Source organism: Acetobacterium wieringae (assembly GCF_023700225.1).
Classification (GTDB): domain Bacteria; phylum Bacillota; class Clostridia; order Eubacteriales; family Eubacteriaceae; genus Acetobacterium; species Acetobacterium wieringae.
In genome coordinates, this window is record NZ_CP097897.1 from 2,647,041 (window position 1) to 2,873,832 (window position 226,792).

Annotated in this window: 259 protein-coding genes, 2 tRNA genes, 3 pseudogenes, 6 riboswitches and 2 other annotated features (2 of these 272 only partly in view); of the genes and pseudogenes, 47 read left to right on the top strand and 217 right to left on the bottom strand. The window is 42.5% G+C overall.

What is annotated here, in order from left to right:
• The 3 genes from metK to CHL1_RS12840 form a co-directional block, all read right to left on the bottom strand.
• Positions 1 to 863, bottom strand: partial view of a methionine adenosyltransferase gene (metK, locus tag CHL1_RS12830; protein WP_228882777.1) — the 5' portion only. 316 nt of this gene lie to the left of the window's left edge; 863 of the gene's 1,179 nt are visible here — the first part of the coding sequence; its start codon is at positions 861 to 863; its stop codon lies beyond the left edge, outside the window.
• Between the two features lie 94 nt (positions 864 to 957).
• A riboswitch (SAM riboswitch) is annotated at positions 958 to 1,053 on the bottom strand.
• 123 nt (positions 1,054 to 1,176) lie between these two features.
• On the bottom strand, positions 1,177 to 2,358 hold the full coding sequence (locus tag CHL1_RS12835; RefSeq protein ID WP_250933269.1) for an aminopeptidase P N-terminal domain-containing protein: 1,182 nt from the start codon (positions 2,356 to 2,358) through the stop codon (positions 1,177 to 1,179).
• A gap of 15 nt (positions 2,359 to 2,373) precedes the next feature.
• Positions 2,374 to 2,859 carry a COG2426 family protein gene (locus tag CHL1_RS12840; protein ID WP_070370078.1) on the bottom strand — a complete coding sequence of 162 codons (486 nt, stop codon included), beginning with the start codon at positions 2,857 to 2,859 and terminating at the stop codon, positions 2,374 to 2,376.
• 150 nt (positions 2,860 to 3,009) lie between these two features.
• Here CHL1_RS12840 and CHL1_RS12845 point away from each other — a divergent pair, with 150 nt between their 5' ends.
• The 4 genes from CHL1_RS12845 to CHL1_RS12860 are packed head-to-tail and all read left to right on the top strand — an operon-like array spanning position 3,010 to position 7,377.
• Complete coding sequence (locus tag CHL1_RS12845) at positions 3,010 to 3,720, top strand: tRNA 2-thiocytidine biosynthesis TtcA family protein (protein WP_070370079.1); 711 nt, start codon at positions 3,010 to 3,012, stop codon at positions 3,718 to 3,720.
• A gap of 51 nt (positions 3,721 to 3,771) precedes the next feature.
• The gene (locus tag CHL1_RS12850; protein WP_070370080.1) at positions 3,772 to 4,458 is read left to right on the top strand and encodes a response regulator transcription factor; all 687 of its coding nucleotides are present in this window, start codon (positions 3,772 to 3,774) and stop codon (positions 4,456 to 4,458) included.
• Positions 4,458 to 6,266: a HAMP domain-containing sensor histidine kinase gene (locus CHL1_RS12855; RefSeq protein WP_070370081.1), complete on the top strand. Its 1,809-nt coding sequence runs from the start codon at positions 4,458 to 4,460 to the stop codon at positions 6,264 to 6,266. The genes CHL1_RS12850 and CHL1_RS12855 overlap by 1 nt, the downstream gene beginning before the upstream one ends.
• The gene (locus tag CHL1_RS12860) at positions 6,247 to 7,377 is read left to right on the top strand and encodes a TolB-like translocation protein (protein WP_070370082.1); all 1,131 of its coding nucleotides are present in this window, start codon (positions 6,247 to 6,249) and stop codon (positions 7,375 to 7,377) included. Before CHL1_RS12855 ends, CHL1_RS12860 begins: the two co-directional genes overlap by 20 nt.
• 71 nt (positions 7,378 to 7,448) lie before the next feature.
• On the opposite strand, the gene pyk is transcribed toward CHL1_RS12860, so the two are convergent.
• From pyk to CHL1_RS12875, 3 genes are all read right to left on the bottom strand, one after another.
• Positions 7,449 to 9,191, bottom strand: coding sequence for a pyruvate kinase (gene pyk, locus CHL1_RS12865; RefSeq protein ID WP_148638757.1), 1,743 nt, complete (start codon positions 9,189 to 9,191; stop codon positions 7,449 to 7,451).
• A 175-nt stretch (positions 9,192 to 9,366) separates the two neighbouring features.
• Positions 9,367 to 10,323 (bottom strand): ATP-dependent 6-phosphofructokinase, encoded by a 957-nt coding sequence (locus CHL1_RS12870; protein WP_070370084.1) that lies wholly within the window; start codon positions 10,321 to 10,323, stop codon positions 9,367 to 9,369.
• A 1-nt stretch (position 10,324) separates the two neighbouring features.
• Complete coding sequence (locus tag CHL1_RS12875; RefSeq protein ID WP_250933271.1) at positions 10,325 to 13,873, bottom strand: DNA polymerase III subunit alpha; 3,549 nt, start codon at positions 13,871 to 13,873, stop codon at positions 10,325 to 10,327.
• A 513-nt stretch (positions 13,874 to 14,386) separates the two neighbouring features.
• Here CHL1_RS12875 and glpK (CHL1_RS12880) point away from each other — a divergent pair.
• The 9 genes from glpK (CHL1_RS12880) (at position 14,387) to CHL1_RS12920 (ending at position 23,901) form a co-directional block, all read left to right on the top strand.
• On the top strand, positions 14,387 to 15,877 hold the full coding sequence (glpK, locus tag CHL1_RS12880) for a glycerol kinase GlpK (RefSeq protein ID WP_250933273.1): 1,491 nt from the start codon (positions 14,387 to 14,389) through the stop codon (positions 15,875 to 15,877).
• 140 nt (positions 15,878 to 16,017) lie between these two features.
• The gene (locus CHL1_RS12885) at positions 16,018 to 16,629 is read left to right on the top strand and encodes a glycerol-3-phosphate responsive antiterminator (RefSeq protein ID WP_148638760.1); all 612 of its coding nucleotides are present in this window, start codon (positions 16,018 to 16,020) and stop codon (positions 16,627 to 16,629) included.
• Positions 16,630 to 16,740: 111 nt separating this feature from the next.
• Positions 16,741 to 18,213: an NAD(P)/FAD-dependent oxidoreductase gene (locus CHL1_RS12890; RefSeq protein WP_250933274.1), complete on the top strand. Its 1,473-nt coding sequence runs from the start codon at positions 16,741 to 16,743 to the stop codon at positions 18,211 to 18,213.
• A 2-nt stretch (positions 18,214 to 18,215) separates the two neighbouring features.
• Positions 18,216 to 19,481: an NAD(P)/FAD-dependent oxidoreductase gene (locus CHL1_RS12895; protein ID WP_250933276.1), complete on the top strand. Its 1,266-nt coding sequence runs from the start codon at positions 18,216 to 18,218 to the stop codon at positions 19,479 to 19,481.
• Positions 19,481 to 19,843, top strand: a complete 363-nt coding sequence (locus tag CHL1_RS12900) for a DUF1667 domain-containing protein (protein ID WP_070370090.1) — start codon at positions 19,481 to 19,483, stop codon at positions 19,841 to 19,843. Before CHL1_RS12895 ends, CHL1_RS12900 begins: the two co-directional genes overlap by 1 nt.
• A 202-nt stretch (positions 19,844 to 20,045) precedes the next feature.
• Positions 20,046 to 20,810, top strand: a complete 765-nt coding sequence (locus CHL1_RS12905; RefSeq protein ID WP_250933278.1) for a GDSL-type esterase/lipase family protein — start codon at positions 20,046 to 20,048, stop codon at positions 20,808 to 20,810.
• 12 nt (positions 20,811 to 20,822) lie between these two features.
• Positions 20,823 to 21,293: a DUF4358 domain-containing protein gene (locus CHL1_RS12910; protein ID WP_228882765.1), complete on the top strand. Its 471-nt coding sequence runs from the start codon at positions 20,823 to 20,825 to the stop codon at positions 21,291 to 21,293.
• A gap of 9 nt (positions 21,294 to 21,302) precedes the next feature.
• Complete coding sequence (locus tag CHL1_RS12915; RefSeq protein WP_070370093.1) at positions 21,303 to 22,703, top strand: MBOAT family O-acyltransferase; 1,401 nt, start codon at positions 21,303 to 21,305, stop codon at positions 22,701 to 22,703.
• A 10-nt stretch (positions 22,704 to 22,713) separates the two neighbouring features.
• On the top strand, positions 22,714 to 23,901 hold the full coding sequence (locus tag CHL1_RS12920; RefSeq protein WP_250933279.1) for a DHHW family protein: 1,188 nt from the start codon (positions 22,714 to 22,716) through the stop codon (positions 23,899 to 23,901).
• Positions 23,902 to 23,944: 43 nt separating this feature from the next.
• Here CHL1_RS12920 and CHL1_RS12925 read toward each other — a convergent pair whose 3' ends face one another.
• From CHL1_RS12925 to CHL1_RS13015, 19 genes are all read right to left on the bottom strand, one after another.
• Entirely contained in the window at positions 23,945 to 24,676 is a 732-nt protein-coding gene (locus CHL1_RS12925; protein WP_243134865.1) for a GntR family transcriptional regulator, read from the bottom strand.
• A gap of 117 nt (positions 24,677 to 24,793) precedes the next feature.
• Complete coding sequence (locus tag CHL1_RS12930) at positions 24,794 to 25,483, bottom strand: FGGY-family carbohydrate kinase (protein WP_250933281.1); 690 nt, start codon at positions 25,481 to 25,483, stop codon at positions 24,794 to 24,796.
• The gene (locus CHL1_RS12935) at positions 25,443 to 26,336 is read right to left on the bottom strand and encodes a xylulokinase (protein WP_250933283.1); all 894 of its coding nucleotides are present in this window, start codon (positions 26,334 to 26,336) and stop codon (positions 25,443 to 25,445) included. The genes CHL1_RS12930 and CHL1_RS12935 overlap by 41 nt, the downstream gene beginning before the upstream one ends.
• Positions 26,337 to 26,450: 114 nt before the next feature.
• Complete coding sequence (gene deoC / locus CHL1_RS12940) at positions 26,451 to 27,170, bottom strand: deoxyribose-phosphate aldolase (protein ID WP_250933285.1); 720 nt, start codon at positions 27,168 to 27,170, stop codon at positions 26,451 to 26,453.
• A gap of 24 nt (positions 27,171 to 27,194) precedes the next feature.
• Positions 27,195 to 27,869, bottom strand: a complete 675-nt coding sequence (locus tag CHL1_RS12945) for an HAD family hydrolase (RefSeq protein ID WP_070370097.1) — start codon at positions 27,867 to 27,869, stop codon at positions 27,195 to 27,197.
• A 37-nt stretch (positions 27,870 to 27,906) separates the two neighbouring features.
• Complete coding sequence (locus tag CHL1_RS12950; RefSeq protein WP_084633476.1) at positions 27,907 to 28,848, bottom strand: PHP domain-containing protein; 942 nt, start codon at positions 28,846 to 28,848, stop codon at positions 27,907 to 27,909.
• Positions 28,849 to 29,111: 263 nt separating this feature from the next.
• Entirely contained in the window at positions 29,112 to 29,480 is a 369-nt protein-coding gene (locus CHL1_RS12955; protein ID WP_250933287.1) for a DUF1667 domain-containing protein, read from the bottom strand.
• Positions 29,481 to 29,497: 17 nt separating this feature from the next.
• Entirely contained in the window at positions 29,498 to 30,775 is a 1,278-nt protein-coding gene (locus CHL1_RS12960; RefSeq protein ID WP_250933288.1) for an NAD(P)/FAD-dependent oxidoreductase, read from the bottom strand.
• Entirely contained in the window at positions 30,756 to 32,255 is a 1,500-nt protein-coding gene (locus CHL1_RS12965; RefSeq protein WP_250933290.1) for an NAD(P)/FAD-dependent oxidoreductase, read from the bottom strand. Before CHL1_RS12965 ends, CHL1_RS12960 begins: the two co-directional genes overlap by 20 nt.
• A 92-nt stretch (positions 32,256 to 32,347) precedes the next feature.
• The gene (glpK, locus tag CHL1_RS12970) at positions 32,348 to 33,853 is read right to left on the bottom strand and encodes a glycerol kinase GlpK (RefSeq protein WP_228882753.1); all 1,506 of its coding nucleotides are present in this window, start codon (positions 33,851 to 33,853) and stop codon (positions 32,348 to 32,350) included.
• A gap of 226 nt (positions 33,854 to 34,079) precedes the next feature.
• Entirely contained in the window at positions 34,080 to 35,072 is a 993-nt protein-coding gene (locus CHL1_RS12975; protein WP_250933292.1) for a lipoate--protein ligase, read from the bottom strand.
• Between the two features lie 214 nt (positions 35,073 to 35,286).
• Positions 35,287 to 36,684: a dihydrolipoyl dehydrogenase gene (gene lpdA / locus CHL1_RS12980; protein ID WP_250933293.1), complete on the bottom strand. Its 1,398-nt coding sequence runs from the start codon at positions 36,682 to 36,684 to the stop codon at positions 35,287 to 35,289.
• Positions 36,685 to 36,741: 57 nt separating this feature from the next.
• Positions 36,742 to 37,971, bottom strand: coding sequence for a dihydrolipoamide acetyltransferase family protein (locus CHL1_RS12985; RefSeq protein WP_228882747.1), 1,230 nt, complete (start codon positions 37,969 to 37,971; stop codon positions 36,742 to 36,744).
• 20 nt (positions 37,972 to 37,991) lie between these two features.
• On the bottom strand, positions 37,992 to 38,966 hold the full coding sequence (locus CHL1_RS12990; RefSeq protein WP_070370106.1) for an alpha-ketoacid dehydrogenase subunit beta: 975 nt from the start codon (positions 38,964 to 38,966) through the stop codon (positions 37,992 to 37,994).
• A 49-nt stretch (positions 38,967 to 39,015) separates the two neighbouring features.
• Positions 39,016 to 40,065, bottom strand: coding sequence for a thiamine pyrophosphate-dependent dehydrogenase E1 component subunit alpha (locus CHL1_RS12995; RefSeq protein WP_084633477.1), 1,050 nt, complete (start codon positions 40,063 to 40,065; stop codon positions 39,016 to 39,018).
• 196 nt (positions 40,066 to 40,261) lie between these two features.
• Positions 40,262 to 41,110, bottom strand: a complete 849-nt coding sequence (locus CHL1_RS13000) for a class II fructose-bisphosphate aldolase (protein WP_070370107.1) — start codon at positions 41,108 to 41,110, stop codon at positions 40,262 to 40,264.
• 120 nt (positions 41,111 to 41,230) lie between these two features.
• Positions 41,231 to 42,547: a transaldolase family protein gene (locus CHL1_RS13005; protein WP_070370108.1), complete on the bottom strand. Its 1,317-nt coding sequence runs from the start codon at positions 42,545 to 42,547 to the stop codon at positions 41,231 to 41,233.
• A 21-nt stretch (positions 42,548 to 42,568) separates the two neighbouring features.
• Positions 42,569 to 43,516 (bottom strand): transketolase family protein, encoded by a 948-nt coding sequence (locus tag CHL1_RS13010; RefSeq protein ID WP_070370109.1) that lies wholly within the window; start codon positions 43,514 to 43,516, stop codon positions 42,569 to 42,571.
• Entirely contained in the window at positions 43,513 to 44,358 is an 846-nt protein-coding gene (locus tag CHL1_RS13015) for a transketolase (RefSeq protein ID WP_070370110.1), read from the bottom strand. Before CHL1_RS13015 ends, CHL1_RS13010 begins: the two co-directional genes overlap by 4 nt.
• Before the next feature lie 335 nt (positions 44,359 to 44,693).
• On the opposite strand from CHL1_RS13015, the gene CHL1_RS13020 reads away from it, so the two are divergent.
• The 4 genes from CHL1_RS13020 to CHL1_RS13035 all read left to right on the top strand — a co-directional run bounded on the left by CHL1_RS13020 (position 44,694) and on the right by CHL1_RS13035 (position 46,061).
• Positions 44,694 to 44,945 (top strand): hypothetical protein, encoded by a 252-nt coding sequence (locus CHL1_RS13020; protein ID WP_070370111.1) that lies wholly within the window; start codon positions 44,694 to 44,696, stop codon positions 44,943 to 44,945.
• Between the two features lie 101 nt (positions 44,946 to 45,046).
• Positions 45,047 to 45,295, top strand: coding sequence for a CPF_0552 family protein (locus tag CHL1_RS13025; protein WP_228882736.1), 249 nt, complete (start codon positions 45,047 to 45,049; stop codon positions 45,293 to 45,295).
• A gap of 72 nt (positions 45,296 to 45,367) precedes the next feature.
• Entirely contained in the window at positions 45,368 to 45,748 is a 381-nt protein-coding gene (locus CHL1_RS13030; protein WP_250933295.1) for a hypothetical protein, read from the top strand.
• Between the two features lie 85 nt (positions 45,749 to 45,833).
• Positions 45,834 to 46,061 (top strand): hypothetical protein, encoded by a 228-nt coding sequence (locus tag CHL1_RS13035; protein ID WP_250933297.1) that lies wholly within the window; start codon positions 45,834 to 45,836, stop codon positions 46,059 to 46,061.
• A gap of 220 nt (positions 46,062 to 46,281) precedes the next feature.
• Here CHL1_RS13035 and CHL1_RS13040 read toward each other — a convergent pair whose 3' ends face one another.
• From CHL1_RS13040 to CHL1_RS13265, 46 genes are all read right to left on the bottom strand, one after another.
• Complete coding sequence (locus tag CHL1_RS13040; RefSeq protein ID WP_148637621.1) at positions 46,282 to 47,589, bottom strand: ATP-binding protein; 1,308 nt, start codon at positions 47,587 to 47,589, stop codon at positions 46,282 to 46,284.
• Between the two features lie 207 nt (positions 47,590 to 47,796).
• Complete coding sequence (locus CHL1_RS13045) at positions 47,797 to 48,252, bottom strand: reverse transcriptase/maturase family protein (RefSeq protein WP_250933299.1); 456 nt, start codon at positions 48,250 to 48,252, stop codon at positions 47,797 to 47,799.
• 605 nt (positions 48,253 to 48,857) lie between these two features.
• Entirely contained in the window at positions 48,858 to 50,165 is a 1,308-nt protein-coding gene (locus CHL1_RS13050; RefSeq protein ID WP_250933301.1) for a tetratricopeptide repeat protein, read from the bottom strand.
• A gap of 219 nt (positions 50,166 to 50,384) precedes the next feature.
• Positions 50,385 to 51,140: a DNA adenine methylase gene (locus CHL1_RS13055; protein ID WP_250933302.1), complete on the bottom strand. Its 756-nt coding sequence runs from the start codon at positions 51,138 to 51,140 to the stop codon at positions 50,385 to 50,387.
• 116 nt (positions 51,141 to 51,256) lie between these two features.
• On the bottom strand, positions 51,257 to 52,249 hold the full coding sequence (locus CHL1_RS13060; RefSeq protein WP_250933304.1) for an N-acetylmuramoyl-L-alanine amidase: 993 nt from the start codon (positions 52,247 to 52,249) through the stop codon (positions 51,257 to 51,259).
• Positions 52,249 to 52,557, bottom strand: a complete 309-nt coding sequence (locus CHL1_RS13065) for a phage holin (RefSeq protein ID WP_250933306.1) — start codon at positions 52,555 to 52,557, stop codon at positions 52,249 to 52,251. Before CHL1_RS13065 ends, CHL1_RS13060 begins: the two co-directional genes overlap by 1 nt.
• Before the next feature lie 12 nt (positions 52,558 to 52,569).
• The gene (locus tag CHL1_RS13070) at positions 52,570 to 52,851 is read right to left on the bottom strand and encodes a hypothetical protein (RefSeq protein WP_250933307.1); all 282 of its coding nucleotides are present in this window, start codon (positions 52,849 to 52,851) and stop codon (positions 52,570 to 52,572) included.
• Positions 52,852 to 52,892: 41 nt separating this feature from the next.
• A complete protein-coding gene (locus tag CHL1_RS13075; RefSeq protein WP_250933309.1) occupies positions 52,893 to 53,033 on the bottom strand; it encodes an XkdX family protein in 141 nt (46 codons plus the stop codon).
• Positions 53,033 to 53,332: a hypothetical protein gene (locus CHL1_RS13080; protein ID WP_250933311.1), complete on the bottom strand. Its 300-nt coding sequence runs from the start codon at positions 53,330 to 53,332 to the stop codon at positions 53,033 to 53,035. Before CHL1_RS13080 ends, CHL1_RS13075 begins: the two co-directional genes overlap by 1 nt.
• 15 nt (positions 53,333 to 53,347) lie before the next feature.
• Positions 53,348 to 54,439, bottom strand: coding sequence for a YncE family protein (locus CHL1_RS13085; RefSeq protein WP_250933312.1), 1,092 nt, complete (start codon positions 54,437 to 54,439; stop codon positions 53,348 to 53,350).
• Position 54,440: 1 nt separating this feature from the next.
• Complete coding sequence (locus CHL1_RS13090; RefSeq protein WP_250933314.1) at positions 54,441 to 54,875, bottom strand: hypothetical protein; 435 nt, start codon at positions 54,873 to 54,875, stop codon at positions 54,441 to 54,443.
• Positions 54,875 to 55,726 (bottom strand): hypothetical protein, encoded by an 852-nt coding sequence (locus CHL1_RS13095; protein ID WP_250933316.1) that lies wholly within the window; start codon positions 55,724 to 55,726, stop codon positions 54,875 to 54,877. The genes CHL1_RS13090 and CHL1_RS13095 overlap by 1 nt, the downstream gene beginning before the upstream one ends.
• A 13-nt stretch (positions 55,727 to 55,739) precedes the next feature.
• Positions 55,740 to 56,828: a siphovirus ReqiPepy6 Gp37-like family protein gene (locus CHL1_RS13100; protein WP_250933318.1), complete on the bottom strand. Its 1,089-nt coding sequence runs from the start codon at positions 56,826 to 56,828 to the stop codon at positions 55,740 to 55,742.
• A 2-nt stretch (positions 56,829 to 56,830) separates the two neighbouring features.
• On the bottom strand, positions 56,831 to 57,697 hold the full coding sequence (locus CHL1_RS13105; RefSeq protein WP_250933320.1) for a phage tail family protein: 867 nt from the start codon (positions 57,695 to 57,697) through the stop codon (positions 56,831 to 56,833).
• 9 nt (positions 57,698 to 57,706) lie between these two features.
• On the bottom strand, positions 57,707 to 61,018 hold the full coding sequence (locus CHL1_RS13110) for a phage tail tape measure protein (protein WP_250933322.1): 3,312 nt from the start codon (positions 61,016 to 61,018) through the stop codon (positions 57,707 to 57,709).
• Positions 61,008 to 61,373: a hypothetical protein gene (locus CHL1_RS13115; RefSeq protein WP_250933323.1), complete on the bottom strand. Its 366-nt coding sequence runs from the start codon at positions 61,371 to 61,373 to the stop codon at positions 61,008 to 61,010. Before CHL1_RS13115 ends, CHL1_RS13110 begins: the two co-directional genes overlap by 11 nt.
• Complete coding sequence (locus CHL1_RS13120) at positions 61,340 to 61,747, bottom strand: hypothetical protein (protein ID WP_250933325.1); 408 nt, start codon at positions 61,745 to 61,747, stop codon at positions 61,340 to 61,342. The genes CHL1_RS13115 and CHL1_RS13120 overlap by 34 nt, the downstream gene beginning before the upstream one ends.
• 4 nt (positions 61,748 to 61,751) lie before the next feature.
• Positions 61,752 to 62,594, bottom strand: a complete 843-nt coding sequence (locus CHL1_RS13125) for a chitobiase/beta-hexosaminidase C-terminal domain-containing protein (RefSeq protein WP_250933326.1) — start codon at positions 62,592 to 62,594, stop codon at positions 61,752 to 61,754.
• Positions 62,595 to 62,597: 3 nt separating this feature from the next.
• The gene (locus CHL1_RS13130; protein ID WP_250933328.1) at positions 62,598 to 62,954 is read right to left on the bottom strand and encodes a hypothetical protein; all 357 of its coding nucleotides are present in this window, start codon (positions 62,952 to 62,954) and stop codon (positions 62,598 to 62,600) included.
• Entirely contained in the window at positions 62,947 to 63,399 is a 453-nt protein-coding gene (locus CHL1_RS13135; protein ID WP_338078234.1) for a hypothetical protein, read from the bottom strand. The genes CHL1_RS13130 and CHL1_RS13135 overlap by 8 nt, the downstream gene beginning before the upstream one ends.
• The gene (locus CHL1_RS13140; protein ID WP_250933332.1) at positions 63,368 to 63,703 is read right to left on the bottom strand and encodes a hypothetical protein; all 336 of its coding nucleotides are present in this window, start codon (positions 63,701 to 63,703) and stop codon (positions 63,368 to 63,370) included. The genes CHL1_RS13135 and CHL1_RS13140 overlap by 32 nt, the downstream gene beginning before the upstream one ends.
• Complete coding sequence (locus CHL1_RS13145) at positions 63,704 to 63,997, bottom strand: head-tail connector protein (protein ID WP_250933334.1); 294 nt, start codon at positions 63,995 to 63,997, stop codon at positions 63,704 to 63,706. It lies immediately after the preceding gene.
• 43 nt (positions 63,998 to 64,040) lie between these two features.
• Positions 64,041 to 65,276 carry a phage major capsid protein gene (locus CHL1_RS13150; RefSeq protein ID WP_250933336.1) on the bottom strand — a complete coding sequence of 412 codons (1,236 nt, stop codon included), beginning with the start codon at positions 65,274 to 65,276 and terminating at the stop codon, positions 64,041 to 64,043.
• Entirely contained in the window at positions 65,269 to 66,057 is a 789-nt protein-coding gene (locus CHL1_RS13155) for a head maturation protease, ClpP-related (RefSeq protein ID WP_250933338.1), read from the bottom strand. Before CHL1_RS13155 ends, CHL1_RS13150 begins: the two co-directional genes overlap by 8 nt.
• Positions 66,058 to 66,059: 2 nt before the next feature.
• Positions 66,060 to 67,235 carry a phage portal protein gene (locus CHL1_RS13160; RefSeq protein ID WP_420840471.1) on the bottom strand — a complete coding sequence of 392 codons (1,176 nt, stop codon included), beginning with the start codon at positions 67,233 to 67,235 and terminating at the stop codon, positions 66,060 to 66,062.
• 10 nt (positions 67,236 to 67,245) lie between these two features.
• The gene (locus tag CHL1_RS13165; RefSeq protein WP_250933340.1) at positions 67,246 to 68,901 is read right to left on the bottom strand and encodes a terminase large subunit; all 1,656 of its coding nucleotides are present in this window, start codon (positions 68,899 to 68,901) and stop codon (positions 67,246 to 67,248) included.
• The gene (locus CHL1_RS13170) at positions 68,898 to 69,281 is read right to left on the bottom strand and encodes a hypothetical protein (protein ID WP_250933341.1); all 384 of its coding nucleotides are present in this window, start codon (positions 69,279 to 69,281) and stop codon (positions 68,898 to 68,900) included. Before CHL1_RS13170 ends, CHL1_RS13165 begins: the two co-directional genes overlap by 4 nt.
• Positions 69,282 to 69,382: 101 nt before the next feature.
• Entirely contained in the window at positions 69,383 to 70,114 is a 732-nt protein-coding gene (locus CHL1_RS13175) for an HNH endonuclease (RefSeq protein ID WP_250933343.1), read from the bottom strand.
• Positions 70,115 to 70,324: 210 nt separating this feature from the next.
• A complete protein-coding gene (locus tag CHL1_RS13180) occupies positions 70,325 to 70,939 on the bottom strand; it encodes a tyrosine-type recombinase/integrase (RefSeq protein ID WP_338078235.1) in 615 nt (204 codons plus the stop codon).
• A gap of 18 nt (positions 70,940 to 70,957) precedes the next feature.
• Positions 70,958 to 71,491: a hypothetical protein gene (locus tag CHL1_RS13185; RefSeq protein WP_250933345.1), complete on the bottom strand. Its 534-nt coding sequence runs from the start codon at positions 71,489 to 71,491 to the stop codon at positions 70,958 to 70,960.
• 165 nt (positions 71,492 to 71,656) lie between these two features.
• A complete protein-coding gene (locus CHL1_RS13190; RefSeq protein ID WP_250933347.1) occupies positions 71,657 to 72,091 on the bottom strand; it encodes a hypothetical protein in 435 nt (144 codons plus the stop codon).
• A gap of 78 nt (positions 72,092 to 72,169) precedes the next feature.
• The gene (locus tag CHL1_RS13195; RefSeq protein WP_250933349.1) at positions 72,170 to 72,316 is read right to left on the bottom strand and encodes a hypothetical protein; all 147 of its coding nucleotides are present in this window, start codon (positions 72,314 to 72,316) and stop codon (positions 72,170 to 72,172) included.
• A gap of 9 nt (positions 72,317 to 72,325) precedes the next feature.
• Positions 72,326 to 73,180, bottom strand: a complete 855-nt coding sequence (locus tag CHL1_RS13200; RefSeq protein WP_250933351.1) for a radical SAM protein — start codon at positions 73,178 to 73,180, stop codon at positions 72,326 to 72,328.
• Entirely contained in the window at positions 73,177 to 73,335 is a 159-nt protein-coding gene (locus tag CHL1_RS13205; RefSeq protein WP_250933352.1) for a hypothetical protein, read from the bottom strand. The genes CHL1_RS13200 and CHL1_RS13205 overlap by 4 nt, the downstream gene beginning before the upstream one ends.
• Positions 73,332 to 73,577, bottom strand: a complete 246-nt coding sequence (locus CHL1_RS13210; protein WP_250933355.1) for a hypothetical protein — start codon at positions 73,575 to 73,577, stop codon at positions 73,332 to 73,334. Before CHL1_RS13210 ends, CHL1_RS13205 begins: the two co-directional genes overlap by 4 nt.
• Entirely contained in the window at positions 73,567 to 73,788 is a 222-nt protein-coding gene (locus CHL1_RS13215; protein WP_250933357.1) for a hypothetical protein, read from the bottom strand. Before CHL1_RS13215 ends, CHL1_RS13210 begins: the two co-directional genes overlap by 11 nt.
• 88 nt (positions 73,789 to 73,876) lie before the next feature.
• Positions 73,877 to 74,047 carry a hypothetical protein gene (locus tag CHL1_RS13220; RefSeq protein WP_250933359.1) on the bottom strand — a complete coding sequence of 57 codons (171 nt, stop codon included), beginning with the start codon at positions 74,045 to 74,047 and terminating at the stop codon, positions 73,877 to 73,879.
• Positions 74,040 to 74,516 carry an AP2/ERF family transcription factor gene (locus tag CHL1_RS13225; protein WP_250933361.1) on the bottom strand — a complete coding sequence of 159 codons (477 nt, stop codon included), beginning with the start codon at positions 74,514 to 74,516 and terminating at the stop codon, positions 74,040 to 74,042. Before CHL1_RS13225 ends, CHL1_RS13220 begins: the two co-directional genes overlap by 8 nt.
• Positions 74,513 to 74,701, bottom strand: coding sequence for a hypothetical protein (locus tag CHL1_RS13230; RefSeq protein ID WP_250933363.1), 189 nt, complete (start codon positions 74,699 to 74,701; stop codon positions 74,513 to 74,515). Before CHL1_RS13230 ends, CHL1_RS13225 begins: the two co-directional genes overlap by 4 nt.
• A complete protein-coding gene (locus CHL1_RS13235; protein WP_250933365.1) occupies positions 74,698 to 75,105 on the bottom strand; it encodes a replicative helicase loader/inhibitor in 408 nt (135 codons plus the stop codon). The genes CHL1_RS13230 and CHL1_RS13235 overlap by 4 nt, the downstream gene beginning before the upstream one ends.
• Entirely contained in the window at positions 75,044 to 75,349 is a 306-nt protein-coding gene (locus CHL1_RS13240) for a replicative helicase loader/inhibitor (protein WP_250933367.1), read from the bottom strand. The genes CHL1_RS13235 and CHL1_RS13240 overlap by 62 nt, the downstream gene beginning before the upstream one ends.
• On the bottom strand, positions 75,342 to 76,169 hold the full coding sequence (locus tag CHL1_RS13245; protein ID WP_250933369.1) for a hypothetical protein: 828 nt from the start codon (positions 76,167 to 76,169) through the stop codon (positions 75,342 to 75,344). The genes CHL1_RS13240 and CHL1_RS13245 overlap by 8 nt, the downstream gene beginning before the upstream one ends.
• Positions 76,166 to 76,393 carry a hypothetical protein gene (locus tag CHL1_RS13250; RefSeq protein ID WP_250933370.1) on the bottom strand — a complete coding sequence of 76 codons (228 nt, stop codon included), beginning with the start codon at positions 76,391 to 76,393 and terminating at the stop codon, positions 76,166 to 76,168. Before CHL1_RS13250 ends, CHL1_RS13245 begins: the two co-directional genes overlap by 4 nt.
• The gene (locus tag CHL1_RS13255) at positions 76,390 to 76,560 is read right to left on the bottom strand and encodes a hypothetical protein (RefSeq protein WP_250933372.1); all 171 of its coding nucleotides are present in this window, start codon (positions 76,558 to 76,560) and stop codon (positions 76,390 to 76,392) included. The genes CHL1_RS13250 and CHL1_RS13255 overlap by 4 nt, the downstream gene beginning before the upstream one ends.
• Before the next feature lie 59 nt (positions 76,561 to 76,619).
• Positions 76,620 to 77,123, bottom strand: a complete 504-nt coding sequence (locus CHL1_RS13260) for a helix-turn-helix domain-containing protein (RefSeq protein ID WP_250933374.1) — start codon at positions 77,121 to 77,123, stop codon at positions 76,620 to 76,622.
• An 86-nt stretch (positions 77,124 to 77,209) separates the two neighbouring features.
• Positions 77,210 to 77,476, bottom strand: coding sequence for a helix-turn-helix domain-containing protein (locus tag CHL1_RS13265; RefSeq protein ID WP_250933376.1), 267 nt, complete (start codon positions 77,474 to 77,476; stop codon positions 77,210 to 77,212).
• Between the two features lie 110 nt (positions 77,477 to 77,586).
• Between CHL1_RS13265 and CHL1_RS13270 the strand changes: the two genes are divergently transcribed.
• Together CHL1_RS13270 and CHL1_RS13275 are read left to right on the top strand one after the other, a co-directional pair.
• Entirely contained in the window at positions 77,587 to 78,156 is a 570-nt protein-coding gene (locus CHL1_RS13270; protein ID WP_250933378.1) for a hypothetical protein, read from the top strand.
• Positions 78,157 to 78,338: 182 nt separating this feature from the next.
• Positions 78,339 to 78,551, top strand: a complete 213-nt coding sequence (locus CHL1_RS13275) for a hypothetical protein (protein WP_250933380.1) — start codon at positions 78,339 to 78,341, stop codon at positions 78,549 to 78,551.
• Here CHL1_RS13275 and CHL1_RS13280 read toward each other — a convergent pair.
• The gene (locus tag CHL1_RS13280) at positions 78,548 to 78,751 is read right to left on the bottom strand and encodes a hypothetical protein (RefSeq protein ID WP_250933381.1); all 204 of its coding nucleotides are present in this window, start codon (positions 78,749 to 78,751) and stop codon (positions 78,548 to 78,550) included. The two genes, CHL1_RS13275 and CHL1_RS13280, sit on opposite strands and share 4 nt — an antisense overlap.
• Positions 78,752 to 78,763: 12 nt before the next feature.
• Positions 78,764 to 78,991, bottom strand: coding sequence for a helix-turn-helix transcriptional regulator (locus CHL1_RS13285; protein ID WP_250933383.1), 228 nt, complete (start codon positions 78,989 to 78,991; stop codon positions 78,764 to 78,766).
• 166 nt (positions 78,992 to 79,157) lie between these two features.
• On the opposite strand from CHL1_RS13285, the gene CHL1_RS13290 reads away from it, so the two are divergent.
• The 5 genes from CHL1_RS13290 (at position 79,158) to CHL1_RS13310 (ending at position 85,022) form a co-directional block, all read left to right on the top strand.
• Entirely contained in the window at positions 79,158 to 79,640 is a 483-nt protein-coding gene (locus tag CHL1_RS13290) for a helix-turn-helix domain-containing protein (protein ID WP_250933385.1), read from the top strand.
• An 83-nt stretch (positions 79,641 to 79,723) separates the two neighbouring features.
• A complete protein-coding gene (locus CHL1_RS13295; RefSeq protein WP_250933387.1) occupies positions 79,724 to 81,892 on the top strand; it encodes an ATP-binding protein in 2,169 nt (722 codons plus the stop codon).
• Between the two features lie 53 nt (positions 81,893 to 81,945).
• Positions 81,946 to 83,157: an Eco57I restriction-modification methylase domain-containing protein gene (locus CHL1_RS13300; protein WP_250933389.1), complete on the top strand. Its 1,212-nt coding sequence runs from the start codon at positions 81,946 to 81,948 to the stop codon at positions 83,155 to 83,157.
• A 203-nt stretch (positions 83,158 to 83,360) separates the two neighbouring features.
• Positions 83,361 to 83,822, top strand: a complete 462-nt coding sequence (locus tag CHL1_RS13305; protein ID WP_250933391.1) for an ImmA/IrrE family metallo-endopeptidase — start codon at positions 83,361 to 83,363, stop codon at positions 83,820 to 83,822.
• The gene (locus CHL1_RS13310) at positions 83,823 to 85,022 is read left to right on the top strand and encodes a tyrosine-type recombinase/integrase (RefSeq protein WP_250933392.1); all 1,200 of its coding nucleotides are present in this window, start codon (positions 83,823 to 83,825) and stop codon (positions 85,020 to 85,022) included.
• A gap of 11 nt (positions 85,023 to 85,033) precedes the next feature.
• Here CHL1_RS13310 and CHL1_RS13315 read toward each other — a convergent pair.
• Both CHL1_RS13315 and CHL1_RS13320 read right to left on the bottom strand, forming a co-directional pair.
• Positions 85,034 to 85,109, bottom strand: a tRNA-Thr gene (locus CHL1_RS13315).
• A 55-nt stretch (positions 85,110 to 85,164) separates the two neighbouring features.
• Positions 85,165 to 85,500: a rubredoxin-like domain-containing protein gene (locus CHL1_RS13320; protein WP_070372496.1), complete on the bottom strand. Its 336-nt coding sequence runs from the start codon at positions 85,498 to 85,500 to the stop codon at positions 85,165 to 85,167.
• Between the two features lie 158 nt (positions 85,501 to 85,658).
• Positions 85,659 to 85,751: riboswitch (THF riboswitch) on the top strand.
• A 52-nt stretch (positions 85,752 to 85,803) separates the two neighbouring features.
• On the opposite strand from CHL1_RS13320, the gene CHL1_RS13325 reads away from it, so the two are divergent.
• The 5 genes from CHL1_RS13325 to CHL1_RS13345 all read left to right on the top strand — a co-directional run bounded on the left by CHL1_RS13325 (position 85,804) and on the right by CHL1_RS13345 (position 89,958).
• Complete coding sequence (locus CHL1_RS13325) at positions 85,804 to 86,562, top strand: folate family ECF transporter S component (protein ID WP_070372495.1); 759 nt, start codon at positions 85,804 to 85,806, stop codon at positions 86,560 to 86,562.
• 270 nt (positions 86,563 to 86,832) lie between these two features.
• Complete coding sequence (fba, locus tag CHL1_RS13330; protein ID WP_070372494.1) at positions 86,833 to 87,762, top strand: class II fructose-1,6-bisphosphate aldolase; 930 nt, start codon at positions 86,833 to 86,835, stop codon at positions 87,760 to 87,762.
• Between the two features lie 197 nt (positions 87,763 to 87,959).
• Positions 87,960 to 88,937, top strand: a complete 978-nt coding sequence (locus CHL1_RS13335; RefSeq protein ID WP_250933396.1) for an RluA family pseudouridine synthase — start codon at positions 87,960 to 87,962, stop codon at positions 88,935 to 88,937.
• A gap of 2 nt (positions 88,938 to 88,939) precedes the next feature.
• On the top strand, positions 88,940 to 89,476 hold the full coding sequence (locus CHL1_RS13340) for a Holliday junction resolvase RecU (RefSeq protein ID WP_070372492.1): 537 nt from the start codon (positions 88,940 to 88,942) through the stop codon (positions 89,474 to 89,476).
• Between the two features lie 2 nt (positions 89,477 to 89,478).
• On the top strand, positions 89,479 to 89,958 hold the full coding sequence (locus CHL1_RS13345) for an S-ribosylhomocysteine lyase (protein ID WP_250933398.1): 480 nt from the start codon (positions 89,479 to 89,481) through the stop codon (positions 89,956 to 89,958).
• 28 nt (positions 89,959 to 89,986) lie between these two features.
• Here the strand turns inward: CHL1_RS13345 and CHL1_RS13350 are convergent, their stop codons facing one another.
• The gene (locus CHL1_RS13350; protein WP_250933400.1) at positions 89,987 to 90,850 is read right to left on the bottom strand and encodes a hypothetical protein; all 864 of its coding nucleotides are present in this window, start codon (positions 90,848 to 90,850) and stop codon (positions 89,987 to 89,989) included.
• A gap of 62 nt (positions 90,851 to 90,912) precedes the next feature.
• Positions 90,913 to 91,683 (bottom strand): FAD-dependent thymidylate synthase, encoded by a 771-nt coding sequence (gene thyX, locus CHL1_RS13355; protein ID WP_228882642.1) that lies wholly within the window; start codon positions 91,681 to 91,683, stop codon positions 90,913 to 90,915.
• A gap of 235 nt (positions 91,684 to 91,918) precedes the next feature.
• On the opposite strand from thyX, the gene CHL1_RS13360 reads away from it, so the two are divergent.
• Complete coding sequence (locus CHL1_RS13360; RefSeq protein WP_070372488.1) at positions 91,919 to 92,452, top strand: M48 family metallopeptidase; 534 nt, start codon at positions 91,919 to 91,921, stop codon at positions 92,450 to 92,452.
• 41 nt (positions 92,453 to 92,493) lie between these two features.
• Here the strand turns inward: CHL1_RS13360 and CHL1_RS13365 are convergent, their stop codons facing one another.
• From CHL1_RS13365 to CHL1_RS13400, 8 genes are all read right to left on the bottom strand, one after another.
• Complete coding sequence (locus tag CHL1_RS13365; protein ID WP_250933402.1) at positions 92,494 to 93,189, bottom strand: MFS transporter; 696 nt, start codon at positions 93,187 to 93,189, stop codon at positions 92,494 to 92,496.
• Positions 93,158 to 93,733 (bottom strand): MFS transporter, encoded by a 576-nt coding sequence (locus CHL1_RS13370; RefSeq protein WP_250933404.1) that lies wholly within the window; start codon positions 93,731 to 93,733, stop codon positions 93,158 to 93,160. Before CHL1_RS13370 ends, CHL1_RS13365 begins: the two co-directional genes overlap by 32 nt.
• Before the next feature lie 21 nt (positions 93,734 to 93,754).
• On the bottom strand, positions 93,755 to 94,408 hold the full coding sequence (locus CHL1_RS13375; protein ID WP_250933405.1) for a 3-oxoacid CoA-transferase subunit B: 654 nt from the start codon (positions 94,406 to 94,408) through the stop codon (positions 93,755 to 93,757).
• A gap of 11 nt (positions 94,409 to 94,419) precedes the next feature.
• On the bottom strand, positions 94,420 to 95,130 hold the full coding sequence (locus CHL1_RS13380; RefSeq protein ID WP_148636707.1) for a CoA transferase subunit A: 711 nt from the start codon (positions 95,128 to 95,130) through the stop codon (positions 94,420 to 94,422).
• 491 nt (positions 95,131 to 95,621) lie between these two features.
• Positions 95,622 to 96,341 carry a hypothetical protein gene (locus CHL1_RS13385; RefSeq protein ID WP_228882641.1) on the bottom strand — a complete coding sequence of 240 codons (720 nt, stop codon included), beginning with the start codon at positions 96,339 to 96,341 and terminating at the stop codon, positions 95,622 to 95,624.
• A 5-nt stretch (positions 96,342 to 96,346) separates the two neighbouring features.
• Positions 96,347 to 96,730, bottom strand: coding sequence for a hypothetical protein (locus tag CHL1_RS13390; RefSeq protein ID WP_250933407.1), 384 nt, complete (start codon positions 96,728 to 96,730; stop codon positions 96,347 to 96,349).
• Complete coding sequence (locus CHL1_RS13395) at positions 96,727 to 97,641, bottom strand: hypothetical protein (protein WP_250933409.1); 915 nt, start codon at positions 97,639 to 97,641, stop codon at positions 96,727 to 96,729. The genes CHL1_RS13390 and CHL1_RS13395 overlap by 4 nt, the downstream gene beginning before the upstream one ends.
• Before the next feature lie 2 nt (positions 97,642 to 97,643).
• Positions 97,644 to 97,946, bottom strand: coding sequence for a MoaD-like domain-containing protein (locus CHL1_RS13400; RefSeq protein WP_070372482.1), 303 nt, complete (start codon positions 97,944 to 97,946; stop codon positions 97,644 to 97,646).
• A gap of 366 nt (positions 97,947 to 98,312) precedes the next feature.
• Positions 98,313 to 98,405, top strand: a riboswitch (THF riboswitch).
• A gap of 138 nt (positions 98,406 to 98,543) precedes the next feature.
• Here CHL1_RS13400 and folE point away from each other — a divergent pair.
• From folE to folK, 4 genes are read left to right on the top strand one after another with little or no spacing between them, the layout of a single operon-like run.
• A complete protein-coding gene (gene folE / locus CHL1_RS13405; RefSeq protein WP_175440967.1) occupies positions 98,544 to 99,101 on the top strand; it encodes a GTP cyclohydrolase I FolE in 558 nt (185 codons plus the stop codon).
• A gap of 10 nt (positions 99,102 to 99,111) precedes the next feature.
• Positions 99,112 to 99,594: an HD domain-containing protein gene (locus tag CHL1_RS13410; RefSeq protein ID WP_070372480.1), complete on the top strand. Its 483-nt coding sequence runs from the start codon at positions 99,112 to 99,114 to the stop codon at positions 99,592 to 99,594.
• 10 nt (positions 99,595 to 99,604) lie between these two features.
• Positions 99,605 to 100,432: a dihydropteroate synthase gene (gene folP, locus CHL1_RS13415; protein ID WP_250933411.1), complete on the top strand. Its 828-nt coding sequence runs from the start codon at positions 99,605 to 99,607 to the stop codon at positions 100,430 to 100,432.
• Positions 100,414 to 101,232, top strand: coding sequence for a 2-amino-4-hydroxy-6-hydroxymethyldihydropteridine diphosphokinase (gene folK / locus CHL1_RS13420; protein ID WP_250933413.1), 819 nt, complete (start codon positions 100,414 to 100,416; stop codon positions 101,230 to 101,232). The genes folP and folK overlap by 19 nt, the downstream gene beginning before the upstream one ends.
• A 60-nt stretch (positions 101,233 to 101,292) precedes the next feature.
• On the opposite strand, the gene CHL1_RS13425 is transcribed toward folK, so the two are convergent.
• From CHL1_RS13425 to CHL1_RS13560, 28 genes are all read right to left on the bottom strand, one after another.
• Positions 101,293 to 101,871, bottom strand: a complete 579-nt coding sequence (locus CHL1_RS13425) for a hypothetical protein (protein WP_228882630.1) — start codon at positions 101,869 to 101,871, stop codon at positions 101,293 to 101,295.
• Between the two features lie 19 nt (positions 101,872 to 101,890).
• Positions 101,891 to 103,342 (bottom strand): proline--tRNA ligase, encoded by a 1,452-nt coding sequence (gene proS, locus CHL1_RS13430; protein ID WP_250933415.1) that lies wholly within the window; start codon positions 103,340 to 103,342, stop codon positions 101,891 to 101,893.
• An 80-nt stretch (positions 103,343 to 103,422) separates the two neighbouring features.
• A complete protein-coding gene (gene rplL / locus CHL1_RS13435; protein ID WP_228882626.1) occupies positions 103,423 to 103,806 on the bottom strand; it encodes a 50S ribosomal protein L7/L12 in 384 nt (127 codons plus the stop codon).
• Positions 103,807 to 103,853: 47 nt separating this feature from the next.
• Positions 103,854 to 104,375, bottom strand: a complete 522-nt coding sequence (rplJ, locus tag CHL1_RS13440; protein ID WP_228882624.1) for a 50S ribosomal protein L10 — start codon at positions 104,373 to 104,375, stop codon at positions 103,854 to 103,856.
• A 24-nt stretch (positions 104,376 to 104,399) separates the two neighbouring features.
• Positions 104,400 to 104,520: a sequence feature (ribosomal protein L10 leader region), on the bottom strand.
• 74 nt (positions 104,521 to 104,594) lie between these two features.
• Positions 104,595 to 105,284 carry a 50S ribosomal protein L1 gene (gene rplA, locus CHL1_RS13445; protein WP_070372473.1) on the bottom strand — a complete coding sequence of 230 codons (690 nt, stop codon included), beginning with the start codon at positions 105,282 to 105,284 and terminating at the stop codon, positions 104,595 to 104,597.
• Positions 105,285 to 105,345: 61 nt separating this feature from the next.
• A complete protein-coding gene (gene rplK / locus CHL1_RS13450) occupies positions 105,346 to 105,771 on the bottom strand; it encodes a 50S ribosomal protein L11 (protein ID WP_070372472.1) in 426 nt (141 codons plus the stop codon).
• Between the two features lie 71 nt (positions 105,772 to 105,842).
• A complete protein-coding gene (gene nusG, locus CHL1_RS13455) occupies positions 105,843 to 106,379 on the bottom strand; it encodes a transcription termination/antitermination protein NusG (RefSeq protein WP_070372471.1) in 537 nt (178 codons plus the stop codon).
• A 13-nt stretch (positions 106,380 to 106,392) separates the two neighbouring features.
• On the bottom strand, positions 106,393 to 106,770 hold the full coding sequence (secE, locus tag CHL1_RS13460) for a preprotein translocase subunit SecE (protein WP_084633762.1): 378 nt from the start codon (positions 106,768 to 106,770) through the stop codon (positions 106,393 to 106,395).
• Positions 106,771 to 106,788: 18 nt separating this feature from the next.
• Positions 106,789 to 106,938, bottom strand: a complete 150-nt coding sequence (rpmG, locus tag CHL1_RS13465) for a 50S ribosomal protein L33 (protein ID WP_014355470.1) — start codon at positions 106,936 to 106,938, stop codon at positions 106,789 to 106,791.
• Positions 106,939 to 107,193: 255 nt separating this feature from the next.
• Positions 107,194 to 107,691, bottom strand: coding sequence for a GNAT family N-acetyltransferase (locus tag CHL1_RS13470; protein ID WP_250933417.1), 498 nt, complete (start codon positions 107,689 to 107,691; stop codon positions 107,194 to 107,196).
• Positions 107,692 to 107,767: 76 nt separating this feature from the next.
• Positions 107,768 to 107,953 (bottom strand): hypothetical protein, encoded by a 186-nt coding sequence (locus tag CHL1_RS13475; protein ID WP_250933419.1) that lies wholly within the window; start codon positions 107,951 to 107,953, stop codon positions 107,768 to 107,770.
• Positions 107,954 to 108,134: 181 nt separating this feature from the next.
• Positions 108,135 to 108,211 (bottom strand) — tRNA-Arg (locus tag CHL1_RS13480).
• Between the two features lie 142 nt (positions 108,212 to 108,353).
• Complete coding sequence (locus CHL1_RS13485) at positions 108,354 to 109,187, bottom strand: M15 family metallopeptidase (RefSeq protein WP_250933421.1); 834 nt, start codon at positions 109,185 to 109,187, stop codon at positions 108,354 to 108,356.
• A 216-nt stretch (positions 109,188 to 109,403) separates the two neighbouring features.
• Positions 109,404 to 109,622, bottom strand: coding sequence for a DUF8180 domain-containing protein (locus CHL1_RS13490; protein WP_070372468.1), 219 nt, complete (start codon positions 109,620 to 109,622; stop codon positions 109,404 to 109,406).
• A complete protein-coding gene (locus tag CHL1_RS13495; protein WP_070372467.1) occupies positions 109,623 to 110,045 on the bottom strand; it encodes a DUF3842 family protein in 423 nt (140 codons plus the stop codon).
• Between the two features lie 3 nt (positions 110,046 to 110,048).
• Positions 110,049 to 110,246 carry a CooT family nickel-binding protein gene (locus CHL1_RS13500; protein WP_070372466.1) on the bottom strand — a complete coding sequence of 66 codons (198 nt, stop codon included), beginning with the start codon at positions 110,244 to 110,246 and terminating at the stop codon, positions 110,049 to 110,051.
• A gap of 157 nt (positions 110,247 to 110,403) precedes the next feature.
• The gene (locus CHL1_RS13505; RefSeq protein WP_250933423.1) at positions 110,404 to 111,051 is read right to left on the bottom strand and encodes a DUF8180 domain-containing protein; all 648 of its coding nucleotides are present in this window, start codon (positions 111,049 to 111,051) and stop codon (positions 110,404 to 110,406) included.
• A gap of 177 nt (positions 111,052 to 111,228) precedes the next feature.
• Positions 111,229 to 113,397 carry an acetyl-CoA decarbonylase/synthase complex subunit alpha/beta gene (gene acsB, locus CHL1_RS13510; RefSeq protein ID WP_250936289.1) on the bottom strand — a complete coding sequence of 723 codons (2,169 nt, stop codon included), beginning with the start codon at positions 113,395 to 113,397 and terminating at the stop codon, positions 111,229 to 111,231.
• Between the two features lie 72 nt (positions 113,398 to 113,469).
• The gene (locus CHL1_RS13515) at positions 113,470 to 114,255 is read right to left on the bottom strand and encodes an ATP-binding protein (protein WP_148636695.1); all 786 of its coding nucleotides are present in this window, start codon (positions 114,253 to 114,255) and stop codon (positions 113,470 to 113,472) included.
• A 26-nt stretch (positions 114,256 to 114,281) separates the two neighbouring features.
• The gene (gene cooS / locus CHL1_RS13520) at positions 114,282 to 116,180 is read right to left on the bottom strand and encodes an anaerobic carbon-monoxide dehydrogenase catalytic subunit (protein ID WP_250933425.1); all 1,899 of its coding nucleotides are present in this window, start codon (positions 116,178 to 116,180) and stop codon (positions 114,282 to 114,284) included.
• Between the two features lie 284 nt (positions 116,181 to 116,464).
• The gene (gene acsE, locus CHL1_RS13525) at positions 116,465 to 117,250 is read right to left on the bottom strand and encodes a carbon monoxide dehydrogenase/acetyl-CoA synthase methytransferase subunit (protein ID WP_070372462.1); all 786 of its coding nucleotides are present in this window, start codon (positions 117,248 to 117,250) and stop codon (positions 116,465 to 116,467) included.
• Positions 117,251 to 117,324: 74 nt separating this feature from the next.
• Positions 117,325 to 118,665, bottom strand: coding sequence for an acetyl-CoA decarbonylase/synthase complex subunit gamma (gene acsC / locus CHL1_RS13530; RefSeq protein ID WP_250933426.1), 1,341 nt, complete (start codon positions 118,663 to 118,665; stop codon positions 117,325 to 117,327).
• A gap of 19 nt (positions 118,666 to 118,684) precedes the next feature.
• Positions 118,685 to 119,620, bottom strand: a complete 936-nt coding sequence (gene acsD / locus CHL1_RS13535) for an acetyl-CoA decarbonylase/synthase complex subunit delta (protein ID WP_250933428.1) — start codon at positions 119,618 to 119,620, stop codon at positions 118,685 to 118,687.
• A 185-nt stretch (positions 119,621 to 119,805) separates the two neighbouring features.
• Positions 119,806 to 120,444, bottom strand: coding sequence for a DUF3786 domain-containing protein (locus CHL1_RS13540; RefSeq protein WP_250933430.1), 639 nt, complete (start codon positions 120,442 to 120,444; stop codon positions 119,806 to 119,808).
• 17 nt (positions 120,445 to 120,461) lie between these two features.
• Positions 120,462 to 121,109, bottom strand: a complete 648-nt coding sequence (locus CHL1_RS13545) for a DUF3786 domain-containing protein (RefSeq protein WP_250933432.1) — start codon at positions 121,107 to 121,109, stop codon at positions 120,462 to 120,464.
• A gap of 15 nt (positions 121,110 to 121,124) precedes the next feature.
• Entirely contained in the window at positions 121,125 to 123,050 is a 1,926-nt protein-coding gene (acsV, locus tag CHL1_RS13550; protein ID WP_250933434.1) for a corrinoid activation/regeneration protein AcsV, read from the bottom strand.
• Between the two features lie 63 nt (positions 123,051 to 123,113).
• The gene (locus CHL1_RS13555; RefSeq protein WP_148636681.1) at positions 123,114 to 123,902 is read right to left on the bottom strand and encodes an ATP-binding protein; all 789 of its coding nucleotides are present in this window, start codon (positions 123,900 to 123,902) and stop codon (positions 123,114 to 123,116) included.
• Positions 123,903 to 124,476: 574 nt separating this feature from the next.
• Positions 124,477 to 125,280: an ATP-binding protein gene (locus tag CHL1_RS13560; RefSeq protein WP_228882597.1), complete on the bottom strand. Its 804-nt coding sequence runs from the start codon at positions 125,278 to 125,280 to the stop codon at positions 124,477 to 124,479.
• Between the two features lie 99 nt (positions 125,281 to 125,379).
• Here CHL1_RS13560 and CHL1_RS13565 point away from each other — a divergent pair, with 99 nt between their 5' ends.
• Positions 125,380 to 126,036: a Crp/Fnr family transcriptional regulator gene (locus tag CHL1_RS13565; protein ID WP_148636679.1), complete on the top strand. Its 657-nt coding sequence runs from the start codon at positions 125,380 to 125,382 to the stop codon at positions 126,034 to 126,036.
• Positions 126,037 to 126,062: 26 nt separating this feature from the next.
• On the opposite strand, the gene CHL1_RS13570 is transcribed toward CHL1_RS13565, so the two are convergent.
• From CHL1_RS13570 to CHL1_RS13620, 11 genes are all read right to left on the bottom strand, one after another.
• Complete coding sequence (locus tag CHL1_RS13570; RefSeq protein ID WP_250933436.1) at positions 126,063 to 127,394, bottom strand: HdeD family acid-resistance protein; 1,332 nt, start codon at positions 127,392 to 127,394, stop codon at positions 126,063 to 126,065.
• Positions 127,395 to 127,518: 124 nt separating this feature from the next.
• Positions 127,519 to 128,274: an ABC transporter ATP-binding protein gene (locus CHL1_RS13575; RefSeq protein WP_070372452.1), complete on the bottom strand. Its 756-nt coding sequence runs from the start codon at positions 128,272 to 128,274 to the stop codon at positions 127,519 to 127,521.
• On the bottom strand, positions 128,261 to 129,262 hold the full coding sequence (locus CHL1_RS13580) for a FecCD family ABC transporter permease (RefSeq protein WP_250933438.1): 1,002 nt from the start codon (positions 129,260 to 129,262) through the stop codon (positions 128,261 to 128,263). The genes CHL1_RS13575 and CHL1_RS13580 overlap by 14 nt, the downstream gene beginning before the upstream one ends.
• A gap of 78 nt (positions 129,263 to 129,340) precedes the next feature.
• On the bottom strand, positions 129,341 to 130,450 hold the full coding sequence (locus CHL1_RS13585) for an ABC transporter substrate-binding protein (protein WP_250933440.1): 1,110 nt from the start codon (positions 130,448 to 130,450) through the stop codon (positions 129,341 to 129,343).
• A gap of 47 nt (positions 130,451 to 130,497) precedes the next feature.
• The gene (locus tag CHL1_RS13590) at positions 130,498 to 131,022 is read right to left on the bottom strand and encodes an FmdE family protein (RefSeq protein WP_070372449.1); all 525 of its coding nucleotides are present in this window, start codon (positions 131,020 to 131,022) and stop codon (positions 130,498 to 130,500) included.
• A 364-nt stretch (positions 131,023 to 131,386) separates the two neighbouring features.
• Positions 131,387 to 132,160, bottom strand: a complete 774-nt coding sequence (locus CHL1_RS13595) for an ABC transporter ATP-binding protein (protein ID WP_148636665.1) — start codon at positions 132,158 to 132,160, stop codon at positions 131,387 to 131,389.
• Entirely contained in the window at positions 132,157 to 133,194 is a 1,038-nt protein-coding gene (locus CHL1_RS13600; protein WP_148636664.1) for a FecCD family ABC transporter permease, read from the bottom strand. The genes CHL1_RS13595 and CHL1_RS13600 overlap by 4 nt, the downstream gene beginning before the upstream one ends.
• 34 nt (positions 133,195 to 133,228) lie before the next feature.
• On the bottom strand, positions 133,229 to 134,317 hold the full coding sequence (locus CHL1_RS13605) for an ABC transporter substrate-binding protein (RefSeq protein ID WP_250933442.1): 1,089 nt from the start codon (positions 134,315 to 134,317) through the stop codon (positions 133,229 to 133,231).
• A gap of 37 nt (positions 134,318 to 134,354) precedes the next feature.
• A complete protein-coding gene (locus CHL1_RS13610) occupies positions 134,355 to 135,371 on the bottom strand; it encodes a nitrogenase component 1 (protein WP_250933444.1) in 1,017 nt (338 codons plus the stop codon).
• The gene (locus CHL1_RS13615; protein WP_250933446.1) at positions 135,371 to 135,940 is read right to left on the bottom strand and encodes a hypothetical protein; all 570 of its coding nucleotides are present in this window, start codon (positions 135,938 to 135,940) and stop codon (positions 135,371 to 135,373) included. The genes CHL1_RS13610 and CHL1_RS13615 overlap by 1 nt, the downstream gene beginning before the upstream one ends.
• The gene (locus CHL1_RS13620; RefSeq protein ID WP_070372445.1) at positions 135,937 to 136,779 is read right to left on the bottom strand and encodes a nucleotide-binding protein; all 843 of its coding nucleotides are present in this window, start codon (positions 136,777 to 136,779) and stop codon (positions 135,937 to 135,939) included. Before CHL1_RS13620 ends, CHL1_RS13615 begins: the two co-directional genes overlap by 4 nt.
• A gap of 91 nt (positions 136,780 to 136,870) precedes the next feature.
• A riboswitch (cobalamin riboswitch) is annotated at positions 136,871 to 137,065 on the bottom strand.
• Positions 137,066 to 137,152: 87 nt separating this feature from the next.
• On the opposite strand from CHL1_RS13620, the gene CHL1_RS13625 reads away from it, so the two are divergent.
• Both CHL1_RS13625 and CHL1_RS13630 read left to right on the top strand, forming a co-directional pair.
• On the top strand, positions 137,153 to 137,599 hold the full coding sequence (locus CHL1_RS13625) for a LysR family transcriptional regulator (protein WP_250933448.1): 447 nt from the start codon (positions 137,153 to 137,155) through the stop codon (positions 137,597 to 137,599).
• On the top strand, positions 137,553 to 138,086 hold the full coding sequence (locus CHL1_RS13630) for a type 2 periplasmic-binding domain-containing protein (protein WP_250933450.1): 534 nt from the start codon (positions 137,553 to 137,555) through the stop codon (positions 138,084 to 138,086). The genes CHL1_RS13625 and CHL1_RS13630 overlap by 47 nt, the downstream gene beginning before the upstream one ends.
• A gap of 107 nt (positions 138,087 to 138,193) precedes the next feature.
• Here the strand turns inward: CHL1_RS13630 and CHL1_RS13635 are convergent, their stop codons facing one another.
• The 11 genes from CHL1_RS13635 to CHL1_RS13685 all read right to left on the bottom strand — a co-directional run bounded on the left by CHL1_RS13635 (position 138,194) and on the right by CHL1_RS13685 (position 144,863).
• Complete coding sequence (locus tag CHL1_RS13635; RefSeq protein ID WP_070372443.1) at positions 138,194 to 138,781, bottom strand: class I SAM-dependent methyltransferase; 588 nt, start codon at positions 138,779 to 138,781, stop codon at positions 138,194 to 138,196.
• A 10-nt stretch (positions 138,782 to 138,791) separates the two neighbouring features.
• On the bottom strand, positions 138,792 to 139,328 hold the full coding sequence (locus tag CHL1_RS13640) for an ECF transporter S component (RefSeq protein WP_250933451.1): 537 nt from the start codon (positions 139,326 to 139,328) through the stop codon (positions 138,792 to 138,794).
• A 171-nt stretch (positions 139,329 to 139,499) separates the two neighbouring features.
• Complete coding sequence (locus CHL1_RS13645) at positions 139,500 to 140,393, bottom strand: Mrp/NBP35 family ATP-binding protein (protein WP_250933453.1); 894 nt, start codon at positions 140,391 to 140,393, stop codon at positions 139,500 to 139,502.
• A gap of 35 nt (positions 140,394 to 140,428) precedes the next feature.
• Complete coding sequence (locus CHL1_RS13650) at positions 140,429 to 140,800, bottom strand: DUF134 domain-containing protein (RefSeq protein WP_250933455.1); 372 nt, start codon at positions 140,798 to 140,800, stop codon at positions 140,429 to 140,431.
• 38 nt (positions 140,801 to 140,838) lie between these two features.
• Positions 140,839 to 141,207, bottom strand: coding sequence for a NifB/NifX family molybdenum-iron cluster-binding protein (locus tag CHL1_RS13655; RefSeq protein WP_148636655.1), 369 nt, complete (start codon positions 141,205 to 141,207; stop codon positions 140,839 to 140,841).
• A gap of 207 nt (positions 141,208 to 141,414) precedes the next feature.
• Entirely contained in the window at positions 141,415 to 141,774 is a 360-nt protein-coding gene (locus tag CHL1_RS13660) for a NifB/NifX family molybdenum-iron cluster-binding protein (protein ID WP_070372439.1), read from the bottom strand.
• A gap of 61 nt (positions 141,775 to 141,835) precedes the next feature.
• Positions 141,836 to 142,699 carry an ATP-binding protein gene (locus CHL1_RS13665; RefSeq protein WP_250933457.1) on the bottom strand — a complete coding sequence of 288 codons (864 nt, stop codon included), beginning with the start codon at positions 142,697 to 142,699 and terminating at the stop codon, positions 141,836 to 141,838.
• Positions 142,677 to 143,531 (bottom strand): nucleotide-binding protein, encoded by an 855-nt coding sequence (locus CHL1_RS13670; protein ID WP_250933459.1) that lies wholly within the window; start codon positions 143,529 to 143,531, stop codon positions 142,677 to 142,679. Before CHL1_RS13670 ends, CHL1_RS13665 begins: the two co-directional genes overlap by 23 nt.
• Positions 143,528 to 143,830, bottom strand: coding sequence for a BMC domain-containing protein (locus CHL1_RS13675; protein WP_070372436.1), 303 nt, complete (start codon positions 143,828 to 143,830; stop codon positions 143,528 to 143,530). The genes CHL1_RS13670 and CHL1_RS13675 overlap by 4 nt, the downstream gene beginning before the upstream one ends.
• A 3-nt stretch (positions 143,831 to 143,833) precedes the next feature.
• A complete protein-coding gene (locus tag CHL1_RS13680) occupies positions 143,834 to 144,202 on the bottom strand; it encodes a NifB/NifX family molybdenum-iron cluster-binding protein (protein ID WP_148636650.1) in 369 nt (122 codons plus the stop codon).
• 136 nt (positions 144,203 to 144,338) lie between these two features.
• The gene (locus tag CHL1_RS13685; protein WP_250933461.1) at positions 144,339 to 144,863 is read right to left on the bottom strand and encodes a C-GCAxxG-C-C family protein; all 525 of its coding nucleotides are present in this window, start codon (positions 144,861 to 144,863) and stop codon (positions 144,339 to 144,341) included.
• A 263-nt stretch (positions 144,864 to 145,126) separates the two neighbouring features.
• Here CHL1_RS13685 and CHL1_RS13690 point away from each other — a divergent pair, with 263 nt between their 5' ends.
• Positions 145,127 to 145,501, top strand: a complete 375-nt coding sequence (locus CHL1_RS13690; protein ID WP_250933463.1) for an LIM domain-containing protein — start codon at positions 145,127 to 145,129, stop codon at positions 145,499 to 145,501.
• Positions 145,502 to 145,656: 155 nt separating this feature from the next.
• On the opposite strand, the gene CHL1_RS13695 is transcribed toward CHL1_RS13690, so the two are convergent.
• From CHL1_RS13695 to CHL1_RS13725, 7 genes are all read right to left on the bottom strand, one after another.
• Complete coding sequence (locus CHL1_RS13695) at positions 145,657 to 146,028, bottom strand: NifB/NifX family molybdenum-iron cluster-binding protein (protein WP_250933465.1); 372 nt, start codon at positions 146,026 to 146,028, stop codon at positions 145,657 to 145,659.
• Between the two features lie 28 nt (positions 146,029 to 146,056).
• Positions 146,057 to 146,575, bottom strand: coding sequence for a C-GCAxxG-C-C family protein (locus tag CHL1_RS13700; protein ID WP_243134735.1), 519 nt, complete (start codon positions 146,573 to 146,575; stop codon positions 146,057 to 146,059).
• Between the two features lie 182 nt (positions 146,576 to 146,757).
• Positions 146,758 to 147,600 (bottom strand): ModD protein, encoded by an 843-nt coding sequence (modD, locus tag CHL1_RS13705; protein WP_070372430.1) that lies wholly within the window; start codon positions 147,598 to 147,600, stop codon positions 146,758 to 146,760.
• Between the two features lie 15 nt (positions 147,601 to 147,615).
• Positions 147,616 to 147,834, bottom strand: coding sequence for a heavy-metal-associated domain-containing protein (locus CHL1_RS13710; protein ID WP_250933467.1), 219 nt, complete (start codon positions 147,832 to 147,834; stop codon positions 147,616 to 147,618).
• Positions 147,831 to 148,568, bottom strand: a complete 738-nt coding sequence (locus CHL1_RS13715; protein ID WP_148636636.1) for an ATP-binding cassette domain-containing protein — start codon at positions 148,566 to 148,568, stop codon at positions 147,831 to 147,833. The genes CHL1_RS13710 and CHL1_RS13715 overlap by 4 nt, the downstream gene beginning before the upstream one ends.
• Positions 148,562 to 149,386, bottom strand: coding sequence for an ABC transporter permease (locus tag CHL1_RS13720; protein ID WP_250933469.1), 825 nt, complete (start codon positions 149,384 to 149,386; stop codon positions 148,562 to 148,564). Before CHL1_RS13720 ends, CHL1_RS13715 begins: the two co-directional genes overlap by 7 nt.
• Before the next feature lie 9 nt (positions 149,387 to 149,395).
• Entirely contained in the window at positions 149,396 to 150,187 is a 792-nt protein-coding gene (locus CHL1_RS13725) for a substrate-binding domain-containing protein (protein ID WP_250933471.1), read from the bottom strand.
• 193 nt (positions 150,188 to 150,380) lie between these two features.
• Here CHL1_RS13725 and CHL1_RS13730 point away from each other — a divergent pair, with 193 nt between their 5' ends.
• The 3 genes from CHL1_RS13730 to CHL1_RS13740 all read left to right on the top strand — a co-directional run bounded on the left by CHL1_RS13730 (position 150,381) and on the right by CHL1_RS13740 (position 152,317).
• Positions 150,381 to 150,590 (top strand): TOBE domain-containing protein, encoded by a 210-nt coding sequence (locus CHL1_RS13730; RefSeq protein ID WP_070372426.1) that lies wholly within the window; start codon positions 150,381 to 150,383, stop codon positions 150,588 to 150,590.
• Between the two features lie 259 nt (positions 150,591 to 150,849).
• Positions 150,850 to 151,024, top strand: a riboswitch (cobalamin riboswitch).
• Between the two features lie 171 nt (positions 151,025 to 151,195).
• Positions 151,196 to 151,843 (top strand): hypothetical protein, encoded by a 648-nt coding sequence (locus CHL1_RS13735; protein WP_250933473.1) that lies wholly within the window; start codon positions 151,196 to 151,198, stop codon positions 151,841 to 151,843.
• Positions 151,844 to 151,855: 12 nt separating this feature from the next.
• Positions 151,856 to 152,317 carry a EutP/PduV family microcompartment system protein gene (locus tag CHL1_RS13740; protein ID WP_228880947.1) on the top strand — a complete coding sequence of 154 codons (462 nt, stop codon included), beginning with the start codon at positions 151,856 to 151,858 and terminating at the stop codon, positions 152,315 to 152,317.
• A 253-nt stretch (positions 152,318 to 152,570) separates the two neighbouring features.
• On the opposite strand, the gene CHL1_RS13745 is transcribed toward CHL1_RS13740, so the two are convergent.
• From CHL1_RS13745 to cbiQ, 4 genes are all read right to left on the bottom strand, one after another.
• Positions 152,571 to 152,903 carry an energy-coupling factor ABC transporter substrate-binding protein gene (locus tag CHL1_RS13745; protein WP_070372424.1) on the bottom strand — a complete coding sequence of 111 codons (333 nt, stop codon included), beginning with the start codon at positions 152,901 to 152,903 and terminating at the stop codon, positions 152,571 to 152,573.
• Complete coding sequence (locus CHL1_RS13750) at positions 152,903 to 153,667, bottom strand: energy-coupling factor ABC transporter permease (RefSeq protein ID WP_148636632.1); 765 nt, start codon at positions 153,665 to 153,667, stop codon at positions 152,903 to 152,905. Before CHL1_RS13750 ends, CHL1_RS13745 begins: the two co-directional genes overlap by 1 nt.
• A gap of 115 nt (positions 153,668 to 153,782) precedes the next feature.
• A complete protein-coding gene (locus CHL1_RS13755) occupies positions 153,783 to 154,646 on the bottom strand; it encodes an energy-coupling factor ABC transporter ATP-binding protein (RefSeq protein ID WP_148636631.1) in 864 nt (287 codons plus the stop codon).
• A gap of 24 nt (positions 154,647 to 154,670) precedes the next feature.
• Positions 154,671 to 155,549 (bottom strand): cobalt ECF transporter T component CbiQ, encoded by an 879-nt coding sequence (gene cbiQ, locus CHL1_RS13760; RefSeq protein WP_250933474.1) that lies wholly within the window; start codon positions 155,547 to 155,549, stop codon positions 154,671 to 154,673.
• A 306-nt stretch (positions 155,550 to 155,855) separates the two neighbouring features.
• Here cbiQ and CHL1_RS13765 point away from each other — a divergent pair, with 306 nt between their 5' ends.
• Positions 155,856 to 157,058: an IS110 family RNA-guided transposase gene (locus CHL1_RS13765; protein ID WP_187389181.1), complete on the top strand. Its 1,203-nt coding sequence runs from the start codon at positions 155,856 to 155,858 to the stop codon at positions 157,056 to 157,058.
• A 157-nt stretch (positions 157,059 to 157,215) separates the two neighbouring features.
• Here CHL1_RS13765 and cobK read toward each other — a convergent pair whose 3' ends face one another.
• From cobK to CHL1_RS13800, 7 genes are all read right to left on the bottom strand, one after another.
• Positions 157,216 to 157,992 (bottom strand): precorrin-6A reductase, encoded by a 777-nt coding sequence (gene cobK / locus CHL1_RS13770; protein WP_250933476.1) that lies wholly within the window; start codon positions 157,990 to 157,992, stop codon positions 157,216 to 157,218.
• Positions 157,993 to 158,107: 115 nt separating this feature from the next.
• A riboswitch (cobalamin riboswitch) is annotated at positions 158,108 to 158,299 on the bottom strand.
• A gap of 74 nt (positions 158,300 to 158,373) precedes the next feature.
• Complete coding sequence (locus CHL1_RS13775; protein ID WP_070372419.1) at positions 158,374 to 158,985, bottom strand: 4'-phosphopantetheinyl transferase family protein; 612 nt, start codon at positions 158,983 to 158,985, stop codon at positions 158,374 to 158,376.
• Between the two features lie 157 nt (positions 158,986 to 159,142).
• The gene (locus tag CHL1_RS13780; protein WP_338076031.1) at positions 159,143 to 159,646 is read right to left on the bottom strand and encodes a ferritin-like domain-containing protein; all 504 of its coding nucleotides are present in this window, start codon (positions 159,644 to 159,646) and stop codon (positions 159,143 to 159,145) included.
• Positions 159,647 to 159,681: 35 nt separating this feature from the next.
• Entirely contained in the window at positions 159,682 to 160,125 is a 444-nt protein-coding gene (gene msrB / locus CHL1_RS13785; protein WP_084633757.1) for a peptide-methionine (R)-S-oxide reductase MsrB, read from the bottom strand.
• Positions 160,126 to 160,182: 57 nt separating this feature from the next.
• Complete coding sequence (locus CHL1_RS13790) at positions 160,183 to 162,243, bottom strand: thioredoxin domain-containing protein (RefSeq protein ID WP_250933477.1); 2,061 nt, start codon at positions 162,241 to 162,243, stop codon at positions 160,183 to 160,185.
• A gap of 65 nt (positions 162,244 to 162,308) precedes the next feature.
• A complete protein-coding gene (locus tag CHL1_RS13795) occupies positions 162,309 to 163,997 on the bottom strand; it encodes an ABC transporter permease (protein ID WP_250933479.1) in 1,689 nt (562 codons plus the stop codon).
• A gap of 7 nt (positions 163,998 to 164,004) precedes the next feature.
• Positions 164,005 to 164,718 carry an ABC transporter ATP-binding protein gene (locus tag CHL1_RS13800; protein ID WP_250933481.1) on the bottom strand — a complete coding sequence of 238 codons (714 nt, stop codon included), beginning with the start codon at positions 164,716 to 164,718 and terminating at the stop codon, positions 164,005 to 164,007.
• Positions 164,719 to 164,936: 218 nt separating this feature from the next.
• Here CHL1_RS13800 and CHL1_RS13805 point away from each other — a divergent pair, with 218 nt between their 5' ends.
• Positions 164,937 to 165,800: a 4Fe-4S binding protein gene (locus CHL1_RS13805; protein WP_250933483.1), complete on the top strand. Its 864-nt coding sequence runs from the start codon at positions 164,937 to 164,939 to the stop codon at positions 165,798 to 165,800.
• A 121-nt stretch (positions 165,801 to 165,921) separates the two neighbouring features.
• Here CHL1_RS13805 and CHL1_RS13810 read toward each other — a convergent pair whose 3' ends face one another.
• From CHL1_RS13810 to mraZ, 62 genes and pseudogenes are all read right to left on the bottom strand, one after another.
• Entirely contained in the window at positions 165,922 to 166,542 is a 621-nt protein-coding gene (locus CHL1_RS13810) for an ABC-2 transporter permease (protein WP_250933484.1), read from the bottom strand.
• The gene (locus tag CHL1_RS13815) at positions 166,542 to 167,399 is read right to left on the bottom strand and encodes an ABC transporter ATP-binding protein (RefSeq protein ID WP_250933486.1); all 858 of its coding nucleotides are present in this window, start codon (positions 167,397 to 167,399) and stop codon (positions 166,542 to 166,544) included. The genes CHL1_RS13810 and CHL1_RS13815 overlap by 1 nt, the downstream gene beginning before the upstream one ends.
• A gap of 1 nt (position 167,400) precedes the next feature.
• The gene (locus tag CHL1_RS13820; protein WP_250933488.1) at positions 167,401 to 167,775 is read right to left on the bottom strand and encodes a GntR family transcriptional regulator; all 375 of its coding nucleotides are present in this window, start codon (positions 167,773 to 167,775) and stop codon (positions 167,401 to 167,403) included.
• A gap of 112 nt (positions 167,776 to 167,887) precedes the next feature.
• Positions 167,888 to 168,568 carry a M48 family metallopeptidase gene (locus CHL1_RS13825; protein WP_250933490.1) on the bottom strand — a complete coding sequence of 227 codons (681 nt, stop codon included), beginning with the start codon at positions 168,566 to 168,568 and terminating at the stop codon, positions 167,888 to 167,890.
• Between the two features lie 26 nt (positions 168,569 to 168,594).
• Positions 168,595 to 169,109, bottom strand: a pseudogene (locus CHL1_RS18550) (SbcC/MukB-like Walker B domain-containing protein); the annotation flags it as partial.
• A 2,349-nt stretch (positions 169,110 to 171,458) separates the two neighbouring features.
• Positions 171,459 to 172,109 (bottom strand): annotated as a pseudogene (locus CHL1_RS18555) (AAA family ATPase); the annotation flags it as partial.
• Positions 172,106 to 173,326 (bottom strand): exonuclease SbcCD subunit D, encoded by a 1,221-nt coding sequence (locus tag CHL1_RS13840; RefSeq protein WP_250933496.1) that lies wholly within the window; start codon positions 173,324 to 173,326, stop codon positions 172,106 to 172,108. The gene CHL1_RS13840 and the pseudogene CHL1_RS18555, both read right to left, overlap by 4 nt.
• A gap of 249 nt (positions 173,327 to 173,575) precedes the next feature.
• Positions 173,576 to 174,121, bottom strand: a complete 546-nt coding sequence (locus CHL1_RS13845; protein WP_250933497.1) for a hypothetical protein — start codon at positions 174,119 to 174,121, stop codon at positions 173,576 to 173,578.
• A gap of 18 nt (positions 174,122 to 174,139) precedes the next feature.
• The gene (locus CHL1_RS13850) at positions 174,140 to 174,853 is read right to left on the bottom strand and encodes a DUF3267 domain-containing protein (protein WP_250933499.1); all 714 of its coding nucleotides are present in this window, start codon (positions 174,851 to 174,853) and stop codon (positions 174,140 to 174,142) included.
• A gap of 105 nt (positions 174,854 to 174,958) precedes the next feature.
• Positions 174,959 to 175,369: a hypothetical protein gene (locus CHL1_RS13855; RefSeq protein ID WP_250933501.1), complete on the bottom strand. Its 411-nt coding sequence runs from the start codon at positions 175,367 to 175,369 to the stop codon at positions 174,959 to 174,961.
• Between the two features lie 773 nt (positions 175,370 to 176,142).
• Positions 176,143 to 176,559: a hypothetical protein gene (locus CHL1_RS13860; RefSeq protein ID WP_250933503.1), complete on the bottom strand. Its 417-nt coding sequence runs from the start codon at positions 176,557 to 176,559 to the stop codon at positions 176,143 to 176,145.
• Positions 176,560 to 176,735: 176 nt separating this feature from the next.
• Entirely contained in the window at positions 176,736 to 177,689 is a 954-nt protein-coding gene (locus CHL1_RS13865; protein WP_338076062.1) for an IS3 family transposase, read from the bottom strand.
• Positions 177,647 to 177,931 (bottom strand): transposase, encoded by a 285-nt coding sequence (locus CHL1_RS13870; protein WP_070370063.1) that lies wholly within the window; start codon positions 177,929 to 177,931, stop codon positions 177,647 to 177,649. Before CHL1_RS13870 ends, CHL1_RS13865 begins: the two co-directional genes overlap by 43 nt.
• An 89-nt stretch (positions 177,932 to 178,020) precedes the next feature.
• Complete coding sequence (locus tag CHL1_RS13875; RefSeq protein WP_250933505.1) at positions 178,021 to 178,824, bottom strand: hypothetical protein; 804 nt, start codon at positions 178,822 to 178,824, stop codon at positions 178,021 to 178,023.
• On the bottom strand, positions 178,824 to 179,546 hold the full coding sequence (locus tag CHL1_RS13880; RefSeq protein WP_250933506.1) for a LytR/AlgR family response regulator transcription factor: 723 nt from the start codon (positions 179,544 to 179,546) through the stop codon (positions 178,824 to 178,826). The genes CHL1_RS13875 and CHL1_RS13880 overlap by 1 nt, the downstream gene beginning before the upstream one ends.
• A gap of 217 nt (positions 179,547 to 179,763) precedes the next feature.
• On the bottom strand, positions 179,764 to 180,165 hold the full coding sequence (locus CHL1_RS13885; RefSeq protein WP_250933508.1) for a hypothetical protein: 402 nt from the start codon (positions 180,163 to 180,165) through the stop codon (positions 179,764 to 179,766).
• 130 nt (positions 180,166 to 180,295) lie between these two features.
• The gene (locus CHL1_RS13890; RefSeq protein ID WP_250933509.1) at positions 180,296 to 181,660 is read right to left on the bottom strand and encodes a cation:proton antiporter; all 1,365 of its coding nucleotides are present in this window, start codon (positions 181,658 to 181,660) and stop codon (positions 180,296 to 180,298) included.
• 252 nt (positions 181,661 to 181,912) lie between these two features.
• Positions 181,913 to 183,142, bottom strand: a complete 1,230-nt coding sequence (locus CHL1_RS13895; RefSeq protein WP_070371058.1) for a peptidase U32 family protein — start codon at positions 183,140 to 183,142, stop codon at positions 181,913 to 181,915.
• A gap of 52 nt (positions 183,143 to 183,194) precedes the next feature.
• Positions 183,195 to 183,854: an O-methyltransferase gene (locus CHL1_RS13900; protein WP_070371059.1), complete on the bottom strand. Its 660-nt coding sequence runs from the start codon at positions 183,852 to 183,854 to the stop codon at positions 183,195 to 183,197.
• Positions 183,855 to 183,920: 66 nt separating this feature from the next.
• Positions 183,921 to 185,000 (bottom strand): endolytic transglycosylase MltG, encoded by a 1,080-nt coding sequence (gene mltG / locus CHL1_RS13905; protein WP_250933511.1) that lies wholly within the window; start codon positions 184,998 to 185,000, stop codon positions 183,921 to 183,923.
• Between the two features lie 102 nt (positions 185,001 to 185,102).
• Positions 185,103 to 185,471, bottom strand: a complete 369-nt coding sequence (locus tag CHL1_RS13910; RefSeq protein WP_250933513.1) for a YlbF/YmcA family competence regulator — start codon at positions 185,469 to 185,471, stop codon at positions 185,103 to 185,105.
• Positions 185,472 to 185,540: 69 nt separating this feature from the next.
• A complete protein-coding gene (locus tag CHL1_RS13915; RefSeq protein WP_070371102.1) occupies positions 185,541 to 187,238 on the bottom strand; it encodes a ribonuclease J in 1,698 nt (565 codons plus the stop codon).
• Positions 187,239 to 187,272: 34 nt separating this feature from the next.
• Positions 187,273 to 187,731 (bottom strand): Fur family transcriptional regulator, encoded by a 459-nt coding sequence (locus CHL1_RS13920; RefSeq protein ID WP_148636610.1) that lies wholly within the window; start codon positions 187,729 to 187,731, stop codon positions 187,273 to 187,275.
• Positions 187,732 to 187,736: 5 nt separating this feature from the next.
• Entirely contained in the window at positions 187,737 to 188,447 is a 711-nt protein-coding gene (gene sfsA / locus CHL1_RS13925) for a DNA/RNA nuclease SfsA (RefSeq protein WP_250933515.1), read from the bottom strand.
• Entirely contained in the window at positions 188,428 to 188,709 is a 282-nt protein-coding gene (locus CHL1_RS13930) for a DUF1292 domain-containing protein (protein WP_070371104.1), read from the bottom strand. Before CHL1_RS13930 ends, sfsA begins: the two co-directional genes overlap by 20 nt.
• Positions 188,710 to 188,794: 85 nt before the next feature.
• Entirely contained in the window at positions 188,795 to 189,211 is a 417-nt protein-coding gene (ruvX, locus tag CHL1_RS13935) for a Holliday junction resolvase RuvX (protein ID WP_070371063.1), read from the bottom strand.
• A 29-nt stretch (positions 189,212 to 189,240) separates the two neighbouring features.
• The gene (locus CHL1_RS13940; protein WP_250933517.1) at positions 189,241 to 190,185 is read right to left on the bottom strand and encodes an aldo/keto reductase; all 945 of its coding nucleotides are present in this window, start codon (positions 190,183 to 190,185) and stop codon (positions 189,241 to 189,243) included.
• Between the two features lie 113 nt (positions 190,186 to 190,298).
• On the bottom strand, positions 190,299 to 190,565 hold the full coding sequence (locus CHL1_RS13945) for an IreB family regulatory phosphoprotein (RefSeq protein WP_014355374.1): 267 nt from the start codon (positions 190,563 to 190,565) through the stop codon (positions 190,299 to 190,301).
• Between the two features lie 97 nt (positions 190,566 to 190,662).
• Positions 190,663 to 193,302, bottom strand: a complete 2,640-nt coding sequence (gene alaS / locus CHL1_RS13950) for an alanine--tRNA ligase (protein ID WP_250933518.1) — start codon at positions 193,300 to 193,302, stop codon at positions 190,663 to 190,665.
• 90 nt (positions 193,303 to 193,392) lie between these two features.
• Positions 193,393 to 193,622: a binding site (T-box leader), on the bottom strand.
• Between the two features lie 44 nt (positions 193,623 to 193,666).
• Positions 193,667 to 194,740, bottom strand: a complete 1,074-nt coding sequence (locus tag CHL1_RS13955) for an AI-2E family transporter (RefSeq protein WP_250933520.1) — start codon at positions 194,738 to 194,740, stop codon at positions 193,667 to 193,669.
• Positions 194,740 to 195,267, bottom strand: a complete 528-nt coding sequence (locus CHL1_RS13960; RefSeq protein WP_070371067.1) for a PRC-barrel domain-containing protein — start codon at positions 195,265 to 195,267, stop codon at positions 194,740 to 194,742. The genes CHL1_RS13955 and CHL1_RS13960 overlap by 1 nt, the downstream gene beginning before the upstream one ends.
• 129 nt (positions 195,268 to 195,396) lie before the next feature.
• Positions 195,397 to 195,522, bottom strand: coding sequence for an acetolactate decarboxylase (locus CHL1_RS18560; protein WP_420840472.1), 126 nt, complete (start codon positions 195,520 to 195,522; stop codon positions 195,397 to 195,399).
• Entirely contained in the window at positions 195,491 to 196,033 is a 543-nt protein-coding gene (locus CHL1_RS13965; protein ID WP_250933522.1) for an acetolactate decarboxylase, read from the bottom strand. Before CHL1_RS13965 ends, CHL1_RS18560 begins: the two co-directional genes overlap by 32 nt.
• Before the next feature lie 74 nt (positions 196,034 to 196,107).
• Positions 196,108 to 196,488, bottom strand: coding sequence for an iron-sulfur cluster assembly scaffold protein (locus tag CHL1_RS13970; protein WP_070371069.1), 381 nt, complete (start codon positions 196,486 to 196,488; stop codon positions 196,108 to 196,110).
• A gap of 34 nt (positions 196,489 to 196,522) precedes the next feature.
• A complete protein-coding gene (nifS, locus tag CHL1_RS13975) occupies positions 196,523 to 197,731 on the bottom strand; it encodes a cysteine desulfurase NifS (RefSeq protein WP_070371070.1) in 1,209 nt (402 codons plus the stop codon).
• 20 nt (positions 197,732 to 197,751) lie between these two features.
• Positions 197,752 to 198,159: an RrF2 family transcriptional regulator gene (locus tag CHL1_RS13980; protein ID WP_084633598.1), complete on the bottom strand. Its 408-nt coding sequence runs from the start codon at positions 198,157 to 198,159 to the stop codon at positions 197,752 to 197,754.
• 156 nt (positions 198,160 to 198,315) lie between these two features.
• Positions 198,316 to 199,821 (bottom strand): 30S ribosomal protein S1, encoded by a 1,506-nt coding sequence (locus tag CHL1_RS13985; RefSeq protein WP_420840498.1) that lies wholly within the window; start codon positions 199,819 to 199,821, stop codon positions 198,316 to 198,318.
• Positions 199,804 to 200,570, bottom strand: a pseudogene (gene ispH, locus CHL1_RS18565) (4-hydroxy-3-methylbut-2-enyl diphosphate reductase); the annotation flags it as partial. The gene CHL1_RS13985 and the pseudogene ispH, both read right to left, overlap by 18 nt.
• A gap of 7 nt (positions 200,571 to 200,577) precedes the next feature.
• On the bottom strand, positions 200,578 to 201,159 hold the full coding sequence (locus tag CHL1_RS13995) for a lysophospholipid acyltransferase family protein (protein WP_148636603.1): 582 nt from the start codon (positions 201,157 to 201,159) through the stop codon (positions 200,578 to 200,580).
• Positions 201,156 to 201,710, bottom strand: a complete 555-nt coding sequence (gene cmk / locus CHL1_RS14000; RefSeq protein ID WP_250933528.1) for a (d)CMP kinase — start codon at positions 201,708 to 201,710, stop codon at positions 201,156 to 201,158. The genes CHL1_RS13995 and cmk overlap by 4 nt, the downstream gene beginning before the upstream one ends.
• Before the next feature lie 25 nt (positions 201,711 to 201,735).
• Positions 201,736 to 201,807 (bottom strand): (d)CMP kinase, encoded by a 72-nt coding sequence (locus CHL1_RS14005; protein WP_250936292.1) that lies wholly within the window; start codon positions 201,805 to 201,807, stop codon positions 201,736 to 201,738.
• A 33-nt stretch (positions 201,808 to 201,840) separates the two neighbouring features.
• Entirely contained in the window at positions 201,841 to 203,076 is a 1,236-nt protein-coding gene (locus CHL1_RS14010; RefSeq protein ID WP_250933530.1) for a BaiN/RdsA family NAD(P)/FAD-dependent oxidoreductase, read from the bottom strand.
• A 23-nt stretch (positions 203,077 to 203,099) separates the two neighbouring features.
• Positions 203,100 to 204,002 (bottom strand): MurR/RpiR family transcriptional regulator, encoded by a 903-nt coding sequence (locus tag CHL1_RS14015; protein ID WP_148636601.1) that lies wholly within the window; start codon positions 204,000 to 204,002, stop codon positions 203,100 to 203,102.
• 2 nt (positions 204,003 to 204,004) lie between these two features.
• Positions 204,005 to 204,616, bottom strand: coding sequence for a tRNA 5-(aminomethyl)-2-thiouridylate-methyltransferase MnmM (gene mnmM, locus CHL1_RS14020; RefSeq protein WP_250933532.1), 612 nt, complete (start codon positions 204,614 to 204,616; stop codon positions 204,005 to 204,007).
• On the bottom strand, positions 204,576 to 204,974 hold the full coding sequence (locus tag CHL1_RS14025) for a hypothetical protein (protein WP_250933534.1): 399 nt from the start codon (positions 204,972 to 204,974) through the stop codon (positions 204,576 to 204,578). The genes mnmM and CHL1_RS14025 overlap by 41 nt, the downstream gene beginning before the upstream one ends.
• On the bottom strand, positions 204,971 to 205,660 hold the full coding sequence (locus CHL1_RS14030) for a pseudouridine synthase (protein ID WP_338078318.1): 690 nt from the start codon (positions 205,658 to 205,660) through the stop codon (positions 204,971 to 204,973). Before CHL1_RS14030 ends, CHL1_RS14025 begins: the two co-directional genes overlap by 4 nt.
• A 14-nt stretch (positions 205,661 to 205,674) precedes the next feature.
• Positions 205,675 to 206,325, bottom strand: coding sequence for an SMC-Scp complex subunit ScpB (gene scpB, locus CHL1_RS14035; protein WP_250933538.1), 651 nt, complete (start codon positions 206,323 to 206,325; stop codon positions 205,675 to 205,677).
• On the bottom strand, positions 206,315 to 207,052 hold the full coding sequence (locus tag CHL1_RS14040) for a segregation and condensation protein A (RefSeq protein WP_070371078.1): 738 nt from the start codon (positions 207,050 to 207,052) through the stop codon (positions 206,315 to 206,317). Before CHL1_RS14040 ends, scpB begins: the two co-directional genes overlap by 11 nt.
• 2 nt (positions 207,053 to 207,054) lie before the next feature.
• The gene (locus CHL1_RS14045) at positions 207,055 to 207,696 is read right to left on the bottom strand and encodes a site-2 protease family protein (protein WP_070371079.1); all 642 of its coding nucleotides are present in this window, start codon (positions 207,694 to 207,696) and stop codon (positions 207,055 to 207,057) included.
• A 215-nt stretch (positions 207,697 to 207,911) separates the two neighbouring features.
• Positions 207,912 to 208,460: an NUDIX hydrolase gene (locus CHL1_RS14050; RefSeq protein ID WP_250933540.1), complete on the bottom strand. Its 549-nt coding sequence runs from the start codon at positions 208,458 to 208,460 to the stop codon at positions 207,912 to 207,914.
• Positions 208,447 to 208,929, bottom strand: coding sequence for a transcriptional regulator NrdR (gene nrdR / locus CHL1_RS14055; protein ID WP_070371081.1), 483 nt, complete (start codon positions 208,927 to 208,929; stop codon positions 208,447 to 208,449). The genes CHL1_RS14050 and nrdR overlap by 14 nt, the downstream gene beginning before the upstream one ends.
• A 5-nt stretch (positions 208,930 to 208,934) precedes the next feature.
• Positions 208,935 to 209,987, bottom strand: coding sequence for a cell division protein FtsZ (ftsZ, locus tag CHL1_RS14060; protein ID WP_035356806.1), 1,053 nt, complete (start codon positions 209,985 to 209,987; stop codon positions 208,935 to 208,937).
• A 267-nt stretch (positions 209,988 to 210,254) separates the two neighbouring features.
• Positions 210,255 to 211,100: a cell division protein FtsQ/DivIB gene (locus CHL1_RS14065; protein WP_250933541.1), complete on the bottom strand. Its 846-nt coding sequence runs from the start codon at positions 211,098 to 211,100 to the stop codon at positions 210,255 to 210,257.
• Positions 211,100 to 212,203 (bottom strand): undecaprenyldiphospho-muramoylpentapeptide beta-N-acetylglucosaminyltransferase, encoded by a 1,104-nt coding sequence (gene murG, locus CHL1_RS14070; protein WP_070371083.1) that lies wholly within the window; start codon positions 212,201 to 212,203, stop codon positions 211,100 to 211,102. Before murG ends, CHL1_RS14065 begins: the two co-directional genes overlap by 1 nt.
• A gap of 3 nt (positions 212,204 to 212,206) precedes the next feature.
• Positions 212,207 to 213,346, bottom strand: coding sequence for a putative lipid II flippase FtsW (gene ftsW, locus CHL1_RS14075; RefSeq protein ID WP_250933543.1), 1,140 nt, complete (start codon positions 213,344 to 213,346; stop codon positions 212,207 to 212,209).
• 18 nt (positions 213,347 to 213,364) lie between these two features.
• Entirely contained in the window at positions 213,365 to 214,726 is a 1,362-nt protein-coding gene (murD, locus tag CHL1_RS14080) for a UDP-N-acetylmuramoyl-L-alanine--D-glutamate ligase (RefSeq protein ID WP_070371085.1), read from the bottom strand.
• Positions 214,727 to 214,737: 11 nt separating this feature from the next.
• A complete protein-coding gene (mraY, locus tag CHL1_RS14085; RefSeq protein ID WP_070371086.1) occupies positions 214,738 to 215,712 on the bottom strand; it encodes a phospho-N-acetylmuramoyl-pentapeptide-transferase in 975 nt (324 codons plus the stop codon).
• A complete protein-coding gene (locus CHL1_RS14090; protein WP_070371087.1) occupies positions 215,703 to 217,085 on the bottom strand; it encodes a UDP-N-acetylmuramoyl-tripeptide--D-alanyl-D-alanine ligase in 1,383 nt (460 codons plus the stop codon). Before CHL1_RS14090 ends, mraY begins: the two co-directional genes overlap by 10 nt.
• A 156-nt stretch (positions 217,086 to 217,241) precedes the next feature.
• Entirely contained in the window at positions 217,242 to 219,650 is a 2,409-nt protein-coding gene (locus tag CHL1_RS14095) for a PASTA domain-containing penicillin-binding protein (RefSeq protein ID WP_070371088.1), read from the bottom strand.
• A 60-nt stretch (positions 219,651 to 219,710) separates the two neighbouring features.
• Positions 219,711 to 220,043, bottom strand: a complete 333-nt coding sequence (locus CHL1_RS14100) for a hypothetical protein (protein WP_148636596.1) — start codon at positions 220,041 to 220,043, stop codon at positions 219,711 to 219,713.
• Positions 220,044 to 220,109: 66 nt separating this feature from the next.
• Entirely contained in the window at positions 220,110 to 221,066 is a 957-nt protein-coding gene (gene rsmH, locus CHL1_RS14105) for a 16S rRNA (cytosine(1402)-N(4))-methyltransferase RsmH (RefSeq protein WP_070371090.1), read from the bottom strand.
• Positions 221,067 to 221,498 carry a division/cell wall cluster transcriptional repressor MraZ gene (mraZ, locus tag CHL1_RS14110; protein WP_070371091.1) on the bottom strand — a complete coding sequence of 144 codons (432 nt, stop codon included), beginning with the start codon at positions 221,496 to 221,498 and terminating at the stop codon, positions 221,067 to 221,069.
• Positions 221,499 to 221,769: 271 nt separating this feature from the next.
• On the opposite strand from mraZ, the gene CHL1_RS14115 reads away from it, so the two are divergent.
• From CHL1_RS14115 to CHL1_RS14130, 4 genes are all read left to right on the top strand, one after another.
• On the top strand, positions 221,770 to 222,039 hold the full coding sequence (locus CHL1_RS14115) for an ACT domain-containing protein (RefSeq protein WP_070371092.1): 270 nt from the start codon (positions 221,770 to 221,772) through the stop codon (positions 222,037 to 222,039).
• Between the two features lie 11 nt (positions 222,040 to 222,050).
• Positions 222,051 to 223,409 (top strand): PFL family protein, encoded by a 1,359-nt coding sequence (locus CHL1_RS14120; protein ID WP_070371093.1) that lies wholly within the window; start codon positions 222,051 to 222,053, stop codon positions 223,407 to 223,409.
• A 62-nt stretch (positions 223,410 to 223,471) separates the two neighbouring features.
• A complete protein-coding gene (locus CHL1_RS14125) occupies positions 223,472 to 223,876 on the top strand; it encodes a formylmethanofuran dehydrogenase subunit E family protein (RefSeq protein ID WP_148636595.1) in 405 nt (134 codons plus the stop codon).
• Between the two features lie 166 nt (positions 223,877 to 224,042).
• The gene (locus tag CHL1_RS14130) at positions 224,043 to 225,128 is read left to right on the top strand and encodes a putative NPN-dependent ornithine cyclodeaminase (RefSeq protein ID WP_250933544.1); all 1,086 of its coding nucleotides are present in this window, start codon (positions 224,043 to 224,045) and stop codon (positions 225,126 to 225,128) included.
• A gap of 59 nt (positions 225,129 to 225,187) precedes the next feature.
• On the opposite strand, the gene CHL1_RS14135 is transcribed toward CHL1_RS14130, so the two are convergent.
• Both CHL1_RS14135 and CHL1_RS14140 read right to left on the bottom strand, forming a co-directional pair.
• A complete protein-coding gene (locus CHL1_RS14135) occupies positions 225,188 to 226,129 on the bottom strand; it encodes a DUF7973 family transport facilitator (protein WP_250933546.1) in 942 nt (313 codons plus the stop codon).
• 467 nt (positions 226,130 to 226,596) lie between these two features.
• Positions 226,597 to 226,792: the 3' end of a PucR family transcriptional regulator gene (locus CHL1_RS14140; protein ID WP_250933548.1), read on the bottom strand. 1,043 nt of this gene lie beyond the right edge of the window; only the last 196 of its 1,239 coding nucleotides appear in the window; its start codon lies off the right edge, out of view; it ends in the stop codon at positions 226,597 to 226,599.

Sequence of the window (226,792 nt, forward strand, 5' to 3'; positions counted from 1 at the left end):
GCGGCATAGGCTCCGGAACGATCCACCTTGGTGGGATCTTTCCCGGAAAACGCCCCGCCACCATGGCGACCATAACCACCATAGGTATCGACAATGATCTTCCGACCGGTTAATCCACAGTCTCCCTGAGGTCCGCCGATAACAAAACGGCCCGTGGGATTAATGAAATATTTGGTTTCGGCATCTAATAATTGAGGATCAATGACTGCTTTGATAACTTTTTCAATCATATCTTTTTCAATGGTTTCAGACGAAACATCAGCACTGTGCTGGGTCGAAATAACCACCGTATCAATTCGGGTCGGGACGCCGTCATTGTATTCCACGGTTACCTGGGTTTTCCCATCTGGGCGGAGGTAATCCACAAGATTCTCTTTGCGGATATCGGTGAGTCGTTTGGCCAGCTGATGCGCCAAAGAGATTGGCAACGGCATCAGTTCCGGGGTTTCATTGCAGGCAAAGCCAAACATCATCCCCTGATCTCCAGCACCAGTAGCCAAATCAACCTCACTGGCTTCACCTTTTCGGGATTCCAATCCCTCGTCCACACCCATGGCAATATCCGCCGATTGTTCATCGATGGCTGTGATAACTGAACAGGTGTCGCAGTCAAAACCATATTTTGCACGGTCGTAACCAATTTCGCGGACGGTATTTCTGACCAGTTTAGGAATATCCACATAGCAAGAAGTGGTGATCTCACCGGCAACCAGTACCAAGCCAGTTGTCACCAACGTTTCACACGCCACCCGAGCCATCGGATCCTGCTCGAAAATCGCATCCAGAACGGCATCAGAAATCTGATCACAAATCTTATCGGGATGTCCCTCTGTTACCGATTCTGAGGTAAATAATTTTTTCATTTTGTTCTCCTTTTTTATTCTGTAATGTCTATTTACCTGATACTTAAATCACGAAAAAAGCCTCGTCTGATGACGAGGCTAATGTTCACATTAAATCCCATCATTGCGAAAATATCGCAGGTATTGGCACCATGCACATGCTGGTTGCCGGGTTTCATCGGGCCTGTCCCTCCACCTCTCTGGATAGGTAAATATTCAATTACTTTTTTTTAAATCATACACATCATTATTTTCTTTGTCAAGCATTTTATTACTGACTAAAGTTTTGGCAAGGATAACCTCAGCTTAATTTGATGAGCAAATCAAGCTATCGCTACAAGACTTCACAGCCACAATCAGTGATCACCACATCATCCTCAATCCGAATCCCAAGACCCCGTTTTTCCAGATAAAGCCCCGGCTCCACGGTCATGACCATGCCTGGTGCCAGGATCAGATCTCCGGCTGGTCGAACATCGTGGGTGTCCAAACCCAACGGATGACCGATTCCGTGATAATAAAACTCCGTGATATCATTGTTTTCAGGAACAAAACCGGCGCGGCAACATTTTTCCAGGAACAGCTCTTTGGTCAGATTCTGCAGTTCTTTAAGCACAGCCCCCGGTCGATAGGCTGTGAACAGTTCCTGTTGAACCGCATTGACAATTCCGTAGAGTTTTTCCTGATCCATTGTCATTTCTCCATTTACTGCAAAGGTACGGCTGATGTCACCACAGTAGCCGTCGACCCGGGCCCCCAGATCCAGAAGCACCAGCTCACCGGCTTTTAAGGCACAGCGATTGGACACATAATGCAAAACAGTGGCATTCTTTCCTGTCGCAACGATGGTTTCAAAGGCCAATCCCTCGGTTCCAGCTTTTTTGACAAAATACTCAAAAAAAGCTGCCAATTCATATTCGTAGGTGCCCGGTTTAATCAAAGCCTGCATCTCTGTGATGGCCGCTTTGGTAACCGCATTGGCTCTGCCAATCGCACTGATTTCTTCCGGCGTTTTAATCAGTCGCATTGCTGCCAAAATCGGATGCAAATCCCTTATTTCACACTGCTTCAACGTTTTTTTGAGCTCTTCGTCTTCGGTTTTAAAGCTTTGATGTTGGGGTGATTTAAAATCAAAATACAAAATCTGACTGGATGATGTCAGACCAATCACCCGGGGTAGCTCTTTGATATAAAAGACTTCATTAATACCCGAAACCGCTTTTGCTGCTTCACAAGTAATCTTCTTACCCACCCACTTTTCTTTCAGTGGATCCGCTTCTTCAATAAAGAGCTTCCAGGACAAATCACCGTGATGATCTTTGATCGCTACCAGAACCACCTCCGGCTCACGAATCCCAGTTAAATAATAAAAATTATTATTGGCAAAAAAAGGATAGCTGGCGTCCTCGGTCATTGCGATTTCCCGACCAGAAAATAGGATTGCCAAGCTATTATTTTCCAGCTGTTCTGCCATCTTTCTTCTGTTTTCTAGATAAAAATTCTGCGATAGTGCCATTACTACTCCTGTTTTCTAAAATAAAGACAGCCCACCGGCAACCAATGCCGTAACAATAATTCCTGCCGTAGCCGATCCCAAAGTAACTGAAATCATACTATGTTTAAAATCCAGTCCGATTAGCGAAGCTGCCAGACACCCTGTCCAAACCCCGGTTCCCGGTAAGGGAATGGCAACAAAAATAAACAAACCCCAAAACTCATACTGCGTCAGTTTATCTGATTTTTTCATTCCTTTGGCAATAATCCAACTGGCCATCTTCCCGAATATTTTAGTACCTGACATCCATTTAAGGATAGCTGGGATAAACATCAAAATAAATGGCGCCGGGATAATGCTCCCCAGAACCCCCAATAGATAGGCCTGTAGATACGACATATCATAAGCTAAAATTGCCAGGGGAATGGCCCCGCGCAGTTCAACAACCGGAATGGCTGAAATAACGATGATCTCCAGCCAATCCGGCAAAAATGCCAAAAAATTAATAATTGCCTGTTGCATATAAACAAATCTCCTTTTAATCTCTCCGGTTAAGTGTTAGAATGACTATAGAATGCCATTAAGTCTATATTGTACCTTTTATGAATGATTTTGACAAGCTTCGGTTAAGGAACACTTACTTCGGCATCATGATAAACACAGGAGCACTCAATGAAAAAAATTCTTGGCCCCCTACGTCGGGGGGTTGAAAAATATCAAATGATTAAGCCCGGTGACCGCATTGCTGTCGGTTTGTCCGGTGGTAAAGATAGTACCGCACTATTGGTCGCCATGAAGCGCTTTCAGTACTTTTCGCCAGTCCCTTTTGAACTGGAAGGAATTACCCTCGACATGGGCTTTGGGGGCATGGATCTGACTCCATTGATTGATTTATGTGCCCGTCTGGATATCCCTTATACCATCAAAAAAACTTCCATTGGACCAATCGTTTTTGAAGAACGACAGGAAAAAAATCCCTGTTCACTCTGCGCCCGGATGAAACGAGGTGCCCTCCACGATCTGGCGATTGAGCGGGGTTGTCGTACCATTGCCCTGGGTCACCATGCCGACGATGCGATTGAGACTTTTTTTCTTAGTCTGTTTTATGAAGGACGAATTAACACCTTCTCACCGGTAACCTATCTGGATCGAAAAGACATCACCTTGATCCGACCCTTAATTTTTGTTAAGGAACGAGATATTATCGGCGATCCGGAAATCAAAACTCTACCGGTCATCCCGAGCACCTGTCCTGCCGATGGCCATACGAAACGGGAAGACATCAAAATGATGATTAAAAATCTCCGCAAAACCATTCCGGATCTGGATGACCGGGTGTTAGGCGCCATCCAAAATAAGGAACAGTTGAACTTGTGGTTTTAATCTCTAATTAATAATATTTTATTATAGTAACAAAAGAAAGTAGGTATAAAAATGAATGAAAAAATTCTCGTTGTCGATGATGAAGCATCGATTGTTGATTTAATAAAATTGGAACTGGAATTTGAAGGTTATCAGGTGGAAACTGCCAGCGACGGTGTGGAAGCCGTCGAAAAAGCACTGGCGATTCACCCCGATCTGATTGTACTGGATATCATGCTGCCCAAGAAAAACGGTTATGATGTCTGTCGGGAACTCTCTCCCCAGCTCGGTGTTCCGATTATCCTTTTAACCGCTAAAACTGATATTATTGATAAGGTTTTGGGACTGGAACTGGGTGCAGATGATTATCTGACCAAACCTTTTGACAATCGAGAGCTGTTAGCCCGGATCAAAGCCCATCTGCGTCGTTCAAATATTACCATTGAGCCCCAAAAACAAGAATCACTCCTTAAAAATGGTGATTTGAGCATTTATGCCGATGAGCGAATGGTCATGCTGGATGGCAAAGAAATTCATCTTACTCCCAAAGAGTTTGAGTTACTCTTTTTGCTGGCCTCCAATCTGGAACAGGTTTTCCCCCGAGATACCCTACTGGAAAAAATATGGGGATATGATTATTATGGCGATACCCGAACCGTTGATATGCACGTTCAGCGCATCCGCCGTAAAATTGACACCCAGGGCAATAAATACATCCAAACTGTTTTTGGAATTGGATATAAAATGAGGAAACTTTAATGCAACTAAGCTATCGGGTTCGAATGATCTTATACAACATTCTGCTTTTTGCTTTTGCATTTTTAATTGTTGTATTTTGCGTTTTTCAGGGAACCTCCTATTACTACATCAATCAAACAAAAGATGACTTACAAAAAACAGCCCAGGACTCCACCTTGTTTATCAGCCAGGAATTAAAAAACATTCAAAGCTCTGACCCTCTAAAAAACCGGTTTATCGGCAATAGTCTGTATCTCTCTAAAAGCATTTCTGAAAAAGAAAACCATCGGGTTCTGCTGTTTGACACAGAGGGCAATCGCATTGCGGACTCCGTCGATGAGACGACCATCAATAATATCCTTAACACCGAACTTGAGCTGTCGTTGGCTGAGAATGCCCCGGTATTTACCCTCAAATCGATTAATGATGCCAGTATGGCTTATTTTACCGCCCCAATTACCATTGATAATAGCATTGTGGGATACATTGGTTTTGTTTATTCGATGCATGAAATGGACACTTTTCTGCATGTTGCCGGAATCCTTTTTGCAATTGGCGGATTGATTGGTCTGATGGTTCTAATTTTTGTCACCATGTCATTCTCGAAACACTTTTTTCAACCGATCAAAGATCTGACGAAAATCTCCAAAGAGATCAATCATGGTAATTATAATTTGACGATTTATTATAAGCACACCGATGAAATCGGCGATCTGACCCAGGCCTTTAATGACATGGTTACCAATATCAACAATGTCATCCTGCAGCTGGAATCGGAGCGAAAACGTCTGGCCGGAGTTTTGGCATCGATTGATGACGGGCTCTTGGCCATCGATAAGAATGGCAATATAATCACCTCAAACAGTTACATTAAAACGTATTTCAATGTCAGCAATCCCAAAACGATTTACGACTTTCAATATCAGTCATTTTTGCGGGATATTTTTGACAGTCTTAAAAACGGCAAGGATCATATTTCTGAAGAAATTGACTGCAACAACCGGAATCTTTTGCTCATTGGCAGCCCCATCCGGGAAAAAGGTTTTGAAGAAAACTATATGATTATTATCCGTAACATGACCGCTGCCCGGCACATCCAGGAAGAACAGCGAAAGTTCATCAGCAGTGTTTCCCATGAATTGCGCACCCCACTAACGACGATTATTGGCTATACGGATATGCTTACCCGTCGACAAGTGGCAGATCCGGAGATTATCAACCGCTCGCTAAACACCATCAACCGTGAAGGGCATCGATTGTTGCGCTTGGTTGATAATTTATTAAATGTGAATAAGTTTGACAAGGCTGAGTTTGATTTTAAGAAAACGAATCTAAACATCGTTTTGCTGCTCTCCGACGTCGTCGAACAAATGCAGATTAAAGCCAGCCAGTCCGACGTTGAAATTAACTATGTGTCTGACGAACTTCCAGAAATTTTGGGAGATTATGACCGGCTTCAGCAGGTCTTTATCAATATTATTCATAACGCCATCAAGTACTCAAACCGTGGTGATATCATTGATGTTGTATCTGCCATCGAAGATAATCACATCGTGGTGTCCATCCGGGATTATGGTCCGGGGATTTCAGAAATCGAACAAAAGCGCATTTTTAATGCTTTTTATCGGGTTGAAGAAGATCGCTCTCGAGGTACTGATGAAGGCGGTTCCGGATTGGGCCTCTATATTGTCAAGCAGATTGTCGAAAAACACGAGGGGAAAATCGACATCGTCAGTCAGGTTGGCGAAGGTACCAATATTATTGTCACCCTTCCCATTCTATCGGTTTTAATTTATGGAGGTGATCAAGATGAAAAAAACGCAAAATAAACTATGCTTTTTTGCTCTCATCCTCTTAATTCTGATCACCAGCAGCGGCTGCCAGAACCTCTTTATTCCCACTAACGTTCCGGTTGTTTTGCGCAATGATCCGGTCTCCAGTAAGCCATCCCCCCAGCAAATCAGCATTCAATCCTATACGATGGCGTCTCCCGGAGTGGTTCAGGACATCACCAATAGTGGCAACAATCTGGTTCTTTTCACCTTTGGTACGACCTATAACATCAACACCTATAACACCGAAACCATGCAGTTGTCGGCTTTTGTCAATTCTGATAAAAAAGCCTTGAGTGCCCTTTATGATACCTTTGATACTGGTATCTATTATGCCGAAAAGCTGATTGATCCGATTACTGGCAATGTTGGCAGCCAGATTATCTGGTCAGATGTCAATCAAAATACTACCCGGGTTATTTCCCTTCCCGAAGAAAACGTCATTCAACACTTCGGCATTGGCGATTCCGGCCAGGTAGTCTATGCCAACAACAACAACCAAATTGTCCTGGCCGATAGCGAGGGAAATCGTCAGGTTTACAGTGTCCTTAATAACTATACTATTTTGGCTGTTGACTTCATCAGTCAGGAGAAAGGTTTTATCTTTATTGCCACCGATCCTCAAAACGAAGAGCGAACCAATTTATATTACGCCAAAATGAAAGATGGGTCGAACGAACTGGCTTCAACGATGATTGCCGAGAATGTGAGCAGTTTTGATATAAACGATTTAACCAATCAGGTTGTCTTTATTAAAAACAGCGGAGATGCCCAAAGTATTCGCACCTGGAACACCAGTGCCAGTACCACAAACAGCCTCGCTACTGGTAGTTACAAGTCAGCCCGGTTTACACCGAATGGGGAACGGATTGTCTTTACCCAAACAACGCCAAATTCCGATTCTCAGCTAAAATCAATCTGGATTATGGATGCCAATGGCAAAAATCCGCTCCAACTTACAGCCCCACTGAATATCAATTCTGAGATTATCTGTCATCCATACAAGTCGGTGCTTTTTTTCTCAGTCGAAAAAAGCTCTGACAGTATCAGTTCTGCTGATGAACATACCCTATCCCAAACCTATCAGCTCACTTACAAAATTGACTGAAGCGAATTTGTTCCACAAAAAAGCGACCGTATTGAAAAACAACGGTCGCTTTTTTGAATATTTATGGCTAATTACATCATTTGAACCCGCCCCTGATAGACAACCCCACGTTTGGGGTCAACTGAGATCAGCTTACCATGTTCCAGAATCTCCAGCGCTTTAACAACATTTACAATAACCGGAATATCATAATGAAGTCCAGCAATTGCACCTTCCGAACTGAGTCCACCTTCTTCCGTAATTATTGCAGAAGCCAGTGGCAAGACCTGGCTGACCTCCGGTGTCAGGGTTTTTACCACTAAAATATCGCCTTCCCGGAAATCATCCAGGTTAGCCGCAGTAATAAGCTTGGCATGGCCAGTCACAGGTTTTTTGCCAATACCCACCCCATTGATAATCGCATTTCCAACGGTATGAACTTTGATCATATTGGTATTTCCCTGAACGCCCAGCGGGACACCGGCGGCGACTACTGCCAGATCACCAAATTTGACATAACCCTGTTCGACAGCTTTTTTGACCACGTCCATAATCATTGTATCCGTGTCGCCAAACTCTGGCGTATAAATACAATTGACTCCCCAAACCAGGGCTAACCGACGGACGGTTGTTACCTTATCGGTTACCGCCAGAATGCCGCAATCCGGGCGGTATTTAGAAATCATCCGGGCGGTGTGTCCTGACGATGTTGCCGCAATAATGGTTTGAGCATCCAACTGTTCAGCAATCTGGCAGGCCCCTTCGCTAACGGCATTGGTAATGGTCAGCTCGCCATGATCAGGTTTTTTCCGACGGGCATACTCCTCTGAATCTTCGCTTTTTACGACAATATTATACATCGTCTTGACAGACTCAACCGGATAGGAGCCAGCTGCGGTTTCACCAGATAACATCACAGCATCGGTTCCATCAAATACCGCATTGGCTACGTCGCCAACTTCAGCCCGGGTTGGTCTGGGGTTACGCATCATTGAATCCAGCATCTGCGTGGCCGTAATAACCGGTTTGCCCAGTAAATTACATTTTCTGATAATCGTTTTTTGAACCAAAGGAACATCTTCCGCAGGAATTTCTACCCCTAAATCCCCTCTGGCGACCATGATCCCATCTGAAACATTTAGTATCCGGTCAATGTTCTCAACACCTTCCTGATTTTCAATTTTAGAAATAATGTCAATACGGTCGCCGCCATTACGTTCCAGAACTTTTCTAATTTCCAGTACATCATGAGGCTTTCTGACAAAGGATGCCGCCACGTAATCAACCTTCTGCTGGATGCCAAAAATAATATCACTGCGGTCTTTTTCAGTCAGTGCTGGCAATTCAATGCTCATCCCTGGCAGGTTAATACTCTTTTTACTGCCCAGGGTTCCACCGTTTAAGACGCTGCAAACCATCTCCGTGTCAAAAACATCGTCGACTTCCAGCTGAATTAAACCATCGTCAATCAGAATTCGACATCCTGGTGATACTTCATTGGGAAGATTTTCATGGGAAATGCTGAATCGCTTTGCATCGCCCGAAATTATTTCAGTCGTTAACGTTACCTTTTCTCCAGCCACCAATTCCACTTTTCCAGCACTTAGTTCTCCGGTTCGGATTTCCGGGCCTTTGGTATCCAACATAATCGCCACCGGGATTCCCAGCTCTTTTCGCACTTCTTTAATCCGCGAAATTCTGGCAGCATGTTCTTCATGGCTACCATGAGAAAAATTCAACCGTGCCACGTTCATTCCATTGAGAATAAGTTCTCGTAGTATTTCCTTTGTATCTGCTGCTGGTCCTAACGTGCAGACAATCTTAGTTTTTTTCATTTTCTACCTCTTTTCATATTTAATCTGTATTATAAAATAACGGATGAGGCCGTTAAGTCTCTACCAACATCGTTATTGGTTTTTGTTGCGATCTTTGATTTACCTATTTTAAACTAATTTCAACGGAGATGAGCCGGTCACCATATACAGTGGTGCCGATTTTTCCTGATTCATTTTAAATGGATAATACCGAGGCCATATCGTAAATATCCTGACGGAAGATTTTTGGCATTTGCAGTGCTTCCTCAATGGGAATGCCCAGATACGACCCACAGCGCTGCGCCATCACCGTTCCAGTTTCTTTTTTGACAATACTTAACACCGCATTATATCCCATAAAGCTGGCCAGATTCCGATCCATATTGGAGGGTGAGCCACCTCTCTGGATATAACCCAAATTGGTGCCCTTGGTTGTGACCTGGGTTTTCTCTTCGATCTTGACGCAATAATCCCGGTAATTACCGCACCCCTCTGCAAGCATCACAATACTATGAAGTTTGCCCCGGTCTTTACCCTGGAGCAGACGCAGGCAGATAGCATCCAGATCGGTTTCAACCTCCGGCAAGATCAAGGCTTCTGCCCCTCCTGATAATCCAGCAAACAGGGCGATATCGCCACATTTTCGCCCCATTACCTGAACCACATTAATGCGGTTGTGCGAATAGGTGGTATCTCTGATCTTACTGATGGCATCAAGAGCGGTTGTCACTGCAGTATCAAATCCAATGGTATAATCAGTAAAGCCCAGATCATTATCAATGGTACCGGGAATTCCCACCACACTCGCCCCCAGTTTCTGAAGCGCCAAAGCACCATTCATACTGCCATCACCACCGATAACAATCAGGTGCTCAATCCCATACTCCTCGAGCACGTTGGCGCTTTGCCGCACCCCGGCATCCGTTGCAAAAAACTCACTTCGGGATGTTCGTAATACAGTTCCACCCCGCTGCAGAATATCAGCCACCGAGTAAACACTAAGGGGTGTAATGTCCCCTTCGAGTAATCCTGAATAGCCCCGATTAATTCCGTACACTTCTATTTTATTATAAATTGCTGTCCGCACAATGGCTCGAATACAGGCATTCATTCCGGGTGCATCGCCTCCACTGGTTAAAACTCCAATTCTCATTTTACTTTACCTCCACATTTTTTATTCCTAAAATTTGGCCTAATTCTGTGATCAGTTTTTCTTCAGGAGTAACCCATAAATCTTTATTGGCTCCAAAATGTTTATTTTCGTTTTTCAGATATAACACCACCGGCACCGGCCCCGGATACCTAATTAGAATCGATTTAACTGAATTTATCAAGGTCTTTTCTGTTAAATCCCCTAAACTCAAAATCAGTTTTTGTCGGTTCTGCACGCCGCCATTAGTGGTATAGGTAGCGGTTTTTTCTTTTACTTCAAGGTTCTCTCTGTTTTTAGGAGGCTCGCCGATGGGATAGATTTGCGCCGCAATCACCGAGGTTCGAGCTTCCTCATTGTAATTGATCCGGCCCTTGATCACGACCGGCTGATCAGGTTTTAAATAGCGACGATATTCATCATAGGTTTTGGGAAAAACCACTACCTCGATCCGTCCATACAAGTCTTCCAGGGTTATAAACGCCATCATCTGACCTTTTTTTGTCATCATGGTTTTTAATTCCACAATTAACCCGCCAATACTGACCTGTTGTCCATCCCTGATCCCAGCATCTTTTAAATCCTGATAACTGTCAACCAGATTGGAAAACAAGCTGACTGTTTTTTTGAGGACATCCTCATATTTCTCCAGTGGATGGCCGGTAACGTAGAGACCTAAAACCTCCTTTTCCATTGCCAGCCGTTCCTCTTTGGAAAACGGCTGTTTTTGCGGGAAGTGGTCTTCTTTCAAGTTCGTCAGTTCTTTTGAACCGCCCAGTCCAGCCAAATCCAACAGAGACATCTGCCCGGAGATCCGGTCTTTCTTTTCCCGCTGTACCTGATCAACAATCAGTTCAGCCGTAGCCAGCATCTGTGCCCGGCTACTGCCGATCCCATCAAATGCACCACCTTTGATAAGACTTTCGATACTCCGCTTATTAAGGGATTTGAGATCCACCCGTTCACAAAAATCCCGGAGATTCTGAAAATCCCCTTTCGCTTTTCGAGCTTCAATGATAGCGGCGATGGCGTTTTTCCCCAGACCTTTAACCGCTCCCAATCCAAAACAGATGGAATTGCTGGAAACACTGAATTTCTCATAGCTGGCATTAATACTGGGTGGTAATACATGAATACCCATTTTTCGGCAATCTTCAATATATTTTGCCACTTTTTTCTCATCATCCATAATGCTGGACATTAACGCCGCCATAAACTCCGTGGGATAATAACACTTCAGCCAGGCGGTCTGGTAGGCAATCACTGCATAGGCCGCAGCATGGGATTTATTAAAGGCGTATTTGGCAAAATCTTTCATCTCTTCAAATATTTTTTTAGCAGCCGTTTCGGAAACGCCACGTCGAATAGCACCATCAATGACAACTTTTCCTGTTTCATCCAGCTCACCATGGATAAATACCTGACCCTCAGCCTCCATCACACTGCTCTTTTTCTTGGACATGGCCCGCCTGACCAGATCACTTCGTCCCATTGAAAAGCCAGCCACGTCCCGAAAAATCTGCATGACCTGTTCCTGATAAACCATGCACCCATAGGTTACGTTTAAGATTTTTTCAAGGATGGGATGGTCATAGGTTATCTGCGATGGATTTTTTTTATTCTCAATGTAGCGGGGAATCTGATCCATGGGGCCAGGTCGATACAGTGAAATTCCGGCGATAATATCTTCAAAGCTACCGGGCTGAAGATCCTTAATAAACTGCTGCATGCCCCGGCTCTCCAGCTGAAAAACACCCAGGGTATCCCCTTTTGAGAGCATTTCATAGACCTTGGCATCATCCATTTCCAGACTGTCCAGATCCAGCCGCTTGCTGATGCTATGTTCAATATTTTCCAGGGCATCCCGGATCACCGTCAAGGTGCGCAAACCCAGGAAATCCATTTTCAACAGGCCCAGGTCTTCCAAAAGACCCATCGGAAACTGGGTTGTGATCACATCATTGTTGCGAAACAGCGGAATGTACTCCACCAGTGGCAAATCAGAGATGACCACTCCGGCTGCATGGGTGGAGGCATGTCGGGATAAGCCTTCTATGGATTGAGCCGTTTTTACCAGTTTGGCAATATCCGCATCGCCCTCTTCCATCTTTTTAAGTTCAGGATTTTCCATCAACGCTTCTGCAATGGTAATATTCACCCCGGGATGAATGGGTATTTCTTTAGCCACCCGATCGACCAGATTATAGGGCATATCCAATGCTCGACCAACATCCCGAAGAGCCCCCCGGGCTGCCATGGTTCCAAAGGTTATAATCTGTGCGACCCGATCTTCGCCGTACTTGTTGACGACATAATCGATGACTTCCTGTCGTCGTTCATAACAAAAATCCACATCAATATCTGGCATCGTTACCCGCTCCGGGTTTAAAAAACGTTCAAACAGCAATTGGTATTTAATCGGATCGATGGTCGTTATCCCCAGGCTGTAGGCAACCAGACTACCGGCGGCACTTCCCCGTCCCGGTCCAACCATAATCTGGTTATCTTTGGCATACTTGATAAAATCCCAAACGATCAGAAAATAATCATCAAAGCCCATATTATGAATGGTTTTTAATTCAAAAACCAGACGATCCAGTAACTCGTCAGTCAGCTCTGCGTATTTCTTTGACAGCCCTGTCATGCAGAGTTCTTTTAAATAGTTTTCTGCGGTTTTTCCGGGAGGTAATTCAAATTGGGGTAGATGGGTTTTTTCCAAATCAAAACTGACCTGACAACGTCTGGCAATCCGGTTGGAATTTTCAATAGCTTCCGGCATGTCCGAAAAGAGCTTGCTCATTTCTTCCGGACTCTTTAAATAGAACTCGTTGTTGGGAAAACGCATTCTTTTTTCTTCGGAAACAGTCGCAGCAGTTTGAATACATAGAAGAATGTCATGGTTTTCACTGTCTTCTTTACGAACATAATGGACATCATTGGTGGCAACCAGAGGAATGCTCAATTTTTTCGACAATTGAATCAACCGTTCATTAATTAGCGCTTCTTCCCGGAGCCGATGATCCTGAACCTCTAGAAAGAAATGATCCTTACCAAAAATATTCTGGTAAAGCAGACAGCGCGCTTCAGCGCCAGCCAAGTCGTTGTTTAAAAGCATTTGAGGGATTTCACCGGCAATACAGGCGGACAGGCAAATAATCCCCTCGCTGTGATCCCGCAAACACTCATGATCCACTCTGGGTTTATAATAAAATCCATCAACGAATCCTTTTGAGACAATCTTCATGAGATTTTTATACCCCAGATTGTTCTCTGCTAACAGAATAAGATGCGCCCGTTCCTTGTCATAGGCCGGATCTTTTTTTTCAAGACCTCTGGGTGCTACGTAAACTTCACATCCGATTACCGGATGAACTTTTTCAGCAAGGCAGGCCTTGTAAAAATCGATGGCACCAAACAGCACCCCGTGATCGGTTAGTGCTATACTATCCATGCCGCTTTGGGCAACTGCTTTAACAAGCTCATTGATTCGACCGAAGCCATCGAGTAAACTATATTCACTATGTACATGAAGATGTGTAAATTGTTTTTCCATCTTTTTTTCCACTCTACTGTTCAAATTAAGTTTCATATTTTTTTAACTATTTCCGATTTCTTTAGATTTTATTATAGCATAGATTCTTAAAAATAAATAGACATTTTGTCCCGGTCGGATGATATTGATCCCAGCTTGCCTTATCTTATATCTTTCCTACATTATATACTATTTTTAAGCGATTATTAAATTTCATTTGAAATGATTAGTGATAATCATCATTTTATTTGTTATTTATTTAACATTATTTTTTTACCGGTAATCCTTTACATTATTTCTGAGTTATGTTATTATGTGTTCGTAAATAATTTTACGATTGTTTGCGAAGTGATTTAATAATTTCATATATTGGCAGGAGTTATGGAGGGCCGTACTTTCGTTTTTACATTAAGAGAATATGTAAATCTGTTAGTATGTGCTTTTTTTGTTTGCTTCTATATCCTTTCCTTATGGTTTCGTTATGTTTCTCAAACATAATTAAATAAATAATTAAATAAATAGGGGGTTATACTTATGAAAAAGTATATCTTATCACTGGATGCAGGAACCACGAGTTCAAGAGCGATTTTATTTAACCATGACAGCGAAATCGTTAGTGTTGCACAAAAAGAATTTACTCAAATCTATCCAAAAGCCGGTTGGGTTGAACATGACGCCATGGAAATTTGGGCTACCCAAAGTGGTGTTGTTACTGAAGCAATGTCAAAAATTGGCGCAACCGCTGAAGAGATTGCTGCTATCGGTATCACAAACCAACGTGAAACAACTGTCGTTTGGGACAGAAAAACTGGCGAACCTATTTATAATGCCATTGTTTGGCAATGCCGTCGTACTGCATCTTTCTGTGATGAATTAAAAGCCCGCGGTCTGGAAGACTACGTTCGTGAAAACACCGGTCTTGTAATCGATGCATACTTCTCCGGAACAAAAATCAACTGGATTTTAAATAACGTTCCTGGTGCTCGTGAAAGAGCAGAAAAAGGCGAACTGGCTTTCGGTACTATTGATACCTGGTTAATCTGGAAATTAACAGATGGTAAGGTACATGTGACTGATTATTCAAATGCTTCCCGTACCATGGCATTTAATATTAAAACCCTCAAATGGGATGAAAAAATGTTAAAAGAGCTGGATATCCCTGCTTCTATGTTACCAGAAGTTCGTCCATCCTCTGATGTTTATGGCACAACTTCTCTTTATGGCACTGAAATTCCAATTGCTGGTGCTGCTGGTGACCAACAGGCTGCCCTTTTCGGACAAGCTTGCTTTGAACCTGGTATGGCTAAAAATACATATGGAACCGGTTGCTTTATGCTGATGAACACTGGCGACAAACCTGTTAAATCGAACAGCGGCTTGGTTACTACCATTGCCTGGGGCCTGGATGGCGAAGTTGACTACGCATTAGAAGGTTCAATCTTCGTTGCCGGTGCAGCAATCCAATGGTTAAGAGATGAAGTTCGACTGGTTGACTCTTCACCAGACAGCGAATTCTATTGTAATAAAGTTGCTGATACCAATGGCGTTTACATGGTTCCTGCTTTCGTAGGACTGGGCGCTCCACATTGGGATATGTATGCGCGAGGCGCAATTTTAGGATTAACCCGTGGTGCCAACAAATCTCATTTAATCCGAGCAACTGTTGAATCGTTAGCTTATCAGACAAAAGATGTTCTGGATGCAATGGAAAAAGACTCTAACATTAAATTGGCAGCATTAAAAGTAGATGGCGGCGCTTGCGCTAACGATTTCTTAATGCAATTCCAGGCTGATATCTTAGGCGTTCCTGTTGATCGTCCTTCGATCGTAGAAACAACCGCTATGGGTGCTGCTTACCTGGCTGGTCTGGCTGTTAAATTCTGGGATGGTAAAGCTGATGTAACCAACGCCTGGAAACTTGACCGTTCATTCAAACCTGCGATGGATGCCGATGTTCGTGCAAAATTATATGCTGGCTGGTTAAAAGCTGTAGAATGCTCTAAAGGCTGGGAAGACGCAGAATAATCTGTTGTCCCTAAAGAAACATTTGTAACATCAATTGTTGGGGTGTTTTTGACACCCCAACAATTCAGATTTTTCTCTTTCCTATTTTTGTGATTGTGTTATAATGAATTTACAAATACAATCCGACCGGGAGGAGTTTTATGTCGACGAGAAAATGTCTTCTCATGTTTCAGAACAACCCCATCATTGTCGCCGTTCGTAATCCTAAAGATATTTACGATGCCATCCATTCAAAATCACAAATCATCTTTCTGCTGACTGGCAACGTATATAATTTGAAAAAGATGGTGGAACTTTGTATCAAAGCCGATAAATATGTGTTTACCCATCTGGATCTGATTAAAGGTTATTCACAGGATAATTATTTTATTAAATATCTAAAAGATGAGATCAAGCCAACAGGGATTATTACCACTAAAAACAATATTATCACTCGGGCCAAACAGGAAGGTCTGATGACGGTTCAACGTCTATTTCTATTGGATTCTTCAGCCATGGATATTTCAATCAATTCGGCCAAGAAAATTAAGCCCGATGCCATCGAAATTCTGCCTGGCCTGGTTCCAAAGCTGATCACAGCCGTTAAGAAAGAGGTCGATATTCCAATAGTTACCGGGGGATTCATCGAGACAGAGGAAGAAGTTCGTTCTTGTCTAGCTGCTGGTGCATTATCTGCCAGCACATCTCACAAGCCATTGTGGGATAAAATAGAGCTTATTCGGGAAGAGCAACGATTGCTACACAAGGAATAAGTAAAAATAAAATACAAGGCAACGGAGAGCCATACTGTTTTCTTAAATGAATCCTTATTTAAGAAAATTGTATGGCTTTTAATTTTTTATAGTTCTTAGGAGGAATATATTATGTATGATATCGCCGTTATTGGAGCTGGTATTGCCGGTTCCTACATTGCTCGGGAATTAACCCGATACAAACTGGACATCGTTTTACTGGACGGAGAAAATGATGTTGGAAATCAGATTACCATGGCCAATTCTGCCATTGTCCATGCAGGCTTTGATGCACCTGCTTCAAAATTAAAGGGAAAATTCAATGCTCCCGGAAACATCATGTATGAAAAAGTCTGCGAAGATCTGGATGTTCCCTTTAAACGTTGCGGCTCCCTGGTTGTTGCCCACAATGAATATGAGATGGCAACCATTCAGGAACTGTATCAGAATGGTCTGAAGAATGGTGTTCCCGGACTCCAGATTTTGTTCAAAGATGAAGTCCATGCCATGGAACCCAATCTGAATGAAGATATTTGCGGTGCCTTATATGCACCCACCGCAGGCATTGTCTCACCGTTTGAACTGTGTATTCACGCTGCTGAAAACGCTGTCGACAATGGTGTGACCCTGAAAATGAACCATATGGTCAGTGACATCAAAAACCACCACGGCTATTTCGAAATCATTACCAATGCCGGTAATGTGGAAGCTAAATACGTCATCAATGCAGCCGGATTATTTGCTGACAATATTTACGCAATGGTTGGTGAACCCTATTTTAAACTGCTGGCCCGAAAAGGACATTACTTTATTTTTGATAAAGAAGCCGGTTCTCTGGTTAACAGTGTAATCTTCCCATGTCCATCTAAAAAAGGCAAAGGGATTCTGGTTGCTCCAACTGTTCATGGAAATCTCTTGATTGGCCCGGATGCCGAACCAGTTTCTTATAAGGGTGACATTGCCACCACCGGTGAACGCCTTGATTATATCAAAGAAAATGCTCTGAAAAATTGTCCTGATCTGCCTTTTAATAAGATCATCCGCTCCTATGCCGGTCTGCGAAACACCCCGGTAAGAGACACCTATACCACAACAGATGGTGACTTCATCATTGAAGAATCACCAGTACGTGGCTTTATCAATGTGGCTGGCTATGAATCACCAGGGCTCACTTCCATTCCGGCTGTAGCTCACCATGTTGTTGAAAATATTGTCAAACCAATGATTCCCCATCTTGAAGAGAATCCTGACTATAACCCTAAAGTCCGCAAACATCTGCGTTTTGATGAAATGACCGAAGATGAAAAAGTCGAAATTATCAAAGAAGATCCGAAATATGGTAAGGTCATCTGTCGCTGCGAAACCATTACCGAAGGTGAAATCATTGATGTTATTCACCGTAGCGCTGGTGCTAGAAGTGTTAAAGCGGTAAAAAAACGGACCCGCGCCGGAATGGGCCGCTGTCAGGGCGGTTTCTGTTCACCCCGGGTTGTTGAAATTCTGGCCAGAGAGCTTAATGTTCCATTGGATGATGTAATGTATGATCAACAGGATTCTGCCTATATCCTTTCCGGTCACACAAAATCTGTTAAGGAGGAAGCATAATCATGATTTATGATGTTGTAATTTTAGGTGGCGGCCCTGCTGGGCTAGCCGCAGCTGTTGAAGCTAAAAATGGTGGAGCAGAAAATGTTCTGATCCTCGAGAGAGACCGGGAACTGGGCGGTATCCTTAACCAATGTATCCATAACGGTTTCGGTTTACATACCTTTAATGAAGAATTAACAGGGCCAGAATACGCTGAACGTTATATTCAGAAAGTCAAAGATCTGAGTATCCCTTATATGCTGGATACCATGGTACTTGATATGCACGACAATGGTGATCTTAAGTCCATCCACGTCATCAATGAAGAAAACGGGTACATGATTATTGAAGCCAAGGCTGTCATCTTAACCATGGGCTGTCGGGAACGAACATCTGGAGCCATTGGAATTCCTGGATACCGTCCTTCTGGCGTCTTCACTGCCGGTACGGCCCAGCGGTTTATAAACATGGAAGGCTTTATGCCCGGTAAAGAAGTGGTTATCCTCGGATCTGGTGATATCGGACTGATTATGGCCCGCCGAATGACCCTGGAAGGTGCCCATGTTCAGGCAGTCTGTGAGCTGATGCCCTACTCCAATGGTTTGGTTCGTAATATTGTTCAGTGTCTGGATGACTATGATATTCCATTAAAATTAAGCCATACCATTACCTTTATCCACGGTAAAGATCGCTTAGAAGGGGTTACCGTTGCCAAGGTTGATGAAAAGCTCAAAGTCATTCCCGGCACCGAAGAGTATATTCCCTGTGATACCCTGTTGCTTTCTGTTGGATTAATCCCCGAGAATGAAATTACCCGTAATGCCGGGGTTGTCATGGATAATCGCACGAATGGTGCCATTGTTGGCGAACTGCGTCAAACCTCTATGCCGGGTGTGTTTGCCTGCGGCAATGTTGTTCATGTTCATGACCTGGTGGATTTTGTCAGCGAAGAAGCGGTTCTTGCCGGTAAGGGTGCCGCAAAATTCATCAAAGGCGAGCTTGATAATGAGATTACCTTCACCACCACCAACGGTGACGGCATCGGCTATGTTGTTCCCCAACAAGTTGCCATGAAAAATGTTGAAGACAAGGTTACCTTCTATATGCGGGTTCGTCAGGTCTTTAAAGATAAGGTCGTTAACGCCTATATCGGTGATCAGTTAATCGCCACCAAAAAAGAAAAGAAATTACTACCCGCTGAAATGGTAAACTTTAAAATTGCCAAAGATGTTTTAGCTCAATATCCTGCCGGAGAAATCCGATTTGTCGTAGAGGAGGCCAAATAATGAAAAAAGAAATGACCTGTATTGTTTGCCCCATCGGGTGCCAAATGACGATTGAAGAAAAAGCTGATGGTACCTACGAGGTCACTGGTAACACCTGTAAACGTGGCCCTAAATATGCCATTAATGAAATGACCAACCCCACCCGGGTAATTCCGACCACCGTGGTCATCAAAAACGCCATGCTGCCCCGTCTGCCGGTTAAGACGGCAGAACCAATCCCTAAAGGCCAGATTTTTGATGCCATGGCTGCAATTAACCAGGTGGTTGTCGAAGCACCTGTTAAAACCGGCGATGTTGTCATCAAGGATCTTTTAGGTCTTGGCATTGATGTGGTCGCCACCAGAACAATGGACAAATGTTAATCCCATTGATTTAAACAGTTAAAAAAGAGTCTGAAGATAATCTCACCCATTATTTTCAGCTCTTTTTTATTTTTTACTCATATTTTCACTCTTTATATTCGTAACAACAAAATATTAATTTGTTACAAAACAGACATTGAATTACAACCATCTTTTATGATAAGTTTAACTATACAAATTCTCTTATCAAAGGTGCCCTTTCATGTACAAAAAACAAACACCCCCTTTTAATAAAAGCCTGGCAGTTTTCATTCTCATTCCTTGTATCATTATTATCGTCGTCCTGCTTATTCATTATCAAAGCGTCGCCCGAGAAAACGCTAAGGTAACTGAAGGAATTCAGGCCCTAGCCACCTTAGAAACCCGTGATCTTTATACCATGGAAGAAAAAATTGATTATATGAAGCGCAAAGCCATCGATTCCGGAGATTATTCCGCTTTGTTTGGTAATGCGGTTGTTTTTGGTGATTCGATTGCTGAAGGTCTTGGTTTATACGGTTTTTTAAGCCCAACTTCGTTGGTAGCGGTGATGGGCAAATCCACCGAAAACAGTCTTGAAGATGTACCAAGTCTGGTTAATCTGGCTCCCCGTAATGTTTTTTTTGAGTTGGGGCTTAATGATATCAGCCATCCCGACAGTACGCTTGATTCCTATCTCAGTCATTATGAAAAAATCATCGACGCAGTGCGTCTGCAATTACCCAACACCCAAATTTATCTTTGCAGCATCTTTCCGGTTACCGATGAAGCCCTGAAAGAGAAGCCAGAATTCAGTCAAATCGAGACCTACAATACTGCCCTGGAGGAAATGGCCAAACGCAAAAATATCCATTATATTGATACCTACACCTTTTTAAAAAATAATCCTCAGTATCACGAGCAGGATGGCATCCATGTCATTCGGGAATTTTACCCTATCTGGATGGATACCCTGGTCAATAACAGTGATCTGAAAAATTTGCTGTAGAATTGGAAGCTTATGAAAAAATTTGCTGTACTGCTTGTTATTTTAATACTGATTCTTCCCTGTTTTGGCTGTCAGACTGCTGACCAGGCGGCCTTATCGCAAGTTGAAGCTGATCTGCTGGCTACATCCCAAAACCTCAACGGAATGACAAAAGGCGATGGAAAAGCCTTAAAACGGTATTATGGTCTCAATATCAACGACTTTCAAGAAGTGTTGATTTACGTTCCGGCAAATTATATGGACGTTTCCGAAATTTTGGTGGTAAAAGTTGCGGACTCGGCCCAGTTGGATCTGGTTGAGACTGCTGTGGATACCCGAAATGCCATCCAACAGGAAAGCTTTGGCGGCTACGGACCTGATCAGGTTGCTCTGCTTGATAATTATGAGCTTAAAATTGTCGGAAACACACTTTTTTATTGCGTGTCACCGGATGCAGCCACACTAAAAGACACCTTTGTCAAAAGCATAAAGAATAGTCAGTAAGGAGCAACCATGGTTTTTAGCAGTATCTTATTTATATTTGCCTTTTTACCCATTGCCTTGGGTCTCTATACCCTTGTCCCCAAACAGGGAAAAAACCTGATCTTGCTTCTGGTCAGTTTGTTTTTTTACGCCTGGGGCGAACCGGTTTATGTATTCTTAATGCTATTCACCATCGTCTTCGACTTTGGGATGGGGATCTTCATGGAAAAAAAGCCCCATCTCGTTCGCAAGCGAATTTTTATTTTTACCGTCATTGTAAATCTGAGTTTTCTGTTCTTTTTTAAATACTGGGGTTTTCTACTTGATACCATTAACCAACTCTTTAGTTTGAGTATCCCCTATACACCGTTGCCCTTGCCGATTGGAATTTCATTTTATACCTTTCAGATACTATCTTATGTGGTCGATATTTATCTGGGTAAGGTTCCGGTTCAAAAAAACATTGTTTCCTTTGGTTTATATGTCACCATGTTTCCCCAGCTGATCGCCGGACCCATCGTCCGCTATAAGGACATTGATGACCAGCTCTCCGATCGGGTGATGAATCAGGAAAAATTTGGAATTGGGGTAGAACGTTTTATCCAGGGACTTGGAAAAAAAGTCCTGTTGGCCAATAACATTGGTTATGTCTGGACACTTATTTCGGCCATGGATGTGGGGGAAATGTCGGTACTCACGGCCTGGATTGGAATTATTGCATTTACCTTTCAAATCTATTTCGACTTCAGCGGCTATTCGGATATGGCCATTGGTCTGGGGAAAATGTTCGGTTTTGAATTTCTGGAAAATTTCAATTACCCCTATATTTCCAGAAACGTGTCTGAATTCTGGCGACGTTGGCATATTTCACTGGGCACCTGGTTTCGCGAATACCTTTATATTCCACTCGGTGGAAATCGTGTTGCCATCCCCCGGTTATTTTTAAACCTTTGTATTGTCTGGTTATTAACTGGGCTCTGGCATGGTGCCAGCTGGAATTTTGTTATCTGGGGCGGCTATTACGGGCTGATTCTTTTTACTGAAAAAGTATTTTTAAACCGTTTACTCGAAAAACTGCCCACATTCATCCAACACACTTACACCCTCCTATTGGTCGTGATTGGCTGGGTCTTATTTGCCAGTCCGGATATGGGATTTGCCCTGTCTTATCTCCAGGTGATGTTTTTTACCGCTGGTGCATCCCCAATTGATACAACCGGCCTTTATTACCTGTATACCAGTCTTATTCTATTTTTAATTTGCGGGATCTGTTCAACCCCCATCGTCCATCAGCGTTATACTAAACTGATTCGTAGTGAGAAAAACTGGGTCATACCATTTGGTCTGGGACTGAACAGCCTGATCATGTTTTTATCCATTGCTTATTTAGTTACCGAAACATACAATCCCTTTTTGTATTTCAGATTTTAGGTGAGGCCTTATGCGAAAACAAGATAACCACCGGGAGCACGATCAATACTCCCATTCACTCTACTATAAAAAATACATCAACTTGTTGGGTCTGCTTTTTATCGGCAGTCTTGTCTTTTTTCCCCTGGCTTCGCTGATTTTACCGGATACTAAACTATCTGCAAATGAAAACCGGATATTAACCCAATTTCCCCGTTTTTCGGCAGATAGCGTAGTCGATGGACGCTATATGAAAAAAATGCAGAAATATACGGCTGATCAGCTAATCGGCCGGAATTTTTGGATTTACACCAAAACCAGCACCGACCGCATCATTGGAAAGAATAGCTCGAATGGGGTATTTTATGGCAAAAATTCTACGCTGATTGAAAACTTCGATCCCTTACCGGCTGATCAAACGGAAGAAACAAAAACTGCACTTAACACCTTCGTCAAAAAACATTCCGATCTGAATCACTTTTTCATGCTGGTTCCCAATGCGATTAGTGTCACTGATGAAAAATTACCGGCTTACGCTCCGGTTTTGAACCAAAACACCTATATAGACAGCTTTACTGCCAGTTTAAGTGACCAGCTAACCATCCTTGATCCCCGACCAATTCTTAAGCAGAATAAGGATCAAGCGTTATATTATAAGACGGATCATCATTGGACTACTCTGGGGGCCTGGCTGTCGTTTCAAGGTGTTGCCAACGCATTGGGAATAAAACCGGACACCGATGCATACACCATCTATCCAGTCAGCCATTCATTTTCTGGAGCGCTTGCATCCAAAAGCGGCTACTTGACCTTTGTTACGGATACCATTGATGTCTACATCCCCAAAAATGAAGATGATTATTCAGTCGTGAATTTTATCGAAGAACAAAAAAAATCGGCATCTCTTTTTGACAGTGAACAACTCAAAGGAAAAGACAAATATGCCGTTTTTCTATCCGGTAACCATCCCCTAATAAAAATCAAAAATCCGGTAGCCAACGGCAAAAATCTGTTGATCATCAAGGATTCTTATGCCAATGCCTTTATCCCCTTCCTAACACCATTTTATAGCGAGATCACCGTTATTGATCCCCGTTATTACTATGATAGCATCGAAGCGTTGATTGCTGACGCTCAGATTACCGATATTCTATACCTCTTTAATGCCAACACTTTTTTCCGGGACACCACCTTGGAACCGGTACTGAATGATGACTAACGTTAAAAGGGTTCCCACCAGTCTGGCGGAAACCCTTTTAACGTTAGTTGCGGTATTCATATTTTAATTTGATTTTGTCACCTCGAAAGACCACTTTTGAATATTCAAAAGGTTTATCTTCCTTATCAAAAAGAATATCTTCCAAAACAAGCAAAGGATAGCCTTGCGGCACTTTTAGCAGTTTGCTTTCTTTTTCAGATGCCGTCACCGATTCGAACGTTTCGATGACACGGCTGGGTTTTAAATTATATTCTTTTTCCAGAAGAATACAAAGTTGTTCTTTTTCAAGCGCCTGATCACTGAGATTCTTACCCAAATCAAAAGGAATCCGGGAATAATGAAGGCTGATCGGCTCGCCTTTTAGAAAACGCAACCGCTCAATTTCGAGTATTGGTGCGCCTTGAGGACATTGCAAACGCTTTGCAACCGAAAAAGAAGCTTCCTTTTCGGTAACATTTAACAACTCGGTGGTGATTTCGTACCCCATTCGTTCCAATTGTTCTCTAAATCCCATATAAGCCAGCGACTCTGTCATGATCTTGGGTTCTGCAACAAAGGTACCTTTACCAGGGACTCGATAGAGAACACCATCCTGTACCAACTGTGAACATGCTGAACGTATTGTCATTCGACTGACACCGTAAATACGGTTCATCTCACTCTCCGATGGTATCGCTGTGTTTGGCTTCCAAATGCCTTCTTCGATGTTATTGCGGATTAACTCTTCCAATTGTATGTACAGTGGTTTTGGGTTTTCTCGCTTTATTTTGTACATATCAATACTTCCTTCCATAAAACTCCTTTGTGCAGCTTATTTAGCAAAATATCTTTTATTTTATCATAGACGCAATCGAATTGAAAGAGTGATCCACTAAAATCGTTTTTTTTCTGTTTATTTTAATTTTGCAAACTGTGAATAGATGCAATTATCATTTAATGCGCTATACAAATTTTTGTAAATGTCATAAATGTCGTTATACTTCTTGACATTTTCAGGTACGGGCTCAATGGTCTCCAGATAACGAACCATTGAATTGACACCTTCGGTAACATTGTTAAACCACCCGGCACCAACCCCTGCTATCACTGCCGCTCCTACAATGGTGGCATCGGGTATCTCCAGCTTACGAATTGGAACTCCAAACATATCTGCAATAATCTGGCGCCATGCTGCAGATTTTGTCGCACCGCCCGTGATCGCAAGTTGCTTTAAAAGCAATCCGGATTTCTTCATGGTTTCATACATGTCCTTACTTTCCAAGGCAATCCCTTCCATAACCGAACGAATCATATCACTCTTAGAATGTGCGAACGTCAGTCCCGCAAAAATCCCTTTCGCTTCAGGATTCCAATACGGATAACCCGATCCGGTCAGGAATGGCATGAAGACAATTCCCTTTGATCCGACTGGACTTTTTTGAATATGATAATCCATTACTTCATATGGATCAAGCCCCGTTTTTTTGCCGAATGCAACTTCAATTTCAGCCAACTCATCCCTTGCCCATCGATAACTGCTGGCAGCACCCAGTTGGATTCCCTCAAGATTGTATAATCCCAATGATGCCGATGAAGTTGCCATGACCCCCGGAACATCTTCCAAGACCAGATTTTTTTGTCCCAACCACCAAAAGTCCGGCGGTACCCAGTGTTAACGATGCATAGCCATCCTCAATTACGCCTGCGCCGATTGCTGCGCATTGTTGATCTCCACTTCCGGCAACAAGTAGTGTACCGACTGCCAGACCCGTTTTTTCCGCCGTGGTAGGTGTCACTTTTCCGACAATATCAACGGGTTTCACTAATTTAGGGAATTTTGTTTTATCAAAACCAAAAGCATCAATAATGTTGTCCGCCCAATCCATTGTATTCGGATTAAGATAGCCAGATGTACAGGCATTGGTCACTTCGCAATAAAAATCATCTGCTCCAAAACAATATTGGATATACTCCGGCATCATCGCCACATACTTGGCTTTTTCATATAATTCGGGTCGTTTCTTTATTAACCATAACAATTTGATAAACGTAAAGGTAGGTGCCATTGGCATACCAGTGCTTCTAAAAAAAGTATCGGGATCCACCAGTGCCATGGCTTCTTCTAAAATCTCAGCACCACGATTATCCTGCCAGCCATAAAAAATGTTATCGATGGCCTGATTATTATTATCGACCAGTGTAAACGTTGCCCGTTGGCAAGAAAATCCAACTGCCTCAATTTCCTTTGGATCAAGGCCTGATGATGTGACTGCTTGTTTACAGGCTTTAAAGGTTTCCTCCACCAGTAAATCCACATCCTGTTCAACCCAGTTGGGACTTGGATAGTTGCAGGGATACTCACCATATCCTTTGCCATAGATTTGGCCTTTTTTGTCAAGAATCATCGCCTTTGTACCAGTTGTTCCCACATCAATACCGATTAAATACTTACCCATATTCAAATTCTCCTTTAATAATAAAAATTAACTTCTAAACCATGAATTAATTTAATATTATGCTTAGTAAAAGGGAATTTTGCTCAGCAATGTGATGAAAATGATCGCTTTGGCTTAGCCATTATACTGGGGTACTAGTCCAATCTCACGCATTTGATCAAAGGCGTCGATTATCGCAACCGCAGCTCGTGTACCGATAAGATCAGCTCCTGCCAAGATAAATACATAGGCATTTTGAGGCCGTGGGAATTTAACCCCGGCAACCTTGAGTTTAACATCCGTTTCCGCCAACGTCTTTTTCATAATCAGAAACTGTTCCATACTGGGTCCTTCAAATTGACCGGTTGAGGTTTTGGCATAATCAATGCCAACTTCTGCAATCAGTTTGCAGGCTGCTGCTATTTCCTCGTCACTTAAAAAACAGGTTTCAATAATGCATTTGGTGATATGACCCTGCGCTGCGGTTTTGAAATCCATCAATTCGCCTTTTATCACATCGTATCGTTTGTCTTTTAACGCCCCAACGTTCATGACCAGATCTAAAACGGTGCAACCCGCTTTTACTGCCTGTTCGGTTTCAAAGGCTTTAACAATCGATGCCGATGCACCAAAGGGAAAATCAAGACCGGTCCCGATATGAATGTCTGTTTCTTTTAGTTCATCCACCACCACAGGCGTCCAATAAGGTGTCGCAGAATAAAATGCGGCACAATTATAGGCTACTGCCTCACGACAACCGGACCGGATATCAGCTTCAGTGGTGTTTTTAGGCAACACCGAGTGATCGAAACACTTTCCCAGGGCTTTTTTATCCATTTTTGATAAATCAACCATAACTACATACCTCCTAGTTTTATTTTATAGAACAACTTCTTTCAGTTCTTCTATACGATCAATAACATAGGTTGGATTTAATGATCTGACGACCTCCGGGGCACCATATCCGAACGTGACCCCACAAACGTCAATACCTGCATTTGTACCAGTGAGATAGTCAGTTTTTGTATCGCCGATCAGAATCGCCTCATTTTTCCGGCAACGATAATAATCGAGAATTGAATGAATACAATCCGGATGCGGCTTTGGATTTTTTACATCATCTGCTGTCACCAGAATATCAAAATAATCATATAATTTTAGCGTTTTTAAAATCTTTTCGGTGGCACTTCTTATCTTAAACGTAGCCACAGATAATGCTTTCCCCTGACTTTTATAGTATGCCAGCACCTCTTCCACACCACTGTAAGCAACGGTTTTTTTATCACAGTTCTCGGTGTAATACTCTACAAATAAGGGTAGTATTTCCTGATCGATCAGATCTTCTTTATCCTCTCCCAGGGATTTAATGAGCACATTTCTTGCTCCCCCACCAATACAGCTCCGAATAAACGCATCTTCTTTTTGTTCAAACTGATAACGATCAATAATGTATTTTATCGTTTCGATGATATCTGGACACGTATCTACCAAGGTTCCATCCAAATCAAAAATAACATACTGATACGCACGCGGTTCCTTGTTTTTAATTATCATGACCAGCCTCCATTTAAGTTTTAACTTCAAAAACCAATCACAGATTTCTTAAATAGTCATTGCTGTTAAAATATTCCAGAGTAACGCCGCACTCACCGATAGTTCTGACATTTTTATCAGTCTTTTTATAGTCAGCATGATAATCTGAACCTCCAGAAATAATCTTGACCCGGTCTGTGTATGCGGCCCGTACCCTGGCGATGATCTCTTCCTTGGTGAACGGTCCATTATAAGTCGTCTTATCATATGTATAACACGCTTCAATGCCATCCAATCCGGCATCAATTAATTTGTCTATGTATTCCTCCCGGGTCATGCTACCATCACGGGTCATTACGGTTTCGTCAATCAGGTATGGGTGCGCCAGAATCGCAATACCGCCACTTTCATGGGCGATTTGAATAATTTCAACCGGGTCTGGTTTTTCGCGTTTCACACTGAATACCGGATTATTTCGGATTAATAATTTCGCTTCGCTCCAGGTTTTGGTGTATCCCTTCTCAGCCATCAGATTAAAAATGACTTTTTTCTGAACATCTTCAGGGTTTCGGGGAATGTCGTTATAATTTAAAACCTCCTCCCAACTGATGTCAATGCCATTATCCGCCAGCACATCCAAAAGCTTTTGGTAGGAGTAGATTTTGCTTTTGACAATCTGCTCATTGATTTCCAGTATTTTCGGATTGGTATAATCACAACCCAGTACCACAATGTGCACATCCTCAACCAGGGTCTCGCAAGAGAATTCAATTCCTGGCAACAGTTTCATCCCTTTTTTCTTTGCATAAAGAACTGGATCAACCATTACACCATTGACCTCGATACGATCTGGGGGAAGAATATCATGATCGGTGATCACAATCACCTTCATTCCCAAAGCTGCTGCATTGCATATAAATTCCTGGGGGGTATCAGCCCCATCAGATCGTGTGGTATGACTGTGTAGGTCTACAATATAGTTGGGTTTTGTCGTCATCATCTTACCTCTCTAATATTTCTGATAAAAAATCGGGTTCATTTTATCACGCTCTTTTAATCTTGTTAAGCAATCCCATTTCAGCGGCTCACTTCTTTTTTATCTCATCATACGTACGTATGATGAGATATGATCACTGCTATATCATTATATCATAATTTATCCAAATTTAATGACAAAACTTTCAATTGTTTTCAGATTTTCAAATCAACCACAACGCCTCCCAAAAGAACAGATATGCCATCATAGAGCCCTCGGTTTTTATCTTAAGAGACTTTTTTGATATTACGGGTACAGACCAGATCAACCCCAGTTCCGGCAATGTTTGAACGGATCACATCCCCGACATGGACTGGTGACTCAATTTCCAGTTCACTGATTTCTTTCATGACTACAAAGATTTTTTCTTTATTCACTGGATCTTTCGTCTTAACCGGCACAAAGGGTAAGTCACCGGCTTTAACCCTGACCGTCGTTGTAATGATGCGTTTCGGTTCAGTAAACTCATTTTTGGCATATTCAAGACCGATTTTACATCCATAATCCGATATTTTTTCAATTGTTTTACCACTGTGTTCGACTGTTAATCCACACCCCTTCGGGCAGCCGATGCAGACTAATTTTGTTACTTCCATTTTTCTGACCTCCATCTTTATTCTGCCTGTTCCCGGGCAATTGAAATGCTGATTGATGAAGTATCCTTAGTTACAAGTTCTCGGGGTAAGTTAAACGTCACCATGGTTCCTGGTTCAACGATGGTTTTTTTTAGATTAAGCAGCACCTGATCAAAATTATCTTTCACCACCAGACGAACGTGTTCGTCTGGATTTTTGACTCTGAGGAAAAATTTGACGGTTTTTTCTTTATTGTTCAGCGCATCAATATGTTGTGGAACAACATAACCAATGTTCTGATCGTGACGGATGACTACATCTTTTTCGACCTCGGCAGCAGCTTGATTAATCAAATCTGCTGCTGCTCTCCCGGCAATCTCGGCTTCCTGGGTTACATTATCGACCAGATCGTGGACATGCAGCACATTGCCACAGGCAAATACCCAGGGAATGTTGGTGATCCGTTTTTCATTTACCACTGGTCCTCTGGTAACCGTATCGATTTCACAGCCCAACTTACTGGACAATTCATTCTCTGGTATTAATCCCACTGACAACAAGAGTGTATCACAGCTGACATACTGTTCTGTCCCCTGGATCGGTTTTAATCGTTGATCAACCCTGGCAATCGTAACCCCTTCCAGTCTGTCCTTCCCATGAACCTCAACTATCGAATGACTCAAAAGCAGCGGGATATTGAAATCATCAAGACACTGAACCTTGTTACGGATCAGCCCCGTTGAATAAGGCATCAACTCAATAACACCTTTGACATTAACCCCTTCTAACGTCAAACGTCTTGCCATAATCAGACCGATGTCCCCAGATCCCAGAATAACCACTTCCTTGCCGGGAATAAAACCTTCAAGATTAACATAACTTTGGGCAGTTCCGGCAGTCATAATTCCAGCCGGACGGCTACCCGGGATGGTAATCGCCCCACGCGTCCGTTCCCGACAGCCCATCGCCAGAATCAAGGCTTTGGTGCCGATTTCAAACATCCCATCTTCACGGTTGACAGCAATAATTTTTTTATCCTCAAGAATTTCCATCACCATTGTTCCAAGTTTCACATCAATGTCCGACTGTTCAACCGCATCAATAAATCGGCTGGCATATTCCGGCCCAGTCAGCTCTTCCTTGAAATATTGCAAGCCAAAACCATTATGAATACACTGCTGCAGAATCCCGCCCAGATAGGGCGCTCTTTCACAAATCAGAATTTTTTGCACACCATTTTTTCTGGCTTCCAATGCAGCTGCCAGACCAGCCGGTCCGCCGCCGATGACAACCAGATCATATTCTAATTTTTTCATTTTTTTGATCTCCTTCTGCTAAAGGTAGTTCTTTGTTTCTGGCAGCCAGCACGAAGGATGCATTGCCTTTTTGGGTCACCTCAAGGGGAGAGATGTTTAACTCCCGGCTGAGAATGTCCAAAACTTTAGGGCCACAGAAACCACCCTGACAGCGTCCCATCCCGGCACGGACACGGCGTTTGATGGCATCCATATTGGTTGCCGGAACCGGCCGATGAATGGCATCTTTAATTTCACCCTTGCTGATTGATTCGCAGCGGCAGATAATTTCACCATAAGCCGGTTCTTTTTCAATCAATGCATTTCTTTCGTCATAAGACAATTCAGCCAGCATCACTGGCGCTTTACGACCTTTTTCATAGTTCGCTTTTGGTGTAAAATCCAGCTCCAGATTCTGCGCTCGTACCAGCTCCTCGACCATGACAGCAATTGCCGGTGCCGAGGTTAAGCCCGGCGACTGAATGCCTGCAACGTTAATCATACCCTTTACGGTTTTCGCCGCTTCAATGATGAAGTCTTCATTGCTGCTGGCTGCTCTCAGACCGGTGAAGGTGGTAATCACATCCCCCATTCTAGGCAGTTCGGGAAACAGGTGTGAAATCGTACTGGTATAGATCTGGTCGAGGGCTTCGGCCGTTGTTCGCAGATCCGTTTTATCCTCGAGGGCTTCGGCATTGGAACCGGCCAGAATATTGCCGTCAATCGTTGGTACCACAATCATCCCCTTGGATACCTTGGTTGGGGCCGAATAAATGGTATAGGTCAAAATATTTCCCCATTTTTTATCATAGAGAAAATACTGTCCTTTTCGGGGTTTTATTTCAAAATCAATGTCTTCAACCATCGCTGCAATTTTATCGGTATATAATCCGGCTGCATTAATAATCACTTTGGCTTCAATATCGCCTTTATTTGTTTTAACACCTTTTACAGTTTTATTTTCAATCATAATATCCAGAACTTCTGTGTCCAGCATCACCTTCGCCCCATTGATTACAGCGTTTTCCGCCAGTGCAACGGTATATTCAAACGGATTGATGATTCCCGTTTCCGGTTCGAATAAACCGTATTTTGCTTCTGGATTCAAGTGGGGTTCCATCTCATGTAATTCTTTCTGATCTAACAGTCTCATCCCCTGAATGCCATTTTTGATGCCATTTTCCATGGTTTTCTTCATTTTTTCCAGATCGGAGTCTTCGAATCCTACCGTAATTGAGCCCAGTGGTTTCACAAGATCGACGTCCAGATCTTGACATAGTTGCTTGACAACTTTATTGGCTGCTAATGCCAGCTTCCCTTTTAATGTGCCACCATCAATATTAAAACCGCTATGAATCATTGCCGAGTTTGCTTTACTCGTTCCCATACACACATCACTAGCCTTTTCCACCAAGATGATATCCAAATTATATTTTGCCAATTGATGTGCAATGGAAGCACCAATTACACCGCCACCAATGATTAAAACCTCTGTTTTCATGGTGTCACCTCCATATTCTTTTTTTATGTTGAGCAACACTTACAATAATGCATGCAAATGTTGCTCAACGTCAGTTTTATCTTGTATTTATTTTAACGATCATTTGCCCAGCAAAGGTTGGAATTGATTGCCCGTTTCCAGCCTTTGTAGAGGTCTGAACGTAAGCCTTCATCCATTTGTGGATGGAATACCTGGTCAACTGTTCGTTTCTGGACGATTTCATCCTGATCTTTCCAGAAACCAACTGCCAAGCCTGCCAGGTAGGCTACTCCGGCTGCAGTTGTTTCGGTATTGTCCGGTCGTTCAATGTCCACATTAACAATGTCGGCCGTAAATTGCATCAACAGGTTGTTGTTGCAGGCTCCACCATCGACTTTAAGGATCGACAGACGTTCGCCCAGATCTTCCGAAAAGGCATCGAACATATCACGGGTTTGATAACCGAGTGATTCAAGTACCGCTCTGATGATATTGTTTTTAGTGGTACCCCGTTCAATCCCAACAATGGCGGCACGTGCATAGGAGTTCCAGTAAGGTGCGCATAAACCAGTGAACGCCGGTACGAAATAAACACCACAGTTACTGACTTTTTTTGTTTTCAATGCAAAATATTCGGAATCAGGAGATTCATCGAGCATGTCCATTTCATCACGAAGCCACTGAATGGCGGATCCAGCGGAAAAAGCCACTGCTTCCAGAAGATATTCAACTTTTCCATTTAATCCCCAGCCGATGGTAGTGGTTAATCCGTTGTTTGAGAGGAAGGGTTTGTCACCAATGTTTACAGTCATAACCCCAGCCGTACCATAGGTGAATTTGGCCATCCCTTTTTGGAAACAGCATTGTCCAAATGTTGCTGCCTGCTGGTCTCCAGCATCTCCGGTAATCGGAATAGCACGTTTAAATATTTTTGACGTTACACCAAAATGGCTACTGCTTTCCTGAACGTTAGGCAGCATACTGGCTGGAACATCAAAGACTTTTAGCAACTCCTCATCCCATTTCAGTTCATTGATATTAAACATCAATGTTCGTGAAGCATTACTATAATCGGTCGCATGAGCTTTTCCGTCCGTCAGCTTCCACATAATCCAGGTGTCAACGTTTCCAAAAAGGAGATCGCCGTTTTCAGCTCTTTCTCTGGCGCCTTCAACATTGTCAAGAATCCATTTTACCTTTGTGGCTGAAAAATAAGAGTCAATCATTAAGCCGGTTTTATTTCGAACAACTGCTTCGATCTCAGGATCATCTGCTTTTAATTGATCACAGTATTCTGCCGTTCTGCGATCCTGCCAGACAATAGCATTGTATACTGGTTCGCCCGTATTTTTATCCCAAACAATGGACGTTTCCCGTTGATTGGTTATGCCGATTGCGACAATTTCTTCTTCTTTAATATTGGATTTAGCCATGGCTTTTTCAATTACTTCCCCGGTAACTGCCCACATTTCCATTGGATCCTGCTCTACCCAGCCTGAATCTGGATAAAACTGTGCAAATTCTTTTGCGTGAACACTGACAATATCGCCGTCATGGTTAAAGAAAATCGCCCGAATACTTGTAGTCCCCTGATCAATACTTAAAATATACTCCTTCATCCGTTTTTACCACCTTTTCATTTATTAAAATGCAGAAGATTGCATTTTTTCGATTTTAATTTTTCCAATCCTTGACAAACACTCACCTGATTTGTCGAGCAAAGCTGGAAACATGAGCACGTATTTTTTGTATGATATTCCCTGGTCTAGTTTTTTAATCCCGAAAGATTTAAAGATCCTCGTGATGACGTGTCATTGTGCCGAATCATTACGAAAATTTTTAACCTTAATACAAAAGAATTTCAAGCAATTCCTGCGGCGTTAAGTTGGTGATGTAATCACTGATTTCACAATAGCTGAGCACCTCCTGCAAATCATCTTTTTTTAACCGTTTCCCGGTTAAGAGTTTTTCCAATTGCCTGATGTTGCCAGACCACAATAAATCCCCGTCAATGGTAATCGAATCGATAATGCCATTTTTTGCGACATTCATCGCAATCGCCAAGCTGCCACCTTCATGGCTGCGGACCTTTTGCATTTTGTAATGCGGGGCCTTGCCATAGGTCCAATCCCAGGTCCGGTATTTTGAATCTCTGAGTGCTTCAATCGCTTTGTAATCCTTTTCATCAAGCTGTAAAAAAACAGCTGTCTCTTTCGCACTGATGCTCGCCATCAGATGGTCACAAAACTGATTGACACTCATTGACTTGGGCAAGTGCTCACTGATATTGGTAACCTGACTTCTAACCGATTTTACCCCGCCCCCCTGAATAACCTCATCTTTTACAGCCAGTACTTTGCGTACAAAATCCAAATCAGAGTCAAAAAGCAGTGTTCCATGATGAAGCATCCGGCCGTTTTTAACCGTCTGTGCAGTTCCTGAAAACTTCCGGCCATTAATGACCAGATCATTGCGATGATTACATTCGGCCTGGACACCAAGCTGTTTAAGGGCATCAAGAATCGGTACCGCAAATTGTTTAAAATCAATGCTATATCTTTTGTCACAATCCTGAATAAATGAATAGTTCAGATTTCCGAGGTCGTGATAAACGGTGCCGCCGCCGGTATTTCGCCGGGCGATACGAGTATTCATTTTACTGGCATAATGTAGATCAATCTCTTTCATTGCATTCTGATTTCGACCAATTACAACTGTGTTGTCGTTCTGCCAGAGCATAAACAACCCCTTGTCCAATTTGACATTCGCAAAAATATATTCTTCCAATGCTAAGTTATAGTAGGGATCTGTGGATTCACTGTAGTATAAATGCATCATCAGCCACCTCAATGGGATTGAATCATTAGTGCAAAGGTTCCGGTACTAAAACCAACTTAACTAGCAATAGTTTTTAGTTTTAAGCGTTAAAATTCAAAACATCGATAAACTCGACACATTCTAAATGAGTTTGCCGGGGATGCTTAGCAGCTTTCATGTCAACTTCTACAGCATCCCCAAAAATTCTTAAACAATAGTCTATTTTATAGAAACTCTAAATGTGGATGGCATGTCCAACCACAGCATGGGCAGCTTCCATGATCGCTTCCGATACCGACGGATGGGGATGCACAACCTGGGCAATGTCATCGGCGGTAAACTCCAGATCGATGTAAGAAGTGGCCGCAGTGATCAGCTCGGTAACATGGGCCCCGATCAAATGAACACCCAGTATTTCATTATATTTAGTATCGGCGACAATTTTGACAAAACCACCGGTCTCATTCATCGCCACTGATTTTCCGTTAGCAGCCAAGGGAAAGATTCCCACTTTAACATCATAGCCGGATTTGCGGGCCTGGTCTTCCGTCAAGCCGACGCTTGCTGCTTCCGGGTAAGTATAGGTACAGCGCGGCATATTCATATAATTGAACTGTTTCACTGGTTCTCCGAGAATCCCATGAACCGCTGCCAGAGCTTGTGCCGAAGCCACATGGGCCAGGGCCAGTTTACCGGTTACATCACCGATGGCATAGACCGATGGGCAGGTTGTCTGCAATTGGTTATTCACCTGCACGTAGCCCCGATCAGTCAGCTTTATACCAGCTTTTTCCAGCCCGATCCCTTCAACATTTGGTCGGATCCCAGCTGACACAAGCAGACGGTCACAAATAATGGTTTCGGTTTTACCTTTTTCATCAATTGTCAGGTTAAGCTTGTTTTTATCTGCCACGACAGCATTAACTTTTGTTTCGACCTTAAATTTGATGCCCCGTTTTTTAAAGGCTTTTTCCATCTCTTTCGAAACATCGGAGTCTTCGTTCGGCAGCAAGTGCGGCAGCATTTCAATCACCGTTACCTCGGCACCATAACTGTCCCAGATGCTGGAAAATTCCATTCCGATGGCACCCGCACCAATGACAACGATTTGATCGCCCGGATTCACCTGGGTCAATTCCAGGGCTTCCCTGGATGTCATAATCTGGGGATTGCTGTAATCAATTCCGGGAATGCGGAAAGCATGGGCACCGGTAGCTAAAATAATGTTTTTCGCTTCCAGTATTTCTCCGGATGGCGCAATTTTCAAGCTGGTTCCGTTGATCAGATTAGCTTCGCCCTGAAAAACGGTCACTTTGTTCTTCTTCATTAAACTCTTGATACCCATGGTCAATTTTCCACTGACTTCCCGGCTGCGCTTCTGCGCCACGGCATAGTCGGCTTTTATGCCACTGCCATTTAGTGCAATGCCATATTTATCGGCTTCCTTGACCATCCGCAGGATCTCGGCATTTTTGGCCAGTGCTTTGGTGGGAATACAGCCCCAGTTCAAGCAAACCCCGCCGAGATCCGCTTTTTCAACCAACGCAGTTTTCAGGCCCTTCTGGGCAGCATAAATCGCTGCCACATAGCCGCCTGGACCACCTCCGATTACAATTAGATCAAACTTATTCATTCTTTATCTCCTGTACTGAATCATCGGGTCATTTGTTAACCTTTTGGCGTATTAGTATTACATCAGAATTTTCATCGGATCTTCCAGCAGTGTCCCGATGTAAGCCACAAACTGAGCTGCATAATCGCCGTCAACGATCCGGTGATCAAAGCTCAGGGTGATGTTCATCATCGGACGGATGACAATTTCATCATCGACGACAACTGGGGTCTTAATGGTTGCTGCCAAAGCCAGAATACCACATTCCGGCGGATTGATCACCGCCCGGAAACTTGCGATTCCCCGGGAACCCAAATTGCTGATGGTGAAGGTTGCTCCAGACAGATCACCCGGAATATTTTCCTGTTCTTTGGTTCGGCTGACCAGACTGGCAAAGTCCCGAGCCAGTTCAACCACGCCTTTAGCCGCCACATTTTTTAACACTGGCACCATCAAACCACGATCGGTATTGACAGCAATACCAATGTTGATATCTTCCATCTCATAAATTTCTGTGCCATCCGCTGCTAATTGAGAATTCATCATCGGGAATTCCTGCAACGCCCGTGAACAGGCCTTGGCCACCATTTCATTAAAGCCTACTTTAATGTCAGCCAAGTCGTTGACCCGTTTTCGCCATTCAATGGCTTTAGTCATATCGACTGCCACAGTCAATGCTGCCCAGGGTTTGGTGACCACACTCTCGGTCATGCGGCTACCAATTTTTCGACGGATCCCTTCATAGGGAATGGTGTTTCGAACACCCGTGGTCGAACTGACAACAGTTGCTGTGACGGGAGCTGTCATTGTTGGCTGTGGTGTTTCTTGATAGGCTAAAATATCTGCCTTGGTAACACGAACCCCACCGTATTTGACATTTGACAGGTCAATGCCCATATCCTTAGCCATTTTCTTGGCTAAAGGTGAGACCGGAACCCGTCCAGTGGGTGATTTTTCTACTGCTTCAGCGGCTTGCGCTGGTGCCGCCGCCGGGGCTACAGAAGCTTCAACCGCAGCTGACGTTGCACCACTACCACTGATTTCAGCCAGCAAGCTGTCAATATTTTCTCCTGGCGTTCCGACGATTGCCAGGGGTTTATGGCATTCCACGTTATCGCCTACCTGGGCAATAATTTTTAAAACAGTCCCCGACTGATCAGCCGGAATGTCCTGAACGTCTTTGTCGGTCTCCGCAGCCAGTGCCATTTCCCCGAATTTGACTTCATCGCCCTCGTTTACATACCATTCCGTGACCGTACCGTCTGTCATGTTAACGCCGATCTTTGGCATATTCATTAGTTTCGCCATTATAAACACTCCTTCACGATTTATTCAAATGTTTTGCGTACTGCTGCAATAATGTCTTCTTTCTTAGGCGTGCACAACGCTTCCAAACCTTCATTATATGCAACCGGGGAGTTTTTGCTGCCGACACGCTGTGGTGGTGCATCCAGCAAATCAAAGCCACGGTCGATGATTTCGCCAACGATCTCGCCAGCAATGGATCCCCGTAATGGCGCCTCTGTTACCACAACAACCCGACTGGTTTTCTTGACTGAATCCATAACGGTTTCATAATCCAGGGGCAGCAGTGACCGCAAATCAATGACTTCACAGCTGATTCCGTCTTTTTCGAGCTCAGCGGCTGCCGCTTCGGCTACATAAGTCATATATGAATAGGCAACAATCGTACAGTCCGTTCCTGGTTTACGAATATTGGCTTTCCCAATTGGAATGGTGTATTCGCCATCGGGAACCTCACCTTTCAGGGAGTAATTCCGTTTGTGTTCAAAGCACATGACCGGATTATTATCCCGGATTGCTGATTTCAGTAGGCCTTTCATGTCATACGGCGTGGACGGAGCGATAACTTTCAGACCGGGTACATGAACAAACCAGTTCTCATTATTCTGAGAATGCTGCGCAGCAACCCCACCGCCCACTCCAAACGGAGCACGAATTACAATCGGGACGTTTGCCTGCCCCCCAAACATATAACTTGTTTTAGCTGCCGTATTGACAATATTATCCATTGGCAGGGTAAGCCAGTCGCAATATAGAATTTCGACTAGCGGACGCATACCGGCAATGGCAGCGCCAACGCCTAAACCTGTGAATGCTGCTTCCGAAATTGGTGTATCAATCACCCGTCTTTCGCCAAATTCTTTCATCAGTCCCTTGGTAATCCCAAAGGGATTACCGCGCAGACCGACGTCACATCCCATGATAAATACATCTTCATCTCGTGCCATTTCTTCACGTAATGCCTGGGTAATCGATTCTCTAAGTGTTATGATTGCCATTATATTTTCTCCTAATCTATTTTAATAATCCCGCTAATCGATTCTGCCTCTATTTGATAACTTCGCCATCTGCGTAAATATAATCGTAGAAAGTATCAAGAGAGGGTTCATGGCATTGCGTATCTGCATAGTCGATGGACGCCTCAACTTGTTTGATCGCCTCTGCTTCAATCGCTTCCAGTTCTTCGGGTGTTGCTATCTTATTTTCGACTAAAAACTCACCCATCCGTTTGATTGGTTCGATCTCCCAATATTTGTCACAAACTGTCATATCCCGGTACCAGCTATCGTCAGTGGCATGGTGGCCCAGCATCCGCATCGTTTTACATTCAATAAAAGATGGTCCTTCACCAGCTCGGGCTCGGGCAATGGCCGTCTTAGCCGTATCCCAAATCTGATAAATGTTATATCCATCGACCCGACAACTGGGAATACCAAAGCCGATGCCGCGTTTGTAGAGATCCTGTTCACCCGTTACCCGGGCAAAATCCGTTGCGATGGCCCATTGATTGTTTTCACAGACAAAAACAACGGGTAGCTTCCAGGCAGCGGCCATATTCATGGCTTCTGAAATCGATCCGGCGTTAGCTCCGCCATCACCGAAAAATACCACGGTCACATCGTCGGTCCCCTTAATCCAGCTTTTTAGCGCACTGCCAACTGCCGGAGCCGTCGCTGCGCCAACAATTCCTGTGGCGCCGAGCATCCCAATACTCATATCGCTGATATGCATCGAACCACCCCGGCCCTTATTATAACCTTCCTCTTTGCCAAACAGCTCGGCCATCATTTTATTGATGTCACCACCCTTGGCAATCAGATGGCCGTGACCACGGTGTGTTGAGCCGACATAATCACTTCTTTTCAACTGTGTGATAATACCAGTTGCGATCGCTTCTTCAGTAATATAGGGATGGTAATAGCCATGGACTTTATTGGCCATCCACAACGGCTTCACTGCTTCTTCAAACTTACGCATTACCCACATAATACTGTACATTCTCAGTTGTTCTTCCCGATCCAGCCCTTCTGGGACATACATCTCTGCATAAGCGTCAAATTCTTTCTTGAGCTCTTCAATGCAATTGGTATTTTTCATGATTGTTCTCCTTGTATTTTTATCATCGTTAATCTGGTATACATGGTAGCTATATTTTTTCATCGCTGCAAAAAAAGTATGATTATCTGTGAAAGTTCAGGGTGATGTCACACACTGAGCTTTCACAGATTCATCGTTAGGTTTTAACCGACTTTTTTACGCAATTTTATTTGTCTTGCCTTCAATCCGATCTTCTTTAATCCAGCAGCGCAAAGAAACGGATATGTTCTGTTACAACTTTCTTGACCTGTTCTTTGGTGAAGGCGTCCAGTTTCAGTGGGTCATTCTGATCCGGATAGTTCCTAGTGTAATCAACCATTCCCTGACAATAAGCAATTTTTATGGCCGTTGAGATATTGACTTTTGAGGCACCTAAAGCAATCAGCCGATGGAACATCTCATCGGTTAACCCGGTTCCCCCATGAAGTACCAGCGGACATGGTGAAAACTGATTGATTGTTTCAAAAAGATTGTAGTCGATATTGATTGCCCCTTTATATACCCCGTGAGCTGTGCCGACTGCTGGAGCAAAGGCATCAATCCCGGTTTCCTTCAGATAAAGGTGACAATCCTCCGGATTGGCGTGAGCGTGGTTTCCCTCCAGCACGACAATATCATCTTCGACTCCGACAATCGCCCCCAGTTCACCTTCAACGGTCACATTTCTGGCTTGGGCGTATGCCACAATTTCACTGGTATTTTTGATGTTCTCCATGAGGGATAACTGTGATCCATCATACATGACTGACGACCAACCGCCATCAATGCAAGCTTTGGTAAAATCAACATCAGTGGAGTGATCAAGATGGATAGCCACATTAACCCTGGCATTTTCAGCAATGGGTTTTAAATAGTTCATCATCTCGCTAATGCCAAACGCTTTGACCGTTTTTACAGAAGTTTGCAAAATAATTGGCTGTTCCAACTCTTCCGCCGCTTCAACTGCAGCTTTTGCTGTCAGATAGTTAACAATATTGAATGCGCCAACCGCATAACGATTCTTTCTAGCATCTTCAAGTATTGTTTTCATGTTAACATAACTCATGATCATCATCTCTTTTCTTTAAAATTTCACGACATCATACATAAATATGATAGGTTATGACCACCTAGAACCAGTATATCACAACTCGATAAAAAAATAAATGATCTCTTAAATCTTTTCTTATTTTTGTCCGTTAGCTGCATTCATAAAGCGGCGTTGATACGACACAACCTGGTTACAGGACGTAAATCGTGCCAAATACTTCGGTTCAGCCGTAACAACCACCCGGTGAACCAGATCTTCAAATTCTTGTTCTACCAACAGTTTATCAATATCCGGATAATTTAGCTCACCTTCCATACTGCAGATAATCAATCTCGTATCATCAAGATTAGTATTTTTGAATAGTCTTAAGTTATGACGTACACTGTCCAGTCCATCGGAACCTTCGACATCACTAAAATGACGATATTTAAGCATCGCTTCGGCAATATTTTTTACTGAAAGCAAATCCATATCGGCCTGATCCATGGCAAGATAGTCCTTTTCCAAAAACATGTTGCGAATCGCCTCAATACACTTAATATTTCCAGTGGCATTAAATTGTTTTAAATTTTGATCCATCAATTCCGACTGCATCAGGCGATGTCGAACAAAACTATTGACAAAATATGGTTTTGCCTGTAATGCCAGGGCGGTCTGGTAAGGCTCAAACATGAGCGTAAAGTTCACTCTAAAGCCATGCTCTTTTAGCATCAATGCCAGATTATGTCCCCGAAAGGCACTTTCAGTGGTAACATCGGTACACGAACGGCTCAGTTTTTTATTCCCGGAAAGTAATTCGGAAACGTTTTCTTTTGTAACTGGACCAGTGTGTGGTACTTTAATGACAACCCGATAATCCGTCAGCATTTCCCTGAATTTTTCTGCTTCTTCCAGTAATTCAGAATCCGATTTGCCAAACGGATCATTAAGCTCCACACTGATGTCTGATCCTGGTCCAAGAATCCGTCCGATTTCTCCCATTACTTCATCCCGGGTTTTAAAATGATTCCCGACATTGGCTTGGGGATTATTGATAAACAAATCATAGATGATGCCAGGGTTACACGTCAGGTTTGCAATCATTTTACTGATCGGGGCAACCTCATAGGGATTTGCTGAATCAGCAGAAAAGAGCACGTTGGTTGGTCTTTTTTTACCATTTTTATCATACGAAATATCCCGGATTAAATCTGTCCGAAGAATCCCGTTGGCTTCCAGGCGGTATGCGATCCGAAAGCCCTCCGGTGTTTCGCAGTCAGGCGTGTTAAAGGTTTTAATAACCTTTTCAAATGCAGCGGTTACACCAATTTTTTTTACATGTTTCTTGAGAAACGCATAGTCTTCCAAAGGTAAATCGAAATCCAGAACCCGGGCCACATCTTTCTTTTGATTCTCAATCACCGATACGTCATCATTTAATAAAGTATTTAATGTACAACTGACCGTTTTCATTTCTATCCCTCCATCTATATCTTAATTCTTTACCACATATAAGATTCGATCAACAATTTTTTCCCAGGTAAGGCCGTAGGCTTCCAGTAATTCCCGATAGGGGCCGGTATTAATGGAGCCATCGGCGATACCTACAATATGAATCGGAGCTTTACCCTTAATTGTCGCCAGAGATTCAACGACTGCACTGCCAAAGCCACCAATTACCGAATGTTCTTCCAAGGTGAACAGATACTTGGCATTCTGATAGGCCTCGTTAAGAATCCCCGTGTCAAGAGGCTTTACAGTTGTAAAGTTAATCACTTTTACTCCAAACCCCATTTCATCCAGAATTTTTGCCGCCATCAGACCATCTATTGTTAATGTACCGGTCACTGCAATGACAATATCATCGCCGGTGTTCATCAGGTATTCGCCCTTGCCAATTTCAAGGTTGCGTTTAGCGGCTTCAACCGGTTCAGCCATTTCATGACGTGGCATTCTGATGTAGACTGGACCTTGATGTGCAACTGCCTCACGCAGGCACATTTCCACTTCATAAACGTCGCCCGGATTCAAAACAACCATATTGGGAATCGCCCGCATTAATGTCAAGTCTTCGATGGCCTGGTGGGTTGAACCCAACGCCGAATGGGATAAGCCACTGCTTGAACCAATTACTTTAACATTCATATTGGCATAACCCAGATCATTTCGAACCTGTTCAAACGCACGCATGGAAATGAAGGGCGCAATTGCAGAGACAACCGGAATAAATCCGCCTTCTGCCAATCCGGCACTGACACCGATGGCATTCTGTTCACTAATGCCGATTTCCAAATACTGCTGGGGTAATTCCTTTTTAAACGGATTCATACCCGATCCTGCCCCGGAATCACAAGACACTGCCATGACGCCGGGATTCTCTCTCCCTAGCTCTAATAATGTTTCACCGAATACATCCCGTGGATTTCGTTTTTTAGCCGTCATATTGCCCATCCTTTTTCTTTTGCATAATGCTCCAATGCTTCTTGTGCCTCTTTTGACTCACAGGAATCTTTACCGGGATTCCAGTGATGATATTTAACATTTCCTTCAGCAAATGGCATCCCTTTACTCTTGATGGTATTGGTAATGACCATGCTGGGTTTCCCTTTTTGAAACGGTAGCGATTGAAACGTATTTAAAAGCTCTTCGATATTATGTCCATCCACCACTTTTACAGACCATCCAAAAGACGCATATTTTTCTCGTAAATCACGGGTATCCAAAACCTCCCGGGTGCTACCATTGATTTGAAGTCCATTTCTATCAATGATGCCAACCAGATTGTCTAAACAGTGATGACTTGCAAACATGGCTGCTTCCCAATTTGATCCTTCACCCTGTTCGCCATCCCCCATGAGCACAAAAACCCGTTGCTTTTCACCTTTTAGTTTTGCACTCAATGCCATCCCGGAACCGATCGGTAAACCGTGACCTAATGCTCCCGAACTAAAATCGACGCCGCCAAATTTCTTCATATCAGGATGGCCTGGCACCTTTGACCCCAGTTTATTGTAGGTATCCATGACATCTGCCACTTCAAATCCCATTTCAATAAGGGTTCCATATAGAGCCAGACATTTGTGTCCGGCACTGAGAACAAAGCGATCACGGTTGGGACATTTTGGTTCATCAACTTTAATATCCATGATTCCAAAATATAAGGTAGCCAAAATATCGGTACATGATAACGATGGACCAGCATGGCCGTCACCATTATTAATTACCGTCTGGACAATGTGTTTGCGAATATTAAATGCTTTCTTTTCGATGGATTCTACTTGCATTGAAGCTCTCCTTAAAATATTTTTTCGATACCTAATTTTTCAACGGATATGCACAACGTTTACAAGACGATTCAATAAAATAACGATATTGATTGCGCAAAATTGCTCGTACTAGCCAAAACCTATGTTTCCCCTTACAACTCAATTAATAAAAAACATTACGTCTCAAATCTAATCTCACTTATGACAGATCATAGGTGGTCATGACCAGTTCTTATATGTAGTATAGCACGAATTGTTTTTTTGTCAATTTATTTTTAAATAATTATGTAAAGTATTGCCAAATCGCGATATAATGACTATAGCAACTTTCAGCATACAAGGAGGGTAAAAGTATGGGCTTACGCTATTCAAGTAAAGTAATCGACGGAAAACTTAATATTAGAAATGATTATATTCAAACCGAGGGCGGTGATTTCCAGAAGTTGACAAAAAACTGGATTATTAAAGCATATGAAAAAGCCAAAGAATTAAATGATACCGAATCCATGGAAAAACTGGAAAATCTGAAAATTGACATTTGGGTTTCAGGCGAAAACAATGAGTTAGGTAAAAATATGACCTGGTGTTTAAAAGACGAATTATAATAAGCTGCGGCGTAACCGCCGCTTATTTTTTGAGGAATCGTTTATTGTTGTATAAATTGGGTATTTAGTCAAAGTATAAATACTTTAAGGAGGATTTTTTTATGAGACAAATTATGGGGATTCAGGTTGGCAACCGCGAAAGCGAAGCATTGAAGGTTCAGGAATTGTTAACTAAAAATGGTTGTATTATTAAGACACGCCTAGGTTTACATGAGTCTTCTGAAGAAATGTGCAGCATCACCGGTTTGATAATTTTAGAGTTTTTACCCAACAAAGAAGCAGATATCGCCGAACTGGAAAAAGAATTAGCCACGCTTGATACAATTGTGGTCCAAAAAATGGTTTTCTAAAATTCAAAATAAAGAGAGTTACTCAATCAGTCTGGCACTATTGAGTAACTCTCTTTTTCCAAGGAGTAAAAAATGATCGACTTTAAAGATTCCCGATTTATTATTACGGATAAAAAAAATACATCCAAGGTTCATAAGAGTATTCAGGGTATGTTGAATGATGAGGAACGGGTCGTTGAATTTTATGTGGCTGATCGCTTTCCTGTTCCATCCGATATACTATTCACCTCAAAACGGATTATTATTTGTACCTATGAAGAGCCTGAATTTCCAATTTTTACTTTCTTACCCTATTCAAAGTTTATTGCTTTCTCAGTAAAGAATTCAAATGACTCCAGTCTTGAAAATGAATTAGAATTGTACAATTATTATGTCAATAAAATTGCCTTTGAGTTCCCCGGAAAATTTAATTTAAGCCTGGTCATTAAATTAATTGGCGGCGCCGTTAACTAGGCATATAGTTGTTTCGCCAAAAACAGGTAACAAATCAGTTTTCTGACTATCCGAAACGTATAGTGTAAATCGAAAGGAGCCGACAATGCAAACCGAATTAACAATCACGATCATAAAAAACGACGATCATCTTGAAATCCTTCAAGATGGCTTGATGGTGGCAAAAAGAGAAGCCATTCAAAACATTCTAATTAATGGTGAAGTTGAAGATTTCTATGACAATTGGGTATACCCCCAGGATCCAGGCGCTCCGGAAAAAATCGGGAAAATTATTCTTGGTTTAATGAATGGTGATTTTGGCAAGGTTGAATAGAACACCACCAATTTTTTCGCTTCTTAATACACAGAATCCGCCAGCCACATACGTGATCGGCGGATTTCTAGTAGTAATTTAAAGATTCTGACAAACAGTCTCTGGTCTAAAAATTTTTGTTTGTCTGGTTAATAAATGATTACTGTGTAGTCGTAAAGGGTGTCACATTCACCAGGACATACAAGTGGCTTATTCTGGATGATGTCTGTAATTATTTAATTTAATCAACAGTCAATAAGTGATTAATAAATTGTTGCGCCGTTCGACCTGAAATACCACCATGCATCATTTCCCACTGATTTGCGGCCATTCGCAGTTCTTCTTCCGGTAAATTCAACCCTTCTTTCCGGGCAAGTTCTTCAACAATTGTAAAAAATTGCTTCTGACTGGGTCGCTCAAAAAATATTGTTACTCCAAAGCGATTTACCAGTGACATTTTTTCCTGCATTGTATCTGAACGGTGAATCTCACCATTTTTCTGCATATCATCCCGATCATTCCAGGTTTCCCTGATCAAATGACGTCGATTCGAAGTCGCATAAATTAAAATATTATCTGGCTTCGTTTCAACGCCGCCTTCAATGACAGCCTTCAGAAATTTATATTCGATTTCGAATTCTTCAAAAGACAGATCATCCATGTATATGATGAAACGGTAATTCCGATTTTTTATTTTGGCAATTACCGCTGATAAATCCCGAAACTGATGCTTGTAGATTTCAATCATCCGTAATCCCTGATCATAAAACTCGTTGATGATTGCTTTAATACTTGTCGATTTTCCGGTTCCACTATCCCCAAACAGCAAGACGTTGTTGGCCTTTTTTCCCTGAACAAAGGCCCGGGTATTATCAAGCAATTTCTGTTTCTGTAATTCATAGCCTACCAGATCCGTCAGCATCACCTTATCCATATTGTTAATAGGCTGAAAGAACAACGTTTTATCCGATTCACCGGCTGAAACCCGGAACGCCTTATTCAAGCCAAACATTCCAACACCATAGCTGGCATAAAAACAGGTTAGCGCTTCAAAAAAATCGTCACCGTTTTTTGCCTGTTCCAGAGTTTGGCATAATTCCCCAACTTTTTGACTGACATTCTGGTTGTACATAAATTCTGGTTTTCGGATCGCCTGGTAATTCGAAATGCGACTAAAGCAATCAATACCCAATGCCGCTTCCAGTGGGGAAAAATCAAAATCAAACAATTCTTTAAAGATTGTACAATCATTTCTGGCAAAAACATTCACACTGCCCGCTTTCTTTCCCATCTTTTCACAAGTCAGCGTGAACGGATTTTCGTTAGTGATCATCTCAAAGGTCAAATATGCATGCCAGAGATTTTGATCAAAACCATAGTCCGTCGCTATTACCAATAGCTTTTTTATCCAACGATAACTTTGTTCGATCAGACAATCTGTGGATTCATTCCCGCTATTAAAGCTCGAATACAATTGTCCTATCTGATTCAGTAAATTGTCTCCATCATTATCCCGAAAAAGAATGAGTTGGGAAATAAGTCGTTTCATTGTTTTCTCCTGTCAATTTTAATTCTTAGGCTGTTTTTTGCTTGTTCTGGATGTTTTTAATTCTCAGTTATAACCATAACATGTTTGGATTGTCAAAACAATCCTAATACATATGATTGTGCAAAAATTCGGTTAGTAGATCATGTAAGGACACTACCCAGGTAAGCAAAAAGATCGTAGTGTCAATAATTTTCACCCGATATAGCACTAAATAATCCCCCAGATCGTGGGTTTTTCGGTTTCTCTAAACTCCCAGCCCAGAAAATCAAAGCCCTCATTGATGTGTGTTATTGCTGTTTTTTCCTCCGACAAAGTTAAGCCTCTTTCTGACATGAAAGCTTCAAGTACTGTCTTTATCTCATAGGCTTTTTCTTTACTGTTGGTGGTCACAACAAAACCATCTGCATATCTCACCAGATTGATCTGATAGGTATTATGATGTTTTTTATCAATTTTACCGTGTTTATTTGTCCAAAAATTTGCAGCAATTATATTTTCCATTCCATCAAGTGTCATATTTGCCAGTGTTGGACTGATAATACCGCCTTGTGGCGTGCCCTGATTATTGGGAAACAGTCTGTTTTTGTAAAGATATCCTGCATTGATTTCGGTCAGCATATAATTGACGATCTTGACGACCTTCGCAAATGTAAGTTTAACCAATTTAACATTGTGAAAAGTGCGACAAAAAGTAGGCTACAAGTACGACAAATAATAGGGGTAAAATAACCAGAAATAGCCAGAGTTTTTTGATTTTTCACAGTAGGTCACACATTTGGTGGAGACATAATTCAAAAAATAAAAAAAGAACCGCTAATTAAAGCCATTCTTTTAACTAAAAATTGTTTTTTACTGGAGCTAGCGGGGGGAATCGAACCCCCGACCTACTGAAATATCAAAGTTTGTTTATTGTTATTTTTAAGCATTCACAAATGCCTATATTATGCGATTTTTTGATTTGTTTTATTTTTTGATTTTTCAAGAATAAGGGGCAAAATAGGGGGCAAAATTACACAAACTGATTAAGATTCAGGTACCAATAGTGTAACAGACTACACTTTTAAACTTCGTCGCCATCTTTGGCTACCTTTTTTTTAATAAAATAGTGACCCTGTTCACGAACAAATTGAACAATTTGATGTGATTTAGATTTTTATTCAAACTTTCATATCACAAAGATCACAACCATTTAAAATGGATATATACCCCCTCTGGTATGACTGACTATTTCTATCCTAATATTTTGGCGCTTAACATTTATATTTTTTTCAGACTATTGAGCCTGCTTTATCTAAATACTCAAGCGCATTTTCTGCATTTATATTACCATTTGCTAAGGCTTGTTTAAAGTATTTTTTAGCATCTTCAAAATATTGTTTATTGCTTTTATCATCCTCCCACCTTTCAGTATATAAATACCCAAGATCATAATATGCTCTTATATCACCTTGTTCAAGTGTATCTTTTAAATATGTTTCAGCTTTACTAAAGCACTGTCCATCGCTTTTATCTTCTTCCCATTTTTCACGATAAATAAACCCTAATTGATAACATGCTCTTATATCACCTTGTTCAAGTGCATCTTTTAAATATGTTTCAGCTTTACTAAAGTATTGTCCATCGCTTTTATCTTCTTCCCATTTTTCACGATAAATAAACCCTAATTCATAACGTGCTCTTTTATCACCTTGTTCAAGTGTATCTTTTAAATATGTTTCAGCTTTACTAAAGTATTGTTCATCGCTTTTATCTTCTTCCCATTTTTCACTATATAAGTATCCTAATGAAAAACTCGCATCATTCTCATCATTTGAATAAAGTTTTTGCGATTCTACAAATTTTTTTTCAGCAGCATAAAACAACTGGTCGTTATTCTTTTCTTTTCTCCACTTTTTGTAATCTACATACCCGCCACAATAGTAAAAATATGCCTCTGCTTTCTTATTTTCAAAACCCAATTCATTCGATATAGTTAGATATTTCTCAGCATTATCTAACAAATATTCCCTATCATCGTCCAACAAATATTTCTCAATGTTTATCGTTGCAAGCATAAGGGCTGATTTATCATAACCACTTTGATACGATTTTATTAAACTCTCCTCTGACAAAGTTAAGTAATTTTCTGTACTTCTCGTTTCTTGATATCGATTGTAATATTCGACACCAGTTTCATAATCATGACTAACATATGTTAGAACAAAAATACAGCAAAAAATAAAAGTAAATATTATGTAGTATAAACGCTTTGCATATTTTATAGAATAAATTATCAAAAATATTAAAACAGACTCAATAACTATAACGTTAAAATACATTCTAAAATAATCAAATATTCGCAGTCTATATACCCTTGATTCATCTATCAAAGTATTCGGGTTTTCACTATTAGAAAAACCAAACATTGTTAAATTTGACTTATTGAAATTCACAACCAAGTAAAACGATATTGCACCTATTAAACACACCCAAAAAAGTATCTTTTCTTTTTTCTTTTCTTCTTTTATTAAATTAGGAAAGACTCCAGCTGAAAAAGCTATTAGAATCGGTATGATTATTTGAGAAATAAATTCCACTTATGCCACCTCTTAACAATAAGTTATGCTGTACTAGCATTATCAGCTTTTAAATATCTTACTACAAAACTCTTTTAGATTATCTTGATAATGATTTAAAATATCTTTAAAAATTATACAGCAAAAAACAAAAAAATGCCACCCTTGAAAAAGTGGCTAACATCACCCCATACCAAAAAAGCCCGCACACCGTAAGGCTCTTTAATATAAGGTCATCTTTTAGTAATTCGTGATTATTACTTCTTTGTATTCTTTATCTTTCCCATCGTACCGCTCAAGCAGAGAATTTCTCCGGCTGACTTCAATCAGGTTAAAGCCCTGGTACAATTTCCGGACAAATTCATCATTGTTATAACTCAGTATAAACTTTCCTTTGATTTCTTTCAAGGCATCTTTTAACCTTTTATGATCTTCATCACCAAATCCGGTTTGATAATATTTTTCTGTACCGTGATAAGGTGGATCAAGATAGAAAAGCGCACCGGGTCGATCATGAACTTTGATGATTCGCTCAAAGTCTCTGTTTTCAATCACCACACCGTTCAGTCGATCACTGATCTCGCTCAGATAGTCTGTGCTTTTCTTGAGGTTCTTCTTAGTCCCTCCAAATGTTTTTCTATCGGCACCGTATGATGTTTTGATGATCATAAAATACCGCCCAGCTCGTTGAATGTCGGTTAGTCCACGCATATCAAGTTGAGACTTGAAATCATCAAAGAACTCCCTTGAATTTAGCACACAGGATATTTCTTTTTTCACCTCATCTGGATGATACTTCACGCACCGGAATAAATTGGCCAGCTGGCCATCATAATCATTATAAATCTCCAGATCGGCATGCTTATCTTTTGCAAAGAGCACCCAACCGGCACCACCAAAGACCTCAATGTATCGATCAAAGTCCTTTGGAAACATTTCAATTATTGTTTTTCTTAACAGGCGTTTCCCGCCAATCCATGGTATAAAACTATTCATTTTTCCTCCTAAATATTAAATATGGCCACCCGAAGGTGGCCGTGAAACTTGCTTGACAAATTTTCGGTCAAGATCATTGTATTTTTAATATCAAAACGTCAAGACCTACATATATCTTAAAACCAATCGTAAATACCTTGAGCAACGACCTCACCAAATGCTGAAGCATTGGTCAGTAATCCGATATCCGGACGAATGCCGCCTGTTTCAAAAATGCAGGCAGTCATACCTGTATCAGCAACCTCCCAATCGTCTCGCTGGATCACGCCCCGGGTACCGAGTCCCAGACGCACTTGAGCTGAAGCAACCAGGCAGTTTGCAATCCGGATGCCGTCGCCACTCCCTGGGTAGACAATTGGTAGCGTTCCAGATGGGGCCTGATTATAATCACAATGCAGCGATACGTAAATATCAGCTCCCCACGAATTCGCTTCGTTGACGCAAACGGCAATGTTTTTATCATTGTCGGTGTCAGCATCCGTCAGGACTGTGAAACCAAGATCACGTAACCTTGCTGCTGCCACCTTCCCAATGGCCAGCATTAAATCCGCTTCGGTATACTGACCATCAACGCACCCACAGTCCCACGATCCGTCACTCGATACGCCATGACCAACAGCCAGATAAATCTTTCCGGACTTATTACCCTGCGCAGATGCCACAGGCGTTGGAGCAGGCACCGGAACAGGAGCGGGCGCTATTACAAACGTAGAACGACGATCATCCACACTAATTGGTTCATCACTTTTTAATAACCGGATCGCTTCAATTCTCAGCCCCCCGCCAGTCGTACCGGCCATTTCTCCATTTCTGGCGAAATCCAACCACCCGACATTCTGTACATGAACCTGATAATTCAGATTTTCGCATTCAATCTCAATTGCTTCGATTCTCAAACCTTGGCCAACTGTACCGGCAATCTCATCTTCCTGAACCCAATCCATCCAGCCGATGTTCTCAACGTGGACGCGGTAACGCTTAACGCCCTGGATTCGAATCGCTTCGATCCGTAGTGACTGGCCGACTGTTCCGGCCAAGCGCCCTTCCTGGACCCAAGCACCCCAGCCTTTATTTTCGACATGTACTTTATACAGTAATGTATTTACCATTATTTCACCAACTCTTCCTGTTCAGCCATCATCTGGCTGGATTTATCCATAATAACCTTAACTGCTGCTTCTTTCAGATTCTGCATCATAATATCCGATTGTTGAGCCGATGCAGTTAGGCTATTATTTTTCCAAGCTGCCCATAAGGCTGCAAAGATGGCCACCACCCCGGACAGTGTGACATACATCTCTGTTTCTGAAATTGCAATGGGGTTTAGCCCGGAAGCGGTCAGGAACTGGTTCACCAGCGCCAACATTAACACTACCAACCGAATCCATACATCTGTTTTTACATTTTTTAAGTTCATCTTGTTTCTCCTTTATTTTTCATGTGATTTTCTGAGCATATACTCATCAATTTCATTAATCGAATCATCAACATTGCCATTACACCGTTTCCCGGACACTGCTTCAAGAGCCGCCTTTTGAGCCCTGAGCAATATCATACGTTCTTCCAAGCTGTCATTAATGCAGTCGTCATGCTCCTGGATTTTTTCCTCGATTTTATCCGCCCGTCGGCAGAATTTATAAACAACACCAAAAAGGGCGCCTATTGTCAATAGCGCCCCTGACCAACTCCCCAATACTGTAATATCAACCATAAACCGTCCCCTTTCAGATTTTTGAGTAATAAAAAACAGCCTTAAGCTGTTACATAATCCAGTCCAGTAATCTCTTTATATTGGTCTGCCGTGATCTTCCCTTTAACTACTGCATTGGCCACCATTTCGGCTGTCCACAGTCCTCTGTCAAAATATAATTTGATCTTTTCAAACGTCAGCATTATAGAAGCCCTCCCATCATCAACGCATAATTTGCCGTAGCCACATCCGCTTCAAGTTGTGCGATCTTTTCCTGATCGGTCAGTTCTCGATCAACATACTCATAAAAAACACTTTTTTCGATCGTAAATTTCAACACATGTGTTTTCCCTTGAATTTCTGTTGGTTCAGGAATCGCATCAACAAAATAACCATCGTGAATTAATTCTTCCTCAGTTTTACCCAGGCCATGAATTGGGTCGAACGGCATATAATGGGTATAATTGACTTTACTTTCTTCATCGGTTTTAATGTAAATCATTTAAAATCTCCTTAATTATCGTATTTCCATGTTAAAACATGTTTTGTAAACAGTTCCCGTTGACGTATTTCTAAAAATGTACTCATTTATTTCATTGCTGAAGAAATTGATGTCGCTATTATCAGGTGATGTAATAAACGAAAAAGGCGCCAATGTGATTGATGACAATGTTTTTTTATCAATCAATACGTTTGTCTTATTACCGCCAACTGATGTTTGGTAAAGAAAAATATTATCTTTATCATAATTGAAAAACATATAAGTTACATCTGACCAAATATCAATCTGAGCAACAACAGAAAACGCAAAGCTTACATCATCATACACTATTTTATATAATATGCCGCCTTGATTCATATAGAACCAATATCCATTCTCTACAAATGAACGCATTGCCGGGAAATAATCGGTATTGTCGTAAAACAATGCATTAATTTCATACCTTGTCATTGTCAATGTGTCAATAATGCAATTATTTCCTGCGTAATAACCATAGCAATACACAAGTCTGTCATCAATAAATGTGTCTGAAAAATTAAATGATGGTAAATTTGTCAATGCTGCGATTAAATTTAAATCAAGGTCTAATTTTCTTAAAGAAATACTAGTTCCATTTGACGAATCATTATACAACGCCGATATATATGTGCCATCTTTGCTTAACCTCATATCAACAATATAATAGCCAGCAGTATACCTCTTTACTTCCGTTAATGTTGCTTTGTCAAGTTTGACAATAAAATTTGACATAGCGCAATAAATATATTGACTATCCTTCTTTATGACAATAGGCCCAATCGTTGATGGACTTAAAGAAAAAGAAGGTGCTAAAACTTGACTAAATGAATCATATCCTCTAGAATCAACGCTTTTTAAATGTTTTCTGACATAAGCAGTCGAACTGTATCTGACAATATCATACATGTAATCTCCATCAAACTTTATATCGCTATATTCGTATGATGTTGTTGCACTTGATAGGCCTACGGTAGGAACAACAGGTAATTTCAAATCTTTTATTGATATCTTATCGCCTGCTCCATATTTTTTTCCGTTACTTCTTTTATCTGGCTTTGGCTTCAAAAACCCGTTAAAACTACCACCCATTTTAATAATCCGCTCCGTGAACGGTGACCTGTAGTCCTGCTGCAATTGTCGTTCCCACCGCCACGTTAATTTTGTATCCTGGTGGCAAATATGGAATTGGAACCATTACCTCAACACCTTTTGTAATTAAAATGTCGTTGTCTGCCAAAGCTGCGACCTCAGACAGTGTTGTCGCTGAAATTGTGACTTCGTGTATCAACGTATTATTAGCTGCAGTCGCATTGTCTGATCCATTATTAATGAAAAATCTGAGAACGGTCGCTACATTCGTTCCCAATGCCCGAACTTTAATTTGATCAATCTTGCTGCCATTCACTCCTGCCGTAAAAACGGGAACCATTGTCCCTGTTCCGTCTTTGGTGATGTTCGCCGTTAGAACCTTTCCCCAACTTATTTTTGGCGTTAATGGGAAAATCGGTGTTGTATTCGCTGCCATTATAAACCACCTCCTAAATTTTTATATGCGTAAACCTTCCCAGCAATCGCTCCGGTACTTGACCCATCAAGTTTTCCATTCCAACTGTCCTTATTATCTGGCGTCACATGAACAATACTATCGTCAATGTGATTATCAATTTTTATTTCAGCTGCAGTCTTCCATGCAATCAGATCATTGATCATATTAAGAAGATTTCCGGCTGTATTCTCATCCAGAATGTCCTGAAGATCCGCAAACCAGGCATTGAAACTGCTTTGGAAAGCTGAAATCATCGTTGACAAATCTGTAGCTGCTTGATTTGTTGTCTCAAGATACCAGGCCTGGTATTGATTGAATAATGTTGTTGTATCGATTTGATTAATTAGAGCAGTAACAACGCCACAATAATTTGAATTAAGCCTTAAGTCAGTGATGCTCGACTGAGAAACACTAACGACCCCATTACCAATAAAAATATCAGCGATCCCCAATTCATAAGCATCGGCATCCCTTTGTAAACTTGGCGCCACAGGGCTGCTGGCGAACGTCCCCTTCTTAACCTTGGCTGCAATCGTCCGATCAATCGTGCTGAACTGCAGCACCACCCGATCTATCCGTTTAAGCACACCATCGGCCACATCAAGACTTAGCGCCATATCAGCCGTATTTTCATAGAATACGCCATTAATCCAGGCTTTTCCTGTCTTAAAAGTCACCGTCATATCATTGTTAGCGATCACCTGACAGCCGGTTGACGGGTTTGGAAAAACACCATTACCAATCAGACTACCAAAGAACCTGGCAAAAAAATCTGCTTTAACCCGCCGGTCACCGTTTCTCGAATTATGAAACCCACTAATTTCTGCCATCAAACCACCCCTTTCATAATAGTTTTATTTTATGTGCAATTGTCCGGGGCATCTCTTTCCCAAAGACAATATTAACTTCCATGCCAGATTCCTCAAAAACCTCTTCAATCTCATTGATCCGGCTGTCAATGGCAATCCCCCATTTTCTGGATAGACACGTCACAATATCACCAAGATCAAAATCCGTTTTATATCGCAAGTTTGAATTTAGATTGATGCCATTCTCAAAGGTCTGAACCTTTTTGGTGTCGGTGAGCGTTTCATTTCCTTTACTGGCTAATAAGGCGTTGTACTCAGCTTCTGTCATTGCCACATTATTAACCATATTCGACAAACCTTTCTGGTCATTAAACGCTTCAAAGCGACCAAGTCCGGTCCCGCTACCAACAGTCACAAGACGCCGATCAGCGTCTTCACCGATACCGCCAACTAATGCGACATTCTTATAATCCATGATGCTGTCGGTATATTCCTGATCGAGGACATTATCAAACTCTTTGGAGAATATGCACTGCGGGTTGACTGTCTGACTTGACGTCCGATCCAGCCCTTGAAAGATCTCAAACTTCAGTTTCTTTAATGACTTGTCAAATCGGACTCTACTTCCAAGCTCCGCTTCCAGGCATAGCGCCTCAATTGTTTTGAGCAAATTCTGGTAGGAAACCTGAAAATTAACATTGCCAGCAAAATTACCAAGATCACCAAGTATCAGTGTTTCAATAATCCGATCTGAATCCGTTGGATTGATACAGTTTTTATCAACCAGCGTCCGCATTGCCAACTCATAGGTCGTGTTGAGAATTTCAGTTCCCCAGATGATGCGCCGGTTTAGATAACCTTCTCCAAGCTTTCCTTTGATAATCAGGTTTTCTTTGCCCTCCTCATCCTTTTTGATGTTTCGGTATTCAATGTAACCAACCTCATCGCTGTCAGTCTTTCTGATAACATTGTCCTGGGCCAACAATAGGATATTTTCGACCGTAAAGGGGCAGTGTAATTCAAATTCGCCACACTCGGAATAACGCCTTACCCACCGAAGGGAACCATAAGTATCCATGACATTCTGCAATGCTAAAGCTTTGTTATAAATGTACAACTCCATTGCTACACCCCAAGATATCGATCATAATGATAAATAGTGACTTCCAGATTATCCAAACCACTCTCAGCGTCATAACGAAATAAATTGTCGCCCTGTGAAAGCTGTAAAAATGTCGAATCTTCATCGATTGAATAAAAAGCATTGGTTTCCACCCCATTCAATCTGCTGATGATCCGCTTATTGCCGAAATAGGTGGATATTGAAATCACTTCCCCTGCGGCCATGGTTTTCTTGATCCTGATAAATTCCCGGGTATTGACATTGAACAACGACGGATTAACCAGCGTGGCTAAAGCCTTAAACTCAATTCGAATGCCGGTTTCAACATCGCCATCGTTTAAACAATTTACAATCAGAGATGGTTCCCGGTGGCCGATATCAATGCCGGTGTCCTCCGGGATTTCCAGATCAAACTCAAAGTCTGCAGCCCACAGCGCAATCTCATCTCTCTTTTCGAGCAAATCCACCCATAACGGCTCATTAGCCGTCAGATTAATCAACCCGGTTCCTTTGCTTTGGGTGATATTTTTCATGAAAGGCACTTTTTCAGGGATACATTTGATTTTTAATTCCTTGATCCCGTCATCATAAACCAGGCAACCTTCTCCCAGCTTCGGGTTAAATACCCGATAGAGCTTTTCTCTGTAGCTTGAATACTGTTCTGTTGTTTTCCCAAGCAGCGCAATGGTCAGATTGATGTCTTTTTCATCAAGGGTGCTTCCGAGATAGGTATTCCCATCCTGACCGACTCCTTTGAAACTGTAATTATTGATGCCCTGACTTTCTTCAAATTTCTGTAAAATAAAAGGGGCTGAATTGCTAAAAAGCAACTCTTCCCCTATGGAATTGATGTATTTTATTTTTCGCATTCCAGCCTCCTAATTCATAAGTAATTCCTGCACTGACCGCTTTAATAGCTTAGCTGTTTTGGACGGTGATAAAGCCGTTGGACTGTTAATGGTAACATTCATGGTTACATTGCCGCTGGCAAGCAGCTCGCTTGTATCGGCATCATAAACTCTTTCGCCACCTTTAAAATTAACCAGCTCTGGGCCTTTTTCGCCAACCCAATGTAAACCTGCAGTAGCATAATTTGTTCCTGAAGCATAGCCCCAGATACTGGCCGGATCAACCTGCTGTCCATCCTTAATGACTGAGAAGTGTAAATGCGGACCGGTGCTGTTCCCGGTATTTCCGGAAAGACCGATCGTCTGCAGCTGAGTTACTAAGTCCCCAACATTTACAAGCACCTCTGAAAGATGTCCATAGAGTGTTTCCAAACCATTTCCATGGTCAATGATGACCGCATTTCCATATCCGCCATACCAACCAGCTTGAGTTACTGTCCCAGCGCCGGCAGCGCCAACCGGAGTCCCTTCTGGCACACCAATGTCAATCCCTTCATGATACTTTGTGCCAACGTCTCCTACATCGTCCCTGTAACCAAACCATGAAGTGATCGGGCCGCCGACTGGAGCAACAAGGCTTCCAAAATCAGATCCACCGATACCGATGCTCTTGAAAAATTCTGCCGCACCACTACCGATGAAATCAATCGCCGCTTTTAAATTAAAATTACCATTGGCAAAAGCAGCTTTAATTTCCTCAACCATGTTGTTGACGAACTTCATCAGATTATCACCATTCAATCCGTTGATCAGACCTTGGACCAGATATTTCCCGATATCAAGCATGACACGTGATGGCGAATGAATCCCAAAACCTTCTTTAAATTTTGTGATTACATCATTGACAAGGGCGGTGACCGCACCATAAACAGTACTGGCGGTTTCCTGTATCCCTTCCACCATTTTATTGAGCATGCCAGTTGCAATGCCTTTAGCATCATCCGGCAAACCCTTAATCGCATCATATATGCGGGTTTTGATCCCATCCCACCAGGTACCAGCATCATTTTTGATACTCAGCCACTTACCCGGGAGTTCGTCAAGTAAGGCTTGGGCTTTGCCAATGATATTGGTGTAAATCTCTCCGGCCTTAGTTGTCAGATCATCCCGGATCTCAGCCCATTGCATTTGTGAGTCAGTCTTTGTATCTGTCCACTTCTGAGAAACTGCATCGAAGGTTTCTTTGACCTTACCACTGACATTGGCATAGATTTCATCCCATTTTTGTTTGAGATCCCCTTTAATGGCATCCCACTTCTGCTGGGTATCAACCTTTGTTTCCTGCCACTTATTGGCAATACTATTCGCCAGCTCGGTGATCTTCCCAATCGTGTTGTCATAAATAAGCTGCCATGCTGTCTGCAGGAAGGTTACAATCCCATTCCAGGTTTCAGTTGTTCGTGTAACAAGTCCAGTCCAGATACCGACTATAAAATCCAGAATGCTCTGGAATATCAGGCTCACCCAATTGTAAAGCCCCTGAAAAACATTAACCAGAAAATCAACGGCATTCTGGCCCATTGCTTGGGCAAACTGCCAAGCTCCGGCCCAATCGCCATTTAATAAGGCGACAACTAAGCCGACAAAATTTCCGATAAAACTGAGCAAGTTCCCGATAGCTGCGATAAACGGCGCAATGGCCACAATGATATTGGCAAAGCCATTGATAAATGATCCAATGAACTGCTCCACCACCGGCACGATATAGGTTCCGATAAAGTCTCCAATCTGCTGCAGCACCGGGGTTAATCCGGTTGCAAATCCCTGGAAGGACTCCATCGCTGGGCCTAATGCCTCGCTGATCCTCCCAAAGGCGTCTTGCGCTGTATTTTTGATGGACTCAAACGCCCCGGAAACTGAATTTCTGAACGTCTCCGAACTTTGATAAGCGCCAACAAGTATCGCCACTAACCCGGCAATAACCGCAACCACAATTGCCACCGGCCCCGTTAACGCTGCGAGGGAAGAACCCATACCCACGGCACCCTCGGCGCCAAGGCCAAAGGCTGCAGACGCTGATCCAAGCGCCCCGTTTAATAGGCCACCGGTGGCAAATAATCCGGCAACGTTGGACACCGCCCCAGCAAGGCCGCCTAAAATCAGCAAAAGCGGCCCAATTGCCGCTGCCACTATCCCTATTTTTACAATAAATTCCTGCTGTCCCTGATCCAGATTACTGAACCATTCACCCAGATCGCTGACCTTTTGCGCTGCCGTTTCCAGCATTGGTGCCAGTACATTCAAGATTGTTTCGCCAAGATCGGCCCCGGCCTGCTGCATTTTCTGAAATGATAACTGAAACTTATCCCCGGCATCCAAAATGGAATTAAAGGTATTGTCCAGCGTCCCATCAGAGCCTTCAATGACAGCCAGAAATTCTTCATATGAAAAACGACCGCCTTTAATAGCGTCTGCCAGATCCGGCCCCGCCTTTTGGCCAAAGACTTCAATGGCCATCGAAGTTGCCGTAGCAATATCCGGTGCTTCACCAATCGTCTGCAGCGTCTTTTTGAATTCTTCCCGGGAGTCTTTCCCTTCTGATGCCCAGTTTGAAATTGCTTTTTTCATCCCGGAAAAAGCGATTTCGGTATTGACGCCCGCCTTTTCCCACCCTGCAAAAATAGCAATGGATTCCTGAGTATCAAACCCAAGGGCTCGCATTGGTGCCCCATACTTGGTCAGGTTTTCGGTCAGGGTTTCAATACTGATGCCCGATGTCTGGCTTGCTTTGGTCAGCTGATCCAATACGCTTTTGTACTGCTCTGCCGGGATACCGGCATCACCCATGGCTCTGGAAACAAGCTGTACCGATGTCGCCACATCTGTTTTGTTCACCCGTGAGAACTTAAGAAAATCCTCACTCATGGATTGCAGCTGATCCCCGGTCACATCGAACCGGGCGCTGACATCCCCGACCGCTGAAGAAATGTTGTCAAAGGTATCCGGAATGGTCTTCCCGACATTTTTATAGACATTCTCAAGGTCTTCAGCCTTGGCGCCCATGGCTCCGGTGGTCGTGATGATTTTATCCATCCCGTCATCCACCGCATTAAAAGCCAAAACACTGGCTGTTCCCAAGGCGGTTAGCGGTGCGGTCACATAGGTAGAAAAGCCTTTGCCCACACTGCTTAAACCGCTGCTTATATTGTCGGCTTTCTTAGCCACATCACCAAATTTTTTCCCCAGGATCTCAGCATTATTTCCAGCCCGATCCATCTCGTTATTGGCTTCACTGGTATCAACGAAAATCGAACCAAACAGTTTAAAGATCTCAAACGCCATCGGTCTCACCCCCTTTCAGGGTTAGATTGATAATCTTTTCAACTTTTTCATTGATTTCGTTGATGGTTTCCTGTTTGCTTTTTGGGGCGGTTCTCGGTTTGATACTTTCACTTAACGCCAGTTTTTTATAAGCATCAAAGGTGATAAAGTTCTCTGGCACCATATTCCGGTAATCAACTAAATAGCGGTCCCACAATTTCGCATCCTCTTCTTTTTCAAAGGCTTTGCGAATAAATGTAAGACCGCTATCAATATCCATATTTAAAATATAGTCGATGTTGTTATATCGTCTTAGGAGCAACTCCTCAATGTCAGTAACATCTACTGAGTTGCTGACTTGAAAAAAGACGCCCACTTCTGAGCATCAGCCACTTCTTTAAGTTTTTCAATTGTATCCATCAGATCATTTTCGGCCACTTCTTCCGGAGTGCATTGGAAGGGCCGGGCAATAAAAGCATAGATTTCTTCTTCAGCGTTTTTATTGGAGAAAATTTCCATCACCGAAAAGGCCATGTCAATTCCAACCTCTGCCTGGGATGGCGCTTCTTGAACAATCAGTTCCGGAGAATTATCATCACCGTCTTCAACAACTTTCAATTGTGGCTTTTTCTCTTTTTTCGGTATATTCTTAGCAACCTTTTTAAGTTCATCCTTAACTCCGGTTCGCTTAACCATCCGCATAAATTCAAACAGATCCGCCGTATTTAGTTTTCGTACATTTTCAATCATTTATTTATTCTCCAATTCTGTAGGTTTCGGTCATGGTCGCACTATCGGCCATGCCGGATTTAATTGCTTTGGCTTTTAAAATCGTATCGGCTGCCACAGTAATTTCAGTGGAGTAAGCCGTATCATCCGTCGTTGGTTCAAAACCGTTGGTGGTGTAATAGATGGTCGCTCCCACAGTCGCACAGCTTAAGCTGACTGTCTGGCTGGTTGCGTAGGTTCCACCCTTCACGCTGGCAACTGGTGTGGCAACATTAGATCCTTTTGGATAATAGATCGCATATGGTGGGGCATCCAGGGTGCCTTCCCCGGTGTCTTGATAATGGCCATAGACAGTAACGGGGATGACTCCTTCTTTTTTATCTTCCACCTTGATGTTTAGCCCATCTGTTGACAAGGCGTTAAAGACCTGGATAATGATCGGCTCCTCACTGCCGGTGATGGTGCCAATGTAGGTAATGTTGCCGATATAATCCGCATCCTCAAAGGTATTTCGCCCGGTGATAATGTCATAGGTGCCATTGGTGGTGGCATCAATATCCGCTGCTCCAAGCGCCATGGCCAGAATATCCGGAGTGGTCTCGATGAAGTTCATGGTCATTGAAACATCGATATAATCAATAATTTCAGTCCCCATACCTTTTCCGGGCAGCCCATCAATTTCAATGTTCCGGATTTCAGCGGCAGCCTTAAACTCACCACCGCCCTGAGTTGCGCCAATGAGTTTCCCCCCAAGTCGGGCCGATTCATAGGTGTCTGTGCCGACAATAAAATTTTTAAAAAACGCCCCGGCACCAGTATGGAGATTCTCCATTGTTTTCGGATTGTAACCTGTTCGTACTTTTCCCATTTTTTATTCTTCCTTTCCAAAATAGCGGATCTCATAAGATTCATTGATCCGCTTAATAATTGTTTCGTCCAACCGTTGCCGGTCGTCATTTTTATAAATCGTGATGCTGTGATTCTCATTTGTGAGCGTATATTTATTCAAAAATTCGTCCACATTATCCGCTAATGTTTCCAGCTCAATAGAGTCCGGTTTGTCCGTCCAATAGTCCAATTCCAGCTTTTTACTGGCCCCAATATCGCTTATTTGAAAGGTTATATAAGGGTAAGGAGTGGTTTTGGTCGTACCAATATAAAAAACGCCCATATGGACGTTTTGAATGATTTTTTTGATCTCTTCAATTAACAGAACGGTTTTACTCATTTTCATCGCCTCCCTGGTAATCTTCTTCATTGATTTTGGCCAAAGCAGCCGCTTCCGACTCCAAAGCACCTAAATATTGAGACTCAATCTCAACAATAGTAGCAATGTTGTCCTGTGTCACTTTGGCCAGCAACCCCAGCGCCGGAGTCTTTGAAGATCCCTTTTCCTGGAATCCGCCATAAAAGGCATTGGGTTTTAACCCCACCTGCAGATTGTTTTCTTTTTTCCTCACCCAATACTGGGTAAACTTGCCAACCTTGCCCCGGCGTTTTTTGAAGTGGCCATAATAGGCCAGGCGAAATTCTTTTGTCAGGTACTTACCAACATCACGTAGCGCTGCCCGGGTTAATTCAGACAGGGTATACTTCACCCGATCCACGTTTGACGTGTAAGTGATGCTAGTTTTACCTTTTTTAACCACCACTTTCGTTACTGACGGCGGCATCCCCATGTTTAATCCCCCTTTCCAGAATCAGTTCGATATCTTCCTTATCCGGCTCATACGTTCGGATCACAGTAAAAACATCCCCTTCAAACATCACGTACCGCTGGGCTTCATAGTCAGCCTGTTTAAGTACCAGCGTCAGCGTGGGTTTAAAATCGGTGACGGCTGCCTGGTAGAATTCAGCCATGCGGATTGATTTCTTGTCACAAAAAACATAATCACCAAAAGTGACCTGTTCAAACTTTTCACCGAGAGAGTTTTCCACATCCTGTTCAACGCCCAAATAACAGATACTTGTCCACATTTACACACCCTCTTCCGGTATAACTATCGGTGCCACATTATAATCTCCGCATAAAGCCAGATGACGTTTGATCGCTTCATAGCTTTCCATGTACTTCTCACCGTCTTTATTATCCAAACCGAAATTTGCTTTAACATAGGTTTTGACCGCCTGCTTAATCAGCGGATCGGTATCCTCAATGATCTTAATGCCGGATATGGAAAGATCCAGCTTGCATGCATTGATCAAATCTGTTATTTCATCATCAAAGACCGTATTTTTAATTCTCAGGGCATTTCTGATTGATTCAAGCATTTTGTTCACCCGTTAAAAGGGGGCATTGCCCCCTGATACCCTTCTATACCTTTTTGATAAGAGCAAAGGCCTTGTTTGTAACCACATCGCCATCAATGATGGAATAGCTCATGTAGGTGGTTGTTCTTGCCTTAATGTGATCTTCCTGATATAAGGTAATATCCTGATTGACGTTCATAGCATAACCTTTGCCATAATTACCAATAAGAATATTACCAGCAGCTGCAGCTTCTTCTTTTACTGGCAACCCAAACATACGACCAACACCAGCACCAGTTGGGTCAGGAACAAAATATGGATTTCCCATTTCATTTAATACATTAGCCAGCTCATTCCAGATCGTAGCGTTGTCTGCGTAAATGGCTGCACCACTTCCCAAATACCCACTTTTAATTTTTGCCAAAGCTGATGTAATCTTTTTGTACGACAGTGGATCGGCGGTAGCAAAAGTGACAACCTGTGGTGTTCCTGCTTCTGCGTTCAGAGCTGTTACAACACCTTTAGGCTGAGCTTTAAAGGTATCTCCTTCACCCGGTTTTCCTTTTCCGGTAAATACAGACTTAGCAATGGCATTCCCCATTTTTTCAGCAATTTTTCTGGCAATATAAGGGATATAATCTGCCATTGACATTTTCTTAATCTTCCATGACACATCAACCGCTTTGGGTAGTTCGCAGCCTGTTAACTCAACAGTTCCAAACCCTACATCATCCCCTTCAGCGGCAGTTGCTTCATCAATCCACTCTGCATCTGTGATACTATCATCATCTTTAATCAGAGTTAGATCCCCAGGGACATTAGTTTTTAGAATATCCTTTAACACAGGATGAGCATCCGCAATTTCCTGCCAAATCATAGCTGTTATCGTTTCTGGAATAACAACCTGATGCTCTGTGGCCGTTTGTACTGCATTTCGATAATCGGTATTGATTCGGTCGAACACCGCTTTTTCTTCCTGGGTTGAAGGTTTGTTTACCAGAAAATTATAAAAAGCTCGCTCATGCAGCTCTGCTTCGGTCGTTGTTTCACCGAAACTTGCAAGCACTTGTCCAAATTCAATCCCCTGGTTAATAACGGATTGTGTTTCAATATTTACAATCGGTGCCCCTCTTAAAGCAGCTGCATTTGCCTGGGCAGTTCGCTCTGCTTCAAACTGGTTATCAAGAGCTTTAACCTCGGCCATTTTTGCGTTGGCATTTTCCACATCACCGCTGTTAATTAATCCATCAACCTCTGCCAACAATTCATTTCTCATTTTCAAATACTGTTCTTTAGTCATTTTTCACATCACCTTTCAGTTTTAAATAATTTAAATAAGCCTTTGCCGATTCAAGATTCTGATCAACAAGGGCTTTTGGTTCATTTTCTGATTTTTCATTTTTCTCCGGAGCATTCTCCCGGGACTCCCGCATTTTTGCAATCACACTAGGGCTTAACCGGGGGATTGCTGCATACATGGCCTTGGCGTTTTCTTTCAGGACGCTGTTAACCTCTGCATTAAGATAGAGGTGGCTTTGAAATGAGCCATCAACATCGGCTTCTTCAAACAACACCTTATCCACAAGCCCCAGCGCCTTGGCATCCTGGGCAGTCATCCACGTGGTATCATCCATCATTTTTAGCGCTGCATCCAAGGCCATGCCAGATTTTACACAATAAGCATTAGCAATGGATCGATTGGCTTTCTTCAAGCTCTCACTGGCTGAATCCATATCCCGGTAATCACCACTCTGACACGTCCACACATTATGGACCATCATTTGAGCCGTTGGACTCATCTCACAATAACCAGCCATCGCAATAACCGATGCCGCACTGGCCGCCAAACCCGTCACCTTGATTTTGACGTTGTTATAATTTTTCAATGCGGTATATATTTCCGACGCAACAAAGATATCACCACCAGGACTATTCACCGAAACTTCCAGCACATCACCGTTAGCCGACCGAATCTTGTTTCTGATATCCGCTGCCGTGGTGCAGGGCTGCTCAAAATAATCATAGATCCACTTATCACCATCTGGGACAATCGTCCCTCTTACTTCAATTTCAACAGGCATTCTTATTCACCTCCACTCTCAACTTTTGTATATTCCTTGACTGGTTGGGTATCCAGTCGCCGGATCGCTTCATCGCCACCGGGCAACGGGGTCAGGTTTCCTAAAATCTTTCGCCATTCGTTTGGTGTCATGGAACCACGATCCACAGCCTGATATAATGCCAGTTTGGTACTCATGCTGGCATACTGCAGATTGGAAGACTCAAACACAATGGAGTTACCAAACCCACGCTGTTTGCGACTGAATAACTTCCGGGTAAATTCTCCGGAAGCCTGCAACGCAAAAGGCTCAATCTCAGCTTCGTAGTAAGCATTCCATTCGTCCTCGTTGTACCGGCTTTGGATGATCTTCTCGTTAGTGCCAAAAAATGAAAAAATACGCTGAGTGGTTTTATCCATCTGTAGCGCATTGGGTACATAATCATGGGGGGTGACCTGAATGGCATCCATCTTGGCATCGGTCGATGCAGCGCCACCAGAGTTTTCGATACTCAAAAATGTATTCGTAAACTGATCTGTCTCTTTCTTGAGATCCTCCGGCCTCAAGGTCGTATTAAATTTAAGCAACCATTTTACAACCGCACTGTTTTTAATCGCTTTGATAATCCCCTGATCGGTGGTGTTGACAATCTCCATCAGAGGAGCCAGCGCCTGTTGCGGGCTTTCCCCGAAAATGTCATTGGTATTAAAATCCTGTCGAAGGTGAATGACATCCACATAAGGAAAAGTAACCAGCTTACCGTTAAGCAAGAAGCAACGTAAAAACAAATCCCCGGCCTTATTATAAACCGCTTCCACGGTTGTCGCCGGGATTGGATAAATCGCCACTGGCACTTCACTGCCATCCCGGACGATATAGGCAAAAGCATTATTATTAAGCTGCAGCTGGGTAGCCAGTTTTTCCTGCAGCATCTGCCCGGTCATGTAGGGGTTTGGTTCTTCCAGCAGGAAGCGCATGTAAACCTCCGGATTCACCTGAAAATCAGATCCAGTTTGCCGGACGTGTTTAGCGGTCAACTTACCAATGGCTTTTACCTTTGGCCGGATGCACGACCTCACCAGGTCAGAATGATAAAGATTACCATTCCAGGCAAAGAACCCATTCCCCTGTTCGGTAATCATTTCCATTCTGGAAACAGTTGGACTCTTATTAAAAAATTGTTTTACTTTTTCAAACAAGACACACCTCCTAAATCATATTTAAATATTCTGCCATTTTATCCCGTAGGATAACCTTGGCAATAATCATGGCCACAGCTCCATCAATTTTTTGTGTCTGGGACACGCCTTTGACCGGTTGAATATTACCGTTGATGTCCACCTTCACTTCCAGATTCTTCAGGCACCATTTATCAATAGGATGGTCATTATAAACCGACTGATTGGCGATCAGCTCGGCCTTAAGCTCCTTCATGGGCATAGATAAGGTATACGACCCCTGCCGGACTGAAATCATCGCATTTTTACCAAAGTGACTATGAAAAGCCTGCAGCAAACTGGCATCCACATGCCAGGGATCATAACCAATCCAGGGAATATAAATGTCATACTCATTTTGAATTTCAACAAACCACTCCAATATCGCATAAGGATTGATCCGGTTTCCCGGACAAACTCTCAGCAATCCCTGTTTTTCCCACAACAGGTAAGGCACCTGATCCAGTAATTCTTTGTTGTTCAAGTTTTCTTCCGGAAGCCAGTACATCGACAGATAATAATCTTTTTCATCGTCCCTTTTTCTGCAGACAACTTTTGCTGCGGCAAGGTCGGTTGTTTCAGCCAAATCAAAGCTGCCAATGCCATACCGGAAACCCATTTCTTTCGCTTCGAATTTCTCCGGGTTATAAAGTTCTTCCCAACGAAGCCATGCAGTGGCTGCATTTTCAGTCGCACAAAAATCTTTGACCATGACCGTTGCTTTAAAGGCCGGATCTTCTTTTGCTTTATTTACAAAGCCCCGGAGAACTTCGGTTTTCTTGATAACACCAAGCCCCGGATTTGCTTTTTGCCAGCATTCTTCTTTATCCCATTCGTCCCGATCATCCAACTCGTAAATAAATGGCAGAAACCTTTGATCAACCATCTTGCCATCCAGCACCTTACAGGCATACTCATACTGACTGTCAAAAATACACTCCCGGACAAAACCATTGGTGGAAATGCAGGTTAAAAGCGGCTGATCTCTGGATGATGTTGATTGGATCATCAGGTCATAGAGATCACGATTCTTAATGGCTGCCAGCTCATCAATAATCACACAGTGGGAATTAAGACCATCAAGGCCGTTGCGGTTACTGGACAACGCTTTGATAAACGAAAAGCTGGGATCAAAATAAAGATCTGATTTCCTCTTCCGGATATACTTTGACAAATCTTTGCTCTGTGCGATCATATTCCAGGCTTCATTAAATCCCTTTTGGGATTGGTCAAGCTTGGTCGCAATAAAATAATTTTCTGCAGCACTCTCGTTATCAGCAATTGTCATATAAATAGCCGTGGCAGCAAGCTCAGTCGTTTTTCCATTTTTCCGGCCCCGGATATCCAAGACCTCACGGTATTGCCGAAGCCTGGTATCCTTATCGACAAAACCAAATATTGCCTGATACTTTGCTTTCTGAAAAAGCATCAGCTTGATTGGCGCCCCCAGCGTTCCCTGGGCCTGCTTGCAAAATGTTTCGATGAAATTAATTGGCAGATTAGCCAGCTCTTCATCAAAGACAAACTGCCCTGGGTACTTCAGGTCATGCATCAGCTTGTTATAAACCTGCTTGATCCGGCGCCCGGCAACAATGTCCCCGGACATGATCGCATCGTAATATTCCTCAATATATTCTGCCCGACTCATTTTTTTACCGCTTCCTTTCCGGATTGGAAAAACTGCAGGAGCTGATCCTGCTCTTCATCCTTCACCTGTACCGGCATCAGATCAATCAGCTGCTTCATAGTATTGGCATACTGCTTCATGAAATTAAGAAACAGTTTGGCTTCCGGTTTTTCCCGCATGAACTCCTGAGATCCATTCTTAAACTTTTCCATCAGCCCTTCTTTGATCAATTTCTCTTTTATTTCTTCAATTGCGATTCTCATAAAAGCAGCATCAGAAACAAGACCTTCCAGAACTTTAATAATCTTTGCATCAAGCTTTATGTCTTTATAAATCTTCAGTATTCTGTTTTTCTCAGCCCTGATCTTCTTTTCTTTTTCCAATTGTTCGGCTATGCCCAAAAATATACCCCCCTCCTTTTTTGAAATTTTCCCGTGGAGGAACAGAATTCTTCAACCTCCGACGGTCCTTTCAGGCCCCACCCCATGTTTTTTAAGGGGGGCTACCCTTTGCGGTTGCGAAAGTACCGGGTGATGATTTGCTTCTGCATCTCCTTGTCTTTTCTGCTATCATCTAGCATTGCTCTACCCAGACAAGTTTCATAATCCACATCAATCGCAATGATGGCTGCTTTTAATCGCTCAGCAATCAGTTCACGCTCGTTCTGCTTGGGAAGCGATGCAATGATCCAGATGTTTCTTGCATCAACCTTCTCTGTCTCAACCAATTGGTAGAGATGATCACGAACACCGGCCACTGTCTTCACCAGATTGTCCGGCAGCCCATCCTTACTCTGCAGACTGAGCGCCTGACCAATCAGATCAAAGTCAATGACCAGATCCCCATGGTCCAAGTGCTCCATCACATAAGTTGTCTTGCCCGATGCCGGAGCACCACAGACCAACCACCGCTTAACCGGCTGAGGATTGCCAGCATCATCAAAGTAAACGCCATTGTTTGTCAGCCTTATCCGACGCTTGAAGTTATCACCCAGCGGGTTAGTCTTTCGATGTTCATCAAAGTGACAGTCCCGGCAGAGCAGCTCAAGGTTATCCTCCCCATAAACTATTTCAGGATCATGGATATTCTCCGGCGTCAGATAAATCTTATGATGGACTTCCTCACCTGGTCTGCCACACCGTTCACAAATTCCAAATCGTTTCTGGAAAATGTAATCTCGTTTTGAGATCCAACGTTTGGAACTGTATATTCTTTTTGCAAATGCACCAGCCATAAATCACCTCAAATCTTAAAATAAAAACCCGAACATTATTTGCTATTTATAGCGTTAATGTTCGGGTTTTTCCGTTTGAATGTTTAATTATCTTAGAGAATCACACATTCAGTTTTTCATCTCTCTACTTACTAGAGTATAAGAAATTCAGACCTTCAATGTTCACCCACTCATTTTTTAAACATTCAACATCAAAAAAATAAAAAAAGCTCACCGTACAAAGTCAGCTAATGCCTTTGTGTACTCGTGATACTTCTCCTGATCCAGTCCTAAATATAGTTTTGTCTCTTCAATGCTTGAGTGTCCCAGCAGCTCTTTCACCGCTACAACATCCTTTCCGCTGTCCATGTAAATTTTATAAGCATAGGTTTTACGCATGCTGTGCGCCGTGATCCCTTTGATCCCAAAGTAAGCAGCGGCATCCTTCAAGATATTGCTGATTGCCTGAACCCCAATGGCTCCACCTTTTCGGGATGGAAACAGCCACTCATAATCACGCTTATCTTTGATGTATAATTTTAACTCTCTGGCTACCTTGGGAATAATCTCCGCCTGCCGGGGTTTCCGGTTCTTCTGTCGGATGTTCTTAGAATTGTATTTCTTCCCTTCCTGAATCAGAAAGTACCCATGCCGAATCGCTTCCCTGGCATCCCTGACCTTTAGGCCAACTAAATCCCCGGCCCGGTAACCGGTCGTGATGCCGATTAAAAATAAAATGTAATTTCGTCTGCCCTCAACCGTTCTGTTGGATGCCGCTTTTAAATAATCTTGCATATCAAGAACGTCCTGGGTTCGCTTGATTGGTTTTGATGGTTGTTTTCTCACTTCATTGTTCATCCTCCATTATTTTCGAGTCACCCTTGAAATCTCTATTTCAATAATCTTTTGTTGAATTTCAAGCTCCTGCAGTTCATAACGGAGCTTTTTAATCTCTTCTGAGGTTTTTGACCTGCTATCGAGAAGCGGATATATGAAAATAAAAATTCCAACTCCACTCAAGAGACCTAGAATTCCACTTGAAATAACATTAAATAATGATATTGACTCTTGATTTAAACCATAGTTTATTACTGCGCCGATTATATAACCAACTATAGCGGAAATAAGTAACACTGATTCAGATATGCTGAAATTGAATTCTTCGTTTAAATCGTCAATTCTATACTTACTTGAGTTAATTCTCCCCGTTAGTTCAATAATTGTATCTTCCAATATTTCAACTGAAAATCGATTTGAATAATATTCTTTATTTCTTTCGATTGATTCAATGTACTTAAATTCATCTAGCTCAACATCAATTTTGCATATACCTTTCTTATTCTTTCTGTACTGATTAGCTAGTCTTCGAACAATTCCTTTAAACTTTTTTTGTTTCATATTCAATCACCTCAGCATCATTTTACATTCTGAGATGATTATAATCAAACAAAAAATAGAAAAGCAACCTTTTCGGCTGCTTAATTCTTGACCTTCTTTTTCACTTTAGATAATATCATGGTTTTAAAAAAATTGCTGTACCCTATTTTGTTCACTATTCGCCTATTATTGATTATTTTTTTCTTCCTTATCCAATTTTGACGATATTTTTCTAATATACCCATATCCATAACCCAGCACTAACGCTATCTCCTGTAAGCTGTATCCAACCTGATCCCTTAGATATTTAACCTTTGTATTCACATTATCAATACTACTTATCTGCTCAAGAATCTGGTTTTTCAAATTAACGAGAACATCAATCTCCCGGTTGTGTTCATTAATTTGTTGCTGCAACTCCATGACCTCCGGTAGAATATCTTCAAAAGCTCTTGACCGGTTACCATGAATGCATGAAGCATCCAGATCATCCCCCAAATTACTTGTTTTAATACCATCCGGAGCAAGCTGGCTCATCAGTCTCCCTTTTCTGCGAACCAGATTGTCCCTACAATTCGTCTCTATATTGATCATGGCCGTAATACTCTTAACCTTTGACATTCGCTTCCCCCCATGTTAAAATAATTCTATGAGCGATTTGGGGCGAAAGCTCCTTTTTTTATGGGCTTTTTCGGAGCATCAACTGATATCCTGAACACTCATTTCATAATTTCGGCACTTATATAAACGATGCGCATTGGCCGAAGCTGAACAATTATTTTTGAAATAATTATTGTAATATTTACACTCCTTCTTTTTACATGCGTTTTTCTTTTTCCCTTTCATACACTCCTCCTAAATATTAAAACTTCTAAAATCAGTCCCTTTTTTCATATGCATATTAATTGCTGCTGGGCGTTGCCATGATCTTGCAAACTTTTCAACTTCTTTTGGATATTCTGTTTTTTTATCCGTGAAGTCCCTGTAAAGCTGAGCAAACGGCATAGCTCCAGCATGCCAGATCTTTTGCAGCCGTTCCTCATTTTTCCTAATGTCGCCATCGATCAGAGCATAGCATTTCAGTTTTTCTCTGCTGAATCCGGCTTTTGCCAATTTCGTGACGGCAATTTCAAGGTTTTTAAATGATCCATCTGTGTCGCATGCAAGCCACAATTCATCAATTTTTAATCCTCGCACATTCTCAATAAAATGGTCGTCGATCAGATCTGATTCCAAACCGCCTTTGAATTGCACCAACTTTTGGGTTTTCAGCATTTCAAAAACTCTATCTTTGTGAGTTCTCGATGTTTGAAGAAAATTATTGTCCTGAATCACATTTCCCTGACAAATCCGTATTTCCTTTAGTTTGCCCTCGATCTTTGGAACTATGCACCATGGGCATTGGTTATTGCATCCCCTGCTTGTAAATGTGATATTCGATTTTAGGTAAAGACCTTGTTCAAAATCCGGTGCTTCACTTTCAAACGCTGGACCTCCAAGCTTCACTGGTTTATCCTGCGTGGATCGGAATTGATAGGCCAATTCTTCACAAAACTTCTTATCCCAAGTAAATGAACAAGAAATATGGATTTCGTCAAATTCTGGAAACAATTCCCACATTGGTGCTTGAGTCAATCCATTCGGATAATAAACAAGCGGATCGGTTGGTGTATAACTTGTCTTCTTTGGAAATACTCTTAGTATTTTCATTTTCTTCTTTTCACAATCCCACTGATCACACCACCAGTAACGCCGCACACCACCGCACTCAGGAAAAATAGTCCGATCAGCGCTGCAGCGATCCCAGACGTAGCTAATGCAAACCAGAAACTCATTGAAGCAATATTTATTAGTATTTCAATCATGCGCTCACCCGCTTCAATGTGATCCGCCCGCCAATAACCATAGTGACTTTCTTGACTTTTGAAGAAAAGAACTCAATGCTCTTTCCCTGTCGACATGGGATATTAATCAGACAGTCCCCTTTCATCACTTCCAGCCCAATTTTCTGGGCCAAACCAGCTCCAGCATAAAAGGCATCGCTGGTACCATCTTGATACAGAATTTCTATAAAACCATAATACTCACTTCCATATTTACTTTTCATAATGTTCCACCATCTCCATTATTTCCTGGGCCAATAATTTGCCCTTTTCCAAATCAACCGCAAAGACACCGTTTTTAGCTGAAGTAATCACCAGGCTATCACCCTTGATAATGTATCTCAAGCCAGTAAATCGGTCACTTTCTACCTCAAACCCTTCTTCTCGATCCCGGCTTTGAGATTTGAAGTTATAAATTCTTTTGATAAATTCCATCTCATTCCGCTTTTCTCTTTTCTAGGACAACCCCATATGCAAATATAAGGCACCTCGTCAATATGCTCACAGCCATCACAGATCCACTTCATTCTTTTGCTCCAGCTCCATACCGCTTAGGTTTAACCGCCCGGATCTCACCCTTAACACTTTCCAGCAGGGCCTTTTCCTGCTCGATGTCCTTGGGATCGGCATCAGGCCGAGTTATGTAATACTGCAGAGCATGTTTTATTGTTTGCAATTTTCTGTATTTATTCATTTTCCACCCCTTCATTTTGGTTCTCATATTCTTCAAGCACCGGCTTAAAATATTTTTCCTCAGCAGCTTTTCGGGCTGCGATAGCGTCATTGATGTCGGCAAACGTACCAAGCGTGTATTTTTTACAACGGAATCCTATATGCGCCACCCATTTCCCGCTTCGCTTCTGCCAACAAACACCCTTTACTCCTGATTTATTGTTAATTGCAAGCTTGCTTTTTAAAAAATTTGGATTTGTGTGGTTAAATTTTTCAACTATCTCCTTTACATTTTGTCCATTATTTTCAACTAAACACCCACAGCTCCGGGTATTCCCACTTCTTAAGTGGCATACGGGTACAATTATTATGTTTCCGCAGTCGCATAAGCACTCCCAACTTCTGTATTTTCCTTTATTTTCAACTCTCTTTGTAACCACCAGCCGCCCAAATCGCTGCCCGATCAAATCAATAGCTTTAGGCATATTCATTCGTCCTCCTGAAATTTATAAATCCTCGCTGGCACCCCATGAAATAACTTTGTTGTCCGTTTCTTCCGGATCACCCGGCAGATCACCGGGATCTCAGCTTTGCAGATCTCAGCCAATTCATTCAGGCTGCCAGCGGTGGCCAATGGCCATTCATATTTGCTGGTATCTGCTATTAAATAAATCATCTGATGACCTCAATGCGCCCAAGTTCAGTATGCCGATGGAACCCCAGCTTGACCGTTGGGAAATGCGGATATAGTTGTCCGTTTGAGCAGCTGCACCGAGCAACGCATTCATGCCCGTCTGGCTCAAGGATGAATAACATTCCACGGCCATGACAAAGCTCGCATTCAACAGGATTCACAACAATCGCTTTATGCATTGTTCTTGCCAGTGATAAAATATCACCCGGTTTCGGCTCCCGGGTTTCTCCAGATTTCAGGTATTTAATATACGCCTTGTGGCAAGTGTCATATGGCACATTGTCCAGGATCTCTTTCCATGTTTCGATGGTCACATCTCTTACGCTAATCCGAGGAAAGCACCCCTGCATTTCCATCAGCAAGTTGGTTGTTTCTGCATGATTCAATTTTCAATTCCTCCTGTCTTTCAAATTGCAGCAGCTTTTCAATTTTTGACGTTTCGATAATCTCAGCTATCGATGGTACATATTTACAAGTTTTTATCAGACTTTTTGTGGCTGGTAATGCAAATCGGTAATCCACATCTTCCAGCAGGTTTTCCCATACCTTCTGAGTAAATTCATTGACTTGAAAATTCTGGTATACAGCAGCCAACGTCGCTAAAATTTTTGCTGTTTCGGTATTAGTCAAAGATTGATCCTCCTTGTTCCAGCTCATATTGGTTTTGAAGGTTTGACAGCGCCCCCTGCAGGTTTCTGGGGATCTGGGTTTTATTGTCGTAATTCCCCTCGAGGATTTTAACAAAGTTCTCCGGCTTCATGATCCAGTCAAAGCTGGCCATCCACCCCCGATCATTGACCCCACAGAGAAAATCACTTTTACCAGCTTTGAAAAAACAAACACTGACCGCTTCCCGCCCATGCTCCTTGATCCGCTGCTGAATGATCCCCCGTCGCTTCGGCGTTAAGGCCGTTACTTTTGGCAGACGTGAAACAACCCGGTTGAATTCCTCCACCACATCATTCAGTATTTTCCGATCCCCTTTTTTCGGGTTTTCTGTTAAAGCGATCTCAGTGGTTTCGGGGTTACTCTCTCTATCTGTGTTTATATTTGTGTTTATATATGTGTTTATATCTGGTATAGGTTCGACATTCTTGTCACTTCTATTTGACAAATCTGGCACTTTCATTTGACAATTATGTAAAATGGAAATGCCATAATCAGTAAATGCATACCACAAAGTTCGATCATACTTCAATTCATTATAATTGCCTTTTATAATTATTCCTTTGCTAATTAAATCGTCCAAAATCTTCCGAATCTGTCGATCTGACCAGAAAGGAAATAGATCTTTCCAAGCCTTGATGCTATTAAAAGTCCAATAACGGCCATCGTGGAAATGCTTATCATTGGCTTCATTCTTTTTAATCCAGAATTGAAGATTTTGAACAACAATGGCAGCGCTGACTCCCAGCTCCTGAGCTATTGCTATGTCAAAATTATAATTCACGCCACATCCTCCAGCTTGTCAACGCCTGCCCATTCCAGGGCAGTTCTCAGATTGGTTGTAAATTTTGTTAGCACCTTAAAATAATGCTTAACACCATCTGATTTCATCTTGATTTCTTTATATCCCGGAGCCGTAAAATGCAGTACCCCATTATTTTTTGATTCTTCTGGCACAAATCCCTTTTTTTCTAAAATTTCAATTACTCTCTGTAATGAATAGCTCATGTTTCTTCCTCCAAATATTCCGGTTCCAGCTTTATACTTTTCCGGAACCGGTTAATCATTTTTCTAAATTTCTCATCGCCTTTTTGACGTTTTGATTCTCTTTCATAGAGAGACATCATTTTCAGATACTGAATCTTATCCTCATCACTTGTTCTATTTTTCTTCATCCCGACCTTTCTCCACTATACAAACGCATTTTTATATGCTAAAATTTACAAAAGAATATTTACCTCGACAGGGTAATAACTTGAGATCGCTGTTCCCGCAGCGGTCTTTTTTCTATTGCGGAGAAAATCAAACTCCACCCGGACATGATGCCCTCCATTAATTCTTTTATAAATGTTTCCGAGGTTTCTATTTCGTGTTCATCAATATGATTATCCAGGATAACTTTTCTCATTTCGCTTTCTAACGGCTGTATATCGCCTATTTCGGCTTGAAACTTTAAAAATGCCAGTGGAAGGTCTGTTAGCTCGATATCCGGGAATATTTCCCTGCCTATTAAAGTATTTTCTTTAAGATGAATTAACGGTAACCATGGTGTACCGTATAGTTTTGCCATGTTCAAAACGATATCTTCCGGGGGCATATGCTTTCCAACATCGATAGAATAAGCTTCATAACTGCCTAGTGCCCGAACCGAAATCCCAAGCTTTGGCGCTGCTTCTTCCTGGGTTAAACCGGAACGATCTCTGCAGATTCTGTAAATACTTTTGTATGATTCTTTCATGTTCTTTTCTAGTCCTTTCGTATAGAATTAAAATATAGAATACAAATTCTCCCAAATCCCTTCAACAACCTCAACATGATCCACGCTTAATTCTTTGATCTTTCTTCAACCCACTTTTCAGCCAATGCTATATTTACATAGTACCGCTGACCAATTTTAAAAGCCGGAAATGTGTCATCGTATAGGTATAATGACCGTATACGATTATAGGGTAACCCCAGCTTCTCAGCCGCTTCCCTTGGCTTAAGTAGCAACGTTTCCGGCTCTGCTTTTGGTTTAGAGGTTTCTGATTTTACTAGCTGCTCAACCATTGCGCCTAGTAATGCTAAAATCTCCGTGTTCTGTGCCTGCATTTTTTCACCTCCTAACTGGCTTTTGAATTTTGCTCTTGTTTCTTTTTCTCCATTCTCCTATAATTGTTTTATAAGTCAGCAGCCTTGGAATAACTTATTTAGGAGAATAAATGGATTATTTAATTACAAACTGGATCGCTTTGTTCGCTCTTGCACTATCAGTCATAAGCATTTCAATTTCTTTACACACTCACTGGAAATCAATAATTAAATTTAAGATAAACACTTCATCAGACAATTATTGTTTTGGCTTTGTTTGGTATGATGAGTATAAAATAGCCGTGATTCATCTATTAATAGAAAACAACTCTAATACCGAGGTTGCAATCAGTCGAATACAATTAAAATTCAACTCAAAAATATATGATGCTACAAGGTGTGATCTCCATGATGACTATAATAAAAATGGAATAACCTTGCTTGACAGCAACAAAACGAATCGTGGACAAGCTTTGAATTTGATGTCAGAAAACATTCTTGATAATCTTCGTATTTCATCAAATGGAACCACTCAAGGCTATGCAATTTTCGACGTTGATCAAATTATCGGAAAACAAGAATTATGTAATTTAATTATCTTCACTCCTGGGAAAAGATTTAATGCAGACATTCTGATAAAACCGCTTCCTGATCATTTAACGCCTATTCACCCATTCACGAATTCAGTAAAAGAGCAATGATTGCTAAAGTTACTCCAATGAGCGAAAGAATATCTGCAAATAACAGAAGCTTTCTATCTTTTGGATTCATCCAACTCACCTCCTAACTGGCTTTTTATTTTTACTCTTGTTTATTTTTACTCCCACTCCTATAATTAAATTATCAGTTCAATGACTGAAATAATTTGTAAGGAGGTACACTCATGTCTGAATACCAAAACATTGATACCGTTAAAGAACTAATTAGCATTGAAGATGTCGACGAGCATCTTAAAAAAGGTTGGCGTATCCTCAAAATGTACACGGTTTGTTCTTCACCTAATCCTGAATCTTCTGGTGACCAAACATTACACTATGTCCTTGGACATAATCGCTATTTGATGGGAATTTATAACTCGGATAGCACAACCCACTAACATTTCCGTCCAAAAATAACCACAAAACTCTGGGTATTGGTATATGAATTGATCAATATCCAGTTTTCATTTAATAACTCTTCTGCTCTTTCCAGATCAGTCACTTCTTCAACAGAATCAACCGGTATTGGTTCAAAAATACAGCTTTGCTTATACTCCTTCACATCTGAGAATTTCTCTTTGAATTCTTTTTCTGTCATCCTTCTCACCTCCTAACTGGCTTTCGGCTCTTTTGCTAACGTTTCGTTGTTTTCATCAGTAAAAAAAATTTCTTCTATAGTAACGTTAAAATAGTCTGCAATTACCTTTGCCATCTCTAAATTTGGTACTCTTTTACCAGTTTCCCACATTCCAACGGCTCCTGATGTCACGTTTAGATCTTCTGCAAGGTCATTCTGCGTCAAGCCTTTCATGGCTCTGTATTTTGAAATATTGTTCACTCTTCACCCCCTCCTTTCCTTGCTAACGTTCTGTTGTCATTATATTACAACGTTTCGTTAGCTATGTCAACATATTTTTAACATTACGTTAGTATTTTTACTAACAGATTGTTGTTTTTAATTGATTTTGATATAATTGACTCCATAAAATAGAGAAGGTGTTATTATGTTTTCAGATCGTCTAAAATATTTACGTTCAACCGAAGATTTAACTCAACGTGATCTTGCCTTTAAGTTAGGCATTACAAGCGGTGCTGTTGGGATGTACGAATCGGGAAAGAGATTTCCTGATAATACTATCTTAAATAAAATAGCCGATTATTTCCACGTCTCCACCGACTACCTTCTTGGTAGAACTGACGACCCACTACCAGTGCGTAACGTTGACCAGGATTTTAACGACGAACTCGATACCGAAAGCAAATGGTTGAATTTTCTTAAAACACTAAGTGGTGATTCCATGTTTTATCAATATGAGAATATTGATGAAGAACAAAAACTGGCCATCATGGATGAATATAAAGAAAAGCTGGAAAAGAAAAAGAAAAAGGTCGAGAAATTTATGGACTTCTCTGATGAAGTTATTGATGAAGCTTTGAATTTTGCGGCGTATAACCAGGAACAGCGAAAAAAGAAATTAGATGATTAGGCAGGCTTATTAAAGTCTGCTTTTTTAATTATTAAATTTTAAAAAAATTTAACATATGTCAATATTTTGAATTGGAGAGTTTAATGGAAAAAAAAGTAATAACGACATCAGAAACAAAAATTACTGTCGATGGTTCGATCATTAATGAATTATCCGAAAAAATCCCATCAAATATAGTTGCTCTTAATGAATTGATTAAAAATGCCTATGATGCTCAGGCTAATAACATCGATATAACTATTGATTTACCAAATAAAAAAATAACAATAGTCGATGATGGCGATGGTATGAGCGAAAATAGTATTGATGAATTATTTCATATCTCACATAGTCAAAAAGAATATGGAACCGAAGTAAACGGTCGAATCATTCAAGGTTCAAAAGGCCTAGGTTTTCTAGCTGTTTTTCGCTTTGGTAAAACAGTTACTTGGAATACTAATACAGGCGATAATGGTTTTCAATTCACAGTAAATCTGGATGAGATCGTTGCTCAAAGAGATATTTCAAACTTCCCGATTGTATTAAATCATGATAGAAACATAAAAAAAGGGACAAAAATAGAAATCTTTATGGATGATTCAAATGTCAAATTATTACAACCTGACTTAAATGATCAAACAAAAATAATGAAAATTGTTAATTCATTCTGTGACAATGTTATGACTATTAAATTAACAATCAATAGTGAAGATCCATTAATCTCCAAAGAGATTAATGCAGCAACAGAACGAATCAACTCACAAATTATGAAGATCTCTTTTGATTCGACAAAAGATAGTAATATTTTATTTGAATATCCATTTAATAAAAAAACTTTTGAATTAGCGAAAATTCAATTTGATACCTTAATAACAGACTTCGATGTAAAAATTGAATTATTTGCGTATCATTTAACCACTAATGAATCAACAAAATTCAACCAATTATTTCAAAAACCTGACGAAGAAACCCCACAAATAACACCACTACTTTATATTAATAACAATTTGTTTAATAATTACAACTTGTTTAATGTTGACATCAACAGACGTAAACAATCTGGACAATCGCTACCTCAATTAATTGGTACTATAAAAGTTTTTTCAAAAAGTAAAGACTTGATTTTCAACTCTGACCGAACACAATTTGTTCAAAATGAACTAACAAATAATATAACCGAATTTCTCAAAAAAATAAATATGACAATACAAGATGAAGGCTCCAAAAGAAAGAAACATTTAAATAATTTCGAGTTTTATAAAAACTGCACCATTGAATACAGAGATGGTGATGATATCGATAAAATCAAAAGTCTATTAAAACAAAACATAGATGAAAAGTTCTATTTTCGGGATGAAGTTTCTATCGATGTAGACTTAAAAAATAACAGCGCAACGTACAGTATATTTGATCATAATATTCAAATCCAACTATCTAAGAAAAAACCGCCAAATAAAAAACAAGCTGAAAAATCATTTGTTACCCCTATTTTAGAATTATACATACCCAACGCTTCGTATCCACTATATGGACCTGCAATTGATTTAAAAAAATTCATAAAAATTGCTACTGACAGTAATGGCAAATCAGTAACTGATATAGTAGAAATTAAAATTAACAACACTAATGAAACTTTTATTGGTTCGCAACAAAATGATACTGAATTTGAAGTAATTTATTCGTTTAATGATTCCGAAACAAAAACCGACCTAATAAAAAAAATATTGATTGTATTTAAACAACAAACTGCTGCAGTAACAGGTAATGCAAATATAAAAGAAGATTTAATAATATACAACGGCTTATGTAACTATATTATTGAATTTAATCCAATAATTTCAAAGTTAGTTACACAAATTAACAGCCTATATGATAATGAAGAAACCTATTTAGAAATTATTGCATGTTCACTTCGATCTATTTATGAATTGAGTATGGATTCAATAAAAAAACATTCAAACATATCTGACAATAATAATGAATTTCAAGCTTTAAAAAACAAAATCACTGCCAACAAATTAAAAGATAATGTAGGATTTGTCATTGATTTTTTTAATAATGCAACAAAAACTACTTCGAAAATTTGCACTAAATTGGACATCTCACGGCATAATACGTCAAATATTCTCCAGAAAGATAAATATAAAGCTGCAATAGAAGACGCCCATTTAGGTGCACATAAATCAACAACAAATGTTACCAAAGATGATGTCAAGAACCTCGGTATACTGACAGGCACCTATTTAGTTTTACTGAATGAACTTTTAAAATAAAAAACCTGGATTTCTATTTCGATTTTTGTTAAAATACAACCGAGGTGAAAAATATGAAATTAGACAATAATTATAGCGATTATCGAAAAAAGAATGATATCCATGGTTCCGTTCTTTATCCAGCGCCAATGATTGCGCCAATGCAAAAGGATATTATCAGGAACATTATCTCTAAAAATAATATTTCTAGTATTTTTGATCCGTTCTGTGGATCAGGTACTGCACTCTATGAGGCTTTTGAATTAGATGAAAATCTTAATCTTTATGGTTGTGATATTAACCCATTGGCGTATTTAATCACAAAAACAAAACTTCATGGAGTTAATGAAAGCATATATTATAACAATGCAACGCTTCGTTTGTTAATTGAAAGTACCTATCCTGATGATTTCTATTTTGATAATATGGAGAAATGGTATCGGGAAGACATTTCAAATTCTTTGAAACGAATCAGAAAATCTATCATTCAAATTGAAGACGCTCAATGCCGTTCTTTTTATTGGTGTATGTTTTCAAATATTGCAAGAAAATACAGTAATTCAAGAAGCTCAACCTATAAATTGCATATACGCACAGATGAACAAATTGAAAGAATGACTAACAATGCAATCGAAGATTTTTTAACCGCTATAACGCTCGAATTGGATAAATACAAAAAGCATTCAGATAGCTTTAATCTTTTTAAATCCGATATTCTAATAAAGATCCTTGACTTTGAAGATCAATTTTTCGACCTCTCAATTACATCACCTCCCTATGGCGAAAATCAAACAACCGTACCATATGGTCAATTTTCTTCATTAGCTTTAAATTGGATTCCGGACGAAGAACTTGCACTTGAAGGTTGGGAAAAAAACAATTATTCTATTATTGATACTCAGAGTCTTGGAGGAATGAATAGTTTAAGCATAATAGATGAACGAGATATAAAATTGATAATGCCCTATCTAAATAAAATATCTGAAAGAAAGCATAGAAAGGTCATTCGCTTTTTTTCAGATTATTTCAGATTTCTAAATGAATTGTGTAGAGTTACTAAGAAGTATATAGTTCTTACTTTAGGTAACAGAACTGTTGATGGAATAAACATTGATTTAACCGATATTAGCTGCCAGTATCTAGAAAATCATAACTTTATCAATGTCGAAAAAAACTCTCGTGATATTCCCTATAAACGAATTCCAAAGACTACATCAAGTGTTGATAATAAAAGTGTACAGTCAATGAATTCGGAGTATGTACTCATTCATAAACGCAAATCTTGATATTTTCCCTTCAATAAAAAAGGACATCTTCATAGATCTTGCAAGATGTCCTTTCTCCTAAATATATATTTCAAATATTTTTAACAATCTGCTTATTTAAAACTTCTTATACTACAAAACAAATTTTTACCCATCCTTTTTTAGAACTTATGTTCTTTTTTGTGTTAAAATAAACAAATGTTCTTTTTTGAGGAGGCTTGTTTATGTTCAACACGCAACGGATGAAATCTATTTTTCTACACCAAAAATATAAAATCTCTACTTTCCCCATACCTATTTGGGAAATCGAACAAATCATTATTGATCGTGGCTATGATGTTTGCATTTCTAATAAATCAAAAGCTTCTTTTATTCTTAGCACTACTGTATTTGTACCAAATTTCAGTGACACCCACAATCGTTTCTGTTTAAGCCATGAATTGGGTCATATTATGTGCAATCATTATGATGTGTATCGTGTTGATAAATACACCAAAAATAAATATGAAGCCCAAGCAGATGCTTTTGCTTTATATTTAATCATGCCTCCTTTTTGCTTTGATCGTGATTTAGAACAGTTTAACGAATGGGATCTTGCTGAAAAATATGGCATTCCGGTTGAATATGTCATAAAACGTGCAGCATTAATAACGGAGCCAAGTAACAAAGAAATGAGGTTATACTAAATGGCAAGAAAAACATATAAGAAAAAAACTAAGAACGGTACTGAATATTATTTCTTCCGGCTGTTTTATAAAGATAATCGGCCAAAAGATATTTATGCAAATAGTGTTACTGAAATGGAAGAAAAGATTGGAAAAGCAAAAAAAGAAATGGATGGGGATCTTTCAACCGATACTCAACCCTTTGGTGAATTTGTCAAATACTGGCTGTATCAGGTCCATTTGGTGGATAAAAAGCCATCCACCAAAGAGTCCTATGATAATAAGTTCAGAAAATATATTGAGCATTCATCAGTTTCCAAGGTTCAACTAAAAAAACTCAACCCAAAGAAAATACAGGATTGGTATAACGACCTCTTTAAATCGGGCGTATCAACCAGCGTTATCAATGGTATTAATAAAATAGTACGACCTGCCATCCGCTTTGCAGCAGAAACCGCCCGGATACCAAATGACTTTTCAAAAATCATTAAGATCCCGGAGGATCGAACCATCATCAAAACGCCTACCCCAACTGTCAGACCGCTAACGATTGCCGAACAAACAGCATTTGAAATTGCGATCAAAGATGATGACTATGAAATGCTCTATCTTACGGCCATGTATACTGGTCTGCGCCCTGGGGAGCTTTCTGCATTAATCTGGGAGGATATTGATTTCAAAGGGAAAACAATTCGAGTGAACAAGGCTTATAAAGTCAGTAAAGACATTGATCTAAATAAATACATCGGAGTCACCGGCCCGCCTAAGACTAAAAACGCCAATCGCCTAGTGCCTATACCCGATGGGATCTTGACCAAATTAAAACAATATCAAATCAATCAAAGAGAAAAGTTCTTAAAATTTGGCGTTGCCGTTGAAGGTGATTTTCTTGTTTTCAGTAATTCAATTGGCACTTACCTGGATCGACAGAATATGAATAAACGGATTAAGAAGATTTATGAATCCTGTGGAATTAAGAATAAACGGTTTTATGATCTCCGGCATACCTATGCCACCCGTTTATTCGAACTGGGAGAAGCTCCAAAGACCGTTCAAATGTTAATGGGCCATGCAGACATCTCCGAGACTTTAAACACCTATACAACCGTTTTGGAGAAACAAAAGGTACTTTCATCAAAAAAACTTGATAAATTCTATAAGGGGCAAATCAAGGGGCAAAATAAAATAGACAAAAATAAAAAGCCCTCAGAAAGGGCTTAATTACTTGATACTGGAGCTAGCGGGGGGAATCGAACCCCCGACCTACTGATTACGAATCAGTTGCGCTACCATCTGTGCCACGCCAGCAGTAAAACTTACTGCACTATCATAACACAAACCCTGGCTCCATTTCAATATTTTTTTACCATTTACCTTTTGAGATATGACCGGCTATTTCTGCTTTGCACATTTCCTTGATGACGTAACAATCGGCTTCGGCTTTCTGAAAAATATGCAGACATCCTGGATCCAGATTGATTTCTGCACCCTTTCTTGACAAATGAACGATTTTTTCAGCCAGTCCAATCACTTCCATATGAATATCGTTGGTAACATAGGAGTCATATACTTTTTTAGCCTCTTCGTCACTTAAAGCTGCAAATTGCTCCCGGGGAGCTCCACATTTAGGACAATTTTCCGGGGCTTCAAGGCCTTCCATCTTATAACCGCAGACACCACATTTCCATAGCTTTTTCATTTATTACCCTCCATTTACTTTTTTTCTTTCAGTTTTTCTTTGACTGATACTATTATATACCCAAAATCACAATAATTACCACTTTGATTAAAAAATAACGATAATTATTTATCCTTGTGTAAACCTTTAACTACATGTTAAAATGATAACAATTAAATACCAGAGTAGACAAGATGCGTAAAGTGTTAAAGGATGGGAAGTTGCCTTTAAACGAAATGTGACCATTGCGGTATCTTGTCGCTTCCGCTGTTACAATGCAGATTGTAGGTTGCGGAAGCATTACTTTAAACTCAAGGAGGTTTTATGAAAAGTAATGCTTTTATTAGTAGTTCCACCCGAACCCGGGTCATGGTGAATTGTGGACTGCTCATTGCCATCAGCATCGTGCTGAAGATTTTGTTTGAGGTATACATCCCTCTTGGAGGTTTTCCTTCATTACGTTTAAACATCACTGCTTTGCCAATTATGCTAAGTGGTATTCTGTTTGGACCGCTAGCAGGTTTCGCCGTAGGTTTTATTTCCGATATCCTCTGCTTTATTATTAAGCCGGGCGGCCCTTTCTTTATCGGATTTACCTTAGCCAGCGGTTTGACTGGTTTGATTCCGGGTTTACTCTTTATGATGTTGCGAAAAAAAGAAGTAAAATATCTGGAATGGTTCAACCTGGTTTTTATCGTTCTGGCCACAATTATTCTGGCTGTTTCCGGCACCTTTGGTTTCGACAATGGTACCATTTATTATGCTGGTGAACCGATCAGTACAATTGTCTTTGTACTCTTTATTGCTTTAATGATCGCGTTTGCGGTCTTCCCCATTATTGTTGTAAAGAGATCAAATCTTGATAGTGAATTTCGTAGCGATCATATCCTGTTTATCGTCAGTGTTTCACAATTGGTCACATCAATATTGTTAAACACCTGGTTTCTGAGTATTCTTTATGGACAGGCGGTTGCTGTACTGCTTCCTGCCCGAATCATTACCAACATTTTCCTGATTCCCTTATATACAATCATGCTCGTTGGTTTATTAAAAGTCCTTCCCAGCTTCATTAAACAACGTTAGTTACAAAATAAGAAAAGAGGCAGCACAATCTGTTGCCTCTTTTACTTTTACTTTCAGCGAACACATCCTTCTTCTTATTATTTCTTTTGTCAAAGCAATGCTTTGATTTTTTCTTTATTTCCATATAGATAAAAATGTAAATACCGATCAAATTTGTTCTGATCGCTTGAGTATTATCACAAAAGATAGTATACTGATACTACTGTCGCTAAATATAAATGTCATATAAAACAACAAGCAAAATAGGATAACACTTAGGAGGTTTTCAAAATGGGATTAGTAACATCAACTGAAATGTTCAAAAAAGCTTATGACGGTGGCTATGCCGTTGGGGCTTTTAATGTTAATAATATGGAAATAATCCAGGGAATCGTAGAAGCAGCTGCTGAAGAACAAGCGCCTCTTATCTTACAAGTATCGGCAGGGGCCAGAAAATATGCCCATCCGGTCTATCTTAAAAAATTGGTCGAAGCAGCCGTCGAAGTCACTGGTTTGGATATCTGCCTCCATTTAGATCACGGCGATGATTTCGAGATTTGCAAAGCCTGTGTCGATGGTGGTTTTACCTCGGTTATGATTGATGGTTCAAAACACTCCTTCACTGAAAATATTGCCTTAACCAGACAAGTGGTCGAATATGCTCATGATCATGGTGTTGTCGTTGAAGCCGAGCTGGGAAAACTGGCTGGTGTTGAAGATGATGTCAACGTCGATACCCGCAATGCAACCTATACTGATCCCGATGAAGCGGTCGAGTTTGTTGAACGAACCGGCTGTGATTCGTTAGCCATTACTATTGGCACCAGCCATGGCGCTTTCAAATTTAAGGGCGAACCGCGTCTGGATTTCGAACGGCTTTACAAAATTTCCGACATGCTCCCCGGCTTTCCTTTGGTACTCCATGGGGCATCTTCGGTTCCCAAAGAATTCGTCAATCTTTGCAATCAATACGGTGGACAAATTCCTGGCGCTCAGGGTGTTCCCGAAGATATGTTGCGAAAAGCTGCGAAATCTGGCGTTTGTAAAATCAATATCGATACCGATCTGCGTCTGGCCATGACCGCCTCGATCCGCCAGGTTTTTGTTGAAAATCCCGGTTGGTTCGATCCCCGTCAATATTTGGGACCGGGTCGATCGGCCATCAAAGCCATGGTTGCCCATAAAATAAAAAATGTCCTGGACTGCAGCCACAAACGATAATTTATTTTATCCTTAACTTGTTTCTCCGTTTTTTGAGCATCTCGCAAGCTAACTTTGATTACTTGGACAGATGCTCTTTTTATTTCTTGTAAAAAAAACGCCCGCCTAATTAACTTTTCCACCTCGACAACCGAAACTTAATTTATTCACGCCACATCCATGGTATAATGACACAAAATACTATTTAAGGATTATCGATGAAAACAATTGTTATTACTGAAAACGAAAGCAACCAGCGACTGGATCGCTTTCTAAAAAAACTGATGCCCCAAGCCTCCACCGGATTTCTCCAGAAGATGCTGCGAAAAAAGCGGATCAAACTAAATGGTCAAAAATCGGAGCCATCCACAGCAATTACCGCTGGCGATGTGGTTTCGATTTACTTCGCAGAAGAAACCATTGCCAATTTCCGGGCTGCTACACCACCAAAAAAATTAGATAAAAACAGTCCTCAACTCGATATTATTTTTGAAAACACTGATCTGCTGGTACTTAATAAACCCGTTGAACTGCTTACTCAGCCAGATAAATCCGAGGAATCGTCACTGATTGACCATGCCGTTAGCTATCTGATAAAAAAAGGTGATTATGACCCTAAAACCAATTTAACCTTCACCCCCGCCTGTGCCAATCGATTGGATAAAAATACGACCGGAATCATCCTGGTTCCCAAGAATTATAAAACCCTTCAAGCGGTCAATTGTGCCATCCGGGAAGATCGCACCGAAAAGATCTACTTCACCATCGTAACCGGAAAACCCAAGGCTACCGATGAAATTATTGGCTATTTAAAAAAAGATGGCGATAAAAACTCTGTTACCTTCTCGACACAGCAAACCGCTCCAACCGATAAAAAGGCCGTCCTGAACTACGAAACTCTGGCTTGTCACGGTGACTATGCCTTGTTAAAAATCATTTTAAAAACCGGCCGTTCCCACCAGATTCGGGTTCAACTTTCAGCCATGGGTTTGCCGATAGTCGGCGATCCCAAATATGGCAATCGTCTGCTTAACAGCCGTTTATATGAAGAATTCGGCCTAAAAAGCCAATTGCTCCACAGCGCCCGGTACACCCTGCCTGACATGAATAAAACCTTTACCGCCCCGCTCCCACCGGTTTTTGAAAAAGCCTTAAAACGCTTTGGCTTTAAAGACCCCTTTCTATCGGAGCAATAAACATGGGTTACTGGAACAGCCGGGGGCTGCGGGGCAGTCAGCTAGAGGAAAACTTAAATATCACCAATAAAATCTATCTGGAGCAGGGGCTGGCGGTCGTTCAAAAAATTCCTACTTCCATCAAACCAGTAGAGTTAGATCCTACTAAAGGAACCATTAAACTGGCCTATTTTGAAGAGAAAAGTACCGTCGACTATCTGGGCAACATCCAGGGAATTCCGGTCTGCTTTGATGCTAAGGAAACCAGCCAGAAGCGATTACCGATTGCCAATATCCATCAGCATCAGATGGAATTTATGGAAGCCTTCGAGAAACAGGAGGGGTTGTCCTTCCTGATTGTCCATTTTAAATTCTGCGACGAAACCTTCCTGCTGCCCTTTGATATTCTAAAAACCTATTGGGATCATGCCCAGCATAGCGGTCGCAAGTCGATTCCCTACGGGGACTTCGACCAGAATCTGCGGATTTATCCCTACCATAATATTCTCCTTCATTATCTGGAGGCTATTAACCATTATCTTACCAGAAAGGAAAAATAACAATGAAAAAAATTGCCAGCTTCACCATCAACCACCTGGATTTACTACGAGGAGTCTATATCTCCCGAAAAGATTATTGCGGCGATCATTGCATCACCACCTTTGACATCCGGATGAAAGAACCCAACCGCGAACCAGTCATTAACAACGGCGAACTCCATGCCATGGAGCACCTGGGCGCAACTTTTCTGCGCAATGACCCGGTACTCAGTGACGAAATTGTCTATTTTGGACCAATGGGCTGCCGCACCGGCTTCTACCTGCTGATGAAAGGCGAACAAACTCCAGCCGATATCATGCCCTTGATTATCAAGTTATTTACCTTTATGGCCGATTACCAGGACGAGATTCCCGGTGCCTCACCCCGGGATTGCGGCAACTATCTGGATATGAATCTCCCCATGGCCCGCTATGAAGCCCGGAAGTTTCTAACTGAAATTCTTGAAAAAATCCAACCAGAAAATATGATTTATCCAGAATAAACCCAAAAAAAAGCCCGGTGGGCTTTTTTTATTTGCGAGCTTTTGAATCTGTTGCCTTTTCTAATTTTTTGTTGTCATTTTTGCCTTTACCAAGCATTTTTTCAAACAATTTTTCCGATCCTGATTTGCGTTCACTCATTTGCTTTTCATGGAGTCGGGTGAATTTATTGATTCTGCCAACCCAAGTTTTTGCATCCGCAATCATCTTGCTGTCATCAGGATTTGGGATAACGGCAGTCCATTCCTGAAACAGCTTGCCGTTTCGGGTTAAGGCTTCATAATTAATCGCCAGGACCTTGTACATTTTTTCACCATTGTCATAATTCTTCAGCTTGGCCTGCGCTTTCGTCCATTTATGAAACCGTCCCATAATATAAGCGCTGTCTTCGTGGATAATCGTGACATAGGGTTTAACCAGGGCCCTATATTTAAAGCTCTGCGGAAAGACAATGGTGAACAATACTGACATGGTAGCAAAGAATCCAAAAAAAACAAATCCCAGCCACTTTGATCCTTCAGACAGCATGATTACCAGCAAAATCGAGATAACCAGTTCGATTCCCAATAAAACCCAGATCTTTTTCTTTTCGGAATTTTTCTGGATCTGGTTTAACTCGCCAATAAATCCCTCATATTGAGCTTCATCGTATTCCCAGACCAACGCCTCGTCTTTTTTTGCCATAAACGCTTCAAACTGGCGATACCGGCGGTAGAAAAAGATGGCATAACCCAGCGAAAAAACAATAATCACCACACCTACATAGGTAAAGTAAAACTGATAGCTTACCACCGCTTTTATCACAAATGGAACAAAAATAATAGCGATCCCTAAAACAGCGACGATTAGAGCAATAATAATATTCTGTTTTTCAGGATTTTTAATTTCCAACATACCTTTTCACGACCTTTTCAATTTTTAGTTTATTTTTATTGGACAAGACGTATATCGATGTCCTAAATGTGTTTGAATTTTTCTCTGACCTCAACGATTTGGCCACAAGTCATACTGCCTTCTGGGCAGGGGCCTTCGACACAGCGGGGTCCGCCATTTTTAAAGAGTAAGGGGGCCACTTTTTTACATTCTTTAAGCATTTGGGTAGCCAGTTCCCGAATTTCCCATTGGGCCCGATTGCAACAACGCTGATTAAAGAAATGCAGCAGTTCCCGGGTATTCATGGTGGTCACAATTTTCGTTTCACAGGCATTGGGCAAAACAAATCGGGCATCTTCGATTCCCTGCTTTTCAGCCGCCATCGCAGCCTGTTTTTCTGAAAGCCCTGCTGCCATCAACTCTATTGTGTATTTTTCAATAAGTCTTTGGGCCAGTGAGTCGTAGGTCTTCTGAGCATTTTCCATTCCTTCCACAAAGATCTTTTCGCCATCCGGCAGAGCTTTAATTTCCGGAGGAATCACATAACTAAACTGACCTTCAGCTACATAGCGTTGCGATTTCTGACTGAAGCTGGCCATCCGATGGCGCACCAACTGATGGGTTAAGGCCCGGCTAACCCCTTCAATGGCAAAGGTAAAGCTGGCATGTTCGATGGGCGATGCGTGGCCCATGTCCATCAAACGGGTTAAGAAGCGCTCCACATTATCATCGGTCAAGTCATCCATGATCTCACCGGCACCGGCTTTGGAATAACATAGTTTGGCCGCTGCCGCCACTAATTTCTCAGGATCCGGGGTGTGTTGAATCAATGTTACACTTAATCTTGTCTCCATAAGATTCTCCTTTCATTTAAAAACACTTCTGATTATTTTCAACATGTTTGGGAACGATAATATCTCATTATAACATTTTTCCAGTGAAAGTACAGTTCATAAACGGCATCTTAAAAATTTGCAAGTTAATCACCAATTCTTTCCCTATGGTGACAACTATTTCTATTCAGATTTAGCTGCTTCTTGGATATAATTGTCAAAATGAATTGTTCAACCAGAAGATGGAGGTACCCCTATGTTTGGCAATCTTGATACCGTCCCTGAATTATTGAAAAATTATCAGTACAAAACTGGTGAAAAACATAAATTTCTGGGTGATTATTATCGCCTGATGATTGAAGAATCCCCCACCACCGGAGTGGTGATCAACAACTATAACATGGTTCTTAATGTCCAGGATGTTTCGTCCCTTTCCCATAAAGAATTTGTTCTGGATATGTGGTACCGGGAGCAGGCCCGGGAAATTTTTGTCGAGGCCATGGCCGCTGCCATCATCAAAGCGGCGCCCTATCAAATCCGTTTTCCCGACCTGAAAATCTATCGGCTGGACAACCGCTGGGGCGCCTGTTCACCTAAAAGTCAGCGGGTGATCCTGAATCTGGAGCTGATTAAGACCCCCAAGGAATGTATTGAATACATTGCTCTCCACGAGATGCTTCACTTCCGTTTTCCCAATCATAATCTTTCCTTCTACGGGGCCCTGGGCACACTGATGTCGGACTGGAAAGAACGGGAAGACATGCTCAACCGCAAATATCGCTTAACTTAAACCAAAACAAGATCTGTCTCGTGCGACAGATCTTGTTTTTTTTACCTTTTAATTTTTAGTGCTCCGTTGCCAGCATCATTTTGTGTTTGGCATTCATCCGTTTGGCAATTAATACCAGAATAATCAGCCGCAATATTAATGCCCAGGGTGATGATAAAGGCCAGGTTATAACTACCACCGCTTTTTTCTACGGCATAGGCCGCAATTTGCGGTCCAATAAAGGCCCCGATTGATAGGCCGGTCATGACCACCCCATAGTTCATACTCAAGTTTTTGATCCCAAAGTTATCAGCCGTAATCGACGGGAATAATCCGAAGACACCGCCATAGCTGGCTGCTATCAAACAGATCCCTACCATAAAAAGCGGTAAGTCTTTGGTAAAATACAAGGCCACCAAGCCAGCACCACTTAAAGCAAACATACACATCAGGGTATTGTAGCGTCCAATTTTGTCCGAAATGGTTCCCCAGACAACCCGTCCGGTGGCATTTGCCAAGCCGATAAAGCCAACCGCAAAAGCCGCCTGTTCAGGCGATAAGCCAACCATCACCTGGCCAATCGGTGACGCCTGACTGATAATCATTAATCCGGAGATACAGCCCAGCACCATCAATCCCCAAATCACATAAAAATCAACCGTTTTTAACATATCCCGGGTGGTGACATCACCACTACTCTGATTTGCTGCCGCAGTGGTCGCCTTGTTATCGATATCCGATACTGGCGGAGGCGGCAATAAAGATCCCCAACACCAGGATCACTCCGGCAAAGATCAAACCCAAGGTCTGGAAGGCCCCCAACACGCCTTGGGCGGCAATAAACTGTACCGCCACCGGAGCAAAAATCAGCGAACCGGCACCAAAACCTCCGGCTGTCAGGCCCCCAGCCAATCCTTTGTGTTCCGGAAACCATTTAACGGTATTGGAAACGGTAATGGAGTAGATCAGTCCAATTCCCGATCCGGCAATTAAGCCATAGGTAATATAGATCTGATAAACGGTGGTGATCATGCCACTTAAGTAAAGGCCCAAACCGAACAGCACCCCACCTAACAAGACGACCACCCGCACCCCGAAACGTTTTACCAGCGGCCCGGCAAAAATCATTGCAATCGGCAAAACAAATAAGTTGATGGTAAAGGCCATTGATGCCTGGGAGGGCGTCCAGCCAAAATCGACCTGTAACGGTTTTGAGAAAACACTCCAGGCGTAAGCAAAGCCAATGCACAAGTTGATCACAATGCTGACAGCCAGGATCAACCATTTTTTATTGTTATTCATATTCTTTCCTCTTTAATCTTTCTAAGTAATTTCGATATGTTCCCATTCGATGATGTTTAAAATTGTCCCTTCGGTGAGTTGCTCAATCTCAGAAACAGTAACCCCTGGTGCCAGTTCTTCCAGATACAAACCGTCTTTATCCACCCGAAACACCGCCTTATCGGTGATGATCATATCCACGACCCCAGCGGCGGTTAAGGGCAGGGTGCATTTTTTTCTGATTTTCGGGTTGCCGTGCTTGTCGGTATGGGTCATCGCCACAATCACGCGTTTGCAACCATACAGCAAATCCATGGCACCACCCATTCCCGTTAACAGCTTCCCGGGAATTTTCCAGCTGGCAATGTTTCCGGCTTCATCAACTTCCAGAGCCCCGACCACCGTCATATCAATATGTCCACCGCGAATCATCGCAAACGAGGTGGCCACATCAAATACCGCACCACCAGGCAGCATGGTAATCGGCTCGGCACCAGCATTGGCAATATCCGGATTGCTTTCACCCCGTTTTGGTTTAGGCCCAAACATCAGGCCGCCATTTTCGGTCTGAAGAAACACCCGGGTTCCTTCTGGAATATAATTGGCCGATTCCGTCGGAATGCCGATTCCCAAATTGACATACATTCCGTCTTTAAATTCTTTAGCGATTCTTCTGGCTATATAATTTCTAGGCATCTTGGAACCTCCTATAATTTATTTGTGGCAATCCACATTTTTTCATAAATCGTCTTACGTGCTTCATAACTGTGTCCCTGAACAATATAGTCCACAAAGATTCCCGGTGTCCCAATTTGTTCACAGGCAATCTCGCCAATCTCGACAATCTCATCCACCTCAGCAATGACAATGTCGGCAGCCGTGGCCATAATCGGATTCGTATTACTCATTCCCTGATATTGCAAATTTCCCAAAGGGTCAGCCCGATAGGCTTTAATTATCGCCACATCAGCCCGGATCGGCTTAAATAACAGGTAAGGTTTTCCATCGACGGTAATTTTTTGTGCCATCGCTTCGACCTCTGTTCCCATCCCCACCGGTGTGACAACAGCACCCAATCCGGCACCACCAGCGCGCACCCGCTCCACAAAGGTGCCCATGGGGCTTAACTCCAGTTCCACTTCTTCACCCACAATTTGTTTGATCAAATTGGGATCAGTTCCCACATGTGATGTCACGTATTTGATAATCTGATGATTCACAACCAATTTGCCGACATCCACACCGCCACCCCGATACCCGGCGCCAATACTGATGACGGTCAGGTCCTTAACGCCAGCTGCTGCTATTTCATCGATCATTTTTAGTGGAACAGCAGCCCCTAAAAATCCTCCGATCATAACAGAAGATTGATCAACAATTTTTTTTACGGCTTCTGCTGTCGTAATTTGTACTGCCATTACAATGACCTCCTTTTGCATGTAATAATTACCCAAATCATTTAAGATGGTTCCTCAATTTAACACGAAACCGCTCAATTGAAACGAGAATTTTTTTGACTGATAAATGGAATTTTTCATACTATTTCTCTAGGGTTAAATCCAATATATTTTAAGCGTGTCTTTGAGATATTAATGTTACCCTTATATTCGTATTTGGAGTGTCTTTAATCCACTTCAAGAACTATCTTATAAGTAAGCATTCGCTGAATAATATCTGTTCATTAAGACTTATTAAGTATTTTAAAGATTTAGTTCGATTGTTTAAAATTTTATGATTTTTTTACAATTTATATAACGATATTTTACTCATGTATGTCTTATTTAGTCAAAAAAAGAAGAAGACTGGATAAAATAGCGATGCTATCTTTTCCAGCCTTCTTTTGGTAAACTCTTTATTTTCACTTATTAAAGTCAACATTAATCACATCAATTGACTGATCCGTTACCGATCATACATGCATTTTCTTTTTTAGCATTCTCCGGGTTTTTTCCGGAATCCGATGATAAATCGTCTGGAGCAGGCCAATGATGCAAAGGCCCGAGACCGCTACAATCAATGACCAGGTTAATTGGACTTCCCCCAGTACATTTAAGCTGACAATTCCATCAATGCCGATTGCCAGTACAATCACAAAAAGAATCAGGTTGGTGGGAATAAAAATGAACTGACTTTTATGCCGGGTGTGTTTCAGAATAAAGCAAAACAGGCTGACATCCAGATAAAGCAGGGTGGCAATCGGAAAGGCATAACTTAAAAACCAGTTGGTTTGGCTTCCACCAATCATATAAACAAACAGGCAGGTAATCACCACGGTAATATAGGCTCCCAGAAAATTATAGTTCGGTTTGAGGTAACCCATGGCAAAAAAGACAATGGCAAAAATGCTGAGATCCGCCAGGGCGATATATTTCAGCAAAACATGATTCCAGGGATAAACCAGATAGATGACGCCAATAATCACCATAATGCTGGCCGCAATAATCGTAATCGAAAAAAACGCCTGATTCTTTTTTCCCAGATGATCTTCTTCATAGGTATTGATCGCCTGAGGATATTTACTGTCCTGAGAAAAAATTCCATCATTGACATCCGGAACGGGAAAGTCGCAAAGCGGACAGTTTTTCACATCATCTTCAACTTCAACACCACATTTTGGGCAATAGGCCATGATTCTCACCTCTTATTCGTTTCAATTTTTACCGGAATTCCCAGCTGTCTGATTTTTCCAAAAAAGATCTTTTCAATGACCGTTTCTCCAGTGGTTTTGCCAAAACACAGGGCCAGCCGATTCTCATAACTGACCGTTACCATCTTTAGTCGGCTTTCAGCGCTGGGGGAAGGAAAGACTTCAAAACTCTTCACATAGGGGCGCAGCTCTTCCGGAACCGTGACCACCCCCAAATTGGATAAACCACTGGTATAGCCCCGCTCGCCATAACGTTTATAGACAAGAGGCATCAGCAGCTTTTTTACCCACAGGGGAATGATCCGAAGAAAGATCAGTTGTTCATTGCGTACATTACGGGAAATATAGCGGTTAATATGCTTCCGATTCATATATAAACCCATATAGCCTTTGATCTGCTCAATAATCTCCGCCCGGGTATAATAGCCCAGGGCCAGATCAATCTCCGGATTAAGACTGATAAAGAAATTTCGCAGTGTAATCGAAGGAAACATCTTTCGCAAATCGACCGGTACATTGATGGCAATCCGTTGGCGCCGCTTTTTTTCTCACTGATTGGCAGCTCCATAATATATTCCTGAATACTTTCAAAGTAAAGAGCCAGAATAAACTGGGTCAGGGTACAGCCATGACGCTTAGCCAGATCCAATAAGGGCGCTACCGGCACAAAGCCTGTCAGCAACAAATACTCCCCCTTATCCAGCAGTTCAAAGGGAAAATGAAAGACCTTTTTACTACCCGGCGGCGGCGGTACATTTTCTTCATAATAGACCTTAAAGGAGTCTTCAAACTCGCCCGGGTCGACATCCGTATCGATATCCATGGCTTTACCCAGGTCTTTTGGGATAATTGCCTTTAGTAACTTAAAATACTCAATGATCAGCGTTTGCAGAAAGGTCAGGCCACCGCTACCATCACAGATGCTGTGATTAAATTCGACATGGAGGTATTTTTTATAATAGAGCACCCGAAAGGGAAAGGTCTTGCCCTGCCGCTGTCGCATTGTTTTACAGGGATAATAGGTTTCTTCCTCTACCCTTGGTATCGCCTCGGTGTGTTCATAGTAGTACCAGAAAAAACCACGTTTTAACGTCACCTGAAAATAGGGAAACCGATGAATAATCTGTTCCAGCGCTTTTTGTAATGTCACTGGTTGTATTTCTTCTGATAATTCCACTGTCATCCGGTATACAGTAGTGATTCGTGATGAGGCAATGGCCGTGTAGAGGACACCCGCGTTATCCAGCGAATAAAAACTCTTCTTGGAATTCTTTTCTTCCATGGTCAACCTCCACCTCGAAGAAAGTTCTTTCGAAAGCTGCGCAAAAAGTCGTCAAACTGATCCTTTTCCACCACCAGGGTAACATCCACTGCCACCAGTGAACAGACCCCAATACTTTCCTGTCGCTCTGGCGACAAGGTTACCTGCCAGCCCGCACCGGTATAGCAATCTTTCCCAATTGTTTCGGCTTTCTTTCTCAGATAACGGTCAAATTCCCATTTGGGAATCCCCCGCATATATAACGTTTTTTTAATAAATTGATCGCCACTTGGCACGTTGGCTGTTAATATATCTGATTCGGTCATCGTTCCACTCATTTCTAACTATATTTTAATTTTCTGATTATTTGGCAGAATTATTTTACCATATCCGGCTTAAGTAAACGATGTAATTCGTAATTCTCTCCACTTTCGGTTGTCAACTTTCGCAACTATCTTTCATCTTTCAGTGACCGACAAGTAAAAATATTGCCAATCGATTACATCAACTGAGCGACTTTGTTAAAAAAATGGTTAAATTTTTTCTCTTTACTTTTTTGTTGATTTCACCAACTTTTTTTGATTTTTTTATCCGCAAATTTCCAGCCAATCGATACTTAGAACGTTTAAGAATACGTTATATTACCCTTGTAACCTGCCCCGTCCCATGTTAAAATACACCCAATTAAATATAACAGAGTAGACAAGATGCGTAAAGTGTTAGAGGATGGGAAGTTGCCTTTAAACGAAATGAACTCATTGCGATATCTTGTTGCTTCCGCTGGACCCCTTAACAACCAATTAAGGGTTGCGGAAGCATTGCTTAAAACATTTTGTTTTATTTAAGTAATGCTTTTTTTATTTGGTTTTAGTAAAAACCATTCCGGATCAAATTGAAGTTGATTCGGCGATAGGAGAAAAATGATTGATCAAAAGAAAATCCAAGAAGCTGTCACAATGATTCTAGAAGCCATCGGCGAAGATCCCACCCGGGAAGGCCTGGTTGAAACCCCTGCCCGGGTTGCCCGGATGTATGCAGAAATTTTTTCAGGTCTGGGCCATACTGCCGAAGTTCACCTGGCCAAAACCTTTGCCGTAAAATCAGATGATATTGTCATTGAACGGGACATTCCCTTTTATTCGATGTGCGAACATCACCTGTTACCCTTTTACGGTAAGGTTCACATTGCCTATATTCCCAATGGTCGAGTTGCCGGGCTGTCTAAACTGGTTAGAACAGTTGATGTCTATGCCAAAAAACCACAGCTTCAGGAAGTATTAACCACCGAAATTGGTGAAGCCGTTATGGAATACCTGCAAGCCCGCGGCGTCATGGTTATCGTTGAAGCCGAACATCTCTGCATGAATATGCGCGGCGTCAAACGTCCCGGCACCCGTACCGTTACTGCGATGCAAGCCGGTATATTTGAGCATAACAAGGAGCTCAAAGACGAAGTCCATAAACTTTTAAGCATCAAATAGGACGTGGTTAATGGATCAGTTAAAAAATACCAACACCCTTTTTCACATGAATGATTATCAGAATTATCTAAAAAAAATAGAAACCTGTGAGGTCAATCGACCGTTTTGTCGTCATGACATCGACCATTTTTTATCAGTCGCCCGCATTGCCAGTATCAAGACTATGGAAGCCGGACTAAACTTCTCCCGGGATCTGATTTATACCACCGCATTGCTCCACGACATTGGTCGTTTTGTTCAATATCAGGACAAAACACCCCATGAAATCGCCTCTCACCAGTTGGCAATTCCCCTGCTGAAAACCCTTGATTATACTGACGATCAAAATAATCTGATCCTGGAGGCAATCCTTAATCATCGTAATCCAAAAGCCCAGGGATTCAGTAAACTAGTTTATCAAAGCGACAAATTATCCCGGGCCTGTTTTTGCTGCCCGGTTGAAACCGAATGTGATTGGTCACGTGAAAAGAAAAACCTGACCATTGTTTATTAAAGGAGTATTCATGCGAATTGGCAATAAAAATTTTGACTTAAGCAATCAGGTCCTCATTATGGGGATCTTAAACGTTACCCCCGATTCATTTTCTGACGGCGGCAAATTCAATAACCTGGATGCCAGCCTGAGGCAGGTAGAAAAAATGATCCTCGATGGTGCTGATATTATTGATCTTGGCGGCGAATCGACCCGTCCCGGTCATACTCAAATCAGTGATGCCGAAGAAATCGAGCGAGTCGTTCCAATGATCGAAGCAATCCGCCAGCGCTTTGACATTCCCATTTCCATTGATACCTACAAGGGGTCTGTTGGGGCAGCGGCCTTAGCGGCTGGTGCCGACATGGTCAATGATATCTGGGGCTTTAAATATGATCCGTCCCTGGCCGAGTTTACTGCCAAATACCAGGTTCCCTGCGTCCTGATGCATAACCGTAATAATCAAACCTACCAACATCTGATGGGCGATATCATCCGCGATCTGCAGGAATCCATTAACATTGCCCTGAAAGCCGGTATCTCCCGGGATGCCATTATCCTCGACCCTGGCATTGGCTTTGCCAAGGATTATGCCCAGAACATGGAAACAATGCACCACCTAGAAGACCTGCAAAGTCTGGGCTATCCGATTCTGCTGGGCACCTCCCGCAAAGGCTTTATCGGCCTGACCCTGGATCTGCCGGTAACCGAACGGGTGGAGGGCACTGTGGCCACCACGGTTATCGGGATTATGAAAGGCGCCTCGATTATTCGAGTTCATGACGTCCTGGAAAATAAACGGGCGGCACAAATGACCGCCAGTATTCTGAAAGGAGCACCATGGACAAACTCTATATAAAAGACTTTGAGGTCTTTGCCTATCACGGGGTTTTCCCCGAAGAAAAAACCCTGGGCCAGAAATTTCTGATTTCTGTAACTCTATCTCTGGATATGCAGGAGGCGGCCCTCACCGGCGATTTGACAAAATCCGTTCATTATGGCGAACTCTGTCATGCCCTGGAGATCGAATTTAAAAAAGAAAGCTACGACCTGATCGAAACCGCTGGCGAAATGCTGGCGACCTATGTTTTAAAACACTACCCGATGGTTAAACATGTCAGCATTACCATTAAAAAACCCTGGGCCCCGATCCTTAAATCGATGGATACCGTCGCCATTGAAATAAACCGTGGTTGGCACCAGGCCTTTATCGGACTGGGCACCAATATGGGCGACCGCAATCTAAATCTAAGCGAAGCCATTACTGCCATAAAAAGTACCCCTGGCATTGAAGGACTGATCCAATCCACAATTATCGAAACCGAGCCCTGGGGCTACACCGACCAGGATGCTTTTCTCAACTGTGTGTTGAAAATTAGAACCACCCTGCCGCCTCCTGTCCTGATGAACCGGCTGCTTGAGATCGAGCTGGAACTTAAACGGGAACGAACGATCCACTGGGGCCCCCGGACTATTGATCTGGATATTTTATTTTACGACAATCTGATCAGTGATGATCCCCATGTGATTCTCCCCCATCCCCGGATTCAGGAACGAACTTTTGTAATGGAATCAATGGCTGAAATTGCGCCGTACTTCGTCCATCCCTTGCTCAATATACGAATGATCGAATTGTTTAACAATTTAAAAAATGCATAAAAAAAGAGGCCATCTAAGGATAACTTAGGGCCTCTTTATACGTTTTATCGATTTAATTGATTAGCCAAAATAAATTGCGTAGGCTGTTCGACTCGGGGTGGTCAGCCCCATCTCAGTGACTGTAACACCAATTTGGTCTTCGACATTTTCAAATAAATCAAATATTTTTTTACCCGATTCCAGACGAAATCCATCTTCACCCGGATAGATACAATCCGTTATCGACACACCATAGCGATTCCTAACATCACGTATCAGCGCTTCTCTGGCAAATTCGCAGGCGAAATTGCAGAGCTCCATGATAATGTACTGATCCAGAACGTTCTCCCGGGAAAGACAATAATTCTCAATTTCCCGACCAGCCGTGACAATATTCGGAAAAACATAGGTAGACTTGGCAATTTTTTCCACTCCAGCTTCACTGACAAATTCGACGCCATCCAGGGTGAAGTGCGTAGCATCAATGATTTTCGCTTCGGATACCCGATAGAGCACCTTTGGCTTCGGAATATTTCTTGCTGACTCAAGAATTCGCTCAATGGGCAGGGCCCGTCTTGATCCTTTTTTCATCCGGATATGTTCATAAAATTCGCCTTCATTCAAGAAAAATCCCAAGTTGGTCATTGCAATGCTGCTCATTTTCACACGCTCATGCTTCCTAATAAGCTCGGGCGAAGTAGGCCATTTTTTGTGCCGGCTTACCACAACAGACACATTTGCCTGCGTACAACACTTCCTGTTCATCTTCAAATGGGATACAACGGATCGATGCGCCAGTTTCTTCTTTTATCTGATCTTCACAGCTTCGCTCACCACACCACATCGCTTTGACAAACCCCGGATTTTCTGATAAATTCTTTTTGAATTCATCAATGTTTTCCGCAGTGGAGGTTTTTTCTTCCCGCATTTTCAGCGCTTTATTAAACAAGTTGGCCTGAATTTCGGCCAACAAGTCATCCACAGCCTGGCTGACATTATCCAAACTGACCTGAATTTTTTCACCCGTATCCCGTCGGGCCAGTACACATTGACCATTTTCAATGTCTCGTGGACCAATTTCCAGGCGAATTGGCACACCCTTCATTTCCCACTGGTTAAACTTCCAGCCAGGAGAATAGCCATCCAGATCATCAACCTTAACTCTGAAATCTTTCCCCAGCGCTTTACTGATTTCCCAGGCTTTATCCAATACCCCTTCTTTATGTTGGGCCACTGGAATGACCACCACCTGAATCGGGGCAATTTTAGGCGGTAGAACCAGACCATTATCATCACCATGAACCATGATAATCCCACCGATTAAGCGGGTCGATACTCCCCAGGAAGTATGGAAAGGAAAAGACTGCTCATTATTGCGATCCAGATAGGTAATTTCAAAGGCCTTGGTAAAATGCTGGCCGAGATTATGAGAAGTGCCTGATTGCAGGGCCTGACCATCGTGCATCAATGCTTCCATGGTATAGGTGGCATCGGCGCCAGCAAATTTTTCCTTATCACTTTTTCGACCAACGACCATCGGCATGGCCAGGTGGCTTTCGGCAATTTCCCGGTAGATCCCCAGCATTTGCATGGTTTCTTCCTGAGCTTCTTCCGGGGTTTCATGGAGAGTATGGCCCTCCTGCCATAAAAACTCAGAGGTTCGCAGGAATGGTCGGGTGGTTTTTTCCCAACGCACAACTGAACACCATTGATTATACAAATAAGGCAGCTGACGATAGGAATTAAGCCATTTTGAGTACATACTGCAAATAATCGTTTCTGATGTCGGGCGTACTGCCAGTTTTTCGGCCAGTTCTTTGCCGCCACCATGGGTAACCCAGGCGACCTCCGGCGCAAATCCTTCGACATGTTCAGCTTCTTTTGTTAAAAGGCTTTCTGGAATCAAAAGCGGAAAATACATGTTCTCATGACCGGTTTCTTTAAAGCGTTTATCGTAAGCACCCTGGATCAGCTCCCAAATCGCATAACCGTAGGGCCGAATCACCATAAATCCTTTTACCGGAGAATAGTCCACCAATTCAGTTTTGGAGATAACATCTGTATACCATTGGGGGAAGTCTACCGCCATGGGGGTGATTTCTTTCACTTGATTTGTCTGTTTTTTTCCCATTGTTCTTCTTTCTCAGACTTCGTCTGTTAAACAAAAAAATCACCTGCGCAAGCAAGTGATTTTTAGTGGTTATCGAGTAATTATTTTACTTCGACGCTTCCGCCAACTTCTTCAATTTTAGCTTTAATATCATCAGCTTCTTCTTTTGTAGCGCCTTCTTTTAATGGTTTTGGAGCTTCGTCAACTAATGCTTTTGCTTCTTTTAAGCCTAAGCCTGTTAATTCACGAACAACTTTGATAACTTTGATTTTTTGATCGCCAGCAGAAGCCAGGATTACATCAAAATCAGTTTTTTCTTCTACTTCTTCAGCAGCACCACCAGCAGCTGGAGCAGCCATCATAGCCATTGGAGCAGCAGCGCTAACGCCGAATTCTTCTTCTAATGCTTTAACCAGTTCAGATAATTCTAATACTGTTAAACCTTTTACGTCTTCAATTAATTGTGTTACTTTTTCACTTGCCATTTTATAAATCCTCCAAATATTCTTTCTTTAATTTAGTTTTTTTCGAATTATGCTTGTTTTTGTTCTGCGATCGCATTTAATGCGACAACCAATCCACGCATGTTTCCGTTAAGTACGTTAACAAAACCTGAAATTGGTGCGTTTAAGCCACCCAGAACCTGGGCAACCAGTACTTCTCGTGGTGGTAATTCAGCTAGATCTGAGACGCCTTTGACGTCTAAAACCTTACCATCTACCATACCTGCTTTAATTTCTAAAGCCTTATGTTTTTTTGCAAACTCGCTGATTAGTTTTGCTGGTGCAACTGGATCTGTATCACAGAAAGCAATTGCAGTAGGTCCAACCAAAACATCAAGTAAACCTTCAAAACCGGTTTCTTTTGCAGCGAACCGCATCATTGAATTTTTATATACCTTGTAGTCGATACCTGCTGCTCTCGCCAGGGAACGTAACTCAGTTACTTCTTCAACATTCAAACCACGATAATCAACGAGAACCGCTGTTTGGGCGTTACGAAGTTTCTGCGCAATTTCCTGGACAATCACTTGTTTTTCTTCAATTTTTGGCATGTATTATCTGCACCTCCTTTATAAAATCGTATCAAAAAAGCTCACTCCACAGCGTGAAGAGAGCTTTATTATTCATAAGCGTTTATCTCTTCAACCTCGGTAGGATTTACAAACCTACTGTCTATGGATGAATGCGTCTTTACAACGACGTTATTGTATCATTTGTCATTTTCTATGTCAAGTCGTTTCAAAGTTTATTATATAAAAAGCAATAAACTTCTAGATTTTTCCTGTATTGACTTTAACTCCAGGACTCATGGTGCTTGCCAAGGTTACACTGCGGAAGTATTGTCCTTTGGCAGCAGCTGGTTTTGCTTTTTTAACAGTTTCCAATAATACCATCATGTTTTCTTTTAAGGCTTCTTCGGTAAACGATGCTTTTCCGATGATCACATGAATAATATTGGTCTTATCCAAACGATACTCAACCTTACCGGCTTTGGTATCGGCTACAGCTTTGGCAATATCCATAGTTACCGTTCCTGATTTAGGATTTGGCATTAACCCTTTAGGTCCCAATACCCGACCTAAACGACCAACCTTACCCATCATGTCTGGAGTAGCAATCATTACATCAAAATCAAACCAGTTTTCTTTTTGAATTTTATCGATCATATCGTCTTCACCAAAGAAATCAGCGCCAGCTTCTTCAGCTTCTTTCAGTTTGTCGCCTTTGGCGATAACCAGAACTTTAACTGATTTACCAGTACCATGTGGCAGAACGATTGCTCCACGAACCTGTTGATCTGCATGACGTGAGTCAACACCCAATTTAACATGCAATTCAATGGTTTCATCAAACTTTGCTGTCGCCAGTTTTTTGACTTGTGCAATTGCTGCATCAATTTCAAAAAGCTCTTGCTTGTCAAAGCTTTTTACCAAATCCTGATATTTTTTTCCTTTTTTCATCTTTGCCTCCTTGTGGTAATAGCGGTTTCCCTCCCACTTAAGGTGTTTCTACCTTCTAAAATTATTCTTCGATTGTGATACCCATGCTACGGGCAGTTCCAGCGATCATTCTCATCGCTGCTTCAACAGATGCTGCGTTTAAGTCAGGCATCTTTAATGTTGCAATTTCTCTTAATTGTTCAGTTGTAACCTTAGCTACCTTGGTTTTGTTAGGTACCCCAGATCCAGACTCAATACCAGCAACTTTCTTTAATAGAACCGCAGCTGGCGGTGTTTTTGTAATAAATGAGTAAGATCGATCCTGATAAACAGTGATTACAACAGGAATAATCATTCCTGCTTCATTTGCAGTTTTTGCGTTGAATTCTTTACAGAATCCCATAATATTAACCCCATGTTGACCTAATGCAGGACCAACTGGTGGTGCTGGTGTTGCTTTACCGGCAGGAATTTGTAATTTAATCATACCAATTACTTTTTTTGCCATGATAACACCTCCTTCATTTTATTATAGTTTTTTTTCTCCTAATTGGAGTAGCATGAAGAATAGTTTTTTCCTTAAGTGTTTATTTTTTCTATTTGTTCAAATCCCAGTTCAGCGAGGGTATCTCGACCAAACATGGAAACATTGACCTTGACCTTTGATTTCTCGGCATGCACTTCTTCAATAACACCGGTGAACCCTTCTAGTGGTCCTTCAATGACCTTCACTTCTTCACCAACATGCATACTGATTTCCACACGCTGCTGACGAATGCCCATACTCTTAAGTTCTGACTTTGAGAGCGGAACAGGTTTTGAGGCAGGACCAACAAACCCGGTTACACCACGGGTATTTCGGACAACATACCATGAATCATCTGTCATGAACATTTTAATCATGACATAACCTGGAAATAGCTTTTTCTCCTTAACGACTTTTTTGCCGTTTTTACTTTCCACTATTTCTTGTACGGGAACCTGAACCTCAAGGATCACGTCCTCCATATTTCTGTTTTCGACGGTGGCTTCAATGCTTGCCTTTACCTTATTCTCATAACCGGAATAGGTATGTGCAACAAACCATTGGGCCTGTTCCTGTTGATTAGTATCCATGGTTCTCCCTTACCTAAATGTTCATAAATAACGCGGCAAGTGCACCTAATCCTGAATCAACAACCCAAACGAGAAAAGTGAATATCCCAACAATTCCGGCAACAACGCCAGATTTCTTTATCAATTCATCTTTAGTTAACCAAGTAACTTTTCGCAGTTCATGATGAACGCCTTTTAAAAAGCCGACCATCTTCTGAAAAATATTCGGTTCCTTACTTTTATCGCTTGACTTCTTTGCTGTTTTTTTCTCATTTTTTGCCGTTGACTGAGGCGCTTTCTTTTCCTCTTTTACGAGGTTTGCAGCCTTATCATCGGTTTTTTGTGCCTGTTGTGGGGTGTTATCTTTTCCTTGTTTACTACTGGCATTTTTACTTTTTTTGTTAGTTGCCATGATATTCCTCTTTATCCATTATTTCGTTTCTTTATGTGGTGTATGCTTCTTGCAAAACTTGCAATATTTATCCACTTCTAAACGATCAGGGTTATTCTTCTTGTTTTTCATGGTATCGTAATTTCTTTGCTTGCATTCTGTACATGCTAAAGTAACTTTTACTCTCATTCCAGCACCTCCTACATCCTTATATCAACACCCGCAGGAACATGCAGGCACACGTTCCCTATTTTCATAGTCACTAACATAGAATACCATAAGACCCTGATTTTTGTCAATGAAAACATTGCTAATCATCCATGATTTTCTTTATCAGTGACTGTCCGATTATTGCTGTTGCGGTTCAAATAAAAAAAGGCATATAGCCTTTTGAACAACATTAAAATTATATCAGCAACGCCGAAAATAATCAAGCAGCATTTACTATTTTTCTATTTTTAATCCCCAATAATCACAGCCGATTAAGTTTCCGTCGATATCAACTGCCTCTGGCATATGCCCCCATAACCGAAACCCATGTTTTTTGACAAGCTTGCGACTGCTGATATTGGTGTCAAATACGACTGCCACCAGGTTTCTGAATCCGATTTCCCGGGCCGCTTCTATCGCTCGCTGCATTAGCATTGAACCAATGCCCTGGCGGTGAAAATGGCTGTCCAGGTAATAACTTATTTCTGAAGTAAAGCGAAACCCCTCTCTGCCAGCGCGAAATTCAGTGAGCGTCACCCAACCAACCACCTTGCCATCGACTTCGGCCACATACATCGGATGTCGTGGCGCCGAATGATGAATGAACCAGTCTTTACGCATCTCCATGGTTGCCGGCGAAAGCTGGGCCGTAAATTTTCGGGCCGCAATGGATTCGTTCAGAATTTCCAGCACTCTGAGGTAATCTCTTTCTTCTACTAATCGTATTTCCAATGTGTCAATTATCTCCTGTATCATTCAGATTGTTTTTTTGTGTTCGGATGATTTTTAAAAACTCGTTATCAACCGTTTATTTGCGACCAATTTTCCCAAACCAGGCAATTATCACCGTTGCGATAAAAATAATGGCAACGACCCCTACCGTTGTAATCAGCGGAGAGAGGATCACACTGATCCAGGCAATAATGACCGGAGAAATGAGCGCAAACAATAGAAGCAGTCCACAGACAATTAAATACTTTTTATAATTTTCCATCAGCACTCCCCCCGCTTTGTGGCATTGCTACCGTTTAATAACTCTAAGAAGTATAAGCCTTGTTGTCACACTTTGCAACCGTTTCTTACTTATTTAATTAATTATTTACATCCATCTGTATTTTAAACGCCGATAGTTAATTCCGCCAATAAAAAAAACGGCCATCGCCGCCACATTCAAATGGTGCACCCGAGAGGATTCGAACCTCCGGCACGCAGTTTAGGAAACTACTGCTCTATCCACCTGAGCTACGGGCGCACAAAATACTTGCTTATTATATCAGACAATTAATTCTTTGAAAATAGTTTTTTATCCGATCTGCCTCAGGAAAAAAACTGAACGCTCACAGAAAGGATACCCTAGGATATCCTTTTGTGCATTTATATTTTTTAACCAGACCCTAATTGGTGCCATAGTATTCTTCCATGGTTTTTCCGCTATTGTAAATCGCCGTCGCCACATCCACACCCAAATAGCGCAAATGCCAGGGCTCGTAGGCGTAACCGGTAATATCGGTTTTACCCTGAGGATAACGGACAATAAACCCGTACTTATGGGCGTTATCCTTAATGAATTGTCCTTCAGGTGTTGCACCAAAGCTCTCTAACAGATCAAAACCGACAGTCGCACTGGTAACATCCATGGCTAAGCCCAATTGATGCTCACTCATTCCCGGTCGGGCGCTGACCAGTTCGGCCCCGTCAACCCCATACGTGTCCACATTCCAGGCATACAGCTCGGACTGGGTTTCGTATGAACGATAACCCGAGCAGCAGTATAATTCTAAACCAGCGCTCTCTGCTGCTTTAAACAGTTTTGTCAACCCGTCAGCAGCGACACTTCTCAGCTGGGTATCCCGGGTTGATGGTAAGTCAACAGTGACCAGATCGCTGGGGATATAGCTGGCTGAAATACTATGCTTTTTATTAACCAGTGTCGTGATACTATCTGTGCCGGTTCCACTTTCTGCGGCGTTGTTTTTTTCTTCTTCTTTTGTTTCGCTCTGTGCCGGTTGTTCGGTTACAGCCGCCTGATTTGTCGTCACCGGATCAGACTCTGTTTTTGCATTCGTTGTTTGCGCCGTTGATGCCTGTGAATTTTTCTGGTTGGTGGTTTCTGACTGGGTTTCGTTCCGATGCCAAAAACCGAGCGTTAAAACTGCAATAGCCAGAATCAAAATAGCCGCCAGACCACCACATGCAACGATAAAACGTTTTTTATCTTTGATTCGCATTTTTAAACCTTCTTCTTTTTTTATAATTTCATTATACACCAACTTTTAAAAGTTCGCATAATTTTTTATGAAAAAATCCCCGGTCGAACATTATATTCTTCCGGGGATTTGTCACATTAACAGGTTTAATTCGATGCCACAATAAAAAAAACAGAACAAAAAGTCCTGCTTTCAAGCATGGCAATAATCATTATGATGCGATTTATTATTCTGTTATTAAAAGCGCATTTTCGCTTCCATAATCTTCTTTTGAGCTTCTCGCATTTTAGCGATCGCTATTAAAATCTCCTGGGACACATTGTCCTTTGATGTTCCCTGCAATTTATCGGCCCATTCCTGATAGCCTGCAATATGGTCTCCGGTGTGATTAATCCAATGAGCAAGAAACACCTTGAAAATATCGGCTTCTTTATCCATATTTAATTTATCATCCATCTATACGTCTCCCAAATTGAGTTCTTTTTTAATCAAGGATACTGCTTCACGAATTTGAAGTAGTAATGGTTTTTCCTCCAGTGAAACAATATGGTGATTTTCCGGTAGAATCGGAATATAGATTTTAAATCCATCACTATTTCCAATGGCTTCAACCATTTTCGGAGTGACTTCTCCCATCATCGAGTTTGGAATGGTCATCGCAATTGAACTGATGATAAAATCAGCTTTTTTCACGGTAACAGCAATGGCATTTTCGCCAGTAGCACCTTTATTGGCGCCTTTTTTTAACATCGCCGCAGTGGCCAGCGCATTGGTTCCCAAACCATATATTTCAATATATGGTGGTATTTCATCTTTTAAAATACCGACAATTCGAGAGCCAATGCCTCCTCCCATGCCGTCTAGCACTACTATGTTCATCGTCTAGACCGTTGTTCCTTCAATAATAATTTTGTGGTTAAGAAGCTTGACTTCTTTTAATTTGCCTTGAACAATTTTTGTACCGCCCAATAAATCCGACAGGGTTAAACTGCCATCTTCATTTGGAACGATATCAACAACGTAGTCCATAATTTTAGTTTCTCCTTCAGGAGTGATCATATAAGCTGAAGATTCACACATGTTCTCAGTCTCCTTTCTTCTAATTGAGGTTATTTTAACATAGTCTGCCCCCTAACACAAGTCAGGGGGCAACTGGTTTATTATAAGTTTTTAGACGACTTTCATCGCTATTCGTATCATCCGCACTGGTCGAGTAATGTGCAAATTTTAGAATTGCTTAACCTAACTCTTTTTTTGCTGCCACCAAATGCTTATCGGCTTCGCTCATCAGTGCAATTGCTTCGATTAAGGACTCGGCAACATCATTTTTACCCAAACGATTCATTTTTTCAACCCAGGTGTTGTATTCCATGGCATGATCCTGATTGTGCGCCACCCAGTGATCGAGTAGCAATCCCAGGATTTCAACATCCTTATTTTCGACATCACCACCATGGCAATAACCGGCGCCGTTTTTATTGTGGTGTCCACAATGACCATCACCGTGAACATGGGGGTGGGGATGATCATGGCCGTGTGTGTGATCGTGTCCATGCGAATGATCATGGCCATGGGCATGGGCCTGACTTTCATGTCCATGTGCGTGCTCATGTTTATGAGGGTGGGGATGGGCGTGATGATGGGTGTGCTCATGCTCATGCTCTTTTGTATGGGTATGTTCACTGCCATGATCATGGTCATCGCTGTGAGGGTGACTATGGGTGTGTCCATGTTCGTGATTATGCTCATGAATGTGTTCATGACCTTCATCCCCGGTATGCGGATGCGAATGTTGATGTTCGTGTTGGGCTCCACCTAAATGCGGATGGCCTTCTTCATGCTCATGATGCTCACCATGGCTGTGTTGTTCTTTATTGCTACACATATTGTTTCCTCCTGTTGATCTGATTTTTTTATAATTATAGCATCCTTTTCTTAATAAATCGATAGCTATTTTGAATTATTCTAAACTGTGTAAGTTTATGCTTTGGGTTAAAAAAAGGCAGAACACGTCTGTGTTCTGCCTTCAGGCATGTCTTTATTTTGACAGGGTCAAAATGTATTACATAATTGGATCCATAGCAAGTGCTGGATGTCCTTTTGATTCTAAGAATTCTAATACTGCTTCAGAATCGCTGGCAATTGTTTCATCACAAACCATGTCTGCGAAGTTTTCAATTCCGGTCATTTCTTTAACTGCTTTATTTAAACGTTCTGCAACATCGTCTTTTAATTCTTTTGGCATCCAAACGATTCGTTGTAAACCGCCTTCTGCTGACATGAATTTTTTAGAACCGATCAGGAATCGACCATGACCCATGAAGCCTGGAGTTTGAACCCCACCACCGGTCATTGAAGCCAATTCACCGAAAGTCATACCAACTGGTGAAGTATCACCGAACTCACGGTTTACAATGATAACACCGTTTGCTTCTGGCATGATACCACAGATACATTCGAAACAACCACATGATGTCATTGGATCTTCAAGGATTGAGTACAGTGTAACTGCTTCAACAGCACCTTGAGAATCTCTGGCTACTACTTCATTTACAGAATCCCAACGTCCTAAACGTTCGTCAATAGCTTCGCCTTTAACGATTGGTTGGTTAGGTCCGGTTGGGTCTAATTCTTTAGTTGCTTTAGCATCTAACCAGGAAACAGCACCACAAAGACCTAAACGTTCTGGTGTTACTACACAAACATGGCTTGGAGCAAATGATTGACATAACAGACAGGTGTAGAATTCATCAACACTTTCATCTGTCAGAGCGCCCATTCGTTCGTCACGTTCAGCATAGATCGGTTTAACCAGTTCTTCGCCAAGACGTTTTACATCTTCTGCATTGGTGTAAATGGTAACTTCACATTTGTCAACAACTTTATCAAAGTCAGAACGCATTTTTGCATATAAAACTTCACCGATGTGTCTTAAACGGAAGCCTTTTTCAAATGCTTCTTTTGTTAAACGGATCCATGCAATATTTCTTTGACCAACATGCATTGCGCCTTCAATATAGTTTGTGAAGTAATGGATACGTCTTTCGAGTACGGTTTCAAAGTCTTTTTGCATTGCTTTGCCACCAACTTTAACAACAACACCCATTGGCAGACGAACAACGTCTTTACCTTCGAACATAGCGTCATCAATGTCAGGTCCTACCACAGTAATTTTGTGGTCTTCCATTTCAGCAACATCACCAGTTGTTACAAGTTCCCAACATTCCGTTTTGTTTCCACCGAATTCAGCAAACATGGTATCTTTACGAACACGTTCACCTTCGAAGGCTGAAGAAACAGCAACTGGACAGTCGATTTCAGTAACTTTGATTTTGATGTTACGGGCTTCTAAAGAAGTCGCAACAACTTTGCTGTTATCTGGTTGGTTTAATAATAAGGTTGGTACTTCGTTGATGTATGTTTCAGTTACAGCTGGGAAGCCTAACTCGATAGCAGCAGCTCCGGCAGCAATAATTTTGTTATCCCATGGTCCAAATACGTTAACAAACGCTTTAACACGGTTTTTGGTATAGGTACGGTGAGCCAGGAAGTCGCCAGGAGGTGTTGCACCAAAGATTAAGCTGGCACGTAACGCTACAGATACAACGTGGATAACAGATTCGATTTCGTATCCCAAAGGAATAACGCGAAGGTCGATACCCATTTTGATTTTTTGTTCGATCGCCTGGTCAATTACTTTACCAACCATGAAGGTCAATAAACCTTTGCCCTGGTAATCTTTAACGATGCTAGCAAGCATTTCAGCATCTTTGCATTCACCGATAATAACAGCAACACCTGGGATGTCGTCAGTAACCAGTGGCACACCGAAGTTACGAACTTCAGCATCAGTGATATGTCCTAAGTAACGAACATCAGTTGTATTTAAATCTTCAACTGCACGACCTGCGTATGGAAGATCTTCATAAACATATTTAACTGCTTCAATGATTTCCGCACACATTGCAGCAGAAGTTCCGGCATCTAAGCCTTGTTGCAGGTAATTTGTACGGTTGATCTTAGCTTTTGCAAGTTCTAAGGCTTCTTCTAATTCACCTACGTTGGTAACTTTTTTACCGGTGATGGCATAGATACAAGGCAGTGCGTAAGCAGTACCGGGGAATTTTACTGGTGTTTCTTTTCCCTTTTCAGCAACGACTTTGGCAACCATTTCTTCAGCACGTTGCTGATACTGGGCTTGACCGTCGTAAACAATATCAAAAAGATTCATATTCATATGGACTTTTTCCTCCTTAGATTCGTTCAATTAACATTAGATTTTTGTTGCTTTATTTAAAACTCGTTATTTCTTTTTTTCCTGTACAATTTCCAGAATCCGCTTACCTAAATTGGCAATGTCTTCTTTCATGACAGGATCGTCATAGGGTGACTTGTTGTTTCGGTCAGACTCTGAAATCGCATCACGGTAGTTTAAGAAACCAATAATGTTTTCAGCTCCGATTTTTTCGGTAAGAAAGGCGATGTCTCCGTCATTCCGGATTTTATTTCCAATAACATAAACTTGTTTAACACCAATATCCGTAGCCATGGATTTAACTTTATGATAAGTTTGAATACTGCGAACACCTGGCTCAACGACAACGATAAAGGCATCGACGGCACCAGCGGTTCCACGACCCAAATGTTCAATGCCAGCTTCCATATCCATGATGACCACATCTTTCTGGTATAAAACCAGATGGCTCATCAGCATTTTTAAAAGCACATGCTCCGGACAGACACAACCGGATCCACCGGTATCGACCGTCCCCATCGTCAGTAATTTAACACCATTAAATTCTTTGGCATAACGGTCGGGGATATCAGCTACCTCTGGATTCATTTTGAACATTGAACCAAAAGAACCGGTATCGGCAGCAGTACGTTCTTCAATCATGTCTTTCATTTCAGAAATAGGAACAATACTGGCAATCATTTCTTCGCTCATGCCTAAGGCAAGACCAAGATTGGCATCGGGGTCAGCATCAACTGTTAACACATTATATCCCTGGTCGGCAAAATATCGGCTCAAACTTGCTGAGATGGTTGTTTTTCCAACCCCGCCTTTTCCTGTTAATGCTATTTTCATTTTATCACCTGTCTATCTTTATATAATTAGATACCTAATGCAACTCGTTTTGCTTCAATATCTTCCATGATCTTATCAACCATGACAATTGGATCTTTTTCGAATACGAAGTGGGCACCGATGAATTCCTGAACATCTTCAGTCATCAGTTTAGTGAAGTTTGGTGAACCCAATACTTGTGGAATAACACCCAGATAAGTATTGATACCAGAACCAACTACGTAGTTAGCGATCGCAACGGCTTTTTCTGACATCCATTCTGGAGCGATACCAACAACTGGTAATAAGGCTGGATCGATTCCTTTTAAATCTGCACACAGGTTTACTAAGTGAAGGATACGGCTGATATCTACACAAGAACCCATGTGAAGTACTGGTGGAATGTTTACACGTTCACAAACTTCTAACAGACCTCGACCACATTTTTCTTTTGCTTCTAATGTTAATAAACCAGCTTTTGCAGCAGCTTGAGCAGCACAACCAGTAACAACACAGATGACGTCACGTTTGATCAGTTCTTCCATAACTGTGATATGTGCATAGTCATGTTGTTGTTTAGGATTGTTACAACCAACAACACCAGCAGCTCCACGGATAACACCGGCATAGATAACGTCAGTAAGTGGTTTAACTGTTCCCAGACCATCTTCTAACTGAGAGTTAACAACTTTGTCCAGATGATCAATGATGGTTTCTACAGAGTAACCAACCATTGTATCTTGTTTAATGTCTGGAATTTCTACTTTGGAAGCATCACGATTCGGGAAGTTATTGATCGCAATTTTTACGATTTCAGCAGCATTTTCTAAGCCAGTTGCTTCAGAGAATTCGATGTACATATCGCCAGCGATTTTTGCTTTTTGTGATGTACTGATGAATCGTGTATGGTAAGTTTTAGCCAGTTCAGGCAGTGCCGGGAAGATACATTGTACGTCAACAACAACCGCTTCCATTGCACCAGTAATGATACACATTTCTTGTTGGTAGAAGTTTCCGGCAATTTTAATACCATGTCGCATGGTCATTTCATTACCAGTACAGCACATCCCAACGATGTTAATGCCTTTAGCACCAACAGATTTAGCCATTTCCACCATAGCCGGATCTTGAGCAGCTAATACAAGCATTTCAGAAAGGTTAGGATCATGACCATGGATCAGGATATTAACCATTTCAGCATCAATAACACCCAGGTTAGATGAAGATGCTCTTGCAGTTGGTGTTCCATAAAGAATATCCGAGAATTCAGTTCCGATCATGGAACCACCCCATCCATCAGACATCCCAGTTCTCATTCCACGTCGGAAAATGCTTTCATAATCTGCAGCACAACCCATATGTGTTGAATGCATTAATGTTACAACTTCCTGATCAATAGCTCGTGGTGCAATATCTTCACGTGCCCAAATTTCCTGACGAGCTTTTGGTGCTCTCTTTAAGAAACGTTGAGTTCCAAATGGTTTACCAAATTCTTCAAGGGCAATTTCAGCCATTTCATGTGCTAATGCGTAAGTTTCTTTGGTATCAGCGTCAACAACATCCCATTCCTTAGCAATTCGACGTAATTTTGCTTCATCACGTACTTTAAATGGACCTTCTGCAGAAGCATGATGCATTGCATGAACGATATCACGAGCATGATCCGAGTGAGCAGATGTACCTGCAGCAACCATTCTGGCAAAGTTTCTGGCTACAATTGTGTCTGCATTCGCTCCACAAATACCTCTTTCAGCACCTTTTCCAGGAACTGGACTGACTCGACATGGACCCATTGCACAAATTCGGCAACATACCCCTGCTTCCCCAAAACCACATTGGGTTTTTTGTGCAGCACGGCGATCCCACATTGTTTCTGCGCCATCTCTCTGAGCTTTCGCAAGGGAAGCTTCAGCGACCTTATCGTAGTTTAAAATTTCATTGCTCATATTTTTTCTACCTCTCTAAATTTTATAATTTATATCAACGCACCCGTTTCGTATAATAGATAATTTTTACGGATTTGCAAAAAGTTTTATCATATCGAAAAAAATAATCAAATTACCCTTTACAAACATTGTTAAATGTTATACAATGTAGGTGAGTGATACATTATACATAGTTGTTTGCTCCTGACTTTCATCGTAACTTGTGCGGCAAGTGATGAATTGTGGTCGGGGGCTTTTTTTTATGAGTATTTTCAAATACCTGTTGTTAATTTATAAAGGTATTTCTAGAACTCAAGTACTGAATCGGCATAAAGGATATTATTTTTGATAATATCGCAAGCTACAATGGTTTCCATTAATCGTTTGTCGCAAGGATTTACGATAGCAGAACTGAATCCACATTGCATTGCCATAGCAACTGTAGCGCTATCTAATAATGGACGGATGTGTTTTGGTGCGCCATTCGATACGTTACTTAAACCACCAGTTGTTAACAGACCCATGTCAGTGATCATTTGAATTGCTTCTAACACATCACCTAATTGATCTTGCATTCCTTTGATAACAATGAATAATGGATCAAACAGTAAATCTGTTGGTTCCATTCCTCGTTCCATACCACGTTCTAATAATTCTGAACAGTATGCAATACGTTCGTCATTGCTTCCTGGTACACCTTCTTTAGAGCAAAGAGCGATAACCATCGCATCATTAGCAGCTGCTAAATCAACGTATTCGATACGATCGCCAGCATCAGCTGAGTTTACGATTGGTTTACCTTTTGATCGGTTATAAACCTGAATACCAGCTTCGATTGCTTTCATGTTGGCTGTATCCAATGCGATTGGCACGTTATCAAAGTTTTCCTGGAGTAATTTTACACCCCATTGCATTAATTCTTCGCCGCCTTTTTCAGCAGGTCCGATGTTTAAATCCAAGTAGTCTGCACCAGCATCTAATTGTTCTTTTGCTCTTAAAAGAATTGGCTCTGGATTTCTATCTGCGAATGCCTGACGAATTGCTGGAGAAATACAGTGAATTCTTTCACCAATAACCATGAATTTTGACATATTGTTCCCCTTTCAAATTGAAAAAAAATATTTTAGGTGTGCCCGAAGTGACTCCGGGCACAGATTGATATTATTTATGCTTGCATGTCTCTTAAGAACTTAGGTAATTGCATTGCTTCGTTTGGTCCAACAATGACTTCCCAATCTGGCAGTTCTTCAGCTAAATCGCCTTGAAGAACAGCAACCTTACCAGGTAAGATTAATTTACGAGAAGTAGTGATGCTGGCAACGTCTGCTTCTTTAATGAAGTTAGCGATAACGCCAGCGCCAAATTTACCAGCAGCCCAAGCAGTAAGTACTGAGTATCCACCAGCATCTGGAATTGCCAGGTAAGCAGGAACTTTAGATCGTTCGATTTCACCAGCAACAACGAAATAAGATAATGCGAAGTCAACGGTAACAAGAACTGGATCGTTGCCTGTTGGTTTGTTGAATTCATATACCTTCGGTTCAACACGCATTGGTTTTTGAGGATCGGTAAAGATGTTTTGTCTTAAACCAAACAGTGGTAAAGCAGCGTTGAAGTCCATTTCGTCCATAACGATGATTGAACCGTAACGAAGAACGAAAGCTGATGCTAAAGCAATTTGCAGGTTAGTATTAGCTGGTGCCAATTTGTTTGCAAATACAACTGAAGGATATCCGAAGGTACGGTCATTGCCTTTGATTGCTGCTGTACGGATATCAACTGCATTTGCGTAAGCTTCTTTGATTGAAGCTTCGCCAACATTTAATACCAGGTTTTTGTAACCCATTTTTTCGATTTCTTCAACTAAATCGTGTAATGCTTCAATACTGTCTGCAGAAACACCAAGAACAGCATCTGCAGCTTTAGCTACGTCTACCATTGCTGCGGCATTATCTTTGGTTGCACCCATGATAATTGCGCCTGCGCCTGCGCCTGCAACCGCTGCTTTTGCTACTTCAGCATCAGTTGTCACGATCATTGGAATTTTGCCACATTCAGCTACTTTTTTAACAAGTGCTGCAAATTTAGCTGCATCAGCTGCAAAACGGACAGCAACTACTTCAACGAACATCATTTCGCCGATACGGTCATAGTTAACTTTCTGTAATGTAGCACAAGCTGCATCGACATCAGCGTCACTCATAGCATCTGATAATTCAACGGCAAACAGGTTTTTGTTAACCAATGTTTTTTCGTGTCTGAATAATACAGTTTCGCCACCAAGAGCTTTTTCAGCATCACCAGAACCAACTTTGATGGTTTTCATTGGAGGAGCTGTAGCTTCTGATAATAATTCTTTAGATTCTTCTGAAATGTATGGACATTTTTCTACAGGTACCCCGCCAGTAGCAGCTTTCATTGAGAAAGCCATACATGTTGGGAAACCACATTCTTTACAGTTTGTTTTTGGTGTGAGTTTAAAGATATCTAAACCTTTTACTGCCATTTGTATTCGCCTTCCTTTCCTAACCTATGATTCCAGCAACTAAAGCTTTAACGGTTTTAGCTGATTCTGGATGTCTTACGATGATAGCGTTTGATCCGCCTACAACACAAGCAGAAGCTGTTGCTACTTCCATACCAATACCACGTGCTTCCTGATCGCCCCATTCTGGTGCATCTTCAATTGTGGAAACCGCTTCTTTTACGCCCCATGCTTCATTAGAAACATTGGTCATAATTGGCATTTGCAGTGATTCATCGTTTTGACCTAAGCCGGCTAAACGAATACGATCCATGGTTGAAGCAACATATTCAAAACCGTAACCGGCTGCTGCTGTTCCAACATCCATGATAATATCTTTGCTCTTAACACCCAGTTGTGTTAATAAGATGTTTAATTGTTTTGCAAGGTTGATATCTACTGCAGATTCAGCTGATACTTTTTGGCCGTAAGCCATTCCGCCAGCAGCACCAATTGTCTTGTAATTGTCTTCTACTGCAGAGAATAAAACGACATTTTTTCCTTCAAGAGCTTTTGCTACTTCTTCTAATAACTTAGCATCTTTTTCGCCGTTTTTACATCCTTCTACTACTAAAGGTACGTCGATTGCAGCTTCTACTGCTACGGCTGTTGCAACACAGCTTTCAACTGATGCATCTGCGCCGTTTGGATCTGCACTTTCAAGTTTAACTAATAGGAAATCAGCACCTGATTTTTCTACTGCTGCTTTTGCTAACGCTGCAGGGTTTTTCAAATCATCTCCGTAAAGTGCTTTGAAGCAATCTGCCCATTCGTCAGTTGTGTCTGAAATTGCGATACCAACCGCAGTTTTAAACCCTTCAGTACCTAAAAATGGTAATGAGTTTTCTCCACCTATGCTGATAGCTGCATCTCCAACACCTATCTCACATACGTTGATCTTGCCACTAAATTTTTGTTCTGCTTTTTTGTATGGCATTCTTTGTTTCCTCCTAACCTGTTACCTTTTTTCAAAATATTTATTTCAAAGTTCAAGACTTTAAAACCAAATTAAAACCATTACATATTCTACAGCTTTTTACCTGTATATATAAGTATACACAGATTGTACTATATTAGTTAAAAGTTTGTCAATTAATTTTCGGCATTTTTCTAAAATTTATCCTAATTTTTTTTAGAGTTTAAAGAGAAAGTAAAGGTTTTCAACGAAATCATCAAAACATCCCCTAAAATTGCCAGATCTTTGATGTTAAAGACGTCTGTTAATTTCTTGTCGAACAAAATTTGAGCTTCAGCTTCGAACTCATCGTCACCAAACCACAAAATCCAGACGATATCCACTCCGGGAGTTACCTTGAACTGCCAGGAAAGATCCCCTTTATTATAGGGAAGCGCTTGCAGTCCATTCATGTATTTTTTTAGTTGCTCCGGCATTTCGTTGCCTATTTGTGCAAAAACTTGAATGCAGCGTTTGTGAAAATTGGAATAATATAAGGGGCCATCCGGAAATTCTTTAAAACTGATCCATTCGTTGGTCGCTTCTTTTCCGTTGGCATTCATTAAATATCTGAGAATAAAAATTTTGATTGAATAATTGTCAAATTCTTCACCGTAAGCGTTTAGCACCACCCCACTGGGATGTTCGACAAAATACGTTTCTCCCAGAACCATTATTTCAAACCGTCCATTTTTCGGATCATAGGGGCAAGAGGCGTTTCTACTCATCTCGCCAGGATCGTGATTTTTAAATAAATCACGATTAATAACATAACTACTCTCCGAAAAATGGGGGTCAATATCCATAAGCTTTGATTGCCTCATTATTTCTTACTGAGTTCTTTAAGTGCCGGAATAAAAATATCGCCCATAACGGCCATATCTTCAGCACTGAAGGCACTGGGGAAGTTGGCATCAAACAAGATTTGTGCTTCAGGCGGGAACTCATCATCCCCAATCCATAAAATTACGGTCATGAACATATTGTTGATGACCTCAAAGCGCCACGAGAGATCCCCAATACTTTGGGGTTCTGCCCCCAGAATCGCCATCGCTTTTTTCAACCCCTCAAGATTGTAATTAAAGGTGAAGGCAAACCGTTTTAAACAACGCCCCTCAAAGCAGGGATAGTAAATGTTTCCTCCGGAAACATCCCGATAGGCAATGTTTTCGCCAGTAGTCTTAATCCCTTTGGCATTGATCAGATAACGCAGTATCATGGTTTTTAGTTTATAGTTATCAAAATCCTGTCCGTCCATATCCGTCACATCACCCTGAGGATAGGCAACCTTATACGGGGTTCCCATCAGCGTAACCGTAAAGAAGCGCCCTTCTTCGTCATAAGGACAGGTGCTGTTTTTGGCAACAGTCTGGGGATCCAGGTCTTTTAACAAGCTCTTGTAGTGTTCGTAGGGTATTTTATCTTTTCTTTTTTCTTCAATTGCGGTTTCATCCCGTAAGGTATTTTCCATTTAAAATCTCCTGTTTCAGTTTTCCAGAGACGGAAATAAATTCATGTTGGTATGCGGAATAAAGCAAGCTGAGATAAACTCATCCATATAGGTCGGGTGGACACTTAATTCCATATAAGTCATATTCTGAGAGATCTCACGAATCTTGTCTTTCCCTTCACTGAGGGTCAGGGCCAGATAACATCCCTGCATTGAACTGTTACCAATATAGAAGTATTTATCGACTGGTATATCTGGCAGCATTCCCAGAGCAATGGCATTGGTGATATCCAGATTAGTGCCGATTCCACCAGCAACATAAATATTTTCCAACACATCAATGGGCATGTCCAAACTTTCCATTAAAATATAAATCGCCGAAAACACGGCTCCTTTGGCCTTGATAAAGCTGTCAATATCAATTTCAGTGATATAAATATCTTTAGAGCCATTATCCAGTTCCTTGGAATAGAGATAATACTGGCCAATTCCGTATTCGTCAAATTTAATGCGCGGGTGATTCAGATCCCGTTCCATTCGACCTTTACCGTTGATAATGCCGGTTCGCTTCATTTCACAAATCAGATCGATAATTCCTGATCCGCAAATTCCCACCGGACTGACATGGCCAATGGTATTATAAAAAGGCCTAAGATCTTCTTCATTGATGGTAACCTGTTCAATCGCTCCCGGTACAGCCCGGGTGCCACAGCTGATTTCGCCGCCTTCAAAAGCCGGACCAGCCGAACAGGCACAGGTCATTAAGAAATCTTTGTTGCCAAAGACAATTTCACCGTTTGTTCCCAGATCCACCAGCATGGTAAAGTCTTCCCGCATCCACACCGGTACTGCAAAGACCCCGGCGGTAATATCGCCGCCAACGTAGCTGGCCACCGATGGAGCCAGATAAATTTTTCCTTCCGGATTAACATTGATTCCCAGTTCAGCGCACTTCATTTCGGGGATATCATTAATCGCCGGGATAAACGGCTCCCGTCTTAAATAGTCGGGATTTAAACCCAACAATAAGTGATTCATAGTGGTGTTACCGGCGGCACAAACCTCATAGATGTCTTCTTTATTGATACCGACGGTTTTAACCATTTTTTCAATAAGACTATTAATACTCTCATCGACAATGGCGTGGCGCAGATTTTCCAGTCCACCGGGTTTTTCCGAATAAACGATCCGGTTAATGACATCTGCCCCGTATTTAACCTGAGCATTCCCCATTGAGGCTTTTGTCAGGATTTCATTGGTGTTCATATCCACCAGACAGGCCGACACGGAAGTTGTTCCAATATCCAAGGCAATGCCGTAAAGCACCGATTTTTCGCCATTTGCCGGTTTAACATCGAGAATTTCGGCCACTTCCCGACGCTTCAGATAAACGACTTCGATTAAAAAATCTTTTTTTCTAAAGGCATCCGGCAATTTTTTCATCACATTCAGACTGATGGTGATGTCTTCATAGCCCAGATTTTGTTGAAAATAAAGTTTAAGCCGATCTTCATCGGCGCTGTTGTCTTCAATGCTGGGGCACGGTAATTGGATGATCTCTGACCAGAGCCGACTGGCATTGGTCATGCCTTCTTTGATCATTTTCTTGCGAACGTATTTAATGTTTTTATTTTCATTGTTTGATAAATCGGTGATCTGCATTTCATTGACAAAAGAAGATGCTAAATCCGGTACTTCCACCTCGATATCTTCAATAATGGTTGCATTGCAGGAAAGAACGATCCCATTGGCCATTTCTTCCTCAGAAATATGTCTGGTTTTTTCTGTTTTAACCTGTCCTGATACAATTTTTACCTTGCATTTGCCACAGGTAGCATTCCCGCTACAGGGCGAATCGATCATGACACCAGCTCTTCTGGCCGCATCCAGCAGATTCTCACCCTCACCGGCCACTAAATCAACAGATCTTTTTCCTTTAATTATAAATCGTACCTTACTCATTTAACAATCTCCCCTTTTCCGCAGTTTCCGTCTAAAAGGGCTGATAAACAGCCCTCTTCATATCTATTTATTTTTGTTGTTTTTGATGATTTCCAATTTGTTGACAATATCTCTTAAAGCCACCTTGGCTGGTGAATCAGCGGGCAGCTGAACCAGTGGTTTGCCATAGGCGTCATATTCAAAAACATTTTGATCCAGTGGTACAACACCAATCAGGTCAAGACCCTGTTTTTCGATTTCTTCGGCTGTGCCTTCGTTTAAGACGCCATCGGGTGCCCGATTGACAATCAATTTGATCACGGGTACTTTCAGTTTGAGTTCCGAAACCAGTTCCTTGATCCGACCAACTGCCTGAATCCCTCGACGGGAGCAGTCACTGACTAAAATCAGCATGTCAATTCTTCCAAGCGTTCCCCGGCTTAAATGCTCCATCCCGGCCTCGTTATCAACGATGATATATTGATAATTACTCGCCAGCATATCAAGCTGGGTTTTTAAGATTCCGTTTACATAACAATAGCAACCAGCGCCCTGGCTACGGCCCATAACCAACAGGTCATAGCCATTTCCTTCAGCAACCGCCTGATTTAATCGGAGTCTTAAAAAGTCGGTTTTGGTCACACCCGGAGGCAGTGGTACGCCTTCCATTTCAGCCCGATTTACTTCTTCTTTAATCTCGCCGATGGAAAGATCAACCTCTTCTCCAAGCACTTCGTTAAGATTGGCATTGGCATCTGCATCCACTGCTAAAATTGGACCCAGACCTTCTGCCACTAAATATTCAATAAGCATACCGGTAAGACTTGTTTTGCCAACGCCACCTTTGCCTGCAACTGCAATATTAAAAGCCATAATGTTTCCTCCATTATCATTTCCCGGTCAATTTTCTTTAAACAGTGTATGTTATTATCACTGTTTTTTCAACAGGAAAAATTCGTATTTTGTCAACTTGTATATATATGTATCGACAGGGCTATCATATCATAATCATTCTGGTTTTACAACATAACTTTATCACTTAAAGCACAAATTAAGGCCTTTGCAAAATATTTCTAAACAATTTTTGCAAAGGTTTACGAAACCATGATAAGACCTGCGTTTTTTTTGCATCAGATCTGACCTTCCATGATCTGAAATTCATTTAATTTCTCATTGCCATGGTCCTTCCTTTGTTTATTCTGATCGAAAAAAAGCCATATCCCCGGAGATTCGGGATATGGCCGTATTTTTTAGGCAATAAATTTGAGGACAAATTTTTATCAGTAGGTCACTTATTGAAAACAAATCCGTGTTCATTCATCGTGAGAGACTTCCACGGCAGCAGAAAAATATCAATCAAATGCTTCATGGATTGTTCTTTTGCCGAAACCACATGGATAATGTCTCCACCCGTTTCTGTAATTCGTTGTTTTTTTACGATGGTATTTTAGACATTTTCCAGCACTTTTCCGTCTGTTGTGACGGTTAGCACCTGCCAGGGAATCATTTTTCCGGAATTCTGAAGAGCCGTGGTCACGGCTGCTGTTATACCACCGCAACAGGGAACTTCCATCCGCACCACTGTCACACTTTTGATGTCATTAAGCTTTATTATTTCCGTCAGCTTGTCAGCATAGTCAACGGCATCCAGTTTTGGACATCCAATCAATGTGATTTTATTTTTAATAAAGCGATTATGGAAATCCGCATAGGCATAGGCGGTACAATCTGCCGCAATCAGCAGATGTGAACCATTGAAATAGGGGGCATTAACCGGTGCTAATTTAATCTGCACTGGCCATTGTCGCAATTGTGACTCCGGAGCAGCCGATTCCGTTGATTCCGGCGCTGTTGCTGACTCTCGAACAATCGCCTTGGACGAGGAGCCCGGACACCCACAGGCCAGTGGTTCCAAACCATCATCCGCTGCTGCACTTTCCCGGACAATCGTTTTTGCATGCGTTCCGGGGCAACCACCAGCTTTTTTCTCGCCACTGTTTTGAGCCATTTCTTTCTTTTTCATATTTTCCAGCACGGCAGCTTCGTCATAGGCAGCTGCTTCCCGTTCCACAAAGGTAATCGCCCCAGTGGGACAGCTGGGCAGGCAATCCCCCAATCCATCGCAGTAGTCATCGCGCAGTAGCTTGGCCACCCCATCCACCATACCAATGGCGCCTTCGTGGCAGGCTTCGGCACATAAGCCACAACCATTACATTTTTGTTCATCTATCGAAATTATTTTTCGGATCATCTTTTTTTCCTCCTTGAAATATCATGTATTGATTTCTTGAGCTAATCATAATATAATCTACCCAAAACTACCGTTGCATATGCAACACAAAGGGAAAATATGGATAAAAATATCGAAGTCTTAAGAAAAGTTAAACTATTTGATGGCATTGATGAAAATCTCGAAGCCATGCTGCAGTGTCTCGGTGGCGAGGTAAAAACCTATGATCGGGGGGAAATCATCCTGCTAACCGGCCAACCAGTTCCCGCAGTCGGGGTTATTCTATCGGGAGAAGTTCAGGTTATTCAAGAGGATTATTATGGCAATCGCTCGATTCTTACCGAACTGAGCCCCAGCCATATTTTCGGCGAAGCCTTTGCCAGTGCCGGGGTTAAAGAAAGCCCCGTAACGGTGCTTGCCAAGACCAACGCCAGTGTTATGTTTCTGGGCATCGAACGGATTATCAATACCTGCCCCAACTCCTGCGTTTTTCACAATCACCTGATCGAAAACCTGCTAAAAATTCTGGCCCGAAAAAACATTCTGCTGAGTAATAAAAATCAGCTGCTATCCCGTCGAACCATTCAGGACAAGGTCCTCTCCTATTTGTCGCTGCAGGCCGAAAAAAAAGGAAACCTCGCTTTTGAGATTCCCTTTAGCCGCAATGAGCTGGCCGATTTTTTATGTGTGGATCGCTCTGCCTTATCCCGGGTGCTTTCCAAGCTTCAGAAAGAAGGCATCATTGAATACACCAATAACCATTTCAAACTGCTGTAACATTTAATTGCACGGTTTCACAACTTTTACACCGAACTGACACGGTTATCTTTTGCCATATTATTTTCGATATCCTGATAAAGCGTGCGGGAAACCACAATCGAATCGCCGCGGTCATAAAGCCGATCCAGATAGTCGAGATAGGCGCCGGGGGTGATGATGCCATTGACCTTGATCAGGTCAATCCCGGTTTTACCGACAATGGTATCGACCAGTTTAACACAATTGGTTCCCAGGGCATAATAGGTTTTAAATTCATTGCCCTGTTTGAATTTATAAAAACTTGCTTTGGCATCATTATAAAGCTGACTGGAAACATCGGAAAAATCTCTCGGCTCGCCTGCTATTTCACCTTTATCGGCCTGTTCTGCTTTGGGTTCCCAGGGCATTGTTTGCGAAAGCAATTTTTCCAGTTGTTCCTGAACCCCACTTTTTTGTTCCGGAGTCAGCGACAAACCATATCCCATTAAAATTTTCTTTTCAACTTTCAGGGCTTGTTTTACATGTTCCTCTTTAGGCATCTCCACCAACACACCATCAGCTAAGAATCCTCCTAATTTCCAGGTGGAATCATCATAATTGCCATAACTGTAAACACACTCCCCAATTGAAGCATCCACATGACCCATTCCCGGAATCAACCCTTCTCTGGTGTGGATAAATATTTCCATATCGGTAGTTCTTTCTATGCTGTGGTCTTCCAATAACAACAGCGCATCCGGTTCTTCTTCAACCAGTTGATTGACCTTTTTTAACATCCGCATCGGTAAAAAAGCCGCAAATACCAGAGGCAGGGTGACCCGCATGTGCTTCTTGGCTTTTTGAGCGCCGCTATTGTGTTTCATTAAACTGACCAGTGCATCACCGAAGATATTAAAAGCGAAGAAAATCAGATATACTCCAAAAATGATGCCAAAAATCCGGCCGGTGGTGGCAAAAAAGGCCATATCAATCCCCAACCCGATATAAACCAGGGCCACCAGCATGGTCCAGCCCCAGGAGGCTCCATCGCTCTTAAGTTTCAAACTACTGATTAAAACAAAACAACCGATAATGATTCCCAGCATACCAATAGCGAAACTAAACGGCACTTTCAAAAATTGCGGGTTGGCGTAGGTAAAAATGCCCCCAAACAGGCACAATAACCCGATTCCCAACTCTTTTAGCTTGCTTTCATCTTTTTTTAAAAAAATGGCTGACAAGTACATCACTCCAACGACGACTAACATAATCGATATGCCGGTGATAATAATATCCCAGGCCAATTTTACGTCCAAAAGCATAATCATGCCGCCAATAAATACGGCAATGGATATCAATAACCAGACGACCGGTGCGGTGTTTTTGAATGCTGACATAAAAAGCCCTCCTTTTGGTTTTTTATTCATTTTATCAGAATTCTTCAAAGGCGACAATCGTATTATTTAGCTCAACGGCAATAAAAAAAACTCTGATTCAACATGCAAACCAGAGCTTTTCTTTTTACGTTAAAGGGATCACGACTTTCTGATTTTGATAGGATTCCACAACCACCGGCACCTGATAGACTGCGCCAATGTTTTCGGAGGTCATTATGTCCAAACCACCGTAACAGAAAATTTCACTGTCTTTTAAGAAGAGAAACCTGTCACAGTATCGCAGCGCCAAATTTAAATCGTGGATGACAATGACCACCGCTATCTCTTTTTCTTTGGTAATATTCTGAATCAGCTTTAGTACCTCCAGCTGGTTCTTTAAATCCAGGCAGCTGGTGGGCTCATCAAGCAGCAGCACTTTCGGTTCCTGGGCCAGAGCCCGGGCAATCATCACCTTTTGCAGTTCACCGCCGCTTAACTCATCGATATAACGCAGTGATAATTGTTCCAATCCCATACTGGCAATAATCGTTTCAACTATTTCGTAATCTTCTTTTTTCGGCGCCAGTTTAATATAGGGTTTGCGCCCTAATAAAATAGCATCATAAGCCGTTATTTGACTCCCTTCACTTTTCTGGGCAACATAGGCAGTATTTTTGGCAATGTCCAGGCGGGTCATCCTGAGAATATCGACCTCATTGACGACGACCCGGCCTTTTTGAGGTGCGATAATCTTATTCAGACACTTTAGCATGGTGCTTTTGCCCGCCCCGTTATTGCCTAGAATCGCGACGCATTCGCCATTAGCAACATCAAATTCAATGCGATCCAGAATTTTTCGGTTGGATCGATAACCAAATTCCAAAGCATCAATTTTCAGCATTGTGACTCACTCCTTTAAATATCAGATATAAGAATAGCGGAGCCCCCAGGAATGAGGTAATGGCTCCGATGGGCAGAATGATCGGTGAAATAATTAACCGGGCAAAGGTATCGCTAATCAATAGCATCAGCGCCCCCATCAGGGCTGATGCCGGCAGCAGATAACGGTAATCATTGCCAACAAAGCGCCGCATGATATGGGGAGCAATCAGACCAATAAAGTTGATAATCCCCACAAAAGATACAATCGTCGCCGCCGTCAGCGAAGCGACCGTCATCCCAATCAGCCGTACCCGGGAGACATTAACCCCCAAGCCGGTGGCGGTATGTTCGCCACATTCCAGGGCGTTGTAGTTCCAGCGGTTAAACATGAAATAAATCAGCGCTCCGGCCGTCACTATTGCCGCCACCTGGATATTTTGCATACTGGCCCGGCCCAGATCGCCAAAAGTCCAAAAGACAATGGCGGCCATCTGAACATCTGAGGAAAAGTACTGCAGTAGCGCCGTAGCACCAGCAAACAAGGAACTGAGGGCCACCCCGGCTAGAATCATAGTTTCAGGAGATGCCTTGCGGGCTTTCGATAAACCCAAAATCACAAAAGTGACAAACATCGAGGTAATAAAAGCGCAGATACTGGTTAAATAGGGGTTGTTGACGGTCACCGCATCGGCAGTGTTCCCCATGACGGTGCCCCCACCCAGGAAGGTAATGGCAATGGCGGCCCCGAAGGAAGCACCCTGGGAGATCCCCAGGGTGGATGCTGATGCCAACGGATTTTTTAAGATACTCTGCATGACACAGCCAGCCGCCGCCAAGCCAATCCCGCCGACAATGGCCATCAGAATCCGGGGCAGACGGATGTTGACGGTAACCAATACATTTTTGGCGGCACCCAATCCGAATAAGGCCTTTAACACTTCGGTAACCGGAATATCAGCCGAACCGGCGGTGATCGCAAAAAGTGCGGTTAGAAATGTCAGTATCACCAGAATCACGATCGTCAGAATCTTACGGTAGATGTATTGATCATAGTTGACGCCGCAGGCTGTCTTTTTGATTAACCATTATTTTCCAATTGTCAGTGGACCAAAGCCCTGTCCCGCTGCCGTATATTTAGCATATAATTTTTCGCCCAGCAGAAACTCAAAAATTTCATCGGCTTTCTTTTCAATATTGACATCTTTAAATTTATCGGGATAAATAATGGTACCGGCATAATAGGCATCGGCCAGGGCAATTTCCATATTGGTGTAGTTATTATTATATGCCAATTGGGTGTAAACCTTGTTATTCTGAACCGCCTGCAAGGAATTAAAGAAATCCGGGTTCTGGGTGTATTGTTCGTTGACCAGATCCATATTTTCCGGATTCAGGAAAATGATCTCCGGATTCCAGGCCAGAACCTGTTCAAGGTCAATGGAGAAGGCCGATTTTTGACCGGTTTGGTCGACCACGTTATTGGCATTGATGGCCACAAAGGGGCCATAATTCCCGCTGGTGCCGTCAAAGCCGTGTTTGCCTTTGAAATTCAGAGCGCCATTATAAACACTGGGTCGACTGGCTTCCGGAATATCTTTGGTGCGGTCATTGAGATCTTTTTGTGCCTGATCCATATACTCATTGACTTCCTTGGCCCGATCTTCTTTGCCCAATACCTGACCAATTAGATCCATGGAGGCACTCATTTTTCCATCAAATAAGCCGGGGCTGGCTACGGCCACCACCGGAATACCGGTTTTTGCCTGCAACTCATCAGACTGGGTATAATCCGACACGACAAAAATGACATCGGGTGCCAACTTAACGATTTCTTCGTCAAAAGGAACAATACCACCGGAACCACCCTGCCCAATTTGCGTTAAACTGGCAAAATTTGGATTAACCAGGGTATAAGGACGGGTTAACACCTGAACATTGTCCATATCAGTTCCACCTTTAACCAGATCAACGGCATCCATGTAGGTTAACAGCCGCATCACCCCAAGGGAACCAACACTGTCAATTTCGGCTGGCACTTCCACCTGACGGCCGAGGCTGTCGGTTACTACCTTTGTGGTGGCCTCTACTTCTTTACTTTCGGTATCATCTGCTTTTGCATTGCTGCAGGCCGCAAAAGATACCATCATCACTAAACTTAACAAAATGATCGCCACTTTTTTTATTCTATTTTTCATTACTTTTCTCCTCTTTCAACTCACTGCATTTCCCACTCAAAAATTAATTAAAAACCTCGGGTATAGGGATTCGAGCAATCAACACAAACTTTCTTGCCGTTTTCCAGCCGGATCATATGCTCGGCCGTTTTTTCACCGCATTCCTCGCAGATCACACTTTGAAAAATCCGGGCCCGTTCCGGCAGGTCATAATCCGGGGTTTTAAAGTCAAAGATCTTGCTGGCGTCGGGCTCATTTAAAATGAACGCTTCCATTTCATCCCGTTCCATTTCCGGCAAAGCTTTTAAAACCAGACGGATTTTTTCGCCACTGTTGCGATTAAAAAAAGTAAAAGCCTGTTTCCCCCGATTTCTAAACAACAGATTGCCTTTTCCCACGCTGCAGCCTAAAATAACCTGCACCCCATCAACACCGCAGGCATCGTTTTCGGTGATACACACCACATCTTCATCTTCTGAAAAAGAGATGTTGAGTGCCTTAATCGCTTCCTGTGAAGCTCTGACGCCAATGGCCAACCCAGGACAATGATGTCCATGAAATTCAACTGATTTTTCCCATAATTCCTGATTCATTTTTCTTTTCTCCTTAAATTTTCAAAAAATAAAAGACCCACATAAGTGAGTCTTCAGACACATAGTTGATATCAATATTAAACTGTTTTTACCAATACTACAAAGACACTTTACTCCTACGACACTTTTCAAAAGTGACAGCCCTTTTTTCAAATCGAGTCTGAGCAATTTCCTTAAGATTCTGTTAATTCGCCTGTGCAAAAAAAGCCAACAAAACACAACTCCTTTCAAGGAGAAAATGCCTCATTGGCTTATTTTTATCACACGATTGAGTTGACGTTAGTTTACCCTAATTATTAACATTTGTCAATAACATATTGTGAAATTAGTATAAAAATCATATCCCTGCCCCAAATCTAAATATCTAAGCCCCAGCAGTACAGATATTACGATGCAGTTGATTTGAGTAAAATAGATGGACCGGTTCATTGTAGAGACGGCTTAACAAATCTTCGGATAAATACTGATCCACCACGCCGATTTCAAAGACCCCCGAGCGATTAAGCACCCCGACTCGACCACCAATAAAAAACACCTGATCCGGATTATGGGTTGTCATAATAATGCCATAGCCGCGATCCGACAATTTTTTAACCAGCTTCATGGTTCTGATCTGATTCCCGAAATCCAGATGGGCGGTGGGTTCATCCAGTAAAATAAAGTCCGGTTCCTGGGCAATGGCTCTGGCAATGGTTACCAGCTGTCGTTCCCCACCGCTTATCTGCGTATAGGCTTTGCTCCTAAGATGGGTGATCCTGACCAGTTCCATGGCTTCTTCAATCATCCGCTGATCCTGATGCCCCAGTTTTTTAAAGGCACTTAAATAGGGGGTTCGGCCCATGGCAACAAATTCTTCAACGGTAAAGGCATAGGTCGGCTGGTGGATCTGGGGCACATAGGCAACCCGCTTAGCAAACTGGCACAGTGTCAAATCTTTAATATTATCCTTTTCTAAAAAGATTCCCCCTTGTGTCGGCTCACTCAGATTGCCGATGCAATTCAGCAAGGTCGATTTTCCAGCACCGTTGGGCCCCAAGATGGTGAATATTTCGCCCTTTTTCAGACTGAAATCAACCTCTGTAAAAATCTGTTTGCCGTTGGGATAGGCAAAGCCCAGTTTAGCGATCCTTAAATTCATGACAGATTCATCCTCTCTTTTTTTAACAGATAAAAATAGAATGGCGCGCCAATCAAACCGGTTAAGATACTCAGCGGCAGTTCGGCGCTGGTGATGGTTCTGGCAATGGTGTCAATCATCAGCAAAAAGATTCCTCCCAAAACGAAAGAAACCGGCAATAATTTCATATTGTTGGGGCCGACCATCAATCGCCCCAGATGCGGCACCACCAGACCAACCCAGCCGATTGTTCCGCTGATACAAACAGAACTGGCCGTTAACAAGGTGGCACCGATAATGACAATCCGTCGGGTGGTTTTCACATTGATCCCCAGGCTTCGGGCTTCCGTCTCGCCTAATGACAACACATTGATTTTCCAACGCAGAATCATGATAATAATGATTGCCACAATCATCGCCGGTGCCACCATCAGGATACTCTTTGGCAACACCTTGGCAATACTGCCCATCTGCCAATAGGTTATTTCAGCCAGTTCGGTTTCCGGATCAGCAATATATTTGATGATCCCCATGATTGAGCTCATCAATCCCCCGACAATAATCCCTGACATCACCAGCATCATATTGGAACTGTTTTTAATCAGCTTCGGTGCCGTTGTTGTCAACGCCACCGCCAGAATACCGCCGACAAAGGCGCCAATCTGAATACCGAAGGTGCCAATCCCGATTAAAATCGCAATGGCGGCTCCGACACAGGCGCCGGAAGACACCCCCAGTAAATCCGGGGAAACCAGGGGGTTTTGAAAAACCCCCTGATACACCGCCCCCGACAAGGCCAATGAACCACCCACCAGAATCGCTGCTACTACCCGGGGGAAACGCAGCGTCATGACCACACTCTCCACATTTGCGTCCCCAACTTGCGGCAGCGGTAAAATGTTAGCCGCCAGCACATGGATGACTTCTGGTATTGAAATGGGAAAGCGTCCCATGCATAATGAAACAATCACCAGGGCTCCTAAAATAACGACTAGCAGCACCAGCAAAGCTGAAAAATTCAAGCGTTTTTCTTTAAGACTGATATTTTTTAACATTTATAACAACTTTCTGATTTTGCGATTGGCCGACTTAATTATTTGCATCGACTTTCAAAATCGTATCAATATTTTCATCGGTCAGATCATAGGAAAAGAACGCTTTATAAAAGGCTTTCAGATCTTTACGGAGATCGTAATCTTTAAATAACTCCGGTTGTTGAATACTTCCCATCCACTTAAGCATCAGTGGTGTTTCCACACAGGGGGCATCATAACGCAAGATTCCGACTGGTGTTTTATAAACCCGGTGATTTTTTACTGCATCGATGTTACTCCAATCCTGACCTTCTATTTTATTTTGATACAGGTCTTCTGGCATTGTTTCATCAAAATTTGACAGATAGATGATTTCCGGATTCCATTCCATAATTTGCTCCATATTCACTTCTGACCATTTTTTATCGAGTCCGGATGCAACATTGACGCCACCGGTTAATTGAAGCAGATAATTATTGATATTTTTTGCCCCGGCCACGCTGAGTTTACTGTTCTGTAAATACAACACTTTCTTTTTTGTCACGGTATCAAGTTTTGCTTTTTTGTCGATAAAATAATTTTCGACTTCGGTATGATAAGCCGTCAGTTTTTCAGCTGCTTCTTCTTTACCCAAGACCTGACCAACCAGCAGCAAATCTTTTTTTAAGTCGTCTAGGTTTTCTGCATAATTCAGCATGACCGGGGTAATCCCAACCGATTTTAATTGTTCCGCTTCGGCTGTCTGATCATTCCAGATAAAGGCGATCTCCGGCTTTAAGTTCATCAAGGCTTCGATATTGATGGCAAAGTCTTTGGTGATTTCAGCGGTTGAAATAGCGGCAAAAGCCGGATCAAGGGTGGGCATGAAGCTGGCCTTATATTGAGCCATTGCGCTGGGATTAATCGATACGATCCGCTCGCTGCCGCCGTCAATGGTCCACATCGCTGACGCCCAGGGAATCGGGGTAATGGCAACCTTGGTGATGGTTTCCGGTAATTGCACCTCATTACCACCTTGATCCACTACCGCTGTCCGTTTTTCGGGTGTTTTACTTTCCGACTCCTTGGTCTGACTGCCACAGCCAGCCATGGCGATACACATAATCAGACTGATACAGATAACCAATAACACTCTTTTTTTCATCTCTTCTACTCCTCAGTATTTTTATTTTATTCTTAATTTAAGCCGTTACTTCATTTACAAAGAAACGCTTTAAATAAGCATAGCCTGTTTGTCCCATGTATTGATACTCCAACTCTATATACGTATTACCGCTGAGGCTGGGATAGGGCATGGGAATAAATTGATATGACATCATGTTGATTCTATTTTGATAAAGCGGATCAGCAATGATGTGGGTAACCGTCATTTGCGATAATTCCTGATCCGTAATTTTGCTTGCCCGAATGGTTGGAATCCCAAAATCATTTGAGATCGCTGTTTCAAGCTGATCCAGGATTTCATTTTCGCCCAGTAGCAGCACTCGAATGTTCGGGAATGGCTGCGGCTCGTTATTTACGTAATAGGATTCCGGGATCGCTGTTTTTAACAATGCGCCAACGGCTTTCAGCCATTGATTAAAACCTTCAAGGCCGATCGGCATCGCAAAATGATAAGGTATTGCAAACATCTCCGCCATCCATTTTGCCAAACTCAGACCGTGCCTGGAAAAAACGAGATTCAACTCAGCTTCTGCTGCCGTTTTAAACGAATCCAGACTCTCGTAACCGAGAAAGCAGACCGTATAGCCCAGGGATGTCAGGCAGGTTTCAATTTCATGAAAGTGTTGCCTTTTGCCAAATAAAAATGGATTATAGCCAATAAGATTGATCCGTTTTTTGCGGGTTTCAACTTGTTTAAGCGTCGCTTTGGCGATTTTTAACAGGGCCTTGGCTACCCCTTCTTCGGCGGTCTGAAAACCGTTGGTCTCAATCCTAGCGGTTGTCGTAAACAGATCACAGCCTTGTAAAGAATGATCATTCATCCCGGTCATATAGGTAACCGGTGTGCCAATGGATAGCAATAATTCACTCTCTTTGGTTTGGTGGTACATTTGAAAGTGCTTTGTAATGGCTTCACCGATGTCATTTGTGCAGCCATAAACCGCCTGCAAGTCATCAAAGCGGGAAAAAATAAACGGATTGTGATTCAATTTATCAATGGAACTGGGACAGTTTGCGCAGCCGGAGCCGGTCATCAAAAACTGACAAACAGCCGGATCATCGGGGAATAAAGAAAGTACTCCCGTATAATCTGCGGCCAGCGGGGCAACTCACAAACCGCTTCATTTTTTGAGAATACCAGCGGCTGGGTCTTAACAAAGTCCGCGATTTTTACTGCAATCTTATCCAAACGTTGGGAGGGGCTGGTTTTTCGTTTCTCCATGGGACCACGTTTGAAAATCTCGACCGGTATCTGCCGGGGATTATCAAGTTCCTGAACCATCCTGTCAAAATCAGTTTGGCAAAGCAGATCGGGGCATGAAACATAGAGAATAATACCCTGATAGCAGGTTTTTTGTAACGCCGCTGCAACAACTCCTTTGATTTTTTCCAGATAATCGCCAAAGGTGTAATCCAATGCACTAATAGGAATGAGTTTGAGCTTGGACAAGTGCCCACATTCCAAAGCCCTGAAGTATAAAATGCGAATACAGGCTGGCGGTCCGATGGCTACTACTAAGGTGTCCGGTATCGCAAAAATTCGTTTGGCCAATTCCATATCACCTAAATTATAGACCGACGCTTCAATGGTAATACTGCTCATCTGCTGATTTCCTGGTTCTTTGCGGAAACAAAATCAAAGAGGGCTTCCATTGCGTCATCATCAAGGGGACGGGAATTACAGGCTGGAACCTCCCAAAACAGATCCTTCCCCAAGGTCTTAATAACCTGTGAAAGGGAAGCCTGAGGATCGGCCTCAATCATGGTATTTCTTTGATACTCGGCCAGCTTAATCGCCTGGTTTTGTTCAATTGAGGCAATCAGACGGCTGTCGGTCATTTGGATAAACTGATCAACCACCTCTTTATCGGTTTGAGACATCCAACGATTATGGATAAAACCGCCAAATAGTTTTTGGGCCGGGGTTTCGTAGTGCGCAATGCCCTTTAAAATATTATTGGCGGCGTACAACGACATAAATTCCGACGAGGTCACAATATAAACCGCATCAACACATTGCCTACGCATCGGAATCGAAAAACCACCACAGACCACATCACCCAGCACATCATAGACAATCAGATCCCAGTCCATCGTAAAGACGTCCAGCTTTTCCAGGGTCTCGATCACCGCCGAAATACCCATCCCGGCACAACCAACCCCTGGTTCCGGGCCGCCGGCTTCAACACAGGTGACACCGTAGACCCCCGTAAACAAAATATCTGCTTGATTCAGCTGCTCCCCTTTTTCCTTGAGTGTTTTCAAGACGGTGGGAATCCGTCGCTTCATCAGAATCCGGGTCGAGTCCGATTTTGGATCACAGCCGATATGGAGGACCTTTTTACCAGCCTTTGACAGCGCTGCCGATACATTGGCAGCAATCGTCGATTTACCAATCCCGCCCTTGCCATAAAATGCGATCCGTTTGTTGTCTAGATTCATTTTCCCTCCAATAAAAAAAACTCTTCTGAATTATTAAACAGAAGAGTTTTATTATAAAAAATAAATTCCTCGCCCAATAATCCGTTAGGCTTGGTTATCACAAAATATAGAAGCATCCTGGCTTAAGATCATCGCCGGCTGTAACAACTTCCCAGAAATTTCTTTCCAGTGTTGATCAATTTACAGCGGCTCACTTTTACAGTGGCGGTACCGCATCGGATTTTAACCGATTTTCATACTACACTTTGTTATTCAATTGAGACGTATTATATCACAAGTAAGAAGCTCAAACAATTAGCCCAGGTCTTCTAATTTCCAATTGCCAGCTATCAATATTTTTGATAGTATAGGAATAAAAAACCGGAGGAACGCGATGATTTCACTACAAAACATGAAATATATGATCGAAATTTCAAGGCATCAGTCGATTTCGGCGGCAGCCAAAGCGCTTTATATTTCCCAATCCACCTTATCGACTGCAATCAAGGAAGTGGAGCTAAGCCTGGGTATTCAATTATTCAAGCGGAACAGTCGCGGCGTTGAATTAACCTATGAAGGTCAGGATTATCTGAACCATGCCCGGGATATCGTCGAACAGGCCGAATATCTGGAACGACGTTACCAGCATCAGAAATCGATCCCGATGCGCTTTTCCGTCTCCACCCAGCGGCTGCCCTTTTCGACCATGTCGTTTATCAAGATCATCGATGAAATCGGCTTGGATCGCTATGATATTGCCATTCGGGAAGGTCCAACCCATGAGGTCATCCACGATGTCGCCACCCTGCCGCAGCGAAATCGGCGTCATGTGCATCAATGATCATTACCTGAATACGATGCAGAAGCTTTTGGATACCAGTAATCTCGCTTTTCATATTCTGGGGAAAATCAAATCCTATGTTTTTCTTAGAAAACTGCATCCCCTCGCCCAAAAAGACTCACTCACTCTTGATGAGCTGAAACCCTACCCCTTTGTAACCTATGATCAGGGCGACGACAATCTGCTTCATTTTTCCGAAGAAATTTTGTTCAATGAAATCCTCGATAAAAATATACATGTGATTGACCGCTGCACCAAAATCGCCCTGGTTCGCGGCACCGATTGTTTCAGTATCGGTCCGGATCTGACCAACAGTGATGGTGACAAGATGCACTCAAAATTAAACGAGATTCAGGCAATCGAGTTTTCAGAACACAATCAGATTTTACACGCTGGTTATATCATGCGCCGTGAACACACATTAAGCACTATTGGGATACGCTATATAGCTACTCTAGAAAATAAAATAAATTGTATGACAATCTAAAAAACTGGATACAAACTGTATCACAGATATAGCTTGTATCCAGGTCATTTTTACAAAAGCAACTTCTAATTCAGACAAAGAAATGTTTTCTAATGGATTACTGTGGTTTATTTCTTTTTCCCGGAAATAATATACATTTCATCCGTATCAACAAGAATGTCAATATCAAATGCGGCTTTAAAGTAATTGGACTCGGTCATCGCATCTTTTAGCGAAGCTGAAACTTTTCGGACTTGATCTCCAGAATGTCTACCATTAATTGTTTCTTTGCTTTCACTGTGAGCAATCATAAAACGACCCTGAGAATTCAAACTCTCAGCAAGATGCCGGACAAACCCTTCCTTATCCCAAAAGTGAGGATATGCACTATAGGCGATTGCAAAATCAAATCCAGTTTGATCGAACTCGTAAAAATTAGCCACTTGAAATCGAACCTGATTGTCATCATGATTTTTTTGCGCCTGTGCGATCATTAATTCTGAAAGATCGATAGCCTTAACTTCAGTAGGTTCCGTCTTTAGTAAATGCGGTATCAGCACCCCAGTCCCGGTAGCAATATCCAGAACACGACTATCTTTCTTAATATTTGCCAAAGTTAGAATTGCCGATATTTTTTCGGAATCATGATGGCACATCGTGTCCCACTTATTTGCAATGCTATTAAAATATTCTTTCGTTGATTGACAATGATTCATTGGAACACTCCTATGCACTTAATTTTATCGGCTGTGTAACAACACGACCTTTTTCCAAAGCAATGACCAATAATGGGACAATGATGATTTGCAGTATAATGCCGGGTATCGACGTCACAAAAGCTCCGGTTAAAAAGAGTTGTAATCCGTATTCTTTTCCCGCCATACCATAAAAAAGAGTCGAAGCAAGACCTGAAACGATGCGCCCTGCCAGCATGGAACCAATTAAAGCAATATAGATATTCAAATTAAATTTCCGGTACAAAAGACCCGTTAAAGCGCCATAAGCCGCAAGTTCAAACATCATCGTTAATCCCACCGGAAAAATGGGCGGCATCCCGGTTAAAATTGAAGACAATAAGGGCGTGATGACCCCACAGATCAAACCATACTGCCACCCAAAGCAAAGACCACAAAGTAAAACGGGAATATGCATAGGTAAAAATACGGTACCAGCTCCAATGGCGTGAAACAACTGAGGAAGTAAGAGCCCTAAGGCCATACAAAGACCTGTTCCTACAAGATTTTTTGTTTTTGAATGATTCATAACAATACCTGCTTTCAATTTTTTCAAAAAAAGCCAACAAAACACAACTTCTTTCAAGAAGTATATGCCTTATTGGCTTATTTTATAACACGATTGAGTTGACGTTAGTTTACCCTAATTAATAACATTTGTCATAATTAGTTTGTTTTTTATGATTTTACAAACGGTTTATTAAACTCGACTCCCCGTCTGAGCTGGGACATCCTGATTGGCAAATTCCGGCACGAACAACGGATCTGATTGTTCACTTTTTTCCAGTGTCTTAACGATCGGATCCAGCCAATTATTCTCAAATAACTCAATCAGCCCTTTATCACAGCCGCCAGCCAGCGAAGAATCAATCGGCATTTTGGCGACAACATCGATGCCATACTGTTTGGCCACTTCTTCAATCCGACTTTCGCCAAATAAGTAGTGCTTTTTGTCGCAGTCCGGACATTCAAAGTAAGACATGTTTTCCACCAGACCAATTACTGGTATGTTCATCATCTTGGCCATGTTGACGGCTTTGGCAACAATCATCGAAACCAACTCCTGGGGTGAGGTGACAATAATAATACCATCCACTGGCAGCGATTGAAATACCGTTAATGGCACATCGCCGGTTCCTGGTGGCATATCGACAAACATATAGTCGACATCGCCCCAGATGACATCGGTCCAGAACTGCTTAACCGTGTTGGCAATAATCGGGCCGCGCCAGACTACCGGATCGGTATCATTTTCCAGCAACAGATTAATTGACATGATTTCAATCCCGGTTTTACTGGTGATCGGAAACAATCCCAATTCTGAAGGCATGGCTTTTTCTTTGATGCCAAAGGCTTTGGGAATCGACGGACCGGTAATATCGGCATCAAGAATGGCGGTATTATAACCCTGTCGCTTCATGCTTACCGCCATCAGCGAGGTTACCATCGATTTACCAACGCCACCCTTGCCACTGACGACACCAATAACTTTTTTTATCTTGCTTAGTTCATGAGGCTGCTCGGAAAAATCAACTTTTCGATCGGCACATTCTTCGCCGCAAGTCCCACAGGATTGACTACACTCTTCACTCATAAAAATTCTCCTCTTTCAATTGTTTGCTTGATCTTTTAAATCTGCGTTTGATCGCAACGGCCATTGCCCCGACGTTTGCGGCAGCGGCTGCAGCCGTAGGTTTCCAAGCCTTCTTCGCACAGCTTGTAATTTCCGCCTTCGATCTTTAAGACATTGCCGTTAACCAACGCATCGGCCAGTTTTTTGCGGGCATCGTTATATATTTTTTGAACCGTTGTTCGTGCCACATGCATACTTTCGGCACATTCTTCCTGAAGCAGCCCTTCCAGGTCAATCAGACGGATGGTTTCATACTCCTCAACCGTCATCGTAATGACACCCTCTTCTGTATTTTTGGCGTTAAGGGGTCCAAATAAATCCGTTTCCGGCAAACAACAGACTTTTTTCCATTTTACAGGTCTGGACATCGCTTAATACTCCTTATCAAAACTGTTTTTATAAGGGCTTAGTGCTGACATTCATGGCCCGCTTCGTGGGCATGACACATTTCGCCAGAATCCATTACAGATCCGGCCAACCAGCTCAATGCCACTTCTTTGACATCCCCGGAACATCCCCGAACCACTTCGATGCCTGAACGACTCAAGACATTGACTGCCCCTTCACCCATATTGCCAGCAAGCAACAGACTGACACCCATTTCGGCCAGCGTCGTGGCAATGTTGGATTTACAACCGCAACCTTGTGGCGAGGCAATGATCTCCTGACTTAAAATCTCTTTGCTGCTGTCATCAATGGTAAACACTGTATAATACTCACAGTGACCAAAATGGCCATCAATATAATTCTCACGCGTTGGTAATGCAATTTTCATAATCTTCCTCCAAATTATCGTTACGGATTGATTCGCATTGTTACTGACATATGCGATTAACAAAAACATTATAATACATTAACAGCATATGTCAATAACGTTCTTAATTTGACCGATACTTTTTAAGGCATTTAAATAAAACGATACCCTATGAATCAATCCAGATTTTGTTGTTTTGGAGGTACTGCAATAATTAACTGACCTATATTATTGACCACACTCGTCATGATGTTGATGCTCATGGCAGACCGAACCGGTAGATTTCAATTCTCCCAACAAATAACGATCAACTAGATCTTCTGCTTTTCCCTGGGCACCGGTAATGACTTCAATATTTTTTTCATTGAAAATATCAACTGCCCCGCCGCCCATGCCGCCGGAAATAATGACATTGACGCCCTGATCATTTAAGAATAGGGGTAAAAACCCTGGTCGATGCCCCGGATTGGGAACTGCTTCAGTTTTTACCACCTTGCCATCTACTGTATCATAAATCATAAAACTCTCACAATGTCCAAAATGTCCTGAAACCATACCATTATCACTTGCTACTGCTATTTTCATTATATCTTCTCCGTTTTCTTTTTAATTTTGTTCAATTTTTTAATAATTTTGCATAAGTATTCACTTATAACACTATTTGCATCGTCTTGTTAAATACTTCCTGGGCAGCCAAGCCCGCATCACATACGATATCCACAATGGTCAAGCCCTGATTGATAGCTTTAACAGCATTTTCATCATAAGGAATGTTACCCATATAGGGAATGCCCTGTTCTTTACAATACGCAATAATCGCTTCAGTTTTTTTCAAATTGGTATCGAATTTGTTGACACAGACAGCGGTTTTCGTATGAAAGGTCTGTGCCGTTTTAATGATCCGTTCCAAATCACTGATCCCGGAAACCGATGGCTCCGCAACAATCAGCACCAAATCCACCCCACTGATCGATGCAATCACCGGACAACCAATTCCCGGTGATCCGTCAATGATGGCCAAGTCAGCACCGACATCAACCGCTTTCATTTGCTTCTTCACTTCGGTGACCAGCATCCCCGATGTCCCGCTGCCCATTTTAAGCAAAGCGGTGGAAAAGAGACTGTCTTTATTGTCATACAGCATCAGTTCACCGGCAATATGGGGTTTTAGAGTGATCGCCCGGACTGGACAAACCATTTCACAGACACCGCAGCCTTCACATGCGAACGAATCAACCCGATAACTGCCATCATTGACTGAAATCGCCTCAAAACGGCAATGTTCCAGGCAGCGATGGCACTTGGCACACAGCGTTGGATTGATTTCGGCCTTTGGCATCCCGAAAAAATCTTTAACCTGGGGCTTTACCGACTGCTTTAAAACCAGATGCAAATTAGGCGCATCGACATCACAATCCGCGTATACTTTTGCCTGGGCCATCTTGATAAATGCACTGGCTAGGGTTGTTTTTCCGGTACCACCTTTACCGCTAAGAATGAGTAACTGTTTCATGTTCCACCTCCTTAACGACTGTTTTTTGCAACTCCGAGAATAAACCATAGTATTTTTCGCTTTTTGCCGCAATTTCCCCATCAGAATTAATTGCTCCCAATTCACTTTCAAAAGGAATCTTACTTAATACCGTGATCTGATTGTCGTTGCAAAACTGTTCAATCAGATTTTCACCGGCCATCCATTTATTGATGACAACACCATGGGGTTTATTAAACAGCTTCACCAGCTGATAAACCAGGGCCAGATTGTGCAGGCCAAATACTGTCGGTTCTGCCACTAAAATACAATAATCAACGTCCCGGATGCTTTCCATCACAATGCAGGCACTGCCAGGCGGACAGTCAATCAATGTCATCTTTTCTTCGGCTGCTATTTTATTCAGCAGTTCTTTGATAATGGGTATTCCCGATGCTTCACCCGTATTTAACATACCGGAAATCACCTTGACCTCTTCGGAAATACCGCTATTTATTTTTCCAATGACCTTGTCCTTTTCGGTCAAAGCGTGGCTCGGACAAAGCATGATGCAACCCCCGCATGAGTGACAAATATCATCAAAAACAATTAACTTGTTGATAATGGCGGCGAGGGCGTTGAATTTACAAAAGTCGACACATTTCCGGCACCCCAGACAAAGATCTTCGTCAACAACAGGTATTTTGATGCTGACCTTTTCCTTCTTTATCTCGACCGGTTTAAAAAACAAATGTCCGTTTGGCTCTTCGACATCACAATCGACATAAACGGAATTGTTCGCCACAGCTGCCAGATTAACCGCTACCAGCGTTTTGCCGGTTCCACCTTTGCCGCTGAGCACTGCTAATTTCATTTACTCATCAACCTACTTTCTATGGCTTTCAAGGCTGCTTCCACTGATGTTACATCACCCAGAATTGCCAGACAAATGATATGTTGTGGACAAACCCCTGAGATTTCAGTGACAACAACGTCAGACGTTTTTTCGGCAATGTCACTGGCTACCAGCATTCTGACCACATCCCCCTGACACAAACCAACCGCCGTAAACTCATTCTGAAGGATTTGCGCAACGATTTTCTTGTCGCCAACTTTGCGTGAAATAATACCAAGGGTTCCCTGGGATACTCCATTAATCAATTGCGTTTTCATAGTTTAGTTTCCGCCAACGCCATGAAACCCTGCGTGAAACTGGTCGAGGACAGCCAGTTTGTTATCCATATACGCATCGATGTTATTCTGAATCGAGCCCAGCGTGCTTTTATAAATTTCCAGTTTCGTCGCTTTAAAAACCTCAGCGGCGTTTTCACCACATCGTGGAGTGATTAAGATATCAGCGTGGCTATCGACAACGATCTGGGCCGCTTTAACCCCCGCCCCGCCAGGACTTCTGGCGGCAGCATTTTCAATGAAATCACCCATTTTTGTCGTGGTCTCATAAATGTAAAAATAGGGAGCTCTTCCGAAAGACATGCATACTTCGCTCGCCAGAACTTTTTCATCTGCAGGTATTGCTATTTTCATTAAATTCTCCTTTTTTATTATTGACATATGTTTTTATCACTTATGATTATACCTCTTTAAAAACATATGTCAATAACTATTTGAATTTAATTACTCGCCTTAAGCTTCCCGATTTTGCTAACCTAAGTAAGTGGTGTCATTCCTGTTGGTGCAATTTTTGTCCTTCAATATATGCTGCCATTATCGCTGCTGCATTCTCCACCAACGCTTCACAGGGCCGATTTTGATAGTATACTGCGGTTCGCTGCTCCGGAACCGGACTATCCTTGCCTGCTCCCAGTCCCAGTAATTCCCGGCAGATGATCGACTGGTTTTTGTCCTCAAATTGTTTGGCTAGCTCCTGAATTCGCTGATAATGGGCGGTTTTTCCGGACTGATCCTGGGGATCGCTGTAGCCGTAAAGCAAACCTGCCACCATAAACATCCCGGTCACTGCACCGCATACCTCTCTAAGTCTTCCCATTCCCGCACCGAAGGATGAGCTAAGCCTGGCGGCCGTTTTAAAGTCCAGGCCACACTCATCGCTAAACGCCAGAAAGACAGCTTGTGAACAATTATATCCTTGTCGGAATAAATCCTTTGCCAACTTGCGATGTCTTGTATTTAAATTTTGATGTGATTTTGCCCCTATCAACTCGGCTTGTTGATTCTCTTTTTCCATTTCAAATTTTTCCTTTCTCGCCTTAACACTGATCTTCGATCAACGCTGTATTCCGCTTTTTATAAGTATTATAGGCTATAATAAACATATGTCAATAACTATCGCCGTGATTTCTCATCATGATAAAATTATTCAACGCTATAGCAAGCCCGCCGCAAAAATGATATGATATGTAATTAATCAGGCTGTCGATTAAAATTATTTTTATTTTGATCAGTATGTTACAATAACCAGAATATTTAGAAATGCCAGGGAGAGTAGCTATGCAAACATGTTTTAGTTGTGGAATTAGTCTTGAAGACGATGATGTTTATGAAGTCAAAGGAAAAATTTTTTGTGATGATTGTGCCATGGGTCAACATAAGGTGACTCAGACCTGCGACCCCAGTGCCGTTCACAGTGCCAAACTCGATCGCAAAAACTCCGGCCAGACCGGCATTGACGGATTAACCGATCTGCAAAAGAATCTCTACTTATTTATGAAAGATTGCGGTGGTGTAACCATGCCGCAATGCGTCGAAAAATTTGGCTTAACGCCGGATGAAATCAGCACCAATATGTCCGTCCTGCGACATCTCGAGCTGGCCAAGGGGCAAAAGCGAGCGGATGGGGTCTATTTTGTTGTTTGGGAAGCCTGATTATTTTAGAGCCCCATCTTTTTGCGGTGCGGATTTCGAATAAGCGATCCGCTGACCGGATTACTCGAAATCCGGCTTTAAAGACAGTAATTAAAGCATCCTTATATGCAGAAAAAACCCTATATTTTAGGGTTTTTTCTGTGATAAGCTATTGTTTAATGGTGATGGTCATGATCGCCACCACAACCATCGGTACCTTCAATGTTTCTGATGAGCTTTAGGTCACGTTTCTTCATTAAACCAAGGGCTTCCATGCCCGTCTTGCCAGACCCCAGAAAACGGGTAATACAGGCATCAGCCAGGATCTCAAAGGCCTGCGGATCACTGATTGCTCCGGTGATGATCCCTTCGCAATTTAGGTCAATTACTTTTTGCGCCAAGCTTTCTGCCGAAAAATCATGGCAGTTTTCAATTGCACTCACACTTAAATTCGTGGTATCGACCACCAATAAATACTTCCCCGTCTCAAACTGCTGTGAAACCTTGCTTTCCAGCGTGTTACCGTCCATCGCCATTGCTAAATACATTTTTACGCCACCCTCCTTTTTCCAGCTCTCATTTTTTGTTGTTATCACTCATTTTTTCGCCATATGGCAGCTCGAAGGCTTCGTTTTGCGGAATTTGCAGATATTTGTACGCTAATTGAGCGGTTGTTCCTACCATTTTCATACAGTGAAGCCGACGGTCTTTTCCATTCCAATCTTCAAACGGCTCACAGATTCCACGACAGGTTGCCCCACCATTGGCTTTGCAGAACTCGCCAACCAGATTGTTATAACGTCGGTAATATTTTTGTCCGACTTCCGGGCCACGTATCTCAGCATCGATGCTCCAGGGATCCTTGCGCCCATAAACCGCACTGTTTGCCATCACGGCAGCTGACAAAGCGCCACAGGTTTCACCGACAAGGCCGATGCCACCACCAAAACCGGTACACATCGCAATCGTTTCCCGGGGAACATCCAGAACCCCCGCACGAAGTAAGGCATCGTAAACACTTTCTGCGCAATTTAAGCCACTCTTGAAATTCTCGATTGCATAATCATTGACCAATTGACTCTTATTTTCTTCCATCTTCATTTCCCCCGCTCTTTCCTTATTTTTTGCATTGCGTAACTGAATTGATCCTGCTATACAATATTATATGCTATAAATAGCATATGTCAATAATGGAATTGATTAAATCGAAGTCCATCCCGTATTGATCACTTAACAAAAAAAGATACAAGTCACCACGCTTGTATCCTGAAATGATGCTATTGATTAATTCTAACTCCAACGTCAATGGGTTTGGCACTGTAGAGACAGGTTGTCACAATACCATTGACCTGGGTGCTGGCATAAGCGGAAATATTCGTCTCATTGATGCCGCCCGCTGCCAGCAACACAACGCCAGGAAATTCACTGCGCAACTGCTTAACCGCTGCGCTCAGATCTTCGACCGTCAGCTTATCAAACTGGATTCCATCTACCCCGGCCTGGCAAAGATCAATTGCCTGGGACAAAGTGGTGGCTTCGACAATAATTTTCTTTTCACAGCATTCCGCTTTGAGCTCCGGCATTTTTTTTAGCAGACCATCAAACCCGCCAATAAAATTCAGATGCTGTTTAAAAATAAGAATCGTTTCCGATAAACCCAACCGATGGGGCATGGCCCCGCCGGACATAATCGACTTGATCGCCAATGCCTTGGTTCCGGGAAATCCCTTCCGGGTTGTCAAGATCGCTGTGTTCGGACTGACACTCTTGGCCATATCCACCATTTTTCGGGTTTTGGTGGCAATTCCCGAACAATTATCAAGAATATTCTGACCCACCTTCCAGGCTTTATGTAAATCTTCGGCCCGTCCCGTGCCGGTAATCAGTTCGTCACCGGCACTGACTTTCTGCCCTGAAGCCACCATCGATTCTGTTTTGATATGTAATCGCTCAAAGACCGAACTGACTTCTTCGGTGCCACAGACAACCGCATCTTCCCGGGTAAAATAAGCAATTTTTCCCGGCTGTTCCCTGACCCCCAAAACCCAGCTGGTCAAATCAATATAGGGAACGTCCTCATTAATTAACTGGTCAATCTCGTTGATTGATATAAATGACATCTTTTTTCCTCCGTTTCAGGTGATTATTTTGAATGCTTTGCCTTCGATTGTTTCGATGCTGTCTTTGATAGTATCGTTGATGATCCGCTGCTCGTCAAATAGAATTGTAACGGACTGATAATCATCGCTGACCTCAACCTGACTGATACCATCCTGTTGTAGTAATACTTCCGTAATTTTCTTGACACATTTGGGGCACATAATTCCGTCTACCGCAAACACTTGCTCTTTCATTCGTGCACGCTCCTTTCATAATTGCTACCCAGAAACTGATTGATTTCTTCATCCTGACACCGCTCGAATAAGTCGGTACTTTTTCTGATAGCTTTTAATTCGCCATTGACCATAATGCCGATTCGGTTGGCCATGCGCTGGGCTTCATTGAAATCGTGGGTCACAAATAGAATCGTACACCCGAAAATGTCATGAATTTTATTAATCTGATCATACATGTTTTCTTTAGTTGCCGGATCCAGAGATGAAAAGGGTTCATCCATCAAAAGCAGCTGCGGGTTTAAAATCAAAGCCCGGGCCAGTGCTGTTCGCTGTCGTTCGCCACCACTTAAGGTTCCGGGATATTGTTTTAGAATATGGCCGATGGATAATATTTCCGCCATTTTATCGACTCTTTCTTTTTGAACGCCTTTGTCTATCTTGCGGATTTTTAAGCCATAGGTAATATTATCAAAAACAGTCATATGGGGAAACAAACCAAAGTCCTGATAGACAAATCCGATATTTCGCTTTTCCAGCGGTACATCGATGACGGGGATCCCCTGAATCATTACTTTTCCGGAAAATTTCCGGTAAAATCCTGCGACCGATTCAAGCAAAACGGTCTTACCCGACCCGGTTCTGCCTAAAACCGCAAAGATCTCTTTCTCACCGATGTTTAAGTTGATCTGATTCAACTTGAATTTTCCCAGTTGGACGGAGTAATTGTTAATTTCAACCATTGCATTTACCATCTATTCACATCCTTCATCCGGCTTTCTTGCTTATTTTTTCGACCGATCCAATTCGTCAGAAACAAAGACAGCAGCGAAATGATCAGAATCACTGTCGCCGAAGCCATTGAGGCTCCGGTATCACCAGTCGCCAGATTCAAATATATCGATGTCGTCAATGTTTCGGTTTTCATCCGCGTCGCACCGACTAGCATCAGGGTCGCGCCAAACTCGCCTAAGGCTCTCGACCATGTCAGAATAATCGTTGAAAGAATACCATTTCGGGCGAGGGGCAGGGTAATGGTGATAAATCGCTCCCACTTTGTCGCTCCCAGACTACCGGAGATAAATTCCAGCCGCTCATCAACTTCTTCAAATGCCGTACGAATAAAACGAATGGCAAACGGTAAATTGACAACTGTCTGGGCGATAATAATCCCGTTTTTATCAAACACGACTTTAAACCCCAGTTCTTTTAAAGCTTTTCCAAAATCCGAGGAGAAAATAATCAATAGACTGAGTCCTAAAACGAGATAGGGCATCGACAGCGGCAGTTCAATTATCATTTGACATGCCCTTTTAAATGGAAATACGGTCCGGGTTAATGCATAAGCAGTCGGTATCGCCAGCAACATACAAATAAGCGTCGCAATACTGGCTGTATATAAGCTTAGCCTGATGGAGAACCGTACTTCCTCTGAATAAAACGCGGCCCCTAAATAAGGGATCCCTTTAAGTACAATTGCCAATATCAACGCCGTCGTAAAGATAATGACAATAAAGGTAATAATAATGGTCAGGATTTCAAAAAAATCAAAGGTTGATATTTTCCCTCTCATACCAACAGTCTAGTTGAGTACTTCGTAACCGTTTTTTTCCCAAATCGTCTTGACCGGATCCGAATCCAGATAGGTCATAAACGCCGCCAGCGCTTCTGTATTGGCACTGCTGCTTAATTTAGCTGCCGGAACTGTTTTTACATACGCATTGAGGTCTGGGGTATTGACAATTTCAGCATTGGCTGGCACATTTTCTTTCCAGACAATAATTGCATTGCATTCGTCCACCGACAGGGCGTTGGCTATTTCCGGGGCTGTTGCAGCCCGGGCAACGACGTTCACATTGTTTAAAATGCCCAGGTCGGTTAAGGCTTTATTGGCGATCTTACCAATCGGTGTCGCTTCACCATCCCCCAATACGACTTCGACCCCGGCCCCGGTTAAGTCGTTTAAGCCAGTGATGCCAAGCGGATTGCCGCTTTTTACCGCTAACACCGGAATGTGTTTAACCAGATCGATGCTTTCGCTCACCTTATCCTGAACCGGTTTGAGCTCATCAGCCGAGCCAGCAATAAACAAATCACCTTCGCCAGTTGTCTGAATCTGATTCTGGCTTTGAGCGGCGTTGGCATAAACCACCTGGATATCACAACCGGTTTCTGCTTTAAACTGATCGGCAATCTCACCAAAGGGTTTGGTCATCCCGGCTCCGCAGTATACAAACAGTGTTTGACCATCAAGGCTTTTTGTCGTATCAGCCTTTTCTTCGGCCTGACTTGAATTGCTGCCACAACCCGACACCAAACCGAGTAGTGTTCCCATTACCAATAAAATCGCTAACCATTTTCCTCTACGTTTCACTCAACTTCTCCTTTTGATTCGCTTAGTATTGTTTTGTTTTGTTATGAATGTTATTATATTGTATACCCTTCTTTTATGTCAAGAAATCATTTCGGTTAAATTCACTTCGCTGTTTAACACTGTTTTGTCTAGCTTAAAATGGGTAAAATTAAAAAGGTAGTATTTAATACCTTGTGGGAAAGGGGGTGTCAAAATGAAATTAAGTGCAAGAAACCAGTTGAAAGGAAAAATTGTTGCAATTGAAGATGGTGCGGTGAGCGGGATCGTGAAAATTGATATTGGAAATGGCAACATTATTTCAGCAACAATTTCCATGGCGGCAATCAAAGATCTTGGATTAGTCGTCGGCGGTGATGCAACTGCGGTCATCAAAGCAACATCGGTTATGGTTATGGTTGACTAGACGAATCTCAATTCAAAACACAGAAGCGGATAGCAATTCCGTTTCTGTGTTTTAGCGTAGCTGATCCCAGGATATTAGGGATATTCGCAAACAAAACATTTCCTTTGTTATCGATCCGTTACCATTTTTTCAAAACTCTTTTAATTTCCGGTAAGGAATTCTCATGATTTGCAAATAAGCTTTAAATTCAGTTATTGTCTCTAATCCAAGGATCTTTACCTTCATCTTGAAAAAAACAATAATAGACTTGATTAACACCCATTTTTAGTTTATTATTGGCATAGAAAAGCATTTACAAAAGGAACGCGGTGAAAATCTGCGACAGTTTCTTTGCTACTGTAAGGAGAATATGGACGTATTCAGTCATTGGGAAAACCGAGAAGGCTGGGTGCAGAAAGTCCCTCCAAGTCAGGATATTTTTGTAAACGCATCATCTGTTTGAAGCTTCAAAGAAGGCTGCAAAATGTGAGCAGAAAACGAAATGACGTTCTCCTTTAATTGATGACGTCACCGAAATAGTCCCGCATTTGTAAACCTTTTTTTGAAAAGGTTTTTTTATTTTTGCAGAAATGAAAAAACTGAACACTCAAGAAAAGAGGAAAAAAATGAAAGACGTTGTTATCAAAAAGATTCCCATTGGAACAGATATTGAAAAATTACTGGGAAAGAAGCCCCTTGAGGCGGATTCCTCTGCCTATGAAGAGTACAGCTATGCTGCGAATATTTTAAGCCAACGGTTTAAACCCCGGGCCATTCTAAAAGAATGTCCGGTCAAAACAACCACCGGCAACACGATTCTGATCGGCGACCACGTATATAAAAGTAAGATCCTGAAACATCTCTTGTCGGACAACCAAAAGGTGTTTTTGTACCTGTTGACCATCGGCGACATGCCAACCAACCTCATTCAGACCGAAAAATATCTGGTAAATTCGCTTAAACTTCCCGTTATGACTTCCGCAATGCGATATCTGAAAAATACGATCCAGCTGGAGCAAAGCTTTGATAAAATCGGAATGGTCAATCCCGGACTACTCCCGGACTGGTCGATTGAGGCCAATCAGATTATCTTCAATACCTTTGGTAACACCACCAAAAGCATCGGTATGGAAATAACCAAATACAGCACCATGCGCCCGCTTTACAGTTCTTCCGGCATTCTTTTTGAAGATTTATTGGATTACTGCGAGTGTCAAACCTGCCCCATCGATGCCTGCATCGGCCGGGAAGCACGTTTTGTCCAATCAGCCTAACGGAGGATTTTTATGGCAAATAATAAAAACCGCATCGCTCTGATCGGTCGGATTGGCAGTGGCAAAACCACCTTATTCCAACGGCTGACCAATGAATTGATCACTTATGGCAAAACTCAGCAGGTCAGTTATTCTGACCATTTTATTGACACTCCCGGCGAATTTGTTGAACTACCCTGTTTTCGACCCCAGGCCATCAATGTGACCTGTGATGCCGGACTGATCGTCCTGATTAATTCCAGTACCGATCATCAAAACTCGGTTCCGCCCAATTTTGTCTGTACCTACAACATCCCGGTGATCGGGGTCATCACCAAGATCGACCACAGGCATAGCGATCTGAAACGCAGTCGTCGTTACCTGACTTATGCAGGTATCCATCCGGATAAGATTCATCCGGTCAGTGCCCTCACCGGTGAAGGGATCACTGAGCTTAAAGCGGTTATTCAGAAATATGTCACTTTTGAAATCTAAGTGAGAAAGCACACAATCACTTGAATGATAAAGCTACCCACTGATATTACCCCAGGCAGACAAAATCCCTATTTGACCAGCCAAATAGTATTTTCTGCCTGAACACAAACGATTCAAAGACACTGATTTCTTGATATCGTTTAAAAAAGCGCGTTAATTTCATTGTGAAAATAACGCGCTTTTTTATAGACGCACGCAAATAAAACCTAATTTAATTTTTCGTTTCTTAAAAGGATCTGCCGCTAAACTGAACCTATTTCGTTTTTTTCTTGCCGGTCTTGCCTTCTTCCTGCTTCTTGCGTTCAACAAAGCGACCCATCACAAAAGCAATAATACCGACACCGATACCGGTTTGGATGCAGAAAAACAAGCTTTCCACTTCGCCGGGGATTTCACCATTAATGGCCGTTTCAAAAATAGGGGTAAACCAGGGTTCATATTCGGTTCCGGTAATCTCTGAAACCACCCCACTACCGGCATCATCCGATCCGCCAAATTCCGCATCCTGCAGGATAAACAGGGGCACCAGAGCAATCAATACCACCAATACTAAAAGACCAATTACCGTTTTTCTTGTTGCTGTCATTATTTTACACCTCCGGTAAGATATCCCAAATCATTAAGTTCTGGTTGCGCATAGGTTTCCAGGCCGATAATGATGACCACGGTCAGAATCCCTTCAATAATCGCCAACGGCAGCTGAGTTGGTGCAAATACTGCCAGAAATTTTACCATTGAGGCCGCAACTCCGCCGCTTTCAGAGGGATAGGCCAAGGCCAACTGGAAAGCGGTGATACAGTAAGTAAACAAATCCCCAATTGCCGCTGCCAGAAAAACCCCGACATGGCGATTGATCTTTATTTTTTTACAAAGAATGAAAATACCATAGGTTACAAATGGTCCGGCAATCGCCATTGAAAAGGTATTGGCTCCCAGCGTCGTCAAACCGCCATGGGCCAGTAAAATGGCCTGAAATAACAGAACAATGATGCCCAGAATGCTAACTGCTGCCGGTCCAAAGAGAATTGCTCCCAGCCCGGTTCCGGTCATATGGGAACAGCTGCCGGTAACAGATGGAATTTTTAACGATGACAACACAAATACATAGGCACCGGCCATGGCCAGCAGGGTGATGGTTTTAGGATTTTCCTTGAGGGTTTTCTTAATTGACAGATAACCGGCAATTAAAAAGGGAATGCAGATTCCCCCCCAGGCGATACTGAAACCAACGGGCAGATACCCTTCCATAATGTGCATGGCACTGGCCACCGGGGTAAATCCGAAAACCAGGGCAATGGCTGCTACCACGGCAACAAATCTTTTTTCTCTAATGTTTAAACGTGTGTTCATAGTTCCTCCTCTTGTTTTACTATATATTAAGGGTTTGCAAAAACCGTTGAGCGCTCATATTAATTTTTGCAAAACCTGCTTAATCTTTAATAATTGTATCCCTTATCGTTACTCGCTAAATCATCGGTACTGATGATTCAGGATAATACAAATTGTTTTCCAGCAAAATCTTCAGTTCCTTGGGGGTGGTGGGATAAGCATCAGTGTTCTTTACCATTTTTTTCTCCACCAGCATTTCATAGACATCCAACATCGTCGGCCGCTTCAGATTGGCCTGTTTAAGAATTTCCCGGTTTTTAAAAATCTCCAGCGGTGTCCCATCGGCGATGATTTTCCCCCGATCAAAAACAATCGCCCGCTCGGCCCAACGGTAGGCAAAATCGACATCATGAGTGGAGATCAGCATCGTCTTGCCTTCTTGCCCCAGCTTGACCAGCACATCTTCCAGCATTTGAGCATTGAGGGGATCCAGGGCTGCGGTCGGTTCATCAAAGATAATCACTTCGGATTTCATGGCAATAATATCGGCAATGGTGACCCGCTTTTTTTCGCCGCCACTCAAATAGTGGGGTGGACGATCCTTAAAATCGAGAATATTCATGTAAGTCAGGGCCTCATCGACCCGATGGATTACTTCTTCCCGGGGCAGTTTTAAATTCATCGGACCAAAGCCAACCTCAGCCATCACTGTGGAGGCAATGATCTGGTTATCGGCATCCTGAAAAACAATGCCAATGTTTTTTCGGAGTTCTTTTAAATTCTTTTTATTAATGACGGTACCCTGATAGCTGATTTCGCCATGATCGGCCTTCAGCACCCCATTGGCATTAAGAAAAAACGTCGATTTTCCGGAGCCGTTGGAGCCAATCACGGCAATCTTTTCGCCTTTGTAAATATCGACACTGACCCCTTTCAGGGCCGGGTTACCGGTTCCATAACTGTAATGAAGATTATTGACTTTAAGTATTGGCTCTCTCATCGATTGACCTTTCAAATTGAATCCTTATTTTGTAACATACCAAAGCAGCAGCAGAAAAAGCATAAACCCGACGGCGTAGATCACCTGACTGATCTGAAACGGTTTTTCATCCTCCAGAAAAACCAGGTCGCCTTCATAGCCTCTGGCTTCCATGGCGGTATAATAGGTATTGGCCTTTTTAAGGGAAAGTACCAGCATATTGCTGGCGACATTGCCAAAGGTTTGGCAGGAGGTCTTAAAATCGCAATAACCCTGCCGGGAATCGGCGGAATTGCGCATGTTGTTAAATACGTCCAACAATATAAAAATATAGCGGTAAATCAAATTCATCAGTTCAATGATCAGCTTGGGTACATGGGCTTTTCGCAGTACTCCGATAATTTCAGAAGTTGGTGTCGATAGGGTCATCATAATCATCGCACTGATCGCCCCAAACACTTTCATCATCAGAAACAACATTTCCTTAAGCTTGGCAATCGACGTATACAGGTAACCAAAGCCGAGATAGAGATTGAACTGGCCAATTGGCTGGCTTGAAAAATCAATGCCGATGGCAACGGTACTCAAAATGATAAAGGTAAGCGGAATCATCAGCACCGACAGATAAGCTCCCAGCGGTAAGCCGCCTTTGACAACTGTTAAATAAGCCATGCTGACAATCACCGCCAGCGAGACCAGCTGGTTATTAAGCACGATGCAAAGCAGCAGGGTCAACCCTGAAAAGGCCACTTTAAAGCTGGGGTTCCAGTCTCTGATTTTTGAGGCATAAGCATAATAATCAATGGCTGATCCTTCGCCGTGTTTGTGACCGATTTGATGATGATGCTTGTAATGATGATGGCTGTTATCGCTTTTTTCATTCGTTCGGACAAAACCAAGCCGTTTGGCTGAACTGTTTTCCATCTGCACCCATCCTTTCTACTACAATATATTTATGGTCATAGTACCTAACAACCAGTTAGGACATTATCCATCTTGTTGCTTAAGCTGTTAGAATGTAAGAGCAATAGGTATATCGTCTGCCTTTCTTGGACTTCGCGTCCGTAAAAAAGACTGATAACCGGCTCCTCATTCGCAGCGTTCGTTTTATGCAGGTTGAACTGCTGTCCTACAGTACGTTCGTGTCACACCACAGTAGATTGAATAGGCAATGAGTAAAACTGGTGTTTATCCATTGCAATAATTTTAAGGAGTGACAAATTTATGAACATGAACGCAGTAGGTATTGATGTTTCCAAGGGCAAAAGCATGATCGCTATTATCCGCCCGTATGGTGAGATTGTTTCTTTGCCTTTTGAGATTCGCCACACTTCCAAAGAAATCCGTTCTCTCATCAACCAGATCCAATCCATTGACGGCGAATCCCGCATCGTTATGGAGCATACGGGTCGTTATTATGAGCCACTGGCACGTGAGCTTTCTCAGGCAAATCTTTTTGTAAGTGCCATAAATCCTAAGCTTATTAAAGATTTCGGTGACAACTCTCTACGTAAAGTCAAATCTGATAAAGCAGATGCTATTAAAATAGCGCGTTATGCTCTTGACAGTTGGAATGATTTGAAACAGTATAATCTTATGGATGAAATACGTAATCAGTTAAAAACAATGAACCGTCAGTTTGGTTTTTACATGAAGCACAAAACGGCTATGAAAAATAATTTTATCGGCATACTTGATCAAACCTATCCAGGTGTCAATACTTACTTCAACAGCCCTGCTCGTGATGATGGCAGCCAGAAATGGGTTGATTTCGCTGCTGCATACTGGCATGTAGACTGTGTTCGTAAAATGTCTCTTCACGCTTTCACCGTCCATTATCAGAAATGGTGTAAGCGAAATAAGTACAACTTCAGTCAATTAAAAGCTGAAGAAATCTATGGAGCAGCAAAGGAACTTGTTCCTGTACTTCCTAAAGATCATTTGACCAAACTCATTGTGAAACAAGCTGTCGATCAATTAAACATTGCTTCCAAAACTGTAGAATCACTTCGTACTCTGATGAATGAAACCGCATCCAAACTTCCTGAATACTCAATCGTCATGGGAATGAAAGGTGTTGGATCATCTCTTGGCCCTCAGTTGATTGCTGAAATCGGCGATGTTACACGGTTTACACATAAGGGTGCTCTTACTGCCTTTGCAGGCGTTGATCCAGGTGTTAACCAGTCTGGAACCTATGAACAAAAAAGTGTCCATACTTCCAAACGAGGTTCTTCGTCTTTGCGTAAAACGCTATTTCAGGTCATGGATGCTCTTATCAAAACCAAGCCACAAGATGATGCTGTTTATCAGTTTCTCGACAAGAAACGTGCTCAGGGTAAACCTTACTATGTTTACATGACTGCAGGCGCTAATAAGTTTCTGCGTATCTACTATGGTAGAGTAAAAGAATACCTGCTGTCTCTTTCGTAACACTTACCACAGATTTCCTAATCTTCAGACCAACGATATTTGCTGGTCTTTTTGTCGTGCTTATTTCTTGAATATACTTTTTTTTACAAAGCTCTCAATTTCCTATTGACTTTTTATTTGCAGGCTTTTTTTGTATGATTGCTGTCTATTTCCAGCGCTACTTAACCGTATCAATACGATCGATACATTTAATCAACGCATCAACCGAACTGAATTTATTACTGCACTGCTCTTCAATGCGATCAACAAGAATGATCTTCATTCCCAGCTTTTTAGCGGCGTTGATCTTATCCACGACGCCACCCATGTTGCCGCTTTCTTTGGTCACCAACACCTCTGCCTGGCAGTATTTAAAGAGTTCCATGTTCAGGGCTTCGTTATAGGGCCCTTTGATGGCAATGATGTTTTTGGGGCTGAACCCCAGGCTTTCACATTTACTTAAAACCTTCCAGTCCGGCAGCACCCGCAGATAGACCCGCTTTGAATAGTCCGGAATTCTTTTGAAAATATCAATTCTATTACTGCCCAAAGTCAACAGAATGTTTCCTTGGCAGTTCATCAGAACATCACAGGCTTCCCCATAGCTCTTAACAACGGTAATATCCGGATCATCTTCGTATTTTACCCGCTCCCGTTCATAACGAATATAGGGCAGATTTTCAAATTTGCAGACATTGATGGCATTTCGGGTTATTTCTGACGAAAAGGGATTGGCCGCATCAACTAAACAGGTTGGTTTTAGGGTTCTAATCAAATGGGTAATGTGATCTTTATTGAGTTTTCCCTGATAAATATCCAGATTCTTAAATTCCTCCAACATCCCGGCACCCAGACGGGTCGTAACGGTTACGGCCGTGTCATGGTTATTTTCTAATAGTCTCGCAATTACAGTCTTGGCATCGGTTGTCCCGGCTATTACTAATACTTTTGACATCTTCCTCCATCACTCTCATTTATATTTTTGCACAAAAAAACCTCATTATCTCTAAACAAGACAATGAGGCCGCAAAAATGCGCACAAAAATAAACCTCCTCCATCTCTCGTAGAGTTTGAGATACACAAACAGGCAGGTCTTCTGGCTTGAGCGTCAACATTGCCTCCTGCCTTCCCATTTCTGGTGGCATTCCTGGAGAAACTCGTCTCTTACAGCGGCGGGACCGCGGGGGATTTTCACCCTCTTCCCTTTTCACCGGCTTATAATACATTGATTACAGCCGACACCTGTTTATTTATTTAATTCTTATATTTTTCTTAATTCAATAGTACTATATCAAATTTTTCCAGTTTTGTCACGTATTTTTTATCCCAGCGATTTTACGCTCTGAATCGTTCCGTTCTTAAACCCAGCTCGGCCAATGACATTCCGGCGATGGAAAACACATAGGCTTCATCAGGGTCAACCAATGTGATGGCTTCTGAATCGATGGACTCAATTGTTTTTAAATCATCCCTCAGACCGGCCCCTGTTTTTTTCATCAAACTTTCTTTTTTAGTCCAGATTTTCGTAAAAGCCAGGGCCTTGTTATCGCTTTTATTAATCAATTTTAATTCCTGCTCGTTACAGACATATTCAGCCAGCTGGCCATCATAGGCCGCCACGGTTTCAATATCGACCCCGACATCACTGGTATGAATGGCACAGATTACTCCATTTTTACAATGGCTGAGATTAAAGTGGATCTGGGGATAGTCGCTTAAATATGGCTTGCCCTTGGCCGAATAACAAAAGCGAAGCTTTTCCGAAATACCATATTCATTTTTTAACCCGTAATTCAGCAAAACATAGCCCAATACCGACAATTTCTGATCAAGCTTTTGCCGATACGCTGTTGCCTTTTGCTGCCGTTCGTCAGGAAGCAACATCAGACTGCGTTTAAAAAGTTCATCTGAAAATTCTTCCATTTGATCAAATAAATAAACTGCCATTTATACTCCTTCACTTTTAACTTTAATAGTAGCACTATCTTAACAATTTTTTTCGTTCTTGACTATTTTTTTCATAAGTAAAGGGCTAAACCATTCTTCAAATGAAGGTAGTCCAGCCCATTTATTTTTTAATACCGTTAATCTGAAATGATTTATTTTAGTATTCTTCCCGGACTCCAAATTCGGCGTCTTCCACCCATTCTTCCGGACGTTCGACCAGGGTAATCAGATTATCAAAGATTTTATAATGATTCTCTTCCTGCTTGACCAGGTAACCAAACAGTTTTTTAGTTTGTTCATCTGCTGATTCCTGATAAAATTTCTGATAGAGTTCGATGCTGTCCTTTTCCATTTGCAGAGCCATCCGATAGACATCCAGCTGATTGGGGATTTTTTCGAATTTGTTTTTAAAATCACCCCGGTCTTTAAAAACATTGTTGGTATCTACCAATGCTTCATTATCAGCTAAATCGTAACTTATTTTTGCCAGCTCATTTTTTAGCAATACGGCGTGACCATTTTCGTCCTCGGCCAATAATAAAAACACCGCATTTAACGGATTGTCCTGATTATTTTTTGCTTGTTCACGGTAATATGCTTCGCCGTCACGTTCCATCTTAATTGCAAATTCAATACTATTCATTTCTTCACCTCTCATCATTTATTAACCTCGTCCTTTGACGATCTTATACTAAACTACTCAAGCAAATTTAAATAAGCGCCATAACCCTGGGCTTCCATTTCCTCGGCTGGAATAAAACGCAGCGCCGCACTGTTAATGCAGTAGCGCAAGCCTCCGGTGGTGATCGGACCATCCTCAAAGACGTGACCCAGGTGGGCGTCACCAGTGACGCTACGAACCTCAGTCCGCTTCATCCGCAGGCTGGTGTCACTGAGTTCTTTGATCACATTGGGATCGATCGGTTTGGAAAAACTGGGCCAGCCACAGCCCGATTCAAATTTATCGCTGGATGAAAAAAGTGGTTCGCCAGTGGTGATATCCACATAAATTCCTTTGCGGTATTCATTGTAGTATTCATTCTGAAACGGTGGTTCGGTGGCATTTTTCTGAGTCACCGCATATTGATCCGGGGTCAAGGTCTTTAATAAGGTCTCCTGATCCTTCTTTTGATAGTTCATTATCGTTCCTGCCTTTCTCGTGATGCTTCTGTTCTACCCCATTTTTCTTGATCTTAATCAGTCTTTTATAATTTTAAGAAAGCTTTCAAGATCATTCACCGGTTGCTCGCAACGATAGTTTTTACAAATATAGGCAGTCGGTTCGCCATGAATCATCTGCTGATTAACGGCAAACTCATTGATCTTTTTGAGATCGGTTTCGCTTTTATTAAACAGTACCACCGAAAACGGCAGAAACTGCTGATTTAAGTGACGGTTCATTTCACGAATCGTCGCATCGGTCTCATAGCCAGCAAAAACCACCTCAGTAGTAGGCTGTTCATGGAATAATTTGGCACAGAGCATCATCGTACTGGCCATCGGTGCCTGATTGAGGTTTCCGGCAAAATAGCCAAATATCCCGTTGACAATATCGATGTATTTCTGCTCTCCGGTTATTTTGCCCAGCTTCAGCAGACAATAAGCAGCCAGGGCGTTTCCCGATGGCTTGGCATTGTCGTATACTTCCTTGGGCCGGGCAATCAGTTGCTCAGTATCATTGCCGTAGAGAAAAAAGCCAGCAGTGCCAAATTCATCGCCAAAGAGGTTGATCATATCCACCGCCCGGACAATCGCTTTTTCAAGATACTCGGTTTTAAAACTGGCCTGATACAATTCCAGATACCCCCAGATGACACTGGCATAATCATCCAGATAGCCGAGAATTTTGGACTCTCCCTTGCGGTACCGGGCGTAGAGCCGGCCACTCAGCCGGGCCATGTTGTTTTCAATAAAGGCCATGGCCTCTTCCGCCTGTCGGACATAGACGGTTTTGTTAAAGATCCGTCCCGCCATCGCCAGAGCGGCAATCATCAGCCCATTCCAGGAGGTTAGGATCTTATCATCTTTATGGGGATGCACCCGCTTTTCCCGCTGAGAAAAGAGATCGGCTGTCATCTCATCGAGCGCTTTTTCCAACTCGGGATTAGCTTCAATCAGATCGAGATCAGTATCGATCATATTAACAATGTTCTTGCCCTCAAAATTACCTTTTTTTGACATCGGATAAAACTTAAAAAAGACCTCGGCCCGCTTCTGGCCCAGTATTTTTTCCACCTTATCCATCGACCAGACATAAAATTTGCCTTCTTCCCCTTCCGAGTCGGCATCTTGCGCGCAATAGAAGGCCCCTTCCGGGGAACGCAGATCGCGGTTGACATAGGTAATGGTTTTTTCGGCAATTTTTTTGTAGAGTATGTTGCCAGTAGCCTGGTAGGTTTCAGCATAAACCATAATCAGCAGGGCATTGTCGTAGAGCATCTTTTCAAAGTGGGGAACCAGCCACTGTTCATCGGTTGAATAGCGGGAAAACCCAAAACCGATATGATCAAAGATCCCGCCTTTATACATTTGCTGCAGGGTTTTTTCCACCATTACCAGGGCATCGGGCTGCTTAAAGGCCTGATAGCAGCGCAACAGGTAAAAAAGATGATGGGGGGCGGGGAATTTGGGAGCCTTGCCAAAACCACCATAGCGGTCATCAAAGCTTTCATCAAAAAAATCATAGGCATCAAAAAAGATCGTTCGCTTTAGTTCCTCTTCCCCTTTTCGCACCTCCAGATTATTGAGCAGTCCGGTCATCCGATTGGCAGAATCAATAATGTCTTCATTATTTTTTCGCCACTGGCTTTCAATACCCAACAATACATCAATCAAGCCAGGGTTTCCAAGCCGAGAGTATTTGGGCAGATAGGTGGTGGCATAAAAAGGTTTGCGGTCAGCGGTCAGAAAAACATTAAGGGGCCAACCGCCCTGACCGGTACTGACCTGGGCAAAGGTCATATATATCTGATCAATGTCTGGCCGCTCTTCCCGATCGACCTTGATGCTGATAAAATATTTGTTCAGGATTTCGGCCACGGCTTCATCCTCAAAGGATTCTTTTTCCATCACATGACACCAGTGACAGGTGCTGTAGCCAATTGAAAGGAAAACCGGTTTGTCCTGTCGCTTGGCCAGATTAAAGGCCTCGTCCGACCAGGGATACCAGTTTACCGGATTATAGGCATGCTGTAATAAATAAGGACTCATTTCATGAACAAGTCGGTTTGCTTTCTTCTTTACGTCGTCAAGAGCCATTGTGTCAACTCCTTTTTATAGTTTTCGTTACTTGCTATTATGCCCCTTAACCATTAACCTGGGCTTTAATTACCTTCAAAATTCAAAAATTCCGCTTCCAGGCGACGGCTGATCACCTGGTAAAAAACCACACTGAGAATTGCGCTGATCAGGGCAAATACTCCGTAACCCAAAATTGGATTGACAAAATACCCCAGCAAACCACTGATCCCAATTAACAGCCCGGTATAGGCCATCCCCACAAAAAGCGTGATCACCACATTCATATTGTTTTTAATGGCCTTTTGGGGGTTATCCCAATTGAGCAGCGGTCGGTTCATGTCCATAAATAATCCAAACAACAAAATCGGCAGTGACCCCAGTATCCCCAGAACGATGGTTATCACAAGGGTGGACAAGGGTAAGGGGAAAATGAATTGCACCGCAATGATGGTAAAGACGATCCCCAGGCTTTGAATAAACATCGCCACCCCGGTTCGCCCCACAATCTGATCTCTGGCAGTCACCGGAATCATCCGGGTCAGCCAGGAGGCTTTTCCTTCCCGGGAAAAGGTCGAGGCGGTAGTGGCTGAGGTACCTCCAAAAAAGATAAAAAAGGCAATCAGTAAAAAGTTGATCAAAATCGGCATGGCTCTGAAAAATTCCTGCATCCCCTGTAAATCTTCCGGGGGAATTTCAATAAATGAAACACTGAGGAGAATGCAAAGCGGCGCAATAATCACCACGCTGACATTATTAAAAAAGTATACCGGGGTCCGCAACAATAGCCGCAAATCCATGGTAAATATTGCCATCGCTCCGTGACTCTTTTTCCCCAGCACTTTGCTGCGCTGGGCCCCGCTTAATGGTTTACCCTTTTTGATTATTTTGCCGCTGACAATGCTCTTAAGATAAACCCGATTGCCGACTGTAACCATCAGAGCACAGGATAACAGCGTGATTCCCAGCAGTGTTGCAACCCAGCCCAACGACATCAGGGTGATTTTATTAAGCGCCCAGGCCATTAAAAAACTAGTCGGCATCAGGTAGCCGATGCTGTTCAATAAGCCTTCATTATTGGTCAGAATCGTATTCATCAACAGCTGAAAATCCGCCTCATCACCGCTTCCCAATTGGCTGGTAAACCAGATCTGAACCGTGAAAATGACGGCAATCCCGATAAAGACAAAAACAATCTGCAGCATATCCTTGCGTACTTTGAGGGAAGCCGATTGCATAATCAGCATGATCACGGCGGTCATTAATGAGAGCGGCAGCACCGGGACAGTTAAAAAAACCAAAAACGACAGCAGCCCATAAAGCAGCCCCATGCCCTGACCGACACCATAAATAATCAAAATCGGAATAAAAATAAAGGCCGCAAAAATATATTCAAACACCAGAATGCTTAAGAATTTTGCAATGATCAGTTTTCGTTGACTGATTGGCAGCGGGATCAGTTCTTCAATGTTATCAGAGAAATAGAATTCTGAAAGAATGTACATGACCCCAAAAACAAGGATCAGCACCGTTGCCATAATATAACCAATGCTTAAAAAAACCGAGGTCTGATTAATCAGTGTCAGTCCAAAATAGGTGGCCGACATGAGTGAAACATACATAAAAAAGGCCGGGATCAACGCTACTGGCACAATAATCAGGGTAAATAACTGTTTGTAAAATTCTTTTTTATTAAACTTCTGATTGTAGAAGAACAACGAAAATCCCAATGATTCGTTGATAAATAATTTGGTTAACGAGATAATTTCTTTCATTATTCGGTCAACTCCAAAAAATATTCTCAAGTGACTCCTGACTCCCGGCTTTTTCACGAATTTCAGCCATGGTGCCCACCTCAATGAGCTTGCCCTTCTTAATAATGGCAATCCGGTCACAAATTTTTTCGGCCACATCCAATACATGGGTGGAAAAGAAAACCGATCGGCCCCGGTCGCAATGTTCCCGCATGATTTTTTTAAGCTCAAAGGATGCTTTGGGATCCAAACCGACCATTGGTTCGTCCAGAATAAAAACCTGCGGATCATGAATCAGTGCTCCCACCAGGGCCAGCTTCTGCTTCATCCCATGGGAAAAGGATCCAATCGGATCATTGACAGCATTTTTGATTTCAAAAATATCCAGATATCGTTCAATCCGTTCCTGTCGGTCAGAAGCGGGCACCTGATAAACGTCGGCCATGAATTTTAGATACTCAATGCCCTTAATCTTTTCAAACAGCTCTGGACTATCGGGTACATAGCTGAACTGTTTTTTTGCTCCCAAAATGTCCGTCTGATTATCGATGCCGTTGATCCTTATCTTCCCGCTGTTGGGTGCCAGCAAACTGACAATCATTTTGATGGTAGTGGTTTTTCCCGCTCCATTGGGCCCGACAAATCCGAAAATTTCTCCAGGATGTACTTCAAAGCTGACATCATCGACAGCTTTTTCGTTTTTATTGCCATAGGTTTTTGAGATATGTTCAAGTATCAGCATAGTCGCTCCTTTTTTCTTGGTGATTCTGTTTATTTTAACACAACTCTAGCCGTTTGCGACGATAAAATTTAATATTGTTTTTAGAAATAAGGCATACAATAGAGACAATACATATCAGCATTCAAAACGGATAACTGGTCGGCGGCGAAAAATTTTTTTCATTTGCGACCACTTATTTTTTTGAATTGCCTCACACCTTTAGGAAAGCAGGTAATTGCGTGATCACAAAAAACGAAATTGCAGAATTGAAAGCCCAGGGGATCTTAGCCCAGCAACAGGAAGGATATTTTTCGATTCGGGTTTTAAGCCGGGCCGGAAATTTGACCTCAGCTGAATTAAAGACCCTGGCCGAAATTGCCGAAACATACGGCCGGGGCTATCTGGGCGAAACCACTCGCTTAGCCATTGAAATTCCCTGGATCTCTTATGAAAACCTGGATGCCGTTAAATCTGCCCTCACTGCCGGTGGACTGGTTTTCGGCGGCACCGGAAAAAAAGTCCGGCCCCTGGTAGCCTGTAAGGGCACGGTTTGTCAGCATGGCCTTTATGACACCCAGAAACTGTGCGGCATCTGCCATGACCAATTTTTTGGCCGGGATCTTCATGCTAAAACAAAAATCACCTTTGTGGGCTGCCCCAACAATTGTGCCAAGGCCAACACCAATGATATCGGCCTGGTAGGACAGGCTTACATCCAGTTTGATTGGGATGCCTGCCTGAACTGCGGTAAATGCACCAAAGTCTGTCGAACCCAGTCGCTGACAATGCTCAATCAAAAACTACTTTGGAATGAACGCCAGTGCGTTAATTGTGGAAAATGCGCCCAGGCCTGCACCACTGGTGCCATCACCGAGGAGGTTCGCGGCATTGCCGTCTATCTGGGTGGCCGAATGGGTCGGGGGTACCGGTTTGGTGACCGTTTAACCGACCTTTATGCAGCCGAAGAGATTCCCAATCTGATTGATAAAATTCTGGAAACCTATCTGGAGCTCGGTAAAGACGGGGAACGGATTTGTGGCGTACTCGACCGAATCGGGATCAGTGCCTTCGAAGATGCCTTGCAGGAACGGCTGGAAGACTAATTACCGAACGTTTACAAAATGATACCGAACATACAAAAGGGCTGATTTCTCAGCCCCCTTTTTGTTTTCAATACGCACCTTAAATCAATTCGTTAAGTGGTGTCTTTCAAAATGGTTCTTTCTAAAACTCTTTTTTTGTATAAATCTTAAGTGAGATCAGATAAGAAAGGATCACACCAGCGACAGAAAGGCCGATTAACAAGAATAAATAAATCCACGGATTTCCGGTGGTTGGCAGGGGGACATTGAACTGTTCCAGCAATAGAATCAGGGCCGTTGGAATCAGGGCACAGAGAAAGAGCATCAATCGAGCTTTTTCAGTGCCAAATTTATAAATCAAGGGAATAATCACCGAACCAAAGATTAAGGCCACCAGATAGATTACCCCAACAATAGCCAGGATTTCCAGATCAAAGCTTTTGCCCATGATAATGTTGCCAACTATTCCAACAGTCAGTGACAAAACCGCCCCCAGGGTGTTTAAGATGACCATCACCAGATATTTACTGAGCACCATTTCGGCTCGGGTCAACGGCATGGTTAACGCATAGGCGTCCCACTTGGCCAGATCATCATAGCTAATCGTGGTCACTACCATCATCGCAAACATCAATATAATCATCCCAAAGATAAAACCATTTCCTTGAGGCAAGAAAACAACGGCGAAAAAGACCATCATCACACCCAACATTTTAAATGTGCTTTTTAAGTTAAGCAGATCTTTTAAGATCAGTCCCTTCATTATTGTTGCCCCCTTACATAAAATAACATAATTTCTTCAATGGTTACCCCATCCACAACCGCCTCCGGATATTTTTTACGGATAGCCGCCTTATCTGTCACCAGCACCTCAAAACTGAACTGATTCTTGCGATAACGGATAAACTCACTGCCCTCGAGTTTGCGGAAGTCTGCTTCGCCGCATTTCAAAATCCCCATTTGGGAAAGCAGGGTCTCTTTTTCTTCGTCAAGCAGAATTTCGCCCTGGTGAATAAAGACAATATAGTCCGCAATCTTATCAAGATCACTGGTAATATGTGACGATATCAAAATGGCATGTTTTTCATCCTGGATAAATTCCATAAAAACATCAAGAATTTCCTCCCGGACAATCGGATCCAGTCCGCTGGTGGCTTCGTCCAGAATCAGCAACTCCGCTTCGTGGGACAACGCCACGGCAATCTGCAGCTTCATTTTCATCCCCCGGGAAAATTCTTTGATGATTTTATTATCTGGCAGCTTGAATTCTTTCAGATAGTGCTGAAACATTTGCTGATTCCAGTTTTTATAGATACTCTTCATCATTTTTGAAATATCACCGGTCTTTAAATTGTCGTGAAAGTTGCACCCGTCCATCACAACCCCGACAGACTCTTTGATTTTTTTCTCATCGGTTAAGCTATCCATGCCCAGTAGCTCGATGGTTCCCTCATCGCGACTAACCAGATTCAGGATCGCTTTAATGGTCGTGGTTTTACCAGCGCCATTCTCACCGATAAAGCCGACAATACTGCCTCTGGGCACTTTAAAACTGACATCTTTGAGTTGAAAATCCTGATAGTTTTTGTTTAAATTTCTAATTTCAATGGCATTCGTCATGTTATTCTCCCTTATACAATAGTTCTAACAATTCACTGAGTTCGGCCCAGGAAATATCGCTGCTTCTGGCAATATCCACCGCTTTCTGCAAAAACTCCTCGGCCAGCCGCAGTTGCTCTTCCCGGATAAATGATAAATTCTGGTTGGCCACAAAACTGCCTTTACCGGTGACGGTTTCAATAAAGCCATCCCGTTCCAGATCCGAGTAGGCCCGCTTGGTGGTAATCACACTGATTCGTAGCTCCTTGGCCAGAAAGCGCATACTTGGCAAGGTGTCCCCGGGACTCAGTTCACCGCTGATAATCATCTTCTTGATTTGCTGGGCAATCTGTTCATAAATCGGTTTGTCACTGGAATTGCTAATGACAATATTCAACTTACCACCTCATTTCGCTTGTCTTAGTGTATATATACTATATATACACTATAAACTCTTTTCCCTTACCTGTCAAGTTTTTAATCAAAAAAAATAAGCGAGATGATCTCGCTTATTCCCAGCACTGAACGCTTAGTTTTTTCTGGAGGAGTTTCAGCTTTTCCCGTTCCGATTTGTAATTGGGGAGTACCTGCTCAACGATTCGCCAGAAGTTGGGGGAATGATTCATTTCAATCAGATGGGCCAGCTCGTGGACGACCACATAGCGAATGGTGGCCTCTTCGGCCATCACCAGATACCAGGAAAAATTGAGATTACCGGCTCTGGAGCAGGAACCCCAACGAGTGCGGGCACCGTTTATTTTGACAGCCTTGGGCTCTAATCCCATATGTTTGGCCAGATCTTTTACCATATCGCCGAGCACCTTTTTTGCCAGCGTTCGGTAGACACCCACCAGACTGGTTCTTAATTCCTCGGCCGACATCTGGGCATAAGCATAAAAGTGCTGGCCATCAAAACCGAAAGCTGGTTTTTCGACTGGCTCCAGAGGAAATTCGTGGCCCAGGAATAGGAGCTTGGCCCCAAACCGCAATGCAAAATTCTCCCGCTCTGTCACCTGTTGGGCCACCGCCCCGTGGTGGGTGTCAATCCAATGTTGGTGCTGGGCTACAAAATCCGCTACGACCTTCTGCGGGGTTCCATTGGGAACCCGCACCTCAATTTCAGCGTTCTTAGTGATATAGAGTCCCATCGTTTTTCGTTTTGAATACTTGATTGTATAATCCCTTGTCATTGTTGTCCTTTTATATTTTAATCCATTTATTTTTCAATTCGCACCTTGCTGCCACCAACTCCGGCTTCGCCGGGGGTAATCAGCAATTTAACCGGCATCCGGTTCTTGATCGATTCCACATGGCTGATGATCCCCACCTTCAGGCGATCGTTATGCAGCATTTCGATGGAATTCATCACCACCTCCAGGGCATCTTCATGTAGCGAACCAAAACCCTCATCGAGAAAGAAAAATTCCAGCGGGGCCCGTCCTTTTAACTGGATTTCGGCGGACAGCGCCAGCGCCAATGCTAATGAGGCCAGAAAGGTTTCCCCACCGGACAGGGTTGAGGCGTCCCGAGGCACTGGCCGCCATTTTTGTAGTCCCGGATAATGAATTTCCCCTCATCGTCAGCTTCCAGTCCGTAATTACCGTTGCTGATCTCAGTGAGCCGTTTGGATGCCGCAATGGAGATGTACTTAAGTCGGGAAACGGCCACAAATTCGACAAATCGCTTGCCCGAAAACAATTTTTCCAGATCAGCTATCAGGCCCAGCCGGTGATCCACCTGTTCCTTTTGCTCTAAATAGTTCGCCAATTCAGCCAGTCGCTTTTCCAGCTCATCAACACTGGTTTTTAAGCGGATATCCAGAACTTTCTGTGTTTCGATATCTGCTTCCAGGCGCTGATGAACCGAGCAAATCTCAGCATAGGCGACATCGGTCATTTCCCGGCCATTAATTTTCTGGTTCAGATCTTCCAGCCTGCCCGCTAATTTGGTGTGACTCTGACGATAACCCTCTATTTCCATTTCCAGATTTTTAATGGTTTGATCCGGGATACAGGCGTTTAAAGCGGCGATCAAATCAAGAAAGCCATGCGCCATCAGTTGTTTTTTTAACCCTGCCGCGGTGATATCGTATTGGCTTTCCAGCGTTGTCAGATTTGCTTTTTGAATGGTTACCATTTCCTGTGTTTTCTCGTAGGCTTCCCGCGCCGCATCCAGCTTTGTTCTGGCCGTATTCCAGGCGTTTTCGATCCATTTTATATTACCTTGAAACTTATTTTTCAGTTCATCCAGCTCAGGCAATGGGTAGTCTTTTCCCAGTTTTTCCTCAATGGCACTTTTCTTTTCCTTAAACTGCTGAGCCTTTTGGCCGATCAGCAGCAAAAATTCCTGAACCTGTCGGTTGACCCCATGAATGACTTCACTCTGTTTTTCCAGCTGTTGCTGTTGGTCATTAACGGCCGTTTCCAGTTTTTCAAGATGATCCATCAATTCGCTGCGACGCTGATCGAGCTTTTTTATGGTTTCATTGGCGGCGTAAAAATCATAAGCTTTATTAACCTTGAGCTGCTTTCTTAATTCCGCCCCTTCTGTCTCCAGCTCTGCACAAGCTGTTTCTTTTTTGCTTTTAAGCACTTCCAATTCCCGGGTCTGAAGCAGTAGCGCTTCCCGACTTGCGTTTTTTTCTTTAAGATCCCCTTCCAGCTTCAGTAACTGGTTTTTGGCCTCCTGATTTCGGGCTTCCAGCTTTTTTAAACGTTCTTCCCAAACTTCCAGTTCCTGACTCCGCTTCGTATTGGCAGCCACCAGCAATTCCGGCTGTCCTTCGGGTATCGCTTCACCAAGACTGGCAATTTCAGTTTTTAGCTGCTTCTGATTTTCAACCAAGGTGGTGAAACTGCCGGTTAGCTGGGCAATTTCAGCAGTCAGTTCGCTTAATTCCTGCTCCTGTTGCTGGTGGGCTTTTTTTATCACCGCCTTGCGAATGGCGTCATCCGATTCATCCCGATCCTCGGCGAAAGGATGTTTTGTTGCGCCGCAAACCGGGCAGGGTTTTCCATCCTTTAACAATTCTCTTAGTTTAAGGCCGAAATTCTTGTTTTCCAGCTGGATCAGTTCTTCTTCCACTGCTGCCATCTTTTCTTTTAAAAGCTTTTCCGCCGCCTTTTTTGTCCCAATGGTCTGAATCAGGGCATCGATCTGACTTTCCAACGCAATCATACTTGCATTTGCCTGTTGTTGTTTAAGAAAAAGATTCTGGCAGTGAAGCGCCGCTTCCTTTTCCTTTCCGATACTATCCCAGCTCGCTGGCCGGGCCTTTTCGAGAGCAATAAGCTCCTGCTCAACAACTGCTTGCTCGGCTTCTTTTACCTGCTTCTGCGCTTCCAGGTTCTTCTCGCTTTCAAGCAATGTATTGATCTCAGTCTGGTTTTTATTAAGGCGTATTTGATCGTCCGCTATTTCATTTTTTAATCGGATTATTTCTTCGGTAACGGCCATCCCCCGGGTGATTTTTTGGCGATAGTCCGGTTCGATCCGACATTGTTTTTCTTCCCGTCGCTGGGCAATCAGTTGTTTTTTTTCTTTTTCCAGTTCTTCCTGCAACCTGGTCTTGTCATTTTCCAGGTTGATTTTTTGATGATTCGCCTCATCCATTTTTTTATTCATCTCACGAATTTCTTTATCCAGGGCCAGCTGAGCTTGTTTCCAGCCAATGGCATCATCCACCTTTTCCAGCTTGCTCTGAAATTTGAAGAGGTTTTCGGTTTTATAGGTATCGGTTTGATTAAAGCTTTTTTCACATGTCTCTTTTTCATCAAACAATTGGGACAGCTTTTCTTCGCTGTCAGCCAAGCTGCGCCGACCCCTTTCAACCTGGGTTTTTAGCGTTTCAAAGGCTTCCAGAAAGGGACGCACCTCTAATGCCTTTTTTCCCAGCCGCAGTTGCTGTTCCTTGCTTTTTATTTCAGCACTTCTCGCTTCCAGGTCCGTAAGTGCTGCTTTGGTATCTTTTTGCTCTGCCAGCAAGGCCATTAATTTTTTTGCTTCTAACAACTGGATATCGAGCGTATTAAACTTTTCCCGGTTTGTTTGAAGCTGGCGCTGATTTTCTTCATAACTGTGCTTTTTTTCGGCCAGCGCTTCCGGAGTAACACCCTCATAGGTATTCATGCTGCCGAGGATTTGGTTTTGCTTTTCCACTTCCCTGATCCGCTCGGACTTGAGCCGATTGGCAAGATCATCCCCATATTTGGACAAATTAAACAGCCGCTCCAGCATATCCCGGCGGGGCTTGCCCTCCAGCTTCAGAAAATCGCTGAATTTACCCTGGGGCAGCACCACGGTTCGGGTAAAATCGGTCAGACCCAGGCCAATGATTTCCTCGCAGGCATTGGTCACCTCGGTGGTTTTATCCGCCAACACCAGCGGCCCTTGCGGTCTTAATTCCAATAACTGGCATTTTCCCTGATTGATGCCTTCGTTTTTATTGCGCTTAAACTCCCGACTGACCTGATAGGTTTTTTCCTCCGCACCGTCGATGACAAACTCATAGACGACACTGGCCTTGTCGTCGTTGACATTGATGTAATTGGAGCTGTTGCGGGACAGCTTGCCATAAAGCGCCAGGGTAATGCCATCGAGAATCGTCGATTTACCGCTACCGGTAGGGCCAAAAATGCCAAAAATACCCGCCTCGGTCAGGGTTTCAAAATCAATTTGCTGTTCGTCCTGAAAACTGTTAATGCCTTTAATTTTTAGCCTTATCGGTCTCATTGTTTATCCTCCTCAACAACCAGCGACAGCAGCAGTTCCAGCACCTCATCATCGGCTTCGGTGCCCCGTTCCCGGCGGTAAAATTCTTTAAAGACATCGCCAAAGGATTTCTCTGTCAAGGCTTCCAGGCTAGCCTCAGTTTCTAAAGTGGTCAGCCGGGGGATTACTTCCAGAATATCATTCTTATGGGCCTTCATTTTTTTGATTTCATCTTCCCGGATATAATGATCCGTCTCAATTTCCAGATAAACCCAGCAGGATCGATCCGCATTGGCCGCGCATCGGGCGATGGCATCATCGACATTGTCACATTTCCAGACTTCGATGGGCTTGTATACTTTCAGATCTATTTCACTGATTTCATTTTTGACTGTAACGCCATTGCTAACAACAATTTCAGCGATTATGCATTTTTTCCCGTAGGCAATTTCCCGGCGGTTAAAATGAATCGGTGACCCGGCATAGCGGCCCCGGCCATTGGTACCGGGAATTACCTGTGGTTTATGAATGTGTCCCAATGCGATATAATGGGCTTTTTCGGGAAAGCACTGGCCATCGACAATATAGGTGCCGCCCAGCTGAATGGTTCGCTCTGAACCGGCTTCCTCGCTGCCCATGGCAAAGATGTGAGTGGTCACCAGATTGATGGTATCGTCTCTGAAATGGCACTCCAGTTGCGAAAAATAGCTGTGAATCCGATCACTGTAGGACTTTTGATTTTCGTCTTCGGCGGTGGTCAGATCATATAAAACCTCATTGAGCCGTTTTTCACTGGGATAGGGCAAGAGCAGAATCACGGCCCGCTCGCTGTTGATCTCCAGTTCCACATAACCTTCTCCCGCTGCCACCACCTGATGCTGGCCGTAAGCCCCGGTGGGGATGATCGTTTTGGGTACTCCGGCCATCAGAATACCATGATCCCGGGCCAACGGTCCCGGCGCTTCAAGCCGCTGGGGATTGTCGTGATTGCCAGCAATCACCAGAATCAGCCGTTTGCCACCGTCGGACAATTGCTTTAGGGTCTCATAAAACAATTCTTCGGCCCGGGCTGGTGGATTATAGCTGTCATAAACATCCCCGGCGATGATCAGCAGATCTATTTTTTCGTCCTTGACGATTTTAACAAAGTCCGCCAGAAAGCAGGCCTGCTCATCCATCCGGCTATGACCTTCAATATTTTTGCCTAAATGCCAATCGGCGGTATGTAATATTCTCATTTGGGTGTCCTCACTCGTATCCGTTTTGTTTATTATCCCACAGCCGCTTTTTTTGTATAGACTAAAAAAAGATCCGGCAAATGCCGGAGCTAGAAGTACTTGCGTGCTTGTATTATTTTTTGTTCAGGGGTTTTATTCGGTAATCCAAGTCAGCTGATTTCAATTTCTTTTACGGTAAGCGAGCCTTCAAACATAAAGAAGCCAGATAAAATCGGGATCAGACACATTAACTGGGTCATAAGTTTTTCGCTATAAATCGTTGGTATTGACACATTGAAGTTTATGATAGTTAAAATCATTCAGGCCCAGCTTAAGCACTTCTTTATTTTTCATATGGACAACTAGAGAATATATATCCAACGTTTTTTTCTTCATCTCGTACCGGTCAATATCCTTGATATCAATAACCCTTGAAAAATTGTAGATTAAATAATTGTTACAGATATAAGCCGTATTGTGGAAGATCGATAGATACCAGATTACGGGAATAAAACCGTAGATAATTAAATGATGCGGCTTATCAAAATCCGCATTTGTAAGACTTAATAGGCCAATGATGTACAACAGCTTTCCCAACAGAATTTGAAAATAGCCGGAATAATTGCCAATACTTAGCTTACCCTCATAGGGATATTTAAAGATAATTCTAAATCTTAGATTGATATAGGTGAATATGACGGCAAAGCCAATCAAAATTATGGTGTCAATAGGATTATCAACCTGAAACAATAAGTAAACCGATAATCCCAGGATTATGATTAGTAGTCCCAAATCCAGATAATATTGTTTTTTCATTTTCAAGTACCTCCGCGATTAAAATTTCCAGTATGAGCGTGTCTCTTTATTTCGAATTTTTGCATTCGCCGGAATTTTGGTCAAAATCCCATAAAATGACAGGACATCCATACTCGATAAAACCATATTCATTATAACAATTTTTGACAAAAGAGGATTATTTATAGTTGAGATCATTAAAAATAGAACGGGTATAACCGTTAAAATAATGACCGGAAATATCAGCAGTAATAACAGCCTTTCCTTTTTTATATCGCCAAAAAATGATCGATAAATCGACCCTTTATAACCACCAATAAATTCTGTAAACAAAATCCGATCCGGATAAAGTATTACATGCAGCATTTCGTGAATTGGGATCAAAACTACGAACAAAAAAACGTCTCGCCAACTGTTTGTCATATTCAAATGATAATCCGCTCCCAGCCGGATCTTTAACATCAGCCCAATAATAAACATGGAAATGAGAATAACTGGAATTGACATCAAACAAAGCTTTAAAAAACTCGGCTCATTAATGGCATGATAACCCTCATTCTCAGGATCAAAGTCGTTGTTTTCGGGAAATTTTTCAAATAGAAATCTCATGATGCTGGCTCCTTTTATATTTTTTACTGGCCTAAATCTACCACACATTTTCATAGGGTAAAAACTCTTTTTCTGGGCTATCCAGCAATTATAGGTCAGGAGATGTCGTTGGTTTCTGAATAACGGTGGTTTCTTAGCTACCACTCATAGCATCATTATAACTTATTTTTAAGATTTTGTGTCCAACCTGATGTGTACATCATACCACTTTCAACGAATTAGAAATCAACTTATCTTTATTTAGAGCTGTTACTCTGAAAAGAAAGCTTCAAACATAAAAAACCCAGGGAAAATCGGAACAAAAGAATAGAGTTGAGCCATTAAATATCCATTACCATAGATCATCATTGGAACTGGTATAAGTGTTAAGCGAATCAATAAACAGATCACTAGACTTGCAAGGGCAATCCCAAGGTAACTGATGTCAATGTTAAATTTTGTTTTTTTAATATTACTCATAAAATTTAACAGAAAGCCGAGAACAAACCATTTGAAAAATGAAATAAACGTCACCAACCAATAGCGATCGACGTAAAAACCGTCGCTCAGTAGTTCCGTCGTATAGAAGCTATTCTGTATTGATACAATCCAAAAATCCATCAGTATAAAAAATAGTAGATACCCGATCATAAAAGCAACTTTTATCATTCTTTCCTTCATATCTTCATTCTCCTTGTCTAAGCAACACCATCTGCCACCTCTAAAATCGGGCGGAGCAGACTTTTCTCCCATTTTATATTTTTATCAGGTGCAGTTCTTATTACTCGATCAGCATATTTTTTTATGGTAATTAGAATCATTGAAACTCAGCTTCAGTGCTTTTGGGCTTTTCATATGAAAAATTAAAACATATGCTCAAATAATAATAGTGGATTTGGTCCATTGTAACCAGAACAGAATAATTGAAACGAAATACCGAAAGCATTGGTACGAAATTGGTTCTTCCGCATTTTAACATTTTTTCAAATATCAACTCAACAAGACCACATTACAACTGGGATCTAATTCGACAAAAGTTGGAAAACCGGAAATTTGCGTTTGAGCCACGAATTTACGGTTCAGTTGGTAAATCGCAACAGAAATTCTCATGAAGTATCCCGAAACCGTAGCCGATATTTAAAGATTAAAAACGCACGGTCATAAACGGGCAATTATTTCCATCGTCCGTTTATGACCGCTATTTATAAGTTCCTGCGAAAAAATAACCATACAATGCTGTGCTTTATAAAAAACTGATGTCCCTAATAGTTAATTGTGAAATCACGGATGAGCTAACGATTGCCTTAGCTCAATGTTACCAGATTCTAGCTGGCCACTTGATCATTCTCAGATGCTGTTTTCAACCATCCTTTGTGGGAGGTCGCTATGGTCTGTATTAGGCTTGCCTAATAATTAATATATATCCGACTTCGATTGCTTTTTTTATCTATAAATCAATAAGAGTCATATAGTACAAATGACCAAGAACTTGTACTACGAGCTAAAGTACCAGCAAAAACAGCTCTTTTAATGAACCACTCCCCAGTAATTTTAACATATGGACTGGGATAATAATAGTCTCTATTACATGTTCTTGCAGCATTGTTTATTAGCCAACTGTGTGCAAAATTTAAATTGTTACGATTGTCGGCTCTAACACCCTCCATTTGATAACCGACTTCTGCCTTTGTAAACCAAGCTTGAGGATCAGACACATTATAATCTACATGTACTCCTTCAACTCTAAAAGTTGTAAACCCATCTTGTTGTCCTTGAGTGAAATACATACCTAGCCTAACCGAAACAGAATAGGTTTGTGGATCTACTTGATAGTCTCCTAAAAAAGAGCCAGTTACATTGTTAGTCGTCATGTCTAATACTTCTATTGGAATACTTATTTCAGTTTCTTTATAATACTTTGATTCATCGGTTTCTGCATTATACGAAATTAAATTTAAATCTTCTGTCGATGCTAATGCGGATTTAATTGAAATGGTCCTATGTCAAGATTTAGTACAAATTAAAATGAGAATTTGACACCCACATTTTAACCTGCTATTTGTAAATTTTCATTTTGTGTTTTAGTAAAAAGTTTTTCAAAATTATTCGGCGACATATAATTACAATGACTGTGGATTCGAGTTGTATTATAAAAGGTTTCCAGATACTCAAAGATCAGCCGGTAAGCATGGTTATAATCAAGGATTTTAAAGCGATTGAGCCATTCACGTTTAATAATGGCATGAAAGGATTCAATGCAGGCATTATCCCAGGGATATGCCTTTTTAGAATAACTTCGCTGCATTTTTGCCGTTGCCTTCTGGTATTCTTTTGAAACGAACTGACTGCCGCGGTCACTGTGAATGATCAATGGCGCATCGAGATTTCGACGGCTTTTAGCTTTATTAACAGTGTCGATTACACAGGAAACTTCCATTGTTTTTGACAGCGTCCAGGCAATGATTTTTCGAGAATACAAATCCATGATACTGGTTAGATAAAAAAATCCGTCCATTGTCCAAATATAGGTAATATCGCTGCACCAGACAGCATTGGGGCGTTCGGGATTAAATTGTTCGTCAAGAATATTTCTGAGTTTTTTACTGAAGTCAGAATCTTTAGTCGTGATCGTATAAGGTTTGATCCATTGAGCTTTGATACCCATTTGTTTCATGTATTTGCCGACAGTCCGCTCAGCAATTATTTCACCGCTCTGTTTCAATTTTTCGGTGATTTTCGGAGCTCCATAATTTTGCTTTGAGTCGTTATAAATGGTCTCAATTTTGGTTTTAAGAACTTCCTGTCGTTTTTGGGTATTCGATGGTTTTCTGTTAATCCATGATCGATACCCGGTTCGTGATACACCCAGTTTTTGCAGCATTCCGGAGACGGAAACCCGGCGCTTCTCGTGATGAGCAGCTTCCGCCTTTTTAGCAATCTCAACATAAATCGCTTCGGTTATTTTCCCAGAATGCCGATGGCCTTTTTTAGGACATCCAATGCATCTTGGGTATCACGCAACTCGCGTTTTAAACGCGCGATTTCTTTACTTTCATCCGATGCATAATTACCTGAACCACGACATTCAATACTGCCGCTGTCCTGAAGTTCCTTGCTCCATTTTCCCAGCGTGCTGTAACCAACGCCGAGATTTTCAGCGCATCCACGCAGACCGAGTTCCTTGTGTTCTTCATAGTACCGGACTGCATCCAGTTTGAATTGTTTATCATGTTGTTTTGCCATAATGAGATCCTCCTTCAGTACGATTCTTTTATCGTACCATGTTTTTATTAATTTTGGATTTTCTCATTTCGATTTGTACTATTTTTATTCTAGCACCAAGCGTCTCTTTCCCCTTTTTCAACCAATGCATAGATAACCGATAAGTGATTACGCAGATCATGCCGCATTGCTTTCGTTGTTTTTAAGGATGACTCCATTAGTTCGAATTGTTTTTGGTAGTATTTGTTTTGCTGGCCAAGCAAAATTTTATCCATTTTATCGACCATCGAAGCTGAAATGACATCATACAAATAAAACGTTGTAAAATTAACAAGTAATATCAGTACCACGCCAATTAAAATCTGCTCCCAGGAAAGACCCGTTGCTTGAAATAAGGTTAGAATAATATATAGAGATGAAATCGGGATTATAATAATTGCTGCCCAATTAGCAAGCGGGATTATTTCTCCTTTTCTGATATTCTTATAATTGTTTAGGATGCGTATGACCAGATATAGCAAAATTTGAAAAATGAACAGTCCATATACTGACGAATAGTTGTTAACGGTTATTAAAGAATAATTAAAATAACCACTCAGCAAGGCAACAATCACCTCAATACACATTCCAATTAAATAAATCATCAATACCGACAAAAGACGCCTTTTAATCCCAGCTTTATAGTTAAATGACAAACCAAAATAAGCAACGATATTACCGATCATCGTAACGACCGGTATATTAATCGTTAAATATACCAGTGCAATAAATATGTAATATCCCACATAGGATAAGAATTCTATCTTATGATTGACTTCTTTGGTCTCAAAGAAAATATGCATAAATTTATAAACGATATAGGTTCCAAAAATATTGGTTAACAGATATACCATTTCATAGGTGCTTAACGCCATTAAAGAAACCTCTCTTGTTCGTATTTCATCTGCAGTCCTCTGACTTCTTTTCGTTTTAACTGACTGATTGGCAGACAAGCCGCATTTGACATCACAACCTCGTCATACTTAAAATTGGTAACCTGTTCATAATTGATGATATAGGATTTGTGAATGGTAATAAACCGGTATTTGGCCACTTGCCGAAACACCTCCTGAATTTTGCCATAAAATAATTCTTCCCCGGTTGTGGTTACAATTTTAATTTCTCGGTTCACACTCTGAAAATAGATGATGTTTTTTATGGCTAGCTTATGTGTCTCCGATCCTTTTTTGTAACTGAAAACACCGCCTAAACGGTTTGCTAATTTCATGGCCAGTTCGACGTCTTTGATTACCTGATCCGGCTCCACCGGTTTTGACAGAAAATGCATTGGCCGAACCTCAAACAAATCTTTATAGTAGCTATCTTTACCCGAAACATAGACAATCTGGGTGACCTGGTTGTCCATTTCTTCGCGAATTTTGCGACCCAGATCAAGACCATTTAAACCCTTCATTTCAATGTCCAGAAAGATTAAATCAAAATTATGTTCATGTTCCATATAAATACCGAGTTTTTCAGCCGAATAAAACACTTCGATTTGTATTTCCTGCCGGGTCGATTTTTTATATTCTAAAATAATACTTTCAATTTCCGAACAGATTCCACGCTGATCATCACAGATTGCAATACTAAACATTCAAGGCACCTTCTCTTTATGGTTTATAAAATCATTTTACATGACAATAAAACAACTGTCCAGTTTAATGTCGCTATTTAATCCGCTAAAGATGTATTTATTTCTTAATCCGCAATAAAAAAACGCCACCGTTAATACGATAGCGTCTAATAAACACATTCCGTTTGATTTTTAAGTTCCAGCACCATCATTGGTACTGTTAATTTTTAGTCGTTTATTACTTTATGGCATCCACAGCCGTCATCAACTCCGAAATCGAGCTGTACCAGTTTTTTATCATATGGCGCATCAGCCCCACCTGTTCAGCTTTGGCCAGCAGCCCAAAGATTGGAATTTTGGAGCCGTAAGCCGCACCAATTTCAGCCCAGGCATCACAGCCGGATGGACCGACGTAGATAATCAGGTCGGCACTGGTAACCGATGCGATGCAAAAGTCAAAAACCCGTGTTCCTTCAGCTGACTCAATAAAATGCGTCAGCTCTTTTTGCGAAAGAAAGGCTTCTTCCGGCCGCCCTTCCCGGATCCAGGACAGGATTGTGTGGCCCCGGCTTTCCAATAAATCAGTCAGCATTTCAACCGCATGCTGATGCTTCCATGATGCAGCAATATATATTCTCATGATTCCTCCACTTTGCGAATAAGATAAGCTCTTTGTTTATTATAACCGGCTCTGCTCTTATTCACAAGTAGCGCTTGTCTTTCCGATCGGGAATACCGTGCTGCTTCAAGTCAAATTATCATTGGATAATTTATTTTATCACACTGCCGGCAACTTTGACTTTTTTCTTCTGGGGTTTAGCTTTACTGCCATTGCCGCTAAGCATGATGTACCCCTTACCCACGGATAGCCCTTGCACCACGGTGGTAAACAGTACAATGGCATAGGTCGCTACCAAAAACAGGTTATAGGTTGGGGTCGTCAGCGAGATACTGGTGCCCATAATCAAAGCCAGGCAGAGGCCGCCTTTTAATCCGGCCCAGGTCATAAAGGCAATAAATCTATGGTTTGGCATGCCCTTGCTCTTTGGCGGATTTTTATTAAAGATCATTGATGCATAGACTCCCGCCAGTCTGGCGATGGTATTGAAAACAATCGATCCAATGGCAATGGTGAAGATCATCCCCACTGACAGGGTATTGATGTTTTTGATGTTAAGTAATAATACCCCGACTAGCAAAAATAAGATCCCGTTTAGCAGATTATCGACCACTGACCAGAAGGAATAGAATAAATCACGTAATTCCTCGGTCATACAGATATGATTATTTCGCTGCAGTCCGGCAATGGCAGTGGCATAGTAAAGGCCACAGATCACGGCGGCGATGGGACCCGAGAACGAAAAGTATTCACAAACCAGGTAAGACAGCATTACCGTTAAAATACTGGTAAAGATTTTGATAAAGTTATCATTTGACTGCTTAAACACTTCAAACAACAGAAAAGAGATGATAAAACCGACTGCTACGGCCCCCAAAATTTCGGTAGCCAGACCCCAGGTAAAACTCATCACGGAGACACTGTTGCTCGAAAGTTTTAAAGCCGTCAGCAGGGTTGCAAAAATCGCTACGGCCACCCCGTCATTGAACAAGGCTTCACCTTCAATGATCAGGCCAATGCGTTTGGGTAAACCCGCCTTGGCCAGAATACTCATCGCCGAAATCGGATCGGTTGGCGCCACAATCGCTCCCAGAATACAGGCTTCCAGAAAGGTAATGTTGACATGAATCAGATAGCCCAAACCAAAGAACAAGAGTCCATACACCACTGTTGAGACCAGGGTTCCGATTATTGCCATACTGGCAATTAAAAACTTGTCAGCCTTGAAATCGCCAAATTCAATTCGCGAGGCTCCACTAAAGAGCATAAAGCACAGTACACCTTTAAATAAGAAATCCGTAAAGTCAAATTCGCGGTAGAGATTTAAAAACTCGATCGGGATATGAACCAGATTCAGGTTTCGGCCAATAATATAAAGCACGACAAAGATAAAACCAAAAACAACCAGTCCAATTTCGTAGGGTAGTTTGATTGTTTTTTCATTAATAAAACTAAACACAACGACTAAAAAAAGCAGGGCGCTGAACAGGATGAGCAACTGATCAAAGTTATACATTTCTTTCTCCTTTTGATTCATCAAAAAAATTTGCGCAAAAAAAGGCGACAACAAAATAGGCTCACCTTGTTATCACCTTTGATACGTCCGAGTCTAAACAACAGTATACTAACTGATTATTGATGTTAACCTAGTATACTTATGAAACTTCCTGAAGTATAGCACTTTGAAATTGATGTGTCAATGGCTTTTTATAATAATTTTACGTGATTTTTTATGTAAACGAGACGCTGTTTTTTCGTTATTTTTCTATCAAACTTTGTCCTGTTTTCGTAGTATATCCATCGGTTTAACTGGTGCGCACATCTGTAGATAATAACGCATTTTAGGGTGGGGCGTCGACTCAATGGTTGTACCCTCGACATCTGTCATCATCGTAATCGTTTGGCTGATAAAACCTTTTCCGGGAATCATAATCTCGACCGTATCACCAATTGACACCTTGTTGCGCTGTTCAATCAGGGCCATGCCGGTGCGCTCATTATATTCCAGCACCAGACCGACAAAATCATAAGCACGGGTATAACTGCCAGTTCCGTAATTCTGGTCAGCCGCTGTCGTTTTGCCACTATAAAACCCCTTCGTGTAATTACGGTGACTGACCTTGGTAAGCTCCTCATAATAGCTCGCATCAAGCTCAGTTACGCCGGGGTGATCAAGACAATAATCGATGGCCTTACGATAGGCTGACACCACCGTCGCCACATAATAAAGACTTTTCATCCGTCCTTCGATTTTAAAGCTATCGACCCCGGCTTTCATCAGATCGGGAATTTCATCAATCAGACATAAATCCTTGGAGTTGAAAATAAACGAACCGCTGGCATCCTCTTCAATCGAAAACGCTTCATCGGGCCGGGTTTCTTCAATCAAGTGATACTTCCACCGACAGGGATGGGCACAGTCGCCCTGATTGGAATTTCGACCAGTCATGTAATGACTGAGCAGACAACGTCCCGAATAGGAGATACACATCGCACCGTGTACAAATATTTCAATTTCCATTTCCGGCGCCACCTGTTCCCGGATTTCCCGGATTTCACGAAGGCCCAGCTCCCGGGCCAGGACAATCCGTCTGGCGCCCTGGGCATGCCAGAATGCCACACTCCGCCAATTGGTATTGTTGGCTTGGGTGCTCACCGATATTTTTAAGTCCGGCGCCACTTCCCGAACCACCGAAAAAACCCCGGGATCAGCCACGATTACGCCATCAATTCCGAGACTCTGCAGTTCACTGACATAGTCGGGCAGACCTACCAGGTCGTCATTGTGGGGAATCATGTTCAAGGTGACATAAATTTTTTTATTCTGTTCATGAACATACGCAACAGCCTCTGCCAGTTCTTCATTGTCAAAGTTGTCCGCCTTAGCGCGGAGCCCAAATTTCTTGCCGGCGCAATAGACTGCATCGGCACCGTAATGGAGGGCATACTTCAATTTTTCAAAATTTCCTGCCGGTGCTAATAGTTCCGGTTTTTTCATATGTTTCTCCGTTCTTTAACTCTTGTTTAAATTCTCTTCCTATTAATAATAACTAAATCGTTTCAATATTCTTTTTCCAGCTGATTGCCAACCCGTCTCCTAAGGGCAGGATGCTAGTTATCAATTGGGGGTGATTCGAGATGGTTTCCAGATACACCCGCATCCGTTTAACGATAGTTATTTTCCGGCGAATAACCAGCTCATTGGTGGCAATCATACCTTTAAACAGCACATTGTCAGAAATCAATAGTCCACCAGGTTTTAAGCACCGCAAACAATCATCCAGCAAGTGGATATAGTGACCTTTGGCGCCATCTAAAAAAATCATATCATAGGTTTTCTCCAATTTGGCCAGTTTTTCCTGAGCATCCCCGACCATCAGATTAATCTGATTTTTCAGTCCCAGACTGGTAATATTTTCGTCGGCTTGAACCACCATATTTAAATTTCGTTCAATGGTATCCACCTGTCCCAAAGAACCCATGGCTTGGGCAAAAATTGATGCCGAAAACCCGACGGCTGTACCAACTTCCAGAATGGTTCGAATTTTTTGAGCCGCGATCAATAGTTCAATGTGTTTTTGCACTTCTTTATGGATGATCGGAATCGCATCATCCATGGCTCTTTTGCGGAATTCTTCAATTTGGGGACGATCTGCCGGAATTAATCCTCTCAGATAGTCTTCAATATAATCTTGTACAATTTCACTCACTGTTTTTCCTTCAATCTTCTAAAATAATGGCCCCTTTACGGGGCCATCTGGTTGTTTCATTATTGACTAATTCCCCATGTATTTTTCCACATCCTGAAGATGTTCTTCATAGGTTTCATTAAAATATATTTTTCCCGAATTCATATCAGCGACAAAGTATAAATAGTTGGTTTCAGCCGGGTACAAAGCCGCTTCCAGGGATGTTTCGCCAAAAGAGCAAATCGGTCCATAGGGTAATCCGGTATTGATATAGGTATTATAGGGCGATGGAAATTGGGTTTGTTCAGTGGTTAAAACGGCTGTTTTTTCACCCCGGGCATAATCCACCGTGATATCAGACTGCAGCGGCATATTGGCAGCAATCCGGTTGTAAAAGACACTGGCGGCATTGGCTTTATCTTCAACCAGTTTGGTTTCCAATTCCACAATCGACGCCATAATGACAATCTCATCCACGGTTTTACCCATTTCTTTGGTTCGTTTTAAATAGTCCTGATCATAAACCTCCACAAAACGATCCAACATGGCGGTTACAACTTCTGATGGCTCAGTATCCGGTGAAAAGCTATAGGTATCAGGAAAGAGGTAGCCCTCCAGAGTGCGGCTCACCCCATCTTTTTCAGTCAGGGGAATGCTACTGAGGATCGGATAATTTTTTTGATATTCGGCAACTTTCTTTGTTTCTTCAATAAAGGCATCGGCATCGCAGACATTCTTTTCTTCTAAAATTTCGGCGAATTCAGAAATATTGCGGCCTTCCGGAATGGTCACGGTAGCATCAGCGACATCACCGCTGACCAGACGGTCTAAAATCTGTTGAGCGGATTCGGTGGGACTGAAGGCATAATAGCCCGATTGGATCTGGTTGGCGGTATTTTCTTTCTTGGCCAGCATTTCAAAGGCAAAAGCATCCCGGATCAGGTTATTTTCTGCCAATGTCTCGGCGACATCACTGATCACGGCCCCATCGTCAATTTGAACATAGGCAAGCTCCCCTTCGCCTACTGGTTCTAACATTTGACCAATAAAATAATTAAAACTGAATATCCCAGTTGCGCCAAAAACGACTAATAATAACAGTATAATGGCAATAAGTTTTCCCGTTTTACGGGACGAGGGTCTGGTTTGATTGCTTCGATTACGCATCGTTCACCTGCTTTCATTTCTAAAACCATAAAAAGAATATAGGACCGCGATAGAGGTGGGCACCTATATTCTTTTTAAAATTGTTTCTATTTGAATGGTTGTTTAAGCGCCACAGCCTTCTTCTTCGGAATCAAACAGATGCATCCCCAGATCGACAGCCTTTGCCATAATATCGGTAATGTCCTGAAAAATCACGGAAAAATACATTTGCGCCTGAAAAAAATCGGCAATTTCCGGAATGCCCATAATGGTATTGGCTAAGGTGTTATACGCCGTGATCTGCTCTTCGGATAATTCATTGCCCAGCATTTGAAAGGACTGAATTTCCATCTGTCTGCGCATATAATCCTTGGCCATTTCAAATTTTTCCGGATCCTGTTCCAGTGTTTCTTTTGCCGCTACAAAATTCTTGTATTCGGTGCATTCTTTCAGGGCTCGTGCCAAATTGTTGGCTTCATCATATACATTCATACCTTACTCCTCATTTAAAATTATAGTGGTAACTGTTATCAAATTTTTTAAACAATCACCCGATTCAATTTATACTTCCATCAAGATAGGCAATATCATCGGTTTTCTTTGGGTTTTTTCGTAGAGATATTTAAACAGGCTTTCCCGAATCACATTTTTGATGGAATTCCAGTCAATAATACCCTTTTCTTCACAAGATATCAAGGCTTTCTTGACCTCTTCCCGGGCATTATTGATCAGTTCTTCTGATTCTCTTACATAAACAAAGCCCCGGGAGATAATATCCGGTCCTGAAACCGCTTTGCCTTTATGCATCGTGCACACTACAATGAAAAGACCATCTTCTGACAATCGCTTCCGGTCATTAAGAACAATATTACCGATATCACCAACACCCAGTCCATCAACCAGAATCGGCTCCGCCTGAGTTTTGCCGACAACCTGGACACTCCGTTTATCAATTTCCAGAATATTGCCGTTTTCAGCAATAAAGGTTCTTTCTTTATTCATTCCCACATTTTGGGCCAGCTCAGCATGCTGCATCAGCATCCGACTTTCACCATGGACAGGAAGAAAGTGTTTGGGCTTGACCAGGGTAATCATCAGTTTTAATTCTTCCTGACGGGCATGACCAGAAACGTGGATTTCAGCAAAGCGTCCGTAAACAACATCCGATCCCAGTTCCACCAGTTTATTAATCACTTCAGAAACCATTTTCTCGTTTCCCGGTACCGGTGATGCGGAAATAATAACCATATCTTCTTTTTTTATGGTCAGGTGACGGTGCTCACCCAATGCCATTCTTCCCAGTGCTGCCATCGGCTCGCCCTGGCTGCCAGTGGTAATGATAACCAGTTCTTTGTCTTTATAGTTTTTGATATCTTTTAGTTGAACCAATACGTTGGGTGGTATTTTCATGTATCCCAAATCCATGGCCACTTCGGTGACGTTTTCCATACTTCGGCCACAAATAATGACTTTTCGATTATATTCAACCGCAGCGTCAATTACCTGTTGCAGCCGATGGACATTGGAGGCAAAGGTAGTTACGATAATTCTCCCTTTAGCCCCTCGAAACAAATTATACAAGGTTGGTCCCACGGTACTTTCTGAGGGCGTAAACCCGGCCCCTTCAACATTGGTACTGTCTGACATCAGCAGATCCACACCCTGGGAACCAATTTTGGCAAATCGCTGCAAGTCGATTATTTCGCCGCCAATGGGATGATAATCAATTTTAAAATCACCGGTATGGACAACGGTTGCTGCTGCACATTTAATACAAAGTCCCACAGCATCGGCGATACTGTGGTTGACCCGGATAAACTCAACATTAAATTCGCCAATATCAATCCGATCTTTGGGCTTAACAATAATTCGGGTAGTTTTTGTTAATAAGCCATGTTCCTTCAGCTTTTTATCGATCAGGCCCACAGTGAATTTGGTCGCATAAATGGGGATATTGATCTTTTTCAAGAGATAAACCAGCCCCCCAATATGATCCTCATGGCCATGGGTGATAACGACCCCTTTAATCTTTTCCTGATTTTCGATCAGGTAGTTAAAATCCGGTAGGACGATATCAATTCCGAACATATCATCGTCGGGAAACTTGAGACCGCAATCGACAAGAATGATGTCATCCTTGTACTCAAATACGTTTAAGTTCTTCCCGATTTCACCTAGGCCTCCTAGTGGTATTAATCTCAGCTTATCTTTGTTTTTCTGAGCCTGAGGTTTTCGTCTGGATCGTGAACGACCTTCCAGTCGTTGGGCCCCCGTTGTTATTAAGTTTTTGTTTTCAGTCAAATTGTTCTCCTTTCGTTATTCCATAACAATCCGAACAGTATCCGTACACCTTAAGTTCGTGATTGATTATAATAAACTCCTTCTTTTCTTCGATTTCTTTTTCCAGAACTTCCAGGAAATCGTCTTGCATTTCGATAACCTTTCCGCACTTTAAACAAATTAAATGATGATGCCAGTGTTTTTCATCCAACTCACAGAGTTCGTACCGAGCAAAGCCATCATCAAAGTTCCGTTTGGTAATGAGTCCCATTTCTTCTAATATTTGCACCGTTCGATAAATGGTCGACATTCCCACATCAGGATTACGCTGTTTAACACCCTGAAATAATTCTTCAACACTAAAGTGCTGCTCCCTGAAGGTCATCAAAACCTCAATGGTAACCAGACGCTGAGGGGTTACTTTATTCCCTCTTTTTCTGAGCGCATCCACAATTTGTTTTTGGTTATTCATGGTTGTCACACCTCTTTTACAGTCTCTTCTGAAAAAACAGTTACAGGCAACTCGCTGATCATTTCTATATTTACTCCATCAATATCACAGGAAAGCGCACGGATCTCTATTCCCAGACTATGACATTGACCCAATAAACGTGAAAATTTGGGATCCATTTTTTTGTTCGGTTGAAACGATTTCGCATCATTGCGTTGCACAACAAAAATAACCCCAGTATGGTAACCCTCCTGGTGAGCCCTGAGTAATTCGGCAAGGTGTTTAGCTCCCCGCTCCGTTGGTGCATCGGGAAACATGGCAATCTGATCCACCACCAGATTGACGCTTTTGACCTCGTAATAGGCGTATTCGCCACCTTTAAGACAGGCCAGGTCAAACCGACTGTTGCCGTAGGTTACTTCTTGCTTGAGTTCTGAAACATCTGCTTGAGCGTTTAAAAATTCGTAGGCAATCTGGTTAGCCAACATCGAATTGACCGAGACCCAATGGCCGTCTTTTTCGACCAGCAACAGGGTATAGTCGGTTTTACGATGCGGCGCCGGATTCCATGCCAAAATGGCCCGTACCCCAGAAACAAGAAGCTCGCTCATGCGACCGGTATTGGGCACATGAGCGACGATCTCTTCCTGATTAATCATTACCTTGGCAATAAACCGATTGGGTCGGCTAAGAAATATCCCACTTACAAGGGGATATTTACTCAACTTCACCTTCATCTTCGTCTTCCTCAAAATCTTCGTATTCTTCGTCCATAATGCGATCATATTCCGCTTCAATTAAAGCAAATTCTGCTTCATCTTCAACCGGAACCAGAATTTCTCCTTCTTCGTCTTCATCGATAAAGAAAGCAAAAACATCATCACTTTCTTCACCTTCGGTTAACAGCACATAGGTCTTTTCGCCGAGCGGAAATGAAATCTCTAAATCAAACTCTCTTGCAACGCCATTTTCATCTTCTAAAATAATTTTTTCTTCCATATCAACTTCTCTTTCAACTTTATTTTTTTCGTTCATAATCTTGTAATTATACCTTTTTATGCTTAAACAATCCATTATTTATGAACTATTTAACGGCCCGATCCATATAGGATTGGAGGATCATCTGGGCAGCCAGCATATCAATGTAGTCTTTGCGGTTCTCCCGGGAAACGTTACCTTCGATCAGCACTTTTTCAGACCAGGATGAGGTTAATCGTTCATCAATGTAGATGATTTCAATCTTCAGCCGTTTCTTGATAAACTGACAAAAGTTTATTGTTTTTCGGGTTTGAGCCGATTCTGAACCATCCATATTCAGGGGCAGTCCGGCTACTACTTTTTTGATCTCATATCTGGCAATGAGGTCACGAAACGCTTCTAAATCATCATCCCGGGTCTTTCGCTTAAGGGTCATCACCCCCTGGGCAGTAATCTGTAAGGGGTCCGTCACAGCCACCCCAATCCGTTTGTCGCCGACATCAATTCCTAAAATTCTTTCCATTCATAATCCCATCTGTTTATTTTGGCTGTTTAAATCACCTTAATACAAAAATCACTGCAGGCAGCACTGCAATAGCAACAAAGCACACATTTCTTTTGATCCACCCGAGCTTTGCCATCCGCTACGCTCAGGGCCTGCTGGTTACAACGCCGCACACATTCCCCGCAACCGCTGCACCAGTCACTGATATGCAGTTTTTTGGGAGCACTGGCAACCGCACTCTCCAACCCTTCGGGTATCACTTCACCGTTAAATTTTTTTACATTATACTGCACTTCGTCAACTGATTGAACCCCAATGGCAATGGCATCCAGATCGCTTAAATTTAAAACAAACTCAAAACTGGCCTGTTTTTGAGAAAGCAGATTCCCGCCACCTAATGGCTTCATCCCATAAATGCCCTTCCCCAGGATTTTGGCCTGATGAATGGCGGCGACCATTTCATCCGTCGTTCCATCTTCAATACCGATGCCAGTCAAATTGATCAGTGGATGAATCACCTCCAATTCGGGAAAAAGACTGGCCCCAGAAACACCTTCCACCCGATGGGTGGAAATCCCAATGGCTCTGACTTTTCCCGCCTGTCTTGCAGCAATCAACGCCTCGATGGCTTCCCAATGACCTTCGATGGTTTTGCGACTTTCCTGCTCATGGAGCAGGTAAAGATCAATATAATCGCGACCCAACTCAGTCAGGGCCCGATGAAGACTTTTCTGGACCCCAACTGCTGTATAGTCATAGGACTTTGTAGCAATCACCACCTCATGCTGCATCTGAATTGCCTGCCGCAAGTGATCATAATTATTATAGAGATCGGCGGTATCAAAGAAATTCACGCCACCATCTAAGGCGGCAGCGATGATTTCCCGACTCTCCCGAAGGGGTTTGTTCTTCTGAAGGGGACCTATGGTCAAGCTACCAAAGCACATTCGCGATACCATAATGCCGGTATTACCAAGCGTATTCATTTTCATCTGCAAATCGTTTCCTAACCACAAGCTTAATGTTTGTGCGCCTTTGTTTTCCTTAACCTAAGCAAAACAAAATAGGACTGCCTCGGTTGAGACAGCCCCAAATTTTCAGCCTACTAAATACTTTTTAAGTAACGTCGTACAAGTTCTTCGAGTAACTCATCCCGCTCAATTTTCTGTATGGCATTTCGCGCTTCTCTGTGACTTGTGATATAGGTCGGATCTCCTGACATGACATAACCTACAATTTGATTGACGGGGTTATACCCTTTTTCAACTAGAGCCTTATGTACATTGCGCATCACTTCGTCGATCTTCTGAGACTTTTCGCTATCGACCTCAAACATAATGGTTCCTCGATCAATCACCGTATTTTCTCCCATTGTCATCTGACCTCCTTCACAATCAATTTATATCATTTTAACCCAAAGCAAAAGAAAAGACAAGTCATATGACGTAATTTTTCTTATTCTTAATAAATTAGTTTAATTGCTCGCGAATGCATGTCTCTCCCTTTGCCAGGGATTCTGCCAGTTTTTCTGGAAGTTTCCCCCCAGCTTGCGCCATATCCGGACGTCCGCCACCACCTCCGCCAGCTACTGCCGCCACTTCTTTAATGACTTTGCCGGCATGGAAGCCGCGTTTGACAATATCCGGAGTTGCTGTTGCCACAAAATTAACCTTGCCATCCAGAGCACTGCCTAACAGCACCACCCCAGAACCCATCCGGTCTTTGAGTAAGTCGCCGATCGTTCGCAGCTCTTCCATCGGCATTTTTTCTACTTCCGCGATGGTAACCTGAACGCCACTGATGACGATCATTTTCTGGTGGATGTCCATAATCGCATTACCGGCTGATTTCTGTTTCAGTTCAGCAATGGTGCGTTCTTTCTGTTTGTTGATTTCCGTCAATTCTGTTACCTTTTCAAGTAATTGATCGGGATTTGTTTTCATCAGATTGGAGACCTCAATGAGCGTATCATCCATTTTTTCGACCAGATGCCAGGCATTAAAACCGGTTGCGGCTTCAATCCGACGGACACCGGCAGCAACGCCGCCTTCGCTGATGATCTTAAACATCCCCACCTTGGCTGAATTACTGATATGACAGCCGCCACAAAGCTCGGTGCTGAAGTCGCCAACTTTAACTACCCGGACGATTTCGCCGTATTTCTCCCCAAATAGAGCTGTTGCTCCCAGTTCTTTGGCCTTATCGATATTGGTTTCAAAAATAGACACATCATAGGCAGCCAGGATCGCTGCATTGACAATATCCTCAACCTGACGTTTCTCATCCCGGGTCATCGCCTGGAAATGGTTGAAGTCAAAACGTAACCGATCCGGCGAGACAAATGATCCGGCCTGTTCGACATGGTCACCTAACACCTGTTTCAGGGCTTTTTGCAGCAAATGGGTTGAGGTATGGTTCCGTTGGACCGCATCGCGCAAATCTTTGTTCACTTCAGTCATCACACTTTCGCCGACCTTAAAGGTTCCTGACTTAACGATACCCGAATGAATATGTCGGCTCAGACTGCCTTTTTTGCAATCCCGGATTTCGATCAAGCCATCACCTTTTTGAATAACGCCGCGATCACCGGTTTGACCCCCGCTCTCAGCATAAAACGAAGTCTGATCCAGAAGGACGAGCACCTCATCGCCGGCTTTGGCTTCTTCCACCAGGGTTTCATTGACATAAAGCCCGATGATAGACCCTTCCGTTTCCAGGTTGTCATAGCCCACAAAGGTATTGACTGCATCCGGCCCCAGAGGATTAAAGGGATCATCGGCCCACACTGCTAAATCGCTATTGAGACGATCCTGTCGAGCCCGTTCCCGCTGGGCCTGCATTTCTTTTTCAAATTCTTCGGCGATAATCGTCAGGCCCCGTTCTTCAACAATTTCTTTCGTCAGATCATAGGGAAAACCATAGGTATCGTAAAGTTTAAAGGCGCCACCGCCGGGGAAGACGGTTTCTTCCATTTCAATAATTTTATCCAGTTCTTTATTGAGCAATGCCAGACCCTGATCGATGGTTTCTTTAAACCGTTCTTCTTCAATACGAATCAGTTTTTGAATAAAATCCTGCTTTTCTTTGAGTTCGGGATAAGCACCTTCTGAAACCCGGATGGCTTCTTTGGCTACATCATAAAGGAAAAGATCCTTGATTCCCAATAATTTTCCGTGTCGCACAGCCCGGCGAAGCAGTCGCCGCAAGACATAGCCACGGCCTTCATTTCCCGGCATGACGCCATCAGCAATCATAAAGGTGACACTGCGGATATGATCGGTGATAACCCGGATGGAAATATCATCCTGTGGGTCATCGCCATAGGTTACTCCAGCTTTTTTACAGATATAGTTGAGCACATGGCCAACCGTATCTATTTCAAAAATCGTTCCGACCCCCTGCATCACGACGGCCAAACGTTCCAACCCCATCCCGGTATCAATATTGGGTTTAGGCAAGGGATTATAGTTGCCCGCTTCATCTTTATCAAACTGGGTGAAGACCAGGTTCCAGAACTCAACATAGCGGTCGCAATCACAGCCAACCCCACAGGTGGGACTGTCACAGCCAAATTCTTCGCCACGATCAAAATAAAGCTCGGAACAGGGACCACAGGGTCCTAAACCATGCTCCCAGAAATTATCCTCTTTTCCCATCCGGACAATCTTATCTTTGGGAATACCGACGTCCTCATTCCAGATTTTAAAGGCTTCATCATCATCCAAATAAATAGTAATCCAGATCTTATCTTCCGGTATTTCCATCACCTTGGTGCAAAATTCCCAAGCCCAGGGAATCGCTTCTTTTTTAAAATAATCGCCGAAAGAAAAGTTTCCCAGCATTTCAAAAAAAGTACCATGTCTTGCCGTTTTTCCGACATTTTCAATATCCGGGGTACGAATACACTTCTGACAGGTGGTAACCCGATTACGAGGCGGAATTTCGTCGCCGGTAAAATAGGGTTTCAGCGGTGCCATCCCCGAGTTGATCAGTAACAGGCTCTTGTCATTAATGGGCACTAACGGAAAACTGTTTAACCGCAGATGCCCCTTTTCTTCAAAAAATGCCAGATATTTTTCTCTAATTTCATTTAATCCTAATGGTTTCATTTTTTCTCCTATTCAAATTTTGATTTTCTAATTTAAAAGCTTTTAATGCCTTCCGGTGTTTGTAAAAACAAAAAAATCCCCTGCAAGTCTGCAAGGGACGGTTTAATCCGCGGTACCACCCAAATTAGCTGCAAAATCATTGGCAACTCACTTTATTAAATAACGGTTTCCCGACTGAAAATACTGATCGAATATGGGATTACGACTTTCTTCTTCAGCTGCTCAAACGGGGCAACCCTAAACCAACGATAAAAGACTTTCAGCCGCGTCTCTCTCTCTGCAATGGTTGTATTTAGAGCCTTCGTTCTCAATGCATTTTAATATTAACCTGTAAGGATGATTATATTAATTCCATATTTAAATGTCAATCCTTTTTTAGATCCGTGACGTCTTTTGAGGCAAATAAGGAAATAATATAACCACCAATTACCTTAATCGTACCCATTATCGGCACTGCCATAATCATCCCGACACCGCCAAACATGGCGCCGAAAAAGAAGATTGAGAAAATAATAAAGACCGGATGAAGCCCCACATTGCCGGACATCAGGGCTGGTGCCAAAAAATTGCCGCACACTACCTGAACCACGCCAATCACAATCAACATTGGAATCATCAGCATTGGATTGGTGAATAGTACCAGCAGCATAATCACAATGGTACCCACCGCTGGTCCAAAATAAGGCACCATCGTGGTAACCCCGGCGATTACGCCGATAATACTGGCATAGGGGAGTCCCAGAAAAAAAGCTCCAATCCCGGTGGCAATCCCAGCGATCAGCGAAGTCAAACCCTGTCCCTTGATAAAACCGCCAATGACCAGATCAATATCACAACACATTTTTAGCATACTATTACGATACTGTAGTGGAACCAGATACATAATCCCCTTAATAAAGAATTCTTTATCGATCATCAGAAAAATGGTCACCAGTGGAACAATGATAATGTTCATCAGCTGCCCACTGTTCTGAATCAGCGCATTCGAAATCCCCTGAAGTGCTGTTGCAAATCCCTGCAGGACATTTCCCAACACTTGCTCCAGATTGAAAAACTGAGTAATATCATATCCAGTAAAATTTGAAATATAGTCCGATAGATTGGTTATGTAGGTCTGCGTCTGCGTTACAAAGCTTGGAATGCTCTTGATCATACTGGCTATATTGGTAATCAGACTGGGAATAAAACTCATGAAAGCGCCAATCACCAGTGCCAGAACCGCAAAAAACACGATCAATACCGAACTGCCCCGGCTTAACCCTTTATTTTCAAGAATCCTGACCAGTGGATTAAGCAGATAAGCCAACACAATCGCAAAAAAGAAGGGTGCGAACATTCCGGCCAGCGTTGGCCAGATAAAAAAGCACAGCGCCGCAATTAAAACGACGACAATAAGGTTAAGAAATAACAATCTCTTTTTGTTTGATGAATCTTCCATTATTTAACCCCCAGCAATTTATTGGCGATGCCTGTCCCCTGATTTTTAAACCCGATATCAAACATCTCTTTTTCGTAATATAAGACCTGATCCTTATAGACCAGATCAGCGGCCGGAATGATCGCAAAGCCATGATCGATGTCATCAAAAAAACTTCGGGAAATTTCATATTCAGTAATAGCAAATGTATCATCTTCAATGGTCGCATTGACCACGTGCCCAAAAGCCTCCCCGTTTATATCCACGACCTGATAATCCATCAGTGGAAAAGCCTCTTCCAGATACGCTTTCACTTTTTTGCCGTTGACTTTAATAATGTCTTTTTCGTTTCCGATCACCATCCGTTTGTAATTAACGTCGACAATATTTTCAGGTTTGAAAAACTGAGCCTTGGAGAGAATACCGCCGGGATTGATCACCAGATATTTCACAACGTGATCCACCACCACCAGACTCTTGACCAGTCCATGACGTCGGCCATTATTTTGAGAAATAACCACCACATTGAGTAAAATGTTCGCTTTCATTTTGTGTTCCTTTCTTTTTTGTCATTGTGTTTATTTTACCCTATTATTGTTTATCTTACCCTATTATTTTTTTTATGGCAATGTCGATTTTTCTTTTTTTGTAAACAAAAGGACGCTCTAATGCAACTTCTATTTAATAATCGCCAATTCATCTTTAACATTAAAGGCTACATTGAGATGCCTGGCGCTAAAATGATTGACATGGCCGCCGATTTTTTTATCATCAGAGATAAAATGAAAGTGCCACCCCACCACGTTTATACCCTGCGCCGAGGCCGGGCAAAAAAATCCCTACCAGGCAACCGTTAATGTTTTTTAAAACCACCACCGATTGGTCACTGACAATTCTATCCAGCGCTTCATAGGGCTTTTTCTGGGGCCACACTCCATGAATCTCAATACTCTCAAATTCCCCTGAAATTCTGGCCAATATCGGGTTTTCAGGATGGGCAATAGCGTGATTAAGCTTTTCACCCGCACAAATCATATCGCCGTTTATTGCCAATATCTGACCCTCACATTTCCCCAAAGCACCCAGGGTTGCAAAAGGTGTTGTGTCTGCCAAACCCGCCACTTCAATGGAGCAATCTCCTAACGCACGATATACCACGCCATCGACAACAATCATTTCGCCATTGAGTTTATCAAACGTGCCAAATCCGGTGTCGCCAAAGGTTAACATCTTTTTTATCGAGATTATTCCATCATACCCTTTGTTTTTAAAAGCCGTCAGCGTTGAAACCTGAAATAGTTTATTATTCCTCATGCGAAGTCCTCCATATTTTCAAAAGAAAGACGCAGTCTCCAGTAACAGAAACTGCGTCTTTGCCGTCTATATGACTATTGTTGTGCTTTTTTATTGTGATAGTCTTCAATCGCAGCCTGAATCGCTTCCGCTGCCAGCACTGAACAGTGAATTTTTTCAGCAGGCAATCCGCCTAAGGCATCAACGACATCCGAGTTTTTAAATTTTCCCGCTTCTTCAATACTCTTACCGATAATCATATCGGTAGCCATGCTACTACTGGCTACTGCAGCCCCGCAGCCAAAGGTTTTAAAGGACGCATCCTCGATGATACCGTCATCGTTAATCTTCAGGAAGATTTTCATAATATCACCACAAGCAGGGCTGCCAACCTGACCAATACCGTTTGCTCCTTCAATCTCACCCACGTGTTTGGGACAGGTAAAATTCTCCATTACTACATCTGTATATTCCATTTTATTTTCTCCTTATTTATAGTTTAGTTTATTTTTAATGATGGTGGTGGTCGGCTTTATCAAAAACCGCATCATCAATCGGACAATCGGCATTGATTGGGGACATTTTTCGCAAACGCTCAATAATCTGGATCAGATTGTCAACTACATAGTTAATATCTTCTGCTGTTGTGTGTTTGCCAATCGTAAGTCGCAGTGATCCGTGGGCAACTCCCGCCGGTAAGCCAATCGCCAGCAACACATGGGATGGATCCAGCGACCCTGATGTACAGGCCGACCCACTGGATCCAGCCACGCCGATGATATCCAAACTGAGTAGAATCGATTCCCCCTCAATATAATCAAAACAGAAATTCACATTTCCGGGCAACCGTTTTTCCGGATGACCGTTTAAACGAACCTGCGGGATATTATCCATGACCCCTTTAATCAGCAAATCTCGTAATTTCTTCATATGAGCAGCATTTTCTTCAAGCTGTTCCGTGGCCATTTCGGCGGCCTTACCAAAAGCCACTATTTCGGCGGTATTTTCTGTCCCAGCCCGTTTTTTTCGCTCCTGAGCGCCACCATGGATTAAATTATCAATGGGTACCCCTTTTCGAATAAATAAAGCACCGATCCCTTTCGGGCCGTATATTTTATGCGCCGATACCGACAATAAATCAACGTTTAAATCCTTTACATCAACCGGGATATTCCCCAGGGCCTGAACCGCATCGGTGTGAAAAATAATTCCTTTTTCCTTGACAATCTCGCCAATTTCTTTGATCGGTTCAATGGTTCCGATCTCATTGTTGGCAAACATGATTGTCACCAGAATCGTGTCTTTGCGGATGGCATTTCGTAAATCATCCAACGAGATCAAGCCATATTCGTCAACCGGCAGATAGGTTACTTCAAAGCCCTGCTTTTCCAGATATTCACAGGTGTGAAGCACCGCATGATGCTCGATGGTAGAAGTGATAATGTGTTTTCCCTTAGCCTGATTTTTCATGGCAATGCCTTTAATGGCCCAGTTATCGGCTTCTGATCCACTTCCGGTAAAATAAATTTCCCGGGGATCGGCGTTGATGGCTTTAGCAATCTGGAGCCGGGCTGCCTCAATGCTTTTTTTAACGCCCCGGCCTTCGGTGTAAACGGAAGAAGGATTTCCGAAATATTCGGTAAAAAATGGCAACATGGTTTCAACAACGGCTGGATCAACTGGCGTTGTTGCGGCATGATCTAAATATATTCGTTTCATAACAATTACCTCTTTCTTGATTATTTACTTAATAAGTCCTGTAATGTGCGATTGTCAATGACATTACTGATACTGTCGCTAATATCTTTCCAAAGCCCTCTGGTCACGCACTCCGGTGATTTGACACAGGTAAGCTTCCCACCGCCATCAATACATTCTGCTAATTCGATCGGACCTTCAAGTGCTCTGATAATTTCGCCAACAGTAATATCACCAGGCTCCCGAGCTAACACATAGCCACCCCGGGCACCTCTAATGCTTTTGACCAGACCGGCGTTTTTTAAGGTTGAAAAAAGCTGTTCCATGTAAGAATCCGAAAAATTTTGCTTTTCGGCGATTTCCTTAATTGAAACCGGACCATCTCCAAATTGAAGCGCCAATTCCACCATGGCAAGCACACCATATCGTCCTTTTGTTGAAAGTCTCAATTGCAACACCTCCCTGGATTATTTCCGAGTATTCCACCGGGATTTAATGTCATTATAGCACGAATTTTAAATTTTTCAAGAGGTAAATAAAAAAAGTTTCAAAAAAAGACCCAAGCTCCGGAAAACCAGAGCATGGATCTTTTAATTAATGCATTCTTATTTTTCGTCTTCGCTATCTCCGAAAAGACCATCGAATAAGTTACCGAATGAATCCCCAAGAGTTACATTAGCGGTTTCTTCATAAACTGTTTTATTCCGATTGTTGCTGCTATGGTTTTGTTGCGGTCTACGATTTCTATCACCGCCACCATAGTTGCTGGATCTTTCGCGATCACCTGAGCTGGCATTGCCGCTGTTACTGCTTCGTGGTGTAGGAGCCGGACGTGCAGGCGCTTCTTCAGTTGCTTTTTTACTTAAGCTGATTTTTTCTTTTTCAGGATTAATGCCGATGATTTTTACTTTTAAGACATCACCAGTATTTAAAACTGAAGCAACCGATTCAACCCGGTTGTAGCTGATTTCAGAAACGTGAATTAAACCTTCAACACCTGGAATCACTTCAGCAAAGGCACCAAAATCTAAAATGTTCGTGATGGTAACTTCTACTTCATCATCAACATTATATTTAGCAATGAAATCATCCCAGGGACGATCCATTAATGCTTTAACGCTTAATTTGATTTTTTTGTCTTCATCATTTTTAGCGATTACCTTGGCTTCAATTTCCTGGCCTTTTTCAACAATATCTTTCGGCTCATTAATTTTTTCCCAAGTCAGATCGGAGCGATGAACAAACCCATCGATACCGTCAAGATCGACAAAGATTCCGAAGTTCGTAATGGTTTTAACCACACCCTTGACGACATCATCCACGTTTAATTCGTCAAAACGCTTGTCTTTCATTTCTTTGACTTGTTCCCGACGTTCTTTCATATCTTTTTCCAGAATAATTTTTTGAGAAAGAATCGCACGACGTCGTTTAGGATTGTAATCAATGATGATCCCTTTAACTTTTTCGCCGATCAGGGTGTTCAAATCTTTAACGTAACGAACATGATATTGTGAAGCTGGCATATAAATATCGGTAAATCCGATATCAACAATTAAACCATTTCCAGAAATATCTTTGATTGTTCCTTCTAAGATCGTTTTATTATCAAAGGCGTCACTTAACTGTTTCTGTACGAGACGGTTATCATATTTGATTTTTGAAAGTTTTACATTTCCTGAACCCTCATTTAAATCCGTTACGATACACCAAACCTTGTCTCCTAATTGTACAAGTTCAGATAATACCTCATCGCTTCTCCATGTGAAATCATTCTTTTTGATGATACCATCTGCTTTGTAGCCAATGTTTAAGATTACTTCATCTTCGGCAATGTGGATAACTTCACCTTCGATTTCAGCACCCCGACGAATTGTTTTTAATGATTCTTCAATTTCAGCAGCGAAATCGAAATTAGCATCATCATACTCGTCTTTTTCAATGGTTTCCACCACTTCCTCAACTACAACAGGTGGCTGTTCTTCAGTCGCCACTTCTACGACCACGTTTTCCTCAGCAATTTTGTTTTGCTCTTCCATACCTTCCAATACCTCCTTAACGATCCAATCCGGTGTTGACGCTCCTGCCGTAATACCAATTTTTTGGTATTTCATTACCTCAGAGAGATCTAAATCCCGGATGGTTTCTATGTGACAAGTTTTTTCGCAATGGGATTTACAGATATCCACCAATTTTTGGGTGTTCGAACTGTGGTATCCACCGATTACGATCATATATTCTACTTCTTTTGCAGTTTTTGCTGCCGCTGCTTGTCTTTCAGCGGTGGCACTGCAAATAGTATTAAATATAACAACTTCTTTGACTCTTGACCGGATCGCATCACAAATTTCATTGAATCTGGATTCGATGATGGTGGTCTGAGCCACGATACATATTCTATCATATCTTTCAATATTTTCCAACTGATTTATATCATTAATTATTAAAGCTTTTTCCCTACACCAGCCGTTAGCTCCAATTACCTCCGGATGATCCTTGTTTCCCACAATAACGATCTGATATCCGGCCGCATCATGGCTTTCAACTTTTTTTGAACCGCCCGAACAAAAGGACAGGTGGCATTGATGATAGGAAGTCCTTTTTCCCTGATCGCTTCAATAATATTCTTGCCAACCCCATGTGAGCGCAGAATGATACAGCCGCTATCAATGTTTACAATATCCTCGTCTGCAATAATTGTTACGCCCTGATCAGCCAAACGGTTGGTTTCCTGACGGTTATGGCTGATGGGTCCCAATGTATATATTTTTTCCGGACCGGACTCAAGTGTATCCTGAACCATTTTCATGGCGTTTTCGATTCCAAAACAATAACCCGCCTTGTCGGCTATAATTATTTCCATATTAACCTCAAGTCAATTCCAATCCATAAACTGTATCCATAATTTTCTCACTGAGCTGCCGGGTTTCTTCATCTGTCAGTTTTTTTCCATAGTATTCTTCCAGATAAACGGGCTTGCCAATAATAATTTCGATTTTACTTCTAAACCGGTAGTGTCCTTTGATCCGCACCGGAACAATCGGCGATTTTGTCTTGATCGCAAAGACGACAAAACCACTGGCCGGTGGGGTTCGATCTTCCGGGTTAACCCGATGCCCTTCCGGAAAAATCCCCAGAACCTTGTCTTCCTTGAGAATTTTTAAGGATGTCTTAATGGTTTCCACCCCGACCTTTTCGCGATTAACCGGAAAGGCATTGACCTTTTTGAAAAACCAGCTCAACAAGGGATTTTTAAACAGCTCCGCCTTGGCCATATAGTGGATTTCCCGGGGGGTTGTAAAGGAAATGACGACCGGATCAATATTACTGATGTGATTGGGGCAGATCAGTGCACCACCGCTCTTTGGAATGTTCTCCTTGCCGGTAATGGTGATTCGAAAAAGAATCAAACTAAGCAGATAAGTTAAAAATCGGCCAATTTTATAAATCATCGGCAAACCTCATCAATATAGGTTTTCATTTCCTGGTATACTTCTTCGATGCTTTTCCCGGTGGTGTCAACGACAATGGCATCGGCAACCTTCACCAATGGACCTTCTGAGCGATTGCGATCATTCGTGTCGCGCTTCTCGATGTCGTTTTTGATTTCTGCCAGCGCTTTACCGTTGCCTTTTTCATCCAATTCAATTTTTCTGCGTTTTGCCCGTTCCAGAACATCGGCATCCAGAAAAAACTTCACTTGCGCATCCGGTAAAACCACTGAACCAATGTCTCTACCATCCATGACCACCTCATGATCTTTGGCATATTCCCGTTGTTGAGCAACCATCAGATCCCGAACCGCTTTGATCCTGGCCACATCGGAAGTATGCCGGGAAACCAGGGGCGTCCTAATTTCCTGGGTAACATCTTTTTCATTACAAAATACCTGATTCCCCTCAAAGCGGATCACAGTCGACTGGGCAATTTTTATAATATCATCCTCGTTATCAAAACGATCACCGATCTGATTTAAAACGCAATGGGCAATACACCGATACATGGCACCCGTGTCCAGATAAGTCATGTTATAGGCGGGCTATATTTTTTGCGATCGTACTTTTTCCTGCGCCAGCAGGTCCGTCAATGGCAATTTGCATCTTACTCTCCCTCTTCCAATTCTTTACAAAAAACTATTTAACTGCGTTTCCAGCCAGCCATCCAGTGGAAACAGCAATTTGAATATTATAACCACCGGTCAGAGCATCGACATCGAGCATCTCTCCAGCGATATAAAGATTTTTAATCTTTTTTGATTCCATCGTTCCCGGATCCACCTCTTTAACATTCACACCGCCAACGGTAATAATGGCTTCATTAAAATCCCGCAAACCGGCAATGCCGATTCTTAACTGTTTAAAGCACGCCACCAGCTTTTGTCGCTGTTCTCTGGTGATCTGGTTAACCTTAACCGCCGGATCGATCCCCGACAGGGCTACCATCACGGGAATCATTTTCGATGGCAACAAATCCCCCAAAGCATTTCCAAAATCCTTGTTCTGATATTTAAGAAAATCCCGTTGAATCCGGGCATCCATTTGATCAATACTTAAAGCCGGTTTTAAATCCAATTCCAGACTATAATCTTTGGTATTCCCCATCAGATAAGAACTCAGTGATAAAACCAGCGGCCCCGATATCCCAAAATGAGTGAACAGCATCTCACCCAGCATTGACTTGACCTTTTTTTGTCCCTTTGGTGTTTTTTTATAGAGGGTAAGAGCCACGTTTTTTAGTGCCAGCCCCTGTAGATCTCGGGGCCAATCTTCTTTGCTATTAATTGGCACCAATCCTGGGGACAACGGTGTGATCTGATGCCCGCTTTTTTCCAAGATTTGAAAAAAATTACCATCCGAACCGGTGGATGGGTAACTCTTGCCACCAGTTGCCAGAATTACTGCATCATAACTCCGGGTTTCGCCGTTTTCCAACACAATTCCATTGACGGTATTATTGACAATTAACAGATCAATTATTCTGGTATTTAAATAAATCTGGCAACGGTTGTGTTTTAATGCCGTCTTAAAGCCGTTGATGACATCACTGGATTTATCCGAAACCGGAAAAACCCGATCTCCCCGCTCAATTTTTAAGGGTACCCCATTTTTCTCAAGAAAGGTCATGAAATCCACATTGGTATATGAATATAAGGCACTATACATAAAGTTGTGATTGTGAACAATGCTATCAAAATAGTCGCCGATGTCAACAGCATTCGTCAGATTACAGCGACCTTTTCCGGTGATATAGAGTTTTTTTCCCAGTTTTTCGTTGCTATCATACAAATCAACCTGATGCCCTTTTTCGGCCGCTGTCACCGCCGCCATCATGCCGCCGGGACCTCCGCCAATTACTGCTATCCTACTCATTGATTATTTTTTCCTTTCCTGAACTATTTTTCCAATTCATCGCCGGTGTAAATATAATGCTCTCGCCAAATTTCTTCAAGTTCATTAAAGGTCTCTCTGGTTTTGCCAATATTTCGAAGCCCTACCGAAATCACCAGGGCATTGATCAGCGATAGCGGTGCCACCAGTGAGTCAACAAAGGAGTAAACATTGCTTTTGGCAATCAAACGGTGTTGGGTAAATACATTGATCGGTGCATTCTCATTATCTGAAATCGTAATGATTTTTACCCCTTTGTTTTTTAAAAATTCAACCGCCTCGTAAGTTTTTTGGGCATAGCGGGGAAAACTGATGGCAATAACCACATCTTCTTCATTAACCCGGATCAAATGCTCATAGATATCGGACACCCCATAATTGACCACGCGCACATTATCAAGAATCAGATTAAGATAATAACCCAGATGCTCAGTTAGCAGGGTCGTCGTCCGAAAGCCGATAATAATCACTTTTCGGGCACCGAGAATCAGATCAATGCAGGACTTGAAAATCTCATAGTCAAACTCCTCAAAGGTGGCATTGATATTTGATAGATCTGACTTTAAAACATTTTGCACGGTTTCCTGCAAGGCTTTTTCTTTTTGTTCATTTCGCAGGGTCATGTCAATCCGCTCGATGGTTGTCAGCTTGCTGTTGATTTCATTTTTTATCGCCCGACGAAATTCGGGGTAACCTTCATATCCCAAGGTTACCGAAAAACGCACCACCGTTGCTTCACTGACGCCGACACTTTTTGCCACTGACACCGCCGACATTTCAGCCGCATTTTCATAATGACTGAGCATAAAATCAGCAATTAATTTATGGGATTTACTGAGCTTTGGATAGCGCTTCTTAATTGCTGAAAAAATATCCCGGCTTTCTTTTACACTTGAAACATCTTTCATTTCTACCTCGTTCTCTGGATGATGACTAATGTCGGGGGGGATTTTCGATTTAATGTTTGAAAATGATGGGCCACAAAAGGAGCTTCCAGCATTTCACCCCAGGCAATCACTGCCTGCGCTTCTTCAGCTCCCCCGGGATGCCCCGGATAGAGACAGATGGTCATCATTCCTCCAGTCGATAATAGTCGCAATGCGCTATTAAGTGCTTTGATCGTTGTTTCACCTTCTGTAATAATAGCTGGATCACCGCCGGGGAAATAGCCAAGATTAAACATGACTGCTTTAACAGCCTGCTCGCCTACCCCGGCATCAGCTAGTCGTATTCTTATAAATTCGTGACTATCACATATCAGCGTTACGTTATCTGCAGATTTGCTATTATCCAGCAAACATTTAGTCTGTTGCAACGCAACCGCCTGAATATCAAAAGCAAAAACCCGGCCGCTTTCACCCACACATTGCCTCAGGAACAGCGTATCCTGACCGGTTCCAGCGGTGGCATCAACTACAGTGTCTCCCGGTTTCAGTACCGGTCGCAAAAATTCCCAAGCCAGATCAGTGACCCGCAATGGCTTATTTATCACTGCAACCGGCACAGGGTTTGAAAAACTCACCGACAAAATCCCGATGGATCAGCATTTCCCCTTCTTCTGTTAATTCATGATCTTTAAAGTATGTGGCAAATTCGCCAGTGGCCCCCTGTACCGATAGGGTTGTACAGCCTTCTTCAGCCATTTTATAAAGCAAGGTTCGAATAATGCCATCAAATACCGCCATCGCCTGATCCCCCTGATAGGTCATAATCATCTCGTAAATATCAACCTGTTCTTCACCATAAAAAAAGCGCACGGCTCCCAAAACTTCAGACTTGGCTGTGTCCTCTGCCACGATATACAGATCCCGTTCTTTTTCTTTTTCTGGAAACAACGCCTGAATTTGACTAAAGGCTCTTGGAAATCCTATTTTTATCATTGCTTTTCTCCTTTTAAATAAGTAATTTCGTCATGATTTAAATACCGCCATTCCCCAGGCTTTAGCTTTCCCAAGGTCAGCTCACCAACGGCTACCCGCTTTAAGTCAATGACCGGGTGACCGATCGCTGCGCACATTTTGCGGATCTGTCGTTTTTTTCCTTCGTGAATCCGCATTTCCAGCAGACTGGTTTGTCGGTTTACTTTGAGTACCTTGATGGCAGCCGGGGCAGTGTGGTAATCCTCAATATCGATGCCGTGACGGAAGGCTTCCAGACAGCTGTTGTCAGGACAGCCCTTGACCAGGCCAATATAAGTCTTGACGAACTCATGACTAGGGTGAGTCAGCCGGAAGGTCAGATCGCCGTCATTCGTCAGCAGCAGCAGACCTTCGGTATCCATGTCCAGGCGTCCGACAGTGTAAAGCCGTTCTTTTATCGGCACCAGATCCAGCACCCGCTGACGACCATGAGTATCCTCTGAAGTTGATAAGACCCCTTTGGGTTTATTGACCATAAGATAGATTTTTTCCGAGGTATTGAGTCTTTTTCCGGCAACGATAATGTCATCTTGTTCCGGCTCAACCGGGAAACCCGGCTCATGAATCGTAATCCCATTGACCTGAACCAGGCCCTTCTGGATCAATTCTTCAGACTTTCTCCGGGATGCCACCCCGCATTGCGCCATGTATTTTTGAATTCTCACTGGGCTGCCTCCAAAATCCGGGCATCACCCATGGTTTTTTCCAGCATCCCAGCTAGCAACGCTTCACTGGAATCTGCTGAATCTTGCGTTTTGGTCTTGAGTAGTGCCAGATCAAAGCTTTCCTGTTTACCCTGGGAAAAAACCTCAAATTCCGGCATTTCTTTTAAACTGCTTAAGCCCATGGTTTTTAAAAAGGCGTTGGTCGTTTTATAAAGAATCGGTCGACCCGGTGCTTCCAGACGGCCACCATCACAAATCAACCCCCGATCCAACAATCGCTGAATGGCACTGCTGGAGCTGACTCCCCTGAGTTCATCAACGGCCAGCCGGGTAACCGGCTGACGGTAGGCAATAATCGCCAGGGTTTCCAAAGCAGCCCGGGATAAACCGGTTTTTTCCTGCTGGCGGGTAATTTCTTTGATGTACGTATAGTATTCCGGTTTTGTGGAAAGCTGGTAGGTATCCTTTGTTTGAACCAGACGAATACCTCTGGCTTGTGATTGATAATCCTGTCTAAGAATCTCCATCGCAAATTGCACTTCCGCTACCGGTTTGTCCAGACATCGACACAGTTCCGACACCGACACCCCATCACCAGCACCAAACAGAATCCCTTCGATGACGCCAGCCAGTTCATCACTGTTCACTTTTCTCCACCTCCCTATGTATTTGAAAATCAATAAACACCCGATTTTGAAGCAATCTAAGCCCGCTGGTTTTAACCATCTCCAACAACGACAGCAGGGTTACCACCACTTCCTCCCGGGATATATTCGGATGCAGCAGCTCTGAAAAGCTGACTCCGTCATCGCCGGCCTGAACCAGAACCTCCGTTATTTCGGCAATTTTTTCTTCAATACTGAATAATTCCCGGATGATCTTCTGCGGCGGAGCAATCGCCTCATTCTCCTCTTCCTTCTGAAACAAGAGTCGTTTAAAGCACTGTTCCAGGGCGTAGGGATCAATAATCAGTGGCGCCGCTTCCGTATTTTGTGGAATGTACTCCGGATCGCGATAAATGGCACAAAGCTCCTCTTGCTCCCTGGACGCAAAATAACGACTGATCTCTTTAAAGACCTTATATTCCACCAGTTGACGAACCAATCTGGCCTGAAGATCTTCGGCGTCTTCCTGCTCGGTCTCGGTTTTTGGCAGTAATGCCTTGGCCTTGATCTCCAGCAGTCTGGCCGCCATGACAATGAACTCACTAGCCACATCCATATCCATGTCCTGCCAGCTGCGAATCTGCAATAAATACTGGTTGGTGATGTCAGCGATGGAAATGTCACAAATATCGATCTTGTTTTTCTGGATCAGATTGATTAACAGATCCAGAGGCCCTTCAAACGTCTCCAAACTAACTGCATATGCCATAATCAGGACCAGATCAGATTAAAAATTGGCAGTAATATCGCAAAAAACAGGCTCGATATCCCATTAATAACCGGATTGATAATGAGTCCCAATAACCCGGTAAATGCCAGAACAAAAATTGCAATCATGCCGTAGCGCTGATATTTATAGTAAGTCATCAATGCTTTTGGCGGTAAAAATAAAACCAGAATCTGGGATCCGTCCAGCGGTGGAATCGGAATAATATTAAAGACCGCAAACATAATATTGTAAATATAAATATACTGCAGCACCAGCATCAATACTTCATTGTTAAGCGGAACCACTGCCAGATAGGCAGCCATTCCTAAAAATGCCAAAATCAGATTGGTGAGCACCCCAGACAGCGATACCACAATCATGCCTTTCTTGCGATCTTTGAAATTTCCGGGATTGACTGGTACCGGTTTCGCCCAACCAAAGCGAAACAGCAGCATTGAGATGAATCCCAGGGGATCGATGTGTTTCAGCGGGTTTAAGGTTAATCGCCCGGCATTTTTAGGGGTTGGATCCCCCATTGAATCAGCGGCATAGCCGTGAGCCATTTCATGAAAACTGATGGCAATCAGTATTCCCGGAAGGCTCAAGATTAGATTATAAAAATAGTCTGGTGTAAAATTAAACATTATCCTTACCTCGTAATTTGACATTGCATCTTTGATTTATTCAAACCGCATTTCCATTGAAGCTGCCACTTGATCAAACCAATTTTACTTTTTTGTAGCTCCTTCGCTTAGGTGTTTATCAGATAAGTCGAAGCGATGATGTATAATACAAAATAGATGATTTATTCTAATGCTCTGCATCGAAATAAACCATCTATCCTCATTGAACATTATTATTATTCTACTATCAGTCTTCTGGCGGCAATGGTGAAATAGTAACCCAGAGCTGCCACGGTTTTACCGTCAATGAACTGTCCGTTGATAAACAGGGTTCGCACCGTCCGTACGGGGATTTTAACAACTCGGATAAATTCATCGGGATCTTCATCCAGAGGATCCCAAACAAACTCCGTAGAACAAAATAGGGTAATTTTTTCCGTACAATAACCCGGCGTCGGAATAAACTCACCCAGCTTAAAAAGATTGAGTGGCCGATAGCCAATTTCCTCCCGACATTCCCGAATCGCCGCTGCTTCCGGATCTTCGCCGCTTTCCAGCAGTCCGGCCGGTATTTCGGTCAACAGCTGCTGACTGGCAATCCGGTATTGTTTCACAAAAAGCATCTGTCCATCTTTAACCGCCAAAACAGCTACTGCCCCCTGATGGTCTACAATCTCTCGCTTTGACAAGCTACCATCAGGAAGTTCAACCTGATCAACTCTAAGCTTAACAATCCGACCCTCATAAATTACGTCGCTCTTTATGGTTTTTTCAAACTGTTTCATGTCCACCCTCGGTCTGTTTTTCGGAAATTAATCGTTCCAGTTCATCCATAAATGATGCAACATCCTTAAATTGTCGATATACTGACGCAAAACGGACATAGGCGACCTGATCCATACTCTTTAAGGCAACCATCACCTGTTCTCCAATCAGTGAGGATGGCACTTCTTTCATTTCGCTTTGGTACAGACTCCGTTCCAGATCATCAACCACTGTTTTAATCGCATCAATGGGCACCGGTCGTTTTTCACAGGCCTTAATCATCCCATTAAATATCTTATTTTTATCGAAGGCTGTTCGCTGACCACCCTTTTTAACAACGATCAGGGGAATATTCTCGACCCGTTCGTAGGTGGTAAACCGTTTATTACAGCGGTTGCATTCCCGACGACGGCGAATCATTGTTCCTTCTTCAGATGGACGGGAATCGACCACCTTACTGTCATCAAACGCACAATACGGACATTTCATCGGGATTATTCTTGAGTCAGAAAATCTGGAATTGAAAATTCACCAACGGAATCATTGGCGCTCTTGACAACTTTTTTAATAACGGCCTTCTTTTCTTTTTCACCGCCGGATAAAAAACCGGTAGCGATAACGGTAATCTTGATTTCATCGCCAAGCGATTCATCAATGGTGGCCCCAAAAATAACGTTGGCATCTGGATCTGACGCTTCTCTGGCGATGCTGGCAGCCTTATCCACTTCAAATAATGACAGGTCTTCACCAGCAGTGATATTAAGCAGTACACCGGTTGCGCCATCAATCTGGGTTTCCAGTAAGGGACTGAGAATCGCCTGTTTAGCAGCCTCTTCAGCACGGTTATCGCCGGTCGCCCGGCCAACACCCATATGAGCGAGTCCAGTATCTTTCATGATTGTTTTAACATCGGCAAAATCAAGGCTGATCAGACCTGGCATAGCGATGAGATCCGAAATACTCTTAACCCCCTGGAGTAACACATCATCGGCCAATTTAAAGGCATCCTTTAGCGAGGTTGATTTATCGGCCATTCGTAATAAACGGTCATTTGGAATTGTTACCAGCGAATCGACATTTTCCTGTAAAAATTCACTGGCAATCTGAGCATTACGCATCCGCACCCGGCCTTCAAAAGAGAACGGCTTAGTGACCACACCAATGGTTAAAATGCCCATGTCTTTGGCAATTTTTGCAATAATCGGAGCAGCTCCAGAGCCAGTTCCGCCGCCCATTCCTGCTGTTAAAAACAGGAGATCAGTGTCTTTGATCATATCGGCAATGGCATCTTTGCTTTCTTCAGCAGCTTTCTGTCCAATCTCAGGATTTCCTCCAGAACCTAGCCCTTGAGTGATTTTTTCCCCGATTTGAAGCTTCTTTTCAGACAAAGCTAAGGCCAGGGCTTGCTTATCGGTATTGATCGCAATAAAATCCACGCCCTTCATTCCGGCTTCAATCATGCGATTAATGGCGTTATTTCCGCCACCACCAACACCTATAACCCGAATTTTTGCAAAATTATCGTAATTCCCATCTAATTCAAACACTTTTATTCCTCCTCTTACTAAACAGCTTTCCCTACTAAATTGATATTACTTGTATCTTTTTTTCTGAAACACTTAGCTAATTTCAGTTGCTTTTAATCGTTTAAAACATCGCTTTCCCCCATTCGGGCTTAAAGAAATGTTCACCCCTTTATATTAACCTTTATTGACAAATTTTTCAACTATTGAATAATAAATTAAGTAAAATAACGTTAATATTTTATTGTTCACAATAATGTCTTGCCGAAATGCCGGGATGTAGCAGAATCTTTAGCGGGGTTTAATGACTGGTTTTGTCCCTGCGACCAGATTAATAATCATGTTACTGGTGTTTTTATCCAGATTGGTTTGAATGTAAGCCTTATTATCGAGATAATTATTATAATCCCAAAGAATAATGACGGTTCCATTTTTAGTGACAATTTCGTAAGTGTTCACATCCGTCATCCGCACTTCGGAAATCTTTGCCAAGTTACCATCACTTTTCAAATCTTTCAGAATATTCATAACGGTATCAAAGCGCCAGTAGGGCTCAACCACCACTTCCTTACCGATCTCCGATATCGATACCGCATCACTGCCAAAAATTAATGGGATATCCGTTTTTCTTAAATACTCCCCGTCTTCAATCAGTTTTTTGTCTTCAGTGAGATAATAAACCTTGTTATCATAATTGACTGCACAAATCGGTACCGACTCAACCATGCGGATCAGAATCTTATTGGGCATGATCTTTGAAATTTCCAATTCATCCAGATTCATCAGGGCATTAATATTGTAATTTGCCTGATTGACATCGATCAAAAAAATACTTTCGCCCACGTTGATGCCTGATGCTTTTACAACGGTCTCAGTATCAACAATCTCATTTCCAACCACTTCTATTTCAGCAACATTAAATATTCCCAGATTAACAGCCTGATAAGCGCCAAAACTGATCGCACCAATTACCCCTAAAATAACCAGAATGGTAGTCAGCCCTTTCATGATCCGTTTTCGCTTATTGGCCTTTCGTTGCCGACGCCGTTGCTCCCGAAGTTCCTGCTTTGTCGGCTCGTGGTTTTGCGGTTTATTGATGATTTTTTCTTTGGGTTTCTTCTTCTTTGATCGTTTCATTAATTCTCCATTAATTTCTTGATTTCATCATAAATCCGATCTCCGGCATTATTTATACTGAGCGCTTTGGTAATTTGACCCATAGTCTGACGTTTTTTTTCGTCATCCAACAGCGTTTCAACCGTTTGAATCAGTAGCGCTCCAGTCAGATCTTTGTCTTTAATCAGAACCCCGCCGCCCGGATCCGTAATCACCCTGGCATTGAATTCCTGATGGTTTCCGGCGGCCATTGGGTAAGGTACCAGAATTGAAGGTACTCCCACCGCTTGAATTTCCGCCACTGACATGGCACCCGAACGGCTGATCACCAGATCCGCCGCCCCTAAAAGACGATGCACCTCATTACTGTAAGCTTCAACGAAAATATGACCGGATGGGAAAAGCCCCAGGTTTTGAACTTCTTTTTTGATCAACTGGTACTGATCTTTCCCGGTCAAATGATAAATGACCCGATCCTCCCGATTCTGATATGATGCAATCAGCGATAGCGCACTCTGATTGATGGAGCCAGCACCCTGGCTCCCACCCATAATCAGCACCATTTTTTGAGCATCAGAAAGGTTTAAGTGCTTTCGCAATTCGCAGCGGTTGATCTGATAATATTCTGCCCGCACCGGGTTTCCGGCCAGAAAGGTGCCTTCTCCGGGAAAGTATTGTTTTGCCTCATTAAAACTGATGGCAATTCGGTCGACCCGTTTGCCCAGCATCAAATTTGTTTTCCCGGGGTAGGCATTCTGTTCATGAATCATCGTTTTGATCTTTCGACGACTGGCAATTAAAAGCAGGGGTCCAGCGGTAAAGCCGCCAGTACCAATCACCAGGTCGGGCTGATGTTTGGCAATTATTTTTTTGGCATCGCTGAGTCCGTCAAAAATTCCTTTAATCGCTGCCAGAGTTTCCAGGGAAGCTTTTCGTTCAAAGCCCCTGACCCGAATATACTCAATCGGATAGCCATACTGGGGAATTATATTTTTTTCCATCCCAACCAGTGATCCAATAAAAATAATCTCGGCGCCGGGATTTTCTGTTTTTATCTTTTCAGCAATGGCCAGTCCCGGATAAATATGTCCCCCGGTTCCGCCAGCTGCAATCAGTACTTTCACCGTCTACCTCACAATCTTTTTCTTTTTCGCCGCTGGTTTTCTGGTCAGCTCCAATTTCTTGCCAAGATCAACATTTCTGGAAATATTCAGAATCGGCCCCATCATCCCGAATAGAATAACCATCGAGGACCCACCGGCACTGATAAAAGGCAGGGCCATCCCGGTTACCGGGATAATGGCTGAAGCCACCCCAATATTAACCAATACCTGAAATGCCAGTAGCAGCATAACACTGCTGGTATACAGATAGGCGAAGGTGTCCTGAGATTTTTGGGCAATCTGAAAGCCCCGCCAGATGACAAAGGCATACAGCCCCAAAACCAGCAAACAGCCAATAAAACCGAATTCTTCGGCGATGTTGGCAAAGATAAAATCATTCTGTAACTCCGGTAAAAACAGATACTTCTGTTTGCCATTACCCAAGCCCCGGCCAAAAATTCCACCCGTCCCAATCGCTAACAGCGACTGGGAGATCTGGTAATCATACCCACCTTTGCCCAAAAAAACATTGAAACGATCGAGTCGCCAGGGTTCGGCGATCATTAAACCGACCACCGCCAATAATCCAAAGCCCAGATAGGGGTAGAAAAGTTTAAATTTTATCCCGCCAAAATAAAGCACCCCACCGGCGGCCAGAGCAATGGCCATGGCTGCACTTAGCGATGGTTCAATGGCCGTCAGCCCGCAGATCAGCCCCAGCGGCAGCATGCAATTTAATAAAAATGGCATGTTTTCTTTAATAATACCGGGTTTTCGGGAAATAATGGTGCTGAAATAAAGTATTACAGCAACCTTGGCTAATTCTGATGGCTGGAAGGTGGTCACTTTAAAATCGATCCACCGCCTGGCATCATTTACCTTCAGCCCGATTCCCGGGATTAAAACAATAATCAATAGAAAAACGGAAATCACAATGCCCACCAGATAGTATTTTTTATAAATCCGGTAATCGATCCTGCTCATAATCCCCATGACAGTCACACCCAAAATGACAAAAACCAGTTGTTTCAAGAACAGGGCGTAGCCTTTTTCACCACTGATTGTGGATGAGTACATGCTGGCACTGAATACCATAATCACCCCAATACCCGCTAATATCATCAAAGCAATCAAAAAGGGGCGATCTATTTTTCCATTCTTCATGGTTTACTCCTCGGTTTCTTATTGATTTTCGGTCACCAATCGCTTGAATACCCGACCGCGGATCTCATAATTGTCAAACATATCCCAGCTGGCACAGGCAGGCGATAACAAGACGGTATCGCCGGACTCTGCTTGTGCTTTGGCACAGGCAACCGCTTCCTCGTAATTGTCCACCTTGGTGATGGCTAAAACGCCCTTGGCCTTAGCCGCTTTAATCAGGTCATCGGCAGTCACGCCTAAGACAATCAGCAGTTTAACTCGTTTTGCTACCAGTTCCATCAGCTCAGAATAATCTTCTTTTTTATCATAGCCTCCGGCCAGCAGAATAATCGGTTCTTTTACCGCATTGAGCGCCGTGATGGTGGCATTGGTGTTGGTCCCTTTAGAATCGTTGATATAGGTCACCCCTGCAAAACAGCCAACCATTTCCAACCGATGTTCCACGCCTTTAAAGCTTCTCAGCACCTCGACAATAACATCCAACTGAACGTCTGAAAAATAAGCCAGAGTCAGTGCTGCCAGAGCATTCATGGTGTTGTGGGGCCCGATGATGCCCAGCTCATCTTCCCGACAAACAAAGATCTTTTCCTGGCCGTCATTGATATAGATTTCGCCATTTAAACACCAGGCACCATAAGCAACCGTTTTTTGATAACTGAACACTGCTTTTTTAGAAACTGCCTTTTCGCCCAATTGGCAGACTAAGGGGTCATCGCCATTGAGTACCAGCAGATCTTCACTGGTTTGATTTTCAAAGATTCGTCCCTTGGCATTCACATAGTTCTCCATCGTCAGGTGACGATCCAGATGATCAGGGGTCAGATTGAGAATCGCTGCCGCCCGGGGCCTAAAGGTATGAATGGTCTCCAGTTGAAAGCTGCTGATCTCGGTCACAAAGACTTCATCGGCGGTAGCGCTGTCGACATAGTTGGTAATCGGATCGCCGATATTTCCCACCACATAGGTTCCCCGGCCGGAAGCTTTGAATAGTTCGCCCAGCAGCGTTGTGGTGGTGGTTTTTCCATTGGTTCCAGTTACCGCAATAAAAGGTGTTCTTGTCAATCGATAGGCCGCTTCAACCTCTCCAGTGACAGGAATACCCTGTTCGTAGGCCGCTTGAATAATTGGGATGATCAGAGGAACTCCCGGACTGACCACCACTTCATCAATTACCTTTAAAATCTCCAGGCCTGGTTGCATTCCAAAAATCGATTCAAAATTGGGGTTTTTTTCATAATCCAGAATCTGGGGAAACTCTTTTAAAACAATTCCTGCTGCCCGGGTGTCCGTTAACACCACTGCTTCACCGTGTTTTAACAATAATTCGGTGACAGCAACCCCACTCCGTGCGGCTCCGATCACCAGAGTCCTTTTTCTCATAATGCGTTCTCCTATCCTAAACAAATAAATGCAATGGTTACAAAAATAGCGGTGGCGACCCAAAAAACGGTGACAACCCGGGTTTCGCTCCAGCCTGACAATTCAAAATGATGATGAATCGGAGCCATCTTAAAAAATCGCTTTCCCCCGGTGGATTTAAAATAGCCCACCTGAATGACAACCGATAAGGCCTCGATGACAAACAGTGCTCCAGCAATCAGCAAAAAAATCTGCAACTGGGTGATAATGGCCATCACCACCACCGCTCCGCCTAATGCCATGGAACCGGTGTCTCCCATAAAAATGTCCGCCGGATTGGAATTATGTCTTAAAAAGCCCAAACAGCCACCAATGATGGCACCAATAAAAATACTGGTATTGGCCTGGGGCAAAATCAGTGAACCCACAAAAAAGAATATGGCAACAATCAGGGTAACGCCTGACGCCAATCCGTCCAAACCATCGGTTAAATTAACCGCATTGACAATTGATACCACGGCAAAAAAAGTAAAAGGTACATACCAGATTCCAAAATCAACAGTCCGATTCAGCAAGGGTATCACCAGTTCCGAACCAATGGCTGGTGAATAATAGGCATAGAGGGCAATGACCAGCGCACCAATACATTGCAGTGCCATTTTCTGCCAGGCCCGCAGTCCCAGATTATGTTTTTTTGCGACCTTAATATAATCATCAATAAATCCGACACAACCAAAATAGAGCATCACCAGAATCGGAAAAAAATCCCAGCTTCCAATCAACGCCGATAAAACAATAAACGCCACCAGAACGCCCAATTGAATCACCAGGCCCCCCATGGTTGGCGTCCCCGATTTTTCCAGATGGCTTTGCGGGCCTTCTTCCCGGATCGCCTGCCCGAATTTCAGGCGTTTAAGCATCGGGATAAAGCGGGGTGTCACAAAATAGACAACCAAAAAGGAAATCAGTAGACTAATCAACCCTGTTTGCAAACTTGTCATTTCCATTCTTTTCCACCTTCCTTGATAAAATCAATCACCCGTTCCAATCGCATACCCCGGGATGCTTTGATCAGAATAATATCGCCCGGCTCAATAAGCTCTTTTAAACAGGCCCCGGCCGCCAGTGCATCGGCAACCTGATAGACGCTTCCGGCATGATCATAACCCTGACAAATCGCCTGTCCCAGCTGGCCAACACCAATCAGAAGCTCTGCTTTATCCCTGGCATAGTTTCCTACTTCAACATGGGCTGCCGGTCCATGTTCGCCCATTTCCAGCATGTCCCCCAGAACGGCAATCTTTCGCTGGTAGTCACTCCCCAGCGCCGCTAAAACATCCAGCGAGGCTTTCATGGCATCCGGATTGGCATTGTATGAGTCATTTATCACCTTAATTGAGCCCATCGTGAAAATATCCATCCGATTGCCGCTGGGAACAAAAGCGTCCAGCCCGCTTTGAATTTCTGCTTGAGTCATTCCATAAAAATACCCCAAACCGATCGCTACCAGGCAATTATAAACATTATGTTTGCCAGGGTAGTTAAATGTATAGACTTCTTTGCGTTCTTCCCAGGCCACCTGGATTTTCAGGCCCGCTTGAGTTGATGTATAGTGGGTGGCTTTAACAGCATGTTCCCCATCAATACCAAAGGTTCTAACCTGGTAAGGACGCTTCTCTGTTTTTATTTTCTTCAAAAAATCATCATCACCATTTACATAGGCTACACCATCAGCAGTTAAGGTTTGAAGAATTTCTTTTTTGGCCAGGAAAATATTATCCTGGGTTCCCAAGCGTTCAATATGGCTCAGACCAACATTGGTGATCACACTGATTGATGGATCCACCAACTCGATTGATTTTTTTATATCTCCCAGATGATCCATGCCCATTTCGATCACGGCGATTTGATGATTTGGTCCCAAATTAAATAAGGTCTGGGGAATACCGTACTCATTATTGAAGTTTCCTTCTGTTTTTAACGTATTGAACTTTTGCGACAGCACTGCGGCCACCAGGTCTTTGGTGGTTGTCTTGCCACTACTGCCAGTTATGGCAATCACTGGCAGATTGTAACGATGCCGGTTAAAGCTGGCCAATGCTTTCATCGCCGCCAGGGTGGAGTCCACATAAATGACCGTCATTTTCGCTGGGAAGGAGCGGTTTCGCTCCTGAGTCAGACAAACCATCGAACCATTTGAAAAGGCCTGACTGATGTAATCATGACCGTTATTGGTTTCCCCGATAATGGGGATATATAATGCATTATTATTAATTTTACGGCTGTCGATGGCCACATTTGTAATCGACATTGCGGGATTACCCTGGAGCAATCCTCCCCGGGTTATCTGAAGTATTTCATCAATACTGATACTTTCCATGGATACTACCTGAACTTTCTTTCGTATTTGAGTCCGTTCATCGGCGTTGTGCCGTCCTTACCAACAAAACACGTTGCCCAAAAAGACCTAGATATTATATCAAACTTTAAACATAAAGAAAAGCAAGGATTTCCCCCTCGCTTTTCTTTTCATCTTTTATGGGGTAAATGTTACGCTGACGTCACTGCCCTTTTCCACAACCGTTGTTGCAGCTGGTGTCTGACTTGATGCAAAACCATTCCCGGTTATCTTAAGCTTAAGTCCTAATCCCGTGAGGATTTCATTGGCACTTTGAATCGATAACCCTTTTAAGTCAGGAACAATGACCGTTCCAGCTGCCGTACTGTCATCATTTCCCAAAGCCAGGATCAATTCACTATTCGGATCGTAAACCGAATTGGTGGGTAAGCTTTGACTGACCACTGTAGAACCGCTGGTGGCTGGATCAACGACATATTTTATTCCCTTTTCATTAAGAATACTGGCGGCAAAATCAATGTTCTGTCCGACCAGGTCGGGCACCGTGATGGTTCCTTTTTGAATTTCTTCAGTTGCTGCGCCACTGAGGGTGGTATCTGCCGAGTTATAATTCAAAGCCTGTTTAATCAGACTGATGGCAGTTGGCGCTGCACTGGTGCTTCCATAGGCCCCTGCCGCCGGCTCATCCAATACGACGTACACCGAATACTTGGGATCTTCCACCGGGGAAAAGCAATAAAAGGAAGTAACATACTTGGAACTGGAATACTCACCATCGATAAACTTTTCAGCCGTCCCGGTTTTCCCGCCAATGCTGTAACCTTCTGAGAGTGCAGTCATATCGGCATCATAACCCACCACCTTGCGCATGATTTCTCTGGTGGCAGCCGATGTTTCTTTTGAAATAATCTGTTTCGGGGACTCACTTGCCTGTCCCTTGGTTTCACTGGAAATAATGGTCGGTTTGACATAATAGCCATTATTGACAACACAGTTCAAGGCACTGACGATTTGAATTGGCGTTACTGCCAAACCCTGCCCAAATGAAAAGGTCGCATAATCGACTTCGTTGACACCACCATTTGCGGTGGACAAACGATTGACAATCCCGGCTTCCTCACCATCCAACTCAATACCAGTGGTTTCACCCAGTCCAAAATTATAGACATACTGATAGAAAACATCGGGGTTCAATTTTTCAATAATCTGTACCAGTCCGGGATTACAGGAATGGGCAATGGCATCCGATACGGTAACACTGCCATGGGGCCCAGTCGCGCAGTTGATTACAGCATCACCAATTTGAATCGATCCCCCACAATAAACCACCGTATCTGGGGTAACTACCCCTTCTTCCAGAGCAGCCGCCCCGGTCAGGGCTTTAAAGGTCGAACCGGGTTCGTAGATAAAACTGACGGCCTGATTTTTATACATCTCAGCCAGTTTTTCCTGCTCGGTTTTGCCCGTCAAATCCGCTGCATGGGTAGCTGCAAAATTGGCATCCAGGGTAAACGGATCGTTAAGGTTATAATCCGGAGTGGTGGCCATGGCCACCACTTCACCGGTTTTTGTTTCCATCACGATCGCCGTTACACTCTTTGTTTTCCAGGTTGCTGCCGCTTCTTCCACCGCCTTTTCAGCCATCAGCTGAATATTACTGTCGATGGTTAAGACAATATCTTCCCCCTGAACCGGTTCTTTTAATATTTTGGTTTGGGATGGAATCTGGTTGCCATCAGCATCTTTCTGAAAATAAACAACCCCGTCTTCACCACTTAAGACATCTTCATAAGTTGCTTCGACACCATAGAGTCCACTATAATCGGTACCGGTAAAACCGAGAATATAGGAGGCGAAGTTCCCGTTGGTATAATACCGCCGGTAATCATCCAGCAGTTCAATGCCATTGTAACTCTCGATTTCGCCATCTTCATCCTTAATCGCTTCCGATTCTTTGATTTCCAGTGCCAGGGCGTTGTCCACCTTCCCTAAAATCAGCACCGGCTGGTTTTCTTTTCGGGTGGCTTTGTCATAGAGCGTTTCATAATTATAATCCAGATCTTTAGCAATTGCCGATGCTACTGCCTCGGGATCTTTTATATTAATCGGTTCAAAATACAAGGTACCATCTTCAACCGTCACCCCGGCAAAGTTATGACTGAGCACAATGACCGCCGCACCCTGGCTGATCCCAGTTTTTACCTCAACAATATCATTCTCCAGAACGGAGATCTTTTTCTGAATTTCTTCAATCTTCAAGCCCAATTTGCTACTAAGTGTTTTGGCCAGACGTTCCGGGTCTTCGACCTCATATGGAATGACGTTAACTGCCGTAGCCGAAGAATCCTTGGCCAGCACATTTTTGTTTCGGTCATAAATGTCGCCCCGGGATGCCTTGATTGGCACTTCTTCAACAAGCTGATCAACTTGCCGTTCATATTTTCCGGTTGAGTTTACAATTTGCAGGGAAAATAATTTCCCAATAACAATAATTAAGCACAATGAAAGTACAACCATGGCAATCATAATGCGATTCTGCTTGCCGACCGGTCCAATCTCTCGTTGTGCCTTCTTTTTTATATTCACATTTTTTCTCCACATTTTTATTTAGCTAAGCTTACCTGATTCAGCTTAAATAAACCCTAACTAAAACAAATTTTCAAACCAGCTTCTGACAATTTGTGAGTCTGTCATCAGTGATTCGTCTGCTTTTTCAGTTACCAGCTCCCGCCGGTATTGCTCCTGAACCGGCTCAGTCATCCCATAACCTCTGGCCTGGGCCTCAATCGATTGAAGGTTCATGTTGGTGACCAGCTGACCTTCTTTGCTGTCATTAACCTGTACGGCATCCTCCAGTGTTTTCTGAAGCTCCCGGATCTCCGTGTTTTTTTCGGTTATGACGGCATGTTGAAACAAGATGCCGATCATCGCCACAAACGCTAACAGGCCAATGATCATCACATATGAACTTGTGGTCATCCGCTTCCTGTTTTGTTTCGGCATTTTAACTCTTTTTTGCGTAGTTGCCATGGAACACTCCTTTGTTTAACTTTCTGTTCCCAGCTTTTCGACAATCCGCAGCTTAGCACTACGCGAACGTCGGTTTTCTTCCAGCTCATCAGCCCCTGGGACCATTGGTTTTCTGGAAATAAGTTTTACCACCGGCAATTTTCCACAAACACATTGGGGAAAATCTGCAGGGCAGGTACAGGGGTTGGCTTTATCTTTAAACAGTTGCTTGACTACCCGATCCTCCAGGGAATGAAAGGTGATCACGCACATTCTGCCGCCTGGTTTGAGGGCTTCCAGCCCCTGGTTCAAGGCATCTTCCAATATCTTTAGTTCCCCATTGACTTCCAGTCGAATAGCTTGGAAGGTTTTACGTGAGGGATGTTTTTCTTTAAAACGTTCCTTGGGCGGATATGCATTTTTAACTATTTCACTTAATTCCAGCGTGGTAGTGATCCGTTTAAGCGTTCTGGCTTTAACGATGGATTTTACAATTTGACTGGCAAATTTTTCTTCGCCATAAAGAAATAGTATTTTTTTTAGTTCTCCGGGAGCGTAGTCATTTACCACCATTTCGGCGGTTAAATCTGCCGACTGGTTCATCCGCATATCCAGCGGACCATCGTTATGATAAGAAAAGCCTCGGGTATCGTCATCCAGTTGAAATGACGAAACCCCGAGGTCATATAGAATACCGTCGATCCCAAAGAGATGGAGGCCCTTTAGAACCTTGGCTAAACTGGCAAAATTACTTTTTACAAAATGTCGCTGACAGGCAAAGGCCGCCAAGCGATTCTTCGCATACTCCAAAGCAAAATCATCCTGATCGATGCCAACCAAAATGCCGCTTTCATCGAGTGACTCACAAATCCATTGAGAATGGCCACCACCACCCAGAGTGCAATCCACATAGATGCCTTTTGGTTTGATGTCCAGACCGTCAATGGATTCCCGCAATAATACAGTGGTATGTGAAAATGTTTGTGGTTTCATTTATATTCCCAGCATTGCCATGTTATTGGCAATGTCCTCATAGTTTAAGTCTTCATTATCGTTATAGTCCGTCCACAGTTGACTGTCCCATATTTCCAGGCGATTTGACACCCCGATAATGGTTACCTCTTTGGTAATTTTTGCATATTTTCGCAAAGAAAGTGGTATGCTGGCTCGACCCTGTCGATCCAATTCGCAGTCAGCAGCACCAGCAAAGAAAAATCGGGTAAACGCCCGGGCATCTTTATCCGATACCGGCAGTGCTTTTAATTTACTTTCAAAATTACCCCACTCTTCCATGGAAAAAACAAACAGGCAGCAATCCAGTCCTTTTGTTAGAACAAATTCTCCGCCCAGAGATTCTCTGAATTTTGAAGGAATGATCAATCGTCCCTTGTCGTCGATATTATGTTCATACTCTCCAAAAAACATTCAGATCCTCCTCCTTCTTACTTTACTCTTCCATTTTCTTCCACATTATACCACACTCCACCACCCTTCACAAGTTACGAAAGCGGCTATTAAGCAAAAAACAAAGATTTATTTTGTTAAAAATTCCCTACATTTGTATTGATTTTACATCAAATAGCTTAAAAATAAATTCGCCTGTTACTGATTGTTCTTAATTTCTACATTAAAACTTGTGATTGTATCCGTTTTGGTTTAAACTAATAAAATAATGAAAATTAAGGAGTTATTTTAAATGAGAGCAGTAGTTACGGTTATTGGAAAAGACCGCACCGGAATAATTTATAATGTATCTAAAATTCTGGCTGAAAATGAAGTCAATATCGAAGACATCAGCCAGACGGTTATGCATGATTTTTTCACCATGATCATGCTGGTGGACATGTCAAATATGTCTGTCGATTTTAATGTCCTGAAAAACGCCCTGGAAACCGTTGGCGAAGACATCGGGATGTCAATCCGCATTCAGCATGAAGATCTTTTCAATGCCATGCACACCATTTAGGCGGCCTGATTATGGCAATGTTTAAAGACGTCCTTGAGACGGTAAGAATGATTGAAAAAGAGCGATTGGACATCCGTACCATCACCATGGGAATTTCATTGCTGGATTGCATTGATTCCTCCGGAGCCAAAAGCCGCCAGAAAATTTATGATAAGATCACGCGCTTAGCCGAAAACCTGGTTAAAGAAGGGGAGCGGATTGAAAATGAATTGGGCATCCCGATTGTCAATAAACGCATCTCGGTGACCCCGATATCACTCATCGCTGGTAGCAGTGATGATCTTAACTATGTTGAATACGCCAAAATCCTCGATGCCGCTGCCGCAACCGTCGGGATTAACTTTATCGGCGGTTTTTCAGCCCTGGTTCCCAAGGGTTTCACAAAAGGCGACCGGATTCTGATCGACTCCATTCCTGAAGCTCTGGCAACCACCAATTGCGTCTGTTCATCGGTTAATCTTGGTTCTTCAAAAGCCGGTATTAACATGGACGCTGTTAAACGGCTGGGCGAGGTGATTAAAGAAACCGCATACCTGACCCGGAATGCTGATTCGATCGGCTGTGCCAAGTTTGTGGCCTTTGCCAATGCCGTCGAAGACAATCCCTTTATGGCTGGCGCCTTTCACGGCGTCGGCGAAGCGGAATCGGTTCTCAATGTCGGGGTCAGCGGCCCCGGGGTTGTCAAACGAGCTCTGGAAAAAGCCCAGGATGCCTCCTTTGGCGAAATGGCTGAAATTATTAAGAAAACTGCCTTCAAAATTACCCGAGCCGGTCATCTGGTTGGCACAACGGTCGCTGAACGCCTGAATGTCCCCTTTGGTATTTTAGATTTATCCCTGGCACCAACTCCCGAAATCGGCGACAGCGTGGCTCGAATTCTGGAAGAAATGGGCCTGGAACATTGTGGTACCCATGGGACTACCGCAGCACTGGCGATGCTTAATGATGCCGTTAAAAAAGGTGGTATTATGGCATCCACCTCGGTGGGTGGCTTCAGTGGCGCCTTTATCCCGGTCAGTGAAGACGAAGGGATGATTGAAGCAGTCGAATGCGGCGCTCTGACCTTTGATAAACTGGAAGCCATGACCAGCGTCTGTTCAGTTGGGATCGATATGGTCGCCATCCCGGGTGACACCCCAGCTTCCACCATTTCTGGTATTTTAGCTGATGAAGCCGCCATCGGCGTCATCAACAATAAAACCACCGGGGTTCGGGTAATTCCCGTTTATGGCAAAGACGTCGGCGATACTGCCGAATTTGGTGGACTTCTAGGACGAGCTCCGATTATGCCCATCAATAAAAATGACTGTTCAGTTTTTGTAAATCGTGGCGGTCAGATCCCAGCCCCGATTCACAGCTTTAAAAACTAACAACGGATCAACCCAGGAGGCCTGCAACAGCAGGTCTCCTGTTTTATACAAGGAGTAACTAAATGAATCAAGAATTATGGGAAAAATGTGTAACCTATCACGGACATCACTGTCCGGGCCTGGCGATTGGCGTCCGGGCTTCGCTGGAAGCGATCAAAGCGCTTTCGCTCGATATGAGCAGCAATGACAAAATTGTCTGTGTCGCCGAGAATGAATCCTGCAGTGTTGATGGAATCCGGGTGGTGCTGGAATGCACTGGCCAAAAAGGCAATCTGTTTTTCATTCAAGGTGGAAAACAGGCTTTTTCGGTTTTTAATCAAACCACCGGTGCGAGTGTCCGGTTGATTTTAAAAGAGCTGCCAGCAATGGAGCGTGATGAAATGGAAGACTTCCTGCTGAATGAACCTGATGCATCAAATTTATTTGATTTTGAAAAACCCCATTTTGAATTGCCTGAACAGGCTTAATTCCCTCGATGTTTTTAATAACACCGTCAAGCTCAGTCTCTAATCACTGTGGTGGCGGTGTTTTTTAATCGCTATGTGATCACCGATTTATGATACCAGCTGGCGACGCTGATATGGTATACTATAGGCAACCAATAAACCTATAATTATCGAACGAGGTATACCGATGTTTACTCTGCCAACTTACACAGCTCCTGATTTTACAGAAAGCTTTTTTGTTAAAGCCCCCAGTGTTCGAACCATGCCAGCTCCCATGGATGGGGTGGTTCCGGAAAACTTTTATGCCACCACTATCTTCCCCGAATATTTTAAAATTCATGATAGCTGGCAGCTAATGGCTGAAAGTCGGATGGACTGCGTGGTCGTGATCGCCGATGATCGGCCCCATGCCATTGAATTCAGAAACGTCAAGAAAGGCGATGCGGTTGTGGTTGGACGTCATGAAGACGGCGAAAACGGTGTTTATGTCGATCATTTTGCTTTCAGAAAAAAACAGGAAAACGGCGATAACTTCTCGTTTCGAACGTCAAACTCCCGGGAAACCGCTTACTCCCGGGACTATGACCGACTTTATGAATTACTCGAGTTTGAACGAGAGAACGGCTATATTTTGTGGGTTCTCGGCCCGGCGGTTACCTTTGATCAGGACTCCCGCAATGCCATGACCCATCTGATCGAGATGGGCTATATCGATGCCCTCTTTGCAGGTAACGCACTGGCAACCCACGATTTGGAATCCCACTTTTTTAACACCGCTTTGGGTCAGGACATTTACTCCAAAGAAAATAAGTCCCTGGGTCACTATCATCATATTGAAACCATCAATCGGGCCAGGAGCTGCGGTTCCCTGAAAAACCTGATCGAAAAATATAAAATTACGGATGGTATCGTCAGTTCCTGTATTACCAATAATATTCCCCTGGTTTTAGCCGGTTCGATTCGGGATGATGGCCCCTTACCGGGCGTCTATGCTGATGTTTACAGCGCCCAGGATGCGCTGCGGGTACACACCAGAAAAGCCACCACGATCATCTGTCTGGCAACCCAACTCCATACCATTGCCACTGGCAATATGACCCCCTCCTACCAGGTCATTGATGGCGCAGTGCGACCGGTTTATTTTTATACTGTTGATATCTCCGAGTTTGTGGTAAATAAACTCAAAGATCGGGGCAGCCTCAGCTCCAAATCAATTATCACCAATATCCAGGATTTTGTCGTCAACTTGCAACGCAATTTATCGTTAAAGTAATGTACGTACGCAAAAAAAGACCTCTGCCGAAGCAAAAGTCTCTACCACTCGATGATAAACTACATAATAGATGGCAAAATTAATGGTAGTACGGAAAAATTAATCAATTGCAGCACCCAGATCGTACAGGCTGGCGGGTCAATGTGACTATCTGCATAACTGTTAAAGGTTAACCCGGCAAACTCTCCGATTAAAGCACCCAAAACCCCAGTGATGGCGGCAGCAATAATCGCTGCCAATGGGCTTAATGTACCCGAGAATACAACAATCGCGGTGGATGCTGCTGGCAATACGATATGATGACAGCCATAGAAAGGTAGTCCCATGCAGGCAAAAATCAGACCAAATGCGGCGATCCCAAAGGCAAAACCACCCATCTGTGAGAAAATATATGCGGCTTCTTCAGAACCGGCCAACGCCATGTTTCCAAAAGCTACCACGATTCCGCCAACCAGAATCCCAAATCCGGCACCGATCACCAGGGTGAAAATCATGTCTGAACCCTGAGGCAGATAATGCCGGGTCACACCGGCTGGCGTTTTTCCGGTTAAACCAGAATTTGTGAAAAGCAAACGCACCAGAATCGCTGAAATAACCACGCTTAAGGCAACCGTATCGGTCCACGCTGCTGATCCAAATACATTAGCTCCGATTAAGGTGCCGATGGTAAAGTTTAATAAGTAACCAATAATACCAAAGATTCCACCAACCAGCAGTACTGAAGCGTCTTTTAAGCCAGCAAGCGGTGTGATAATATCGCCGCCGACTTCCAATTTACCAATTTTTTTAGCATAACCGGCAGCTGCTACTGCACCAGCAAAAGCAATACATGGCGAGAACCATGATCCAAAGCTGACGATACCAATCGCTGGCGCTCCGAAATCTCCGGCAAGAATTGCGGCAACAACTGTTAACCCGGTAAAAATAAATGATGGCACACCGCCGATGGCAGCTGCAAACAGCCCGCCGCCAAACGCAGCAATTAATAATGTTAAGTCCATTTCTTTTCTCCTTTTAATTGTATTAAGATTATCGTAAACACATTAACGTTCATCGAGTGGCTCTGATAATGTTTACAAGATCAGTTTAACAAGAAGAACAAAATTTTGCTATGGTCATCATTGCCAAAATATCTATTCATCTTTGTGCATTAATCACAAGTCAAACGATTAGCATCATGGGCAATCAATAATATCCATCAAACTGTTTTATGATCTAACACTTATTCTTCGCAAAATAAAAAAAGAGCCTGAGCTCTCTTAAATTAAGGGGTTTAGTATAAACTTTACGCCATGCTAAACAGGGGTCACAATCCCTATGTGCTATCATATCCTATTTTTTAGTTAAAATCATCAGCCCTTGGTTACAAAACAGCATGGTTAATCTGTGCATTCTGCACAGATAATTGCTCAATTCATTATACACTTTTAATACTTTTCGGTTTATCATCCCATTTTTATCACAACACTTATTGATGTCTTAGAAATTCTAAAATCCGAAAAGAGTAGGCCAGATCAAATTGAACCTTTGGATCAGCAAGATCCAGCTGAGTAAGGGCCTTAATCCGCTCCATGCGATAGCTGAGCGTATTGCGATGGATGTGGAGATTTGCGCAGGTTTCTTTGTAATTACATCCATGATCAACCAGTGTATTTAACGTATAA

What these genes read in the sequence shown, in the direction of transcription:
- CHL1_RS13025 (WP_228882736.1), top strand. Translation starts at nt 45,047, where the DNA reads ATGAGACAAATTATGGGGATTCAGGTTGGCAACCGCGAAAGCGAAGCA.
- CHL1_RS13280 (WP_250933381.1), bottom strand. Translation starts at nt 78,751, where the DNA reads ATGACAGAAAAAGAATTCAAAGAGAAATTCTCAGATGTGAAGGAGTAT.
- CHL1_RS13085 (WP_250933312.1), bottom strand. Translation starts at nt 54,439, where the DNA reads ATGGGTGGTAGTTTTAACGGGTTTTTGAAGCCAAAGCCAGATAAAAGA.
- cobK (WP_250933476.1), bottom strand. Translation starts at nt 157,992, where the DNA reads ATGTCAAAAGTATTAGTAATAGCCGGGACAACCGATGCCAAGACTGTA.
- CHL1_RS13555 (WP_148636681.1), bottom strand. Translation starts at nt 123,902, where the DNA reads ATGGCTTTTAATATTGCAGTTGCAGGCAAAGGTGGCGTTGGCAAAACA.
- CHL1_RS13695 (WP_250933465.1), bottom strand. Translation starts at nt 146,028, where the DNA reads ATGTATTTAGCAATGGCGATGGACGGTAACACGCTGGAAAGCAAGGTT.
- CHL1_RS13340 (WP_070372492.1), top strand. Translation starts at nt 88,940, where the DNA reads ATGGGTTACTGGAACAGCCGGGGGCTGCGGGGCAGTCAGCTAGAGGAA.
- CHL1_RS13880 (WP_250933506.1), bottom strand. Translation starts at nt 179,546, where the DNA reads ATGTTTAGTATTGCAATCTGTGATGATCAGCGTGGAATCTGTTCGGAA.
- CHL1_RS13855 (WP_250933501.1), bottom strand. Translation starts at nt 175,369, where the DNA reads ATGAAGGAAAGAATGATAAAAGTTGCTTTTATGATCGGGTATCTACTA.
- CHL1_RS13665 (WP_250933457.1), bottom strand. Translation starts at nt 142,699, where the DNA reads ATGAAACAGTTACTCATTCTTAGCGGTAAAGGTGGTACCGGAAAAACA.
- CHL1_RS13735 (WP_250933473.1), top strand. Translation starts at nt 151,196, where the DNA reads ATGAAAGACGTTGTTATCAAAAAGATTCCCATTGGAACAGATATTGAA.
- CHL1_RS13290 (WP_250933385.1), top strand. Translation starts at nt 79,158, where the DNA reads ATGTTTTCAGATCGTCTAAAATATTTACGTTCAACCGAAGATTTAACT.
- nrdR (WP_070371081.1), bottom strand. Translation starts at nt 208,929, where the DNA reads ATGAAATGTCCGTATTGTGCGTTTGATGACAGTAAGGTGGTCGATTCC.
- CHL1_RS13765 (WP_187389181.1), top strand. Translation starts at nt 155,856, where the DNA reads ATGAACGCAGTAGGTATTGATGTTTCCAAGGGCAAAAGCATGATCGCT.
- CHL1_RS12875 (WP_250933271.1), bottom strand. Translation starts at nt 13,873, where the DNA reads ATGGAAAAACAATTTACACATCTTCATGTACATAGTGAATATAGTTTA.
- CHL1_RS13425 (WP_228882630.1), bottom strand. Translation starts at nt 101,871, where the DNA reads ATGAGCAGCATTGCAATGACCAACTTGGGATTTTTCTTGAATGAAGGC.
- CHL1_RS13560 (WP_228882597.1), bottom strand. Translation starts at nt 125,280, where the DNA reads ATGATCCGAAAAATAATTTCGATAGATGAACAAAAATGTAATGGTTGT.
- CHL1_RS14100 (WP_148636596.1), bottom strand. Translation starts at nt 220,043, where the DNA reads ATGACCACAAGTTCATATGTGATGATCATTGGCCTGTTAGCGTTTGTG.
- CHL1_RS13675 (WP_070372436.1), bottom strand. Translation starts at nt 143,830, where the DNA reads ATGAAAACGCAATTGATTAATGGAGTATCCCAGGGAACCCTTGGTATT.
- CHL1_RS13130 (WP_250933328.1), bottom strand. Translation starts at nt 62,954, where the DNA reads ATGAGTAAAACCGTTCTGTTAATTGAAGAGATCAAAAAAATCATTCAA.
- deoC (WP_250933285.1), bottom strand. Translation starts at nt 27,170, where the DNA reads ATGGTTGATTTATCAAAAATGGATAAAAAAGCCCTGGGAAAGTGTTTC.
- CHL1_RS13655 (WP_148636655.1), bottom strand. Translation starts at nt 141,207, where the DNA reads ATGAAAATTGCATTACCAACGCGTGAGAATTATATTGATGGCCATTTT.
- CHL1_RS13380 (WP_148636707.1), bottom strand. Translation starts at nt 95,130, where the DNA reads ATGGCAGTACAAATTACGACAGCAGAAGCCGTAAAAAAAATTGTTGAT.
- CHL1_RS13940 (WP_250933517.1), bottom strand. Translation starts at nt 190,185, where the DNA reads ATGAAAATGAATACGCTTGGTAATACCGGCATTATGGTATCGCGAATG.
- CHL1_RS13135 (WP_338078234.1), bottom strand. Translation starts at nt 63,399, where the DNA reads ATGCCGCCGTCAGTAACGAAAGTGGTGGTTAAAAAAGGTAAAACTAGC.
- acsB (WP_250936289.1), bottom strand. Translation starts at nt 113,397, where the DNA reads ATGAATCTTTTTGATATTGTTTACGACGGTCAAGCCCAGTATCAGCAA.
- CHL1_RS13255 (WP_250933372.1), bottom strand. Translation starts at nt 76,560, where the DNA reads ATGAAGAAAAATAGAACAAGTGATGAGGATAAGATTCAGTATCTGAAA.
- folK (WP_250933413.1), top strand. Translation starts at nt 100,414, where the DNA reads ATGGACAAACTCTATATAAAAGACTTTGAGGTCTTTGCCTATCACGGG.
- CHL1_RS13710 (WP_250933467.1), bottom strand. Translation starts at nt 147,834, where the DNA reads ATGAAAGAGCAAGTGTTTGCGGTAGACGGAATTATGTGCCCCAAATGT.
- CHL1_RS13080 (WP_250933311.1), bottom strand. Translation starts at nt 53,332, where the DNA reads ATGATTTACATTAAAACCGATGAAGAAAGTAAAGTCAATTATACCCAT.
- CHL1_RS13825 (WP_250933490.1), bottom strand. Translation starts at nt 168,568, where the DNA reads ATGACAAGGGATTATACAATCAAGTATTCAAAACGAAAAACGATGGGA.
- CHL1_RS13630 (WP_250933450.1), top strand. Translation starts at nt 137,553, where the DNA reads ATGTCGCCACCCTGCCGCAGCGAAATCGGCGTCATGTGCATCAATGAT.
- CHL1_RS13885 (WP_250933508.1), bottom strand. Translation starts at nt 180,165, where the DNA reads ATGAGAATATATATTGCTGCATCATGGAAGCATCAGCATGCGGTTGAA.
- CHL1_RS13540 (WP_250933430.1), bottom strand. Translation starts at nt 120,444, where the DNA reads ATGGATATTGACCCCCATTTTTCGGAGAGTAGTTATGTTATTAATCGT.
- CHL1_RS13740 (WP_228880947.1), top strand. Translation starts at nt 151,856, where the DNA reads ATGGCAAATAATAAAAACCGCATCGCTCTGATCGGTCGGATTGGCAGT.
- glpK (WP_228882753.1), bottom strand. Translation starts at nt 33,853, where the DNA reads ATGAAGGAGTATATTTTAAGTATTGATCAGGGGACTACAAGTATTCGG.
- CHL1_RS13400 (WP_070372482.1), bottom strand. Translation starts at nt 97,946, where the DNA reads ATGACCGAATCAGATATATTAACAGCCAACGTGCCAAGTGGCGATCAA.
- CHL1_RS12900 (WP_070370090.1), top strand. Translation starts at nt 19,481, where the DNA reads ATGAAAAAAGAAATGACCTGTATTGTTTGCCCCATCGGGTGCCAAATG.
- CHL1_RS13360 (WP_070372488.1), top strand. Translation starts at nt 91,919, where the DNA reads ATGTTTGGCAATCTTGATACCGTCCCTGAATTATTGAAAAATTATCAG.
- CHL1_RS13690 (WP_250933463.1), top strand. Translation starts at nt 145,127, where the DNA reads ATGCAAACATGTTTTAGTTGTGGAATTAGTCTTGAAGACGATGATGTT.
- CHL1_RS13670 (WP_250933459.1), bottom strand. Translation starts at nt 143,531, where the DNA reads ATGAAATTAGCAGTGCTCAGCGGCAAAGGTGGAACCGGCAAAACGCTG.
- sfsA (WP_250933515.1), bottom strand. Translation starts at nt 188,447, where the DNA reads ATGAAGGTGAAGTTGAGTAAATATCCCCTTGTAAGTGGGATATTTCTT.
- CHL1_RS13000 (WP_070370107.1), bottom strand. Translation starts at nt 41,110, where the DNA reads ATGAGTTATGTTAACATGAAAACAATACTTGAAGATGCTAGAAAGAAT.
- CHL1_RS13620 (WP_070372445.1), bottom strand. Translation starts at nt 136,779, where the DNA reads ATGAATCTAGACAACAAACGGATCGCATTTTATGGCAAGGGCGGGATT.
- CHL1_RS12870 (WP_070370084.1), bottom strand. Translation starts at nt 10,323, where the DNA reads ATGAGAATTGGAGTTTTAACCAGTGGAGGCGATGCACCCGGAATGAAT.
- CHL1_RS13335 (WP_250933396.1), top strand. Translation starts at nt 87,960, where the DNA reads ATGAAAACAATTGTTATTACTGAAAACGAAAGCAACCAGCGACTGGAT.
- CHL1_RS13040 (WP_148637621.1), bottom strand. Translation starts at nt 47,589, where the DNA reads ATGAAACGACTTATTTCCCAACTCATTCTTTTTCGGGATAATGATGGA.
- CHL1_RS13730 (WP_070372426.1), top strand. Translation starts at nt 150,381, where the DNA reads ATGAAATTAAGTGCAAGAAACCAGTTGAAAGGAAAAATTGTTGCAATT.
- CHL1_RS12925 (WP_243134865.1), bottom strand. Translation starts at nt 24,676, where the DNA reads ATGTACAAAATAAAGCGAGAAAACCCAAAACCACTGTACATACAATTG.
- nifS (WP_070371070.1), bottom strand. Translation starts at nt 197,731, where the DNA reads ATGAAACGAATATATTTAGATCATGCCGCAACAACGCCAGTTGATCCA.
- CHL1_RS14050 (WP_250933540.1), bottom strand. Translation starts at nt 208,460, where the DNA reads ATGAAACAGTTTGAAAAAACCATAAAGAGCGACGTAATTTATGAGGGT.
- CHL1_RS14130 (WP_250933544.1), top strand. Translation starts at nt 224,043, where the DNA reads ATGTTTACTCTGCCAACTTACACAGCTCCTGATTTTACAGAAAGCTTT.
- CHL1_RS13745 (WP_070372424.1), bottom strand. Translation starts at nt 152,903, where the DNA reads ATGACAGCAACAAGAAAAACGGTAATTGGTCTTTTAGTATTGGTGGTA.
- CHL1_RS12950 (WP_084633476.1), bottom strand. Translation starts at nt 28,848, where the DNA reads ATGATGACGACAAAACCCAACTATATTGTAGACCTACACAGTCATACC.
- acsD (WP_250933428.1), bottom strand. Translation starts at nt 119,620, where the DNA reads ATGCCATACAAAAAAGCAGAACAAAAATTTAGTGGCAAGATCAACGTA.
- CHL1_RS13595 (WP_148636665.1), bottom strand. Translation starts at nt 132,160, where the DNA reads ATGAATTTAAGGATCGCTAAACTGGGCTTTGCCTATCCCAACGGCAAA.
- CHL1_RS13945 (WP_014355374.1), bottom strand. Translation starts at nt 190,565, where the DNA reads ATGGGAGAAAATACGGTGATTGATCGAGGAACCATTATGTTTGAGGTC.
- CHL1_RS13005 (WP_070370108.1), bottom strand. Translation starts at nt 42,547, where the DNA reads ATGAAAACGGTCAGTTGTACATTAAATACTTTATTAAATGATGACGTA.
- CHL1_RS13120 (WP_250933325.1), bottom strand. Translation starts at nt 61,747, where the DNA reads ATGATTGAAAATGTACGAAAACTAAATACGGCGGATCTGTTTGAATTT.
- CHL1_RS14040 (WP_070371078.1), bottom strand. Translation starts at nt 207,052, where the DNA reads ATGGCATATGCAGTTAGTTTGGAGACGTTTGAAGGGCCTCTGGATCTG.
- CHL1_RS13215 (WP_250933357.1), bottom strand. Translation starts at nt 73,788, where the DNA reads ATGGAATTTATCAAAAGAATTTATAACTTCAAATCTCAAAGCCGGGAT.
- CHL1_RS14025 (WP_250933534.1), bottom strand. Translation starts at nt 204,974, where the DNA reads ATGATAAAAATAGGATTTCCAAGAGCCTTTAGTCAAATTCAGGCGTTG.
- CHL1_RS12990 (WP_070370106.1), bottom strand. Translation starts at nt 38,966, where the DNA reads ATGGCAATCATAACACTTAGAGAATCGATTACCCAGGCATTACGTGAA.
- CHL1_RS13870 (WP_070370063.1), bottom strand. Translation starts at nt 177,931, where the DNA reads ATGGCAAAACAACATGATAAACAATTCAAACTGGATGCAGTCCGGTAC.
- CHL1_RS13845 (WP_250933497.1), bottom strand. Translation starts at nt 174,121, where the DNA reads ATGAAAAAACAATATTATCTGGATTTGGGACTACTAATCATAATCCTG.
- CHL1_RS13815 (WP_250933486.1), bottom strand. Translation starts at nt 167,399, where the DNA reads ATGACGAATGCCATTGAAATTAGAAATTTAAACAAAAACTATCAGGAT.
- rpmG (WP_014355470.1), bottom strand. Translation starts at nt 106,938, where the DNA reads ATGAGAGTAAAAGTTACTTTAGCATGTACAGAATGCAAGCAAAGAAAT.
- CHL1_RS13570 (WP_250933436.1), bottom strand. Translation starts at nt 127,394, where the DNA reads ATGTCAGCATTCAAAAACACCGCACCGGTCGTCTGGTTATTGATATCC.
- alaS (WP_250933518.1), bottom strand. Translation starts at nt 193,302, where the DNA reads ATGAAACCATTAGGATTAAATGAAATTAGAGAAAAATATCTGGCATTT.
- mraZ (WP_070371091.1), bottom strand. Translation starts at nt 221,498, where the DNA reads ATGTTTTTTGGAGAGTATGAACATAATATCGACGACAAGGGACGATTG.
- CHL1_RS13370 (WP_250933404.1), bottom strand. Translation starts at nt 93,733, where the DNA reads ATGAATAACAATAAAAAATGGTTGATCCTGGCTGTCAGCATTGTGATC.
- CHL1_RS13720 (WP_250933469.1), bottom strand. Translation starts at nt 149,386, where the DNA reads ATGAGAGGGAAAATATCAACCTTTGATTTTTTTGAAATCCTGACCATT.
- CHL1_RS13030 (WP_250933295.1), top strand. Translation starts at nt 45,368, where the DNA reads ATGATCGACTTTAAAGATTCCCGATTTATTATTACGGATAAAAAAAAT.
- CHL1_RS13295 (WP_250933387.1), top strand. Translation starts at nt 79,724, where the DNA reads ATGGAAAAAAAAGTAATAACGACATCAGAAACAAAAATTACTGTCGAT.
- CHL1_RS13840 (WP_250933496.1), bottom strand. Translation starts at nt 173,326, where the DNA reads ATGAGAATATTACATACCGCCGATTGGCATTTAGGCAAAAATATTGAA.
- CHL1_RS13800 (WP_250933481.1), bottom strand. Translation starts at nt 164,718, where the DNA reads ATGCTGATACTTGAACATATCTCAAAAACCTATGGCAATAAAAACGAA.
- CHL1_RS13225 (WP_250933361.1), bottom strand. Translation starts at nt 74,516, where the DNA reads ATGAATATGCCTAAAGCTATTGATTTGATCGGGCAGCGATTTGGGCGG.
- CHL1_RS13205 (WP_250933352.1), bottom strand. Translation starts at nt 73,335, where the DNA reads ATGATTGAAATACTAATAAATATTGCTTCAATGAGTTTCTGGTTTGCA.
- CHL1_RS12960 (WP_250933288.1), bottom strand. Translation starts at nt 30,775, where the DNA reads ATGAAAAAATTAGAATATGATCTGGTTGTCATCGGCGGCGGACCGGCT.
- CHL1_RS13860 (WP_250933503.1), bottom strand. Translation starts at nt 176,559, where the DNA reads ATGACGACTAACAATGTAACTGGCTCTTTTTTAGGAGACTATCAAGTA.
- CHL1_RS12860 (WP_070370082.1), top strand. Translation starts at nt 6,247, where the DNA reads ATGAAAAAAACGCAAAATAAACTATGCTTTTTTGCTCTCATCCTCTTA.
- CHL1_RS13775 (WP_070372419.1), bottom strand. Translation starts at nt 158,985, where the DNA reads ATGGCAGTTTATTTATTTGATCAAATGGAAGAATTTTCAGATGAACTT.
- CHL1_RS13260 (WP_250933374.1), bottom strand. Translation starts at nt 77,123, where the DNA reads ATGAAAGAATCATACAAAAGTATTTACAGAATCTGCAGAGATCGTTCC.
- rplA (WP_070372473.1), bottom strand. Translation starts at nt 105,284, where the DNA reads ATGAAAAAAGGAAAAAAATATCAGGATTTGGTAAAAAGCTTTGACAAG.
- CHL1_RS14090 (WP_070371087.1), bottom strand. Translation starts at nt 217,085, where the DNA reads ATGGAAAGTATCAGTATTGATGAAATACTTCAGATAACCCGGGGAGGA.
- CHL1_RS12890 (WP_250933274.1), top strand. Translation starts at nt 16,741, where the DNA reads ATGTATGATATCGCCGTTATTGGAGCTGGTATTGCCGGTTCCTACATT.
- CHL1_RS12840 (WP_070370078.1), bottom strand. Translation starts at nt 2,859, where the DNA reads ATGCAACAGGCAATTATTAATTTTTTGGCATTTTTGCCGGATTGGCTG.
- rplJ (WP_228882624.1), bottom strand. Translation starts at nt 104,375, where the DNA reads ATGCCAAAAATTGAAGAAAAACAAGTGATTGTCCAGGAAATTGCGCAG.
- CHL1_RS13985 (WP_420840498.1), bottom strand. Translation starts at nt 199,821, where the DNA reads ATGAAATACCAAAAAATTGGTATTACGGCAGGAGCGTCAACACCGGAT.
- CHL1_RS13715 (WP_148636636.1), bottom strand. Translation starts at nt 148,568, where the DNA reads ATGGTAAATGCAATGGTTGAAATTAACAATTACTCCGTCCAACTGGGA.
- CHL1_RS13955 (WP_250933520.1), bottom strand. Translation starts at nt 194,740, where the DNA reads ATGGAAGATTCATCAAACAAAAAGAGATTGTTATTTCTTAACCTTATT.
- CHL1_RS12845 (WP_070370079.1), top strand. Translation starts at nt 3,010, where the DNA reads ATGAAAAAAATTCTTGGCCCCCTACGTCGGGGGGTTGAAAAATATCAA.
- CHL1_RS13920 (WP_148636610.1), bottom strand. Translation starts at nt 187,731, where the DNA reads ATGAATAACCAAAAACAAATTGTGGATGCGCTCAGAAAAAGAGGGAAT.
- CHL1_RS13790 (WP_250933477.1), bottom strand. Translation starts at nt 162,243, where the DNA reads ATGGCTCTTGACGACGTAAAGAAGAAAGCAAACCGACTTGTTCATGAA.
- CHL1_RS13190 (WP_250933347.1), bottom strand. Translation starts at nt 72,091, where the DNA reads ATGTCAAAGGTTAAGAGTATTACGGCCATGATCAATATAGAGACGAAT.
- CHL1_RS13320 (WP_070372496.1), bottom strand. Translation starts at nt 85,500, where the DNA reads ATGAAAAAGCTATGGAAATGTGGTGTCTGCGGTTATAAGATGGAAGGC.
- CHL1_RS13195 (WP_250933349.1), bottom strand. Translation starts at nt 72,316, where the DNA reads ATGAAAGGGAAAAAGAAAAACGCATGTAAAAAGAAGGAGTGTAAATAT.
- CHL1_RS13585 (WP_250933440.1), bottom strand. Translation starts at nt 130,450, where the DNA reads ATGAAAAATAGAATAAAAAAAGTGGCGATCATTTTGTTAAGTTTAGTG.
- CHL1_RS13300 (WP_250933389.1), top strand. Translation starts at nt 81,946, where the DNA reads ATGAAATTAGACAATAATTATAGCGATTATCGAAAAAAGAATGATATC.
- modD (WP_070372430.1), bottom strand. Translation starts at nt 147,600, where the DNA reads ATGTCATTTATATCAATCAACGAGATTGACCAGTTAATTAATGAGGAC.
- CHL1_RS13545 (WP_250933432.1), bottom strand. Translation starts at nt 121,109, where the DNA reads ATGGAAAATACCTTACGGGATGAAACCGCAATTGAAGAAAAAAGAAAA.
- CHL1_RS13895 (WP_070371058.1), bottom strand. Translation starts at nt 183,142, where the DNA reads ATGAAAAAACCGGAACTATTAGCACCGGCAGGAAATTTTGAAAAATTG.
- CHL1_RS12955 (WP_250933287.1), bottom strand. Translation starts at nt 29,480, where the DNA reads ATGGAAGTAACAAAATTAGTCTGCATCGGCTGCCCGAAGGGGTGTGGA.
- CHL1_RS13060 (WP_250933304.1), bottom strand. Translation starts at nt 52,249, where the DNA reads ATGGTAAATACATTACTGTATAAAGTACATGTCGAAAATAAAGGCTGG.
- proS (WP_250933415.1), bottom strand. Translation starts at nt 103,342, where the DNA reads ATGGGAAAAAAACAGACAAATCAAGTGAAAGAAATCACCCCCATGGCG.
- CHL1_RS13140 (WP_250933332.1), bottom strand. Translation starts at nt 63,703, where the DNA reads ATGTGGACAAGTATCTGTTATTTGGGCGTTGAACAGGATGTGGAAAAC.
- CHL1_RS13020 (WP_070370111.1), top strand. Translation starts at nt 44,694, where the DNA reads ATGGGCTTACGCTATTCAAGTAAAGTAATCGACGGAAAACTTAATATT.
- nusG (WP_070372471.1), bottom strand. Translation starts at nt 106,379, where the DNA reads ATGGATACTAATCAACAGGAACAGGCCCAATGGTTTGTTGCACATACC.
- cmk (WP_250933528.1), bottom strand. Translation starts at nt 201,710, where the DNA reads ATGTATCGGTGTATTGCCCATTGCGTTTTAAATCAGATCGGTGATCGT.
- CHL1_RS13175 (WP_250933343.1), bottom strand. Translation starts at nt 70,114, where the DNA reads ATGGCTGGTGCATTTGCAAAAAGAATATACAGTTCCAAACGTTGGATC.
- glpK (WP_250933273.1), top strand. Translation starts at nt 14,387, where the DNA reads ATGAAAAAGTATATCTTATCACTGGATGCAGGAACCACGAGTTCAAGA.
- CHL1_RS13010 (WP_070370109.1), bottom strand. Translation starts at nt 43,516, where the DNA reads ATGACGGCTAAAAAACGAAATCCACGGGATGTATTCGGTGAAACATTA.
- CHL1_RS12920 (WP_250933279.1), top strand. Translation starts at nt 22,714, where the DNA reads ATGCGAAAACAAGATAACCACCGGGAGCACGATCAATACTCCCATTCA.
- CHL1_RS13635 (WP_070372443.1), bottom strand. Translation starts at nt 138,781, where the DNA reads ATGAATCATTGTCAATCAACGAAAGAATATTTTAATAGCATTGCAAAT.
- CHL1_RS12945 (WP_070370097.1), bottom strand. Translation starts at nt 27,869, where the DNA reads ATGATAATTAAAAACAAGGAACCGCGTGCGTATCAGTATGTTATTTTT.
- lpdA (WP_250933293.1), bottom strand. Translation starts at nt 36,684, where the DNA reads ATGAATAAGTTTGATCTAATTGTAATCGGAGGTGGTCCAGGCGGCTAT.
- CHL1_RS12995 (WP_084633477.1), bottom strand. Translation starts at nt 40,065, where the DNA reads ATGAAAAATACCAATTGCATTGAAGAGCTCAAGAAAGAATTTGACGCT.
- CHL1_RS13810 (WP_250933484.1), bottom strand. Translation starts at nt 166,542, where the DNA reads ATGAAGGGACTGATCTTAAAAGATCTGCTTAACTTAAAAAGCACATTT.
- CHL1_RS13100 (WP_250933318.1), bottom strand. Translation starts at nt 56,828, where the DNA reads ATGGAGTTGTACATTTATAACAAAGCTTTAGCATTGCAGAATGTCATG.
- CHL1_RS12985 (WP_228882747.1), bottom strand. Translation starts at nt 37,971, where the DNA reads ATGGCGAAACTAATGAATATGCCAAAGATCGGCGTTAACATGACAGAC.
- acsC (WP_250933426.1), bottom strand. Translation starts at nt 118,665, where the DNA reads ATGGCAGTAAAAGGTTTAGATATCTTTAAACTCACACCAAAAACAAAC.
- CHL1_RS13145 (WP_250933334.1), bottom strand. Translation starts at nt 63,997, where the DNA reads ATGCTTGAATCAATCAGAAATGCCCTGAGAATTAAAAATACGGTCTTT.
- CHL1_RS13515 (WP_148636695.1), bottom strand. Translation starts at nt 114,255, where the DNA reads ATGAAAATAGCATTAACAGGAAAAGGCGGGGTTGGAAAAACAACCATC.
- rplL (WP_228882626.1), bottom strand. Translation starts at nt 103,806, where the DNA reads ATGGCAAGTGAAAAAGTAACACAATTAATTGAAGACGTAAAAGGTTTA.
- CHL1_RS13155 (WP_250933338.1), bottom strand. Translation starts at nt 66,057, where the DNA reads ATGCCTGTTGAAATTGAAGTAAGAGGGACGATTGTCCCAGATGGTGAT.
- CHL1_RS13755 (WP_148636631.1), bottom strand. Translation starts at nt 154,646, where the DNA reads ATGAGAGAGCCAATACTTAAAGTCAATAATCTTCATTACAGTTATGGA.
- CHL1_RS13590 (WP_070372449.1), bottom strand. Translation starts at nt 131,022, where the DNA reads ATGAATCAGGAATTATGGGAAAAATCAGTTGAATTTCATGGACATCAT.
- CHL1_RS13600 (WP_148636664.1), bottom strand. Translation starts at nt 133,194, where the DNA reads ATGTTAAAAAATATCAGTCTTAAAGAAAAACGCTTGAATTTTTCAGCT.
- CHL1_RS13645 (WP_250933453.1), bottom strand. Translation starts at nt 140,393, where the DNA reads ATGAGTGAAGAGTGTAGTCAATCCTGTGGGACTTGCGGCGAAGAATGT.
- acsE (WP_070372462.1), bottom strand. Translation starts at nt 117,250, where the DNA reads ATGTCAAAATTCATGGTTATTGGTGAAAGAATTCACTGTATTTCTCCA.
- CHL1_RS13960 (WP_070371067.1), bottom strand. Translation starts at nt 195,267, where the DNA reads ATGAAAGCGAACATTTTACTCAATGTGGTGGTTATTTCTCAAAATAAT.
- CHL1_RS13200 (WP_250933351.1), bottom strand. Translation starts at nt 73,180, where the DNA reads ATGAAAATACTAAGAGTATTTCCAAAGAAGACAAGTTATACACCAACC.
- CHL1_RS13270 (WP_250933378.1), top strand. Translation starts at nt 77,587, where the DNA reads ATGGATTATTTAATTACAAACTGGATCGCTTTGTTCGCTCTTGCACTA.
- CHL1_RS13605 (WP_250933442.1), bottom strand. Translation starts at nt 134,317, where the DNA reads ATGAAAAAAAGAGTGTTATTGGTTATCTGTATCAGTCTGATTATGTGT.
- mltG (WP_250933511.1), bottom strand. Translation starts at nt 185,000, where the DNA reads ATGCGTAATCGAAGCAATCAAACCAGACCCTCGTCCCGTAAAACGGGA.
- acsV (WP_250933434.1), bottom strand. Translation starts at nt 123,050, where the DNA reads ATGAGTAAGGTACGATTTATAATTAAAGGAAAAAGATCTGTTGATTTA.
- CHL1_RS13610 (WP_250933444.1), bottom strand. Translation starts at nt 135,371, where the DNA reads ATGACCGGCTCCGGCTGCGCAAACTGTCCCAGTTCCATTGATAAATTG.
- CHL1_RS14120 (WP_070371093.1), top strand. Translation starts at nt 222,051, where the DNA reads ATGGCAATGTTTAAAGACGTCCTTGAGACGGTAAGAATGATTGAAAAA.
- CHL1_RS13125 (WP_250933326.1), bottom strand. Translation starts at nt 62,594, where the DNA reads ATGGGAAAAGTACGAACAGGTTACAATCCGAAAACAATGGAGAATCTC.
- CHL1_RS13150 (WP_250933336.1), bottom strand. Translation starts at nt 65,276, where the DNA reads ATGACTAAAGAACAGTATTTGAAAATGAGAAATGAATTGTTGGCAGAG.
- CHL1_RS13910 (WP_250933513.1), bottom strand. Translation starts at nt 185,471, where the DNA reads ATGAATGTATATGATGAAGCCAACAATTTGGCACGAGCCCTGAAAGAA.
- CHL1_RS13500 (WP_070372466.1), bottom strand. Translation starts at nt 110,246, where the DNA reads ATGTGTGAATCTTCAGCTTATATGATCACTCCTGAAGGAGAAACTAAA.
- rsmH (WP_070371090.1), bottom strand. Translation starts at nt 221,066, where the DNA reads ATGAAACCACAAACATTTTCACATACCACTGTATTATTGCGGGAATCC.
- CHL1_RS13090 (WP_250933314.1), bottom strand. Translation starts at nt 54,875, where the DNA reads ATGGCAGCGAATACAACACCGATTTTCCCATTAACGCCAAAAATAAGT.
- CHL1_RS12885 (WP_148638760.1), top strand. Translation starts at nt 16,018, where the DNA reads ATGTCGACGAGAAAATGTCTTCTCATGTTTCAGAACAACCCCATCATT.
- CHL1_RS12910 (WP_228882765.1), top strand. Translation starts at nt 20,823, where the DNA reads ATGAAAAAATTTGCTGTACTGCTTGTTATTTTAATACTGATTCTTCCC.
- CHL1_RS14010 (WP_250933530.1), bottom strand. Translation starts at nt 203,076, where the DNA reads ATGAGTAGGATAGCAGTAATTGGCGGAGGTCCCGGCGGCATGATGGCG.
- CHL1_RS13890 (WP_250933509.1), bottom strand. Translation starts at nt 181,660, where the DNA reads ATGTATAACTTTGATCAGTTGCTCATCCTGTTCAGCGCCCTGCTTTTT.
- CHL1_RS13615 (WP_250933446.1), bottom strand. Translation starts at nt 135,940, where the DNA reads ATGAGCAGTATTACCATTGAAGCGTCGGTCTATAATTTAGGTGATATG.
- ftsW (WP_250933543.1), bottom strand. Translation starts at nt 213,346, where the DNA reads ATGAAGAATGGAAAAATAGATCGCCCCTTTTTGATTGCTTTGATGATA.
- CHL1_RS13680 (WP_148636650.1), bottom strand. Translation starts at nt 144,202, where the DNA reads ATGAAAATAGCAATACCTGCAGATGAAAAAGTTCTGGCGAGCGAAGTA.
- CHL1_RS13015 (WP_070370110.1), bottom strand. Translation starts at nt 44,358, where the DNA reads ATGCAAGTAGAATCCATCGAAAAGAAAGCATTTAATATTCGCAAACAC.
- CHL1_RS13970 (WP_070371069.1), bottom strand. Translation starts at nt 196,488, where the DNA reads ATGGAATATACAGATGTAGTAATGGAGAATTTTACCTGTCCCAAACAC.
- CHL1_RS13345 (WP_250933398.1), top strand. Translation starts at nt 89,479, where the DNA reads ATGAAAAAAATTGCCAGCTTCACCATCAACCACCTGGATTTACTACGA.
- CHL1_RS13035 (WP_250933297.1), top strand. Translation starts at nt 45,834, where the DNA reads ATGCAAACCGAATTAACAATCACGATCATAAAAAACGACGATCATCTT.
- cbiQ (WP_250933474.1), bottom strand. Translation starts at nt 155,549, where the DNA reads ATGGAAAACAGTTCAGCCAAACGGCTTGGTTTTGTCCGAACGAATGAA.
- CHL1_RS13375 (WP_250933405.1), bottom strand. Translation starts at nt 94,408, where the DNA reads ATGCCTAGAAATTATATAGCCAGAAGAATCGCTAAAGAATTTAAAGAC.
- msrB (WP_084633757.1), bottom strand. Translation starts at nt 160,125, where the DNA reads ATGAACTATCAAAAGAAGGATCAGGAGACCTTATTAAAGACCTTGACC.
- CHL1_RS12975 (WP_250933292.1), bottom strand. Translation starts at nt 35,072, where the DNA reads ATGATGCATTTATACTACAGTGAATCCACAGATCCCTACTATAACTTA.
- CHL1_RS13110 (WP_250933322.1), bottom strand. Translation starts at nt 61,018, where the DNA reads ATGGCGTTTGAGATCTTTAAACTGTTTGGTTCGATTTTCGTTGATACC.
- CHL1_RS13095 (WP_250933316.1), bottom strand. Translation starts at nt 55,726, where the DNA reads ATGGCAGAAATTAGTGGGTTTCATAATTCGAGAAACGGTGACCGGCGG.
- CHL1_RS13065 (WP_250933306.1), bottom strand. Translation starts at nt 52,557, where the DNA reads ATGAACTTAAAAAATGTAAAAACAGATGTATGGATTCGGTTGGTAGTG.
- CHL1_RS13685 (WP_250933461.1), bottom strand. Translation starts at nt 144,863, where the DNA reads ATGGAAAAAGAGAATCAACAAGCCGAGTTGATAGGGGCAAAATCACAT.
- CHL1_RS13410 (WP_070372480.1), top strand. Translation starts at nt 99,112, where the DNA reads ATGGATCAGTTAAAAAATACCAACACCCTTTTTCACATGAATGATTAT.
- CHL1_RS13650 (WP_250933455.1), bottom strand. Translation starts at nt 140,800, where the DNA reads ATGTCCAGACCTGTAAAATGGAAAAAAGTCTGTTGTTTGCCGGAAACG.
- CHL1_RS13485 (WP_250933421.1), bottom strand. Translation starts at nt 109,187, where the DNA reads ATGCGAATCAAAGATAAAAAACGTTTTATCGTTGCATGTGGTGGTCTG.
- CHL1_RS13305 (WP_250933391.1), top strand. Translation starts at nt 83,361, where the DNA reads ATGTTCAACACGCAACGGATGAAATCTATTTTTCTACACCAAAAATAT.
- CHL1_RS12855 (WP_070370081.1), top strand. Translation starts at nt 4,458, where the DNA reads ATGCAACTAAGCTATCGGGTTCGAATGATCTTATACAACATTCTGCTT.
- CHL1_RS12850 (WP_070370080.1), top strand. Translation starts at nt 3,772, where the DNA reads ATGAATGAAAAAATTCTCGTTGTCGATGATGAAGCATCGATTGTTGAT.
- CHL1_RS13995 (WP_148636603.1), bottom strand. Translation starts at nt 201,159, where the DNA reads ATGATTTATAAAATTGGCCGATTTTTAACTTATCTGCTTAGTTTGATT.
- cooS (WP_250933425.1), bottom strand. Translation starts at nt 116,180, where the DNA reads ATGAGCAATGAAATTTTAAACTACGATAAGGTCGCTGAAGCTTCCCTT.
- CHL1_RS13070 (WP_250933307.1), bottom strand. Translation starts at nt 52,851, where the DNA reads ATGGTTGATATTACAGTATTGGGGAGTTGGTCAGGGGCGCTATTGACA.
- rplK (WP_070372472.1), bottom strand. Translation starts at nt 105,771, where the DNA reads ATGGCAAAAAAAGTAATTGGTATGATTAAATTACAAATTCCTGCCGGT.
- CHL1_RS13105 (WP_250933320.1), bottom strand. Translation starts at nt 57,697, where the DNA reads ATGCGAAAAATAAAATACATCAATTCCATAGGGGAAGAGTTGCTTTTT.
- CHL1_RS13185 (WP_250933345.1), bottom strand. Translation starts at nt 71,491, where the DNA reads ATGAAACAAAAAAAGTTTAAAGGAATTGTTCGAAGACTAGCTAATCAG.
- CHL1_RS12965 (WP_250933290.1), bottom strand. Translation starts at nt 32,255, where the DNA reads ATGAAAACAGAGGTTTTAATCATTGGTGGCGGTGTAATTGGTGCTTCC.
- pyk (WP_148638757.1), bottom strand. Translation starts at nt 9,191, where the DNA reads ATGAAAAAAACTAAGATTGTCTGCACGTTAGGACCAGCAGCAGATACA.
- fba (WP_070372494.1), top strand. Translation starts at nt 86,833, where the DNA reads ATGGGATTAGTAACATCAACTGAAATGTTCAAAAAAGCTTATGACGGT.
- CHL1_RS13075 (WP_250933309.1), bottom strand. Translation starts at nt 53,033, where the DNA reads ATGCTGACGTTTGAAAAGATCAAATTATATTTTGACAGAGGACTGTGG.
- CHL1_RS13165 (WP_250933340.1), bottom strand. Translation starts at nt 68,901, where the DNA reads ATGAGTCGGGCAGAATATATTGAGGAATATTACGATGCGATCATGTCC.
- CHL1_RS14065 (WP_250933541.1), bottom strand. Translation starts at nt 211,100, where the DNA reads ATGAAACGATCAAAGAAGAAGAAACCCAAAGAAAAAATCATCAATAAA.
- CHL1_RS14125 (WP_148636595.1), top strand. Translation starts at nt 223,472, where the DNA reads ATGAATCAAGAATTATGGGAAAAATGTGTAACCTATCACGGACATCAC.
- CHL1_RS13350 (WP_250933400.1), bottom strand. Translation starts at nt 90,850, where the DNA reads ATGTTGGAAATTAAAAATCCTGAAAAACAGAATATTATTATTGCTCTA.
- CHL1_RS13475 (WP_250933419.1), bottom strand. Translation starts at nt 107,953, where the DNA reads ATGGAAAATTATAAAAAGTATTTAATTGTCTGTGGACTGCTTCTATTG.
- CHL1_RS13250 (WP_250933370.1), bottom strand. Translation starts at nt 76,393, where the DNA reads ATGAGCTATTCATTACAGAGAGTAATTGAAATTTTAGAAAAAAAGGGA.
- CHL1_RS14135 (WP_250933546.1), bottom strand. Translation starts at nt 226,129, where the DNA reads ATGGACTTAACATTATTAATTGCTGCGTTTGGCGGCGGGCTGTTTGCA.
- CHL1_RS13055 (WP_250933302.1), bottom strand. Translation starts at nt 51,140, where the DNA reads ATGAATAGTTTTATACCATGGATTGGCGGGAAACGCCTGTTAAGAAAA.
- CHL1_RS13750 (WP_148636632.1), bottom strand. Translation starts at nt 153,667, where the DNA reads ATGAACACACGTTTAAACATTAGAGAAAAAAGATTTGTTGCCGTGGTA.
- CHL1_RS14015 (WP_148636601.1), bottom strand. Translation starts at nt 204,002, where the DNA reads ATGAAAGATGTTTCAAGTGTAAAAGAAAGCCGGGATATTTTTTCAGCA.
- CHL1_RS13700 (WP_243134735.1), bottom strand. Translation starts at nt 146,575, where the DNA reads ATGGAAGAAAATAAGAGTCAATTGGTCAATGATTATGCAATCGAGAAT.
- CHL1_RS13625 (WP_250933448.1), top strand. Translation starts at nt 137,153, where the DNA reads ATGATTTCACTACAAAACATGAAATATATGATCGAAATTTCAAGGCAT.
- CHL1_RS13230 (WP_250933363.1), bottom strand. Translation starts at nt 74,701, where the DNA reads ATGATTTATTTAATAGCAGATACCAGCAAATATGAATGGCCATTGGCC.
- CHL1_RS13965 (WP_250933522.1), bottom strand. Translation starts at nt 196,033, where the DNA reads ATGAGGAATAATAAACTATTTCAGGTTTCAACGCTGACGGCTTTTAAA.
- CHL1_RS12905 (WP_250933278.1), top strand. Translation starts at nt 20,046, where the DNA reads ATGTACAAAAAACAAACACCCCCTTTTAATAAAAGCCTGGCAGTTTTC.
- CHL1_RS13220 (WP_250933359.1), bottom strand. Translation starts at nt 74,047, where the DNA reads ATGAATAAATACAGAAAATTGCAAACAATAAAACATGCTCTGCAGTAT.
- CHL1_RS13390 (WP_250933407.1), bottom strand. Translation starts at nt 96,730, where the DNA reads ATGAATCGGAAGCATATTAACCGCTATATTTCCCGTAATGTACGCAAT.
- CHL1_RS14030 (WP_338078318.1), bottom strand. Translation starts at nt 205,660, where the DNA reads ATGGCGCAATGCGGGGTGGCATCCCGGAGAAAGTCTGAAGAATTGATC.
- folP (WP_250933411.1), top strand. Translation starts at nt 99,605, where the DNA reads ATGCGAATTGGCAATAAAAATTTTGACTTAAGCAATCAGGTCCTCATT.
- CHL1_RS13310 (WP_250933392.1), top strand. Translation starts at nt 83,823, where the DNA reads ATGGCAAGAAAAACATATAAGAAAAAAACTAAGAACGGTACTGAATAT.
- CHL1_RS13325 (WP_070372495.1), top strand. Translation starts at nt 85,804, where the DNA reads ATGAAAAGTAATGCTTTTATTAGTAGTTCCACCCGAACCCGGGTCATG.
- CHL1_RS14115 (WP_070371092.1), top strand. Translation starts at nt 221,770, where the DNA reads ATGAGAGCAGTAGTTACGGTTATTGGAAAAGACCGCACCGGAATAATT.
- CHL1_RS13640 (WP_250933451.1), bottom strand. Translation starts at nt 139,328, where the DNA reads ATGAATCATTCAAAAACAAAAAATCTTGTAGGAACAGGTCTTTGTATG.
- CHL1_RS14045 (WP_070371079.1), bottom strand. Translation starts at nt 207,696, where the DNA reads ATGTTTAATTTTACACCAGACTATTTTTATAATCTAATCTTGAGCCTT.
- CHL1_RS12895 (WP_250933276.1), top strand. Translation starts at nt 18,216, where the DNA reads ATGATTTATGATGTTGTAATTTTAGGTGGCGGCCCTGCTGGGCTAGCC.
- CHL1_RS12935 (WP_250933283.1), bottom strand. Translation starts at nt 26,336, where the DNA reads ATGGGTAAGTATTTAATCGGTATTGATGTGGGAACAACTGGTACAAAG.
- CHL1_RS12835 (WP_250933269.1), bottom strand. Translation starts at nt 2,358, where the DNA reads ATGGCACTATCGCAGAATTTTTATCTAGAAAACAGAAGAAAGATGGCA.
- CHL1_RS13210 (WP_250933355.1), bottom strand. Translation starts at nt 73,577, where the DNA reads ATGAAAAGTAAATATGGAAGTGAGTATTATGGTTTTATAGAAATTCTG.
- CHL1_RS13565 (WP_148636679.1), top strand. Translation starts at nt 125,380, where the DNA reads ATGGATAAAAATATCGAAGTCTTAAGAAAAGTTAAACTATTTGATGGC.
- CHL1_RS13385 (WP_228882641.1), bottom strand. Translation starts at nt 96,341, where the DNA reads ATGGCCTATTGCCCAAAATGTGGTGTTGAAGTTGAAGATGATGTGAAA.
- CHL1_RS13490 (WP_070372468.1), bottom strand. Translation starts at nt 109,622, where the DNA reads ATGGATGATAAATTAAATATGGATAAAGAAGCCGATATTTTCAAGGTG.
- CHL1_RS13780 (WP_338076031.1), bottom strand. Translation starts at nt 159,646, where the DNA reads ATGATGAGAGGTGAAGAAATGAATAGTATTGAATTTGCAATTAAGATG.
- thyX (WP_228882642.1), bottom strand. Translation starts at nt 91,683, where the DNA reads ATGGAGACAAGATTAAGTGTAACATTGATTCAACACACCCCGGATCCT.
- murD (WP_070371085.1), bottom strand. Translation starts at nt 214,726, where the DNA reads ATGAGAAAAAGGACTCTGGTGATCGGAGCCGCACGGAGTGGGGTTGCT.
- CHL1_RS12915 (WP_070370093.1), top strand. Translation starts at nt 21,303, where the DNA reads ATGGTTTTTAGCAGTATCTTATTTATATTTGCCTTTTTACCCATTGCC.
- CHL1_RS13395 (WP_250933409.1), bottom strand. Translation starts at nt 97,641, where the DNA reads ATGGAAGAAAAGAATTCCAAGAAGAGTTTTTATTCGCTGGATAACGCG.
- CHL1_RS13875 (WP_250933505.1), bottom strand. Translation starts at nt 178,824, where the DNA reads ATGGCGTTAAGCACCTATGAAATGGTATATCTGTTAACCAATATTTTT.
- CHL1_RS13575 (WP_070372452.1), bottom strand. Translation starts at nt 128,274, where the DNA reads ATGCTGAAAATTGATGCTTTGGAATTTGGTTATCGATCCAACCGAAAA.
- CHL1_RS13275 (WP_250933380.1), top strand. Translation starts at nt 78,339, where the DNA reads ATGTCTGAATACCAAAACATTGATACCGTTAAAGAACTAATTAGCATT.
- secE (WP_084633762.1), bottom strand. Translation starts at nt 106,770, where the DNA reads ATGGCAACTAACAAAAAAAGTAAAAATGCCAGTAGTAAACAAGGAAAA.
- CHL1_RS12930 (WP_250933281.1), bottom strand. Translation starts at nt 25,483, where the DNA reads ATGGCAACTTCATCGGCATCATTGGGATTATACAATCTTGAGGGAATC.
- mraY (WP_070371086.1), bottom strand. Translation starts at nt 215,712, where the DNA reads ATGGAAATGACAAGTTTGCAAACAGGGTTGATTAGTCTACTGATTTCC.
- ruvX (WP_070371063.1), bottom strand. Translation starts at nt 189,211, where the DNA reads ATGGAAAGAATTTTAGGAATTGATGTCGGCGACAAACGGATTGGGGTG.
- CHL1_RS13495 (WP_070372467.1), bottom strand. Translation starts at nt 110,045, where the DNA reads ATGAACATAGTAGTGCTAGACGGCATGGGAGGAGGCATTGGCTCTCGA.
- CHL1_RS13930 (WP_070371104.1), bottom strand. Translation starts at nt 188,709, where the DNA reads ATGGAAGAAAAAATTATTTTAGAAGATGAAAATGGCGTTGCAAGAGAG.
- CHL1_RS13795 (WP_250933479.1), bottom strand. Translation starts at nt 163,997, where the DNA reads ATGAAAGAAATTATCTCGTTAACCAAATTATTTATCAACGAATCATTG.
- CHL1_RS13505 (WP_250933423.1), bottom strand. Translation starts at nt 111,051, where the DNA reads ATGTGTAGCAATAAAGAACAACACAGCCATGGTGAGCATCATGAGCAT.
- CHL1_RS13265 (WP_250933376.1), bottom strand. Translation starts at nt 77,476, where the DNA reads ATGCAGGCACAGAACACGGAGATTTTAGCATTACTAGGCGCAATGGTT.